This window comes from Streptomyces sp. NPDC046716 (genome assembly GCF_040645755.1).
GTDB lineage: Bacteria > Actinomycetota > Actinomycetes > Streptomycetales > Streptomycetaceae > Streptomyces.
The window spans coordinates 1-228,590 of record NZ_JBEYYU010000003.1 but is presented as its reverse complement, the minus strand read 5'-3'; the positions used below and the strand labels follow the sequence as shown (position 1 = coordinate 228,590).

201 protein-coding genes, 7 tRNA genes, 2 pseudogenes and 1 riboswitch (1 of these 211 running past the window's edge) are annotated in these 228,590 nt (G+C 70.5%); of the genes and pseudogenes, 103 read left to right on the top strand and 107 right to left on the bottom strand.

The genetic code is table 11. The annotated features are described in order from the left end of the window. The 4 genes from ABZ930_RS03935 to ABZ930_RS03920 form a co-directional block, all read left to right on the top strand. Positions 1–1,178: the 3' portion of a M18 family aminopeptidase gene (locus ABZ930_RS03935; protein WP_361540951.1), read on the top strand. The gene continues 121 nt to the left of window position 1, outside the view; the window shows 1,178 of its 1,299 coding nt (coding positions 122–1,299); the start codon falls outside the window, past its left edge; its stop codon occupies positions 1,176–1,178. An 89-nt stretch (positions 1,179–1,267) separates the two neighbouring features. Further along, the gene (locus ABZ930_RS03930; RefSeq protein ID WP_361540948.1) at positions 1,268–1,486 is read left to right on the top strand and encodes a DUF6458 family protein; all 219 of its coding nucleotides are present in this window, start codon (positions 1,268–1,270) and stop codon (positions 1,484–1,486) included. A gap of 82 nt (positions 1,487–1,568) precedes the next feature. Beyond that, positions 1,569–4,310, top strand: coding sequence for a BTAD domain-containing putative transcriptional regulator (locus ABZ930_RS03925; protein WP_361540945.1), 2,742 nt, complete (start codon positions 1,569–1,571; stop codon positions 4,308–4,310). 99 nt (positions 4,311–4,409) lie between these two features. Further along, complete coding sequence (locus ABZ930_RS03920) at positions 4,410–5,126, top strand: DUF4232 domain-containing protein (RefSeq protein ID WP_361540942.1); 717 nt, start codon at positions 4,410–4,412, stop codon at positions 5,124–5,126. Between the two features lie 7 nt (positions 5,127–5,133). Here ABZ930_RS03920 and ABZ930_RS03915 read toward each other — a convergent pair whose 3' ends face one another. Beyond that, complete coding sequence (locus ABZ930_RS03915) at positions 5,134–6,954, bottom strand: NHL domain-containing thioredoxin family protein (RefSeq protein WP_361540939.1); 1,821 nt, start codon at positions 6,952–6,954, stop codon at positions 5,134–5,136. Between the two features lie 106 nt (positions 6,955–7,060). Here ABZ930_RS03915 and ABZ930_RS03910 point away from each other — a divergent pair, with 106 nt between their 5' ends. Then, positions 7,061–7,939, top strand: coding sequence for a YhjD/YihY/BrkB family envelope integrity protein (locus ABZ930_RS03910; RefSeq protein ID WP_361540936.1), 879 nt, complete (start codon positions 7,061–7,063; stop codon positions 7,937–7,939). Here ABZ930_RS03910 and ABZ930_RS03905 read toward each other — a convergent pair. Both ABZ930_RS03905 and ABZ930_RS03900 read right to left on the bottom strand, forming a co-directional pair. Then, the gene (locus ABZ930_RS03905) at positions 7,869–9,188 is read right to left on the bottom strand and encodes a hypothetical protein (protein WP_361540933.1); all 1,320 of its coding nucleotides are present in this window, start codon (positions 9,186–9,188) and stop codon (positions 7,869–7,871) included. The genes ABZ930_RS03910 and ABZ930_RS03905 overlap by 71 nt on opposite strands. Positions 9,189–9,307: 119 nt before the next feature. After that, the gene (locus ABZ930_RS03900; protein WP_361540930.1) at positions 9,308–10,801 is read right to left on the bottom strand and encodes an FG-GAP and VCBS repeat-containing protein; all 1,494 of its coding nucleotides are present in this window, start codon (positions 10,799–10,801) and stop codon (positions 9,308–9,310) included. 180 nt (positions 10,802–10,981) lie between these two features. Between ABZ930_RS03900 and ABZ930_RS03895 the strand changes: the two genes are divergently transcribed. Further along, the gene (locus ABZ930_RS03895; RefSeq protein ID WP_111662984.1) at positions 10,982–11,482 is read left to right on the top strand and encodes an LURP-one-related family protein; all 501 of its coding nucleotides are present in this window, start codon (positions 10,982–10,984) and stop codon (positions 11,480–11,482) included. A 198-nt stretch (positions 11,483–11,680) separates the two neighbouring features. Here ABZ930_RS03895 and ABZ930_RS03890 read toward each other — a convergent pair whose 3' ends face one another. After that, positions 11,681–12,478, bottom strand: a complete 798-nt coding sequence (locus ABZ930_RS03890) for a carbon-nitrogen family hydrolase (protein ID WP_361540926.1) — start codon at positions 12,476–12,478, stop codon at positions 11,681–11,683. 193 nt (positions 12,479–12,671) lie between these two features. On the opposite strand from ABZ930_RS03890, the gene ABZ930_RS03885 reads away from it, so the two are divergent. Further along, positions 12,672–13,496 carry a maleylpyruvate isomerase family mycothiol-dependent enzyme gene (locus ABZ930_RS03885; RefSeq protein WP_361540923.1) on the top strand — a complete coding sequence of 275 codons (825 nt, stop codon included), beginning with the start codon at positions 12,672–12,674 and terminating at the stop codon, positions 13,494–13,496. 105 nt (positions 13,497–13,601) lie between these two features. On the opposite strand, the gene ABZ930_RS03880 is transcribed toward ABZ930_RS03885, so the two are convergent. Both ABZ930_RS03880 and ABZ930_RS03875 read right to left on the bottom strand, forming a co-directional pair. Further along, positions 13,602–14,912 carry an MFS transporter gene (locus ABZ930_RS03880; protein WP_361540920.1) on the bottom strand — a complete coding sequence of 437 codons (1,311 nt, stop codon included), beginning with the start codon at positions 14,910–14,912 and terminating at the stop codon, positions 13,602–13,604. Continuing rightward, complete coding sequence (locus ABZ930_RS03875; protein ID WP_361540917.1) at positions 14,909–15,565, bottom strand: GntR family transcriptional regulator; 657 nt, start codon at positions 15,563–15,565, stop codon at positions 14,909–14,911. Before ABZ930_RS03875 ends, ABZ930_RS03880 begins: the two co-directional genes overlap by 4 nt. Before the next feature lie 176 nt (positions 15,566–15,741). On the opposite strand from ABZ930_RS03875, the gene ABZ930_RS03870 reads away from it, so the two are divergent. Continuing rightward, the gene (locus ABZ930_RS03870; RefSeq protein ID WP_361540914.1) at positions 15,742–16,599 is read left to right on the top strand and encodes a D-alanyl-D-alanine carboxypeptidase; all 858 of its coding nucleotides are present in this window, start codon (positions 15,742–15,744) and stop codon (positions 16,597–16,599) included. Between the two features lie 75 nt (positions 16,600–16,674). Here the strand turns inward: ABZ930_RS03870 and ABZ930_RS03865 are convergent, their stop codons facing one another. The 3 genes from ABZ930_RS03865 to pdhA (ABZ930_RS03855) are packed head-to-tail and all read right to left on the bottom strand — an operon-like array spanning position 16,675 to position 20,205. After that, positions 16,675–18,018, bottom strand: a complete 1,344-nt coding sequence (locus ABZ930_RS03865) for a dihydrolipoamide acetyltransferase family protein (protein WP_361540911.1) — start codon at positions 18,016–18,018, stop codon at positions 16,675–16,677. Positions 18,019–18,035: 17 nt separating this feature from the next. Beyond that, the gene (locus ABZ930_RS03860; RefSeq protein WP_361540908.1) at positions 18,036–19,016 is read right to left on the bottom strand and encodes an alpha-ketoacid dehydrogenase subunit beta; all 981 of its coding nucleotides are present in this window, start codon (positions 19,014–19,016) and stop codon (positions 18,036–18,038) included. Position 19,017: 1 nt separating this feature from the next. Further along, positions 19,018–20,205 carry a pyruvate dehydrogenase (acetyl-transferring) E1 component subunit alpha gene (gene pdhA, locus ABZ930_RS03855; RefSeq protein ID WP_361540905.1) on the bottom strand — a complete coding sequence of 396 codons (1,188 nt, stop codon included), beginning with the start codon at positions 20,203–20,205 and terminating at the stop codon, positions 19,018–19,020. Between the two features lie 383 nt (positions 20,206–20,588). Between pdhA (ABZ930_RS03855) and ABZ930_RS03850 the strand changes: the two genes are divergently transcribed. Together ABZ930_RS03850 and ABZ930_RS03845 are read left to right on the top strand one after the other, a co-directional pair. Further along, positions 20,589–21,251, top strand: coding sequence for a response regulator transcription factor (locus ABZ930_RS03850; RefSeq protein ID WP_361540902.1), 663 nt, complete (start codon positions 20,589–20,591; stop codon positions 21,249–21,251). A gap of 119 nt (positions 21,252–21,370) precedes the next feature. Continuing rightward, positions 21,371–21,823 carry a pyridoxamine 5'-phosphate oxidase family protein gene (locus tag ABZ930_RS03845; protein ID WP_361540899.1) on the top strand — a complete coding sequence of 151 codons (453 nt, stop codon included), beginning with the start codon at positions 21,371–21,373 and terminating at the stop codon, positions 21,821–21,823. 45 nt (positions 21,824–21,868) lie between these two features. Here ABZ930_RS03845 and ABZ930_RS03840 read toward each other — a convergent pair whose 3' ends face one another. Both ABZ930_RS03840 and ABZ930_RS03835 read right to left on the bottom strand, forming a co-directional pair. Beyond that, positions 21,869–23,467, bottom strand: a complete 1,599-nt coding sequence (locus ABZ930_RS03840) for a protein kinase (protein WP_361540896.1) — start codon at positions 23,465–23,467, stop codon at positions 21,869–21,871. 342 nt (positions 23,468–23,809) lie between these two features. Further along, on the bottom strand, positions 23,810–24,352 hold the full coding sequence (locus tag ABZ930_RS03835) for a bacterial proteasome activator family protein (protein ID WP_361540893.1): 543 nt from the start codon (positions 24,350–24,352) through the stop codon (positions 23,810–23,812). 187 nt (positions 24,353–24,539) lie between these two features. Between ABZ930_RS03835 and ABZ930_RS03830 the strand changes: the two genes are divergently transcribed. Next, positions 24,540–24,926 (top strand): hypothetical protein, encoded by a 387-nt coding sequence (locus ABZ930_RS03830; protein ID WP_361540890.1) that lies wholly within the window; start codon positions 24,540–24,542, stop codon positions 24,924–24,926. A 24-nt stretch (positions 24,927–24,950) separates the two neighbouring features. Here the strand turns inward: ABZ930_RS03830 and ABZ930_RS03825 are convergent, their stop codons facing one another. The 7 genes from ABZ930_RS03825 to pdhA (ABZ930_RS03795) form a co-directional block, all read right to left on the bottom strand. Next, positions 24,951–25,931, bottom strand: a complete 981-nt coding sequence (locus tag ABZ930_RS03825) for an NAD(P)H-quinone oxidoreductase (RefSeq protein WP_361540887.1) — start codon at positions 25,929–25,931, stop codon at positions 24,951–24,953. Between the two features lie 24 nt (positions 25,932–25,955). Beyond that, positions 25,956–27,047 (bottom strand): potassium channel family protein, encoded by a 1,092-nt coding sequence (locus ABZ930_RS03820; protein ID WP_361540884.1) that lies wholly within the window; start codon positions 27,045–27,047, stop codon positions 25,956–25,958. A gap of 118 nt (positions 27,048–27,165) precedes the next feature. Continuing rightward, positions 27,166–28,875 (bottom strand): molybdopterin molybdotransferase MoeA, encoded by a 1,710-nt coding sequence (locus ABZ930_RS03815; protein ID WP_361540881.1) that lies wholly within the window; start codon positions 28,873–28,875, stop codon positions 27,166–27,168. Further along, on the bottom strand, positions 28,872–29,792 hold the full coding sequence (locus ABZ930_RS03810; protein WP_361540878.1) for an NTP transferase domain-containing protein: 921 nt from the start codon (positions 29,790–29,792) through the stop codon (positions 28,872–28,874). Before ABZ930_RS03810 ends, ABZ930_RS03815 begins: the two co-directional genes overlap by 4 nt. An 89-nt stretch (positions 29,793–29,881) precedes the next feature. Beyond that, positions 29,882–31,327, bottom strand: a complete 1,446-nt coding sequence (locus tag ABZ930_RS03805; RefSeq protein WP_361540875.1) for a dihydrolipoamide acetyltransferase family protein — start codon at positions 31,325–31,327, stop codon at positions 29,882–29,884. Between the two features lie 53 nt (positions 31,328–31,380). Next, on the bottom strand, positions 31,381–32,400 hold the full coding sequence (locus ABZ930_RS03800; RefSeq protein ID WP_361540873.1) for an alpha-ketoacid dehydrogenase subunit beta: 1,020 nt from the start codon (positions 32,398–32,400) through the stop codon (positions 31,381–31,383). Beyond that, positions 32,397–33,536, bottom strand: coding sequence for a pyruvate dehydrogenase (acetyl-transferring) E1 component subunit alpha (pdhA, locus tag ABZ930_RS03795; RefSeq protein WP_361540870.1), 1,140 nt, complete (start codon positions 33,534–33,536; stop codon positions 32,397–32,399). The genes ABZ930_RS03800 and pdhA (ABZ930_RS03795) overlap by 4 nt, the downstream gene beginning before the upstream one ends. 173 nt (positions 33,537–33,709) lie before the next feature. Here pdhA (ABZ930_RS03795) and ABZ930_RS03790 point away from each other — a divergent pair, with 173 nt between their 5' ends. Continuing rightward, positions 33,710–34,252 (top strand): Lrp/AsnC family transcriptional regulator, encoded by a 543-nt coding sequence (locus ABZ930_RS03790; RefSeq protein WP_361540867.1) that lies wholly within the window; start codon positions 33,710–33,712, stop codon positions 34,250–34,252. 8 nt (positions 34,253–34,260) lie between these two features. On the opposite strand, the gene ABZ930_RS03785 is transcribed toward ABZ930_RS03790, so the two are convergent. Both ABZ930_RS03785 and ABZ930_RS03780 read right to left on the bottom strand, forming a co-directional pair. Then, positions 34,261–34,851: a TetR/AcrR family transcriptional regulator gene (locus ABZ930_RS03785; RefSeq protein WP_361540864.1), complete on the bottom strand. Its 591-nt coding sequence runs from the start codon at positions 34,849–34,851 to the stop codon at positions 34,261–34,263. Continuing rightward, positions 34,848–36,356 carry a 3-hydroxyacyl-CoA dehydrogenase gene (locus ABZ930_RS03780; RefSeq protein WP_361540861.1) on the bottom strand — a complete coding sequence of 503 codons (1,509 nt, stop codon included), beginning with the start codon at positions 36,354–36,356 and terminating at the stop codon, positions 34,848–34,850. The genes ABZ930_RS03785 and ABZ930_RS03780 overlap by 4 nt, the downstream gene beginning before the upstream one ends. A 207-nt stretch (positions 36,357–36,563) precedes the next feature. Between ABZ930_RS03780 and paaN the strand changes: the two genes are divergently transcribed. Continuing rightward, positions 36,564–38,270: a phenylacetic acid degradation protein PaaN gene (paaN, locus tag ABZ930_RS03775; protein ID WP_361540858.1), complete on the top strand. Its 1,707-nt coding sequence runs from the start codon at positions 36,564–36,566 to the stop codon at positions 38,268–38,270. 28 nt (positions 38,271–38,298) lie between these two features. On the opposite strand, the gene ABZ930_RS03770 is transcribed toward paaN, so the two are convergent. From ABZ930_RS03770 to ABZ930_RS03760, 3 genes are read right to left on the bottom strand one after another with little or no spacing between them, the layout of a single operon-like run. Further along, entirely contained in the window at positions 38,299–39,114 is an 816-nt protein-coding gene (locus tag ABZ930_RS03770; RefSeq protein WP_361540855.1) for a TrmH family RNA methyltransferase, read from the bottom strand. A 10-nt stretch (positions 39,115–39,124) separates the two neighbouring features. Next, the gene (locus ABZ930_RS03765) at positions 39,125–40,399 is read right to left on the bottom strand and encodes an HTTM domain-containing protein (RefSeq protein WP_361540852.1); all 1,275 of its coding nucleotides are present in this window, start codon (positions 40,397–40,399) and stop codon (positions 39,125–39,127) included. Continuing rightward, a complete protein-coding gene (locus ABZ930_RS03760; RefSeq protein WP_361540849.1) occupies positions 40,396–41,247 on the bottom strand; it encodes a DUF5819 family protein in 852 nt (283 codons plus the stop codon). The genes ABZ930_RS03765 and ABZ930_RS03760 overlap by 4 nt, the downstream gene beginning before the upstream one ends. Before the next feature lie 291 nt (positions 41,248–41,538). Here ABZ930_RS03760 and paaA point away from each other — a divergent pair, with 291 nt between their 5' ends. The 6 genes from paaA (at position 41,539) to ABZ930_RS03730 (ending at position 46,529) form a co-directional block, all read left to right on the top strand. Further along, on the top strand, positions 41,539–42,564 hold the full coding sequence (gene paaA, locus ABZ930_RS03755) for a 1,2-phenylacetyl-CoA epoxidase subunit PaaA (protein ID WP_361540846.1): 1,026 nt from the start codon (positions 41,539–41,541) through the stop codon (positions 42,562–42,564). Continuing rightward, positions 42,561–42,875, top strand: a complete 315-nt coding sequence (paaB, locus tag ABZ930_RS03750; RefSeq protein ID WP_361540843.1) for a 1,2-phenylacetyl-CoA epoxidase subunit PaaB — start codon at positions 42,561–42,563, stop codon at positions 42,873–42,875. The genes paaA and paaB overlap by 4 nt, the downstream gene beginning before the upstream one ends. Beyond that, the gene (gene paaC / locus ABZ930_RS03745) at positions 42,872–43,609 is read left to right on the top strand and encodes a 1,2-phenylacetyl-CoA epoxidase subunit PaaC (protein ID WP_361540840.1); all 738 of its coding nucleotides are present in this window, start codon (positions 42,872–42,874) and stop codon (positions 43,607–43,609) included. The genes paaB and paaC overlap by 4 nt, the downstream gene beginning before the upstream one ends. Then, positions 43,603–44,157: a 1,2-phenylacetyl-CoA epoxidase subunit PaaD gene (paaD, locus tag ABZ930_RS03740; RefSeq protein ID WP_361540837.1), complete on the top strand. Its 555-nt coding sequence runs from the start codon at positions 43,603–43,605 to the stop codon at positions 44,155–44,157. Before paaC ends, paaD begins: the two co-directional genes overlap by 7 nt. Beyond that, positions 44,157–45,236 (top strand): 1,2-phenylacetyl-CoA epoxidase subunit PaaE, encoded by a 1,080-nt coding sequence (paaE, locus tag ABZ930_RS03735; RefSeq protein ID WP_361540834.1) that lies wholly within the window; start codon positions 44,157–44,159, stop codon positions 45,234–45,236. The genes paaD and paaE overlap by 1 nt, the downstream gene beginning before the upstream one ends. Before the next feature lie 129 nt (positions 45,237–45,365). Further along, positions 45,366–46,529, top strand: coding sequence for an acyl-CoA dehydrogenase family protein (locus tag ABZ930_RS03730; RefSeq protein ID WP_361540831.1), 1,164 nt, complete (start codon positions 45,366–45,368; stop codon positions 46,527–46,529). A gap of 23 nt (positions 46,530–46,552) precedes the next feature. Here the strand turns inward: ABZ930_RS03730 and ABZ930_RS03725 are convergent, their stop codons facing one another. From ABZ930_RS03725 to ABZ930_RS03710, 4 genes are all read right to left on the bottom strand, one after another. Continuing rightward, positions 46,553–46,900 carry a rhodanese-like domain-containing protein gene (locus tag ABZ930_RS03725; protein WP_361540828.1) on the bottom strand — a complete coding sequence of 116 codons (348 nt, stop codon included), beginning with the start codon at positions 46,898–46,900 and terminating at the stop codon, positions 46,553–46,555. Between the two features lie 31 nt (positions 46,901–46,931). After that, positions 46,932–47,819 (bottom strand): hypothetical protein, encoded by an 888-nt coding sequence (locus ABZ930_RS03720; RefSeq protein ID WP_361540825.1) that lies wholly within the window; start codon positions 47,817–47,819, stop codon positions 46,932–46,934. A 97-nt stretch (positions 47,820–47,916) separates the two neighbouring features. Beyond that, positions 47,917–49,371, bottom strand: coding sequence for a DUF2252 domain-containing protein (locus ABZ930_RS03715; protein WP_361540822.1), 1,455 nt, complete (start codon positions 49,369–49,371; stop codon positions 47,917–47,919). A gap of 219 nt (positions 49,372–49,590) precedes the next feature. Then, entirely contained in the window at positions 49,591–49,911 is a 321-nt protein-coding gene (locus tag ABZ930_RS03710) for a helix-turn-helix domain-containing protein (RefSeq protein WP_361541019.1), read from the bottom strand. Positions 49,912–50,115: 204 nt separating this feature from the next. Between ABZ930_RS03710 and ABZ930_RS03705 the strand changes: the two genes are divergently transcribed. Beyond that, positions 50,116–50,769: an NAD(P)H-dependent oxidoreductase gene (locus ABZ930_RS03705; protein ID WP_361540819.1), complete on the top strand. Its 654-nt coding sequence runs from the start codon at positions 50,116–50,118 to the stop codon at positions 50,767–50,769. A 165-nt stretch (positions 50,770–50,934) separates the two neighbouring features. On the opposite strand, the gene ABZ930_RS03700 is transcribed toward ABZ930_RS03705, so the two are convergent. Next, positions 50,935–51,018: transfer RNA gene (locus ABZ930_RS03700), tRNA-Leu, on the bottom strand. A gap of 445 nt (positions 51,019–51,463) precedes the next feature. Between ABZ930_RS03700 and ABZ930_RS03695 the strand changes: the two genes are divergently transcribed. The 6 genes from ABZ930_RS03695 (at position 51,464) to pknB (ending at position 59,636) form a co-directional block, all read left to right on the top strand. Continuing rightward, complete coding sequence (locus tag ABZ930_RS03695; RefSeq protein WP_361540816.1) at positions 51,464–52,303, top strand: DUF3662 and FHA domain-containing protein; 840 nt, start codon at positions 51,464–51,466, stop codon at positions 52,301–52,303. A gap of 10 nt (positions 52,304–52,313) precedes the next feature. Further along, positions 52,314–52,829: an FHA domain-containing protein gene (locus ABZ930_RS03690; protein WP_361540813.1), complete on the top strand. Its 516-nt coding sequence runs from the start codon at positions 52,314–52,316 to the stop codon at positions 52,827–52,829. Between the two features lie 137 nt (positions 52,830–52,966). Then, positions 52,967–54,508 carry a Stp1/IreP family PP2C-type Ser/Thr phosphatase gene (locus ABZ930_RS03685; RefSeq protein ID WP_361540810.1) on the top strand — a complete coding sequence of 514 codons (1,542 nt, stop codon included), beginning with the start codon at positions 52,967–52,969 and terminating at the stop codon, positions 54,506–54,508. Positions 54,509–54,533: 25 nt separating this feature from the next. Further along, on the top strand, positions 54,534–55,973 hold the full coding sequence (locus ABZ930_RS03680) for an FtsW/RodA/SpoVE family cell cycle protein (protein WP_361540807.1): 1,440 nt from the start codon (positions 54,534–54,536) through the stop codon (positions 55,971–55,973). Continuing rightward, the gene (locus ABZ930_RS03675) at positions 55,970–57,436 is read left to right on the top strand and encodes a penicillin-binding protein 2 (protein ID WP_361540804.1); all 1,467 of its coding nucleotides are present in this window, start codon (positions 55,970–55,972) and stop codon (positions 57,434–57,436) included. The genes ABZ930_RS03680 and ABZ930_RS03675 overlap by 4 nt, the downstream gene beginning before the upstream one ends. A gap of 205 nt (positions 57,437–57,641) precedes the next feature. Beyond that, the gene (pknB, locus tag ABZ930_RS03670; RefSeq protein WP_361540801.1) at positions 57,642–59,636 is read left to right on the top strand and encodes a Stk1 family PASTA domain-containing Ser/Thr kinase; all 1,995 of its coding nucleotides are present in this window, start codon (positions 57,642–57,644) and stop codon (positions 59,634–59,636) included. Between the two features lie 91 nt (positions 59,637–59,727). Here the strand turns inward: pknB and ABZ930_RS03665 are convergent, their stop codons facing one another. The 6 genes from ABZ930_RS03665 to ABZ930_RS03640 form a co-directional block, all read right to left on the bottom strand. After that, positions 59,728–60,471 carry a class E sortase gene (locus tag ABZ930_RS03665; protein ID WP_361540798.1) on the bottom strand — a complete coding sequence of 248 codons (744 nt, stop codon included), beginning with the start codon at positions 60,469–60,471 and terminating at the stop codon, positions 59,728–59,730. A gap of 61 nt (positions 60,472–60,532) precedes the next feature. Continuing rightward, positions 60,533–61,765, bottom strand: a complete 1,233-nt coding sequence (locus ABZ930_RS03660) for a class E sortase (RefSeq protein ID WP_361540795.1) — start codon at positions 61,763–61,765, stop codon at positions 60,533–60,535. Further along, positions 61,762–62,430, bottom strand: coding sequence for an aminodeoxychorismate/anthranilate synthase component II (locus tag ABZ930_RS03655; RefSeq protein ID WP_361540792.1), 669 nt, complete (start codon positions 62,428–62,430; stop codon positions 61,762–61,764). The genes ABZ930_RS03660 and ABZ930_RS03655 overlap by 4 nt, the downstream gene beginning before the upstream one ends. After that, positions 62,427–62,588 carry a hypothetical protein gene (locus ABZ930_RS03650; protein WP_030685828.1) on the bottom strand — a complete coding sequence of 54 codons (162 nt, stop codon included), beginning with the start codon at positions 62,586–62,588 and terminating at the stop codon, positions 62,427–62,429. Before ABZ930_RS03650 ends, ABZ930_RS03655 begins: the two co-directional genes overlap by 4 nt. 39 nt (positions 62,589–62,627) lie before the next feature. Continuing rightward, positions 62,628–63,320, bottom strand: coding sequence for a class E sortase (locus tag ABZ930_RS03645; RefSeq protein ID WP_361540788.1), 693 nt, complete (start codon positions 63,318–63,320; stop codon positions 62,628–62,630). A 23-nt stretch (positions 63,321–63,343) separates the two neighbouring features. After that, a complete protein-coding gene (locus tag ABZ930_RS03640; protein ID WP_361540785.1) occupies positions 63,344–64,123 on the bottom strand; it encodes a DUF881 domain-containing protein in 780 nt (259 codons plus the stop codon). Between the two features lie 152 nt (positions 64,124–64,275). Here ABZ930_RS03640 and crgA point away from each other — a divergent pair, with 152 nt between their 5' ends. Then, on the top strand, positions 64,276–64,533 hold the full coding sequence (gene crgA, locus ABZ930_RS03635) for a cell division protein CrgA (RefSeq protein WP_361540782.1): 258 nt from the start codon (positions 64,276–64,278) through the stop codon (positions 64,531–64,533). Positions 64,534–64,810: 277 nt separating this feature from the next. Here the strand turns inward: crgA and ABZ930_RS03630 are convergent, their stop codons facing one another. Together ABZ930_RS03630 and ABZ930_RS03625 are read right to left on the bottom strand one after the other, a co-directional pair. Then, positions 64,811–65,704 carry a rhomboid family intramembrane serine protease gene (locus ABZ930_RS03630; RefSeq protein ID WP_361540779.1) on the bottom strand — a complete coding sequence of 298 codons (894 nt, stop codon included), beginning with the start codon at positions 65,702–65,704 and terminating at the stop codon, positions 64,811–64,813. A 93-nt stretch (positions 65,705–65,797) separates the two neighbouring features. Next, complete coding sequence (locus ABZ930_RS03625) at positions 65,798–66,325, bottom strand: peptidylprolyl isomerase (protein ID WP_361540776.1); 528 nt, start codon at positions 66,323–66,325, stop codon at positions 65,798–65,800. A gap of 316 nt (positions 66,326–66,641) precedes the next feature. Between ABZ930_RS03625 and ABZ930_RS03620 the strand changes: the two genes are divergently transcribed. Further along, the gene (locus ABZ930_RS03620; RefSeq protein ID WP_361541016.1) at positions 66,642–67,340 is read left to right on the top strand and encodes a DUF5324 family protein; all 699 of its coding nucleotides are present in this window, start codon (positions 66,642–66,644) and stop codon (positions 67,338–67,340) included. A gap of 74 nt (positions 67,341–67,414) precedes the next feature. Here ABZ930_RS03620 and ABZ930_RS03615 read toward each other — a convergent pair. Then, positions 67,415–67,487 (bottom strand) — tRNA-Ala (locus ABZ930_RS03615). A 183-nt stretch (positions 67,488–67,670) separates the two neighbouring features. Here ABZ930_RS03615 and ABZ930_RS03610 point away from each other — a divergent pair. Beyond that, the gene (locus ABZ930_RS03610; protein WP_361540773.1) at positions 67,671–68,219 is read left to right on the top strand and encodes a DNA-binding protein; all 549 of its coding nucleotides are present in this window, start codon (positions 67,671–67,673) and stop codon (positions 68,217–68,219) included. A 138-nt stretch (positions 68,220–68,357) separates the two neighbouring features. Then, complete coding sequence (locus tag ABZ930_RS03605; RefSeq protein WP_361540770.1) at positions 68,358–69,914, top strand: serine/threonine-protein kinase; 1,557 nt, start codon at positions 68,358–68,360, stop codon at positions 69,912–69,914. Between the two features lie 73 nt (positions 69,915–69,987). Here ABZ930_RS03605 and ABZ930_RS03600 read toward each other — a convergent pair whose 3' ends face one another. Together ABZ930_RS03600 and ABZ930_RS03595 are read right to left on the bottom strand one after the other, a co-directional pair. After that, positions 69,988–71,454 carry a hypothetical protein gene (locus tag ABZ930_RS03600; protein ID WP_361540767.1) on the bottom strand — a complete coding sequence of 489 codons (1,467 nt, stop codon included), beginning with the start codon at positions 71,452–71,454 and terminating at the stop codon, positions 69,988–69,990. A 206-nt stretch (positions 71,455–71,660) separates the two neighbouring features. Continuing rightward, entirely contained in the window at positions 71,661–71,789 is a 129-nt protein-coding gene (locus tag ABZ930_RS03595) for a DLW-39 family protein (RefSeq protein WP_003999697.1), read from the bottom strand. Positions 71,790–72,102: 313 nt separating this feature from the next. On the opposite strand from ABZ930_RS03595, the gene ABZ930_RS03590 reads away from it, so the two are divergent. Then, positions 72,103–72,438 carry a DUF6344 domain-containing protein gene (locus tag ABZ930_RS03590; protein WP_361540764.1) on the top strand — a complete coding sequence of 112 codons (336 nt, stop codon included), beginning with the start codon at positions 72,103–72,105 and terminating at the stop codon, positions 72,436–72,438. A gap of 469 nt (positions 72,439–72,907) precedes the next feature. Here ABZ930_RS03590 and ABZ930_RS03585 read toward each other — a convergent pair. The 9 genes from ABZ930_RS03585 to dnaA form a co-directional block, all read right to left on the bottom strand. Beyond that, positions 72,908–72,981: transfer RNA gene (locus ABZ930_RS03585), tRNA-Ile, on the bottom strand. Positions 72,982–73,113: 132 nt separating this feature from the next. Continuing rightward, positions 73,114–73,806, bottom strand: a complete 693-nt coding sequence (locus ABZ930_RS03580) for a DUF3566 domain-containing protein (RefSeq protein WP_361540761.1) — start codon at positions 73,804–73,806, stop codon at positions 73,114–73,116. Between the two features lie 18 nt (positions 73,807–73,824). Then, positions 73,825–76,458, bottom strand: coding sequence for a DNA gyrase subunit A (gyrA, locus tag ABZ930_RS03575; protein ID WP_361540758.1), 2,634 nt, complete (start codon positions 76,456–76,458; stop codon positions 73,825–73,827). 42 nt (positions 76,459–76,500) lie between these two features. Further along, positions 76,501–78,573, bottom strand: coding sequence for a DNA topoisomerase (ATP-hydrolyzing) subunit B (gyrB, locus tag ABZ930_RS03570; RefSeq protein ID WP_361540756.1), 2,073 nt, complete (start codon positions 78,571–78,573; stop codon positions 76,501–76,503). A 275-nt stretch (positions 78,574–78,848) separates the two neighbouring features. After that, on the bottom strand, positions 78,849–79,391 hold the full coding sequence (locus tag ABZ930_RS03565) for a DciA family protein (RefSeq protein ID WP_361540753.1): 543 nt from the start codon (positions 79,389–79,391) through the stop codon (positions 78,849–78,851). Beyond that, positions 79,388–80,512 carry a DNA replication/repair protein RecF gene (gene recF / locus ABZ930_RS03560; RefSeq protein ID WP_361540750.1) on the bottom strand — a complete coding sequence of 375 codons (1,125 nt, stop codon included), beginning with the start codon at positions 80,510–80,512 and terminating at the stop codon, positions 79,388–79,390. Before recF ends, ABZ930_RS03565 begins: the two co-directional genes overlap by 4 nt. 88 nt (positions 80,513–80,600) lie before the next feature. After that, complete coding sequence (gnd, locus tag ABZ930_RS03555) at positions 80,601–81,476, bottom strand: phosphogluconate dehydrogenase (NAD(+)-dependent, decarboxylating) (protein WP_361540747.1); 876 nt, start codon at positions 81,474–81,476, stop codon at positions 80,601–80,603. A gap of 170 nt (positions 81,477–81,646) precedes the next feature. Further along, a complete protein-coding gene (gene dnaN, locus ABZ930_RS03550) occupies positions 81,647–82,777 on the bottom strand; it encodes a DNA polymerase III subunit beta (protein ID WP_111663046.1) in 1,131 nt (376 codons plus the stop codon). A gap of 902 nt (positions 82,778–83,679) precedes the next feature. Further along, positions 83,680–85,758: a chromosomal replication initiator protein DnaA gene (gene dnaA / locus ABZ930_RS03545; protein WP_361540743.1), complete on the bottom strand. Its 2,079-nt coding sequence runs from the start codon at positions 85,756–85,758 to the stop codon at positions 83,680–83,682. 416 nt (positions 85,759–86,174) lie between these two features. Between dnaA and rpmH the strand changes: the two genes are divergently transcribed. The 9 genes from rpmH (at position 86,175) to ABZ930_RS03500 (ending at position 93,183) form a co-directional block, all read left to right on the top strand. Further along, on the top strand, positions 86,175–86,312 hold the full coding sequence (gene rpmH, locus ABZ930_RS03540) for a 50S ribosomal protein L34 (protein WP_006381191.1): 138 nt from the start codon (positions 86,175–86,177) through the stop codon (positions 86,310–86,312). Positions 86,313–86,332: 20 nt separating this feature from the next. Then, positions 86,333–86,704: a ribonuclease P protein component gene (rnpA, locus tag ABZ930_RS03535; RefSeq protein ID WP_361540740.1), complete on the top strand. Its 372-nt coding sequence runs from the start codon at positions 86,333–86,335 to the stop codon at positions 86,702–86,704. After that, the gene (gene yidD / locus ABZ930_RS03530; RefSeq protein WP_111663049.1) at positions 86,701–87,051 is read left to right on the top strand and encodes a membrane protein insertion efficiency factor YidD; all 351 of its coding nucleotides are present in this window, start codon (positions 86,701–86,703) and stop codon (positions 87,049–87,051) included. Before rnpA ends, yidD begins: the two co-directional genes overlap by 4 nt. A gap of 8 nt (positions 87,052–87,059) precedes the next feature. Beyond that, positions 87,060–88,358 carry a membrane protein insertase YidC gene (gene yidC, locus ABZ930_RS03525; RefSeq protein WP_361540737.1) on the top strand — a complete coding sequence of 433 codons (1,299 nt, stop codon included), beginning with the start codon at positions 87,060–87,062 and terminating at the stop codon, positions 88,356–88,358. A gap of 53 nt (positions 88,359–88,411) precedes the next feature. Then, positions 88,412–88,921 (top strand): R3H domain-containing nucleic acid-binding protein, encoded by a 510-nt coding sequence (locus tag ABZ930_RS03520; RefSeq protein ID WP_361540734.1) that lies wholly within the window; start codon positions 88,412–88,414, stop codon positions 88,919–88,921. 111 nt (positions 88,922–89,032) lie between these two features. Next, positions 89,033–89,749, top strand: coding sequence for a 16S rRNA (guanine(527)-N(7))-methyltransferase RsmG (rsmG, locus tag ABZ930_RS03515; protein ID WP_361540731.1), 717 nt, complete (start codon positions 89,033–89,035; stop codon positions 89,747–89,749). Between the two features lie 335 nt (positions 89,750–90,084). Then, positions 90,085–91,161: a ParA family protein gene (locus ABZ930_RS03510; protein WP_361540728.1), complete on the top strand. Its 1,077-nt coding sequence runs from the start codon at positions 90,085–90,087 to the stop codon at positions 91,159–91,161. Then, positions 91,158–92,264, top strand: a complete 1,107-nt coding sequence (locus ABZ930_RS03505; protein ID WP_361540725.1) for a ParB/RepB/Spo0J family partition protein — start codon at positions 91,158–91,160, stop codon at positions 92,262–92,264. Before ABZ930_RS03510 ends, ABZ930_RS03505 begins: the two co-directional genes overlap by 4 nt. A 301-nt stretch (positions 92,265–92,565) precedes the next feature. Continuing rightward, on the top strand, positions 92,566–93,183 hold the full coding sequence (locus ABZ930_RS03500; RefSeq protein ID WP_361540723.1) for a GNAT family N-acetyltransferase: 618 nt from the start codon (positions 92,566–92,568) through the stop codon (positions 93,181–93,183). 99 nt (positions 93,184–93,282) lie between these two features. Here ABZ930_RS03500 and trxA read toward each other — a convergent pair whose 3' ends face one another. The 7 genes from trxA to ABZ930_RS03465 all read right to left on the bottom strand — a co-directional run bounded on the left by trxA (position 93,283) and on the right by ABZ930_RS03465 (position 102,986). Next, positions 93,283–93,615, bottom strand: coding sequence for a thioredoxin (trxA, locus tag ABZ930_RS03495; RefSeq protein WP_361540720.1), 333 nt, complete (start codon positions 93,613–93,615; stop codon positions 93,283–93,285). Positions 93,616–93,662: 47 nt separating this feature from the next. Beyond that, complete coding sequence (gene trxB / locus ABZ930_RS03490) at positions 93,663–94,640, bottom strand: thioredoxin-disulfide reductase (protein WP_361540717.1); 978 nt, start codon at positions 94,638–94,640, stop codon at positions 93,663–93,665. A 142-nt stretch (positions 94,641–94,782) separates the two neighbouring features. Continuing rightward, positions 94,783–95,691: a hypothetical protein gene (locus tag ABZ930_RS03485; protein WP_361540715.1), complete on the bottom strand. Its 909-nt coding sequence runs from the start codon at positions 95,689–95,691 to the stop codon at positions 94,783–94,785. Then, complete coding sequence (gene sigM, locus ABZ930_RS03480; RefSeq protein ID WP_361540712.1) at positions 95,688–96,401, bottom strand: RNA polymerase sigma factor SigM; 714 nt, start codon at positions 96,399–96,401, stop codon at positions 95,688–95,690. Before sigM ends, ABZ930_RS03485 begins: the two co-directional genes overlap by 4 nt. Positions 96,402–96,446: 45 nt before the next feature. Beyond that, complete coding sequence (locus ABZ930_RS03475) at positions 96,447–98,180, bottom strand: protein kinase family protein (RefSeq protein ID WP_361540709.1); 1,734 nt, start codon at positions 98,178–98,180, stop codon at positions 96,447–96,449. Between the two features lie 120 nt (positions 98,181–98,300). Then, positions 98,301–100,547: a murein biosynthesis integral membrane protein MurJ gene (gene murJ / locus ABZ930_RS03470; protein WP_361540706.1), complete on the bottom strand. Its 2,247-nt coding sequence runs from the start codon at positions 100,545–100,547 to the stop codon at positions 98,301–98,303. Positions 100,548–100,592: 45 nt separating this feature from the next. After that, a complete protein-coding gene (locus tag ABZ930_RS03465; protein ID WP_361540703.1) occupies positions 100,593–102,986 on the bottom strand; it encodes a DUF6049 family protein in 2,394 nt (797 codons plus the stop codon). Between the two features lie 221 nt (positions 102,987–103,207). Between ABZ930_RS03465 and ABZ930_RS03460 the strand changes: the two genes are divergently transcribed. After that, positions 103,208–104,680, top strand: a complete 1,473-nt coding sequence (locus ABZ930_RS03460; RefSeq protein ID WP_361540700.1) for a CCA tRNA nucleotidyltransferase — start codon at positions 103,208–103,210, stop codon at positions 104,678–104,680. A 74-nt stretch (positions 104,681–104,754) separates the two neighbouring features. Here the strand turns inward: ABZ930_RS03460 and ABZ930_RS03455 are convergent, their stop codons facing one another. The 3 genes from ABZ930_RS03455 to ABZ930_RS03445 form a co-directional block, all read right to left on the bottom strand. Then, positions 104,755–106,011, bottom strand: coding sequence for an MFS transporter (locus tag ABZ930_RS03455; RefSeq protein ID WP_361540697.1), 1,257 nt, complete (start codon positions 106,009–106,011; stop codon positions 104,755–104,757). 134 nt (positions 106,012–106,145) lie between these two features. Next, positions 106,146–107,228 carry an inositol-3-phosphate synthase gene (locus ABZ930_RS03450; RefSeq protein ID WP_361540694.1) on the bottom strand — a complete coding sequence of 361 codons (1,083 nt, stop codon included), beginning with the start codon at positions 107,226–107,228 and terminating at the stop codon, positions 106,146–106,148. Positions 107,229–107,271: 43 nt separating this feature from the next. After that, positions 107,272–107,952: a helix-turn-helix transcriptional regulator gene (locus ABZ930_RS03445; protein ID WP_361540691.1), complete on the bottom strand. Its 681-nt coding sequence runs from the start codon at positions 107,950–107,952 to the stop codon at positions 107,272–107,274. A gap of 371 nt (positions 107,953–108,323) precedes the next feature. On the opposite strand from ABZ930_RS03445, the gene ABZ930_RS03440 reads away from it, so the two are divergent. After that, a complete protein-coding gene (locus tag ABZ930_RS03440; RefSeq protein ID WP_361540689.1) occupies positions 108,324–111,071 on the top strand; it encodes a transglycosylase domain-containing protein in 2,748 nt (915 codons plus the stop codon). 129 nt (positions 111,072–111,200) lie between these two features. Next, positions 111,201–112,703, top strand: a complete 1,503-nt coding sequence (locus ABZ930_RS03435) for a glycosyltransferase 87 family protein (RefSeq protein ID WP_361540686.1) — start codon at positions 111,201–111,203, stop codon at positions 112,701–112,703. A 79-nt stretch (positions 112,704–112,782) separates the two neighbouring features. Here ABZ930_RS03435 and ABZ930_RS03430 read toward each other — a convergent pair whose 3' ends face one another. The 3 genes from ABZ930_RS03430 to ABZ930_RS03420 all read right to left on the bottom strand — a co-directional run bounded on the left by ABZ930_RS03430 (position 112,783) and on the right by ABZ930_RS03420 (position 115,529). Further along, entirely contained in the window at positions 112,783–113,814 is a 1,032-nt protein-coding gene (locus ABZ930_RS03430; RefSeq protein ID WP_361540683.1) for an alanine racemase, read from the bottom strand. Between the two features lie 144 nt (positions 113,815–113,958). Then, entirely contained in the window at positions 113,959–115,080 is a 1,122-nt protein-coding gene (gene femX, locus ABZ930_RS03425; RefSeq protein ID WP_361540680.1) for a peptidoglycan bridge formation glycyltransferase FemX, read from the bottom strand. 128 nt (positions 115,081–115,208) lie between these two features. Further along, on the bottom strand, positions 115,209–115,529 hold the full coding sequence (locus tag ABZ930_RS03420) for a hypothetical protein (RefSeq protein WP_361540677.1): 321 nt from the start codon (positions 115,527–115,529) through the stop codon (positions 115,209–115,211). Between the two features lie 298 nt (positions 115,530–115,827). On the opposite strand from ABZ930_RS03420, the gene rpsF reads away from it, so the two are divergent. The 4 genes from rpsF (at position 115,828) to rplI (ending at position 117,567) form a co-directional block, all read left to right on the top strand. Continuing rightward, a complete protein-coding gene (gene rpsF, locus ABZ930_RS03415) occupies positions 115,828–116,118 on the top strand; it encodes a 30S ribosomal protein S6 (protein WP_010353482.1) in 291 nt (96 codons plus the stop codon). 72 nt (positions 116,119–116,190) lie between these two features. Beyond that, complete coding sequence (locus tag ABZ930_RS03410) at positions 116,191–116,805, top strand: single-stranded DNA-binding protein (protein ID WP_361540674.1); 615 nt, start codon at positions 116,191–116,193, stop codon at positions 116,803–116,805. Positions 116,806–116,865: 60 nt separating this feature from the next. Next, positions 116,866–117,102, top strand: coding sequence for a 30S ribosomal protein S18 (gene rpsR / locus ABZ930_RS03405; RefSeq protein ID WP_003949403.1), 237 nt, complete (start codon positions 116,866–116,868; stop codon positions 117,100–117,102). Between the two features lie 18 nt (positions 117,103–117,120). Next, positions 117,121–117,567 carry a 50S ribosomal protein L9 gene (rplI, locus tag ABZ930_RS03400; RefSeq protein ID WP_361540671.1) on the top strand — a complete coding sequence of 149 codons (447 nt, stop codon included), beginning with the start codon at positions 117,121–117,123 and terminating at the stop codon, positions 117,565–117,567. 152 nt (positions 117,568–117,719) lie between these two features. Here the strand turns inward: rplI and ABZ930_RS03395 are convergent, their stop codons facing one another. Then, positions 117,720–119,057 (bottom strand): MATE family efflux transporter, encoded by a 1,338-nt coding sequence (locus tag ABZ930_RS03395; RefSeq protein WP_361540668.1) that lies wholly within the window; start codon positions 119,055–119,057, stop codon positions 117,720–117,722. A gap of 460 nt (positions 119,058–119,517) precedes the next feature. Between ABZ930_RS03395 and dnaB the strand changes: the two genes are divergently transcribed. Then, entirely contained in the window at positions 119,518–120,993 is a 1,476-nt protein-coding gene (gene dnaB, locus ABZ930_RS03390) for a replicative DNA helicase (protein ID WP_111663075.1), read from the top strand. 76 nt (positions 120,994–121,069) lie between these two features. Then, the gene (locus tag ABZ930_RS03385; RefSeq protein ID WP_361540665.1) at positions 121,070–122,452 is read left to right on the top strand and encodes a serine hydrolase domain-containing protein; all 1,383 of its coding nucleotides are present in this window, start codon (positions 121,070–121,072) and stop codon (positions 122,450–122,452) included. Between the two features lie 48 nt (positions 122,453–122,500). Here the strand turns inward: ABZ930_RS03385 and ABZ930_RS03380 are convergent, their stop codons facing one another. Both ABZ930_RS03380 and ABZ930_RS03375 read right to left on the bottom strand, forming a co-directional pair. Beyond that, a complete protein-coding gene (locus tag ABZ930_RS03380; protein ID WP_361540662.1) occupies positions 122,501–122,953 on the bottom strand; it encodes a GNAT family N-acetyltransferase in 453 nt (150 codons plus the stop codon). 190 nt (positions 122,954–123,143) lie between these two features. Further along, a complete protein-coding gene (locus ABZ930_RS03375) occupies positions 123,144–123,602 on the bottom strand; it encodes a MarR family transcriptional regulator (protein ID WP_361540659.1) in 459 nt (152 codons plus the stop codon). A 146-nt stretch (positions 123,603–123,748) separates the two neighbouring features. Between ABZ930_RS03375 and ABZ930_RS03370 the strand changes: the two genes are divergently transcribed. Continuing rightward, positions 123,749–124,954: an MFS transporter gene (locus tag ABZ930_RS03370; protein ID WP_361540656.1), complete on the top strand. Its 1,206-nt coding sequence runs from the start codon at positions 123,749–123,751 to the stop codon at positions 124,952–124,954. Between the two features lie 81 nt (positions 124,955–125,035). Next, entirely contained in the window at positions 125,036–125,458 is a 423-nt protein-coding gene (locus ABZ930_RS03365; RefSeq protein WP_351449402.1) for a heme-binding protein, read from the top strand. A gap of 110 nt (positions 125,459–125,568) precedes the next feature. Here ABZ930_RS03365 and ABZ930_RS03360 read toward each other — a convergent pair whose 3' ends face one another. Beyond that, positions 125,569–126,435 (bottom strand): GNAT family N-acetyltransferase, encoded by an 867-nt coding sequence (locus tag ABZ930_RS03360; RefSeq protein WP_361540652.1) that lies wholly within the window; start codon positions 126,433–126,435, stop codon positions 125,569–125,571. A gap of 630 nt (positions 126,436–127,065) precedes the next feature. Between ABZ930_RS03360 and ABZ930_RS03355 the strand changes: the two genes are divergently transcribed. After that, positions 127,066–128,493, top strand: a complete 1,428-nt coding sequence (locus ABZ930_RS03355) for a globin domain-containing protein (protein WP_361540649.1) — start codon at positions 127,066–127,068, stop codon at positions 128,491–128,493. A 47-nt stretch (positions 128,494–128,540) separates the two neighbouring features. Here the strand turns inward: ABZ930_RS03355 and ABZ930_RS03350 are convergent, their stop codons facing one another. The 5 genes from ABZ930_RS03350 to ABZ930_RS03330 form a co-directional block, all read right to left on the bottom strand. Continuing rightward, positions 128,541–129,023: an NUDIX hydrolase gene (locus tag ABZ930_RS03350; RefSeq protein WP_361540646.1), complete on the bottom strand. Its 483-nt coding sequence runs from the start codon at positions 129,021–129,023 to the stop codon at positions 128,541–128,543. A gap of 59 nt (positions 129,024–129,082) precedes the next feature. Next, positions 129,083–129,988 (bottom strand): LysR family transcriptional regulator, encoded by a 906-nt coding sequence (locus ABZ930_RS03345; protein WP_361540643.1) that lies wholly within the window; start codon positions 129,986–129,988, stop codon positions 129,083–129,085. A 219-nt stretch (positions 129,989–130,207) separates the two neighbouring features. After that, positions 130,208–131,341 (bottom strand): cystathionine gamma-lyase, encoded by a 1,134-nt coding sequence (locus tag ABZ930_RS03340; RefSeq protein ID WP_361540640.1) that lies wholly within the window; start codon positions 131,339–131,341, stop codon positions 130,208–130,210. Then, on the bottom strand, positions 131,338–131,838 hold the full coding sequence (locus ABZ930_RS03335) for a low molecular weight protein-tyrosine-phosphatase (protein WP_361540637.1): 501 nt from the start codon (positions 131,836–131,838) through the stop codon (positions 131,338–131,340). Before ABZ930_RS03335 ends, ABZ930_RS03340 begins: the two co-directional genes overlap by 4 nt. Positions 131,839–131,847: 9 nt before the next feature. Further along, a complete protein-coding gene (locus tag ABZ930_RS03330; RefSeq protein ID WP_361540634.1) occupies positions 131,848–132,225 on the bottom strand; it encodes a phage holin family protein in 378 nt (125 codons plus the stop codon). Positions 132,226–132,297: 72 nt separating this feature from the next. Here ABZ930_RS03330 and ABZ930_RS03325 point away from each other — a divergent pair, with 72 nt between their 5' ends. The 4 genes from ABZ930_RS03325 (at position 132,298) to ABZ930_RS03310 (ending at position 134,511) form a co-directional block, all read left to right on the top strand. Beyond that, positions 132,298–132,615: a cupin domain-containing protein gene (locus ABZ930_RS03325; RefSeq protein ID WP_361540631.1), complete on the top strand. Its 318-nt coding sequence runs from the start codon at positions 132,298–132,300 to the stop codon at positions 132,613–132,615. A gap of 166 nt (positions 132,616–132,781) precedes the next feature. Beyond that, a complete protein-coding gene (locus tag ABZ930_RS03320; RefSeq protein ID WP_361540628.1) occupies positions 132,782–133,000 on the top strand; it encodes a DUF5326 family protein in 219 nt (72 codons plus the stop codon). Between the two features lie 163 nt (positions 133,001–133,163). Next, a complete protein-coding gene (locus tag ABZ930_RS03315) occupies positions 133,164–133,943 on the top strand; it encodes a helix-turn-helix domain-containing protein (protein ID WP_361540625.1) in 780 nt (259 codons plus the stop codon). 100 nt (positions 133,944–134,043) lie between these two features. Next, complete coding sequence (locus ABZ930_RS03310) at positions 134,044–134,511, top strand: SsgA family sporulation/cell division regulator (protein WP_361540622.1); 468 nt, start codon at positions 134,044–134,046, stop codon at positions 134,509–134,511. 65 nt (positions 134,512–134,576) lie between these two features. On the opposite strand, the gene ABZ930_RS03305 is transcribed toward ABZ930_RS03310, so the two are convergent. Further along, a complete protein-coding gene (locus ABZ930_RS03305; protein WP_361540619.1) occupies positions 134,577–135,932 on the bottom strand; it encodes a YibE/F family protein in 1,356 nt (451 codons plus the stop codon). 71 nt (positions 135,933–136,003) lie between these two features. Continuing rightward, a riboswitch (TPP riboswitch) is annotated at positions 136,004–136,160 on the top strand. On the opposite strand from ABZ930_RS03305, the gene thiC reads away from it, so the two are divergent. Together thiC and ABZ930_RS03295 are read left to right on the top strand one after the other, a co-directional pair. Then, entirely contained in the window at positions 136,153–137,946 is a 1,794-nt protein-coding gene (thiC, locus tag ABZ930_RS03300; protein WP_361540616.1) for a phosphomethylpyrimidine synthase ThiC, read from the top strand. It overlaps the preceding riboswitch by 8 nt. Positions 137,947–138,145: 199 nt before the next feature. Beyond that, on the top strand, positions 138,146–139,468 hold the full coding sequence (locus tag ABZ930_RS03295; protein ID WP_361540613.1) for a hypothetical protein: 1,323 nt from the start codon (positions 138,146–138,148) through the stop codon (positions 139,466–139,468). A gap of 87 nt (positions 139,469–139,555) precedes the next feature. Here ABZ930_RS03295 and ABZ930_RS03290 read toward each other — a convergent pair whose 3' ends face one another. The 3 genes from ABZ930_RS03290 to ABZ930_RS03280 all read right to left on the bottom strand — a co-directional run bounded on the left by ABZ930_RS03290 (position 139,556) and on the right by ABZ930_RS03280 (position 143,052). Beyond that, positions 139,556–140,437, bottom strand: coding sequence for a hypothetical protein (locus tag ABZ930_RS03290; RefSeq protein WP_361540610.1), 882 nt, complete (start codon positions 140,435–140,437; stop codon positions 139,556–139,558). 183 nt (positions 140,438–140,620) lie between these two features. Continuing rightward, a complete protein-coding gene (locus ABZ930_RS03285; protein ID WP_361540607.1) occupies positions 140,621–141,709 on the bottom strand; it encodes a metallophosphoesterase family protein in 1,089 nt (362 codons plus the stop codon). A gap of 227 nt (positions 141,710–141,936) precedes the next feature. Then, complete coding sequence (locus ABZ930_RS03280) at positions 141,937–143,052, bottom strand: LacI family DNA-binding transcriptional regulator (protein WP_111663094.1); 1,116 nt, start codon at positions 143,050–143,052, stop codon at positions 141,937–141,939. Positions 143,053–143,429: 377 nt separating this feature from the next. Here ABZ930_RS03280 and hisC point away from each other — a divergent pair, with 377 nt between their 5' ends. The 6 genes from hisC (at position 143,430) to ABZ930_RS03250 (ending at position 154,217) form a co-directional block, all read left to right on the top strand. Next, positions 143,430–144,509 carry a histidinol-phosphate transaminase gene (gene hisC, locus ABZ930_RS03275; protein WP_361540603.1) on the top strand — a complete coding sequence of 360 codons (1,080 nt, stop codon included), beginning with the start codon at positions 143,430–143,432 and terminating at the stop codon, positions 144,507–144,509. Between the two features lie 300 nt (positions 144,510–144,809). Further along, on the top strand, positions 144,810–146,369 hold the full coding sequence (locus tag ABZ930_RS03270; protein ID WP_361540600.1) for a cytochrome ubiquinol oxidase subunit I: 1,560 nt from the start codon (positions 144,810–144,812) through the stop codon (positions 146,367–146,369). Positions 146,370–146,382: 13 nt separating this feature from the next. Beyond that, the gene (gene cydB, locus ABZ930_RS03265) at positions 146,383–147,387 is read left to right on the top strand and encodes a cytochrome d ubiquinol oxidase subunit II (RefSeq protein WP_361540597.1); all 1,005 of its coding nucleotides are present in this window, start codon (positions 146,383–146,385) and stop codon (positions 147,385–147,387) included. Positions 147,388–147,430: 43 nt separating this feature from the next. Beyond that, positions 147,431–150,958: a thiol reductant ABC exporter subunit CydD gene (gene cydD / locus ABZ930_RS03260; RefSeq protein WP_361540594.1), complete on the top strand. Its 3,528-nt coding sequence runs from the start codon at positions 147,431–147,433 to the stop codon at positions 150,956–150,958. A gap of 43 nt (positions 150,959–151,001) precedes the next feature. Beyond that, positions 151,002–152,729 carry a GAF domain-containing protein gene (locus tag ABZ930_RS03255; RefSeq protein WP_361540591.1) on the top strand — a complete coding sequence of 576 codons (1,728 nt, stop codon included), beginning with the start codon at positions 151,002–151,004 and terminating at the stop codon, positions 152,727–152,729. A gap of 435 nt (positions 152,730–153,164) precedes the next feature. Then, positions 153,165–154,217 (top strand): M23 family metallopeptidase, encoded by a 1,053-nt coding sequence (locus ABZ930_RS03250; protein WP_361540588.1) that lies wholly within the window; start codon positions 153,165–153,167, stop codon positions 154,215–154,217. Here ABZ930_RS03250 and ABZ930_RS03245 read toward each other — a convergent pair. From ABZ930_RS03245 to ABZ930_RS03230, 4 genes and pseudogenes are all read right to left on the bottom strand, one after another. Further along, entirely contained in the window at positions 154,207–155,106 is a 900-nt protein-coding gene (locus ABZ930_RS03245; RefSeq protein ID WP_361540585.1) for an HAD hydrolase family protein, read from the bottom strand. The genes ABZ930_RS03250 and ABZ930_RS03245 overlap by 11 nt on opposite strands. Before the next feature lie 89 nt (positions 155,107–155,195). Then, a pseudogene (locus ABZ930_RS03240) lies at positions 155,196–155,498 on the bottom strand (LLM class flavin-dependent oxidoreductase); the annotation flags it as partial. A 23-nt stretch (positions 155,499–155,521) separates the two neighbouring features. Continuing rightward, entirely contained in the window at positions 155,522–157,753 is a 2,232-nt protein-coding gene (locus ABZ930_RS03235) for an FtsX-like permease family protein (RefSeq protein ID WP_361541013.1), read from the bottom strand. An 83-nt stretch (positions 157,754–157,836) separates the two neighbouring features. Further along, a complete protein-coding gene (locus tag ABZ930_RS03230) occupies positions 157,837–158,511 on the bottom strand; it encodes an ABC transporter ATP-binding protein (protein ID WP_361540582.1) in 675 nt (224 codons plus the stop codon). A gap of 693 nt (positions 158,512–159,204) precedes the next feature. On the opposite strand from ABZ930_RS03230, the gene ABZ930_RS03225 reads away from it, so the two are divergent. Then, entirely contained in the window at positions 159,205–160,107 is a 903-nt protein-coding gene (locus ABZ930_RS03225) for an LLM class flavin-dependent oxidoreductase (RefSeq protein ID WP_361540579.1), read from the top strand. Between the two features lie 89 nt (positions 160,108–160,196). Here ABZ930_RS03225 and ABZ930_RS03220 read toward each other — a convergent pair whose 3' ends face one another. The 6 genes from ABZ930_RS03220 to ABZ930_RS03195 form a co-directional block, all read right to left on the bottom strand. Continuing rightward, positions 160,197–160,655, bottom strand: coding sequence for a hypothetical protein (locus ABZ930_RS03220; protein ID WP_361540576.1), 459 nt, complete (start codon positions 160,653–160,655; stop codon positions 160,197–160,199). Positions 160,656–160,699: 44 nt separating this feature from the next. Further along, positions 160,700–161,239: an RNA 2'-phosphotransferase gene (locus ABZ930_RS03215; protein WP_361540569.1), complete on the bottom strand. Its 540-nt coding sequence runs from the start codon at positions 161,237–161,239 to the stop codon at positions 160,700–160,702. Between the two features lie 148 nt (positions 161,240–161,387). After that, a complete protein-coding gene (locus tag ABZ930_RS03210; protein ID WP_361540566.1) occupies positions 161,388–162,314 on the bottom strand; it encodes a MerR family transcriptional regulator in 927 nt (308 codons plus the stop codon). 52 nt (positions 162,315–162,366) lie between these two features. Further along, complete coding sequence (locus ABZ930_RS03205) at positions 162,367–163,323, bottom strand: metal-dependent hydrolase (protein WP_361540563.1); 957 nt, start codon at positions 163,321–163,323, stop codon at positions 162,367–162,369. Continuing rightward, complete coding sequence (locus tag ABZ930_RS03200; protein ID WP_361540560.1) at positions 163,320–165,101, bottom strand: SDR family oxidoreductase; 1,782 nt, start codon at positions 165,099–165,101, stop codon at positions 163,320–163,322. Before ABZ930_RS03200 ends, ABZ930_RS03205 begins: the two co-directional genes overlap by 4 nt. Continuing rightward, entirely contained in the window at positions 165,101–165,943 is an 843-nt protein-coding gene (locus ABZ930_RS03195; protein WP_361540557.1) for a M24 family metallopeptidase, read from the bottom strand. Before ABZ930_RS03195 ends, ABZ930_RS03200 begins: the two co-directional genes overlap by 1 nt. Before the next feature lie 267 nt (positions 165,944–166,210). On the opposite strand from ABZ930_RS03195, the gene ABZ930_RS03190 reads away from it, so the two are divergent. The 6 genes from ABZ930_RS03190 to ABZ930_RS03165 all read left to right on the top strand — a co-directional run bounded on the left by ABZ930_RS03190 (position 166,211) and on the right by ABZ930_RS03165 (position 170,490). Next, positions 166,211–167,266 (top strand): ABC transporter ATP-binding protein, encoded by a 1,056-nt coding sequence (locus ABZ930_RS03190; protein ID WP_361540554.1) that lies wholly within the window; start codon positions 166,211–166,213, stop codon positions 167,264–167,266. Further along, a complete protein-coding gene (locus tag ABZ930_RS03185; RefSeq protein ID WP_361540551.1) occupies positions 167,256–168,143 on the top strand; it encodes an ABC transporter permease subunit in 888 nt (295 codons plus the stop codon). The genes ABZ930_RS03190 and ABZ930_RS03185 overlap by 11 nt, the downstream gene beginning before the upstream one ends. Then, positions 168,140–169,051: an ABC transporter ATP-binding protein gene (locus ABZ930_RS03180; protein WP_361540548.1), complete on the top strand. Its 912-nt coding sequence runs from the start codon at positions 168,140–168,142 to the stop codon at positions 169,049–169,051. The genes ABZ930_RS03185 and ABZ930_RS03180 overlap by 4 nt, the downstream gene beginning before the upstream one ends. A gap of 20 nt (positions 169,052–169,071) precedes the next feature. Next, positions 169,072–169,791: an ABC transporter permease gene (locus ABZ930_RS03175; RefSeq protein WP_361540545.1), complete on the top strand. Its 720-nt coding sequence runs from the start codon at positions 169,072–169,074 to the stop codon at positions 169,789–169,791. 134 nt (positions 169,792–169,925) lie between these two features. Next, entirely contained in the window at positions 169,926–170,135 is a 210-nt protein-coding gene (locus tag ABZ930_RS03170) for a hypothetical protein (RefSeq protein ID WP_361540542.1), read from the top strand. 265 nt (positions 170,136–170,400) lie between these two features. Continuing rightward, a tRNA-Ser gene (locus ABZ930_RS03165) sits at positions 170,401–170,490 on the top strand. A gap of 132 nt (positions 170,491–170,622) precedes the next feature. On the opposite strand, the gene ABZ930_RS03160 is transcribed toward ABZ930_RS03165, so the two are convergent. From ABZ930_RS03160 to ABZ930_RS03120, 9 genes are all read right to left on the bottom strand, one after another. Continuing rightward, positions 170,623–171,450: an HAD family hydrolase gene (locus tag ABZ930_RS03160; protein WP_361540540.1), complete on the bottom strand. Its 828-nt coding sequence runs from the start codon at positions 171,448–171,450 to the stop codon at positions 170,623–170,625. 52 nt (positions 171,451–171,502) lie between these two features. Beyond that, positions 171,503–172,786, bottom strand: coding sequence for a serine--tRNA ligase (gene serS / locus ABZ930_RS03155; RefSeq protein WP_361540537.1), 1,284 nt, complete (start codon positions 172,784–172,786; stop codon positions 171,503–171,505). 598 nt (positions 172,787–173,384) lie between these two features. Further along, positions 173,385–174,317, bottom strand: a complete 933-nt coding sequence (gene pheA / locus ABZ930_RS03150; protein ID WP_361540534.1) for a prephenate dehydratase — start codon at positions 174,315–174,317, stop codon at positions 173,385–173,387. 143 nt (positions 174,318–174,460) lie between these two features. Continuing rightward, a complete protein-coding gene (efeB, locus tag ABZ930_RS03145; protein WP_361540531.1) occupies positions 174,461–175,735 on the bottom strand; it encodes an iron uptake transporter deferrochelatase/peroxidase subunit in 1,275 nt (424 codons plus the stop codon). Positions 175,736–175,741: 6 nt separating this feature from the next. Then, positions 175,742–178,108 (bottom strand): copper resistance protein CopC, encoded by a 2,367-nt coding sequence (locus ABZ930_RS03140; RefSeq protein WP_361540528.1) that lies wholly within the window; start codon positions 178,106–178,108, stop codon positions 175,742–175,744. Positions 178,109–178,123: 15 nt separating this feature from the next. Next, complete coding sequence (locus ABZ930_RS03135) at positions 178,124–178,579, bottom strand: copper chaperone PCu(A)C (protein WP_361540525.1); 456 nt, start codon at positions 178,577–178,579, stop codon at positions 178,124–178,126. Next, on the bottom strand, positions 178,576–179,232 hold the full coding sequence (locus ABZ930_RS03130; RefSeq protein WP_361541010.1) for an SCO family protein: 657 nt from the start codon (positions 179,230–179,232) through the stop codon (positions 178,576–178,578). Before ABZ930_RS03130 ends, ABZ930_RS03135 begins: the two co-directional genes overlap by 4 nt. 96 nt (positions 179,233–179,328) lie before the next feature. Continuing rightward, entirely contained in the window at positions 179,329–180,066 is a 738-nt protein-coding gene (locus ABZ930_RS03125) for a YcnI family protein (protein ID WP_361540522.1), read from the bottom strand. A 184-nt stretch (positions 180,067–180,250) separates the two neighbouring features. Next, on the bottom strand, positions 180,251–181,045 hold the full coding sequence (locus ABZ930_RS03120) for a hypothetical protein (protein WP_361540519.1): 795 nt from the start codon (positions 181,043–181,045) through the stop codon (positions 180,251–180,253). 203 nt (positions 181,046–181,248) lie between these two features. Here ABZ930_RS03120 and ABZ930_RS03115 point away from each other — a divergent pair, with 203 nt between their 5' ends. Then, the gene (locus tag ABZ930_RS03115; protein WP_361540516.1) at positions 181,249–181,710 is read left to right on the top strand and encodes an ATP-binding protein; all 462 of its coding nucleotides are present in this window, start codon (positions 181,249–181,251) and stop codon (positions 181,708–181,710) included. Positions 181,711–181,779: 69 nt separating this feature from the next. On the opposite strand, the gene ABZ930_RS03110 is transcribed toward ABZ930_RS03115, so the two are convergent. Both ABZ930_RS03110 and ABZ930_RS03105 read right to left on the bottom strand, forming a co-directional pair. Then, the gene (locus ABZ930_RS03110) at positions 181,780–183,243 is read right to left on the bottom strand and encodes an aminopeptidase P family protein (RefSeq protein ID WP_361540513.1); all 1,464 of its coding nucleotides are present in this window, start codon (positions 183,241–183,243) and stop codon (positions 181,780–181,782) included. 134 nt (positions 183,244–183,377) lie between these two features. Continuing rightward, the gene (locus ABZ930_RS03105) at positions 183,378–184,760 is read right to left on the bottom strand and encodes a PP2C family protein-serine/threonine phosphatase (protein WP_361540510.1); all 1,383 of its coding nucleotides are present in this window, start codon (positions 184,758–184,760) and stop codon (positions 183,378–183,380) included. 668 nt (positions 184,761–185,428) lie between these two features. Here ABZ930_RS03105 and ABZ930_RS03100 point away from each other — a divergent pair. Continuing rightward, complete coding sequence (locus ABZ930_RS03100) at positions 185,429–186,121, top strand: bifunctional DNA primase/polymerase (protein ID WP_361540507.1); 693 nt, start codon at positions 185,429–185,431, stop codon at positions 186,119–186,121. Between the two features lie 56 nt (positions 186,122–186,177). Continuing rightward, positions 186,178–186,864: a hypothetical protein gene (locus ABZ930_RS03095; RefSeq protein WP_361540504.1), complete on the top strand. Its 687-nt coding sequence runs from the start codon at positions 186,178–186,180 to the stop codon at positions 186,862–186,864. Between the two features lie 216 nt (positions 186,865–187,080). Here the strand turns inward: ABZ930_RS03095 and ABZ930_RS03090 are convergent, their stop codons facing one another. The 3 genes from ABZ930_RS03090 to ABZ930_RS03080 form a co-directional block, all read right to left on the bottom strand. Next, the gene (locus tag ABZ930_RS03090; RefSeq protein WP_361540501.1) at positions 187,081–188,043 is read right to left on the bottom strand and encodes a DUF5926 family protein; all 963 of its coding nucleotides are present in this window, start codon (positions 188,041–188,043) and stop codon (positions 187,081–187,083) included. A 118-nt stretch (positions 188,044–188,161) separates the two neighbouring features. Continuing rightward, positions 188,162–188,800, bottom strand: coding sequence for an ATP-binding protein (locus ABZ930_RS03085; protein ID WP_361540498.1), 639 nt, complete (start codon positions 188,798–188,800; stop codon positions 188,162–188,164). 71 nt (positions 188,801–188,871) lie between these two features. Continuing rightward, positions 188,872–189,675 (bottom strand): glycerophosphodiester phosphodiesterase, encoded by an 804-nt coding sequence (locus ABZ930_RS03080; RefSeq protein WP_361540495.1) that lies wholly within the window; start codon positions 189,673–189,675, stop codon positions 188,872–188,874. A 350-nt stretch (positions 189,676–190,025) separates the two neighbouring features. Here ABZ930_RS03080 and ABZ930_RS03075 point away from each other — a divergent pair, with 350 nt between their 5' ends. The 4 genes from ABZ930_RS03075 to ABZ930_RS03060 all read left to right on the top strand — a co-directional run bounded on the left by ABZ930_RS03075 (position 190,026) and on the right by ABZ930_RS03060 (position 192,774). Further along, positions 190,026–191,519, top strand: coding sequence for a trypsin-like peptidase domain-containing protein (locus ABZ930_RS03075; protein WP_361540492.1), 1,494 nt, complete (start codon positions 190,026–190,028; stop codon positions 191,517–191,519). A 70-nt stretch (positions 191,520–191,589) separates the two neighbouring features. Next, a tRNA-Ser gene (locus ABZ930_RS03070) sits at positions 191,590–191,674 on the top strand. 139 nt (positions 191,675–191,813) lie between these two features. Next, positions 191,814–192,215: an SgcJ/EcaC family oxidoreductase gene (locus tag ABZ930_RS03065; protein WP_361540489.1), complete on the top strand. Its 402-nt coding sequence runs from the start codon at positions 191,814–191,816 to the stop codon at positions 192,213–192,215. Positions 192,216–192,369: 154 nt separating this feature from the next. Further along, positions 192,370–192,774, top strand: a complete 405-nt coding sequence (locus ABZ930_RS03060) for an STAS domain-containing protein (protein ID WP_361540486.1) — start codon at positions 192,370–192,372, stop codon at positions 192,772–192,774. A gap of 150 nt (positions 192,775–192,924) precedes the next feature. On the opposite strand, the gene ABZ930_RS03055 is transcribed toward ABZ930_RS03060, so the two are convergent. After that, positions 192,925–193,836, bottom strand: a complete 912-nt coding sequence (locus ABZ930_RS03055; RefSeq protein WP_361540483.1) for a bifunctional DNA primase/polymerase — start codon at positions 193,834–193,836, stop codon at positions 192,925–192,927. A 371-nt stretch (positions 193,837–194,207) separates the two neighbouring features. On the opposite strand from ABZ930_RS03055, the gene ABZ930_RS03050 reads away from it, so the two are divergent. The 9 genes from ABZ930_RS03050 (at position 194,208) to ABZ930_RS03010 (ending at position 202,995) form a co-directional block, all read left to right on the top strand. Next, positions 194,208–194,519 carry a hypothetical protein gene (locus tag ABZ930_RS03050; protein WP_111663148.1) on the top strand — a complete coding sequence of 104 codons (312 nt, stop codon included), beginning with the start codon at positions 194,208–194,210 and terminating at the stop codon, positions 194,517–194,519. A 186-nt stretch (positions 194,520–194,705) separates the two neighbouring features. Next, entirely contained in the window at positions 194,706–195,902 is a 1,197-nt protein-coding gene (locus ABZ930_RS03045; RefSeq protein ID WP_361540479.1) for an acyl-CoA dehydrogenase family protein, read from the top strand. Positions 195,903–195,907: 5 nt separating this feature from the next. Then, positions 195,908–196,843, top strand: coding sequence for a bifunctional MaoC family dehydratase N-terminal/OB-fold nucleic acid binding domain-containing protein (locus ABZ930_RS03040; protein WP_361540476.1), 936 nt, complete (start codon positions 195,908–195,910; stop codon positions 196,841–196,843). A gap of 1 nt (position 196,844) precedes the next feature. Then, a complete protein-coding gene (locus ABZ930_RS03035) occupies positions 196,845–197,942 on the top strand; it encodes an acyl-CoA dehydrogenase family protein (RefSeq protein WP_361540473.1) in 1,098 nt (365 codons plus the stop codon). Then, entirely contained in the window at positions 197,939–198,361 is a 423-nt protein-coding gene (locus ABZ930_RS03030) for a MaoC family dehydratase (RefSeq protein WP_361540471.1), read from the top strand. The genes ABZ930_RS03035 and ABZ930_RS03030 overlap by 4 nt, the downstream gene beginning before the upstream one ends. Continuing rightward, a complete protein-coding gene (locus tag ABZ930_RS03025; RefSeq protein ID WP_361540468.1) occupies positions 198,358–199,524 on the top strand; it encodes a lipid-transfer protein in 1,167 nt (388 codons plus the stop codon). Before ABZ930_RS03030 ends, ABZ930_RS03025 begins: the two co-directional genes overlap by 4 nt. Before the next feature lie 52 nt (positions 199,525–199,576). After that, the gene (locus ABZ930_RS03020; RefSeq protein ID WP_361540465.1) at positions 199,577–200,437 is read left to right on the top strand and encodes a DUF1906 domain-containing protein; all 861 of its coding nucleotides are present in this window, start codon (positions 199,577–199,579) and stop codon (positions 200,435–200,437) included. 220 nt (positions 200,438–200,657) lie between these two features. Continuing rightward, positions 200,658–201,239 (top strand): SigE family RNA polymerase sigma factor, encoded by a 582-nt coding sequence (locus ABZ930_RS03015; protein ID WP_361540462.1) that lies wholly within the window; start codon positions 200,658–200,660, stop codon positions 201,237–201,239. A 97-nt stretch (positions 201,240–201,336) separates the two neighbouring features. Continuing rightward, positions 201,337–202,995 carry a long-chain fatty acid--CoA ligase gene (locus tag ABZ930_RS03010; RefSeq protein ID WP_361540459.1) on the top strand — a complete coding sequence of 553 codons (1,659 nt, stop codon included), beginning with the start codon at positions 201,337–201,339 and terminating at the stop codon, positions 202,993–202,995. A 65-nt stretch (positions 202,996–203,060) separates the two neighbouring features. On the opposite strand, the gene ABZ930_RS03005 is transcribed toward ABZ930_RS03010, so the two are convergent. Then, entirely contained in the window at positions 203,061–206,993 is a 3,933-nt protein-coding gene (locus tag ABZ930_RS03005; RefSeq protein WP_361540456.1) for a PAS domain-containing protein, read from the bottom strand. Between the two features lie 203 nt (positions 206,994–207,196). Beyond that, positions 207,197–207,670, bottom strand: a complete 474-nt coding sequence (locus tag ABZ930_RS03000; RefSeq protein WP_361540453.1) for an SSI family serine proteinase inhibitor — start codon at positions 207,668–207,670, stop codon at positions 207,197–207,199. A gap of 168 nt (positions 207,671–207,838) precedes the next feature. Between ABZ930_RS03000 and ABZ930_RS02995 the strand changes: the two genes are divergently transcribed. The 3 genes from ABZ930_RS02995 (at position 207,839) to ABZ930_RS02985 (ending at position 208,534) form a co-directional block, all read left to right on the top strand. Next, positions 207,839–207,929, top strand: a tRNA-Ser gene (locus ABZ930_RS02995). Between the two features lie 195 nt (positions 207,930–208,124). Continuing rightward, positions 208,125–208,197 (top strand) — tRNA-Arg (locus ABZ930_RS02990). A 106-nt stretch (positions 208,198–208,303) separates the two neighbouring features. Then, positions 208,304–208,534: a hypothetical protein gene (locus ABZ930_RS02985; RefSeq protein WP_361540450.1), complete on the top strand. Its 231-nt coding sequence runs from the start codon at positions 208,304–208,306 to the stop codon at positions 208,532–208,534. A 451-nt stretch (positions 208,535–208,985) separates the two neighbouring features. Here ABZ930_RS02985 and ABZ930_RS02980 read toward each other — a convergent pair whose 3' ends face one another. From ABZ930_RS02980 to ABZ930_RS02970, 3 genes are read right to left on the bottom strand one after another with little or no spacing between them, the layout of a single operon-like run. Beyond that, positions 208,986–209,129 (bottom strand): hypothetical protein, encoded by a 144-nt coding sequence (locus ABZ930_RS02980; RefSeq protein ID WP_361541025.1) that lies wholly within the window; start codon positions 209,127–209,129, stop codon positions 208,986–208,988. Then, positions 209,105–209,350 (bottom strand): hypothetical protein, encoded by a 246-nt coding sequence (locus tag ABZ930_RS02975; protein WP_361540447.1) that lies wholly within the window; start codon positions 209,348–209,350, stop codon positions 209,105–209,107. The genes ABZ930_RS02980 and ABZ930_RS02975 overlap by 25 nt, the downstream gene beginning before the upstream one ends. Further along, entirely contained in the window at positions 209,338–209,577 is a 240-nt protein-coding gene (locus ABZ930_RS02970; RefSeq protein WP_361541022.1) for a hypothetical protein, read from the bottom strand. Before ABZ930_RS02970 ends, ABZ930_RS02975 begins: the two co-directional genes overlap by 13 nt. Positions 209,578–209,780: 203 nt before the next feature. On the opposite strand from ABZ930_RS02970, the gene ABZ930_RS02965 reads away from it, so the two are divergent. Together ABZ930_RS02965 and ABZ930_RS02960 are read left to right on the top strand one after the other, a co-directional pair. Further along, positions 209,781–210,527, top strand: a complete 747-nt coding sequence (locus ABZ930_RS02965; RefSeq protein ID WP_361540444.1) for an XRE family transcriptional regulator — start codon at positions 209,781–209,783, stop codon at positions 210,525–210,527. Between the two features lie 2 nt (positions 210,528–210,529). Continuing rightward, positions 210,530–211,000, top strand: coding sequence for an NUDIX domain-containing protein (locus ABZ930_RS02960; protein WP_361540441.1), 471 nt, complete (start codon positions 210,530–210,532; stop codon positions 210,998–211,000). Positions 211,001–211,068: 68 nt separating this feature from the next. Here the strand turns inward: ABZ930_RS02960 and ABZ930_RS02955 are convergent, their stop codons facing one another. Continuing rightward, positions 211,069–212,007 carry a DUF3800 domain-containing protein gene (locus tag ABZ930_RS02955; protein ID WP_361540438.1) on the bottom strand — a complete coding sequence of 313 codons (939 nt, stop codon included), beginning with the start codon at positions 212,005–212,007 and terminating at the stop codon, positions 211,069–211,071. A 335-nt stretch (positions 212,008–212,342) separates the two neighbouring features. On the opposite strand from ABZ930_RS02955, the gene ABZ930_RS02950 reads away from it, so the two are divergent. From ABZ930_RS02950 to ABZ930_RS02940, 3 genes are all read left to right on the top strand, one after another. Then, positions 212,343–213,863 carry a class I SAM-dependent DNA methyltransferase gene (locus ABZ930_RS02950; RefSeq protein ID WP_361540435.1) on the top strand — a complete coding sequence of 507 codons (1,521 nt, stop codon included), beginning with the start codon at positions 212,343–212,345 and terminating at the stop codon, positions 213,861–213,863. Continuing rightward, positions 213,860–215,041 carry a restriction endonuclease subunit S gene (locus ABZ930_RS02945; RefSeq protein WP_361540432.1) on the top strand — a complete coding sequence of 394 codons (1,182 nt, stop codon included), beginning with the start codon at positions 213,860–213,862 and terminating at the stop codon, positions 215,039–215,041. The genes ABZ930_RS02950 and ABZ930_RS02945 overlap by 4 nt, the downstream gene beginning before the upstream one ends. A gap of 197 nt (positions 215,042–215,238) precedes the next feature. Further along, the gene (locus ABZ930_RS02940) at positions 215,239–218,832 is read left to right on the top strand and encodes a DEAD/DEAH box helicase family protein (RefSeq protein ID WP_361540429.1); all 3,594 of its coding nucleotides are present in this window, start codon (positions 215,239–215,241) and stop codon (positions 218,830–218,832) included. 236 nt (positions 218,833–219,068) lie between these two features. Here the strand turns inward: ABZ930_RS02940 and ABZ930_RS02935 are convergent, their stop codons facing one another. Together ABZ930_RS02935 and ABZ930_RS02930 are read right to left on the bottom strand one after the other, a co-directional pair. After that, a complete protein-coding gene (locus ABZ930_RS02935) occupies positions 219,069–219,506 on the bottom strand; it encodes a VOC family protein (RefSeq protein WP_361540426.1) in 438 nt (145 codons plus the stop codon). A gap of 99 nt (positions 219,507–219,605) precedes the next feature. Beyond that, positions 219,606–219,980, bottom strand: coding sequence for a hypothetical protein (locus ABZ930_RS02930; RefSeq protein WP_361540423.1), 375 nt, complete (start codon positions 219,978–219,980; stop codon positions 219,606–219,608). 157 nt (positions 219,981–220,137) lie between these two features. Between ABZ930_RS02930 and ABZ930_RS02925 the strand changes: the two genes are divergently transcribed. The 8 genes and pseudogenes from ABZ930_RS02925 to ABZ930_RS02890 form a co-directional block, all read left to right on the top strand. Beyond that, positions 220,138–220,968 (top strand): DUF2797 domain-containing protein, encoded by an 831-nt coding sequence (locus ABZ930_RS02925; protein ID WP_361540420.1) that lies wholly within the window; start codon positions 220,138–220,140, stop codon positions 220,966–220,968. A gap of 60 nt (positions 220,969–221,028) precedes the next feature. Then, a complete protein-coding gene (locus tag ABZ930_RS02920) occupies positions 221,029–221,382 on the top strand; it encodes an antibiotic biosynthesis monooxygenase (protein ID WP_361540417.1) in 354 nt (117 codons plus the stop codon). Continuing rightward, positions 221,375–222,253, top strand: a complete 879-nt coding sequence (locus ABZ930_RS02915; protein WP_361540414.1) for an amidohydrolase family protein — start codon at positions 221,375–221,377, stop codon at positions 222,251–222,253. The genes ABZ930_RS02920 and ABZ930_RS02915 overlap by 8 nt, the downstream gene beginning before the upstream one ends. A 106-nt stretch (positions 222,254–222,359) precedes the next feature. Next, the gene (locus ABZ930_RS02910; protein ID WP_361540411.1) at positions 222,360–223,109 is read left to right on the top strand and encodes a response regulator transcription factor; all 750 of its coding nucleotides are present in this window, start codon (positions 222,360–222,362) and stop codon (positions 223,107–223,109) included. Beyond that, positions 223,106–224,713 carry a HAMP domain-containing sensor histidine kinase gene (locus ABZ930_RS02905; RefSeq protein ID WP_361540408.1) on the top strand — a complete coding sequence of 536 codons (1,608 nt, stop codon included), beginning with the start codon at positions 223,106–223,108 and terminating at the stop codon, positions 224,711–224,713. Before ABZ930_RS02910 ends, ABZ930_RS02905 begins: the two co-directional genes overlap by 4 nt. Positions 224,714–224,739: 26 nt before the next feature. After that, on the top strand, positions 224,740–226,137 hold the full coding sequence (locus ABZ930_RS02900; RefSeq protein WP_361540405.1) for a bifunctional glycosyltransferase family 2/GtrA family protein: 1,398 nt from the start codon (positions 224,740–224,742) through the stop codon (positions 226,135–226,137). Beyond that, complete coding sequence (locus ABZ930_RS02895) at positions 226,134–228,317, top strand: glycosyltransferase family 39 protein (RefSeq protein WP_361540402.1); 2,184 nt, start codon at positions 226,134–226,136, stop codon at positions 228,315–228,317. The genes ABZ930_RS02900 and ABZ930_RS02895 overlap by 4 nt, the downstream gene beginning before the upstream one ends. A 90-nt stretch (positions 228,318–228,407) precedes the next feature. Then, a pseudogene (locus tag ABZ930_RS02890) lies at positions 228,408–228,590 on the top strand (hypothetical protein); the annotation flags it as partial.

Genomic DNA, 228,590 nt, shown 5'->3' with positions numbered 1-228,590 from the left:
GATTCAAGCAGGTCGCCGAGACCGACGCCTGGGACGGCGAGACCGGTGGAAAGTACGTCACGCGCGGCGGCGCGATCATCGCCTGGTACGTGCCGCGGGGAGCCCGGCCCCACACCCCGTACCGCATCGTCGGCGCCCACACCGACTCCCCGAACCTGAGGATCAAGCCGCAGCCCGACATGGGCAGCAACGGCTGGCGCCAGGTCGCCGTCGAGATCTACGGCGGCCCGCTCCTCAACTCCTGGCTCGACCGCGACCTCGGCCTCGCCGGCCGGATCACCCTGCGCGACGGCGGCGAGCGCCTGATCGACATCGACCGGCCCCTGCTGCGCGTGCCCCAGCTCGCCGTCCACCTGGACCGCGGGGTGAACGTCGACGGCCTGAAGCTGGACAAGCAGCGCCACATGCAGCCCATCTGGGGCCTGGGCAGCGACGTCCACGAGGGCGACCTGCTGGGCTTCATCGAGGACGAGTACGGCCTGGAGCGCGGCTCCATCACCGGCTGGGACCTCATGCCGTACGCCGTCGAGGCCCCCGCCTACCTGGGCCGCGACAAGGAGCTCGTGGCCGGACCGCGGATGGACAACCTGCTGTCCGTGCACGCCTGCACCGCCGCCCTCACCGAGGTCAGCAAGGCGGAGGAGCTGCCGTACATCCCGGTGTTCGCCGCCTTCGACCACGAGGAGAACGGGTCGCAGTCCGACACCGGCGCCGACGGCCCGCTGCTCGGCACCGTCCTGGAGCGCTCGGTCTTCGCGCGCGGCGGCTCCCTGGAGGACCGGGCGCGGGCCTTCGCCGGCACCGTCTGCCTCTCCTCCGACACCGGCCACGCCGTGCACCCCAACTACGCCGAGCGCCACGACCCCACCCACCACCCGCGCGCCAACGGCGGCCCGATCCTCAAGGTGAACGTCAACAACCGCTACGCCACCGACGGCGTCGGCCGCTCCGTGTTCGTCGCCGCGTGCGAGAAGGCGGGCGTGCCCTACCAGGCGTTCGTCTCCAACAACGCGATGCCGTGCGGGACGACGATCGGCCCGATCACCGCCGCCCGGCACGGGATCAAGACCGTCGACATCGGCGCGGCGATCCTTTCCATGCACAGCGTGCGCGAACTGTGCGGCGCGGACGACCCGTTCCACCTGGCGAACGCGCTGTGGGCCTTCCTGGAAGGCTGAGTTCCGAACCTCTGTGTGATGCCGGAAGCCCCGGGTACCCGGGGCTTCCAGAAGCCGTGCGTCACACAGATTTGTGGGGAGGGAACCTCATGAGTATGGGAGGTTGCATCATCCTGGTCGCCGTCGGCGCGATCCTCGCCTTCGCGACCGACTGGCACATGAAGGGCGTCAACCTTGATCTCGTCGGCTGGATCCTGATGATCGTCGGCCTGATCGGACTCTTCGTGTTCCGCAGCGTGGGCCGGCGCCGCCTCGCCCCGCACAGCCGCACCACCGTGGTCGAGGACGACCGGGAGCCGCGCATCTGACGGCCCCGGCGACTGTGCTCCCCCGTATCCTGGTCATCCCGCCGTTGACGGGGATCTCGGGGTTTCGTAGGGGAGCACAGTCGTGGAGTTCCGGCTGCTCGGCGCGGTCGCCGTGGCCACACAGAGCGGGGAACTCCCCCTCGGACCCGCCAAGCGGCGCAGCCTGCTCGCGGCGCTGCTGCTGCGGCCCAACACCGCCGTCCCCCTCGACCAGCTGATCGACGCACTGTGGCCCGAGGGCCCGCCCGCCCGGGCCAGAACGGTCGCCCAGGGCCACGTCTCGCGGCTGCGGGCGCTGCTCGCGCAGGGCGGCGCCGACGAATGGGGCGTCAGGCTCGTCACCCGCGGCGACGCCTACGTCCTGGAGATGCCCGAGTCGCTGCTCGACGCCCACCGCTTCGAGGAACTCGTCCGCCTCGCCCACGACCAGCGCACCCCCGACGACGCCGCCGCCCTGCTGCGCGAGGCACTGGCACTGTGGCGCGGGCCCGCGCTCGTCGGCGTCGCCACCGGCGGCTCGCTCCGGGTCGCGGCGGACGGCCTGGAGGAGGCCCGGATCTCGGCGGTCGAACACCTCGCCCGCACCTACGGGGAGTTCGGCGACCACGCCCGGGCCGCCTCCCTGCTGCACGCCGAGGCCGTCGCCCACCCGATGCGGGAATCGCTCGCCGGAGCCCTGATGCGGGCGCTGTACCGCTCGGGCCGCCAGTCCGACGCCATCGACCAGTACCACCGCACCCGCACCCTCCTCGCCGAGGAACTCGGCGTCGACCCCGGTGCCGCGCTGCGCGAGGCGTACGCGGAGATCCTGGCGGGCGGCACCGCCGCGGCACCGCCCCACCCCACCCCCGCCGCAGCCCCCGCCCCCGGCCCCGAGCCGGAACCGGCGGCCGGACCCGATCTGCTGCCGCGGCCCCCGCGCGGCTTCGTCGGCCGCGACCGCGAACTGGCCGCGATCGGCGCCGCCACGCGCCGCGAGCACGCCGTCGTCGTCATCACCGGCCCCGCCGGGGTCGGCAAGACCGCGGCCGCCCTGCACTGGGCCCACACCGCCCGCGCGCACCACGACGGCGTGCTCTTCGCCGACCTGCGCGGCTTCCACGACGAGAGCGGCGGCGACAGCGGCCCCGAAACCGCCGACGTGCTCCGCGAGTTCCTGATCGCGCTCGGCGTCCCGGCCCGCGAACTGCCCGAGACACCGGGCGCGCTGGCCGCCGCGTACCGCACCCGCACGGAAGCGCGCCGCCCCCTCGTCGTCCTCGACAACGCCCGCACCGCCGCCCAGGTCCGCCCGCTCCTCCCGGCCGGTCCCGGCAGCGCCGCCCTGGTCACCTCGCGGCTGCGCCTGGACGGTCTCGCGGTCAGCGAACTCGCCCGGACCGTCGACATCGGCGTCCTCGACGGCGCCGCGTCCGCCACCCTGCTCGCCGCGGCCACCGGCGCCGAGGACCGGCTCGCCGCCGAACCCGCCGCCGCGGCCCGGCTCGCCGAACTCTGCGCGGGCCTCCCGCTGGCGCTGCGCGTCGTGGCGGCCCGGATCAACGCCCGGCCGCAGTGGCCGCTGGCCGCCCTCGCCGACGAACTGGCCGACGAACAGCGCCGCCTGGCGCTCCTCGACGTCGACGACACCGGGGTCGCCGCCGCCCTCCGGCTCACCCTGCGCGCCCTGCCCGCCGACGCCCGGCTGCTCTTCCGCCGGCTCGCCGCCCTGCCGGGACCCGACCTCGACCGGTACGCGGCCGCCGCCCTCACCGCGACCCCGCCCGCCGACGCCGCCACCGCCCTCGACCGGCTCGCCGCCGCCCACCTGGTGACGGAGCGGTCCCCGGGCCGGTACGGGATGCACGACCTGGTCCGCCTGTACGCGCGCGGCCCCGCCCGGCAGGAGACGGCCGACGACCCGGCCGAACCCGACGCCGAGCCCGCCGGTGAACCCCTCGTCCGCCTCCTCGACCACTACGTGCGCACCGCCCTGCGCGCCGCCGCCGTCGCCGAACCCGACGACCGGCCCTGCTGCACACCGCCGCCCGACGCGCGGCCCGACCTCGGCGGCCCCGCGCTGCCCGACCGGACGAGCGCGCTCGGCTGGTTCGCCGCGCAGCGCGAGAACCTCGCGGCGGCCGCCGGTGCCGCCTTCACCGCGGGCCACGACGACCGGGCCTGGCGGCTCGTCGTCCTCCAGTGGCCGTCCATCGTCGGATACGTACGCGACGACTGGATGCCCCTGCTCGAACAGGGCCTCAGCGCGGCCGTGCGGCTCGGCGACCCGGACGCCGAGGCGCGGGTGCGCGCCCTGTACGGCTGGGTCCTCACCGAGGAAGGGCGGCTCGCCCAGGCCCTGGAGCACCTGGAGCGCGCCCCGGCACTCGCCGCCCGCGCGGGCGACCCGTCCAGCGAGGCCACCGCCCTGGTCAACCTCGCCGTCGCCCTGGACCGGACCGGCGCCCCGGGCCCCGAGTCCCTCGCCCACCTGACCCGCGCCGCCGAACTGGCCCACGCCGCCGACGACGTCCTCACCGAACTGCTCGCCCTCGAACACCGGGCCCGCGGCCTGCTCGCCCTCGACGACCACCCGGCCGTGCTCGCCTGCACGGAGCGCGGCCTCGCGCTGCCCGCCGCCGCGGAAGGGCTCGCGCCGCTGCGCCAGATCCTGCTGCGCGTCTCGCGCGGCACCGCGCTCCTCGCCCTCGGCCGCACCGAGGAGGCCCGCGCCGACCTGCGCCGGGCCCACGACGACGCGCTGCGGCGGGGCTTCGAGGAGGGGGTGCTGCGGGCGAAGGACCCGTTGGCGCGGGCCGACAGCCAAACGGCGACGGGGCGCTAACGCGAGGGCGACCGAACGGCGACCGCACCCGGCACCGTAGGGGACACAAGCAGCCCGCCGGACCAGAAGGCGGGCGCACGGAACCGGGGGAGCACCACCATGACCCGCACCAGCCTGACCCGCACCACCGCCCGCACGACCGCCCTCGCCACCGCCGCCGTGATCCTCGGCCTGACGATGACCGCCTGCTCCGGCAGCGACGCGACGGGAACCAAGGACGAAGGCGCCGCGACGGCCAAGAACACGAGCGCCGGAGCGAGCACGGACAGCGGCTCGGCCGCCAAGAAGTCCACGGACACGCAGCAGGCGGGCGGCACGGCCGACGCGGACGCCGCCAAGAGCACCTCCAGCGGCAAGGGCGCCACCGGCGGGACCGCCGCGAAGAAGACGCCCGAGTGCAAGGTCACGTCGCTCGGCTACACCCTCAAGCGCAAGAACCCGGAGCAGCAGGGCGACCACCTGCTGATCACCGCGGTCAACAAGTCCGGCAGCGCCTGCACCGTGCAGAAGTTCCCGGTCGTCACCCCGGGCGACGCCAACGGCGACGTGCCCGTCGCCAAGGACGACGTACGGCCCGCGCAGCCGCTGCTCGTCCCGGCCGGCGGCACGATCTACTCCGCGCTCCCCGTCTACCAGGAGGTCAAGGCCGACGACGACTACTTCACGTCGATCCGGCTCTCCCTGGTCATGAACGACGCCGACGCCTCCGGCGCCTCCGTCACCCTGAAGACTCCCGGCGAGGTCGAGTACGCGGGCAAGCGCGCCGACGGCATCGAGGTGCTCTCCTGGAACACCCGGATGCCGTACGCGAACTGACGTCCTGTCAGCCGTCCAGGCCGGCCAGCACCAGCGGCAGCCGGTCCGCCCCGCCCTCGGCGACCCGGACCGGCACGCCCCAGTCCTGCTGATGGACGTGGCAGGCCGGGTACTCGTTGGCCGGGTCGTCGTCGCAGGACGCGGCCATGGCGGAGACGTGCAGCACGCCCTCCGGCACCGCCGGGTTCAGCACCAGCTCGCGGGCCAGGTCGGTGCCCGGTCCGTCACCCGCGGCGAGCAGTTCGGGCGGCGTCGCCGAGACGAGCAGCCGGGTCGAGGGCCCGTACCGGGTGTCCAGCTTCTGCCCGGCCGGCGCCCGGAAGATCACGTCGAGCCGCAGCTTGCCGCCCGCCACCTCGGTCGCGGCGCGCTGGGTGCGGTGGGCGACGGACTCGACGCGCACGGCCTCCTCGGGCAGCCGCAGCCGGGTCAGCCGGTGCCGCGCGGACTCCACGACGACGATCTCGCCGGTGTCACCCACGAGTACGGCGTCGCTCGGCTCCCGCAGATCGGTGGCGAGCGTGCTCACCTGCCCGGTCGCCGGGTCGTAGCGGCGCAGCGCGTGGTTGTACGTGTCCGAGACCGCGACCGAGCCGTCGGGCAGCGCGGTGACGCCCAGCGGGTGCTGGAGCAGCGCCTGTCCGGCGTCGCCGTCCCGGTGCCCGAAGTCGAACAGACCGGTGCCGACGGCGGTGTGCACGGCCCCGTCCGGGTCCACCCACCGCAGCGCGCTGGTCTCCGAGTCGGCGACCCACAGCCGCTCCTCGGTGGCCGCGAGCCCGGACGGCTGCGCGAACCAGGCCTCGGCGCCGGGACCGTCGACCAGCCCCTCGTTGGTCGTCCCGGCCGCGACGCCCACCGTCCCCTCCACCGGGTCGTACGTCCACAACTGGTGCACGCCCGCCATGGCGATCCACACCTTGCCGCCGAAGACGGCCACGTCCCACGGCGAGGACAGGTCGACGTCACGGGCCGGGCCGCCGGTCGGCGACCCCTGCCACCACTGCCTGCCGGTGCCCGCGAGGGTGCTGATCGCACCGGTCGTGAGGTCGACGGCGCGCAGCGCGTGATTGACGGTGTCGGCCACGACCACCGTGCGGTCATCGAGCAACGCGAGCCCCTGCGGCTCGTTGAACGCATCGTCCGCGAAGCCCCGCGCCCCGCTCCCGATCCGCCGCACGACGCTCTCCCCGTCGGCCGCCAGCTCCACGAGCTGATGCCGCGTCGTATCGCTGACCAGGAAGTTCCCAGACGGCAGCAGCAGCGCCTTGCCGGGAAAACGCAGATCGGTCGCGACCGGCTCGGGCGCCACGTACGGCCCGTCGCCGCGCCGCAGCGTCCCCTTCGCCGTGTGCTCGGCCTCCAGCTCCTCCACCAGCCGCTCGATGGCGTGCGCGTGCCCCTCACCGGCGTGCTGCGCGACGACGTACCCCTCGGGGTCGATCACGACGAGCGTGGGCCAGGCCCGCACCGCGTACTGCTTCCAGGTCGCCAGCTCCGGATCGTCGAGCACCGGGTGCTCCACCCCGTACCGCTCGACGGCGTCGACGACCGCCGCGTGCTCGGCCTCGTGCACGAACTTCGGCGAGTGCACCCCGATGATCACAAGGGTGTCCCGGTGCTTCTCCTCCAGCTCCCGCAGCTCGTCGAGGACGTGCAGGCAATTGATGCAGCAAAAGGTCCAGAAATCGAGCACCACGATGCGTCCGCGCAGGTCGGCGAGGGTGTACTCCGTGCCGCCGGTGTTCAGCCAGCCGCCTTTGCCGACCAGCTCGGGGGCGCGGACGCGGGCACGGCGGTGGGTGGGGGCGGGCGCGGAGTCGTTCATGATTCAAGGGTGCCACGGGACTCGGCGCACAGGATCTGCGCCATCCGGTGGTAAGCGCCGCCCGGTGCCGCCGTGGCGGGCGGTGGGGTGCGCATGCTGGGCAGCTATGAGCGACACGAGCACCGTCGGGCGGGCGACCGCGTGGGCCGCCGCGCGGGTGAAGGAGGTCCGGGAGGAGTTTCCGTTCGTCACGCGTCTGACCCGGCAGCTGGTCGCCGTGAACCTGCTGGACTCCGCGACCCGGCTCGCCGCGCAGACGTTCCTGACGGCGATCCCGATCCTGTTCGTCGTCGCCGCGTTCGCGCCCGCCTCCGTGCGGGAGCAGATGCTGGAGTCGGCGCGCGGCTCCCTGGGGCTGAGCGGCGACTCGCTGGCTCAGGTGCGGCAGGTGTACGGGAGCGGGGACGGCGGGGACTCGGTGGCGCGGGACACCTCGGGGGCGGTCGGCGCGCTGGTCATGCTGGCGTCGGCGACCGCGTGCAGCAGGGCGTTGCAGCGGGTGTGCGAGCGGGCGTGGGGGCTGCCGCCGGCCGGTCTGGGGCTGATCGCCTGGCGGTGGGTGGCCTGGCTGTGCGTGTGGCTCGTTGTGGCGATGCTGCAGAACGTGCTGCGCGGCGGTTTCGGCGCGGGCCCGTGGCTGGGCGTCCCGCTGTCGTACGTGGTCGGCGTGCTGCTGTGGTGGTGGACGCAGCATCTGCTGCTCGGCGGGCGGGTGCCGTGGCTGCCGCTGCTGCCGGGCGCGCTGCTCACGGGGGTGGGGGTGGTGTCCCTGTCGTGGTCGTCGGCTCTCTACATGCCGCGCACGCTGAACCGTTCGCTGGCCGAGTTCGGGCCGTTCGGCCTCGTCTTCTCGCTGCTGTCGTGGCTGATCGTGGTGTTCACGGTGGTGTGCGTGGGGATCTCCGCCGGGTGCGTCATCGCGCGGGAGCGGCCGGTGGCGCGTCGTCTGGGGACTCCTGCGGCAGGGCGGAGGCCGGGAGCGTAGGGGCGTCGAGGAACTCGATCACGGCGAGGGCGCAGACGGCGACGACCGCGATCCAGAACACCACCATGCCGGTGGGGTAGGACCAGACGATCAGCACGGCCGCGGCGACGGCGGCGACCGTGACGTTCAGCCACGTACGCATCCGGTGCACCCACGGGCCGACCGGGCCGAACGTGCCGGAGCCGCCGGTGAACAGGGTGTCCCGTACGGAGCCGATCGCGCCGGTCCACACGCCGCGCACCGCCCGCGCCCAGCGGCCGGGGCCGCTCAGCCAGGAGGCGAGGGCGACGACCGCGCCGAGGACGGCGACGACGCGGACGGCCGTGCGCAGGAAGCGGACCAGGGTGTCGTAGACGGCGCCGGCGGCGGGCCGGGAGACGTCGGCGGGCAGGGCGTCCAGATAGACGGCGCGGCCGATCCACAGCGCGAGGCCGAGCACGAGCGCTCCGACGGCGATCGCGAGCGCGGCGGTGGTCAGGGCGCGGCGCCTGCGGCGGGCGAGCAGGACGGCGCCCGCGGCCAGCAGGAGGACGATCAGCGGCAGTACCCAGGAGAGCAGCTGGAGCAGGCGGAAGCCGGTGCGGGCCTGGGCGAGGGCGCCGGTGGACTGCATGACGGTGATGCTGGTGTGCACCTCGGGGAGGTTCCCGGCGACCGTGAGCCCCTGGTCGACGAGGGCCTGTTTGACCTTGTCGACGACCGGGGCGAGGTCGAGGGTGACCTCGCCGTCCTCGACCTTGACCGCGCCGTCGTCGTGGCCGGTGAGGGCCTTGTCGACGGCGGCGTGGGCGGTGCGGTTGAGCTGGTCCCAGACGGTGGCGAAGGCGGGGCTCGACACGAACTTCGCGGTCGTGTTGCGGACCAGGGAGGTGAGGCCGCTGGTGAGGGGGCCGTCCGCGGCGCCGAGCGCCTTCTCGAGGAGGGGCCGGTCGGCGGGGGCGACGCCGGAGAGCAGGTCGCCTACGTCGATCCGGTCCATGACGGCCGTGGTCACCCGGTTGGTGACGGCCGTGCGCACGTCGGGGTCGTCGGCGAGCGGTGCCATGGTCTGGACGTAGCGGTCGGTGTCGCCGATCAGCGCGTTCGACCAGACGGCGACCACGCCGAGCGGGGTGAGGAGCGCCGCGAGGATCACCAGGATCACGGCGAGGGCCGATCTGGGGCGGGAGCGGGGCCGTGGTGCGTGCTCCGCGGCCTCCAGTTCGCGCACCCGGGCCTTCAGCGCGGCGAGTTCGTCGTCCCTGGTCATGTGTACAGGAGACGTGAAGCGGGCGGTTTTCGCTCGTTGAGCGTCGGACGACAGAGCGCGGACGCGTCTGCCTGGTCGGGAGCAGACGCGTCCGCGGGTCTCTTCGTGGTTGCTCGCGCCTACTTCAGCGGGCTGCCGAAGAGGGCCTTGGTGACGGGGGCGCCGAGGTCGGTCGGGTTGAGCGCGATCGAGCCGGTGCCGGTCACGCCGCTCGCGGAGCCCGGGAACGTCCACACCGCGCCGGAGGAGTCGTTCTCCCCGGTGGCGGAGACGGCCAGGTCGCGGCTGCCGTCGCCGTTCACGTCGAGCAGGGCGCAGTCGGAGCCGAACAGGTCGCCGCTCTCGGCGACGCCCGGCACGTTCGCCGAGTTCTGGTTGAGGACGACGGAGCCGGTGCCGGTGACGCCGTCGGCCGAGCCGGGCAGCAGCGCGACCGCGCCCGCGTCCGTCAGGCCGCTGAAGTCCTCGCCGGAGATGCCGAGGGCGACGTCGGCCTTGCCGTCACCGGTGACGTCGGCGACGGAGACGCAGGAACCGAGGTGGTCGCCGTCCTCCTGGGCGCCGTAGAACCCGGGCAGCGACTGGTCGAACTCCTGGGTGCGGTCGCCCTTCAGGCCGTCCTTGGTGCCGAACGCGAGGGTGACCTTCTGCATCGTGTCGCCGATGTCGGAGTCCTCGGGGTCGGAGCCGACGACCAGGTCGTCGATGCCGTCGCCGTTCACGTCACCGGTGGCCAGGGCGCCCTGGGTCTCGGGGGCCCAGCCGCGCTTGAAGCCCGCGGCGCTGCCGTACAGGACGGTGTTGTTCCACGTGCCGTCGCCGCTGTAGGAGCGCAGGGCGAGGTCGTCGCGGCCGTCGCCGTTGAGGTCGCCGACGGCCTTGAAGAAGACCGGGCCGGTCGTGGAGTCCGGGCCGTCGACACAGCCGTACTGGTCGTCGACGCAGGTGGCGTCGTCCTTGCCGTAGCCCCACCACTCGGACTTGTCCATGAAGTTCAGCTTCTTGGCGGGGGCGCCGGCCCGGGTGACCGGGCCCTTCCAGAGCGCGGCGCCCTGGTGCTCGGGGTCGTCGCCGTAGGAACCCATGGCGGCGAGCAGCGCCAGGTCGGCCTTGCCGTCGCCGTCGAAGTCGCCGATCTGCGGCGTACGGCCGTACGTGGCGATCGCGGTGCCGCCGGTCAGGCCGGAGGCGGAGCCCCACAGGATGACGGCGCCGGTGGTCGACTTGGTGCTGCCTATGACGAGGTCGCTGAAGCCGTCCCCGTCGAGGTCTCCCTTGGTGACGGAGGCGCCGAAGCCCTCCTTGGCGGCGGCGGAACCGGGGACACCGGCGGTCGAGCGGCTGATCAGCGTCTTGTTCGCGGCCTTCGGGCCGGTCGGCGATCCGTAGGTCACCGCGACGTAGCCTGCCCCCGCCTTGCCGGAGACGGTGCCGCCGGCGGCGCCGGAGACGAGGTCGGCGTAGCCGTCGCCGTTGAAGTCGTCGGCGCGGTCGGCCTTGCCGGCGGTGGCGGCGGCGGCCTGTCCCGGTGCGAGCGACAGGGCGGCGAGCCCGCCCCCGACCAGCGCGGCGGCCATCAGCGGTGCGGTGAGACGAAGTCGTGCACGTGCCATGAGGGGAGTTCCTTCGATTGGTCAGGTCGTAAAGTCACGTCCATCTCTTAGGACCCACCTGTTCCCCCAATGGTTGCAGCTACCACTGAACTGTCCTGATTGCTACGGGTCTTGGGCCGCCGCTGCTCCTTTAGGGATCGGGGAGGGGTCCGATCGGCGGCTCGGGGGAACTCTCGACGTATGCGCTACGAAGTGAGGGAACGGCTCTTCGCCATCGGCGAGGACTACTGGATCGAGGACGAGAACGGCCACAAGGCGTTCCTCGTCGACGGCAAGGCGATGCGGCTGCGCGACACCTTCGAGCTGAAGGGGGCGGACGGCCGTGTCCTCATCGACATCCACCAGAAGATGTTCGCGCTGCGCGACACGATGGTGATCGAGCGCGCCGACGAGGAGCTGGCGCGCGTCAAGCGCAAGCGGCTCTCCCTGCTGCGCAACCACTACCGGGTCGCGCTCGCCGACGGCGAGACCGAACTCGACGTCAGCGGCAAGATCCTGGACCGGGAGTTCGCCGTCGAGTACGAGGGTGAGCTCCTCGCGGAGATTTCGCGGCGGTGGCTGCGGGTGCGGGACACCTACGGTGTGAACGTGATCCGTGAGGACGCCGATCCGGCGCTGCTCATCGCGGTCGCGGTCTGCGTCATCCATCTCGCGGAGAAGGAACGCGGCGTCGTGGACTGACGCGCCGTCGGGTGCGGGTCCCATCGTGGCTTCTCGCGCAGTTCCCCGCGCCCCTGGGAGTGGGCTTCGCTCGGCCAGGGGAGGCGCGCGGAGTGCGGCCTCCGGGGGAGGCTGCGCGCAGCGCGTGCCTCAGGGGCGCGGGGAACTGCGCGAGAAGCGGCCACCGGGCCGCGGCCGGAAACGGATCCCGGCCCGGCTTCAGCGCCCCGGCGCCTCGAGCCCCAGCACCCGGTCCTTCAGCGCGGGGAACTGCTCCCGGGTCACCCCGACCCGGGACGGGTCGAACTCGACGCGGAGCACCTCTTCCCCGGCCCCGGCCTCCCCGAGCACCTCTCCCCACGGATCCACCACGATGCTGTGCCCGGCCTGCGGCACCCCGGCATGCGTCCCCGCACTCCCGCAGGCCAGCACGAACGCCTGGTTCTCGACCGCCCGCGCCTGAGCCAGCAGCGTCCAGTGCGCACGCCGCCGCTCGGGCCACCCGGCGGAGACGATCAGCGTCTCGGCGCCGAGCCCGACGAGCCCCCGGTACAGCTCGGGGAAACGCAGGTCGTAGCAGGTCGTCACCCCGGCGACGGTCTTCGGAAGACGGACCGTCACCAGTTCCCGCCCGGCGCTCATCAGCACCGCCTCGCCCTTGTCGAAGCCGAACCGGTGGATCTTGCGATAGGCGGCGGCGAGCTCCCCGTCGGGGGAGAAGACCAGCGCGGTGTTGTACAGCGGCCCGTCAGGATCCCGCTCGGGGATCGACCCGGCGTGCAGCCACACGCCCGCGTCCCGCGCCGCCTTGGCCATCGCCTCGAAGGTCGGCCCCTCCAGCGGCTCGGCCTCGGACGCGAACAGTTCGTAGGCGAACGCGCCGGTCGGCCACAGCTCGGGAAGCACGACGAGATCGGCGGACCCGGCCTGGTCACGGACCAGCGAACTGACTCGATCCCGCCGAGAGTTGACCGATTCGTCCTCGTTTACTGCGATCTGGATGAGGGAGGCGCGCACAGTACCACCGTCCTGGCATTCGAGCCGTCGGCTACACGTCAACAACGGCCTACGATCGTCACACGAAAGCACTGCAGGGGTGCCTCGGGGCAGCGTAACTTAGCCTCCCAAGACACCCACGCCGCAAGTGCCCGCCGCCCAAGTCACCGCCCGTGTACCAACCGCGCACCAACCGTTCAAGGGGTCCCTTTCCGTGAGTCTCCACCCCAGCCTTCAGTCCTACGCCGACGCCTGGACCCACTCCGTGGAAGCGATATCCGAGCTGGTCACACCGCTCGCGGAGGGTGAGTGGAGCCGGGCGACCCCGTGCCCCGGCTGGTCGGTGCGGGACATCGTCTCGCACGTCATCGGCGTGGACTGCGAGATGCTCGGCGACCCCCGGCCCATCCACACCCTGCCGCGCGACCTCTACCACGTACAGACGGAGGCGCAGCGCTACACGGAGGTCCAGGTCGACGTCCGCCGCCACCACACGGCGCCCGAGATGGCCTCCGAGCTGGAGTACACGATCATCCGCCGCTCCCGGCAGCTGCGGAACGAGACGCGGGAGCCCGAGACCATCGTGCGCGGCCCGCGCGCGGTCGAGGAGACGCTGGAGTTCGCCCTGCGGCGGCGGGCGTTCGACATCTGGGCGCACGAGCAGGACCTGCGGTGGTCGCTCGGCAAGCCGGGCAACCTCGACTCCCCGGGCGCGTACGTCGTCCGCGACATGCTCCTCGCCGTGCTTCCGAAGATCGTGGCGAAGGACGCGGGCGCCCCGGCGAACTCCGCGGTGGTCTTCGACGTGCACGGCCCGGTGGAGTTCCTGCGCACGGTCCGCGTGGACGCCGAGGGCAACGGCACGATCGACGGCGCCCCCTCGCTGGGCCCCGCGGCGACGCTCGCCCTGGACTGGGAGACCTACGTCCGGCTGTCCTGCGGCCGCGTCACGCCCGAGTCGGTCGCGGACCGCGTGAAGATCGAGGGCGACCAGGAACTGGCCTCGGCGATCCTGCACGCAATGGTCGTCACCCAGTAGCCCGGCGCGGCCCGGTGGGCCGCTTTCCGTTCGAGCCCCTCCGGCGATTGAGGAGCGGGGTCCGGGGCGGAGCCCCGCGACGTGCGCACCGGCGCGGCCCAGCGGTCACACCGGCACGTGCACCGAGGTCACCCGGGAAGCGACCAGCCGCTCCCGCTCCGCCCGGGCGGCCCGCTTCCGCAACCGCAGAATCTGGCTCACCCCGAGCGCCTGCAACACGAACACCGCGGCGAACGCGATCCGGTAGTTGTCCCCGGTCGCGTCGAGCAGCACGCCCACGGCCAGCAGCGTCGTCATGGAGGCGACGAAGCCGCCCATGTTCACGATCCCGGAGCCCGTGCCCTGCCGCTCCGGCGGATTGGCGGGACGCGCGAAGTCGAAGCCGATCATCGAGGCGGGCCCGCACGCGCCGAGCCCCACGCACATCACGAGCAGCAGCCACATCGGGGAGTGCCCCGGCCACGCCATGGGCGCCGCCCACAGCACGGCCACGGAGCCGACCGTGCCGAGCGCCAGCGGCAGCCGTGCCGTGTGGTGCCGGGCGACGATCTGCCCGTAGACGAGCCCGATGACCATGTTGGAGAGCACGACCAGCGTCAGCAGCTCGCCGGCCGTCCCGCGCGACAGACCCTGCGCCTCCACCAGGAACGGCAGCCCCCACAGCAGCAGGAACACCATCGCCGGGAACTGCGTGGTGAAGTGCACCCACAGGCCGAGCCGGGTCCCCGGCTCCCGCCAGGAGGCGGCGATCTGGGCGCGCACGTACGCGGCGCCCTTGTGCGTCGTCGGCAGCGGCGCGGGCTCGAACCCCTCGGGGTGGTCCTTCAGGAACAGCACCATCAGCACCAGGACGAGGACGCCCAGCACCGCGCTGCCCGCGAACGCCGTCTCCCAGCCGACCCCGTGCAGCAGCCGGGCGAGCACCAGGGTGGAGATCAGATTGCCGGCCATGCCGACGAGACCGGCGAGCTGCGCGACCAGCGGACCGCGCCGCGCGGGGAACCAGCGGGTGCCGAGCCGCAGCACGCTGATGAACGTCATGGCGTCGCCGCAGCCGAGCAGCGCGCGCGAGGCGAGCGCCATGCCGTACGAGGACGAGAAGGCGAAGCCGAGCTGTCCGACGGTGAACAGCACCACGCCGAGGGTGAGCACCTTCTTGGTGCCGAGCCGGTCGACCATCAGGCCGACGGGTATCTGCATGCCCGCGTACACGAGCAACTGGAGGATGGAGAAGGTCGACAGGGCCGAGGCGTTGATGTGGAAGCGCTCGACGGCGTCGAGTCCCGCCACCCCCAGCGACGTACGGAAGACGACGGCGACGAAGTAGACGGCGACGCCGATCGACCACACGACGACGGCCCGCCGGCCGCCGGGCGGATCGCCGGGCAGCGACGGGGACGCGGCGGAGCTGCTCATCGTTCCTCACCCCGGGCCAGGTCGCGCACGCGCGAGACGTGCCGGCGCACCACCGCCACGGCGGCCTCCATGTCCCCGGCGCGCAGCGCGTCCAGGATCTCCTCGTGCTCGGCGAGCGTCTTCGCCGTGCGGTCCGGGTGGGCCTGCATCACGACGACGCCCATCCGCAGCTGCCGGTCGCGCATCTGGTCGTAGACGCGGGCCAGGATCGCGTTGCCCGCGCTGCGCACGATCTCCGCGTGGAAGCAGCGGTCGGTGGCGGCGGCCTCGGCGAGGTCACCGGCGGCGACCTGCGCGCGCTGCTGCGCCAGCAGTTCGGTCAGCCGGTCGATGAGGTGGGGCGACGCGGGCACGGCCTTGCGCACCGCGTGCTCCTCGACGAGCAGCCGGGTCTCCACGACGTCCGCGATCTCCTGCGCGGAGACGGGCAGCACGAGGGCGCCCTTCTTCGGGTAGAGCCGCAGCAGCCCCTCGACCTCCAGCTTCAGCAGGGCCTCGCGGACCGGGGTGCGGGAGACGCCGACCGCCTCGGCCAGCTCGCCCTCGGTGAGCAACGTCCCTCCCTCGTAGCGGCGTTCGAGCACGGCGCGCTTCACGTGGGCGTAGACGCGCTCCGCGGCGGGCGGGCGTTTTTCGGTGACGGTCGAGGGCATGCGCACATCATAGATACAACACGTACGCAAGTCGGCCGTCGTCCACCATGCGGGATGGGTTCGGCAGTACAACCCTTCACCCGCCTCATTCGTCTCTTCAGTGCGGGCGCCCTATCCCAACGGGCCGCCCCCCAGGGGCATTTGGAGCGTATACGTTGAATAGACGCATAACGGGCATGGCTGTTCTCGTCGCGGGAACCATGCTCACCAGCGGAGTGCTGACCACCTCCGCCCAGGCGGCCACGGCACCGGCCAAGCCGACCATCGCCGCCAAGGGCGGCTTCGTGATGAACAACGGAACGGGCTCGACCCTGTTCACCAAGGGCGCCGACACCCGGCGGTCCACCGGCTCCACCACGAAGATCATGACCGCGAAGGTGGTGCTGGCCCAGAAGAACCTCAACCTGGACAGCAAGGTCACGATCCAGAAGGCGTACAGCGACTACATAGTCAAGAACGGCGCCTCGTCGGCCCGCCTGATCGTCGGCGACAAGGTCACCGTCCGCCAGCTGCTCTACGGGCTGATGCTGCCGTCGGGCTGCGACGCGGCGTACGCCCTCGCGGACAAGTTCGGCTCGGGCTCCACGCGCTCGGCGCGCGTGAAGTCGTTCATCGGCAAGATGAACGCCGACGTGAAGAAGATGGGCCTGAAGAACACCCACTTCGACTCGTTCGACGGCATCGGCAACGGCTCGAACTACTCGACGCCGCGCGATCTCACCAAGATCGCGAGCGGTGCCATGAAGAACTCGACGTTCCGTACGGTCGTGAAGACCAAGTCGACGAAGCGCAAGGTCACCACCAAGTCCGGTGGCTACCGCTACATGACGTGGACCAACACGAACACCCTGCTGGGTTCGTACTCGGGCGCCATCGGCGTGAAGACCGGCTCCGGCCCGGAGGCGGGCTACTGCCTGGTGTTCGCGGCGACCCGCAGCGGCAAGACGGTGATCGGCACGGTCCTGAAGTCCTCGTCGGTCTCGGCCCGCACCTCGGACGCCAAGAAGCTGATGGACTACGGCTTCAAGAAGTGACCCCGCCAGCGTGAACAGCGCTGACAGCACTGAAGGGGCGTCCCGTCACCGGGGCGCCCCTTCAGTCGTACGGGTCTAGGACCAGGTCAGCAGACGCTTCGGCCGCTCGAGCACGGCCGCCACGTCCGCCAGCACCTTGGACCCCAGCTCCCCGTCGACCAGCCGGTGGTCGAAGGAGAGCGCCAGCGTCGTCACGTGCCGCGGCTTGACCTTGCCCTTGTGCACCCAGGGCTGGAGCTTGATCGCCCCGACGGCGAGGATCGCCGACTCACCCGGGTTCAGGATGGGCGTCCCGGTGTCGATGCCGAACACACCGACGTTGGTGATGGTGACGGTGCCGCCCTGCATGGCACCCGGCGACGTCTTCCCCTCGCGCGCGGTGGCCACCAATTCACCCAGCGCGGACGCCAGTTCGGGCAGCGTCTTCGCGTGGGCGTCCTTGATGTTCGGGACGATCAGCCCGCGGGGCGTGGCGGCGGCGATGCCCAGATTCACGTAGTGCTTCTGGACGATCTCGGCCCTGCCGTCGTTCAGCTCGTCCCAGGACGCGTTGACCTCCGGGTTGCGCCGGATCGCGACGAGCAGCGCCTTGGAGATGAGCAGCAGCGGGTTGACCCGCAGACCGGCCATGTCCGGGTCGGACTTCAGCTCCTCGACGAGCTTCATCGTCCGCGTCACGTCGACGGTCACGAACTCCGTGACGTGCGGAGCGGTGAACTTCGAGGCCACCATCGCCTGGGCGGTCGCCTTGCGCACGCCCTTGACCGGGATCCGGGTCTCGCGCACCCCGTCGTACGACGCGGCGGACGCGGGCGCCGGAGCCTCGGCCGGGGCCTGCGCCGGGACCGGGATCTCGGGCGCCGCGGGCTCGGCGGGCACGGGCGGCGCCACGGCCGCGTGCACGTCCTCCCGCGTGATGATCCCGTCGGCACCGGCCGGGATCACCGTGGCCAGGTCGACCCCGAGGTCCTTGGCCAGCTTGCGCACCGGCGGCTTGGCCAGCGGCCGCTGCTCGGTGAGCACGGCGGCCGCCGAACCGTTCGCCGCCGCGGGCTCCTTGCGGGCCCGCCGCTTGGTGGAGGACTCGGCGACGCCGTAGCCGACGAGCACCGGCTGCCGGCCGCTCGCCTCCTCCGCGACGGGCTCCTCGGCGGCGACCGGGGCCTCGGCCTCGGCCTCTCCCCCCGTCCGCACCGAGATGATGACCTGTCCGACGTCGACGGTCGTGCCCTCGGGGAACATCAGCTCCCCCACAACCCCGTCGAACGGGATCGGCAGCTCGACGGCGGCCTTGGCCGTCTCCACCTCGCACACGACCTGCCCGTCGGTGACCGTGTCACCGGGCTGCACGTACCACTTGAGGATCTCTGCCTCGGTGAGGCCCTCGCCCACATCGGGCATCTTGAACTCGCGCACCATGACGTTCGACCTCTCCCTCAGTACGCCAGCGAGCGGTCGACGGCGTCGAGCACCCGGTCGAGGCCCGGCAGGTACTCCTCCTCCAGGCGCGCCGGCGGATACGGCGTGTGGTACCCGCCGACCCTCAGCACGGGCGCCTCCAGATGGTAGAAGCACCGCTCGGTGATCCGGGCGGCGATCTCCGCGCCGGAGCCCAGGAACACGGGCGCCTCGTGCACGACCACCAGGTGCCGCGTCTTCTCCACCGACTTCTGCACGGCGTCGAAGTCCAGCGGGGAGATGGAGCGCAGGTCCAGGACCTCCAGCGAGGTGCCCTCCTCCGCGGCGGCCGCGGCGGCCTCCAGGCAGACCTTCACCATCGGCCCGTACGCGACGAGCGTCAGGTCGGTGCCCTCGCGGGCGACGACGGCCTTGTGCAGGTGGGCCGGGACGGCCTCGGTGTCGACCTCGCCCTTGTCCCAGTAGCGGCGCTTGGGCTCGAAGAAGATCACCGGGTCGTCGCTCTGGATGGCCTGCTGGAGCATCCAGTACGCGTCCGACGAGTTCGACGGCGTGACCACCTTCAGGCCCGCCACGTGCGCGAACAGCGCCTCGGGCGACTCGCTGTGGTGCTCGACCGCGCCGATGCCGCCGCCGTACGGGATCCGGACGACGACCGGCACCTTGACCTTGCCGAGCGCGCGGGCGTGCATCTTCGCGAGCTGCGTGACGATCTGGTCGTAGGCGGGGAAGACGAACCCGTCGAACTGGATCTCCACGACGGGCCGGTAGCCGCGCAGCGCCATGCCGATCGCGGTGCCGACGATGCCCGACTCGGCGAGCGGGGTGTCGATGACCCGGTCCTCGCCGAAGTCCTTCTGCAGCCCGTCGGTGACCCGGAAGACACCGCCCAGCTTGCCGACGTCCTCGCCCATGACGAGGACCTTCGGGTCGTTCTCCAGCGCCGTGCGCAGGGATTCGTTGATCGCCTTGGCGATCGGGAGCTTCTGTACGGCCATCTCAGGCACCCTCCTCCGCGAACGACGCCTGGTAGGCGGCGAACTGCGCGCGCTCCTCGTCGACGAGCGCGTGCCCGTCCGCGTACCCGTGCTCGAACATCGCCATCCGGTCGGGGTTCCGCATGCCGCGCACGGCCTCGCGCACCCGCCGGCCGAGCGTCTCGCTCTCGGTCTCCAGCTCCGCGAAGAACTCCGCGCCGGTGTCGGTGTGGTTCTCCAGGTAGGTGCGCAGGCGCAGGATCGGGTCCTTCGCCTCCCACGCGACGCGCTCCTCGTCGGCCCGGTACTTCGTCGGGTCGTCGGAGGTGGTGTGCGCGCCCATCCGGTACGTGAACGCCTCGACCAGCGTCGGGCCCTCGCCGTCGCGCGCCCGCTGGAGCGCCCACCGGGTCACGGCGAGGCAGGCCAGGACGTCGTTGCCGTCGACGCGGACGCCCGGGAAGCCGAAGCCCTGCGCGCGCTGGTAGAGCGGCACGCGGGTCTGCTTCTCGGTGGGCTCGGAGATCGCCCACTGGTTGTTCTGGCAGAAGAACACGACCGGCGCGTTGTACACGGCGGAGAACGTGAAGGACTCCGCGACGTCGCCCTGGCTGCTGGCGCCGTCGCCGAAGTACGCGATCACGGCCGAGTCCGCGCCGTCCTTGGCGATGCCCATGGCGTAGCCGGTGGCGTGCAGGGTCTGCGAGCCGATGACGATCGTGTACAGGTGGAAGTTGTTGGTGTTCGGGTCCCAGCCGCCGTTGTTCACGCCGCGGAACATGCCGAGCAGGTTCTCCGGCTCGACCCCGCGGCACCAGGCGACGCCGTGCTCGCGGTAGGTCGGGAAGACGTAGTCGTCGTCGCGGGTGGCGCGCGCGGAGCCGACCTGGGCGGCCTCCTGGCCGAGCAGCGAGGGCCACAGGCCCAGCTCGCCCTGGCGCTGGAGCGTGACGGCCTCGGCGTCGAACCGGCGGGACATCACCATGTCGCGGTACAGGCCGCGCAGCGCGTCGTCGGTGATGTCGGCGACGTACTTGTCGTACTCGGTGTTCTTGACCCGCTTGCCCTCAGGGGTCAGCAGCTGGACCAGGTCCGTCTGTCCCTTGGCGGCTGCGGTCCTCCCGGGGGACTTCTTCGCAGTCTTGCTCGCGGCGGTCCGCTTGCGCGGGGTGCGCGCTGCGCCAGTGCTGGCAGCACTGTCAACGGTCACGTGTGCTCCTCCGTCGGTCCGGCCCCCGGGATTGCCGGATGGCCAGTCGGCTCGGCTCGCCTGATCCGTCCACGCACGGGGTGGGTGCGAGGCGCCGGAGACAGGCGCGACAAGTGCTCCGGCAAGCACCCTTCACCCAGCACGTTACCCAGTGGGTCACACATCTGCGAAACCCCATCTGACCTGCGATTTTGCTTGGATTTCCAAGTAAGTGCTTGATTGGATTTCCTAGTAATCGCATTTCGGGGTCGAGCGTCGCAGGTCAACAGCTGTGTGACGGCACCTGGTACCAGCGTGGCAGGGGGCCGGAACACCGGCACGTTATCCCGGTCACCCCTTGGTCATCTAGGGCGCTGCGCGAGTTGATATGTGAGACTGACCCCGTGCGCGAAGACGGAAAAATCAAGGTATTTCTCCTCGACGACCATGAAGTGGTCCGCAGGGGAGTCCATGAGCTGCTGTCGGTCGAGGACGACATCGAGGTCGTCGGCGAGGCCGGCACGGCGGCCGACGCCCTGGTCCGCATCCCCGCCACCCGGCCCGACGTCGCCGTCCTGGACGTGCGGCTGCCGGACGGCAGCGGCGTCGAGGTGTGCCGGGAGATCCGCTCCCAGGACGAGTCGATCAAGTGCCTGATGCTGACGTCGTTCGCGGACGACGAGGCTCTTTTCGACGCGATCATGGCCGGTGCCTCGGGTTATGTCCTCAAGGCCATCCGCGGCAATGAGCTGCTGACGGCCGTACGGGACGTCGCCGCGGGCAAGTCGCTGCTCGACCCCGTCGCCACCGCCCGGGTCCTGGAGCGGCTGCGCGACGGCGGCCGCAGCAAGGAGGACGACCGGCTGTCCGGCCTCACCGACCAGGAGCGCAGGATCCTGGACCTGATCGGCGAGGGCATGACCAACCGTGCGATCGGCGAGCGCCTCCATCTCGCCGAGAAGACGATCAAGAACTATGTCTCCAGCCTGCTGTCGAAGCTCGGCATGGAGCGCCGCTCCCAGGCGGCCGCGTACGTGGCCCGGCTCCAGGCCGAGAAGCAGCACTGAGCGCGTTCGCTCCGTCACCGTCGGCTCACCCGGATGCCCGCCCACACGGGACGTAGGTCCCGCGCGCTCGGGGCGGGCTCCTCTTTTCCGGCGCGGTGTCGGCATCGCACAGTGGTGACATGCCCTCCGAGACGCAGCCGGACCTGGACCGCGGCTTCGAGCTTCTCTCCCGCGTGCCCTACGGGAGAGTCGCCACCAGCATGCGCGCCCTGCCCTTCCTCGCCGCCGCCCGCCACGTCGTGGCCGACGGCCGCCTGCTGCTGCGCATGCACCGGGGATACGACTACCACCAGGCGTGCGTCGGCAGTGTCGTCGCGTACGGCGCGGACAACCTCGGCGCCGAGCGGCCGGGCGAGCCGGGCCAGTGGTCGGTGCAGTGCGTCGGCACCTGCGAGCTGATCGAGCCCAGCACCGCCGAACTCGAGCTCTTCGGATCCGCCCCGCACTTCGCGGACGACGAGGTCTACGAACCGGTCTACCTGTGCGTGACGCCGCAGTTCATGACGGTGCACGAGCTGCGCGGCGGGTCCGCCGCGGTGGAGCCGCCCGCGGTGCGCGCACGACGGCCCTGACCCGGCTGTCCGGATCAGGGCCGTAGGGCCTGCGTGGAGCGTCGGTCAGGGGGTGGCCGTCGGGGGAGTCGGCGTCGCGCCGCCGTTCCCCGCCGTGCTGCCCTCGGTCGCCCCGGCGTCCGTGCCGCCGTCCGACGTACCGGCGTCCGTGCCGCCGTCGGCGCCGCCGTCCGCACCACCGTCGGTACCGCCGTCGGTGCCGCCGCCTCCCGTGTTCTGACCGCCGTCCGTGCCGTCCGTGGGCGAGCCCGTGTCGGACGGCGCCTCGCTGGTCGGCTGGCGGGTGGGCGTCGACTGCGTCGTCTGCTCCGGAGGGGGCTGGTTGGTGTAGTCGCCGGTGTCGCCCGTGTCCGTGTCCTCGGTGGTCGCCTCGTCCGAGGGCTCCTCGGACTTCTTCGTCTCGGACTTGGTCGGCGTCGGCGACTGCTTCGTCCCGCCGCCCCCGTCGCCGCCGCTGTTGCTGACCGCCCAGGCGACGCCGACCGCGATCGCGATCACCGCGAGCACGGCCACGATCCACAGCTTGCCGCGGCCGCCGCCCCTGTTGCCGCCGCCCTCGAAACCGCCGTCGTCGCCCGGCGGGCGCAGCATCGGCTGGGCGGCGGTGCCGCTGTCGGGGTGCTGCATGGCCGTGGTGGCCGCGACGCCCATCGCCGGGGTGCCGCCGCCCTCGTGCATGCCGACCGGGCCCGTGTTCCAGGTGCCGGTGTGGCCGCCCTGCTCGTACAGCATCTGGAGCCCGTACTGGACGAGCCCGCGCATCTCCTCGGCCGTCTGGAACCGGTCGTCCGGGTCCTTGGCGAGCGAGCGCATGACGAGGCCGTCCAGCTCCGGCGGCACCGCGTCCGAGACCTCGGAGGGCGGCACGGGGGAGTCCTGGACGTGCTGGTAGACGACGGACAGCGGCGTCTCACCGGTGAACGGGGGCCGCAGCGCGAGGAGTTCGTAGAGCAGGCAGCCGGTCGCGTAGAGGTCCGAGCGGTGGTCGACGGCCTTGCCGAGCGCCTGCTCGGGGGAGAGGTACTGGGGCGTGCCCATGACCATGCCGGTCTGCGTCATGGTCGACTGGGCGCCGTGCAGGGCGCGCGCGATGCCGAAGTCCATCACCTTCACCGCGCCGGTGTTGGTGATGATGACGTTCGCGGGCTTGATGTCGCGGTGCACGATGCCGTGCTGGTGCGAGTACGCGAGCGCTTCGAGGACGCCGGAGACGATGATCAGCGCCTGCTCGGGGCCCGGCGCCTCGGCGTTGAGGAGGAGGTCGCGGATGGTGCGGCCCTCGACGATCTCCATGACGATGTACGGAACGGTCGAGCCGTTCACGTAGTCCTCACCGGAGTCGTAGACCGCGACGACCGCGTGGTGGTTCAGGCCGGCGACCGACTGGGCCTCGCGCGTGAAGCGGGCCTTGGAGACCGGGTCCTCCGCGAGGTCGGAGCGGAGCAGCTTGACGGCGACGGTGCGCCCGAGACGTACGTCCTCGGCCGCGAACACCTCGGCCATGCCGCCCCGGCCGAGTCTGCGGGTCAGCCGGTACCGGCCGTCCCCGACGAGCCCGCCGTTGCCCCACATCTCCGGCGCGTCTGACATACCGCCGCCAGTCGACTCGGGGTCGGACGGGCCCTGAGCGCCTGCCTGTGCCATCGGTCCTCGCCGTCGTTTCTGTGCGCGCTGCCGGATTCCTGCATCCCGTCGGAGTACGCGCGGTTGTGAATTACGGTCTCCGTCGCGGCCACGCTACAGGCTCCGGACACCGCCCCGGCCCGAGACGGACCGGACATCAAACCCGTTGGCGTGCAGGCCATGCAAATCGTGCGCGCCAATTCTGTGCCGGTCCCCTGACCACCGCCCGGCATAACGGTCACGTAACGGGCATCCCGCCCCGATGTCCGGTGGCGAAGCTCACGCCGGGTGGTGACAGCACGGAAGACGGGTCCGGCCCGCGCTGCTCGCGCGGGCCGGACCCGTCTCCCGTACCGGTGCGTCCTACAGGTAGGGGCCGCCCGAGCGGCCGCCCGTGCGCGGGTCCTCGTCCTCTTCGCCGCCGCCGACGCCCGGGGGCAGCGCGCGGCGCATCTGCTCCAGCTGGGCCCGCGCCGCCATCTGCTGGGCGAACAGCGTGGTCTGGATGCCGTGGAAGAGGCCCTCCAGCCAGCCCACCAGCTGGGCCTGCGCGATGCGCAGCTCCGCGTCGGTCGGCGTCGCGTCGTCCGTGAAGGGCAGGGAGAGCCGCTCCAGCTCCTCGACGAGCTCGGGCGCGAGCCCGTCCTCCAGTTCCTTGACGGAGCTGGCGTGGATCTCCTTGAGCCGCTGCCGGCTCGCCTCGTCCAGCGGAGCCACGCGCACTTCTTCGAGCAGCTGCTTGATCATGCTGCCGATCCGCATCACCTTGGCGGGCTGTTCCACCATCTCCGTCACCGGGACCTCGCGGGAGCCGTCGTCTGAGCCGCCACCCAGAGCCATTCCGTCCTGGCCCACGACCAAGATCTGCGGGTTCTCCGGCGACTGTTCGTTCCTCGGCATCTCCATGCCGCCATTCTCTCGCACCGAGCACTCTCATGACCGTGGTGCCCCCGTTACGGGCTGATCCACCGTCTCGGCAGACCCCAAATCCGGCGTGCCCGTTTTATCCAGCTATGTGAGGCTTAGCGCAGGCATCGGGCGATCGGTCCCAGGGGGACGGTCGGTCCCAGGGCGCGCGGCGGAAGGGGCAGGCATGGGGCGGCTTCGGTGGACGGCCGGCACGCTGGCCGTCCTGCTCGCCCTGCCCCTACTGCTCTTCCTCGTCCCGGGATCGCCGGGGGATCTCGCCCACGCGGCCGAGCCCTCGCCGCGCGAATCCCTCGCCGGCAGCCGGGCGGGGGTGGGCCGTACGCCGCCCGGCCGGGAGCTGCCCGCGCCGGAGGAGTCAGAGCCCGAACCGCCGCCGTCCGAACCGGCCGCGACCCCCGAGCCCCGCGACACCGAGCGGCCCTCCGCCGCACGGCAGCCCGTCGTGCAGCGGGGACTGGGCGGACCGCTCGCCAACGTGCTTCCGCTCGGCGCGGGGCTGCTGCTGACCGGGCTCGGGATCGCCTTCCTGGCGCTGCGCCTGCGCCGCTGAGCCCGGCGCCGCGGGCGTGACGCGCTACGCGTTCGTCAGCAGCACCTTGCCGATGTGGCCCGACTCCTCCAGGATCCGGTGGCCCTGGCCCGCATCGCTCATCGGCAGGCTGCGGTCGACGACCGGCCGTACGTGCCCGCCCTCGATCAGCGGCCACACGTGCTCGCGCACCGCCGCGACGACCGCCGCCTTCTCCGCGAGCGGGCGGGCCCGCAGCGTCGTCGCCGTGATGGCACCGCGCTTGCCGAGCAGCGCGGCGATGTTCAGCTCGCCCTGGACACCGCCCTGCATGCCGATGATGGCGAGCCGGCCGTTGACGGCGAGGGCGTCCACGTTGCGGTTCAGGTACTTGGCGCCCATGTTGTCGAGGATGACGTCGGCGCCCGCGCCCGCCGTGTTCTCGCGGATCTCCTCGACGAAGTCCTGCTCGCGATAGTTCACCAGGATGTCCGCGCCCAGCTCGGCGCAGAAGTCCAGCTTCTCCTTGGTGCCCGCGGTCACCGCGACCTTGGCGCCGACGGCCTTCGCCAGCTGGATCGCCATGGTGCCGATGCCGCTGGACCCGCCGTGCACCAGGAAGGTCTCCCCCGGGCGCAGGTGGGCGATCATGAAGACGTTCGACCAGACGGTGCAGGTCACCTCGGGCAGCGCGGCGGCCGTGACGAGGTCGATGCCGCTGGGCACCGGCAGCAGCTGCCCGGCGGGGACGACGACCTTCTCGGCGTAACCGCCGCCGACGAGCAGCGCGCACACCTCGTCGCCGACCGACCAGCCGCCGACCCCGGGGCCGAGCGCGGTGATCCGGCCCGCGCACTCCAGACCGGGGTACGGGGAGGAGCCGGGCGGCGGGTTGTAGAAGCCCTGCCGCTGGAGCAGATCGGCGCGGTTGACGGCGCTGGAGACGACCTCGACGAGGACCTCGCCCTCGCCGGGCACGGGGTCGGGGACCTCCGTCCAGACGAGCGCCTCGGGTCCGCCGGGTTCCGGGATCGTGATCGCATACATGGCCGCGAGGCTACTCCCGTCCCCCTACGGCAACGGCTTCGTGTCGGGCACCACCTGCCGGGTCGGCGTGACCCGCGCGATGGTGATCAGCCGGTCCGTGAGCTGGAGCGTGCCGACCGCCGGATCGTCGTAGCCGAGCATGCGGTGGCCGCGGACGACGCTGACCACCAGGTCGTCGGTGTCCCGCGGCTTGAGCCCGACCTCGGGCTTGGTCACCGTCCGCTCGACCAGGTCGAGGCCGCTGCCCTTCTGGATCAGGTCCTCCATGACCATGCCCGCGTGCGGGCTGAGCACCGACAGGCCGAGCAGGCGGCCCGCCGCGCTGGCGCTGGTGATGACCGCGTCGGCGCCCGACTGGCGCAGCAGCGGAGCGTTCTCCTCCTCGCGCACACAGGCGACGATCTTCGCGGCCCGGTTCAGCTGCCGTGCCGTCAGCGTCACCAGGACCGCCGTGTCGTCGCGCTGCGTGGCGATGATGATCTTCCGGGCCCGCTGCACCTCGGCCCGGAGCAGCACGCTGCTGCGGGTCGCGTCGCCCGTGACGCCCGCGTAGCCGAGGGCGGTGGCGGCCTCGATGGCCTTGCCGCTGGGGTCGACGACCACGACCTGCTCGGGCTTCAGTCCGGTGGCGCAGACCGTCTCCACGGCGCTGCGGCCCTTGGTTCCGAAACCGACGACGACGACGTGGTCACGCAAGGTGGACCTCCAGCGGTTCAGACGCCATTCCTCACGGGTCCGTTCGGTGAGGACCTCCAGCGTGGTGCCGACCAGGATGATCAGGAAGAGCACGCGGAGCGGCGTGATGATGAAGATGTTGATGAGGCGGGCGAAGTCACTGACCGGCACGATGTCGCCGTAGCCGGTCGTGGAGAGGGTGACGGTCGCGTAGTAGAAGGAGTCGAGCAGGTCGACCGTGCCGTCGGACGTGTCGTTGTAGCCGCTTCGGTCGGCCCACACGATCATCGCGGTGGCCAGCAGCACGGTCAGCGCCATCAGGACCCGGCGGGCGACCTGGCGCAGCGGCCGCTCGACGACCCGGCGGGGCAGTTTCACCCGGTAGGTCGTCGTACGCTCGTCGGCTTGGCGCGCCATGGCGTCATGGCCGGCCAGTTTCACGTGAAACACCCTTCTTCTGCGCGCGGGTCGAGGGCCCCGGTGGGCCGGAACCCGGCGGTGCGGGCTCCGGCCGGGCGGGGCCCGGATATGTGGGAGTGGGCGGTACGGGGTTCGGCGGTCATCGTGACCCCCAGGACCAGGGCAGGTCGAGGATCTCGACCTCCTGGCCCTCCTGGGCGCCGCCCGGCGGGATCACCGCGAGGGCGTCGGCGGCGGCGATGCCGCGCAGCATGGCCGGGCCGTTGTAGCGCAGCGGCACCGCCCACTCGTGCCCGCTGCCCTCGTCCTGCCGTACGACGACGGGGACCAGGCGGGTGTCGCCCGGGTGTCCGTGGACGGCGGTGTGGAGCGGGGCGCTGTACGGCTCCTGGTGCCCGGCCCGGCCGGACAGCTCCCGCAGCAGCGGTTCGGCGAGGGTGAGCAGTCCGGAGACGGCCGCGAGCGGGTTGCCGGGCAGGCCGACGAGGTGCCGGCCCTCGTCGAGGCGGGCGAGCAGCATCGGGTGGCCGGGGCGGACCGCGACCCCGTTCACCAGGAGTTCCGCGTCGAGGGCGCGGAGCGTGGGGTGGACGTGGTCGACGGGGCCGGACGCCGTGCCGCCGGTCGTGACGACGAGGTCGGCGGTGGACTTCCGGACCGCCTTGAGCAGCGCCTTCGGGTCGTCGCCGAGCCTGCGCACGGCCGTGACCTCGACGCCGAGCGCGCGCAGCCAGTGCGGCAGCATCGGCCCGAGCGCGTCCCGGATCAGTCCGTCGCGGGGCCGCCCCGAGGTCAGCAGCTCATCGCCCAGGACGAGCACGTCGACCCGGGGGCGCTCCACGACCACCAGCTCGTCGTAGCCCGCGGCGGCCGCCAGGCCGAGGACCGCCGGGGTGACGACCGAGCCCGCGGGCAGCAGCGGCTCCCCGCTGCGGCACTCCTGGCCGCGCGGCCGGATGTCCTGCCCGTGCGTGACGTCGCGCCGCGGGTGCAGCCTGCCCTGGTCGTCGAGGTGTCCGTGCTCGGACCGGATGACGGCGGTGGTGTCCGGCGGGATCCGGGCGCCGGTCGCGATCGCCGCCGCCTCCCCGTCGGAGAGCCTCGGCGGCGGCTCGTGCCCGGCGAGGATCCCCTCGTCCCGGACGTCCCAGGGGCCCGGCCCGGCCACGACCCAGCCGTCCATCGCCGAGGTGTCGAAGGACGGCAGGTCGGTCAGGGCGGTGAGGGGCGCGGCGAGCACGAGGCCCAGGGCCTCGTCGAGCGGGGAGCTGGTCGCGCCGGGCGGGATCCGCGCGGGCTCGGTCGCGGCGGGCTCCGCCGCGGGCGGGGCGGGCGGTGGCGTGTGGTCGGCGAACGGCAGCCCGGGGAGCGGCAGTTGGTTCTCGTCCACGGGGACGGGCGCGATGGCGTCGAGCGCGTCCACGGCACTGGCGGCCAGGGCGGCGGAGACGCGGGGTTCCGCCGTACGGGGTGGGGGTGCCGGCGCCGGGTGCTGCGCGGCGCGGGCGGTGCGGGCCCGGTGCTCGGCCGCGGACCGGCCCGCCCGGGCGGCGGCGCGACGGGCGGCGGTCCAGGACGTTCCCTCACCGTGGCCGTGCGCGCCGTGGGGCGCGTGCGGGGTGTCGGGGGCCGGGCGGGCGCCGGGAGGTGCGGGCTGCCGGTCGCGCTCCGGGTGGGCGGGCGCGGAGCTCCGCGTCCGCGGAGAGGCGGGGGCGGTGGGGGCCGGGGGCGGGGTCGGGGCGTCGTCGGGCCGGGGCCCGCTCCGGCCGCCGTTGGCCAGGGCCAGCGCCTCTTCGACGTCGCCGTCCAGCGGGTCGGCGTGCGCGGACCGCGCGTGCGGGCCGCTCATCCCGCGTCGCCGGACTCGGCGTCCGCCGCGGCGGCCTCCTCGGCCCACCGGTTGGCGAGCGCGGCGGCCTTGGCGGCGGCCGCGGCCACGGCTTCGGGGCCGCCGCCCGCCCGCCCGGCCGCGTATCCGACGAGGAACGTCGTCAACGGTGCCGCGGGGCGCGCGACCCCGTGCGCGGCATCACGGGCGAGATCGAGCAGGACGCCGGTGTCGACGTCCAGGTCGATGCCCAGTTCGTCCTTGGCTGCGGAGATCCATTCATCCAACACGTGCCCATGCTCCCTGATCCGTGATCGGGCGGCGGCGATGTCCTCCCAGGTGTCGCAGTCGAAGGAGGCGGCGGGAGCGACGGGATCGGTGCGCCGTGCGAGCCGCAGATCCCGGGTGAGCAGCCGCAACGGCAGGCCCGTGAGCGCCCCGTGCTCCCCCGTCAGGGCGTCCAGCGTCCGGCGCAGCGCCGCCACCCGATAGGCGGCGACGAGCGGCTGGTCCCGGCCCTCGCCGTCGGTCAGCAGCGCCCCTTCGGCGTCCTGCTCGGCGAGCGTGTCGAGCAGCAGCCGTACGGTGCGCGGCTCCAGGAACGGCAGATCGGCGGAGAGCGCGACGACCGTGTCCGGCCGGTCCCGCGCCGGGTCGTCGAGGGCCCGAACTCCCGCTGCCAGGGCGGCGAGCGGCCCGCCGCCCGGCGGCTCCTCGCGGGCCCAGCGGACCGGGCGCGCGGTCGGTCGGGGCGCGGCCACGACGACGGTGTCCCGGGCCCCGGCGCAGGCGGCGAGGACCCGGTCGAGCAGGGCGCGACCGCCGACCCGCACCCCGGGCTTGTCGGCTCCGCCGAGCCGCCGCGCGGCGCCGCCCGCGAGGACGACGGCGTCGTACGCGGGCGCGCTGCGCGGGCCGGGCGTGGCGGCTTCGGTCATCCCCCGAGTATGGGCGCAGAACCGATCATTGCCACCCCGGGGGACACCGACTCGGCGGAGCGGGCCCGGTCAGCGGGGCGCGGCCCCGGTCAGAGCGTGCGCAGCAGCACCGCCGGCTGTTCCACACAGTCCGCCACGTACCGCAGGAAACCGCCCGCCGTGCCGCCGTCGCAGACCCGGTGGTCGAAGGTGAGGGAGAGCTGGACGACCTGGCGGACCGCCAGTTCCCCTTCGTGCACCCAGGGTTTGGCCGCGATCCGGCCGACGCCGAGCATGGCCGCCTCCGGGTGGTTGATGATCGGGGTGGAGCCGTCGACCCCGAACACCCCGTAGTTGTTCAACGTGAAGGTGCCGCCGGTGAGTTCCCCCGGCGTCAGCGTCCCGGTCCTGGCCTTGTCGGTGAGCCGCGCGAACTCGGCGCTCAGCGACTCGGCGCCGCGCGTGTGGGCGTCCCGTACGACGGGGACGACGAGGCCGCGCTCGGTCTGCGCCGCGAACCCGAGGTGCACCTGGTCCAGCCGGACGATCTCGCGGCGGGCCGTGTCCACCGTGGCGTTCAGCTCCGGGTAGCGGGCCAGTGCCGCCGTGCAGATCCGGGCGAGCAGCGCCAGGACCGAGATCTTCGGCCCGGCGGACGGGCCGGTCGCGGTGTTCATCGCCGCGCGCGCGGCCAGCAGCTCCGTGGCGTCGGCGTCCACCCAGCAGGTGGCGTCGGGTATCTCGGTACGGCTGCGGGACAGCTTGTCGGCGATGGTCCCCCGGATGCCGCGCAGGGGGGTGCGGTGGCCCTGCGGCGCGTTCGAGATGCCCGGGGCCGTCGTGGTCTCCGGGGCTGTGCCGGTCTCGGGGACGGTGGTGGTCTGCGCGGCTGTGATGGTCTCCGGAGCCGTCGACCGCTCCGCCACCGCCCGCTCCACGTCCGAGCGCAGGATGAGCCCGTCGCGCCCCGAGCCGGCCAACCGGCTCAGGTCGAGGCCGTGTTCCCGCGCAAGCCTCCGCACGAGCGGCGAGATCACGGCGACCGGCCCCGTGGTCCGCTCCGCGCCCTGCTCCCCGACCGGCGCGGCGGCGGACTCGGCGCGCTCGGGCGCACGCCGCTCGGGCACCGACCGCTCGGACACCCCGTTCGCCGTCGCGGGCCGCACTCGCCTGCGCCGGGCGGGCGCCGCGCTGGTCCCGTACCCCACCAGCACGTTCCCCGACTCGTCCGGCTTCTTCCGGGCCGCGTCCCGCGGGGCCTGCGTCGAGGCCGCCGGAGCCGGACCGCCGGGTGCGGAGTCCGCGCCGTCCGCGCCGACGGCGACCGTCAACAGCGCCGCCCCGACCGGCAGTTCGGACCCTTCGTCGCCGAAGCGGGCGGTGACCACGCCCCCGTAGGGACACGGCACCTCGACCATCGCCTTGGCGGTCTCCACCTCCACGACCGGCTGGTCGACGGCGACCACGTCACCGACGCGCACCAGCCAGCTCACGATCGTCGCCTCGGTGAGTCCCTCCCCGAGATCGGGCAGCTTGAACTCCAGCACCTGCGCCATCAGCCCACCGTCCCTCACCGGACCCCTCGCCGGCCCTGTCACGGGTCCCATGTTCACTGGTCCCACTGCAGTCGCGCCACCGCGTCGAGCACCCGGTCCACTCCGGGCAGATGGTGCCGCTCCAGCATCGGCGGCGGGTACGGGATGTCGAACCCGGCCACCCGCAGCACCGGCGCCTGGAGATAGTGGAAGCACCGCTCACCGATCCGCGCCGCGATCTCCCCGCCCGGACCGCCGAAGCCGGTCGACTCGTGCACGACGACCGCGCGCCCGGTGCGCCGCACGGACGCGGCCACCGTGGCGTCGTCGAACGGCACCAGCGAGCGCAGGTCGATCACTTCGAGGTCCCAGCCCTCCGCCTGGGCCGCCTCGGCCGCCTCCAGGCAGACGGGCACCGACGGTCCGTACGTGATGAGCGTGGCACCGGTCCCGGGTCGTCGGACCACCGCCTTGCCTATCGGCTCAACGTCCGCCGGCCGCTCGGGGTTCCAGTCGTCCTTGCTCCAGTAGAGCCGCTTGGGCTCCAGGAACACCACCGGGTCGTCCGAGGCGATCGACTGCCGCAGCAGGCCGTACGCGTCCGCGACCGTGGCCGGGGTGACGACGGTCAGGCCCGGCGTCGCCATGTAGTACGCCTCGGAGGAGTCGCTGTGGTGCTCGACGCCACCGATGCCGCCGCCGTAGGGAATGCGCACGGTGAGCGGCATCGGCAGGGCGCCGCGCGTGCGGTTGCGCATCCGCGCGACGTGCGACACCAGCTGCTCGAACGCGGGGTACGCGAACGCGTCGAACTGCATCTCCACGACCGGCCGCAGCCCGTACATCGCCATGCCCACCGCGGTGCCGAGAATGCCCGCCTCGGCCAGCGGGGTGTCGGTGCAGCGGTCCTCGCCGAACTCCTTGGCGAGCCCGTCGGTGATCCGGAAGACACCGCCCAGGGTGCCCACGTCCTCGCCCATGACGTGCACGGACGGGTCGTCGGCCATGGCGTCCCGCAGGGCGCGGCCCAGCGCCTGCGCCATGGTGGCGGGCTTGGCGGGCTGCGCCGCGGGCGGCTTCGCGACCGTGGTCATGCCTGGCCCCCTTCCGCCTCGGCGTCCAGCTCGGCCCGCAACTGGTCGGCCTGCTCGCGCAGTTGCGAGGTCCGCTCGGCGTACACGTCGCCGAACAGGTCCATCGGGTCGAGCGCCGGGTCCTGGTTCATGCGCTCGCGCAGCCCGGCCGCCATGGTCTCCGCGTCGTCGCGCACGGCCTGGACGCCGGCCTCGTCGATGAGCCCGCGCTCGGTCAGCTCGCGCTCCAGGAGGAGGATCGGATCGTGCGCCCGCCAGGTCTCGACCTCGGCGTCGGTGCGGTAGCGGGTCGCGTCGTCGGCGTTGGTGTGCGCGTCCATGCGGTACGTGACGGCCTCCACCAGCGTCGGACCGTGCCCCTCACGCGCGCGGGCGACCGCGTCGGCGAGGACCTCGTACATCGCCACCGCGTCGTTCCCGTCGACCAGGCGGCCCGGCATCCCGTACCCGACGGCCTTGTGGGCCAGGGAGGGCGCCGCGGTCTGCTTGGCGAGCGGCACGGAGATGGCGAACCCGTTGTTCTGCACGAGGAAGACGACCGGGGCTTGCCACACGGCGGCGAAGTTCAGCGCCTCGTGGAAGTCGCCCTCGCTGGTGCCGCCGTCGCCGACCATGGCGAGCGCCACCACGTCGTCGCCCTTGAGCCGGGCGGCGTGCGCGAGGCCCACGGCGTGCGGCAACTGGGTGGCGAGCGGCGTGGACAGCGGGGCGATGCGGTGCTCGCGCGGGTCGTAGCCGGTGTGCCAGTCGCCGCGCAGCAGCGTGAGCGCCTGGACGGGGTCGAGGCCCCGGGCGACGGCGGCGAGCGTGTCGCGATAGCTGGGGAAGAGCCAGTCGCGCTCCTGGAGGACGAGCGCGGCGGCCACCTCACTGGCCTCCTGGCCGGTCGTGGAGGGGTAGACCGCGAGGCGGCCCTGCCGGGTCAGCGCCGTCGCCTGCGCGTTGTACCGGCGGCCGTGCACCACCTCGGCGTACAACCGGCGCAGCAGCCCTGGATCGGCCTGCGCGGCGGCGTCGGTGCCCAGGACCCGGTACGGCTCCGCGTCCGGCAGCAGCGGCGCGGGGTCCGTGCGGGGCTGCCAGGCGGGCGGCGGAACGGGTGCGGTGCGGGCGTCCCGCTGTTCCATGACCGTCATGACGACACCTCCTCGTGGGAGCGGTTCGAGAGCGCGTCGGATGTGACCCGCCTCACCTACCGATTGTTCGGTCGTCGGCACATTTTGGCTACAGGCCCCTCCAGGCTGTGGACAAACGGTTCTCCACAGCCTGAGATGAATGCAGTACGTCCATGGTAAGGAGGCGGGGGCACATGGCATCTGAACAAATGGCCGACGGTTCCGGGGCCCGCCCCCTGGACGCCATCGACCGCGACATCCTGCAGATGCTGCGGACCGACGGGCGCGCCTCGATACGCTCCGTGGCCGAGCGCGTCCATGTGTCACGCGCGAACGCCTACGCGCGGATCAACCGCCTCATCGACGACGGCGTCATCCGCGGCTTCGGGGCCCGTGTCGACCACGAACGGGCCGGTCAGGGCGCCTCCGCGTACATCACGCTCAAGATCGTCCAGAACACCTGGCGCACGGTCCGCGACCAGCTGCGCCGGATGCCGGAGGCCGCGCACATCGCTCTGGTCAGCGGCGACTTCGACGTCCTGATCCTGGTGCACACCCGCGACAACCGGGCGCTGCGGGAACTGGTCCTCACCAAGCTCCAGGCCATCCCCGAGGTGCTCAGCACGCGCACGCTGCTGGTCTTCGAGGAGGAGACCCTCGATGTGGGGGCCGTGGGCGCTGTGGGGGCTGTGGGGGCCACGGGGGAAGTGGCGGACGGGGGTCCGGCGGACGGCTGAGGGCGTGCTCAGCCCTCCTTGCGCAGCCCCTCGAAGACCAGCTTCGCGACGGCCTCGGCCACTTCGGCGCTGTCCAGCTCGCCGCGGCCCGGCCGGTACCACTCCACCATGGAGTTGATCATTCCGAAGACGAGCCGGGTCGCGAGCCGTACCTCTATGTCGCCCCGTACGTCGCCGTCGGCGGCGGCCGCCTTGAGCAGCTCGGCGACCTGGTGGTCGAACTCCCGGCGCCGCTCCATCGCCCAGCGCTCGGTCTCGGTGTTCCCGCGCACCCGCAGCAGCAGCGTCACGTAGGGCAGTTCGCCGGTCAGCACCTCGACCATGCGCCGGGTGACGTACTCCAGGCGCTCGACCGCCCGCCCCTCGCGCGCGGGCGGCTCGTCGAGGATCCCGAAGAGGCCGTCGAGCGCCCGGGTGACGGCACGGCGCAGCAGCTCCTCCTTGCCCGTCACATGGTGGTAGATCGACGACTTGGAGATGCCGGCCGCCTTGGACAGGTGCTCCATGGACGTGCCGTCGTAGCCGCGCTCGTTGAAGACGGTCACGGCGACCGCGAGCAGGGACTGCGGGGTGTAGGTGTCACGCCGTGCTGTGGTCACGCGGAGCCCTCCCACTTCTTGGGGTCGTACGAGTGCCTGAGCAGGGCGAGGGACGGCGCGCAGCGCCCGGAGGGGTCCCGGTCGCGCAGCTCCTCCAGCAGGCCGCAGGCCCAGTTCCGGCCCAGTTTGCGGCTCCATTCGAAGGGGCCGAGGGGGTAGTTGACGCCGAGCCGCATCGCGGTGTCGATGTCCTCCTCGGTGGCCACCCCGCGCGCGAGGGCGTCGTGCGCCAGGTCGATGATCCGGGCGACCGTACGGGCGACGATCATGCCGGGGACGTCCGCGATGACGCTGACCTCCTTGCCGAGCGCCTGGAAGAGCCCCACGGCCTCGCGCAGGGTGCGCGGGTTGCCGTCCTGGCAGGCGGCCAGGGCGATGCGGGTCGCGGAGCGGTAGTCGAGCGCGAGGTCGAAGTAGACGACGTCGCGGAACTCGATGGACGTCTGTCCGTCCGCCTGCACCAGCTGGCCGCCCCCGGGCAGCACGATCCGGGTGCCCTTGTCCTCGTCCTCCTGGGTGACCTCGATGCCCGCCTCGCGCATCATCGCGATCAGCTCGCCCGCGTTCTCCAGATCGCCCTCGACGGTCACGTGCGCGGGCGGGGCGGCCGGGGCGGCGGTGTGCGGTTCGGCCCGCTCCTCACCGTCCCCGTACGTGTACCAGCCCTGGCCAGACTTGACCCCGAGCCGTCCCGCCTCGACGAGCCGGCGCTGGGCCAGTGACGGGCGGAACTTGGCGTCCTGGAAGAAGCCCTCCCACACGGAACGGGTGACCGCCTCGTTCACGTCCTGGCCGATGAGGTCGGTCAGTTCGAAGGCGCCCATCTTGAAGCCGCCGCTCTCGCGGAGCACCGCGTCGATGGTGGCGGGATCGGCGCCCTGCTCCTCGTGGACCGCGAACGCCTCGGCGTAGAAGGGCCGCGCGATCCTGTTGACCAGGAAGCCGGGGGTGTCGGCGCAGGCCACCGGGGTCTTGCCCCAGGCGCGGGCGGTCTCGTACGCGCGCGTGGCCGCGGTGACGTCCGTGGCGTGGCCGGAGACGACCTCCACCAGCGGCATCAGCGGCGCGGGGTTGAAGAAGTGCAGTCCGACGAAGCGTCCGGGGACGCGCAGCGCGCCGCCGATCGCCGTCACGGACAGGGACGAGGTGTTCGTGGCGAGCAGGCAGTCGTCGCCGACGATGTCCTCCAGCTCGCGCAACAGGTCCTGCTTGACGTCCAGTCGCTCCAGGACGGCCTCGACGACGAGGGCCGCGGGGGCCAGCTCGTGGAGGGTCTGCGCGGGCTCCAGGCGCGCGACGGCGACGTCGCGCTCCTCGGCGCCCATGCGCCCCTTCTCGACGAGCCGGTCGAGTCGCGCGGTGATCGACTCGGCGGCCGCGCGGGCCCGGCCCGGCACGGCGTCGTAGAGCCTGACGGGGTGGCCGCCCGCGAGCGCGACCTGGGCGATGCCCTGACCCATGGTGCCGGTGCCGACCACGCCGACGAGGCGGTCATGTGCAGTCATGGCGTGATCCTCCCGTACCCGCGTCCGCCCCGGGTCTCCGGGGCTCGATGGGCGGGTTTTCCACAGCTTTTCCCCGCGCCCTTGTCCCGACCGATCGTTCGGTTACTCTAACTCTTGCTGGGTGTCGTCGCCCAGCCCCGTACCGCCCGGTCCCACCCAGCCCGTCGGCTCGACGAGGAGCCGGCGCCGAGGAGGAGTTGGTCCGCCATGGCCGCCGCCGAAAGCACCGCGCACGATCTGATCGCCCAGCACCGGCCCACCCTCGACCAGGCGCTGGACACCATCCGCACCCGCGCGTACTGGTCCCCGCACCCCGAGCACCCGAAGGCCTACGGAGGCGACGCGGAGGGCGGCAGCCTGAGCATGGCCGAGGGCAAGGCCGCCTTCGACGCCCTGCTGGGCACCCGCCTCGACCTCGGACAGCCCGGCACGGACGACTTCGTCGGCGGTGAAGTCTCGCCGTACGGGATCGAGTTGGGGATCACGTACCCCCACGCGGACGTGGACGTGCTGCTGCCCGCCATGCGCGCGGGCATGCGCGCGTGGCGGGAGGCGGGCGCCGAGCTGCGGGCCGTGGTGTGCCTGGAGATCCTGGCCCGGATCAGCGCCCGCACGCACGAGTTCGCGCACGCGGTCATGCACACCAGCGGCCAGGCGTTCATGATGGCGTTCCAGGCGGGCGGCCCGCACGCGCAGGACCGCGGCCTGGAAGCGGTGGCGTACGCGTACGCGGAGCAGGTGCGCACCCCGGACGCGGCGCAGTGGTCCAAGCCCCAGGGCAAGCGCGATCCCCTGCTGCTGACCAAGGAGTTCACCCCGGTCGGGCGCGGAGTCGCGCTGCTGATCGGCTGCAACACCTTCCCGACGTGGAACGGCTATCCGGGCCTGTTCGCCTCCCTCGCCACCGGCAACCCCGTCCTGGTGAAGCCCCACCCGCGCGCGGTGCTGCCGCTCGCGCTCACCGTCCAGGCGGCCCGCGAGGTGCTCGCCGAGTCGGGCTTCGATCCGAACCTGGTGGCGCTCGCCGCCGAGCGCCCCGGCGAGGGCGTCGCGAAGAGCCTCGCCGTCCGCCCCGAGATCCGGATCATCGACTACACGGGCTCGACGGCCTTCGGCGACTGGCTGGAGACCCACGCCCGCCAGGCGCAGGTCTACACGGAGAAGGCGGGCGTCAACACGGTCGTCATCGACAGCACGGACGACTACAAGGGCATGCTGGCGAACCTCGCGTTCTCGCTGTCCCTGTACAGCGGCCAGATGTGCACCACCCCGCAGAATCTGCTGGTGCCGCGCGACGGCATCACCACCGACGCGGGCCTGAAGTCGTACGACGACGTGGTCGCGGACCTCGCGGCGTCGGTCGGCGGCCTGCTCGGCGACGACGCCCGGGCGAACGCACTGCTGGGCGCGCTCGTGAACCCCGACGTCAAGGCACGCCTGGAGGCGGCGCCCGGACTCGGTGAAGTCGCCCTGCCCTCACGCGAGGTCGCGAACCCGGAGTTCCCCGACGCGGTGGTGCGCACCCCCGTGATCGTGAAGCTCGACGGCACCAAGCCGGACGCCGAGGCCGCGTACATGAGCGAGTGCTTCGGCCCGGTCTCCTTCGCGGTCGCCGTGGACTCCACCGGGGACGCGCTGGAGCTGCTGCGGCGCACGGTGCGCGAGAAGGGCGCCATGACGGTCGGCGCGTACACCACCTCCGACGACGTGGCGGAGGCCGTCGAGGAGGTCTGCCTGGAGGAGTGCGCCCAGCTCTCGCTCAACCTGACGGGCGGGGTGTACGTGAACCAGACGGCGGCGTTCTCCGACTTCCACGGCTCGGGCGGCAACCCGGCGGCGAACGCGGCGCTGTGCGACGGCGCCTTCGTGGCGAACCGCTTCCGGGTGGTGGAGGTCCGGCGCGACGGCGTCTAGGGCTTCAGGGCTTTTCCTAGGGCTAGGGCTAGGGCGCGTGCGTGCTGTGCGCGCTCCAGTGGAAGAGGGTCATGCCGACGCTGGTGGCCAGGTTGTAGCTGGAGACCTGGGGCCGCATCGGCAGGGACACCAGGTGGTCGGCCCGCGCGCGCAGGGCGTCGGACAGGCCGCTGCGCTCGGATCCGAAGGCGAGCAGCGCGTCGTCCGGCAGCGTCAGGCCGCGGATGTCGGCGCCCTCGGGATCGAGCGCGTAGAGCGGCCCGTCGGGCAGTTCGCCGACGGTCAGCCGCTCCACGGCGGTCGCGAAGTGCAGCCCGGCCCCGCCCCGGACGACGGTGGGGTGCCAGGGGTCGAGGCTGCCCGTCGTGACGACACCGGCCGCCCCGTACCCGGCGGCCAGGCGGATGACGGCGCCCGCGTTGCCGAGGTTGCGCGGCTCGTCGAGGACGATGACCGGGGTGGTGCGTCCCGGCCGGCCGACGGCGGCCAGGTTCCCGGCGCGCGCGGGACGGCCGGCGAGCGCGGCGACCCCGGTGGGGTGCAGCCGCGGCACGAGCGCGCGCAGCACGTCGCCCGGCACCTCCACGAGCCGCGCGGCCAGGTCCTGCGCGACATCGGGCGCGAGATCGTCGGCCAGGGCGCGCGCCGCCGCCTTGTCGACGGCGAGCGCGACGGGGACGTCGGCGCCGAAGCGCAGGGCGTGCTTGAGGGCGTGGAACCCGTCGAGGAGCACGGCGGTGTCGGCCGCGCGCCGCCAGGCCCGCACGGCCTCCTCGGCGCCGAGGGCACCGCCGGCGCCCTCGTGGAGTCCGCTGTGCCCGTCCGCCGTGCTCGTCCCGCTCATGGCAGGAAGCCTACGTGCGCACCGCCGCCGGCTCGGCGTCCTGCGCCGGGCGCTGCTCCGGCACCACCGCACGACCGCCCGAGCGCCCGCCGACGACGCGCTCACGCGCGCGTGCCGCCCGGCCGCCGACCCACCGCAGGAAGGACGTCGGCAGGAACACCGCGTCGGCGGCGATCATCGCGAGCGAGAAGAAAGGCAGGCCCAGCACGATCGCGATGAACACATGCTCCGTGATCATGAAGATCAGCAGGATGTTCTTGACCCTGCGGTTGAAGACCGTGAACGGGAAGGCGACCTGGACGATGACCGTCCCGTAGGTCACGAGCATCACCATCGGGCCGAACGCGCTGAGCAGATCGCCCAGAGCGGGCCAGGGCGAGAAGTAGTCCAGGTGGAGCGGGTAGTAGACCGCGGTGCCGTCCTGCCAGCGGCCGCCCTGGATCTTGTACCAGCCGGCCGTCGCGTAGATCAGGCACGCCTCGATCATGATGATCAGCAGCGCCGTGTTGTGCACGGCGTTGGCGACGACGTCGAACAGCCGGCGCGCGTCACCGTGCTCGGGGCCGCGGTTGGTGAACCACCACAGCCCCTGGACGATCCACAGCCCCCAGAAGAAGAACAGCCAGCCGACGCTCATCCGGCCCGTGAACGTGATCGCCGAGAGCGCGAGCCCGATCACCCACCACAGGACGGGTCCCGCCCGGTCCGCACGCGAGGCCCCGAGCGCGCCCTCACGCGCGCGTGCCGCCCGGCGCGCGTCGAGCGACCACACCTGTCCGCATCTGGTGAGGACCAGGTAGATCGACATCAGGTGGATGACGTTGTCACCGCCGTCCCCCATGAACACGCTGCGGTTCTGCAGCGACAGCACGCCGACCATGAACAGGACCGACATGGTGCGGGTGCGCCAGCCCAGGAGCAGCAGGACGGAGGCGAGCATCGCGACGACGTAGACGATCTCGAACCACGCCTGACCGTCCGACCACATCAGCGCGGTGAAGGCGCCGTTGTCCGCGATCAGCTGCTGCGCCATGCCCCAGCTCCACGGGGCGTCGGGGCCGTACATCTCCTGGCGGTGCGGGAACTCGCGCAGCAGGAACAGCAGCCAGGTCGCCGAGAACCCGATGCGGACCACGGCGGTCTGGTAGGGGCCGAGCGCGGTGGCGGTGACCCGCTCCACGCCGGTGCTCAGCGCATCGGAGACGCGCTGCCCGAGGCCCCTGCCGTCCTGCTGCGCGGGGGCGCCGGTGGGCTCCGGCGCCGCCTGCTGCTGGAAGCCGCTCATCGCGCACCGTCCGTCCGGTCGTCCTTCGCGCGCACGTGCGCGCCGCTGTCGAGAGGCGCGTCGCGCGAGGTCACCGTCCACCAGGACAGCTGCCGGTAGACCGGCTTCTGGTTCACCTTCTCGTCACTCCACTTCGGGGGCGCGATCGTGACCGACCGGGAACGGATCTGGACGCGCTCGATGACGTCCCCCTTGCCGCCGACGCCGAGCCGGTCGAGACGCAGCACGAGGATGCGGCGCATGTACTGCTCCGAGAGCGTGCCCCGCAGGCTGGTCGCCCGGTTCTGCGCGTCGTGCGAGCCGAGGTAGATGTCCCAGGCGCGGCGCAGTTCGTTCTGCGTGGTGTGGCTGGGCAGCAGATTGCCCTTGATCGCGGCGCCGTCCTGGGCGGACAGGTCGTACCAGCCGGTCGTGCGCAGCTTTCCGTCGGAGGCGCGCACCTCGGCCCGGGTCTGGACGGCGATGTTCTGCTGCAAGGGGTTGGGGGCGAACAGCTTCCAGTTCTGCTCGAACTCGGGGTAGACCCATGCGTCCACCACCTTGCCGTGCCGCTTGGTCATCGTGTTCGACGGGGCGACGTGCAGGAACACCATCAGGACGTGGACGCACGCGACGACGGCGATGCCCGCGAGGGCCAGCGAGGCGGCCACCCGGCCGCCCGGGGAGAGGGCGGCGAGGCCCTGGCGACCGGGCTGCGGCGCGGGCGGTTCGTGCGCCTCGTCGGGGGACTCGTCGTGCGACGCCTCGGGCGCCTCGCCGGGTGAGGCGTCGCCGCCGGGCGGTGGTCCGGCCGGCGGCCCCGGTGCGGGCCCGTCGGCCTCGCCCGCAGCGCCTGCTTCGGTCTTCATCACAGTTCCCCGATCCCCGTCCCGGTCCCGTCGTCTGTCGGCCCGTCCACCGCCGAACCGATTCCGCGCCGTCGGCCCGCGGGTGCGACGCACCGGCACGGTACTGGGGAGCGGCCCCGAAGCACAGGCGGCCGAGGTTATCCACAGGCCGGGTCATTCAGGGTTGACACCTTACGGCGCCGGGTCCCACCATTGAATCCGACGAACCGAACGATCGGTCGGGAGCCCGGTGGGCGCCGAGCCTGCCCGGATCGGCTCGTCATCGGCAGCCGAGTCCGAGGGGAACCGGGAATGGCGACAGCAGCACCGCATCACGTGGAGAGCGCCGAGAGCGCCGAGAGCACCGAGAGCGCCGACGGCGCCGCGGAGTTCCAGGCGGTGTTCGACGCGGCGGTGGCCGCCGACGAGCGCATCGAGCCCCGCGACTGGATGCCCGACGCCTACCGGGCCACGCTCGTGCGGCAGATCGCGCAGCACGCGCACTCCGAGATCATCGGCATGCAGCCGGAGGCCAACTGGATCACGCGCGCCCCGTCCCTGCGCCGCAAGGCGATCCTGATGGCGAAGGTGCAGGACGAGGCGGGGCACGGGCTGTATCTCTACAGCGCGGCCGAGACCCTGGGCACCAGCCGCGACGAGCTGCTCGACAAGCTGCACAGCGGCCGCCAGAAGTACTCCTCGATCTTCAACTACCCGACGCTGACCTGGGCCGACGTCGGCGCGATCGGCTGGCTGGTGGACGGCGCCGCGATCACGAACCAGGTGCCGCTGTGCCGCTGCTCGTACGGCCCCTACGCCCGCGCGATGGTCCGTGTCTGCAAGGAGGAGTCCTTCCACCAGCGCCAGGGGTACGAGCTGCTGCTCGCCCTCAGCCGCGGCACCGAGGCCCAGCACGCGATGGCGCAGGACGCGGTGGACCGCTGGTGGTGGCCGTCCCTGATGATGTTCGGCCCGCCCGACGACGAGTCGGCGCACTCGGCCCAGTCGATGGCCTGGAAGATCAAGCGCCACTCGAACGACGAGCTGAGGCAGCGCTTCGTCGACATCTGCGTCCCCCAGGCCGCCTCCCTCGGCCTGACCCTCCCCGACCCGGACCTGGTGTGGAACGAGGAGCGGGGGCAGCACGACTTCGGTCCGATCGACTGGTCGGAGTTCAAGGAGATCCTCAAGGGCAACGGCCCGTGCAACGAGCAGCGGATCACCCAGCGCAGGCGCGCCCACGACGAGGGCGCCTGGGTGCGCGAGGCGGCCGCGGCCCACGCGGCCAAGCACGCCACCACGCGTCCGGTACCGACCCGAGAAGGCAGGGCAGCATGAGCGAGACCCCGACCAGCGCCCCCGGCGGCGCCGGCGAGTGGCCCCTGTGGGAGGTCTTCGTCCGCTCCCGCCGCGGTCTCGCCCACACCCACGCCGGCAGCCTGCACGCCCCGGACGCGGAGCTGGCCCTGCGCAACGCACGGGACCTGTACACGCGGCGCGGCGAGGGCGTCTCCCTGTGGGTCGTCCCGTCCACCGCGATCACGGCGTCCTCTCCCGACGAGAAGGACCCGTTCTTCGAGCCGGCCGCCGACAAGCCCTACCGGCACCCGACGTTCTACGAGATCCCGGAAGGGGTGAAGCACCTGTGACGCAGCGGACGCGGCCACCGCGGGCCGGCGACACGACCGCCGCCCTGGCCCTCGGCGACGACGCCCTGGTGCTCTCGCACCGCCTGGGGGAGTGGGCGGGCCACGCCCCGGTCCTGGAGGAGGAGGTCGCGCTGGCCAACATCGCGCTGGACCTGCTCGGCCAGGCCCGCGTCCTGCTGAGCACGGTCGGCGACGAGGACGAGCTGGCGTACCTGCGCGAGGAGCGCGACTTCCGCAATCTCCAGCTGGTCGAGCAGCCGAACGGCGACTTCGCCCACACCATCGCCCGCCAGCTGTTCTTCTCCACGTACCAGCACCTCCTGTACGGCCGGCTGGCCGACGGCGAGGGCGAGTTCGCTCCCCTGGCCGCCAAGGCGGTCAAGGAGGTGGCCTACCACCGGGACCACGCCCGGCAGTGGACGCTGCGGCTCGGTGACGGCACGCAGGAGAGCCACGCGCGCATGCGGCGCGCGGTGGACGCGCTCTGGCGCTTCACCGGCGAGATGTTCCAGCCGCTCCCGGGCGTCGAGCTCGACTGGGAGGAGCTGCGGACCGAGTGGACGGCGAGCGTCACGGAGGACCTCCGTGCGGCGACGCTCACCGTTCCCGAGGGCCCGCAGAGCGGCGGCTGGAGCGCGGGGGCGGGACGCCAGGGACTGCACACCGAGCCGTTCGGCCGGATGCTCGCCGAGATGCAGCACCTGCACCGCAGCCACCCGGGGGCGACATGGTGACCGCACCGCTCACCCCGCTGGAGACCGAGCTGCTGCACCTCGCGGGCTCGGTGCCCGACCCCGAGCTACCGGTGCTGACCCTGGAGGAGCTGGGTGTGCTGCGCGCCGTGCACACGCTCGGCCCGGGCCGCGTCGAGGTCGAGCTGAGCCCCACGTACACCGGCTGTCCCGCGATCGAGGCCATGTCGGCCGACATCGAGCGGATCCTGCACGAGCACGGCATCCCCGAGGTCACCGTCCGACCGGTCCTCTCCCCGGCCTGGTCCACGGACGACATCAGCCCCGAAGGCCGCCGCAAGCTGCGGGAGTTCGGGATCGCCCCGCCGCGCACCACCCGCGCCCCCGTCGGCCCGGTCGCCGTGGCCCTCGGGCCCACCCGGCACACGACCGCGCCCGTCACCGGTCCCGACATCGAGGAGCCGGTGGCCTGCCCGCACTGCGGATCGGCCGAGACCGAGCTGCTCAGCCGGTTCTCCTCCACCGCCTGCAAGGCGCTGCGCCGCTGCCTCGACTGCCGCGAACCCTTCGACCACTTCAAGGAGCTGTGATGGCAGCACCCGCGCGGGCCCGCTTCCACCGGCTCCGGGTCACGGCGGTCGACCGGCTCACCGACGACTCCGTGGCGCTGACCTTCGCCGTCCCCGACGAGCTGCGCGAGCGGTACCGGCACGCTCCGGGCCAGCACCTCGCGCTGCGCCGCACCGTGGACGGCGCCGAGGTCCGCCGCACGTACTCGATCTGCTCGGCGGCCCCGGCCGACGGCGCCCCGCGCACCCTGCGGGTGGGCGTGCGCCTGGTCGACGGCGGCGCGTTCTCCACGTACGCCCACAAGGAGATCGCGGTGGGGGACGAGCTGGAGGTGATGACGCCGGCCGGCCGGTTCACCCTCGACCCGGCCCCCGGGCACTACGCGGCGGTGGTCGGCGGCAGTGGCATCACCCCGGTGCTGTCCATCGCCACGACGCTTCTGGAGCGGGCACCCGACGCCCGTTTCTGCCTGATCCGCAGTGACCGGACCACCGCCTCGACGATGTTCCTGGAGGAGGTCGCGGACCTGAAGGACCGCTACCCCGACCGGTTCCAGCTGGTCACCGTCCTCTCCCGGGAGGAGCAGCAGGCCGGCCCGGTCTCGGGGCGGCTCGGCCAGGAGCGGCTGACGGCACTCCTGCCCGCGCTGCTGCCGGTGGAGCGGATCGCGGGCTGGTTCCTGTGCGGTCCCTTCGGCCTCGTGCAGGGCGCCGAGCGGGCGCTGCGCGGCCTCGGCGTGCGGCGGACCCGCATCCACGAGGAGATCTTCCACGTGGACGGCGGCCCGGCCGCCGATGCCCCGGCCCCGGCGTCCGCTCCCGCGCACAGCACGGTCACCGCGCAGCTCGACGGACGGTCCGGCAGCTGGCCGGTGCGGGACGGCGAATCCCTGCTGGACGCGGTGCTGCGCAACCGGGCGGACGCGCCCTACGCCTGCAAGGGCGGCGTCTGCGGCACCTGCCGCGCCTTCCTCGTCTCGGGATCGGTGCGCATGGACCGGAACTTCGCGCTGGAGCCCGAGGAGACCGAAGCGGGGTACGTCCTGGCCTGCCAGTCCCGTCCGACCACGGAGAAGGTGGAGCTGGACTTCGACCGCTGACCCCCGCCCGCGCCCCGGTCACGCCCCGGGCACCCGTCCCCTGCACCTGTTCCCTTCTCGTAGAACCTGTTCTATCTTGACGCTCCGTCAGATCCCGCTGGGAGCCGAGCAGGACCAGGAGGACAGCCGGTGGACTTCACCTTCTCCGAAGAGCAACAGGCGGCCGTCGAGGCGGCGCGGGCGGTGTTCACGCCGGTCGCGCCCGACAGCGTGCCCAGCCCCTCGCTCACCGCCGGCGCCGTGGCCGAGGACTTCGACCGCGCGCTGTGGTCCAAGGCCGCCGACGCCGATCTGCTCAGCCTGCTCATCACGCCCGAGCACGGCGGCGCCGGACTCGACGCCATCGCCCTCTGCCTGGTGCTGCGCGAATCAGCGAAGGTCCTCGCCCGCATCCCGCTCCTGGAGCACAGCGCTGCGGCGGCGACCCTTGAGGCGTACGGCGGCGCGGAGCTGAAGCGGGAGATCCTCCCCCGCGCGGCCGACGGCCGTCTCGCCCTGACCGTGGCGGCGGCCGGCCGCACCGGCCACGACCCGGCCGAGCTGGCGGTGACCGCACGCCGCGAGGGCGCCACGGGCGCGGGCGGCTGGGTCCTGGACGGGGTGCAGACCGCGGTGCCGTGGGCCTGGGGCGCCGACCGGATCCTCGTCCCCGCGCACACCGGCGACGGCGTCGCGGTGCTGGCGGTCCTGCCCGGCCCGGCCCGCGACGAAGACCCCCTGCCGGAGCTCACCTTCACCGAGCAGATCTCCACGACCGGCGAGCGCCTCGCCGAACTGCGCCTCGACGGCGTGCACCTGGACGACCGGCACCTCGTCGAGGACTCCGCGGCCTGGCCCCGGCTGCACGATCTGCTCGCCACCGGCACCTGCGCGCTCGCGCTCGGCCTCGGCGAAGGCGTACTGAAGATGACCAGCGACTACGCGGGCAAGCGCGAGCAGTTCGGGTATCCGATCGCCACGTTCCAGGCCGTCGCCGTCCAGGCCGCCGACCGCTACATCGATCTGCGCGCCATGGAGGCCACCCTGTGGCAGGCGGCCTGGCGGCTGAGCACCGGGGCGGGCGGCACGCTGCCGGTCGCCGGTGATGTCGCGGTCGCCAAGAGCTGGGCGTCCGACGGCGTCCGCCGCGTCGTCCAGACCGCTCAGCACCTGCACGGCGGCTTCGGTGCCGACACCGACTACCCGCTGCACCGCTACCACGCCTGGGCCAAGCACCTGGAGCTCTCGCTCGGCCCGGCCGCCGCCCACGAGGAGATGCTCGGCGATCTGCTCGCCGCCCATCCCCTGGGCTGAGCGGCCCGGCGGGCCGGAGCCGGTCAGACGACGGCGCCCGGCTGTCCCTTGTCGTCCACGACGGGGCGGCCGGCCGCCTCCCACGCCTGCATGCCGCCCGCGACGTTCACCGCGTCGACGCCCTGCTGCACCAGGTAGGCCGTCACCTGGGCGGAGCGGCCGCCGACCCGGCACACCACGTTGACCCGGCCGTCCTGCGGGGCGGCCTCGGTGAACTCGCCGAACCGCGCGACGAACTCGCTCATCGGAATGTGGAGCGCGTCCGCGGCATGACCCGCGTGCCACTCGTCGTTCTCCCGGACGTCGAGCAGGAAGTCACCTTCCTTGAGCTCGTCGACACCGACCGTGGGCACACCAGAACCGAAAACCATGCCCCCGACGCTACCCGACCGCCCACCGGACTCAGCCCGCGGTGATCCGCTCCAGCTCGGCCTCCCGCTCGGCGACCTGCGCGAGCAGCTGCTCGGCGATCTCGTCGAGCAGCTTGTCCGGGTCGTCCGGCGCCATCCGCAGCATCGAGCCGATCGCACCCTCCTCCAGCTCCCGGGCCACGGCCGTCAGCAGCTCCTTGCGCTGCGCCAGCCAGTCGAGCCGGGCGTACAGCTCCTCGCTCGGCGAGGGCTCCCGCTCCGGCGGCACCGGACCCGCGGCCCACTCCTCGGCGAGTTCGCGCAGCAGGGACGCGTCGCCGCGCGCGTACGCCGCGTTCACCCGCGAGATGAACTCGTCGCGCCGCTCCCGCTCCCGGTCGTCCTGGGCCAGATCCGGGTGCGCCTTGCGGGCCAGCTCGCGGTAGAGCTTGCGGGCCTCCTCGCTGGGCCGCACCCGCTGCGGCGGGCGCACCTGCTGGTCGGTGAGCATCGCGACGGCCTCCGGGAACAGCCCGTCGCCGTCCATCCACCCGTGGAACAGCTCCTCGACGCCGGGCATCGGCAGCACCCGCGCCCGCGCCTCGTCGGCCCGGTCGCGGTCCTCGGGGTCGCCGGTGCGCTCCGCCGTCGCCTCGGCGATCAGCGCCTCCAGCTCGTCGAGCCGGGCGTACATCGGGCCGAGCTTCTGGTGGTGCAGGCGCGAGAAGTTCTCCACCTCGACCCGGAAGGTCTCCACGGCGATCTCGAACTCGATGAGCGCCTGCTCGGCGGCGCGCACCGCCCGCTCGAGCCGCTCCTCGGGGCGCTCCCGCGTCTGCTCCCGAGACCGCTCGATCCGTTCCTTCAGCTGGTCCTTGAGCCGCTCCCGAGGCTGCTCCTCGGGCTGCCCTGCCACATCGTCGGTCTCCGGGGTCGTCACCCGTCCAGCGTAGGGCACGGCCCGACAGGGGCGCCCCGGCACCGACCCCGCCGGCAGACCCGGCCACGCTGCGAGCACCCCGGACCGGATCAGCCCCTCAGACGCCCGCCTCCGCGGCGACCCGCCCCTCCCGGACGGCCCGCACCAGCTCCCCGTGATCGGCCTCGGTGCGGTCCGCGTAGGTCACCGCGAACGACGCGACGGCCTCGTCCAGCTCCTCGTTCTTCCCGCAGTACCCGGCGACCAGCCGGGGGTCCGCGCTGTGGGCGTGGGCGCGGGCGAGCAGGGCGCCGGTCATCCGGGCGTAGTCGTCCAGCTGGTCGGCGGCGAGCGCGGCCGGGTCGACGCTGCCCTTGCGGTTCCTGAACTGCCGCACCTGGAAAGGCCGTTCACCGACCGAGGTCCAGCCCAGCAGGAAGTCGCTGACCACCTGCATCCGCTTCTGCCCGAGCACCACGCGCCGCCCCTCGTGCGCGACGGCGCCGGGCGTGAAGCCGACCGTCGGCAGATGCGGCAGCAGCGCCGACGGCCGCGCCTCCTTCACCTGGAGCACCAGCGGCTCACCGCGGTGGTCGAGGAGGAGCACCACGTACGACCTGGTCCCCACGCTCCCGGTGCCGACGACCCGGAACGCCACGTCGTGGATCGCGTACCGCGCGAGCAGCGGCAGCCGGTCCTCGGTCAGGGTCTCCAGGTAGGCCCCCAGCGAGCCGGCGACGGCGGCCGCCTCCTGGTCGGATGTCCGCCGCAGCACCGGCGGCGCGTCCACGAACCGCCGCCCGCCGCCCTCCACGCCGATCGTGGACTTGGCGGCGAACCGTCCGCTGGTGTTGTTCCGCGCCTTCTCCGAGACCCGCTCCAGCGTGCCGAGCAGATCGTGGGCGTCGGTGTGCGAGACGAGCTTCTCGTCCGCGATCGCGTTCCACGCGTCCAGCGCGGGCAGTTTGGCGAGCAGCCGCATGGTGCGCCGGTAGGCACCCGTCGCGTCGTGCGCCGCCTGCCGGCAGGTGTCCTCGTCGGCCCCGGCCTCCCGGCCGGCGAGCACCAGCGAGGCCGCGAGCCGCTTCACGTCCCACTCCCAGGGGCCGTGCACCGTCTCGTCGAAGTCGTTCAGGTCGATGACCAGGCCGCCGCGCGCGTCCCCGTACAGCCCGAAGTTGGCGGCGTGGGCGTCGCCGCAGATCTGGGCGCCGATGCCGGTCAGCGGGGTGCGTGCCAGGTCGTACGCCATCAGCCCCGCGGAGCCGCGCAGGAACGCGAAGGGGGTCGCGGCCATCCGTCCGACCCGGATCGGGGTCAGCTCCTCGATCCGGCCGCGGTTGGACTCCGCGACGGCGGTCACCGCGTCGGGCCGCCCGGCGTCCGGCGCGAAGCCGTCGTGCGCGGACCTCGGGACGTCCTCGCGCAGGGCCTTGCCGGCCGCCTTCGGGGAGTCGCCCCCTGCCACCCCCGCGAAGAGCTCCGCGAACCCGTCCACCCGCGGCAGCCGCCGGACCCGCCCACCCGCTTCGCCCTGCCGCGGCAGCGCCACCACATCGCCGATTCCGCCCATACCGATCGCCTCCCCCGCCCCGAACGGGACCCGCAACGGGCCCCCGGACGCACCACATCGCTCGTCATCGCTCATCGAACCGGCCACGACCGTACCGCCGCCGATGAAACTCCGCCGGACCCTGTGGAAAACCCACGGCCTGTGCACAACTTCGCCGCCCGGGCGGCGTTTTCCCTACCGATGCACCACCGCCACAGCCACCACCGCCGGCGGACCGCGCTACTTCCGGAACTCCTCCGGACACGTGCCGCCCTCGGCCCCCAGATACTTCGCGGCCCAGTCCCCCAGCTCGTCCAGCGACGGCTTCAGCGCCGAGCCGGCCTCGGTGAGCCGGTAGGAGACCCGCAGCGGCGGCCCCTCGTCGACCTGGCGCAGGACGAGCCCGACGGTGCTCAGCTCCGTGAGCCGGTCGGAGAGCATGCGTTCGCTGATGCCGGGGATGGCCCGGCGCAGATCGGCGAAGTGCACGGGCCGGTGCATCAGAGCGGCCACGATCAGCCCCGTCCAGCGCTTGCCGAGCAGCCCGAAGACCCTGGTCATGCCGATGTCGACCGTCGAGCACGCCCCCGGGGTGTGCACCACGGGTGCCCCCGCGCCGGGTGCGTCCGCCCGCTTCCTGTCCCGCTCGCTGCCCGCCATGGGTCCAGAGTACTGGTTTCTCGTACGGTGATGAAAAAAAGTAAGTACCTGTGCTATTACTAGCTACGTACTCATCTACAGCCGATACTTCGGGAGACACCCCCCATGGCCACCCTGCTGCACCTCGACTCCTCGGTCTTCTCCGGTTCCGCCTCGTCCTCGCGCCCCGTGACGGAGGCCTTCCGCAACGCCTGGCTGGAGCAGCACCCCGAGGGCACGGTCGTCTACCGCGACCTGGCGGCGGACCCGGTTCCCCACATCACCGCCGACACCCACCTCGCCGGCTTCACCGCCCCCGACGACCACTCGCCGGAGCAGGCCGCCGCCTTCGCCGAGCGCGTGCGACTCATCGAGGAGCTGGAGAGCGCGGACGCGATCCTGATCGGCGCCCCGATGTACAACTTCTCGATCCCGTCGACGCTGAAGGCGTGGCTGGACAACGTGATCCTGTTCGGCCGCACCGCGGGCATCGACGCCCCGGCCGCCAAGGGCACCCCGGTCACCGTCGTCGCCAGCCGCGGCGGCTCCTACGCGCCGGGCACCCCGCGCGAGGGCATGGAGTACGTCCAGAACTTCCTGGCCGCCACCCTGCGCGACACCCTGCAGCTCGACCTCGACTTCATCGTCCCGGAGCTGACCATGGCCCCGACGAACCCGGCCATGTCCGAGCTGATCCCCCTCTTCGAGGCCTCCCGCGAGAAGGCCCTCCAGGACGCGCAGGAGAAGGGCAAGGCCGTGGCCGCCCGCATCGCCGCCTGAAGGTGACATAACCCACAGAGGCGCCACGGATTCGTCGACTCGCCGTCGACCCGTGGCGCCTCACGCGCGCGTACGCCCCCGCGTGCCCCCGTGTCTCGCCGCACGCCCCTGTGCACGGCAACGCAAAAGCCCCGCAGATCCGAAGATCTACGGGGCTTTTCGCTGTGCGCGAGGGGGGAGTTGAACCCCCACGCCCTTTCGGGCACTGGAACCTGAATCCAGCGCGTCTGCCTATTCCGCCACCCGCGCATTGGGTGTGTCCTCCGGCTCCTTGCCCTTGTGGGCCCGGCGCCTTCCGACATGCAGAAGATTAGCACGCTGGCAGGGGTGGATTCACATCCGATTCCCCGGGCATCCGACGGGCACCCGACGCAGGTGGCCGCCACCCCCCACCATGGGGCGGCGGCACCGAGGTGCCGTACGCGGGCCACAGTCCGGTCGCGGCCTTGCCGGACCCCGACCGCTCCACAGCCGCGTACGGGACACTGTCCACAGGCCCCCTCTACGATCCCTCTCAAGAGGGTCCGCAGCGGAGGCCCCGGAGCAGTCTGTGAGCGTCGACACTCGTCGACCGGGCGGACAGGGGGAACCAGCCGATTTCCCGACGCGTGGATACGATCAGTAAGCAGTACGACGAAGCGCGAGAGCGCGACAGGCACGGCAAGCAGGACAGCTACGAAGAAGGAGGTGCCTCATGGGAGTCCTGAAGAAGTTCGAGCAGCGTCTCGAAGGTCTGGTCAACGGCACCTTCGCGAAGGTCTTCAAGTCCGAGGTGCAGCCCGTCGAGATCGCGGGCGCGCTCCAGCGCGAGTGCGACAACAACGCGACGATCTGGAACCGCGAGCGGACCGTCGTCCCCAATGACTTCATCGTGGAGCTCAGCGCACCGGACTTCGAGCGCCTGAGCCCGTACTCGGGACAGCTCGGCGACGAACTGTCCGGCATGGTGCGCGACTACGCGAAGCAGCAGCGGTACACCTTCATGGGTCCCATCAAGGTGCACCTGGAGAAGGCGGACGACCTGGACACGGGTCTGTACCGGGTGCGCAGCCGCACCCTCGCCTCCTCCACCAGCCAGGAGCAGCCCGAGCGTCAGGAGCGGCCCGCGGCCGCCCGCCCGCAGACGCCCGGCGGCTACGGCTACCCGCCCGCCGCCGCCCCGCCGATGCCGTCGGCACCACCGCCCGGCCGGCCCGCACAGGCCCCGGCCGCGCACCGGCCCGCCGCCGCGGCGGGCCCGTTGCCGGGCACCCGCGTCCGGCACTGGATCGAGATCAACGGCACCCGCCACCAGATCTCCCGCCCCACCCTCGTGCTCGGCCGTTCCACGGAGGCCGACGTGCGGGTCGACGACCCCGGCGTCTCGCGCCGGCACTGCGAGATCCGCACCGGAACTCCGTCCACGATCCAGGACCTCGGGTCCACGAACGGGATCGTGGTGGACGGGCAGCACACGACCCGCGCTACGCTCCGCGACGGCTCGCGGATCGTCGTGGGCCAAACCACCATCGTTTACCGGCAAGCCGAAGGGTGAAGCGGGGGCAATGTCAGAGCTGACCCTGACGGTCATGCGGTTGGGTTTCCTGGCCGTTCTGTGGCTGTTCGTGATCGTGGCCGTACAGGTCATCCGCAGCGATCTGTTCGGCACGCGCGTCACCGCTCGCGGCTCGCGCCGTGACAGCGGACGCCAGCAGCAGGCCGCACGCCAGGCGGCCGCGCCGCCGCAGCCGCGCCAGCAGCAGGCGGGGGGCCGCCAGCGGCGCGGCGCCCCGAGCAAGCTCGTGGTCTCCGAGGGGAGTCTCACGGGCACCACGGTCGCCCTCCAGGGGCAGACCATCACGCTCGGCCGCGCACACGACAGCACGATCGTGCTGGACGACGACTACGCGTCCAGCAGGCACGCCCGGATCTACCCGGACCGGGACGGCCAGTGGATCGTCGAGGACCTCGGGTCCACGAACGGCACGTACCTCGACCGGAACCGTCTGACGACCCCCACGCCGATCCCGCTGGGCGCACCGATCCGCATCGGCAAGACCGTCATCGAGCTGCGGAAGTAGTGCTACATCATGATTAGGCGCGAGCGGAGCGAGCGAGCCGACGCGGTTGTCCCGGACCGGGACACCGGCACGCTCCCGACCGGAGGGTGGGCACCGTGCGGATGTACCCGGAGTCGGAATCAACGGGGCAGGTGCGCATGAGTCTGTCACTGCGCTTCGCCGCCGGATCGCACAAGGGCATGATCCGCGAGGGCAACGAGGACTCCGGCTACGCCGGTCCGCGTCTCCTCGCGATCGCCGACGGAATGGGCGGCCAGGCCGCCGGTGAGGTCGCCTCCTCCGAGGTGATCTCCACCATCGTCGCGCTCGACGACGACGTGCCCGGCTCCGACATCCTGACCTCGCTCGGCACCGCGGTGCAGCGGGCCAACGACCAGCTGCGCATGATGGTCGAGGAGGACCCGCAGCTGGAGGGCATGGGGACGACCCTCACCGCCCTGCTGTGGACCGGTCAGCGGCTCGGTCTCGTCCACGTCGGCGACTCGCGCGCGTACCTGCTGCGCGACGGCGTGCTCACGCAGATCACGCAGGACCACACCTGGGTGCAGCGCCTCGTCGACGAGGGCCGCATCACCGAGGAAGAGGCCACCACCCACCCGCAGCGGTCCCTCCTCATGCGGGCGCTGGGCAGCGGCGACCACGTCGAGCCGGACCTCTCCATCCGTGAGGTGCGGGCCGGCGACCGGTATCTGATCTGCTCCGACGGCCTCTCCGGCGTCGTCTCCCACCAGACGATGGAGGAGACCCTCGCCAGCTACCAGGGCCCGCAGGAGACGGTCCAGGACCTGATCCAGCTGGCGCTGCGCGGCGGCGGCCCGGACAACATCACCGTGATCGTCGCCGATGTCCTCGACATCGACGGCGGGGACACCCTCGCCGGGCACGTCTCCGACGCCCCGGTCATCGTGGGCGCGGTCGCGGAGAACCAGAACCAGCTGCACGACGGCGGCGCCATGGAGACCCCGGCGGGCCGCGCGGCGGCGCTCGGCCGCGGTTCGGGCCGGCCGGTGCCGGGCCAGGGCGGCGGCGGCGAGTTCGGCCCGCCCGGCAGCGGCGACACCACCGGTTACACGCCCGAGGGGGACTTCGGCGGGTACACCGACGAGGATTTCGTGAAGCCGCGCCGCGGTCGGCGCTGGCTCAAGAGATCGCTGTACATCGTGCTCGCCCTCGGCGTCATCGGCGGTGGCCTGTACGGCGGTTACCGCTGGACGCAGACCCAGTACTTCGTCGGCTCGAACGACGACCACGTGGCGCTCTACCGCGGCATCAACCAGGACCTCGCCTGGGTGACCCTGTCGAAGGTGGAGAAGGACCACCCGGAGATCGCCCTCAAGTACCTGCCGCCCTACCAGCAGAAGCAGGTAGAGGAGACCATCACCGAAGGCGACCTGGCAGCCGCCCAGGACAAGATCGACGAACTGTCCGCGCAGGCCACGGCATGCGAGAAGCAGGCCGAGCGGCAGAAGGCCGAGAGCGAGAAGAACGCGAAGACAGGCGAGGGCGAGGCCGGCGGAACCACCGCGTCCAAGGCGTCGTACCGCGTGGCGACCGCCACCCCCACGCCGAACCCGTCCTCGTCGCCGTCCGGCAAGTCCAAGACCTCTCCGAAGCCCACTCCTGGCCCCACTCTCTCCGACGAAGAGCAGCAGCTGGCCAAGGCGTGCGCACAGCAGTAGAAGCCGTTGGGGGCCTCAGCACGCCATGAGCAGTTCTCTCAGTAGTAGTTCCACGACCCATACGTCGACCATCGGCGCGATCGGCGCACCCAGCCGGCGCAACACCGAGCTGGCCCTGCTGGCGTTCGCGGTGGTCATCCCGGTCTTCGCGTACGCCAATGTGGGCCTCGCGCTCGACGGCTCACTGCCGGCCGGCCTGCTCGGCTACGGGCTCGGCCTCGGCCTGCTCGCCGGCGTCGCCCACATCGTCGTACGGAAATTCGCGGCGTACGCGGACCCGCTGCTGCTGCCGCTCGCCACGCTCCTCAACGGCCTGGGCCTGGTGGTCATCTGGCGGCTCGACCAGTCGAAGCTGCTGCAGTCCATCGGGCAGGCGGGCAGCGCCGCGCCCAAGCAGCTGATGTACACGGCGATCGGCATCGCGTTCTTCATCGCGGTGCTGATCTTCCTGAAGGACCACCGCGTCCTGCAGCGCTACACGTACATCTCCATGCTCGGCGCGATCGTGCTGCTGCTGCTGCCGCTGGTGCCGGGCCTCGGTGTGAACATCTACGGCGCGAAGATCTGGATCCACATCGGCGGCTTCTCCATCCAGCCCGGTGAGTTCGCGAAGATCGCCCTGGCGATCTTCTTCGCCGGTTACCTGATGGTGAAGCGGGACGCGCTGGCGCTCGCCTCGCGTCGCTTCATGGGGCTCTACCTGCCGCGCGGCCGTGACCTCGGGCCGATCATCGTGGTGTGGGCGATCTCGATCCTCATCCTGGTCTTCGAGACCGACCTCGGTACCTCGCTGCTGTTCTTCGGCATGTTCGTGATCATGCTGTACGTCGCCACCGAGCGGACCAGCTGGATCGTCTTCGGTCTGCTGATGTCGGCGGTCGGCGCCGTCGGTGTGGCCAGCTTCGAGCCGCACATCCAGCAGCGCGTCGACGCCTGGCTCGACCCTATGAAGGAGTACCTGCTCAGCCGGCAGGGCGTGCAAGGCCACTCCGAGCAGGCCATGCAGGCGCTGTGGGCGTTCGGCTCCGGCGGCACGCTGGGCACCGGCCTCGGCCAGGGCCACTCCGAGCTGATCCGGTTCGCCGCGAACTCCGACTTCATCCTCGCCACTTTCGGCGAGGAGCTGGGCCTGGCCGGCCTGATGGCGCTGCTGCTGATCTACGCGCTGATCGTCGAGCGCGGCGTGCGCACCTCCCTCGCCGCCCGTGACCCCTTCGGCAAGCTGCTCGCGGTCGGTCTGTCCGGCGCGTTCGCGCTCCAGGTCTTCGTCGTCGCCGGCGGTGTCATGGGGCTCATCCCGCTGACCGGTATGACGATGCCGTTCCTCGCGTACGGCGGTTCCTCCGTGATCGCGAACTGGGCGCTGATCGGCATCCTGATCCGGATCAGCGACACCGCGCGCCGGCCCGCGCCCAGCCCGACGCCCAGTCCCGACGCCGAGATGACCCAGGTGGTCCGACCGTGAACAAGCCCCTGCGCCGCATCGCGATCTTCTGCGGACTCCTGGTCCTGACCCTGCTGATCCGCGACAACTGGCTCCAGTACGTCAAGGCCGACAGCCTCGCCTCCGACGACGACAACCGCCGTGTCGCCATCGCCCGTTACTCGACGCCGCGCGGCGACATCATCGTCGACGGCAAGTCGATCACCGGCTCCAAGGCGACCAGCGGCACCGACCTGAAGTACAAGCGGACCTGGAAGGACGGGCCCATGTGGTCGCCCGTCACCGGTTACGCCTCGCAGGTCGTCGGCGCCACCCAGCTGGAGTCCATCGAGGACGGCATCCTCACCGGCAACGACGACCGGCTCTTCTTCCGCAACACGCTCGACATGATCACGGGCAAGAAGAAGGAGGGCGGCAGCGTCGTCACCACCCTCAACGCCAAGGCGCAGAAGGCCGCGTACGACGGCCTGAAGACCCGTGGCAAGGGGGCCGTCGCCGCCATCGAGCCGTCCACCGGCAAGATCCTCGCGCTCGCGTCGACGCCGTCGTACGACCCGTCGTCGTTCGCCGGGAACAGCAACGACGACGGCAGCACCTTCTCCAAGCTGGACAAGGACAAGGACAAGCCGCTCCTGAACCGCGCGCTGCGCGAGACGTACCCGCCGGGTTCGACCTTCAAGCTGGTCACGGCCGCGGCGGCGCTGGAGAGCGGCAAGGTCACCGACGTCGACGCGAAGACCGACTCCCCGGTGCCGTTCATCATGAAGGGCACCAGGCAGCCCCTGCCCAACGAGGGCAACATCGCCTGCGAGAACGTCTCGCTGCGCGACGCCCTGAAGGTGTCCTGCAACTCGGTGTTCGGCAAGCTCGGCCAGGACATGGGCAACAAGACGATGCTCGACGAGGCCGACAAGTTCGGCTTCAACGAGGAGCAGTTCGTCCCGGTCCGCTCCAGCAAGTCGAACTTCGACTCCGACATGGAGCCCTCGCAGGTGGCGCTCTCCTCCATCGGCCAGTTCAACACCGCGACCACGCCGCTCCAGATGGCCATGGTCGCCTCCGCGATCGCCAACGACGGCAAGCTGATGAAGCCGTACATGGTGGACCAGCTCAAGGCCCCGAACCTCGACACCATCGAGAAGACGGACCCGGAGGAGATGAGCCAGCCGCTCTCCGCGGACAACGCGCAGAAGCTCCAGTCGATGATGGAGACCGTCGTCAACGACCCGGGCGGCACGGGCTCCAGGGCCAAGATCCAGGGCGCCACCGTCGGCGGCAAGACCGGTACCGCCCAGCACGGTGTCGACAACAGCGAGAAGCCGTACGCGTGGTTCGTCTCCTACGCCAAGACCGACTCCGGAACGCCGGTCGCGGTGGCCGTGGTCGTCGAGGACGGCTCCGCCAACCGTGACGACATCTCCGGTGGCGGTCTGGCCGCCCCGATCGCGAAGAGCGTGATGGAAGCGGTCATCAACAGCAAGTAGCGACGGACCGTGACCGGGCTTCACCAGAATCTGTGAGCCCGGTCACCTGTTCTTCACATTGACGCACGTGGCGATACCGGTCCTGTCACGGGTCTCGGTGGCGGCCAGGTCACGCTGGGCAAGCCGGGTACGGTATGCCCGGACAGCACACCGCCCGACCCCGCACGGGACGGTCGGGACCGACGGAGAGGGCTGGTAGGTAACCATGGAAGAGCCGCGTCGCCTCGGCGGCCGGTACGAGCTGGGCCACGTGCTCGGCCGTGGTGGCATGGCCGAGGTATACCTCGCGCATGACTCCCGGCTGGGGCGCACGGTGGCGGTGAAGACGCTGCGGGTGGACCTCGCGCGTGACCCGTCGTTCCAGGCCCGGTTCCGCCGGGAGGCCCAGTCGGCCGCCTCGCTCAACCATCCCGCGATCGTGGCGGTCTACGACACGGGCGAGGACTACGTCGACCAGGTCTCCATCCCGTACATCGTGATGGAGTACGTCGACGGTTCCACGCTCCGCGAGCTGCTGCACTCCGGGCGCAAGCTCCTGCCGGAGCGCGCCATGGAGATGACCGTCGGCATCCTCCAGGCCCTGGAGTACTCGCACCGGGCGGGCATCGTCCACCGCGACATCAAGCCGGCCAACGTCATGCTGACCCGGAACGGTCAGGTGAAGGTCATGGACTTCGGCATCGCCCGGGCCATGGGCGACTCCGGCATGACGATGACGCAGACCGCCGCGGTCATCGGCACGGCGCAGTACCTCTCGCCCGAGCAGGCCAAGGGCGAGCAGGTCGACGCCCGGTCCGACCTCTACTCGACCGGCTGCCTGCTCTACGAGCTGCTGACGGTCCGTCCGCCGTTCGTCGGGGACTCCCCGGTCGCGGTCGCGTACCAGCACGTCCGCGAAGAGGCGCAGCCGCCGTCGGTCTTCGACTCCGAGATCACGCCCGAGATGGACGCCATCGTCCTCAAGGCGCTGACCAAGGACCCCGACTACCGCTACCAGTCGGCCGACGAGATGCGCGCCGACATCGAGGCCTGCCTCGACGGGCAGCCCGTCGCCGCCACCGCCGCCATGGGCGCGGTCGGCTACGGCGGCGGTCCGAACGACCAGCAGACGATGATGCTCGGTCAGCAGAACGGCGCGGCGCCGACGTCGATGCTGCCCCCGGTCAACCCGGACGACGGCGGCTACGGCTACGACGACCGCCCCGACCGCAGGCGGCAGCAGCAGGGCAAGAACCGCACGTCGACGATCCTTCTGGTGGTCGCGGGCATCCTGGTGCTGGTCGGGGCGATCCTGATCGGCAAGTGGATCTCCAGCGGCGGGTCCAGCGACGCGCCCTTCGAGGCCCCGAACTTCGTCGGCAAGAAGGTCTCGGAAGCCGAGAAGACGGCCGACAACAGCGATCTCAAGCTGGACTCCAGCAAGTCCGGGCCCTGCGAGAACTACCCCAAGGGCGAGATCTGCTCCCAGTCCCCGAAGGCCGGGGAGGACGTCAACAAGAACGACACGATCACGGTGACGGTCTCCACCGGTGCCCCGAAGGTCTCGGTGCCGGACGTCAAGGGCCTCTCCTATGACGAGGCCGTTGCGGAGCTGAACGACAAGGGCTTCGACAACATCAAGCAGAAGTCCCGTGAGTCGGACCGGACCGCAGGCACGGTCATCGAGCAGGATCCGGCGAGCGGCAAGGTCGAGAAGGGTACGCAGATCACCCTGATCGTCGCCAAGGAGAAGGCCCAGACCCAGGTCCCCGACGTGTCCTCCGGCACCAACCTCTCCTGCGACGAGGCCACGGCCAAGCTGCAGGAGGCCGGTCTGAAGGCGAGTTGCACCGAGGAGGAGAACGCCTCGGTCACGGCCGGCAAGGTCTTCAAGCAGAGCCTCGCCGCCGGCTCCCAGGCCGACCCCAACTCGACGGTCACCCTGACCGTCGCCAAGGCACCGGCGCAGACCGCGGTGCCCGAGGTGCGCGGCAAGTCGGTGAAGGACGCCAGGAAGATCCTTCAGGACGCCGGCTTCAAGAACGTCCAGTTCGCGGACGGCAGCAGCGACGACGAGAACGCCCTGGTCGCCAACGCGGACCCGGCCCCCGGCAGTCAGGTCGACCCGGCCAACACCACGGTCACCCTGACCACGGTCGGCGGGAACGGCAACAACGGCGGGAACGGGAACGGCGGGTTCCTGGGCGGCAACAACGGCTGACCGCACCCCGTGTACGCGAAAGGCCCCGCTCCTCCTCCGGGAGGGGCGGGGCCTTCTCGTACGTCCGACAGGTACTTCCCGGGTTCAGGTACTACCTGAGCTCCTTGGGCGGTGTCCGGTCGCCGTCGACCTTCTCCACCCGGTCCAGCTCGCCCCACACCACGTAGCGGTACTCCGACGTGTAGACGGGGGTGCAGGTGGTCAGCGTGATGTACTTCCCGGCCTTCTTGACGCCCGACTCCTTGGGGACCCGGTCGAGCACGTCGACGTTGTACTTCGAGGTCTCGGGGAGGATGTCGTAGACCTTGTAGACGTACCAGTCGTCCTTCGTCTCGAAGACGATCGGGTCGCCCTTCTTGATCTTGTCGATGTTGTGGAACTTGGCGCCGTGCCCGTCGCGGTGCGCGGCCAGCGAGAAGTTGCCGTCCTTGCCGGTGGTCGGCAGGTCCGCCTTCACGGGGTCCGTGTAGTAGCCGGCGACACCGTCGTTGAGGATCTTCGACGAGGTGCCCTTCTCGACCAGCACCTCACCGTTCTTCATCGTCGGTACGTGCAGGAACCCGATGCCGTCCTTGGTGTCCAGGGCGCCGGGTCCGCTGTTGCCGCCGGCCCAGTGCTCGCGGACCTTGTCGCCCTGCTTGTGGGCGGCACGGTCGGCGACGACGTTCGTCCACCACAGTGAATAGGCGACGAACAGGCCGAGGATCAGGCCCGCCGTGATGAGGAGTTCGCCGAAGACGCTGACGGCCGTCGCGATCCGTCCGCGACGGGGCGAGGGCGAGGGAGCCTTCGGCTCGGCCGCGTCCTCGTCGTGGTCGGTGGTCGTCGCTGCCACTGCTTGTTGCCCCGTCCTTGTGCCCGTACTACCGGTGGTCGACTGCGCCCTGCTCGACTGGCTATTCGACGAGCGCGTCCGGCTTGCCCTTGCTGCGCGGGCGCTCCTCGACCATCTTGCCCCAGACGATCATTCGATACGTACTGGTGAATTCCGGCGTGCACGTCGTCAGGGTGATGTAACGACCCGCCTTGGTGAATCCGGAGTCCGCCGGGATCGGATTGATCACCGCGGTGTTCGACGGGGAGGTCTGGTTCAGCCGGTTCGCCATCTTGTACACGTAGTACTTGTCCTGCGTCTCGACCACGATCGAATCGCCCGGCGCCAGACGGTTGATGTAGCGGAACGGCTCGCCGTGGGTGTTGCGGTGCCCGGCGAGCGCGAAGTTGCCGGTCTTGGCGTCCGGCATCGCGGTCGGGATGCTGTCCTCGCCGTAGTGCCCGACCATGCCCTTGTCGAGGACCTTCGTCTTGCTGATGCCCTCGGCGATCGGCACGACGACGTCCAGCTTGGGTATGTAGAGGATCGCGAAGCCCTGGCCCGGCTCGAACGAACCCGGCTTGCGCTTGCCGTTCGCCCAGTCGTCCTCGAGATGGTCGCGGGCGCTGCCCGCCAGATTGTGGGCCCGTATGTTCGACCACCAGAGCTGGTAGGTGACGAACAGCAGCATCAACACCCCGAGGGTGATGAAGACTTCGCCGACCGCGCGGCTGGCTATCACCCCGGCGCCCGGCTTGGCCGCCTTCGCCGCCCGGCGGGCCTCGACGCGGCTGAGCGGCTTGGCGTCGGTCGCCGTCTCGTCCTCGGCGGGGGGCGCTCCCGCGTGCCGCCGGCCGCCGCCGCGCTTGGCGGCCTTCCTGCGCTCGGCCCGGCCACCGGTGACGACGGGCGGCTTCGGCTCGGCCGCCAGCCGGGTGTCGGCGGTCCGCAGCGCGACCGTCTCGTCGTCCTGCACAGGAAGGAAGACGGGCTCGGGGGCGGGAGCCGGGGTCGGGGCGGGCGCCTGTACGGGGTTGGGCGCCGGGGCGGGGGCGGGCGCCTGCGCGGGGTCGGGCCCGGAAGGCCGCTGAGCGCCGCCGTACCAGTCCGTCGCGTACCCGTCGGGGTCGTACCACTCGGGCTCCGGCTCGGGCCGCTGAGGGTCGGCCTGCGGCTCCTCCTGGGCCGTCCTGAACCACGGTGAGGGATGCTGCCCCGGCAACGGGTCGCTGAGGGGGTCGTCGAGGCGCCGCACGGCGTCCGCCAGCTCCCCCGCCTCCCCTCCACCCTCGCGCTCGGGGCGCAGCGCGGTCACGCCGAGGCCCTGCCCACGACCGGTGCCAGCCCGGCCGATCGGGCGACCGCGCCGGCGTCCCCGCACTCCGCGAGCCAGTTCGCCAGCATCAGGTGCCCGTGCTCGGTGAGGACGGACTCCGGATGGAACTGGACGCCCTCGACGGGCAGTTCACGGTGGCGCAGCCCCATGATGATGCCGTCCTCGGTGCGGGCGGTGACCTCCATCTCGGCCGGGACGGTGCCAGGCTCGGCGGCCAGCGAGTGGTAGCGCGTCGCCGTGAAGGGGTCGGGCAGCCCGGCGAAGACGCCCTTGCCCTCGTGCCGCACCAGGGACGTCTTGCCGTGCAGCAGCTCCGGCGCCCGGTCCACCACACCTCCGTACGCCACCTGCATCGACTGCATGCCGAGGCAGACGCCGAAGACGGGCACCCCGGTCGCGGCGCAGTGGCGCACCATCTCGATGCAGACACCGGCCTGTTCGGGGGCGCCGGGTCCGGGCGACAGCAGCACGCCGTCGAAGCCGTCCTGGGCGTGCGCGGTCGTCACCTCGTCGTTGCGCAGCACCTCGCACTCGGCACCCAGCTGGTACAGGTACTGGACGAGGTTGAAGACGAAGCTGTCGTAGTTGTCGACGACGAGGATGCGCGTCCTGCGGTTCTCGTCGCGGGTCGTTCGAGTGCTCACTGACCGTCCACCGTTACGTCGTTGAAGGGCAGCAGCGGCTCGGCCCACGGAAAGACGTACTGGAACAGCACATAGACGACTGCCAGAACCAGCACGACCGAAATCAGTGCCCTCACCCAAGCGTTCCCCGGCAGATGCCGCCAGATCCAGCCGTACATGCCGGTCGCTCCCTCCACACTGTCCGCTACGGCACCAGACTAACGGCGCAAGGCTTTCGGTTTCCCGGCCTCTACAGGCTGAGTGGAATCAAGGTGCCCCCACACGATCAGCCGATGGCTGTGGCCCCACTCGGGCTCGCAGGTCGTGAGCGTCAGATAGCGGCCCGGCTCCTTGTACCCGGACTTGATCGGCACCGGGTCGATGACGGCGACATCGCTGGGCAACGTCTTGTAGGGCTTCGTGTCGATGACGTACGTGAACCAGGTCGTCCCGTCCGTGAGCACGACGTCGTCGCCGGGCCGCAGCTTCGGGAAGTCCTTGAACGGGTCTCCGTAGGTGCGCCGGTGGCCGGCCACCGCGAAGTTCCCCTTCTGCCCGAGCTGCGCGGTCCCCGAGTAGTGGCCGAGCCCCTTCTTCAGGGTGCCGACCTCGGTGTCCTCCAGGACCGGCTTGTTCCACGTGAAACCGAGCCGGGGGATGGACATCACGGCGAACGGTCTGCCGTCCTCGTACGCGGTCGGCTTCGGCGGCGAGGTCGCGGCCGGTCCGTCCGAGGGCGCGGCGCTCGCCACCGGTCTCTTGGCCCACTGCCTCTGGAGATCGTCGATCTGGTGGTCCATCGCGCTGTCGGCCTTCACACCGGTCCAGAACAGCACATAGGCGACGAACAGCACGATCACGGCGCCCGCCGTGATGCACAACTCGCTGAACGTCCGGACGACGACTCGCACCGACACTGGTCCCCCAGGGGCAGCTACTCCACGGGCTTCGCGTAGTGGAGATCCACTGTGCCCGAGTAGCCGGGAAGAGTCACCGCCCCGTCGTCCTCGACTTTCCAGCCGAGCCCGTAGGCGTTGACGTAGAGCATGTACGTCTGGATCTCGGGCGATGCGGCGACGGCCGCCTTCAGCTTCTCCGGGTCGCCGACCGCCGTGATCTTGTACGGGGGCGAGTAGACGCGGCCCTGGAGGATCAGAGTGTTGCCGACACAGCGCACCGCGGACGTGCCGATTAGGCGCTGGTCCATGACCTTGATGCCCTGGGCGCCGCCGTGCCACAGCGCGTTCACCACGGCCTGGAGGTCCTGCTGGTGGATGACGAGGTCGTCGGGCTGCGGATCGGGGTAGCCGGGGAGCCGGACGGTGGCGTCGGGCGGGGCGTCGTCGAGTGTGACGGAGATCGCCTGACCGGTCACCTTCTTGGTACCGGACGCCTTCTGGAGGCGGTCCAGCTTCTCGTCCTCCGCCTTGGTCGAGCCGTCGTCGCGCTGCGCGAGCCGCTCGACGTCTCCGCGGGTGCCGCTGTTGGCCGCTTCCAGTTCCTGGTTCTTGTGGCTGCGCTCCTGAATGAGGTCGGAGAGCTTCAGAAGAGAGGCATCCGTGCGGATATTGGTGCCCTTGGCCGTATTGAAACTGGTGAAGAAGATCAGCCCGGCAAGGGCGAAAACGCCCACCGTGAGCACCCGCACGGGCCGGAATCGGCCGTGGGCGCCGCCGTGGTCAGGGCGGTTTCGGGGGTCGGCAGAATTGCTCAACGTACCCTTATCTCCTTCAACGCCGTGGAAGCACTACGCTAACGGACGGCCGGGGGAGCGCTCATAGTCCTTTGAAGTTCCGCTTGTACGCTGCCCGGAGCCAGCCCACGTTCCCTGCGCGGCCACGCAGCGCATCGACAGGAGAGACCCTCGTGCCGAAGTCACGTATCCGCAAGAAGGCCGACTACACGCCGCCGGCGGCGTCGAAGCAGGCAGCCAACATCAAGCTGACCAACCGCGGTTGGGTGGCTCCCGTGATGCTCGCCCTGTTCTTGATCGGGCTGGCCTGGATCGTCGTCTTCTACGTGTCGGACACCCAGTTGCCCATCGAGGCATTCGGCAACTGGAACATCGTGGTGGGCTTCGGCTTCATCGCCGCCGGGTTCGGCGTCTCCACCCAGTGGAAATAGCGCACACTCCGGCCTGAGCACCAGCTCTGCCCCAAGCTATCCACTGAGTTATCCACAAGACTTGTCCACAGTGGGGATAACTCTACGATCTGTGGATAACCCTCAGGCTGTTGACGCTGGTGTGACTAATCAAGCAGTCGTCGAGCACACGTTCGCCCCTTGCCCCTCCTGGGAAAAGCCCAGGTCAGAGGCGAGGGGCGACGTCGTTTCCGACGCGTCGTGCACGATCCCCGGTCCACTGTGGACAACCGGGGGCAACAACGGTGGATAACTGTGCTCAGGTGAGCTGGGATGTTCTGACGACGACGATGACGATCGTGGCCAGCAGGACCACCGCGCAGGTCCCGTACTGGATGAGGGAACGGCGCTCGCGCGGGGCGTGCACCATCGCGTAGCCGACGGCGAGACCGGCTACGAGGCCACCGACGTGGGCCTGCCAGGCGATGCCGCTCCAGGTGAACGTGATGATCAGGTTGATCACGAGCAGCCCGATGACCGGCCGCAGGTCGTAGTTGAGGCGGCGCATCAGGATCAGCGTCGCTCCGAACAGACCGTAGATGGCACCGGAGGCGCCGAGCGAGGGCTGGTTCGGCGCCATCAGGAGGTAGCACAGGGCGCTGCCGGCCAGGCCCGAGACGAGGTACAGGGCGAGATAGCGGGCCCGGCCGAGCGCCGCCTCCAGCGGGCCGCCGATCCACCACAGCGTGAGCATGTTGAAGGCGATGTGCGTGATGCCGTTGTGCATGAACATCGAGGTCACCAGCCGGTACCACTGGCCCTCGGCGACGCCCTGCGGAGTGTCGAAGCCGGGCACCAGCGCCCGGCCGATCAGCTCGAAGCGGCCGTTGAACAGCTCCACCGCATGCTGCCCCACGAAGACGAGCACGCAGATCCCGATCAGCACCTTGGTGACCAGCCGCGGGTCCGCCGCGATCGTGCCCCCGGCGAGGGTGCGCGGCTGATTGGCCGCGGGCGCGTGCCCCGTGCCCGAGCCGCCGCGCACACACTCCGGGCACTGGAACCCGACCGACGCGCTGACCATGCACTCCGGGCAGATGGGCCGCTCACAGCGGGTGCAGCGGATGCCCGTCGGCCGGTCCGGATGCCGGTAGCAGCCGGGCAGGCCCTGCGCGTCCTGCGGTTCCTGCGGGCTGCCGGGCGCCTGTTCCATGTCGGTCGTCCCCTAGGTGAGAGCGGTGATGAGGCGCGCGCGACAACGCACCGCCCCGCCCATCCTTACGGACGAGCGGGGCGCATTGGTTCCCTAGCGGGTCTCTACGGCCACCGACTCGATGACCACATCGCTGACCGGGCGGTCGGTGCGCGGGTTGGTCGGCGCCTTGGCGATGGCGTCCACGATCTTCTGGCTGGCCTCGTCGACGACCTCGCCGAAGATGGTGTGCTTGCGGGTCAGCCAGGCGGTCGGCGAGACCGTGATGAAGAACTGCGAGCCGTTGGTCCCCGGGCCGGCGTTGGCCATCGCCAGCAGGTACGGCTTGGTGAAGGCCAGGTCGGGGTGGAATTCGTCGTCGAACTGATAGCCCGGGCCGCCCGTGCCGTTCCCCAGCGGGTCGCCGCCCTGGATCATGAAGCCGCTGATCACCCGGTGGAAGACCGTGCCGTCGTAAAGCGGAGCCGTGGACTTCTCGCCGGTCTCCGGGTTGGTCCACTCCCGCTCGCCCCGGGCGAGCTCGACGAAGTTCTTGACCGTCTTGGGCGCGTGGTTCGGCAGAAGCCTGACCTCGATGTCGCCCAGATTCGTCCTGAGGGTGGCATACAGCTGCTCGGCCACGATCCGCCTTCCGTCGTCTCCTGTGCTCGCCCGATCCTCGCACGGCACAGGCGCGGGGGTTTCAGCCACCGAAACCGGTCTACTCGATACAGAGCAGGAGCGCCCTGCCACGATCCGTGGCATTGTCGTCGCCAAGCCCTATTTACCGCTCTTACCCGTCCTTACCGTTCTTACCGTTCTTTCCGCTTCGTACTGATCCTTACTGATCGGTACCGATCCTTATCAAGCCTTACGGCCGTAAGACACTTCCAGCAGGCATGATCAGCAAAAGGGTGGAAAGGTGAAATACCTGTACGCCACCGAGGAGGAGGATCACGTGACCCGCATCGACAGCGTGCGCGCCGCGACCGGCTCGGCGAAGGACAGCGTGCTGCACGCCGCGGAAGTGGTGGCGCCCTACGCGGGGACGGCCAAGGACAAGGCCGCGCAGTACGCGCACGACGCCCGTGTCGTGCTCGCTCCCAAGGTCTCCCAGGCCGCGCAGCAGGCTCGCGTCCAGTACGACGCGCACCTCGCACCGCGCCTTGAGCAGGCCCGCACGCATGTGCCGCCGAAGGTCGATCACGCCGCGCACGAAGCAGCGGCCCGCACCCGCACGGCTGCCCGGCAGGCCGCCGACTATTCCAAGCCGCGCCTGGAGCACGCCGTGGCCGCGGCCGGTCCGGTCCGCGACGAGGCGGCGGCCCGCAGCGCCGCGGCGATCGCCGCGCTGCGCGGGCAGGTCTCGCCCGAGCAGATCAGGAAGCTGGCCCGCAAGCAGGAGCGCCGGGCCCGCGCCGGGCGTCTCGCCAAGGGCCTGGCCGTCCTCGGCATCCTCGCCGGTGGTGCGGTCATCGCCTGGAAGTGGTGGGACAAGCAGGCCAACCCGGACTGGCTCGTCGAGCCGCCGGCCGCCACCGAGGTGCCCGACGCCGCCCCGCTGGCCTCGGTCGACAGCAGCGGCCAGGACATCCTCGACCCCGAGGTCCAGGCCAAGCAGGCCGAGGCCGAGACGGGCCCGGACGACAAGCACTGACGCCGACGCACCGCCGCGTCCGACGAAAGAACCCCCTTGACCGTGTCTCCACAGGTCAAGGGGGTTCTTCTCGGTGGAGCCTAGGGGAGTCGAACCCCTGACATCTGCCATGCAAAGACAGCGCTCTACCAACTGAGCTAAGGCCCCGAAAACGACGCGTCGCACCGGATGAATCACGCTCCGGGCGAGCACCGCAGACCAGAGTACCGGGTCACCCCCGGGATCCCGCAAAAGGATTGGGGGTCCCGGCAGACGACCACTCTCCGTAAGATGCCCCACGTGCTTCGCGGCAGCGAAGCACCGTACTTGGGGAAGCGATGGGGAGACGCAATGGACGCCGCACAGCAGGAAGCTACCGCAAGAGCCCGGGAGCTCCAGCGCAGCTGGTACGGGGAGCCGCTGGGGGCGCTCTTCCGTCGGCTGATCGAGGACCTCGGCCTCAACCAGGCCCGTCTCGCGGGAGTGCTCGGTCTGTCCGCGCCCATGCTGTCCCAGCTGATGAGCGGTCAGCGCGCCAAGATCGGCAACCCTGCGGTGGTGCAGCGCGTGCAGCAGCTGCAGGAACTGTCCGGGCAGGTCGCCGACGGCAGCGTCAGCGCGGCCGAGGCCACCGAGCGCATGGACGAGATCAAGAAGTCGCAGGGCGGCTCGGTCCTCACCAACACCGGCCAGTCCTCCTCCGGTTCGGGCGCTCCGACGGTCAAGCGCGTGGTGCGTGAGATCCAGTCGCTGCTGCGCTCCGTCTCCGCCGCGGGCGACATCATCGACGCCGCCGACTCCCTCGCGGCGACCCACCCGGAACTGGCAGAGTTCCTCCGGGTGTACGGCGCGGGACGCACCTCGGACGCGGTCGCCCACTACCAGGCGCACCAGAGCTGACCCGGCGAGGTCACCGCACGGCAGCCGGTGCCGTGACCGCCGACATCGACGGTGGTCGCGGACCGCGCCGGGCGATCTCGCGCGACGTCCGATGGAGCCCTGCGCAGCGTGGGCCCGGGAGGGGAGCGACGCACGACCATGGGTGAGGTCTTCGCCGGCCGGTACGAACTGGCCGACCCCATCGGCCGCGGGGGAGTGGGCGCGGTGTGGCGCGCCTGGGACCACCGGCGCCACCGCTATGTGGCGGCCAAAGTCCTGCAGCAGAGCGACGCCCACACGCTGCTGCGCTTCGTGCGCGAGCAGGCCCTGCGCATCGATCATCCGCACGTGCTCGCCCCGGCGAGCTGGGCCGCGGACGACGACAAGGTCCTGTTCACCATGGATCTGGTCTCGGGCGGCTCGCTGGCCCATCTGATCGGCGACTACGGGCCACTGCCCCCGCAGTTCGTCTGTCTCCTGCTCGACCAGTTGCTCGCCGGGCTCGCCGCGGTGCACGGGGAAGGCGTGGTGCACCGCGACATCAAGCCGGCCAACATCCTGCTGGAGGCCACCGGCACCGGTCTGCCGCATCTGCGCCTGTCGGACTTCGGCATCGCGATGCGCAAGGGCGAGCCGCGGCTGACGGAGGCCAACTATGTGGTGGGCACGCCCGGTTACATCGCTCCCGAGCAGGCGCTGGGGGCCGAGCCGGACTTCCCCGCCGACCTCTTCGCCGCGGGTCTGGTCGCGCTCTATCTCCTCGAGGGCGCCAAGCCGGACAGCAAGGCCCTGATCGAACACTTCGCGGAGCACGGCACCCCTGGGCCTCCACAGGGCGTGCCAGGGCCGCTGTGGGGCGTCCTCGCCGGGCTGCTGCAGCCGGATCCCGAAGCGCGCTTCCGCACCGCGACAGGGGCCCGCAAGGCGCTGCTCGCCGCCGCCGAGCTCCTTCCGGAGCCGGGCCCCGACGACGAGCTGATAGAGGTCTTCGACCAACTCGGTCCGCTCCCCCCGGGGTTCAGCCCCGACGGGCCGGCCACACGCGGCCGCAGGGCCCGCCCGCTGCACGCCCCCACGGCTCCCTCGCCCGCACCCGCTCCCTCGCACACGCAGTCGACGGTGGTGCCCGAGCGGCCCCTGACGCCGCCCCAGCCAGCGCCCCTGCCCGCTCACGCGCCCGAGAAGCCGCTCACGCCACCACCGCCGCCACCGGTGCCGCCGGTCACTCCTGGGCCGACGCCCACGGAGAGCGCTCGGAACACTCAGAACTCCCCGGAACCCGAACCGCCGGCTCCGAAAGCTCCTCTCCCCTCCATGTCGGAGACGGGCAGCTTCCATCTCCCGCCACCGGCCGCCCGAGAGGAACAGCCCCCGCCTCCACCCGTGGCGCCTCCGCTGCCGCCGGTCCAGCAGCCCGTCACGCCGTCGCCCGCACCGGCCCCCGAACCCCAGCCCCAGCCCCCGGCACCCACTCCTCGGGCGAAGTACCCGGTGCCCGTCGTCACGTCCCCCCACGACCTCTCCCTCTCCCCTCGTCCCGCACACACGGTGACGACCATGACCCCTCCCGACCAGGATCGTCACTCTCTGTACGCATCAAAGGGCAAGGAAGTTCCCCGGCGCCGCCCGGGACCACCCCCACGGGTGACGATCCCGGTCGTGCTCATCGCGCTGATCTGTATCGCCGTGGGCGTCTGGGCGCTGACCCAGGCCTAGACACCGGACCGGCGGACCGGCGGACCGACACGAGCCTCAGCCACTCCCCTCGCCCCGGCACCCCTCGGCTCCGCTACCGAACCCGCACCCGCCGCACCGCGACCACCCGCCACACCGCCAGCCACAGCAGCAACGCCGTGCCCGTCCCGATGCCGGCGACGCCGATCACCGTCATCACCGCGCTCCCCGGCGACGTAGCGGAGGAGGAAGCGGACCCCGACCCGGCGGACGAGCCGGAATCGACGGATCCCGAACCGGGGGAACCGGTCGATGCGCCACGCCCCTCGTCGGCCGAGCCATCCCCGGCGCCACCCTGCGCGACCTCCAGGTCCTCCCAGACGGCCCCGCCCGCACCGTTCTCCGCGGCTTTCCGGTCCGCGTCGGTCACCTGGAAGTCCCCCGCCTCCCGCACATAGTCGGGCGGCTGGACCGCGTTCCCGCCGACGGTCACCCGCAGCGTCACCACCGGGGCCTTGTCCTTGAGCTTCCGCGCCACCGCAGGATTCACGGTGACCTTCAGGTAGTACCAGCCGGCGAACCGCATCGCCGCCTGGCCGTCGCGCGACAGGTACCGGTTCTCGTAGGCCACGGGCGGCAGCGGATCGAACGTCACCGAGGCCGGATCACCCGCGTACAGGGCGTCCTCCGCCGTGACGGGAGCCCGCGCCGGGTTGTACAGCTGCACGTCGAACGCGTCGCTCACGCTGCCCCCGTGGGCCGGAGGCTCCGTCGAGGCGCTCAGCTCGGCATCGACGGACAACTGCTGTCCCCAGTCCACGGGGACGCGGAAGAAGTGACTCTGCCCGGGGCCGACCCGGTCCTTCCAGGCTCCGTCCGACAGGGCCCGCGCATCGTTGAAGCCGGTGCCGCCGCTGCGCTGCGTGCCGGTGCCCGACGGGGGCTGCACCGGCGCCGACGACCAGGTCCGCGGGCCCCCGGTGGTCGCCGGCGTGACCAGGCCCGGCTCGGTGGCCACCTTCAGTTCGAGACCCCAGGCGCCGCCCGTCGAACCGGTCTCCGCCACCCGCTCCACGGCCACGTCGTACATTCCGGCCGACTGACACCGCAGGCCGCCCGTCTTCACGAGTCGTTCGACGACGGCCGCGACGGGCCGCGGATACGCGCCGGATCGGAAGGTGGCGCGCTGGGAGTCGCACTCGTTCCCGCCGCCGTCCTGAAGGGTCACGGTGACACCGTCGGAGGCCGCCGCCTTCGTCCCCGAGCCGAGCGGGGGGACCGCGACCACGGAGACATAGGCGTTGGCCGCACCGTCCAGCTCCACGCGGTAGTGGGCGGTGGTGCTCGCCCCCGCCCCGAGCGAACTCCGGTACGTCTTACCGGTCGTGAGTTTGGGGGCGTCCGTACTGCTCTGCGCTCCTCGTACGTTCTGCGCGCCCTCGGCGAAGACGTACGGGTCGCTCGACCCCGTGCCGACCGCCCCGGCAGACGCCGGAACCCCGCACAGCCCCACCCCGACGACGACCGCCACCCAGGCCCGGCCGCGCCGCCCCTCCATCAGCCGCCTCACGAGTCCCCTCATGGAGCGCCATCCTGCCGCCCCGGGGCGCACACTGTCCGCCGGGCGCCGTAAATCCCGCCACGCACTTTGCCGACGCAAGCGGCCGCATCACATACGCGAACGTCTCGCCGGAGGCCGAGCACAGTCCACGGAACCCCGCACCCGGACAGCACGGAGCCCCGACCGCTACTGCGGCCGGGGCTCCGTGACGAGTCTGTCGTCGATACTCACGAACCCGTGGGCACGGAGTCGGTCGCCTCCGTCCACAGATCCTGCTCGGCGCGATCCGCCTGGATCTGGCGGTACACGAGGAGCCCGCCGATGGCTGCCAGTGCGACCAGGAGAAGCTTCTTCACCGCGCGACCTCGTCCTTCATTGACGTAGGGGACCTCTGGCGCCCGACTATACACACCGCCCGATACCGATCGGTGACCTGGATCCGCCTCAACTCCCGCCCGCTCCACAGCAGTCGAATCGGAGCTGTCTCATTCCCGGACTGTGAGATTCGCTGCTTTTCAGCAGTCATGGCAGCTCTTGCCCTCCCTTGAGGCCATCCGAGTGGTGTTCATCTGAAGATCGACGCGCCATGAGGGTCGGTCCCACCATCGAGGCCCTGCATACACATCATGAGGAAAGTACGCAAATCACCCGACCTGAAAGTGAGGGGCCATGACCAAGAACAAGGTCATGACGCTGTGGACCATCGTCATCTCTGCCTTCATCGCGCTCTTCTCGGCGCTCGGTCTCGTCACCCCGGCCGCCGCGGCCGCTCCCGTCCAGCGGACCGAGGAGGCGCACCGGGCCGTCGAGGCCGACGCCCCCGCCGCCACGGCGTCGCATCCCTTCTGGGCCTTCAAGAGGTCCCTGCCACCGACGATGAAGCAGCGCATCCGCGCCGAGGCCCACGGTTCCTCCCCCAGCTGCCGCCACCGCCCGCCGGCCGACTCCGAGCAGTCCGACGGCGACACCGACCTGGCGAACGAAGCGCTCGCGGGGCAGCTGTAGCCCGTACGGCACGACCCGCGACATCAGTGAGCAGCGGAAGAGCAGGCGCGCAGGCGCGGCACACGCTGCGGCAGGAACAGCACGCTCGAAGAACAGCGCACCACCAGCAGTAACCGGCATTTGCACCACGCGGTCAGCACACAGCAAGCGATACGCACCACAGCACAGGTACTACCGGCAGCACGTAGCCCGCACAACAGCTACCGATGCAACACCCGGCACAAGAGGCATGACGCACACGGGACGACGACGCGGCACCGCGCACAGCGGCACGCCCACGACGCCCCCGGCCCACCCCTGAGTGGTCCGCACAACCGAAGAAGCCGAGCCCCACCAGGCCCCAGCCAGCACATCCGGCTGAGAGGGCCCTTTCGCCGTGGCCCACGAGGACTTCCTCGAGCCGACCACGAGCCGCCCTGGGAGCACCAAAAAGACCCCCGGCCCAGTGGACCGGAGGTCTTCTCGTCTGTGGGGCTAACAGGATTTGAACCTGTGGCCTCATCCTTATCAGGGATGCGCTCTAACCAACTGAGCTATAGCCCCGCCGCGCTCTGCGGTGTGTGTCCCGCGCGCTGACTCCTGAAGATTAGCGCACTGGAGGGCCAGTCCCAAAATCGATAGTCCTGGCCCGCCCACCAGCAGGTCTTCAGGCCTCCACGAGCGCCGCCACGAGGATTACTCGTCCTCGGCGAGCGTGAGCTCGACGCCGCCGACGAAGCCCGCGGAGAGGTTGTAGATGAACGCGCCGAGCGTCGCGAGAGCCGTCGCCAGGACGACGTCGATGACCGCGATGACCGTCGTGAACATCAGCACGCGCGGGAGCGACAGGAACGACTGGAGGTCGAAGCCGTTGCCCTCGTTCGAGCCCGTGGCCTCGGAGATCGTGCCGCCGACCGTGGAGAAGACGCCCATGGCGTCCATGACCATCCACAGCACGGCGGCCGCGATGATCGTGCAGATGCCGAGCGCGATGGACAGCAGGAAGCTGACCTTCATCACCGACCACGGGTCGGCCTTGGCCACGCGCAGGCGGGCCTTGCGGGTGCGCGGGGTGGTGCGCGCCCCGGTGCGCGGCCTGCGCACCGCTCCGGCCGCCGGTGCGTTCTGGTACGCCTGCGGCGGGTGATACGGCCCGGCCGGCTGCTGCGGCTGCTGCCGCTCGCCGGGCAGGGCCCCGCCGCCACCGGCGGCGTACTGCTGGGTCTGCGGACCTCGGGTGTCCGTCACAGTTCCCCCCTGGGATCCATGAGACTCGTGCGCGTTCGCCGAGCCGCTCGAGTCCTTGACGTCGCGAGCGGAGCCACGGCCGCTCTCCGATTCCGTACCGGTGGATGTTCCGGTAGAGCCTGCGCCCGTGGCTCCGCTCACGATGACTCTCTCCTCGCGCTACTCGGCCGAGGACTGCTCGCCCTCGTCCGTTCCGACGGCCGTCTCGCCCTGGGCCGATTCGTCGGTCTCGGCGCCGTCCACCAGCTCGGCGGCCCCGTCGACTTCCTCAGCCTCACGGCCGGCCTCGGCATTGCGTGCGATGCCGACGACGGCATCGCGCTTGCCCAGGTTGATCAGTTGGACGCCCATGGTGTCACGGCCCGTCTCCCTGACCTCGTTGACTCGCGTACGAATCACACCGCCGGACAGCGTGATGGCGAGGATCTCGTCGGTCTCCTCGACCACCAGCGCGCCGACCAGCGAGCCGCGGTCCTCCACGATCTTGGCGGCCTTGATACCGAGGCCACCACGACCCTGGACGCGGTACTCGTCGACGTTGGTCCGCTTTGCGTACCCACCGTCGGTGGCGGTGAACACGAACGTACCCGGCCTGACGACATTCATCGAGAGCAGTTCGTCGCCCTCGCGGAAACTCATGCCCTTCACACCGGATGTGGCACGGCCCATCGGGCGCAGTGCGTCGTCCGTCGCGGTGAACCGGATGGACTGCGCCTTCTTGCTGATGAGCAGCAGGTCGTCCTCGGCGGAGACCAGCTCGGCGCCGATCAGCTCGTCGTCCGAACCGTCCGCCGCCTCGCGGAGGTTGATCGCGATGACGCCGCCGGACCGGGGCGAGTCGTAGTCCTTCAGGGACGTCTTCTTCACCAGGCCCGCCTTGGTGGCGAGCACCAGGTAGGGCGCGGCGTCGTAGTCGCGGATCGCGAGGATCTCGGCGATCGCCTCGTCCGGCTGGAAGGCCAGCAGGTTCGCCACGTGCTGCCCGCGCGCGTCGCGGCCGGCGTCCGGGAGCTCGTACGCCTTCGCGCGGTAGACGCGGCCCTTGTTGGTGAAGAAGAGCAGCCAGTGGTGGGTCGTGGACACGAAGAAGTGGTCGACGATGTCGTCTTCCTTGAGCTTCGTGCCGCGCACACCCTTGCCGCCGCGCTTCTGCGAGCGGTAGTCGTCCGTCTTGGTCCGCTTGACGTAACCGCCGCGCGAGATCGTGACGACGATGTCCTCTTCGGCGATGAGGTCCTCGATAGACATGTCGCCCTCGAAGGGGACCAGCTTGGAGCGCCGGTCGTCGCCGAACTTGTCGACGATCGCCTGGAGTTCCTCGCTGATGATCTGGCGCTGCCGCTCGGGCGAGGCCAGGATCGCGTTGTACTCGTTGATCTTCTGCTGAAGTTCGTCGTGCTCGGCGACGATCTTCTGGCGCTCCAGGGCGGCGAGTCGGCGCAGCTGCATCTCGAGGATGGCGTTGGCCTGGATCTCGTCGATCTGGAGGAGGCCCATGAGGCCCTCTCGCGCGATCTCCACGGTGTCGCTGCGCCGGATGAGGGCGATGACCTCGTCGATGGCGTCCAGGGCCTTCAGGAGGCCGCGCAGGATGTGGGCGCGCTCCTCGGCCTTGCGCAGCCGGAACTTCGTCCGGCGGACGATGACCTCGATCTGGTGCGTCACCCAGTGGCGGATGAACGCGTCCAGGGAGAGGGTGCGCGGCACGCCGTCGACGAGCGCCAGCATGTTGGCGCCGAAGTTCGTCTGCAGGTCGGTGTGCTTGTACAGGTTGTTGAGGACGACCTTGGCGACCGCGTCGCGCTTGAGGACGATCACCAGGCGCTGGCCGGTGCGCGAGGACGTCTCGTCGCGGACGTCCGCGATGCCGCCGACCTTGCCGTCCTTGACGAGGTCGGCGATCTTCTGGGCGAGGTTGTCCGGGTTGACCTGGTACGGCAGCTCCGTGACCACCAGGCACTGGCGGTTCTGGATCTCCTCGACCTCGACGACCGCGCGCATCGTGATGGAGCCGCGGCCGGTGCGGTACGCCTCCTCGATGCCCTTGCGGCCCACTACAAGGGCGCCCGTCGGGAAGTCGGGGCCCTTGATGCGCTCGACGAGGGCGTCCAGGAGGTCCTCGTGCGACGCCTCGGGGTTCTCCAGGTACCACTGGGCGCCGGCCGCGACCTCGCGCAGGTTGTGCGGCGGGATGTTGGTGGCCATGCCGACCGCGATACCGGCCGAGCCGTTGATCAGCAGGTTCGGGAAGCGGGACGGCAGGACGGTCGGCTCCTGGGAGCGGCCGTCGTAGTTGTCCGTGAAGTCGACGGTGTCCTCGTCGATGTCCCGGACCATCTCCATGGACAGCGGCGCCATCTTGCACTCGGTGTAGCGCATGGCGGCCGCCGGGTCGTTGCCCGGAGAGCCGAAGTTTCCGTTGGAGTCCACCAGCGGCATGCGCATCGACCACGGCTGCGCGAGGCGCACCAGGGCGTCGTAGATCGAGGAGTCGCCGTGCGGGTGGTAGTTGCCCATGACGTCGCCGACGACGCGGGCACACTTGTAGAAGCCCTTCTCGGGCCGGTAGCCGCCGTCGTACATGGCGTACAGGACGCGGCGGTGGACGGGCTTGAGGCCGTCCCGTACGTCGGGCAGCGCGCGGGACACGATGACGGACATCGCGTAGTCGAGGTAGGAGCGCTGCATCTCCGTCTCGAGCCCGACGGGCTCGATGCGCATCGCGAGGGCGCTGCCGTCGTCCGGCTCGGGGGTGCTGGGATCCGTGGCAGGGGTGGGGGTCTCGTCGGCCATTGCTGGTGAAGATCCTTTCTGTGGCGGTCAGCTGAGACCGACTCAGATGTCGAGGAAGCGGACGTCCTTGGCGTTGCGCTGGATGAACGAACGGCGCGCCTCGACGTCCTCACCCATGAGGACCGAGAACAGGTCGTCGGCCTGGGCGGCGTCGTCGAGCGTGACCTGGCCGAGGACGCGGTGCTCCTGGTCCATGGTCGTGATGCGCAGCTCCTCGGCGTTCATCTCACCGAGACCCTTGAAGCGCTGGACCGAGTCGTCCTTGATGCGCTTGCCGGCCTGACGGCCCAGCTCGATGAGGGCGTCGCGCTCGCGGTCCGAGTACGCGTACTCGAAGTCGTCCCGGCCCCACTTGATCTTGTAGAGCGGGGGACGGGAGAGGAACACGTGCCCGGCCTCGACCAGCGGCCGCATGAAGCGGAACAGGAACGTCAGCAACAGGGTGTTGATGTGCTGGCCGTCGACGTCGGCGTCCGCCATCAGGATGATCTTGTGATAGCGGAGCTTCTCGATGTCGAAGTCCTCGTGGACTCCGGTGCCGAAGGCGGAGATCAGCGCCTGGATCTCCTGGTTCTGCAGGATCTTGTCGATCCGCGCCTTCTCGACGTTGAGGATCTTGCCTCGGATCGGGAGGATCGCCTGGTACTGCGGGTTACGGCCCGACTTGGCCGAGCCGCCGGCGGAGTCACCCTCGACGATGAAGATCTCGCACTTGGTGGGGTCGTTCGACTGGCAGTCGGAGAGCTTGCCCGGCAGGGACGCGGACTCCAGCAGGCCCTTGCGGCGGGTCAGGTCGCGCGCCTTGCGGGCCGCCACGCGCGCGGTGGCCGCCTGGATGGACTTGCGGATGATGTCCGACGCCTCGACCGGGTTCCGGTCGAGCCAGTCCGTGAGGTGCTCGTGCACGACCTTCTGCACGAAGGTCTTCGCCTCCGTGTTGCCCAGCTTGGTCTTGGTCTGGCCCTCGAACTGCGGCTCGCCCAGCTTCACCGAGATGATCGCCGTCAGACCCTCGCGGATGTCGTCACCCGTGAGGTTGTCGTCCTTCTCGCGCAGCAGCTTCTTGTCGCGCGCGTACCGGTTGATGAGACCGGTCAGCGCGGCGCGGAAGCCCTCCTCGTGGGTGCCGCCCTCGTGCGTGTGGATCGTGTTGGCGAAGGAGTAGACACCCTCGCTGTAACTACTGTTCCACTGCATGGCGACCTCGACGGACAGGAGCCTCTCCTTGTCCTCGGCCTCCAGGTCGATCACCGAGTCGTGGACGACCTCGCCCTTGCGGGAGTTGAGGTACTTCACGAAGTCGACGATGCCGCCCTCGTAGTGGTACGTCACCGTGCGCGGCTCGAAAGCCGTGTCGTCGCCCGCCTCCGAGGCGTCCGCACCGGCCGTGGCCTTGGCCGACTCGCGCTCGTCCGTGAGCTTGATCGTCAGGCCCTTGTTGAGGAAGGCCATCTCCTGGAAGCGCCGCGACAGCGTCTCGAAGGAGTAGTCGGTGGTCTCGAAGATGTCGCCGTCGGCCCAGAAGGTGACCGAGGTGCCGGTCTCGTCGGTGGCCTCGTGCTGCGCCAGGGGCGCGGTCGGGACGCCCGCCTTGTAGTCCTGCGTCCAGCGGTGGCCGTCGGTCCTGATCTCGACGGCGACCTTGGTGGACAGCGCGTTCACCACGGAGACGCCGACGCCGTGCAGACCGCCGGAGACGGCGTAACCGCCGCCGCCGAACTTGCCGCCCGCGTGCAGGACGGTCAGCACGACCTCGACGGCCGGCTTGCCCTCGGACGGGATGATGCCGACGGGGATGCCGCGGCCGTTGTCGATGACGCGGACGCCGCCGTCAGGCAGGATCGTCACGTCGATCGTGTCCGCGTGGCCGGCCAGCGCCTCGTCGACGGAGTTGTCCACAACCTCCTGCACCATGTGGTGCAGGCCCCGCTCACCGGTCGAGCCGATGTACATGCCGGGTCGCTTGCGGACCGCGTCCAGCCCTTCGAGGACGGTGATCGCGCTGGCGTCGTAGGAGGCCTCTGTGGCCCCCACCTGCGCCTCGGCGTCGGTGGACGGGATGTTCTCGTTGGGGTTGCCGGAATCGGCCACGAAGCGCCCTTTCTGGCACAGCACAAGCCCTGCTCCCGGTTGGTGGCCGGAGCGGCTGCGGCGTGTTGGTTCGGTAAGCCCTAGTCAGCGTTGCTCGGTGCGTCCCACAAGTGAGGCGGGATTGCTCTCCAGTGTACCGGTAGCGCCGACAGTGATGGGGGTTTGCCGGTACCTGAGTCCGCACGTGCCGCCCTCAACCGGTCTCGGCCGACTCCCCCTATGCGGAAAGGGGCTCCAAGAGGCTCACAGCGGCACTCAGCGCTTCGAGGTGTCAACCTGCAGCTACCGTGACCGCGCTCTCACCCGTAGGTGGAGTCGTGACCGGTGCTGCCGGGGGCGCGCAAGGGGCCGTAGCGGCGGGGGCCACCGCCGGGATTCTTGATGTCGATGCGGCGCACGGTGCCGTGCCCGAGGTCCTCGTTCAGGCGCCTGACCAGCTGCGGAGCCAGCATCCTGACCTGCGTCGCCCAGGCCGTCGAATCGCACTGCACCACCAGGACGCGCTCGTCCTCGTCGTACTTCTGCGGCACGCAATGTTTGGCGAGATCCTCACCCACGATCTGCGGCCAGCGGCCCATCACCCCGCCGACGGCGGCCGGCGCCTCCCAGCCGCGCTCGGTGATCAGCCGGTTGATGGCGGCGCCGAGTCCCATCGGGTCGCGCCCGTCGGCGCGCGCACCGGACCGCAGTCCACCGCCGCGCCGCGCCTGCTTCTTCTGCTGCGCCGAGGCACCACGCGCGCGTGCGGCCTCTTTCGCGGCGCGCAGCGCCACGCGCGCGAGGTCGACGCCGGACGGCTCGGGCACGCCCTCGGGCTGCGGCTTCGGCTCGTCGCCGCTCACAGCCGCTCCACGGTGCCTTCGGAGACCGCGTACCGGGTGCCGGCCAGCACGCCGGGTACGTCGTCGTCGACCGCGGCCGTCACCAGGACCTGCTCGCCGGGCGCGACGAGCTCGGCCAGGCGCTCGCGGCGGCGGGCGTCCAGCTCGGCGAAGACGTCGTCGAGGACGAGCACCGGCTCGTTCCCCTCCGCGCGCAGCAGGTCGTACGAGGCAAGGCGCAGCGCCAGCGCGTACGACCAGGACTCGCCGTGGCTCGCGTACCCCTTGGCGGGGAGCTGGCCCAGCTTGAGCAGCAGTTCGTCCCGGTGCGGTCCTACGAGGGTGACGCCCCGCTCGATCTCCTGCTTGCGCGCGCCCTCCAGAGCGGCGAGCAGCTGCTCGTACAGCTCCTCGCGCGCGTGGCCGACGATGTCGGGCGAGGACGGCTTGTACTCCAGGGCGACCGGTCCGCCGCCGGGGGCCAGCTGCTCGTACGCCTTGTCGGCCAGCGGCTGCAGCGTCGCGATCAGGTCGAGCCGCTGGGCGAGCAGCTCCGCGCCCGCGCGCGCGAGGTGCTGGTCCCACACGTCGAGGGTGGACAGGTCCATGGTGCGGCCGCCGTGGCGGCGGGCGAGGGCCGCGGACTTCAGGAGCGTGTTGCGCTGCTTGAGGACGCGGTCGTAGTCGGAACGGACCCCGGCCATGCGCGGCGAGCGGGCGGTGATCAGCTCGTCGAGGAAGCGGCGGCGCTCTCCCGGGTCGCCCTTGATGAGCGCCAGGTCCTCGGGGGCGAACAGCACCGTGCGCACGATGCCCAGCACGTCGCGCGGCCTGACCTGCGAGGACCTGTTGATGCGGGCGCGGTTGGCCTTGCCGGGGTTCAGCTCGAGCTCGATCAGCTGCTGGCGCTCGCCCTGGCGCACCTGAGCCCGGATGACGGCGCGCTCGGCGCCCATGCGCACCAGGGGCGCGTCGGAGGAGACGCGGTGGCTGCCCAGACTGGCCAGATAACCGACGGCCTCGACGAGATTCGTCTTGCCCTGGCCGTTGGGACCCACGAACGCGGTGACGCCTGGGTCGAGAGCGACCTCGGCCCGGGCGTACGAGCGGAAGTCGGCCAGTGACAGATGCGTGACGTGCATGGTCGTGGGCCGACCTCCCCCAACGTTGAGCACAGCGGTTGTGAACAGCTGTGGATGACTTCTTCCGTGCGGCGTGCTGCTCCGCGGGCTACTTCTTCTCGACGGCGTGCCCGCCGAACTGGTTGCGCAGGGCCGCGATCATCTTCATCTGCGGCGAGTCGTCCTGCCGCGAGGCGAAGCGCGCGAAGAGCGACGCGGTGATCGCCGGCAGCGGGACAGCGTTGTCGATGGCGGCTTCCACGGTCCAGCGGCCCTCGCCGGAGTCCTGCGCGAAGCCGCGCAGCTGGTCCAGGTGCTCGTCCTCGTCGAGGGCGTTGACGGCCAGGTCGAGCAGCCAGGAACGGATGACCGTGCCCTCCTGCCAGGAGCGGAAGACCTCGCGGACGTCGGTGACCGAGTCCACGGCCTCCAGGAGCTCCCAGCCCTCGGCGTAGGCCTGCATCATGGCGTACTCGATGCCGTTGTGGACCATCTTCGCGAAGTGGCCCGCACCGACCTTGCCCGCGTGCACGGAGCCGAAGTCGCCCTCCGGCTTCAGGGCGTCGAAGACCGGCTGCACCTTGGCCACGTCCTCGGCCGCGCCGCCGTACATCAGCGCGTACCCGTTCTCCAGGCCCCAGACGCCGCCGGAGACGCCGCAGTCGACGAAGCCGATGTTCTTGATGCCCAGCTCGACGGCGTGCTTCTCGTCGTCCGTCCAGCGCGAGTTGCCGCCGTCGACGACGACGTCGCCGGGCTCGAGCAGCTCGGCCAGCTCGTCGACGGTGGACTGGGTGGCGGCACCGGCGGGGACCATCACCCACACCACGCGCGGGCTCTTGAGGCTGCCCACAAGCTCTTCGAGGCTGTGGACATCGGCGACGTCCGGGTTGCGGTCGTAGCCGATGACGGTGTGGCCTGCGCGGCGGATGCGCTCGCGCATGTTGCCGCCCATCTTGCCGAGGCCGACGAGACCGAGCTCCATCAGTGGTTCCTAACGTTGCGACGGGGCGTGAGGTGGGGGTGGAGGCGGTACGGGCACGCACGCACGCGTGCCGTCCCGTACCCGGATCCGAGCCTAAACCCGGACGCTCCAGCCCACCTGTGGGCATAGCCGCTCCGGTGAACCCTGGAGCGGCCTGCCCGTCGGTGGCCTCAGCCCGACAGCCGCACCGGCATGATCAGGTACTTGTACGCGTCGTCCGCCTCGGCGTCCACGGCCGGCTTGCCGGAGAGCAGCGCGGGCTTGGTGGACGTCGTGAACGACAGCTGGGCGACCGGGGAGTCGATCGCGCTCAGGCCGTCGAGCAGGAACGTCGGGTTGAAGGCGATGGAGATGTCGTCGCCGTCCAGCTGGGCGTCGACCCTCTCCACAGCCTGTGCGTCGTCGCTGGAACCGGCCTCCAGGATGAGCACACCCTGCTCGAAGCTGAGCCGCACCGGGGTGTTGCGCTCGGCGACCAGGGCCACGCGCTTGACGGCCTCCACGAAGGGGGCGGTCTCGATGACGGCCACGGAGTTGAACTCCGTCGGGAACAGCGTGCGGTACTTCGGGAGGTCGCCCTCGAGCAGACGGGTCGTCGTGCGACGGCCCGCGCCCTCGAAGCCGATGAGGCCCTCGCCGGCGCCCGAGCCGGACAGCGCCAGGGTGACCGTGTCGCCGCTCGTGAGCGCCTTGGCGGTGTCCAGGAGCGTCTTGGCGGGCACCAGGGCGACCGCGGACGCCTCGTCGTCCTCCGGCTTCCACTGGAACTCGCGCACGGCGAAGCGGTAGCGGTCGGTGGACGCCAGGGTCACCGTGCCGCCCTCGATCTCGATGCGCACACCGGTGAGGACGGGCAGCGTGTCGTCACGGCCGGCGGCGATGGCCACCTGCTGCGCGGCGGAGGCGAAGACGTCGCCCGGGACGGTGCCCGTGGCGGTCGGCATCTGCGGCAGCGCCGGGTACTCCTCCACAGGCAGCGTGTGGAGGGTGAAGCGCGAGGAGCCGCAGACCACGGTCGCCCGTACACCGTCTGTGGAGATCTCCACCGGACGGTTGGGCAGGGCGCGGCAGATGTCGGCGAGGAGGCGGCCGGAGACGAGCACCGTGCCCTCCTCGTCGATCTCGGCGTCCACCGAGACGCGTGCCGAGACCTCGTAGTCGAAGCTCGACAGGCTGAGCGCGCCCTCCTCGGCCTTCAGCAGAAGGCCCGCGAGGACGGGCGCAGGCGGTCGTGCCGGAAGGCTGCGCGCCGCCCAGGCCACCGCCTCCGCGAGTACGTCGCGTTCCACCCGGATCTTCACTTAAGCCGCCTCCTGCTGTTGCTGGCTGCTCTCGCCCTGCATCGGTCTTCGGTCTTCGTCGGCTGACGTCGGTGTCGCTCGGTCCACAACTGGGGAGAACACCGGGGACCAGTCTGACGCACCGCACTGACAGTCGGTGCCTCCCTCGGTCAAGTCGTGCCGAGGCGCGGTCGAGGTGCCGAGAGCGAGTTGTGCACAGCCCCCGCTTCGATACGGATTCCCAGCTCTCTCTAGTTGTCAGTAGTAGTAGGGGCTGTGGAAACCGTGGAAAACCTCTTTTTCGCAGGTCAGAGGCGTTTTTTTGTCCACTGCGCCTGTGGGCCGAGGCCGTGGAAAACCGGCCTCTTCTGTGGACGGGCGAAAGTTCTGCACACTCGGTGCACAGGCTGAGGCGACTTCTCCCCAGCGCCGTCCCCAGCTTTACCCGCGTTCCCCACAGCCCAACCGACCCCCTTGGTGTGACGCCTTTCACTCGCGGCGGTGATGAGGCGCGTCGCGTTGCCGAACAGTGGACAGCCGTGTGGAGAAGCTCCGGATCACTGTGCACAACAGCTGGCATCCTGTGGGTCGACGGTGGACAACGTCATGCACACCCTGTGGACGAAAAATCTGTCCACAGTCTGTGGAGATCGTCTGTCCACCAATCCACAACCTTCTGACCTGGCCTGATGCCAAGTCACGCCCCTGCGCTGTGGACGCAGTCTGGACAACTTTCCGGTCCCCAGGGTGTGGACCGAAAAAACCCGGCACATCTGTGGAGAACACCCGTAACTCGGCCAGGAATCGAACACCGGCTCACCTCCGGCCGCCGGACCACGTCCACAGACACACGAAGAAGGGCGCCCCGGAAGTCGTTCCGGAGCGCCCTTCAGGGACGTACGAGAGCCGTGAGCGGCCCGCTGTCAGCCGTTCTTGATGCGGTTGGTCAGCTCGGTGACCTGGTTGTAGATCGAGCGCCGCTCGGCCATCAGCGCGCGGATCTTGCGATCGGCGTGCATCACGGTCGTGTGGTCGCGGCCGCCGAACTGCGCGCCGATCTTCGGCAGGGAGAGATCGGTCAGCTCACGGCAGAGGTACATCGCGATCTGGCGGGCCGTCACGAGCACGCGGCTGCGCGAGGATCCGCAGAGATCCTCCACCGTGAGCCCGAAGTAGTCCGCGGTCGCCGCCATGATGGCCGGCGCGGTGATCTCCGGGGAGGCGTCCTCGCCGCCGGGGATCAGGTCCTTGAGGACGATCTCCGTCAGCCCCAGGTCCACCGGCTGTCGATTCAGGGACGCGAACGCGGTGACGCGGATCAACGCCCCTTCCAGCTCACGGATGTTCCGCGAGATGCGGGACGCGATGAACTCCAGGACCTCCGGCGGCGCGTTGAGCTGCTCCTGCACCGCCTTCTTGCGGAGGATCGCGATACGGGTCTCCAGCTCGGGCGGCTGGACGTCCGTGATCAGGCCCCACTCGAACCGGTTGCGCAGCCGGTCCTCCAGGGTCACCAGCTGCTTGGGCGGCCGGTCGCTGGAGAGCACGATCTGCTTGTTCGCGTTGTGGAGGGTGTTGAAGGTGTGGAAGAACTCCTCCTGCGTCGACTCCTTGTCCGCGAGGAACTGGATGTCGTCGACCAGAAGGATGTCCATCTCGCGGTACCGCTTGCGGAAGGAGTCGCCCTTGCCGTCACGGATCGAGTTGATGAACTCGTTGGTGAACTCCTCGGAGCTCACGTACCGCACGCGCGTGCCCGGATAGAGACTGCGTGCGTAGTGCCCGATGGCGTGCAGCAGGTGCGTCTTGCCGAGACCGGACTCCCCGTAGATGAAGAGCGGGTTGTACGCCTTGGCGGGCGCCTCGGCGACGGCGACCGCGGCCGCGTGCGCGAAGCGGTTCGACGCGCCGATGACGAACGTGTCGAAGAGGTACTTGGGGTTCAGGCGCGCGGTCGGCTCACCGGGGCCCGTCGCGGGCGCCGGCTGCGCGGCCAGCGGACCCGGGGCGCCCGACGGCACACCGCGGCCGGGGCCGCCGTCGTGTCCGGGGCGGCCGCCCATCGCGGGCTCGCCGCCGTCCCGGCGCGGCGGCCGGCTCTCGCGCGGCGACGCGTCGTAGCCGCCCCGCTCCTCATAGGGGGAGCGATCTTCGTAGGAGGGGCGCTCCGACTTCTGCTCGTAGGGAGAGCGCTCCGGCTGCTGGTCGTAGCGGCCGCGGTCGGGCTCGTACCCCTGCGGCTCGTAGGGCGACCGTTCCTGCTGCCGGTAGTCGTGCTGGGGCTGCTGCGGGGGCGTCGCGTACGGGTCGCGCTCGGGGAAGCCGAGCCGCTGCTGCTGCCACCCGTAGTCGTCCTGCTGCGGCCGGGGCCAGGCGCCGGGCTGGGGGCGCTGGTAGTCCGGGTAGGCGGGGCGGGCGGTCGGCAGCTGGTCCTCGCGCTCACGGTCCCGCTCGCGCGGGGACGACGGCTGCGGGTCGCGCTGGTCACCGCGCGTGACGCCCTGGCCGCGGTCGTCCCTGCCCCGACGCTCGTACGCGTCGTACCCGTCGTACGCGTCCCGGCTGTCCCGGCTGTCGTACGTGTCACGGGGGTCACGGGCTTCACGACTCTCGTACGGCTCGTGTCCCTGACCGGGAGCCGAGGGTTGCTCCGCGCCTTCGTAGCTCTCGTACTCCTCGTAGCGCTGCTGCTGGGCCGGCGGGGCCGGGGGCGTGGGCGGCTCGCCCACGGAGTCGTCGACCGTGATCGCGATCCGGATGGGGCGGCCGCACTCGCGGCTGAGGGTCTCGCTCACGACCGGCGCGAGACGGCCTTCGAGTACGCCCTTCGCGAATTCGTTGGGCACCGCCAGAAGGGCCGTGTCGGCCACCAGCGCCAAGGGCTGGCAGCGCTTGATCCAGTGTTCGTCCTTCGTCTCGACGCCCTGCCCGCGGCCTTCCCCGAGGAGTTGCTCCAGAACTCGTGGCCACACTGCGGCAAGATCGGCAGGTACGTCAGCCACAGGGCACGCTCTCTCGCTGGTCCCACGAACGTGTGATTCCTGGGACGGGTTGGGTGGGGAGGTCGGAGCCGGATCGGGAAGGAAACCGGGTGGGGTGGTGAGAAGGGAACGAATCGGAGTTCAGCCACGGTAGTCAGCGCGACCGCTGCGGTTCAAGTTGTTGTCCCCAGCCTGTGGACAGTGTCTCCCGCGTGACGCTGGTTTGACCGGATGGCGTAGCCGCGCGTACCGTAACCAGGTCGAGTTGTCGATGGCTGCTGCCGCCTGCCTCCGATGGGCAAGGTCACGGTCCACACGTTCTTCAGTTTTTCTGTGGTCCGTCTAGCGGTGCACTCGGGCGTATTGCGAGCTACTCGTGGGCGCACGGTGACAGCCAGGCGATGTCCCGCCAACCCACGTTTTTCAGGAGCCCCCGAGTGAGCAAGCGCACCTTCCAGCCGAACAACCGTCGTCGCGCCAAGACCCACGGTTTCCGCCTTCGCATGCGGACCCGCGCCGGTCGTGCGATTCTCGCCAACCGTCGTGGCAAGGGTCGCGCCAGCCTGTCCGCCTGATCTCGTAAACAGGTCATGACGTGCTGCCTACCGAGCATCGGCTGAGGCGGCGCGAGGACTTCGCGACCGCGGTACGACGAGGTCGTCGGGCTGGACGCCCGCTTCTCGTCGTCCATCTACGCAGCGGTTCAACGGACCCGCACGTGCCAGGGGAGAGCGTTCCCCCGCCGCGTGCGGGTTTCGTCGTGAGCAAGGCCGTGGGCGGCGCCGTCGTACGGAACACGGTGAAGCGCAGGCTTCGACACCTCATGCGCGATCGGGTGGCTCAGTTGCCCCCAGGTAGCCTGGTAGTCGTACGTGCGTTGCCCGGAGCGGGCGACGCCTCCCACGCACAGCTGGCCCGAGACCTGGATGCCGCCCTGCAGCGGCTGCTGGGAGGGGGCGCGCGATGAAGTACCCACTGCTTGCACTGATCAAGATCTACCAGTGGACCATCAGTCCGCTGCTCGGTCCCGTGTGCAAGTACTACCCGTCGTGCTCCCACTACGGCTTCACGGCCATCGACCGGCACGGCGCGATCAAGGGAACAGCCCTCACCGCCTGGCGGATCCTCCGGTGCAATCCGTGGTCCCACGGTGGTGTCGACCACGTTCCGCCGCGTAAGCGGCCGCGCTGGCACGAGATGCTCCGCGACGCCTTGCGCGGGGACAAGAAAGCGGCCCCCGTCGTTCAGGACGACAGCGCCACTGCCCAGGACAGCCCGTCCGCAGCGACCCCGCCCCATGCCCAAGGAGCCTGATCAGGGACATGATTTCCGATATCGTCAACGCGATTTCTGGTGTCTTCGCGTTTCTCACGACCCCGGTGTCCTGGGTCATCGTCCAGTTCCACAAGGTCTTCGGGGCCATCTTCGGCCCTGACACTGGATGGGCCTGGGGTCTCTCCATCGTGTCCCTGGTGGTGCTGATCCGCATCTGCCTGATCCCGCTCTTCGTGAAGCAGATCAAGTCGACGCGCAACATGCAGCTGCTCCAGCCTCAGATGAAGGCGATCCAGGAGCGCTACAAGAACGACAAGCAGCGTCAGTCCGAAGAGATGATGAAGCTGTACAAGGAGACGGGCACCAACCCGCTCTCCTCGTGCCTCCCCATCCTCGTGCAGTCGCCGTTCTTCTTCGCGCTCTACCACACGCTGGCCGGCATCGCCGAGAACAAGAAGATCGGCGTCATCGACCAGTCGCTGCTCGACAGCGCGCAGAAGGCCCACATCTTCGGTGCCCCGCTGGCCGCGAAGTTCATGGACAGCGCCGAAGAAGTCGCCAAGATGGGCGCCACGCTCATGGACGTGCGCGTCGTCACGGCGGTCATGATCATCATGATGTCGGCGTCGCAGTTCTACACGCAGCGTCAGCTGATGACGAAGAACGTCGACCTCACGGTCAAGACGCCCTTCATGCAGCAGCAGAAGATGCTGATGTACGTCTTCCCGGTCATCTTCCTGTTCATGGGCATCAACTTCCCCGTCGGTGTCCTCGTCTACTGGCTGACCACCAACGTGTGGACCATGGGCCAGCAGATGTACGTGATCAGCCGGAACCCCACCCCCGGCAGCAAGGCCCAGGCCAAGATGCTCGAGGGCCTGCAGAAGCACGTGGTCGGTCACGGAGCGACCCGCACCAAGCGCGAGCGGAACATCGTGAAGGCGATCGTCGCCAAGGGCCGCGACCGTAACGAGTACGAGCGCAAGTTCATCAACGGTCTGACCAAGGCCAGCCTCGCCGCCCAGGCCGACGGCACCGTGGTGGCCGGCACGTCCACCGCTGTCCTGGACGAGGACGGCACGTCCTCGGGCGCGCCCAAGCGCCAGCAGCCCAAGCGGCAGTCCAAGTCGCAGCGCCAGTCGGGGCCCACGGCCAAGGCCGACGGCACCGCGCAGGACTCGGGGAAGCCGTCGCTGGAGAAGAAGGACGCGACCGAGTCCGACGCCGCCGCCAAGCCGCAGAACGGCGCCAAGGCCAAGCCGGCCGGTGGCAACCAGGCGCGCAGCAAGGCCAAGTCCGGCCAGCGCAAGGGTCCGCAGCGGCCCAAGTCGCCGACCAAGAAGTAAGACCTCGACGTAAGACGCTGGCGTAAGCCTTTGACTCAAGAAGGAGTCCTCCCGTGACGGAAGGCACCACCTCCGCTCCTGAGGGTGGCGACACCCTGACCCGCCTCGAGCAGGAGGGCGAGATCGCTGCGGACTACCTCGAGGGTCTGCTGGACATCGCCGACCTCGACGGTGACATCGACATGGACGTCGAGGCCGATCGCGCCGCGGTGTCCATCGTCAGCGACGCGAGCAGCCGCGACCTGCAGAAGCTGGTCGGCCGTGACGGTGAGGTTCTCGAGGCGCTTCAGGAGCTGACCCGTCTTGCGGTGCACCGGGAGACCGGGGACCGCAGCCGGCTGATGCTGGACATCGACGGTTACCGGGCCAAGAAGCGCGCCGAGCTCACCGAGCAGGGCGCCAAGGCAGCGGCCGAGGTGAAGAACACCGGTGAGCCGGTCAAGATGCAGCCGATGACGCCGTTCGAGCGCAAGGTCGTGCACGACGCGGTCAAGGCCGCCGGACTGCGCAGCGAGTCCGAGGGCGAGGAGCCGCAGCGCTTCGTCGTCGTGCTTCCTGCCTGAGCGGCACGTCGTTCTCCGGCCCCGTCTGTTCGCAGGCGGGGCCGATCTTTGTCAGCCTGTTCATCAGCCACCCCACGCGGTGGAGCGGTGAGGTACGGAAGGACGGTCCCCGTGACGGAGGCAGCAGAACTCCCCCCGGCTCCGGAGCTTGCCCGGGCGGTATTCGGCGAGCGCTTCCCGGACGCGGTCCGGTACGCGGAGCTTCTCGCTGACGCGGGCGTGCAGCGTGGCCTCATCGGCCCCCGCGAAGTGCCGCGACTCTGGGAGCGGCACATTCTGAACTGCGCGGTGCTCTCCGAGGTCGTGCCCGAGAACGTCACGGTGTGCGATGTCGGTTCGGGTGCCGGACTGCCGGGCATCCCGCTGGCCCTGGTCCGCCCGGACCTCAAGATCACGCTGCTTGAGCCGCTGCTGCGGCGTACGACGTTCCTCACCGAGGTCGTCGAGCTGCTCGGGCTCGACCATGTGACCGTGGTGCGGGGCCGGGCCGAGGAGGTCCTCGGCAAGCTGACGCCCGTCCACGTGGTCACGGCGCGCGCCGTGGCACCGCTCGACCGGCTCGCGGCGTGGGGCGTTCCGCTGCTCCGGCCGTACGGAGAGATGCTCGCGCTCAAGGGCGACACCGCCGAGGAAGAGGTCAAGAGCGCCGGTGCCGCGCTGAGCAAGCTGGGTGCCGTCGCGACCTCCGTGCTTCAGGTCGGCGAGGGCGTGGTGGATCCGCTCTCGACCGTGGTGCGGGTGGAGGTCGGGGAGAGCCCCGGCGGTGTGCGCTTCGCCGCCAAGCGGGCCAAGGCGGCCCGCACGGGTCGTGCCCGGCGCCGGCGTTGAGTGCCTGACCGACCGGTCGTGAGTTGAGCGCCTGTCGGGTCGTGATGAGTACCGCTGATTCGTTATGAGAACCAGCGGTACTCCACAAAAGCTGTCAAACGTACGCATCTCGGGGTGTCGCACGGGTGCGTGCTGGGTCGCGGTGCATCGTGTTTCACGTGAAACGTCGCTCACTGCTGCATGGCATCATCAGTCGCGGCCGCGCAGCGGCCGCTCCCCGCGACCGTAAGCCCCTCGGAACCCTTGAATCGTCCCCTGTCACGGGCACAGAGTTGTCCACAGAGGGGGATTCATCCACAGAAGACCGGGCCTCGCTGGTTCTTGACCCCGAAGGCATGGGAGGCTCTGTTCATTGCGAGCCTGAAGTCGAGGAGAGTGAATCCTTGCGGTCCGACGCCAACATCGCGGGACCGATGACCGATCCGGTCCCCGGTCCCCGCACCGAGTCGGCGGGGGAGGATGTTTCACGTGAAACACCGCCCCCGATGGACGACACACCCATCGGTCGCGCTGCCCAACTGGCAGTGGAAGCTCTTGGCCGTGCAGGCGAGGGCCTGCCACGTCCTGAGCAGACCCGCGTCATGGTGGTGGCCAACCAGAAGGGCGGGGTCGGCAAGACCACGACGACGGTCAACCTTGCCGCGTCGCTCGCGCTGCACGGTGCGCGCGTCCTGGTGATCGACCTGGACCCACAGGGCAACGCCTCGACGGCGCTGGGGATCGACCACCACGCCGAAGTGCCGTCCATCTACGACGTGCTGGTGGACAGCAGGCCGCTCTCGGACGTCGTCCAGCCGGTCGAGGATGTGGAAGGGCTCTTCTGCGCTCCCGCCACCATCGATCTCGCCGGTGCGGAGATCGAGCTGGTCTCCCTGGTGGCCCGTGAGAGCCGGCTGCAGCGAGCGATCCAGGCGTACGAGCAGCCGTTGGACTACATCCTCATCGACTGCCCGCCGTCGCTCGGTCTGCTGACGGTCAACGCGCTGGTGGCCGGTGCGGAAGTGCTGATCCCGATCCAGTGCGAGTACTACGCGCTGGAGGGCCTCGGTCAGCTTCTGCGGAACGTGGATCTCGTCCGCGGGCACCTCAACCCCGCGCTGCACGTCTCGACGATCCTGCTCACGATGTACGACGGACGCACCCGGCTGGCCTCTCAGGTCGCCGACGAGGTCCGCAACCACTTCGGTAAGGAAGTGCTGCGGACGAGCATTCCTCGCTCGGTCCGTATCTCGGAGGCGCCGAGCTACGGCCAGACCGTTCTGACCTACGACCCGGGGTCGAGCGGTGCGCTCTCCTACCTCGAGGCGGCGCGGGAGATGGCGCTGCGCGGCGTCGGTATCCACTACGACGCCCAGCATGCCCACACAGGCACTCAACTTGACCAGCAGACCACCTCGGAGGGGATTCAGTGAGCGAGCGACGGAGGGGACTGGGCCGTGGTCTCGGCGCGCTGATTCCGGCTGCCCCCACCCCTGAGAAGACGGCCCCGGCGACTTCAGGAGGAGGAGTTTCCTCCTCTCCCGCCTCTGCCTCGGTTCTGACGGCAGAGCGTGGAGTGGCCGCGGCGAAGGTGGCATCGCTGTCGCAGAGCGATGTTTCACGGGAAACAATCGAGGCGCCGGCGACCGGTGCTGCGGACGAATTCGACCGGCCCGCGGGTGCGCACTTCGCCGAGCTGCCACTCGACGCGATCACGCCGAACCCGCGCCAGCCGCGTGATGTGTTCGACGAGGACGCCCTCGCCGAGCTCGTCACGTCCATCAAGGAAGTCGGTCTCCTGCAGCCCGTCGTCGTACGACAGGTGGGGCCGGCGCGCTACGAGCTCATCATGGGCGAGCGGCGCTGGAGGGCCACGCGTGAGGCGGGGCTCGACCGCATCCCCGCCATCGTGCGGGCCACGGAGGACGAGAAGCTCCTTCTCGACGCGCTCCTGGAGAACCTGCACCGGGCGCAGCTGAACCCGCTGGAAGAAGCGGCCGCCTACGATCAGCTGCTCAAGGACTTCAACTGCACGCACGATCAGCTGGCGGACCGCATCGGTCGCTCCCGCCCGCAGGTCTCCAACACCCTGCGTCTGCTGAAGCTCTCGCCGGCCGTACAGCGCCGGGTGGCGGCCGGTGTGCTGTCCGCGGGACATGCCCGAGCCCTGCTCTCCGTCGAGGACTCGGAGGAGCAGGACCGGCTCGCTCACCGCATCGTCGCCGAGGGACTCTCGGTGCGGGCCGTCGAGGAGATCGTGACCCTCATGGGATCGCGGCCCACGAGCACGACCCGGGCCAAGGGGCCGCGGGCCGGCGCGCGGGTCTCCCCGGCACTGAGCAGTCTCGCGACGCGGCTCTCGGACCGGTTCGAGACGCGGGTGAAGGTCGACCTGGGCCAGAAGAAGGGGAAGATCGTCGTCGAGTTCGCCTCGATGGATGATCTGGAGCGCATCCTCGGCTCGCTGGCTCCCGGCGAAGGACCGGTTCTTCAGAACGGGCTCTCCGAGGAGACCGAGGGCGACGAACAGGACTGACCGTTCTGTGCTGTGCCTGGGAGCGGGCTGTGTCCGGTGTGTACCGGAACACGGCCCGCTCTTTGCTTTCTTACGGTATCGATGGAATCGCATCGTGGTTACGATGCGATCGGGAAGAGCGCATCCACCCGGCAGTACCTCAAGGGGGCGGGGTCATGCGATCGGTGAGTCGTACCGGACTGATGACCGCAGGTCTCGGACTGGGCGCCGTCGGCGGGTTCGTCGGCAGTCTGCTCAGGGAACGAGGCGCTCTGACAGCCGCCCGCGCTGCGGCCGGCGCAGAAAGCGAGGAACTGCCTTCATGGGGCGTCGGCTCGTACCGCTCACGCTGGACAACCTCCCGGACCTTCCCAAGCGGTGCCGGTCGTGTGTCTTCTGGGAGCTGGACCCGGTCAGCGGCCAAGCCGCGGTGAAGGCGGGGACACCGGAGCTGGAGAAGGAAGCGTGGATCTCGGCGGTCCTGCTGGAGTGGGGCTCCTGCGGCCGCGTCGTCTACGTCGACGATGTCCCGGTCGGCTTCGTGCTCTACGCGCCCCCTGCCTATGTCCCACGGTCCCTCTCGTTCCCGACGAGCCCGGTCTCCCCTGACGCCGTCCAACTGATGACGGCCTCGATCATGCCGAGCCATCAGGGCCAGGGGCTGGGGCGGGTCATCGTCCAGACCGTCGCGAAGGATCTTCTGCGCAGAGGCTTCAAAGCGATCGAGGCCTTCGGCGACGCGCAGTGGAAAGAGCCGTCCTGTCTGCTGCCCGCCGACCATCTCCTGGCCGTCGGCTTCAAGACCGTCCGCCCCCACCCCTCGTACCCGCGGCTGAGGCTGGAACTGCGGACGACGCTGTCGTGGAAAGAGGACGTGGAGATGGCGCTGGACCGGCTTCTCGGGGCGGTACAGAAGGAGCCCGCGCTCCGGCCGCTGTGAGGGACCGGAAACGCCGAACGGGCCGACCCTCTCGGGTCGGCCCGTTCATGTTTCACGTGAAACAACGCCCGCCGTTCGCGGAACGGCGTCGGTGGAGCATTACTCCGCGATGAAGTCCTCGAGGTCGCGCACGATGGCGGCCTTCGGCTTGGCACCGACGATGGTCTTGGCGACCTCGCCACCCTGGTAGACGTTCAGGGTCGGGATGGACATGACGCCGTACTTGGCGGCGATGCCCGGGTTCTCGTCGATGTTGAGCTTGACGATCTCGATCTTGTCGCCGTACTCGGCCGCGATCGCCTCGAGCGACGGGGCGATCTGGCGGCACGGACCGCACCAGGCGGCCCAGAAGTCGACCAGGACGGGCTTGTCGCTCTTCAGGACGTCCTCGTCGAAGGAGGCGTCCGTCACGTTCTTCAGGTTGCCGGCCACAGCGGGCTCCTCTTTTCTATGGGGGTGCGAGAGGGGGAAGTCGGGGGTCAGACGGTGGCGGTCGGGGTCTTCTCGGGCTCGGCGGCCTCGCCGTCGGCCAGGGCCGCGAGGAAGCGCTCGGCGTCGAGAGCGGCGGAGCAGCCGGTGCCGGCCGCCGTGATCGCCTGACGGTAGGTGTGGTCCACGACGTCACCGGCGCCGAAGACACCGGTCAGGTTCGTCTGCGTCGACGGGGCCTGGACCTTCAGGTAGCCCTCGTCGTCGAGTTCGAGCTGGCCCTTGAAGAGCTCCGTGCGCGGGTCGTGGCCGATCGCGATGAACAGACCCGTCACGGGCAGCTCGGACGTCTCGCCCGTCTTCAGGTTGCGCAGCGTCAGACCGGCGAGCTTCGGGTCGCCCTTGATCTCCGCGACCTCGCTGTCCCACACGAACTTGATCTTCGGGTCGGCGATGGCACGCTCCTGCATCGCCTTGGAGGCGCGCAGGGTGTCACGGCGGTGGACGATCGTCACGGACTTGGCGAAGCGCGAGAGGAAGGTGGCCTCCTCCATCGCGGTGTCGCCGCCGCCGATCACGGCGATGTCCTGGTCCTTGAAGAAGAACCCGTCACAGGTCGCGCACCAGGAGACGCCACGACCGGACAGCGCGTCCTCGTTCGGCAGGCCCAGCTTGCGGTGCTGGGAGCCGGTGGTGACGATGACGGCCTTCGCGCGGTGCACGGTGCCCGAGGTGTCGGTGACGGTCTTGATCTCACCGGTGAGGTCGACGGCCACGACGTCGTCGGGGATGAGCTCGGCGCCGAAGCGCTCGGCCTGGCCGCGCATGTTGTCCATGAGCTCGGGGCCCATGATGCCGTCCTGGAAGCCCGGGAAGTTCTCCACCTCGGTGGTGTTCATCAGGGCGCCACCCGCGGTGACGGCGCCCTCGAACACCAGCGGCTTCAGCGACGCGCGCGCGGTGTAGAGCGCCGCCGTGTAGCCGGCGGGCCCGGAGCCGATGATGATCACGTTACGGACGTCACTCACGGCTTGATTCCTCGTCTCTACGGGACTGCTGCGTACTGCCGGGGGAGCCTCTTCTCAGGACTCTCACCCCACCCAACGGATCCTACGGGGCATGCATTCCCGACGTGTCCGGGCGCACGCCGGGACCGTCCTCGGATGCCGTTCAGCCGCGCTTGTAGGAGTGGGTGTACAGCAGCTCGCCCGCCGCGGAGGAGTTCTTCGCCGCGCAGGACGCGTCGACGACGAACGCCGTGACGCGGTGGACCGGATCGCTCCTGTGGGGCAGCACGAGGAGATAGACGGCTTTCCCTTCGTACGTGCCCTGCTTGAACCCGAGAGGATCCTCATTGCGGTGCGTGCCGCGCTGGACGCACGCCGGTGGGGCCATGGCGGCTTTCGGAACCTCGGGGTTCTTCGGCGACGACTTGGGGGTGACGCCCTCTGTCCCGAGTGATGCCGGGCCTCCCTCGCGCAGCAGCTCGGAGACCTTCGACTCGAGGTTGGCCTTGGCGAAGCTGGACGCGCTCTGGCTGGCGCTGGGCGGTGTCTTGCCCACGGTCGAGGTGCCGCCCCCGCTCTGCACGAGCAGAACGCCCGTCCCGATCGCGGCGGCGGTGAGCACGGCTCCGATGGCGGCGCCGGTGCGGCGCCGGGCGAGGCGTGTCCTTCGACCCGGCCCGGTCGCGGAGGGGGCGTGTCCCGAGGGCCGGTCGACGGGGCGCGGTGCGGAGCCGGAACGCTCGGTCGATGTTTCACGTGAAACAGACGCCGTTTCACGCCCATCGTCCTCGTCGCTCTCCTCGTCCTCGTACGCGACGACGTTCAGGAGGGCTTCCGCGGCCAGGGCGGCGTCGATGCGCGCGGCGACGTCCTCGGGCATCCGGGGTGCGTCGGGAAGGGTGCCGAGCAGTCCGCGGATCTCTTCCAGCGAGGAGTAGACATCGGCGCACAGAATGCAGCCGTCGAGGTGCCGGCGGATGTCGGAACTGCGGGACGGTGGCAGCAGGCCCTCGGCGAGATCGGAGATCTCGGTGACCTCGGGGTGTTCTGCCGTGTCGGCCGTGGATGTCACGCTCGCCCACCTCCGCCCTTCACCGCAGTCGAGTCATGTGGTCCGGCCTCGTCCCGAGGTCCCGCTGCGGGTGGGACGGATGTCCCCTCCGGACGGTTCCTTCCGGGGGGCGGGTTCTTGCCATCGCCCTCTTCGCCGCTCTCCGTCCGCAGGTGTGACAGGAGGGGAAGCAGTCGGGCTCGACCCCGGGCACAACGGCTCTTCACGGTTCCCGTGGGGACATCGAGGATTCTGGCGGCCTCCGCCACCGGGTAGCCCTGCATGTCGACGAGGACGAGTACCGCCCGCTGATCGGCCGGAAGGGACTCCAGGGCGCCCAGGAGCTCGCGGTGCAGATCATTGCGCTCGGCGGGCGCGGCCGCCGATTCGTGGGGCTCTAGCAGCTGCTCGAGGCGTTCGGTGTCGTCCACCGGCGCGGTTCGGCGGGAGGCCGCCTTGCGGGCCCGGTCCAGGCACGCGTTGACGGTGATGCGGTGCAGCCAGGTCGTGACGGCGGACTGCCCGCGGAAGGTGTGCGCGGCACGGTACGCGGAGACGAGTGCGTCCTGCACCGCGTCGGCCGCCTCCTCGCGGTCCCCCAGCGTCCGCAGGGCCACCGCCCACAGCCGGTCCCGGTGCCGGCGCACTATCTCGCCGAAGGCGTCCTTGTCCCCCGCGACGTGGCGGGCGAGGAGGTCCTGATCGCTCGCTCCGCCGTAGGCGTCGTCCACTGCCGAACCCCCTCCCCGTGGTGGGCTCCGAGGAGCCCCGGTGCGTCAGCCGGTGAACTTCACATCCGTGATGGCCTGCTTGTAGCCGGCGCGGCTGTAGCCGTCCTGACCCGCGCGAGGCATCGCGGTCAGCCACACGAGCACGTACCGCGTCTTGACCGGCTTGTCGGCCTTGATGCTCAGCGACGTACTCGTCGTGTCCGTCTTGGCGCCGATCCGCTTCATGCCGTCCAGGGCGGACGGGCTGGGGCTGAGTGAATCCGAGGCGTACAGCGCGACCGTGGTGTGGTCGCCCTCGTAGCGGAACTTTATCGACGCCGTCGACACATCCTGGGCGGAACCGAGGTCGTACACAATGCCCACACCCGGCTTTATGACGATCTTGGGGCCGTCGATGAAGGTGTGAGTGCGCCAGTAGGACGAGCTGTCGTCGTCGTACGTCTTGCCGACCTCCCCCGGGGCCTGGGCGTCGCCCGAGGCGACGAACTCCTTGGCTCCGGCGATGCTGATCGGTTTGGCGATCTTCTTTTCGCCCTTGCCGCCGTCGTCGTCCGTGGTGTGGGTCTCCTCCGTCCCGCTGGAGTTGCCCCGGTCCATGAGGGCGTCCGCGAGCTGCCAGCTGCCGAGACCCAGAGCGGCGATCAGCAGTGCCGAGACGGCCCACTTCAGAGCCTTTCCGGTACGACTCTGCAGTGGAGGCGGCGGTGTGGGGATCACCTGCGTGGCACCGGGCGCGGCGGAGCGGCCGTAGGTGCCCTGCTGGTAGGTGGTGCGCTGGTACTCCGGCGGCGCGGTGAACGCGGGCTCCGGCGGGCGGATCTTGGGCATCTCCCCGATGGCCTTCACCAGGTCCTCCGGCGTGGTGCACGGGGGCTCCTGGCGGGACGCGGTGGCCCCGTCGTTGGCGAGCGCGCGCATGGCGAGCTCGGAGAGACCGCGGTGGACGCCGGCCTTCACCTGGTCCGGCGCGATGAGCCCGACGTCCTTGGGCAGCCCGGCCAGGCCGTAGGCGTCGTTCTCGTACGGCCACCGCTGCGTCAGGGAGGCGTACAGGAGCGCGCCGATCGCCTCGGCGTCGGTGCGCTGCGGGGTGTCGGAGGTGATCCCGCGCAGCGCCGCGTTCACCGCGAGGCCGCGGATGCGCCACTGGCCCGTGGAGGTGCGCAGCACGGCGCTCGGCGTGAGCCGCAGATGCGCGAGGCCTTCGCGGTGCGCCGCGGCCATGGCGTGCGAGACCTGCGTGACCATGTCGTACGCGTCGTGCGCCTCGAGCGGGCCCACCGCGAGCAGCGTGGTCAGCTCGGTGGCGTCGGGCAGCCACTCGTGGACCACGTAGACGAGATCGTTCTCCTCGACCGCGTCCAGGACCTGGACGAAGCGGGGATCGCCGAGCAGCGCCGACGAACGGGCGGCGGCGAGTACCGAGCGTGCCCGCGGATGGTCGGCGGGCAGCAGGTGCACGCCGACGGCGCGGCGCAGCTTCTCGTCCACCGCGCGCCAGCTGCTGAAACCGTCCAGACGTGTGACGCACTCTTCGAGCCGATAGCGCCTGGCGAGCTTGTGCCCGCTGTGCAGCTCGGGAGGTGATGTCTTACCGGGGCTCACGTGCGTGCCCGTCTCCGCGGTGTCCACAGGCGTCCCTGACGCCGTGCTGTCCCGCTGCCCGCTGTCGACCACACCGTCGGTCGTGGCTCGCTCCGCCTTGTCCGCTTTGGCGGTCAGCGGTTCGTCCCCGCCGTTGTCGGCCACGTCGACGGCAGCCGTGCTCCGTTCCGCCACCGTCGTTCCTGCCTCCCCATCCGTTGCACTCACTGCGACGCCAAAGCCAATTGTGCCCACAGTCCGGCGCTATGCACGACACGCAGTGGTCGCCGATGGTTGTGCGCACTTCGGGCCGAGTCAGCGACCGAGACGGCCACGGACCATTCCGACCAGTGAATTGAGTTCTTCGATTCGCATCTTGCGGGCCGCTACGTAGAAGACACCGAGCAGCGCCACCGAGCCCACGAGCAGCGCCGCGATCGAGCCGAGCACGCCGTGGCCGAGGGCCTTGGTGAGCGCGTACCCGATTCCACCGCTGATGACCGTAGCGGGTACGGACGCCAGGCAGAGCCGCGCGTACGTACGAACGACGTTCGCACCGTCCAGGTCGCCGCCGAGCCGCTTGCGCAGCCGCCGCCACGCGACACCGACGCCGATCGCGTAGGCGAGACCGTACGAGAGGGCCATGCCGACGACGGCCCAGCGGGCGGGCAGGATCACGTAGCACAGGGCGGACGCGGCGGCGTTGACCGCGGCGACGATCACCGTGTTGTAGAAGGGCGTGCGGGTGTCCTCGTACGCGTAGAAGCCGCGGAGGACGACGTACTGCACGGAGTACGGGATCAGGCCGAGAGCGAACGCCATGAGGATGTAGCCCATGGACTGTGCGGACTCGATGCCGCTGGAGCCGAAGAGCAGGGTGCACATCGGGATGCCGAGCGCCACGAACATGAACGCGACGGGGACGATCGCCACGGCCGAGGTGCGCAGGCCGGAGGAGATGTCGTCGCGGACCGCGCCCGAGTCGCCGTCGTGGGCGGAGCGGGAGATGCGCGGCAGCATCGCGGCCATGACCGAGACGGTGATGATCGCCTGCGGCATGCCCCAGATCAGCTGGGCGTTGGAGTAGCCCATGATGCCGGTGCCGTCCACGGGGGACGCCTTGCCCGCCGCGGTGGCGAGCTGGGTGACGACGACGACGCCCGCCTGGTTGGCGAGGACGAACAGCACGGTCCACTTGGCGAGCTTGACGGCCTTGCCGAGGCCGTGGCCCTTCCAGTCGAACCGGAGCCGGAAGCGGAAGCCGGTCTCACGCAGGTACGGGATCATCGCCAGCGACTGCACGACCAGGCCCAGCAGGGTGCCGATGCCCAGGAGGGTGACAGCCTCGTCGGGGATGGTCTTGACCGCCATCTCCGTCTGCGACCAGGGGCCGTAGACCCACAGGAACATGCCGAACGTGAAGATCATGACGATGTTGTTGAGGACCGGGGTCCACATCATCGCGCCGAACTTCCCGCGGGCGTTCAGGATCTGGCCCATGACCACGTGCACGCCCATGAAGAAGATCGTGGGCAGGCAGTAGCGGGCGAAGGCGATGCCGACCCGGTTCGCGTCCGGGTCGCTGGCCACCGGGTTCGACATCAGGTGGATCAGCAGCGGTGCCGCGAAAACCACGAGCGCCGTGATGACCGCGAGCACCACCATCACCAGCGTGAGCAGCCGGTTGGCGAAGGCCTCGCCGCCGTCCTCGTCGTCCTTCATGGCGCGCACCAGCTGCGGCACGAACACCGAGTTGAGGCCGCCGCCGACGGTCAGGATGTAGATCATCGTCGGCAGCGTGTACGCGACGGTCCAGGTGTCACCGAGCAGGCCGGCGCCGAGCGCCGCGGTGATCACCATCGTGCGGACGAAGCCGGTGAGGCGGGAGACGAGCGTGCCCGCCGCCATCACCGCGCTCGACTTCATGAGGCTGGAGGCGCGGCCGCCCTTCTTGGGGGCCGCGGGAGCGGGCGCGGCGGCCGGCGGCGGGACGGGCACCGTGGCCTGGCCGAGGACCTGGGTCGGGTCGTCGACGGGCTGCGGGGCCGGCGCCCGGCCACCGCTGTAGCCGGGCTGCTGGTCGCGGAAGAGGTGCGCGAAGGCGTCCGGCTCGTGCCGCTCCTCGCTCGCCTGCGTCACCAGGTCGTCGACGCCCACGAACTGCGTCGTCCGCGCGTCGTCGCCGTACGGCAGGTACTGCGTGGGGCCCTCCGGCTCCGGCGGCGGCGTCTGAGCCCACACGCGCGGGTCCGGCTGGTACTGGTTCGCGGGCGGCGCGTAGAGCGGCTGCTGCGCCTGGTACGTGCCCGGGGGCGGCGGCGGGTGCGCGGCACGGTCGTACAGCGCCTCGCCGACCGGGTCCTGCGCGGTCAGGTCCTGCCCGCGGTACGGATCCTGGTCATAGGCGTCCTGGACGTACGCGTCCTGCGGGTACGCGTCGGGACCCGGCTGGGGCGGCGGGACCTGCCCGCCGGCACCGTGTGAGCCGGTGTACGGGTGGCCGTCGCCCGAGGCGGAGCCGCCCGAGCCCTGGCCACGATCACCGTCGTACGGCGCGTTCATGGTTACCCCACCTCATCGTCCCCGGCCCACCGGCCACGACATCGCTCAACGGTCCACTCTCTCACCCGTGCCCGACGGGGCCGTGCTTTCGGAAGCGGTGTCAGCCATCGGGTCACTCGGCTGCTGCGGGACGTCTGCCCGTGCGGGGGATGCCGCGTCGTCCTCGGGCTTCTCCTGCGCTGCCGATTCCGCGTCGTCCCGCGGGCCGTCCGAGTCATCGGAGCCGTCCGCGGCGTCCGTGCCTTCCGTACCCGGCTCTTCGGGCTCGTCGGCTTTCTCGGCGGCGGCGCGCTTGCGCTGGGTGTACATGCGGAACCCGGCCAGCACCAGCAGCAGGACGCCGCCGGCGATGACGAGCATCACGGTCGGCGTGACCTCGGTGACGTCGACCTGGAAGGCGATCTGCTTGCCGTACGGCTGGTTGTCCTCGGTGAGGAGCTGGGCGTAGACCCACACGGGCCCGGTCGCCTTGGCCGTGGTGGTGAACTTCACGGACTGGCTGTGGCCACTGGTGATCGTCACCTCCTGGTCCTGGGAGGCGCCGTCACCGATCTTCAGACGGGTGCCGTTGTCGGACGTGAGCCGCAGCTTGAGGTGGTCGACGTCCTGCCACAGATTGTTCTGCACCGACACCGGGATGGTCGCGCTGCGTCCGGAGAGCTTCACCTCGGACTTGTCGATCAGCGACACCTGCTCGGTGAGGCCGGACAGATACTCCGAGACGCCGGTGCGGAAGCCGTCCGACTCCGCGGTCCTGCCGCGCCAGGAGGTGGACATCTCCCGGTCCACGGCCCGCCCGAACGGCGTCACCACACGCGACTCGTCGGTCAGGACGACCTTGAAGTTCTCCAGCTCGCGCTGGGTGGCCTGGATCTGCTCGAAGGCCGCCTGCGGCAGCTCCTGCTTGCGGAGCTTCGAGGGGTATGCGCGGGTGGACGGCACACGGGTCGTCGCGCCCGGGTCCGGCTTCGCCGAGGCGGTCGCGGACAGGCTCTGCGACTGTGTCCAGGTGCCGCCCTGGAGCTCCGCCACGGCCTTGGCCATCGTCTGGGCCTGGCTGGCCGTGGGCGTGCGCTGCGGGGCGATGAGGGCGGTGCGCGCGCGGTCCGTCTGCCGGTCGAGCATCAGGCTCTGCGCGAGGAACTCCTGCACGGCGAGCGTGGAGCGCTCGGCGCTCGTCATGTCGCCCTGGAACGCAGTCGACAGCCGCGCGTCGGCGACCACCGCGGTGGTGCCGCCGCCGATGGGCCGCGCGGCGGACGGCGTGTACGAGAGGCTGTCGGACTCCCCGAGACTGTCGCTGCGCGTGATGATCTTGTTGGCGCCGGCGGACGTGGCGACCTTGACGATGTCCCGGTCGACGGCGCCCTCGACGGGCCACGCGTAGGACGCGTCCGGCGTCACGTGGAGGATCGTGTCCACGGCCTTCACGGCGGCGTCCGTGGCGTCCTTCAGGTGGCTCAGCGAGCCGGTGACCTTCGTGCCGTTGTGGGCCAGCGAGGCCAGGTCGGGGTCGGCGAACGGCAGCGTGACCACCTTCCGGTGCTGCACCGCGGCCTGGAGGTCCTTCAGCCATTCGTTGGCGACGGCCTGGTGCCTGCCCGAGGTGAGCCTGCCGTTGGCGCCCTTGACCTTGTACGCCTCCGTCATGGCGTCGACCGAGGCGAGCAGATCGGGGTCGATCACCCAGGTGACGTCCAGCGAGCTGCCGAGCGCCAGCATCTGCTGGAGGCGGCCACCCGGAGCGATCTCCTCGGCGAGGTCGTCGTTGCCGAAGACGGCGGTCTGCGTCTCGTTCGTCCCCGTCTCGGCCGTGAGGCCGGTCTCGGAGATCAGCGGCCACAGGACCGTCGTCTTCGTCTTCGTACCGGCGGCGTCGGGCTGCCAGGGCAGGAACGTCCGCTGGATGCCGAGCGTCTGCTGGTACGGGGCGGCCGCGGTCTGCCCCATGAGGGCGGCGCTGATCTGGTAGACCCCGTCGGCGCCCAGGTTCAGCGCCTTCACGGGGACGGACAGCGTGAAGTCCTGGGTGACACCGGGCTCCAGCTTCGCGAACTTCTCCGCGTACTTGCTCGCGACCTCGGAGCCGTCCGGAGTGCCCCCCGTCCCGTTCTTCGCCGCCTCGTCCACCGCCGTGCGTCCGCCGTACGACGTGCCGACCCGCAGGCCGATGTGCGCGTCGGTGACGGTCTGCCTGCCCTCGTTGGTGACCTTGCCCTTGATGGTCAGGGTGTCGCCGTCGACCGGTGCGCTCGGCGACAGCTCGTTCACCGCCACGTCGACCGTTCTCGTGCCGGTCGCCGCCGCGGCGGCGACGGCTGGGGTCTCGGCCTGGGCGGGCAGGGCGCCGACCAGGAGTGTGGGCGCCGCGAGCAGCGGCGCCGCGGCGAGCAGGGCTCCCGTGCGCCGCAGCAGTCGGCGGGCAGGTGAGGGACTCATCCCTGGGTAGTCTGCCGCCTCGGCCACGCGCTCGTCCGTCCCTCGTCGTCGTCAGTGGTCGCAGATGTGTCCACGCATCGTAACGAGCAGGGCTGTGCCTGAGTGCCTGGGTCCGCCCCACAAGATCGTGCAGCCAGGGTAGGGGGCCGCATTCGTGAGGACGCCTCGGCCCCGGCTAACGGTTCGGCCCGGGCGCTGAGAGCCACGTACCCTGTCCTGTTGTGCCGAACGCCAATGAAGACAACCCCAGTGCCCTGAGCCAGGTACAGCACCGCGCGGTCAGCGAATTGCTGCGCGTCTCGCCTGTCGCAGACGACCTCGCCCGCCGATTCCAGGAGGCCGGGTTCTCTCTCGCCCTGGTCGGCGGTTCGGTCCGGGACGCACTGCTCGGCAGGCTCGGCAACGATCTGGACTTCACCACCGACGCCCGCCCCGAGGACGTTCTCAAGATCGTCCGGCCGTGGGCCGACGCGGTCTGGGAGGTCGGGATCGCCTTCGGCACCGTCGGCTGCCAGAAGGACGCCCGTGTCGACGGTGTGGACCAGAGCTTCCAGGTCGAGGTCACGACGTACCGCTCCGAGGCGTACGACCGCACCTCCCGCAAGCCCGAGGTGTCGTACGGCGACTCGATCGAGGAGGACCTCGTCCGCCGGGACTTCACCGTGAACGCGATGGCCGTCGCGCTCCCGGAGAAGGACTTCATCGACCCGCACGGCGGACTTCAGGACCTGGCCGAGCGCGTCCTGCGCACCCCGGGCACCCCCGAGGCCTCCTTCTCCGACGACCCACTGCGGATGATGCGGGCCGCCCGCTTCGCCGCGCAGCTCGACTTCGAGGTCGCTCCCGAGGTCGTCGCCGCGATGACGGCGATGGCCGACCGGATCGAGATCGTCTCCGCCGAGCGCGTCCGGGACGAGCTGAACAAGCTGATCCTCTCGGCGCACCCGCGCAAGGGCCTCACCCTGCTCGTCGACACCGGCCTGGCCGAGCGCGTCCTGCCCGAGCTGCCGGCCCTGCGTCTGGAGCGCGACGAGCACCACCGTCACAAGGACGTCTACGATCACACGCTGATCGTCCTGGAGCAGGCGATGGCGCTGGAGACCGAAGGCCCGGACCTGACGCTGCGCCTCGCGGCCCTGCTGCACGACATCGGCAAGCCCCGCACGCGCCGCTTCGAGAAGGACGGCCGGGTCTCCTTCCACCACCACGAGGTGGTCGGCGCCAAGATGACGAAGAAGCGCATGACCGCGCTCAAGTACTCCAACGAGCTGGTGAAGGACGTCTCCCGTCTCGTCGAGCTGCATCTGCGCTTCCACGGCTACGGCACCGGTGAGTGGACGGACTCCGCCGTACGCCGCTACGTGCGCGACGCCGGGCCGCTCCTGGGGCGGCTGCACAAGCTGACCCGTTCCGACTGCACGACCCGCAACAAGCGCAAGGCGAACACGCTCTCGCGGGCCTACGACGGCCTGGAGGAGCGCATCGAGCGTCTCCAGGAGCAGGAGGAGCTGGACTCGATCCGTCCGGACCTGGATGGCAACCAGATCATGGAGACTCTGGGTGTGACCCCTGGGCCGGTGATCGGCCAGGCCTACAAGTTCCTGCTCGAACTGCGGCTGGAGAACGGGCCGATGGAGCATGAAGCGGCGGTCGCGGCGCTCAAGGAGTGGTGGGCGAGTCAGGCCCAGGACTGACGCGCTCTTCTGTGATGGCGGGGCTCTGTTTCACGTGAAACAGAGCCCCGCTTGCATCGAGGGGCGCGGTTGTTTCACGTGAAACGACGGCCGCGCATCGTCAGCGCGACAGCGGCGTAGACCGACGCCACCAGGACCACGAGCGGAACCGAGCGCCCGTCGGGCGGCAGCATCAGCGCCGCCACTCCGGCGGCGGCGACGAACGACGCGTTGAAGAGAACGTCGTAGACGGAGAAGATCCGGCCGCGGAATCCGTCGTCGACGGACGACTGCACGACGGTGTCGGTGGCGATCTTGGCGCCCTGTGTGGTCAGTCCCAGGACGAAGGCGGCGACCATGGTCGGTCCCGGCTCGAAGGGCAGTCCCAGGGCGAGTTCCAGAACGGCGGCGACACCGGCACAGATCGCCATCCAGCCGCCCGGACCGAAGCGCCCCACGGCGGCGGGGGTGACGACAGCGGCGACGAAGAACCCTGCCCCCGAGATCCCCACCGCCGTGCCGAGCAGCGCCAGACCCCGTGCATCCGTGGACGACCACGCGTACCGGCACAGCATCAGCACCATGACGAGCAGGGCGCCGTAGCAGAACCGCATGGCCGTCATCGCGGCCAGAGCGCGCGCGGCGGCCGGGCGGGAGGCGAGATGCCGCACGCCGGAGGCGAGGTCCCGCGCCGCACCGGACAGTGCGGAGGCGAGGCGTGGCCGCACCAGCTCGGGATCCGGCCCCAACAGCTGTACGTCCATGCGCAGCGAGGCGAGGGCCGCGCAGAGGTAGAGGAAGGCGCCCAGCAGCACGACGGCCGCGTCCGAGTCCGAGGCGACGAGGCGCACCACGAAGGCCAGGCCGCCGCCCACGGTCGCGGCGAGCGTCCCCGCGGTCGGTGAGAGCGCGTTGGCGGTGACAAGACGGTCGGTGTCGACCACGCGCGGGAGGGCGGCCGAAAGACCCGACAGAACGAAACGGTTGACCGCGGTGACGCAGAGCGCGGAGGCGTAGAAGAGCCAGTCCGGCGCCTGGCTCAGCATGAGCCCGGCCGTCGCGGAGGCGAGCACGACGCGAAGGAGGTTGCCGTAGAGGAAGACCTGGCGACGCCGCCAGCGGTCCAGCAGGACGCCCGCGAACGGTCCCACGAGGGAGTAGGGCAGCAGCAGGACGGCCATGGCGGAGGCGATCGCCGCGGGAGAGGTCTGCTTCTCCGGGGAGAAGACCACGTAGGTGGCGAGCGCGACCTGGTAGACGCCGTCGGCCCCCTGGGACAGCAGCCGCAGGGTGAGCAGGCCCCGGAAGTCACGCAGACACAGCAGGACGCGCAGGTCACGGACGACAGCCATGGGGCACAGCCTCACATACGAGGAAGGCCCCCGGCGCACGAGAGTGCGATCCAGGGGCCTCACCAGCCTCGGGCGGCAGATGCTTCACCGTTTCACGTGAAACATCCGGGCCGGCCGTCAGGAGAAGTCGGCGCTCAGCGCTCGACCTCGCCCTTGATGAACTTCTCGACGTTCTCGTAGGCCTCGTCGTCGAAGTACTGAACCGGCGGGGACTTCATGAAGTACGAGGACGCGGAGAGGATCGGGCCGCCGATGCCGCGGTCCTTGGCGATCTTCGCGGCACGCAGGGCGTCGATGATGACACCCGCGGAGTTCGGGGAGTCCCAGACCTCGAGCTTGTACTCGAGGTTCAGCGGGACCTCGCCGAAGGCGCGGCCCTCGAGGCGGACGTACGCCCACTTGCGGTCGTCGAGCCACGCGACGTAGTCGGACGGGCCGATGTGGACGTTCTTCTCGCCCAGCTCGCGGTCGCGGATCTGCGAGGTGACGGCCTGCGTCTTCGAGATCTTCTTCGACTCGAGGCGGTCGCGCTCCAGCATGTTCTTGAAGTCCATGTTGCCGCCGACGTTGAGCTGCATGGTGCGCTCAAGACGGACACCGCGGTCCTCGAACAGCTTCGCCATCACGCGGTGCGTGATGGTGGCGCCGACCTGCGACTTGATGTCGTCGCCGACGATCGGGACGCCCGCCTCGGTGAACTTGTCCGCCCACTCCTTGGTGCCGGCGATGAAGACCGGGAGAGCGTTGACGAACGCGACCTTGGCGTCGATGGCGCACTGCGCGTAGAACTTCGCCGCGTCCTCGGAACCGACGGGCAGGTAGCAGACGAGAACGTCGACCTGCTTGTCCTTGAGGATCTGGACGACGTCGACCGGGGCCTCGTCGGACTCCTCGATCGTCTCGCGGTAGTACTTGCCGAGACCGTCGAGCGTGTGGCCGCGCTGGACCTGGACGCCCGAGTTCGGGACGTCGCAGATCTTGACGGTGTTGTTCTCCGAGGCGCCGATGGCGTCCGAGAGGTCGAGGCCGACCTTCTTCGCGTCGACGTCGAACGCGGCGACGAACTCGACGTCACCGACGTGGTAGTCGCCGAACTGGACGTGCATGAGGCCGGGGACCTTGGTCTCCGGGTCAGCGTCCTTGTAGAACTCGACGCCCTGCACCAGCGAGGCGGCGCAGTTGCCCACGCCGACGATGGCTACGCGAACCGAACCCATTCCGGTTGCTCCCTGTGTGTACTGGTGAAGTCCTGAGCGGACTTCACATGGCGGTGTCATCGGACGGATCCGGCCGGGTGCTGTCCCGATGCCGGGGCAGGCCGCCCGTCTCTCCAGATGTGTCCTGCTGAGCTGCGCTCTCCGGGCCGGACCGTCGTTGGTCGCGTCCAGCGCGCTCGCTCTCGATGAGCTCGTTCAGCCAGCGCACTTCGCGCTCCACGGACTCCATGCCGTGCCGCTGCAGCTCAAGCGTGTAGTCGTCCAGGCGCTCCCGCGTGCGGGCGAAAGAGAGGCGCATCTTTTCGAGGCGCTCCTCCAGCCGGCTGCGACGGCCCTCGAGGACGCGCATCCGCACATCGCGCGACGTCTGCCCGAAGAAGGCGAATCGCGCGGCGAAGGTCTCGTCCTCGTATGCATCGGGGCCGGTCTGCGCGAGCAGCTCCTCGAAGTGCTCCTTACCTTCCGCCGTCAACCGATAGACGATCTTGGCGCGACGCCCTGAGAGTGGTGCGGCAGGGGCGTCGTCGGGACCGGGACCCGATTCCTCGATCAACCAGCCGTTGGCGACCAGCGTCTTGAGGCAGGGATACAGCGTCCCGTAACTGAAGGCACGGAAGACCCCCAGCGACGTATTGAGTCGTTTGCGCAGCTCATAGCCGTGCATCGGGGACTCGCGGAGCAGTCCGAGTACGGCGAATTCGAGGATGCCGGAACGTCGGCTCATCGTCGCCTCCTCACTGTCGCGGGCCCATGTATCGACTCTTTATGTCGTGCTGATGTATCGGCTCGATACATCTCGACGATAGAACGACCCTGCGACTCCGACAAGAGGGATCACGGTGAACGGCGTCACATCACCGATTCGCACGAAGTAACTTGCCTGTTTTGGGGTGAACTTCGGCCCTAGGTGGGTTTTGACGGTGCGTAGTCTGTCCGCCATGCAGACCACCGGGAACCGAGTGACGCCTGAGGGCGTCGTCGTCCCGGGTGCAGTACGGGTGAGCGCCGGAAGGGGCGCATCCGTACGTCGGGGGGACCGGAAACCAGCCGTCGTCCAGGCGCGCGTGCCGCGCCTGCCCGAGGAGTAGTCGTTCGATGAGCGAGCACCGTCGCAAATCGCCGCAGCCGCAGGGCGGCGGGCGTGCCGCGGCCCGTCGCGGAGCGTCCGGAGCACAGTCGGGCCGCCGCGCGGCACCGCGCGGCTCCACCGGTTCACCGTCCGATTCCTACGACGCCCCGAGGTCATCGGGTTCGTCCGAGGGCGGAACCGAAGATCGTCCCTGGGGCGGCCGCGCCGAAGCGCGCCGTGCCGCCCAGCGCACTGGTGGAGGAAGGCGCAGAGCCCCCGAGGGCGGTGGCCGCGGCGGAGCCGGTGGTGGCGGCCGTCGTGGCGGTGGCGGCGCCGGCGGCCCCGGCGGGCCGAACGGCCCGGGGCGTGGCAGGGGCCGTGGCTCCGGGCGCCAGGAGAAGAAGGGATTCATCGACTACCCGCGCGCCAACAAGGACGGCTGGCGCCGCTGGATGCCGTCCTGGCGACTCGTGTCGGGTCTGTGCGTCGGGTTCCTCGGGAGCCTGATGGCGGCCGCGGGCATCGCCTATGCGCTGGTCGACACCCCGACCGTCGCCGACACGGCCAAGGCCCAGAACAACGTCTACTACTGGTCCGACGGGACCCAGATGGTCGCGACCGGTGGTGAGACCAACCGGCAGATCATCAACTACGAGGACATCCCGGAGTCCATGCGCTTCGCCGTCATGTCGGCGGAGAACAAGACCTTCGAGACCGACAAGGGCGTCGACCCGATGGGTATCGCCCGCGCCGTGGTCAACATGGCCAAGGGCGGTCAGACGCAGGGTGGCTCGACGATCACCCAGCAGTACGTGAAGAACGCGATGCTGGACGACCAGTCGCAGACGGTGTCCCGCAAGCTCAAGGAACTGTTCGTCTCCATAAAGGTCGGCCGGACGGTCAACAAGAAGACGATCATGGCCGGCTACCTCAACACGGCGTACTACGGCCGCGGTGCCTACGGGATCCAGGCGGCGGCGCGCGCGTACTTCAACGAGAACGCGGTCGAACTGAACGAGAGCCAGACGGCATTCCTCGCGTCCGTGCTCAAGGGCGCGACCTACTACGACCCCGCGGGTTCCCCCGAGATCGACCCGATCAACGCGACCCGTGAGAAGAACACGGCACGCGCCAAGGCGCGCTGGAGCTGGATCCTCGGCGAAGAGGTGAAGGACGGACGGCTGACCGCCGCCAAGCGTGCCGACTTCATCGACAAGGGCTTCCCCAAGCTGAAGAGCCCGCGCTCCAACGCACAGCTGAGCGGCCAGATCGGCTACCTCGTCGACCTCGCCAAGGCCTACGTCATCAACAACAGCAACGGCCGGATCACGGCGAACGCCCTCCAGCAGGGCGGCTACGAGATCCACACCACCTTCGACAAGAAGAAGGTGAAACAGCTCGAGACCGCGGTGAAGAAGGTCCGCAAGGAGAGCATCAAGCCGGACCAGCGGGAGAAGGACAAGTACGTCCAGTTCGGCGGCGCGTCGGTGGATCCCAAGGACGGCGCGATCAAGGCCATCTACGGCGGCGCCGACGCCACCAAGCACTTCACCAACAACGCCGACGTGACGGGTGCCCAGGTCGGCTCGACCTTCAAGCCCTTCGTCCTGGCGGCCGCCTTCAAGTACGGCGTGCGGGACCCGGACCAGGGGCCGGAGCAGCCCGAGAGCGCGCGCACCATCGTCTCGCCGAAGAGTCTCTACAGCGGCAAGAACAAGCTGAAGATCCAGACCTACGACGGTGCGGTGTGGAAGGACAAGGAGGGCAAGGAGTGGCTGCAGACCAACGACGGCGGCGACTCCATCAACCCTCCGAGCTACCAGATCGACCTGCGTGAGGCGATGCGGCAGTCCGTGAACTCCGCCTATGTGCAGCTGGGCATGGACGTCGGACTGGACAAGGTGAAGGAGTCCGCGCTGAGGTCGGGCCTGCTGGAGAACAGCTTCGCCAGTGCCAACTACCCGTCCTTCTCCCTCGGCACCTCGGACCCGAGCGCGATCCGCATGGCCGGCGCCTACGGCACCTTCGCGTCGAGCGGGCAGCAGAACGACCCGTACTCGGTGACGGAGGTCTACAACAAGGGCGAGCGGATCTACCGGCACGAAAAGAAGTCCACGGCTGCCTTCGACGCGAACCTCGCGAACAACGTGACCGACGTCCTCAAGACGGTCGTCGACAAGGGCACGGGTACGGCGGCTCAGCTGCCGGGCCGCGACGTGGCCGGCAAGACCGGTACCACCGACGGCAACAAGTCCGCCTGGTTCGTGGGCTACACCAAGCAGTTGTCCACGGCGATCACGATGTACCGCATGGACGACAACGAGAACTCCAAGAACCGCAAGTTCCTCGAGATGTACGGAACGGGTGGTCAGGACAAGATCCACGGTGCGTCGTTCCCGGCGGAGATCTGGCACGACTACATGGCGCAGGCCATGCAGGGCCAGAAGTACGAGACCTTCGACGCCCCGCAGCCCATCGGCAAGATCGTCGGCGAGACGGCCAGCCCGACCCCGTCGCCGTCGATCTCCGCGCCGCCGTCCTCCTCGGCCCCGGCCTCTCCGTCGCCGAGCGAGACCTCGGCCGATCCGTCCCCGTCCCCCAGCGAGACCTGCAACAAGTGGACGGACTGGAACTGCAACGACGACGGTGGGACGACCGGCGGCGCCGACGGTGGTGCCGACGGCGGGACGTCGACGTCGCCCTCGCCCACCGAGAGTTCGGGAGACACGAGAGGCAACCAGAATGGTGGGAGCCTCTTCGGAGGAACCGGCTAGCCCGCATTGTCATGACACACCGTGTTTCACGTGAAACGCTGCGTGACGCACGGCAGGTGAGGGCCGTCGCACCGATCGGGTGCGGCGGCCCTCGCCCCGTTCTCAGCCGCGTACGGCAGGATGTGCGGCATGCCCAGTGCAGAGACCACGCGTGTGAACCCGCAGCAGCCGGAGCCCGTACGGCCGACCAGAGAGGACGAGGTCGCCGCGGCCGGCAGCGAGTTCATCGGCGGACCCGTCGGGCGCCGAGCGCTGCTCGGCGGCTCCTGGTGGACCCCCGTACGCGTCGTCGTGCTCGTCATGCTCGGCATGTTCGCGCTCGGCATGGTGCAGAAGTTCCCCTGCTACGACGGCTCCTGGTTCTACGGCGCGAGCTCCCAGTACACGCACGCGTGCTACTCGGACATTCCGCACCTCTACCAGGGGCGCGGCTTCGCCGACGGCCTCGTGCCGTACTTCGACAAGCTGTCCGGCGACATGGACTACCTCGAGTACCCGGTTCTCACCGGTGTGTTCATGGAGGTCGCCTCCTGGCTGACGCCCGGCAGCGGAAGCATCCAGCACCAGGAGCAGGTGTACTGGATGGTCAACGCCGGGATGCTGATGATCTGCGCGGCGGTCATCGCCGTGTGCGTCGCCAGGACCCACCGCAGGCGCCCCTGGGACGGCCTCCTGGTCGCTCTGGCGCCCGCGTTCGCGCTGACGGCCACCATCAACTGGGATCTCTTCGCAGTGGCCCTCACAGCGGCCGCGATGCTGATGTGGTCGCGCGGCCGCGCCCTCGCCTTCGGCATCCTGCTCGGGCTCGCGACCGCCGCCAAGCTCTATCCCTTCCTGCTGCTCGGCCCGCTGCTCGTGCTGTGCTGGCGGGCGGGCAAGTGGCGGGACTTCGGGATCGCGACGCTGGGCGCGGTCGTCTCGTGGCTGGCCGTGAACCTGCCGGTGATGATCCTGGCGCCCGAGGGCTGGTCGAAGTTCTACACGTTCAGCCAGGAACGCGGTGTCGACTTCGGCTCGTTCTGGCTGATCCTCTCCCAGCACATGGACACGCCGCTCGACACGGACGTGGTCAATACGCTGGCCACGGCGCTGGTGGCGCTCTCCTGCCTCGGCGTCGCGGCACTGACGCTCACCGCTCCGCGACGGCCGCGCTTCGCGCAGCTCGCCTTCCTGGTGGTCGCCGCCTTCATCCTCACCAACAAGGTCTACTCGCCGCAGTACGTACTGTGGCTGATCCCGCTCGCCGCCCTGGCCCGGCCCAAGTGGCGGGACTTCCTGATCTGGCAGGCCTGCGAGGTCGCGTACTTCCTCGGGATCTGGCTGTACCTCGCCTACACGACCAGCGGTGACAAGCACCAGGGCCTGCCGACCGAGGGCTACCAACTGGCCATCGCCGTGCACCTGCTGGGCACGCTCTACCTGTGCGCCGTCATCGTGCGGGACATCTGGCTGCCCGAGCGGGACGTGGTGCGCAGGTCCGGGGACGACGACCCCTCGGGCGGCGTTCTGGACGGAGCGGAGGACGTCTTCGTCCTCGGGCTCGCGGCCCATCCCCCGCGGCACGCCGCGCACGACTGGGAGCAGCCGCCCACGGCGGTGGACTGGGGCAAGAGCTCCGACGGTTCACACTGACCGAACGGGAGACGCAAGGCGGGCCGGGCACTTCGTGAGTGCCCGGCCCGCCTTGCGTCTGTTCGTGTGCCGATCCGCCTCAGCGGTCCACGATCCGGTCGAACTGCGTGGTGGTGTGCCGCAGATGGGCCACCAGCTCCTCGCCGACCTTCGGCTCGGCCGCGTCCGACGGCACGAACAGGATCGACACCTGCATGTGCGGCGGCTCGGCGAACCAGCGCTGCTTGCCCGACCAGACGTAGGGCGCGAGGTTCCGGTTGACCGTCGCGAGGCCCGCGCGGGCGACGCCCTTGGCACGCGGCATGACGCCGTGCAGCGCCTTCGGGGCCTCCAGGCCCACGCCGTGCGACGTACCGCCCGCCACGACCACCAGCCAGCCGTCGGAGGCCGCCTTCTGCTGGCGGTAGCCGAAGCGGTCGCCCTTGGCGACGCGGGTGACGTCCAGGACGGCGCCGCGGTACTCGGTGGCCTCGTGGTCGCCGAGCCACAGGCGCGTACCGATGCGCGCGCGGAAGCGGGTCTGCGGGAACTGCTGCTGCAGCCGCGCCAGTTCCTCGGCCTTGAGGTGGCTGACGAACATGGTGTGCAGCGGCAGGCGGGCCGCGCGCAGCCGGTCCATCCAGCCGATGACCTCCTCGACGGCGTCCGAGCCGTCGGTGCGGTCCAGCGGCAGGTGGATCGCGAAGCCCTCCAGGCGTACGTCCTGGATGGCGTGGGCGAGCTGCGGCAGGTCCTGCTCGGTCACACCGTGCCGCTTCATGGAGGACATGACCTCGATGACGACGCGGGCGCCGACCAGGCCGTGCACGCCGTCCACGGAGGAGACGGAGCGGATGACGCGATCGGGCAGCGGAACCGGTTCTTCGCCGCGCCGGAACGGGGTCAGGACCAACAGGTCACCGCTGAACCAGTCCTTTATCCGGGCGGCCTCGTATGTGGTCCCCACGGCGAGGATGTCGGAGCCGAGGCGCGTGGCCTCCTCCGCCAGCCGTTCGTGGCCGAAGCCGTAGCCGTTGCCCTTGCAGACGGGGACGAGCCCCGGAAACTGCTCGAGCACGTGCTTGTGGTGTGCCCGCCAGCGCGCGGTGTCGACGTAGAGCGTGAGCGCCATGGCCGGTCCCGGAACCTTTCTCGTGGCTGCGGTGTAGCAGAGGTATGAGGAAACTTTGGAGCTACATGAATTGTGCCGGGTCCGCCGGGCAAACAGAGCGCTAAGTGCCGTGCCGGATCCTGAGGGGGCCGTTTCCGGCCCCGGTCAGCGCCGCGACATGTAGATGTCGAGCGCCTTGTGGAGCAGCTTGTTGAGCGGGAAGTCCCACTCGCCGAGGTACTCGGCGGCCTGGCCACCCGTGCCGACCTTGAACTGGATCAGGCCGAAGAGGTGGTCGGTCTCGTCGAGCGAGTCGGAGATGCCGCGCAGGTCGTAGACGGTGGCACCGAGCGCGTAGGAGTCGCGCAGCATCCGCCACTGCATCGCGTTCGAGGGCCGGACCTCGCGGCCGATGTTGTCGGAGGCGCCGTAGGAGTACCAGACGTGCCCACCGACGACGAGCATCGTGGCCGCCGACAGGTTCACCCCGTTGTGCCGGGCGAAGTACAGCCGCATGCGGTTGGGGTCCTCGGAGTTGAGGGCCGTCCACATGCGCTCGAAGTACGACAGCGGGCGCGGCCGGAAGTGGTCGCGCTCGGCCGTGATCTCGTACAGCCGCTGCCACTCGGCGAGGTCCTGGTAGCCGCCCTGGACGACCTCGACACCGGCCTTCTCGGCCTTCTTGATGTTGCGGCGCCACAGCTGGTTGAAGTTCTTGTGGACCTCTTCCAGGGAGCGGTTGGCGAGCGGCACCTGGTAGACGTAGCGCGGCTGCACGTCGCCGAAGCCGGCGCCGCCGTCCTCGCCCTGCTGCCAGCCCATGCGGCGCAGCTTGTCGGCCACCTCGAAGGCGCGGGGCTCGATGAAGTCGGCCTCGATGTCGCGCAGGCGCTTCACATCGGGGTCCTGGATGCCCTTCTTGATGGAGGGGGCCTCCCAGCGCCGGATGATCACCGGCGGGCCCATCTTCACCGAGAAGGCGCCCTGCTGCTTCAGATGCGCCAGCATCGGGCGCAGCCACTCCTCGAGGTTCGGCGCGTACCAGTTGATGACCGGGCCCTCGGGCAGGTACGCGAGGTAACGCTTGATCTTGGGCAGCTGGCGGTACAGGACCAGGCCCGCGCCGACCATCTCACCGGTCTTGTCGTCGAACCAGCCCAGGTTCTCCGAGCGCCATTCAGCCTTCACGTCGGCCCATGCCGGGACCTGCATGTGGCTCGCCGACGGCAGGCTCTGGATGTACGCCAGATGCTGCTCTCGGCTGATGGTCCTCAGGGTCAGGCTCATTCGGGGCGCTCCTCGGGCTGGTGTGTCCCCATGGATACAGGGGCTCCGGCTCTCGCGCCGAAGCCTACTGTGCCCCGTGAGCGCCTCGAATGGCTGTGTCGTAGGTAAGGCTTCGCGGGTTCCCCGGCTCAGCCGAGGACCCCGCCGAACAGGCCCCCGTGGGCCATGCCGATGAAGAAGCCGACGGCGGAGGCTCCCAGGCCCAGGATCAGGCCGAACCGCTCCCGGGTCGTCTCCGAGACGTACTGGCCGTAGGCCCCGGTGAAGATCCCGATGAGCCCGGCCCAGGAGCTGAGGAGATGGAGGTTGCTCCAGATCGAGGTGATGAGGGCGAGGATGCCGAGCACCGCGGTCACGTAGAGCAGGGTGTCGGGGAGGGGATGGGCCTTGCCGTCGCTGGCCAGAAGAGAGCCGGCGCTCGTGCTGTTGGGTCGCATTGCTTGTGCCATAGGGCACCTCCTGCGGAAGGCGGCGCATCGTAGCGCCGTACACACCCGATGTGTACAGACTGCGGTCGATCGCTGTCGGATTTCAACCGGAAGCCGGGGTGCGGGTAGTCTGTACCGTCTGCATCGGTGTCTGCCCACGTCCCGGCATGGGACGGGTACCCACTGATCCGGCACTGAACTGCACGGTTCTCCTTCGGAGGGCCGATTGTCAGTGGTGGCCGATACCGTTGCTCACGCATAACAACCCTCCTGCCACGGAACGACCGTGGCCGCTGAGTCCAAAGGAGGTGGGTTCCACATGCGTCACTACGAGGTGATGGTCATCCTCGACCCCGATCTGGAGGAGCGCGCTGTCGCCCCCCTGATCGAGAACTTCCTCTCCGTCGTCCGTGAGGGCAACGGAAAGGTCGAGAAGGTCGACACCTGGGGCCGTCGTCGTCTCTCGTACGAGATCAAGAAGAAGCCCGAGGGCATCTACTCGGTCATCGATCTGCAGGCTGAGCCCGCGATCGTCAAGGAGCTCGACCGCCAGATGAACCTGAACGAGTCGGTCCTCCGGACCAAGGTCCTCCGCCCCGAGACCCACTGAACCTCCCGGTTCAGCCACTCGGGATTCGAGTAGCAGCAAGCAGTCCGCAGCAAACCCGCCGAGAGGTACCCCATGGCAGGCGAGACCGTCATCACGGTCGTCGGCAATCTTGTCGACGACCCCGAGCTGCGCTTCACCCCCTCCGGTGCGGCGGTCGCGAAGTTCCGTGTCGCGTCCACTCCCCGCACCTTCGACCGGCAGACCAATGAGTGGAAGGACGGCGAGAGCCTGTTCCTGACCTGCTCGGTCTGGCGTCAGGCGGCGGAGAACGTCGCGGAGTCGCTCCAGCGAGGCATGCGCGTCATCGTGCAGGGCCGGCTGAAGCAGCGGTCCTACGAGGACCGTGAGGGCGTCAAGCGCACGGTCTACGAGCTGGACGTCGACGAGGTCGGCGCCAGTCTGCGCAGCGCCACGGCCAAGGTCACCAAGACCAGTGGCGGTGGCGGTGGCGGTCGCGGTGGCCAGGGCGGCTACGGCGGCGGCGGTGGCGGCGGCCAGCAGGGCGGCGGCTGGGGCGGTGGCTCCGGCGGCGGTCAGCAGCAGGGTGGCGGCGGCGGTGCTCCCGCCGACGACCCCTGGGCGACCGGTTCGCCCGCAGGCGGCGGCCAGCAGGGCGGCGGCGGTGGCGGCTGGGGCGGAAGCTCCGGCGGCTCCGGCGGCGGCTACTCGGACGAGCCCCCCTTCTAGGGACGCGCCCCTCGGGGCCGGGCTCGCACCCACACTTCTTGATCACACAGGAGAAACACCATGGCGAAGCCGCCTGTGCGCAAGCCTAAGAAGAAGGTCTGCGCTTTCTGCAAGGACAAGGTCACGTACGTGGACTACAAGGACACGAACATGCTGCGGAAGTTCATTTCCGACCGCGGCAAGATCCGTGCCCGCCGCGTGACCGGCAACTGCACGCAGCACCAGCGTGACGTCGCCACGGCCGTCAAGAACAGCCGTGAGATGGCGCTGCTGCCCTACACGTCCACCGCGCGATAAGGGAAGGGTGACCGAATAATGAAGATCATCCTGACCCACGAGGTCTCTGGCCTCGGCACCGCCGGCGACGTCGTCGACGTCAAGGACGGGTACGCCCGCAACTACCTGGTCCCGCGTGGTTTCGCGATCCGCTGGACCAAGGGTGGCGAGCAGGACGTGGCGCAGATCCGCCGCGCCCGCAAGATCCACGAGATCGCGACGATCGAGCAGGCCAACGAGATCAAGGCCAAGCTCGAGGCCGTCAAGGTCCGTCTGGCCGTCCGCTCCGGCGACGCCGGTCGTCTCTTCGGCTCCGTCACCCAGGCCGACGTCGCTTCGGCGATCGAGACCGCGGGTGGCCCGAAGGTCGACAAGCGTCGTGTCGAGCTGGGCTCGCCGATCAAGACGCTGGGCGCCCACGAGGCGACCGTGCGTCTGCACCCCGAGGTGTCCGTCAAGGTCAACGTCGAGGTCGTCTCTGCCTGAGCCCTGCCCTGAGCAGCGCTGAAGCGAGATGTGGGGCCGCACCCTTCGGGGTGCGGCCCCACACGCGTGTCAGGGTCCGGGTGGTGAGGTGCTGTCGGCGCGTACGGTTGCCGCGTTTCGCCGTTTCACGTGAAACGGGGAGCCGCGGCCGGTCAGCGCGTCGCGCCGGTGACGGCCCAGCGGCCGGAGCGGTAGCGGGCCCAGAGCGTCGCCATCCTGACCGCCATCATCAGCGTCATGGCTCCCCAGACCGCCGTGAGCCCGCCGCCCAGTACCGGGACCAGGAGCGCGACCGGTGTGAAGACCGCCAGGGTGATCAGCATGGCCCAGGCCAGATACGGGCCGTCGCCGGCGCCCATGAGCACCCCGTCGAGGACGAAGACGATGCCGCAGATGGGCTGGGACAGCGCGACCACGATGAGGGCAGGCAGCGCCGCGTCCTGAACGACCGGGTCGCTCGTGAACAGCGGGACGAAGAGGGGGCGCGTGACAACGACCAGCACGCCGAGCACGACTCCGGCAGCGATGCCCCACTGCACCATGCGGCGGCAGACGTCGCGGGCCCCTTCGGCATCGTCGGCCCCGAGATAGCGGCCGATGATGGCTTGCCCCGCGATGGCGATGGCGTCGAGGGCGAAGGCCAGCAGGCTCCAGAGGGACAGGATGATCTGGTGGGCGGCGACGTCCGCGTCACCGAGCCGGGCCGCGACCGCCGTGGCGATCATCAGGACCGCGCGGAGGGCGAGGGTGCGGATGAGGAGCGGGGTCCCTGCCTGGGCGCAGGCGCGTATGCCCGCCAGATCAGGGCGCAGCGAGGCGCCGTGACGGCGGGCGCCGCGGACGACCACCACCAGGTAGATCGCGGCCATGCCGAACTGGGCGATGACGGTGCCCCAGGCGGAGCCCGCGATGCCGAGTCCGGCGCCGTAGACCAGCGCGACGTTGAGCACGCCGTTGGCGACGAAGCCGGCGACGGCCACGTACAGCGGGGTCTTGGTGTTCTGAAGTCCGCGCAGGACACCGGTGGCGGCCAGGACCACGAGCATCGCGGGGATGCCGAGGGTGGAGATGCGGAGATAGGTGGTCGCGTAGGGTGCGGCGGTGTCCGAGGCGCCGAACAGGCTGACCAGGCCCGGTGCGGTGGGCAGGACGACCGCGATGACGGCGGCGCCCAGGAGCAGTGCGAGCCAGATGCCGTCCATGCCCTGCTGGATCGCGGCCCGGGTGTCGCCCGCGCCGACCCGGCGGGCGACGGCGGCGGTGGTGGCGTAGGCGAGGAAGACGAAGACGCTGACCGCGGTCGTCAGCAGGGCCGAGGCGACGGCGAGCCCTGCCAGCTGGGACGTGCCGAGATGGCCGACGATGGCGCTGTCGGCCATGAGGAAGAGGGGCTCCGCGACGAGTGCGCCGAAGGCGGGAACGGCGAGAGCCACGATCTCTCGGTCGTGCCGGCGTCTTGCGGCTTTGGGCGTCACGGGAGCCTGTGTCATGGGCACCAATCTAATCTTCCACAGGTAAGAGATGCAATCGCATTGAGACCCTTACTTCGAGCGGGTTCTCGTACGGTGTCGAACGTCGCTCGCAGAGATCTTGGGCCGACTGGGAAAGTTTTTCTCCTGCACAGCCGGTGGATGGGATACGTGCAGGTCAGACGGGTTGCGCAGGAATGGCTGAGGGCTTGTTCACAGGCCTGTCCACCGGGTCGTGCACAGGTTTTCCCCAGTTCTCCACAGGGAGAGGGTCGTCTTCCACAGAGCCTGTGGATAACCAGATTGGCTGACGGTGCAGACGCGCCTACGGTGGAGCGGCGCCCACTGTGTCCGCCGACCTCGGAAACCTGCACATATCCGACGCGTCAGAACCGGAGTTGGGCCCCGCATTTGTCAGTGTCGTGCCGTAGGAATGAAGGGCACGGCGAGGTCCGCTCGGCGGACGGGAGGAGGTGGCCCGGTGAGTATCTCCGAGCCGTTGGACGACCCCTGGGCCGACAGCGGTCCCAGCGATCGCCTGCCCCCTTCCCGGCCGCGGCGGAACGGCGGCCGCCAGGGTGACCAGCACGAGCGGGGCCGCGAGGACAGCGGCTGGGACGACGGGCCCGCCACGTTCGAGCGCGTACCGCCGCAGGATCTCGACGCCGAGCAGTCCGTGCTCGGCGGCATGCTGCTGTCCAAGGACGCGATCGCCGACGTCGTCGAGGTCCTCAAGGGCGCCGACTTCTACAAGCCCGCGCACGAAACGATCTTTCAGGCGATCCTCGACGTCTACGCCAAGGGCGAGCCGGCCGACCCGATCACCATCGCCGCCGAGCTGACCAAGCGCGGCGAGATCAACAAGGTCGGCGGCGCATCGTATCTGCACACCCTCGTCCAGACGGTCCCGACGGCGGCGAACGCCGAGTACTACGCGGAGATCGTTCACGAGCGGGCCGTCCTGCGTCGTCTCGTCGAGGCGGGTACGCGGATCACGCAGATGGGATACGCGGCCGACGACGACGTCGACGAGATCGTCAACAAGGCCCAGGCGGAGATCTACGCCGTCACCGAGCAGCGCACCAGTGAGGACTACCTCCCGCTCGGCGACATCATGGAGGGCGCGCTCGACGAGATCGAGGCGATCGGCTCGCGCAGCGGCGAGATGACCGGTGTGCCGACCGGCTTCACCGACTTCGACTCGCTCACCAACGGTCTGCACCCGGGTCAGATGATCGTCATCGCGGCCCGTCCCGCCATGGGCAAGTCGACGCTGGCGCTGGACTTCGCGCGCGCGGCGTCCATCAAGAACAACCTGCCCAGCGTCATCTTCTCCCTCGAAATGGGGCGCAACGAGATCGCGATGCGTCTGCTGTCCGCCGAGGCGCGCGTGGCTCTGCACCACATGCGCTCCGGCACGATGACCGACGAGGACTGGACGCGGCTCGCCCGCCGGATGCCCGAGGTCTCGGCCGCGCCGCTCTACATCGACGACTCCCCGAACCTGTCGATGATGGAGATCCGCGCCAAGTGCCGCCGCCTGAAGCAGCGCAACGACATCCGGCTCGTGATCATCGACTATCTGCAGCTGATGCAGGCCGGTGGCTCCAAGCGTTCCGAGAGCCGTCAGCAGGAGGTCTCGGACATGTCCCGAAACCTGAAGCTGCTGGCCAAGGAGCTGGAGGTGCCGGTGATCGCGCTCTCGCAGCTGAACCGTGGTCCCGAGCAGCGCACCGACAAGAAGCCGATGGTCTCCGACCTGCGTGAATCCGGATCCATCGAGCAGGACGCCGACATGGTCATCCTGCTGCACCGCGAGGACGCCTACGAGAAGGAGTCACCGCGCGCGGGCGAGGCCGACATCATCGTCGGCAAGCACCGAAACGGTCCGACGGCCACGATCACGGTCGCCTTCCAGGGCCACTACTCGCGCTTCGTGGACATGGCACAGACGTGATGCCACGCCGTCTGCCCTGATCCGCTGCTGGTGAAATCGGCTCGACGCGGGCGGATCACCACGGTGGACTGGGCGCATGACCTCACCCTCGCAAGAGCTGTTGCCCAGTACGCGTCGTGGCCTCCTGCACCGCATCGCCGTCGCCCAGAGCGAGGGACGCGCGCCCTCGCTCGTCGCCGCGGTGGCCCGGGACGGTGAGGTGGTGTGGGCCGGGTCGCGCACCTCGGTGGACGGGCACGGGCCCGATGAGCACGTGCAGTATCGGATCGGGTCGATCACCAAGACCTTTACGGCCGTGCTGGTGCTGCGGCTGCGCGATGAGGGGCTGCTCGATCTGAGCGATCCGTTGGAGAAGCACCTTCCCGGGACCGGTGCCGGTGACGTCACCGTGGCCGAACTCCTCGCGCACACCGGCGGGTTGGCGGCCGAAACACCGGGTGAGTGGTGGGAGCGATCGTCCGCCGCGCTGCGCCCGACCCTCGCCGATGTCCTCGGCGAGCGGCCCTTCCGGCATCCCGTCGGACGCCGCCACCACTACTCCAACCCCGGGTACACGCTGCTGGGTTCCCTGGTGGAGGCGGTGCGAGGCGTCACCTGGGAGGAGGCCCTGCGCGGGGAGATCCTCGAACCGCTCGGGCTGACCCGCACCGGCGTCCGGGCGCAGATGCCGCATGCCGGTGGCTGGGCCGTGCACCCGTACGCCGATGTGCTGCTGCCGGAGCCGAGCGAGGATCTCGGCCTGATGGCACCGGCCGGCCAACTGTGGTCCACAGCAAGGGACCTGGCGGTGTTCGCCGGCTTCCTCACCACGGGCGACGACCGGGTGCTGAGCGCGGATTCCGTGCGGGAGATGCGCACACCGGCCGCGCCGACCCTGCCGGGTGACTGGGAGACGACGTACGGCCTCGGTATGCAGGTGGCGCGGAGGGGCGGACGGGTCCTGGCCGGCCATACCGGATCGCTGCCCGGCTTCGTGGCGGGCCTGTGGCTGAGCGAGGAGGAGGGGCTCGCGGCCGTCGTCCTGGCCAACTGCACGTCCGGAGTGGCCTCGGGGACCGTGGCCGCCGAACTGCTGGGCATCGTCGCCGACGCCGAGCCGCGCATCCCCGAGCCGTGGCGGCCGCTGCCCGAGGTCGATCCGGCGGTGCTGGAGCTGGCGGGCCCCTGGTACTGGGGCACACAGATCGTGGCGCTGCGTCTGGCGGCGGACGGCGCCGTCGTGCTCGGGCCGGTGGCCGGCGGGGGGCGGCGCTCCCGGTTCAGGGCCAACGGTGACGGCACCTGGACGGGCCTCGACGGTTACTACGCGGGGGAGCCGCTGCGGGCGGTGCGGCGGCCCGACGGGTCGGTGAGCCACCTCGACCTGGGGTCGTTCGTCTTCACGCGACAGCCCTACGACGTGGATGCGCCGGTGCCCGGCGGAGTGGACCCGGACGGGTGGCGGGGGATTCCGGGCTGAAGCCTCCGGGGGCCGTTTCACGTGAAACGGCCCCTCAAACGGGCTTGATCACAGCTGTAGCTTGAACCCCACATGGGACGCCGTGAAGCCGAGCCGCTCGTAGAAGCGATGGGCGTCGGTGCGGGTGGCGTCCGAGGTCAGCTGCACCAACTGGCAGTCCTGACGCCGGGATTCGTCGACGGCCCAGTGGATGAGCTGCGTACCGAGCCCGCTGCCCCGCTCGTCGGAGTGGACGCGCACCCCCTCGATGATCGAGCGGGTTGAGCCCCTGCGGGAGAGCCCGGGGATGACAGTGAGCTGCAGGGTGCCGACGACCCGGCCCTCGCGGACGGCCACGACCAGGTGCTGGTTCGGGTCGGCCGCCAGTCGGGCCTGCGCGGCGAGGTACGGCGCCAGGTCGTCCGGTGACTCCCGCCGCGCGCCGAGCGTGTCGTCCGCCAGCATCGCGACGATCGCCGGTACGTCCTCGGCCGCGGCCGCCCTTATCTCAAGATCTCCCATGCCCGCAGCCTAGGGCCTGTCTTCAAACTCCCCTCGTCGCCCGGAGGGCGGCCCCGCGGCGTCTGGTGCGTGCTCTCGGCGCGCCGGGCGCAAGGCCTCGTACTGGACGTACTCGGCCTTGTGCCCGGTGGGGCGAGAGCGTGTGCCAGGCGTCGCGGGGCAGAGGGGAGTTTGAAGACAGGCCCTAGGGCTACGCGGGCACGCGCAGTTCTTCGACGGCCCTGACCAGCGGAACGAGCTCAGGGTCCTCGGCCGCGGTGTCGAGCGCCTCGCGCAGGGCGGCCTGGTTGGTCGGGCGGGCCTCTTCCAGGAGCTTCAGGCCCGCCTCGGAGACGTTGGTGTAGATCCCGCGCCGGTCGGTGGGGCACAGATAGCGCTGGAGCAGGCCGCGGTCCTCGAGCCGGGTGACCAGACGGGTCGTCGCGCTCTGACTGAGGACGACGGCGTCGGCCACCTGCTTCATCTGGAGATGCCCGCCCTCACCGTCGTGCTGGCGGCTCAGGACGTCGAGCAGTGAGTACTCGCGCACGCTCAGGTCGTGTCCGGCCTGGAGGGCGCGCTCGATGTGCGCCTCGATCCGTCCGTGGAGAAGTGAGAGGGCGCACCAGCCCTGGGAGAGGGCGGTGAGTGCGGGGTCTGTGGCGGTCATGGCTCGTGGATCCTCCGTCCCGGAGTGGATGCGTACCAGGGTAGTCGATGGATCGGGATTGCCCGCGTTTGCAATTAACCGGCGTCTGCAATTATTGTGAGGTCTCGTTAAGCGCACCCGCAACAAATCTGGGAAGGTGAACCCCCATGCCTCTCGCGCTTCTGGCCCTCGCGATCGGGGCCTTCGGGATCGGAACCACGGAATTCGTGATCATGGGACTCCTCCCACAGGTCGCGGGTGACTTCGGCGTCTCCATCCCGACGGCAGGCTTCCTGGTGACCGGCTACGCCCTCGGCGTGATGCTCGGCGCCCCGCTGATGACCGTCCTGGGCACCCGTGTCCCGCGCAAGCGGATGCTGATGGTGCTGATGGGCTTCTTCATCGTCGGCAACCTGCTCTCCGCCGTCGCGCCCGTCTTCGCCGTCATGCTGATCGGCCGCGTGGTCGCCTCGCTCGCCCACGGCGCGTTCTTCGGCATCGGCTCGGTCGTCGCCGCCGAACTGGTGGCGCCCGCCAAGAAGGCCGGCGCGATCGCCATGATGTTCACGGGCCTGACCGTGGCCAACGTCGTCGGCGTCCCGCTCGGCACCCTCATCGGCCAGTCCGTCGGCTGGCGTGTCACGTTCGCCGTCGTCGCCGCGCTCGGCGTCATCGGCCTCGCCGGAATCGCCAAGCTGGTACCCGACCTGCCCAAGCCCGAAGGCGTGCGCCTGCGCCACGAGGTGGCCGCCTTCAAGAACGTGCAGGTCCTGCTCGCCATGGCGATGACCGTGCTCGGCTTCGGCGGGGTCTTCGCGGCCATCACCTACATCACGCCGATGATGACCCACGTCGCCGGATTCGCGGAGGGATCCGTGACCTGGCTGCTCGTCCTCTTCGGGCTCGGCATGGTCGGCGGCAACCTCGTCGGCGGCCGGTTCGCCGACCGCGCGCTGATGCCGATGCTCTACGTGTCGCTGGGCGCTCTCGCCCTCGTCCTCGGGCTGTTCACGGTGACGGCGCACCACAAGGTCCTGGCCGCGATCACCATCGCCCTGATCGGCGCGCTCGGCTTCGCGACGGTGCCGCCGCTGCAGAAGCGGGTCCTCGACCACGCCTCCGGCGCCCCGACGCTCGCCTCGGCCGTCAACATCGGCGCCTTCAACGCCGGCAACGCCCTCTCCGCCTGGCTCGGCGGTCTGGTGATCTCCGCCGGGCTCGGCTACACCGCCCCCAACTGGGTCGGTGCCGCCCTCGCGGCGAGCGCCCTCGTCCTCGCGATCCTGTCGGCCTTCCTGGAGCGGCGCACGCCCGCCACGGTCCCGGCCGTCGAGGCCACCGCACAGCGGCCCGCCGAGCCGGCCCGCATCTGACCCCGGGGCCCCGGCCCCGACCACCCCCCTCGCCCGCGAGAGCGCGCGACGACCCGCACCACCCGCAAGGAGCATCACCTCATGAGCACCCCCACCGCTGTCGCACCGCTGACCATCGACGACGCCGAGACGCTCGTCTCCGCCGCCCGCCGGGCCGCCGAGGCTGCCGGAGTCACCGTCAGCGTCACCGTCCTCGACGCGGGCGGCCACCTCCTCGCGTTCCGCCGCGACGACCGCGCCGTCCTCATCTCCGGCGAGACCAGCACCCGCAAGGCGTACACCGCGCTGCAGCTGAACGCCCCCACCGCCGACCTCGTCGACCTGGTCAAGCCGGACGGGCCGTTCCACACCCTGCCCACCGCCCTCGACCAGCCGCTGCTGTTCATCGCCGGCGGCGTGCCGGTCCACCGCGACGGCCGTCTCATCGGCGCCGTCGGCGTCGGCGGCGGCGCCCCCGAGCAGGACCACGGGTTCGCCACGGAGGCCGTCGGCACCCTCGCCTGAGCCCCCGGCGCCCGATCAGCCCCCAAGTCGTCGCACAGCGGCGCTTCTTGGGGGCTGATCCGGTTTCAGAAGCCCTCAGGGATTCGCTTGCGGAATCCCGAGGCGCCGCTTCAGCCCGCCGCGACCGTCAGCGGGGCGAACCTGCGGGTCCAGTCGCCGGGCAGGTCCGGTGCGCCGTGGTTCATCACCGCGTTGAACGCGACGCCTTCGAGGCCACGTTCCTTCAGCCAGGCGAGCAGATCCTCATGGCGTACGTCGATGTCGGTGCGCAGCGGCCGGTCCGTGCCCGCCGCGAGGGAGGTGACGAGAGCCTTGGCGGTCTCGGTGTCACGGGCGATCAGCGGGCCGACGACATGGGTGTCCATGTTGGGCCAGAGCGCCGCGTAACCGATGAGCCGGCCGTCCTCCTCCGCGACGCGCAGTTGGTCCGAGAAGGCGGGAAGCCGCGTGATGACGTGCGTGCGGTCGGGGCCGAACACCTCGGAGTCGAGGCGCAGGATCGCCGCGAGATCCTCGGCGGTGGCCGGGCGCGTGGCGATGCCCGGGGCGGTGCCACCGGGGGCGAAGCGGCCGCGCACCATCTCGGCCCTGCCGGTGACCTTGAAGCCCAGCTCCTCGTAGAGGGGCTGTCCGTACGGTGTCGCGTGCAGGGTCAGCGGAGTCGTGCCCGCCTGCTCGAGGACGTACTGCATCAGACGCCTGCCGACCCCCTGACGCGCATGGCGTTCGGCGACCAGGACCATGCCGATCGCGCCGAGTTCGGGCCGCTCACCGGGCCCGTACGGAGTCACCACGCAGGCGCTGACGAGTCCCCCGGCGGGGTCGTCGATGCCGTAGCCGGTGCCGGCGCTCAGCAGCAGGCCCCATTTGTGTTCTTCGCGGGGCCAGCCCCGGTCCTCCGAGAGATCGGCGCAGGCGGAGAGGTCGCCACGAGTGAGACGGCGAATGGGCAAATCGGAGAGGGAAGGTGTCGACACGCAGGTCAGGCTGTCGGACTTGCCCCCGTGCCGTCCACCACTTTGCCCGCAGTGACGTGGTGCTTTCGGCCACGTCGGCCCGGCACCCGGACCCGACCCGACGGTCGGGAACGGGACGCAGTTTCACGTGAAACGAGCGCCCGGCGCCCCAGTCGGAGGGAAGACGTACGAATTGGTGGGGCGCGACCGGGAATTGAGGGAATTGCATTACCCGCGAGATCCGGCAAATCGGTAGGGAGGACGGGAGGTGCTTGTGAGCTCGTCGACTGCCGGTATGGTCGACTCCGGTTCCAGTCCCGACCGGGACGGGCCGGGGGGAGCGGCAGGCCGCGGCACGCGCAGGCCGACGCAGCCTAACCGCACGGAGAGATCGAAGACCTGCGCTTTCCGCTTTGCACTCCGTGCAATGACGTCGGGTGGCAAGCTGCGAAGAGGGGACTGCGGACAATGTCACATTCTTGCCTTACTTGTCCGTAGCAGGTCGAAATGCAGTGTTCAATGTGGGCCGCATTGACTAGTCGAACCACACGGGGGAAACCGCAAGGCTTCAGCTCACGAAGCGCTCGGGAGAGTGCCGAAGGGCAGAGAAGTTCGTAGACCGACCGAATGATGTTCGAGGCGAGGCACAGCATGGACGCTCCGACCACTACGTCGGCCGATTCCGGTTCGGACGGCGGGGGCGGCTGGTTCACGCCGCGCAGGACCCCCGATCCGGAGACCAGCGGTACCGAGCGGCAGGACGCCGACGGTCGCCGGGTCACCCCCGTACGCCCCGTGGGCAGGCCCGCGCCCGACCCGTCCGGGCAGCGGGCGGACGAGGGCCGAATACCCGAGCCCCGCAGCCACCAGGAGCCGCCGCGCGCGGCCCCCGCTGCCGGGCCCGCCGCCGCCCCCACCGGTCCCTCCGCGGAACCCCGCCCCCCGCGCTCGCTCCGCGACAACGCCTCCCCCGACGCGATCCTCGTGCGTCGCACGATGGAGGAGGTCGGCCCCGTCGCCGACCAGGTCACGTCGTACTTCTACGCCCTGCTCTTCGTGCGCCACCCGGAGCTGCGCCAGCTCTTCCCCGCCGCGATGGACACCCAGCGCGACCGGCTCCTGAGGGCGCTGCTCACCGCCGCCGAGCACGTCGACAACAAGCTCGTACTGGTCCCGTACCTGAAGAACCTGGGCCGCGGCCACCGCAAGTACGGCACGCACGCCGCGCACTACCCGGCCGTCGGCGAATGTCTCATCGCGGCGCTCACCCAGTACGCGACGACCACCTGGAGCCCCGAGGCGGAAGCCGCCTGGGTCCGCACCTACACGACGATCTCCCAGGTGATGATCGACGCGGCGGCCGAGGACGAGCTGAAGGCGCCCGCCTGGTGGCTGGCGGAGGTCGTCTCGCACGATCTGCGCACCCCCGACATCGCTGTCGTGACCGTGCGGCCGGACCAGCCCTACCCGTTCCTGGCCGGCCAGTACACGACGCTGGAGACACCGTGGTGGCCGCGGATCTGGCGGCACTACTCGTTCGCGTCTGCGCCCCGCTCCGACGGGCTGCTCTCCTTCCACGTGAAGGCGGTCCCGGCCGGCTGGGTCTCCAACGCGCTGGTGCACCGCGCCCGCCCCGGCGACGTCCTGCGGCTCGGCCCGCCCGCCGGTTCCATGACGGTCGACCACAACACCGACAGCGGCCTGCTCTGCCTGGGCGGCGGCACCGGCATCGCCCCCATCAAGGCCCTGGTGGAGGATGTCGCCGAGCACGGCAGACGGCGTCCGGTCGAGGTGTTCTACGGCGCCCGCACCGATCACGACCTGTACGACATCGACACGATGCTGCGCCTTCAGCAGAGCCACCACTGGCTCTCGGTCCGCCCGATCGTCGACCGGCAGGCCCACCTCCAACTGCCGGACGCGGTCCGCGAGTACGGCCCCTGGAACGAGTACGACGCCTATCTCTCGGGTCCGCCCGGCATGATCCGCAGCGGGGTCGACGCCCTGCGCTCCATCGGCATCCCCGGCGACCGCATCCGGCACGACTCGATCGAGGACCTGGTCGCGGCCGCCACCTGACGCCCGTCGCCGGCGGTGCGTTCCGGCGGTGTCGGCCCGGATAGGGGTCAGCCCAGATCGGGAGCGTGCATCGCCCGTACGCCCTCGATGTTGCCGTCCAGGAAGTGGCGCAGCGAGAGCGGCACCAGGTGCACCGAGGCGATGCCGACGCGGGTGAACGGCACCCGCACGATCTCGTACTCGCCGCAGGGCTCGTCGATCTCGGGGCCGTGCCGCTGGTCGAGGTCCATGGACTCCAGGCGGCAGACGAAGAAGTGCTGGACCTTCACGCCGGTGGCGCCGCCGTCCTCGCCGATGTGTTCCACGGTGTCCACGAAGCAGGGCACCACGTCGAGGACCTTGGCGCCGAGTTCCTCGTGCACCTCACGGTGCAGGGCGTCCACGACGGTCGTGTCCTCGGGTTCCACCCCACCACCGGGGGTCAGCCAGTACGGATCCACGCCGGGCTTGGTCCGCTTGATCAGGATCAGGTCGTCGCCGTCGAGCAGAACGGCGCGTGCGGTGCGCTTGACCACGGGTCGGACGGTCATGGGAGAAATGTGGCCCGGTTGGTTCCACGTGAAACATTCGACACCGCTTACCGCCCTTCTCACGACCAGTCGACGGCAGCGCGCAGCAGCCACTCGTGCGCCCGCGCGATGTGCGGCAGGGCGAATGTGCCGGTGCGCACGACCAGGAAGTACGTACGCAGCGGGGGCACCGGCGGATCCAGCAGGGCGACGATCTCTCCCCGGTCGAGCGCCGGGTCGCACAGATAGCGCGGCAGGACGGCGAGCCCGGCCCCGGCGATCACGCAGGAGAGCACCGCACGCAGATCGGAGACGACGATCGTCCCGGCGACGGCGGGCCGGGAGTCGAAGACCGCGGTCCAGTACCGCGTGACCAGCGGCAGCGACTCGTGCACCTCGACCACCGGGAACCGCTCCAGCGAGGGCGCCGCGTCCCGGTGCAGCCTGCCGGAGCCGATCCGGGCCGCCCAGCGCGGCGCGGCCACCAGGACGTGCTCCTCGTCGCAGAGCGGAGTCGCGGTGAGCAGGGTGCCGCGCGGGCGGGCCGTCGTGATGGCCAGATCGTGATGTCCGGCGGCGAGCCCCTCCAAGGTCTCCTCGGCCGTGCCGAACGAGGCCCGCAGCGCGATGCTCTGCCCGTCGCCCCTGGTCAGCGCGGTCAGAGCGGGGAGTGCGCGCTCCGCGGTGAACTCCGGCGGGCCCGCGAGATGCAGCGTGCGGACGCTGGACTCCTCGTCGAGCCCGGTCTCCGTGATCTCCACGAGCGCGTCGAGATGCGGCGCGGCCTTGTGCGCCAGCTCGTCGCCGATGGTCGTGGGCGTCACGCCGCGCGCCTGCCGCAGGAACAGCGGTCGCCCCAACTGCCGCTCCAGGGTGCGTATCTGGGACGTCACGGCCGGCTGGGAGAGGCCGAGCAGCGCGGCGGCCCGGGTGAACGAACCGGCTCGGTGAACCGTCACGAAGGTGCGCAGCAGGGCGAGATCCATGGCGGTACCCCTTCCCTCCCGGCCTCCGGGCCGCGCTCAACTATAAATATGTCGATAGGTTTCTGTCGCTACGGTGATTGGACACTGACACAGAGTCAACTAGCCTTGTTTGCGCGGTTCTTCGCGCGCAGAACCGAGGACGGTCCGAGCCACGAGGGGGGAGGCTCGGACCGTCCGTTCTACGTAGTCCGGTACTAGACGGCCCGAGCCGCCGGTGGGTCAGTCGCCTGACTCCGCCAGCGCCCGCAGCACGTCCGCCACCAGGTCCTCGGTGTTCTCGGCGCCTGCGGAGAAGCGGATGAAGCCGTCCGACACGGCGTCCCCGCCCCAGCGGCCGCGGCGCTCCGCGGTCGACCGGACGCCACCGAAGCTCGTCGCCTCGTCGACCAGGTCCAGCGCGTCGAGAAAGCGCTCGGCCCGTGCGTGCGTGGGCAGTTCGAAGGAGACGACGCAGCCGAAGCGCCGCATCTGACGGGCGGCGACGGCATGCGAGGGATCCTCGGACAGCCCGGGGTGGCGCAGGCCCGTGACGCGCCCGCGCAGCGCCTGCGCCACCGCCAGCGCGTTGGCGTCCTGCCGTGCCACCCGCAGCTCCAGCGTGGCCAGCGACCGGTGGGCCAGCCAGGCCTCCATCGGCCCCGGGATCGCCCCGACGATCTTGCGCCAGCGCTTCACCGCGGCGGCCGACTCGGCGTCCGCGCAGGCGACGTAACCGAGCAGCAGATCGCCGTGGCCGGTGAGCTGCTTGGTGGCACTGGCCACGGAGAAGTCCGCGCCGAGCGCCAGCGGGCGCTGCCCCAGCGGCGTGGCGAGAGTGTTGTCGACGGCCACGAGCGCCCCGCGCGCGTGAGCGGCGTCGGCGAGCCGGCGGATGTCGCAGACGTCGAGCCCGGGGTTGGACGGCGTCTCCAGCCACAGCAGCCGGGCCCCGTCCAGGACGTCGAGCTGGGCGTCCCCGCCGGTCGGCGCGGTGCGCACCTCGACGCCGTAGGCGGTGAGCTGCTCGCGGACGAGCGGGAAGACCTGGTAGCCGTCGGACGGCAGGACCACCGCGTCACCCGCGCGCAGCTGCGAGAACAGGACGGCGGAGATCGCGGCCATGCCCGAGGCGAAGGTCAGACAGGGGACCGCGTCCTGCCCCGGTGCCTCCAACTCGCCGATGGCACGTTCGAGATGGGTCCACGTCGGGTTCTCGTCCCGTCCGTACGTGTAGGGCCCTGACACATCGCCGGGCAGATGGAAATGTGCGGCGAACACCGGCCCGGGGAGGGTGGGTTCGTTCTTCAGCGGCTCGGGCAGGCCGGCCCTGACCGCTCGGGTCCCGTCTCCCCCGGTCCGTTCCGCGTCCGTCATGCCGTCCGCCGCCCCTCCGCGCCCGCGCGCACGGCGTCGAGGAGCCCGTCGCTCGCTGCCTCGACCATCCTCAGGCACTCCTCGAAACCGTCCATGGAGCCGTAGTACGGGTCGGGCACGTCGAGGTCGTCGGCCGCGGGGTCGTAGGACCGCAGCAGCCGCACCTTCTCCGCGTCCCGCGGCGTCGGGGCGAGCCCGCGCAGCGTCCGCAGATGGCCGGAGTCGAGGGCGATCACCAGGTCGAGCCGGTCGAACCAGTCGCGGTGGAACTGCCGGGCCGTGTGCGCACTGGTGTATCCGCCCTCCTGGAGCACGCGGACGGTGCGCGGGTCGGCGCCGTCGCCCTCGTGCCAGCCGTCCGTGCCCGCGCTGTCGATCTCGACGAGGCCGTCGAGCCCCGCCTCCTCGACGTGACGGCGGAAGACGTGCTCGGCCATGGGCGAGCGGCAGATGTTGCCGGTGCAGACGAAACAGACGCGGAACGGTGTGGTGGTCATGGCGGCGGCTCAGTCCTCGTCGGGCAGGACGAGGTTCAGCGCCCAGGAGACGACCGAGATGATCAGGCCGCCGAGGATCGCGGTCCACAGCCCGTCGACGTGGAAGCTGACGTCCAGCTTCCCGGCCAGCCACGAGGTCAGCATCAGCATCAGGGCGTTCACGATCAGCGTGATCAGGCCCAGCGTGAGGATGAAGAGCGGGAAGGTGAGCACCTTCACGATCGGCTTCACGAGGAAGTTGACCAGGCCGAAGAGGAGCGCGACGACGATCAGCGTGCCGACCTTCTTGGGCGTGCTGTCCCCGGTCAGCGTGATCTTGTCGAGCACCCAGACCGCCACCGCCAGGGCGCCCGCGTTGGCGATCGTCTTGACTACGAAATTCTTCATGTGTCTGATCGTGGCAGACGACACCGGTGACACGGCCGGCGACGAGTGTGGACAGTGGGGACGACGAGGGCGATGAAGGCATTCCGGCTGGACGAACTGGAGGCGGAGCGCGCCGCCAACGACGGTGCGTACCTGCAGTTCCTGCGCGAACGGAACATGTCGGTCGGGCTCTACGCGCTGGACGCGGGGGAGCGCGACCCGCAGCAGCCGCACCAGCAGGACGAGGTCTACCTGGTGGTCAGCGGCCGTGCCTCGATCACCGTCGGCATGGAGACCACGCAGGTCGGACGGGGCAGCGTGGTCTACGTCCCGGCCGGCGTCGCCCACAAGTTCCACCACATCAGCGAGGACCTGAGGGTGCTCGTGGTCTTCTCCCCTCCGGAGGGCTGACCGCGGACCCTGGGGTTCCCTAGGGGTCGGGTCAGGGGAGGACAAGGGCTCGCGGGCCCCCGTTCGCGGGTCCGGCGTGCCAGCATTCAAGGCAGGAAGACAGCAGCGTCCCGACGAGGGGCAGCGGAGGAGTCCCGGCGCGGGACACGGAGAAGGAGCGATGGCGATGCGAGAGATATTCGCGGGCATGCCGTGGTGGGTGAAGTGGGTCGCGGTGCCGGTCATCGCCCTGGTCGTGTTCGGCGGGCTGATCGCCAGCATCGTCGGCTTCGTGGTCTGGCTGCTCTTCAAGGTGCTGGTGTTCGCCGCGCTGGTCGGCGGACTGATCTATCTCGTACGGCGGTTCATGGCGGGCTCGTCGTCCTCGCGGGGCAGCGACTGGTGATCCCGGGGCGCGTCCCCGTGCGGTGACCCGGTTCGCACGACCGGGGGAAGTTTCGGATCCGGGCCCGACCAGGCGGTGGCCAAGGGCTAAAGTCCAGAATCCGACTGCTTTGCCCCCGTGAGCCCCGGATACGCGGGGAGACCATGCGCACCGGGAGTACACCTTGGCCACGGCAGATCCCGCACCCGCCACCTCGCAGACGACGCTCATCGGCTCGGTCCAGAGAGCGATGCGGCTGCTCGAGGCGGTCGCCTCGCACGACGAGGGGGCGCCCGCCAAGCAGCTCGCGAGGGAGGCGGGGCTCGCCCTGCCCACGGCGTACCACCTGCTGCGCACGCTCACCCATGAGGGATACCTCCGCAAGGAGAAGGGCGTCTTCGTCTTCGGCGACGCCGCCGAGCGTCTGAGCAGCAGCGGAGCGCAGCAGAAACGTCGCAGCATGATCATCGAGGCGATGGAGCACTGGCGCGACACGCTCGGCGTGCCGGTCTACTTCGCGGTCTACCGCGACGGCGAGATCGAGGTCGTCGCGGTCGCCGACACTCCGGCCAATCCGGCCGTCGAGGAATGGGCCGACTTCCGTGAGACCGGCCATGCGCACGCCATCGGCCAGTGCCTGCTCTCGCAGCTCGGAGAGGATGCGCGCAGGGACCATCTCGACCGCTATCCCGTCTCGTCCCTGACCCCGTACTCACCGCGCGACAACCCCGCTCTCCTGCGGAAACTCGGTGCGCTCGAGCGTATGGAACCGGTCGTGGAGCGACAGGAGTACGCGCTCGGCTCGGCCTGCGCCGCGTTCCCGATCACGGTCGGAACCGCCGCCGCGACATTGGCCATTTCTCTCCCTTCCCATCAGTTCGGGAAGCTGCTTCCCGCGGCCCGTCAGTTGCAGAGCGAGATCGGCAGGCTCGTAGGGACACTCGCCTTCTCTATCAGCATCTGAAAACTCACTCCTTGTGATCCTCCGTGTACGTTGAGCAAGATGCCAGCAGTGTCAGGAAGGTCATTCCTGGCCAATCGACGGCAAGTTGACGGGGTAGGCGATGCGCGAGTCGGTACAAGCAGTTCAGGCAGAGGTCATGATGAGCTTCCTCGTCTCCGAGGAGCTCGCTTTCCGCATTCCGGTGGAGCTCCGGTACGAGTCCACCGACCCGTACGCCGTGCGGCTGACCTTCCATCTCCCCGGCGACGCGCCCGTGACCTGGGCATTCGGCCGGGAGCTCCTCGTCGACGGGGTCAACGGGGCGACCGGCGACGGTGATGTGCGGATCTCCCCCGTGGAGCCGTCGGGCGGCGGGACCACCGCCGAATTGCCCGGTGAGGTCCACATCAGGCTCCAGGTCGGCAGCGATCAGGCGCTGTTCCGGGCCGGGGTCGCGCCGATCATCGCCTTCCTCGACCGCACCGACAAGCTGGTGCCGCTCGGTCACGAGCAGGCCCTCGCCGACTTCGAGGCCGACCTCGACGAGGCGCTCGACCGGATCCTGGCCGAGGAGCAGAGCGCCGGCTGACTCCCCCGCGCCGACGCCCTCGACGTAACGCTTCAGCAGTGCGGTACACCCGAGCAGTACCGCGCTCACGCCCTGCGTCGTCGGCCTCTGCCACCGCGTGCAGGAGCGGTTCTGGCAGGGGCCTGAGGGCCCGGGCGGTCGGCGGAGACCACCAGGGCGGCCAGCGCCGTCGTCACCGGCACAGAGGCGACCAGGCCGATCGAGCCGACCAGCGTGCGGACGATCTCCTCGGCCACCAGCTCACTGTTGGCCACGTCCGACACGCTGCTCTGCGCGATCGAGAACAGCAGCAGCAGCGGCAGCGCCGCGCCCGCGTACGCCAGGACCAGGGTGTTGACGACCGACGCGATGTGGTCGCGGCCGATCCGGATGCCCGCCCGGTACAGCCCCCGCCAGCCCATCGAGGGGTTGGCCTCGTGCAGTTCCCAGACCGCCGACGTCTGGGTGACCGTCACGTCGTCGAGCACCCCGAGCGAGCCGATGATGACGCCCGCGAGCAGCAGACCGCTCATGTCGATGTCCGGATACAGGCCGTGGATCAGGCCGGTGTTGTCGTCCGTGTTGCCGGTCAGGGCGGCCCAGCCGATGAACAGCGAGCCCAGCAGGCCGATGAGCACCAGGGAGACCAGGGTGCCCAGGACGGCGACGGAGGTTCTCGCCGACAGCCCGTGGCACATGTAGAGCGCGATCAGCATGATGGCGCTGGCCCCGACGACCGCCACCACCAGGGGATTCGAGCCCTGGAGGATCGCGGGCAGGATGAACAGCGTCAGCACTCCGAAGCTGACCGCGAGCGCGACCAGCGCCATGACGCCCCGCATGCGGCCGACCAGCACCACGGCCAGGGCGAAGATTCCGGCCAGCAGCACCATCGGAATCTTGCGGTTCACATCGGTGACCGAGTACTGCAGATTCTCCGGGGCGTCCGGCGCGTAGGCCACGATCACCTTCTGGCCCTCGTGCAACTGCCGCGGTGAGTCCGGCTGGACGACCTCCGTGAACGTACGGCCCTTGTCCTTGCCGGTGCTGATGCGGATCGTCGCGTTCTCACAGGTGCCGCCGGCCTGCTGCTGGGCGGACGAACCCTCGGCCGTGGAGGTGTCGCCGGTCGGGGTGTCCCCCGAGGCGTTCACGGACGCGCAGGGGACCTTCTCGACCTTGGCCACCGTCGCCTGCTGCGTCTGCCGGTCGAAGCCGACTCCGGTGCGCTCGTGGGGCGGTGCGCCGCCGGGCCACAGCACCGCGAGGCCCACCACCACCGCGACGGAGAACGGGATCAGGACCGCCGCGATGACCTTCCGCAGATGCCTGGAGACCGGGGCGGCCGGGCCGTGGCTGTGGGAGTGGCCGTGCCCTCCCTCGGACGGGCCGTGTCCATGGGGTGGTTGGGGCGGGGGAGGCGGCTGCTGGGTGGTGGTCACCGACCGATCATCGCAAGAACGACAGGGGCCCTCTGTTCAACGCGTCCGAAGGGGCGCTAGCGTGGAGGCACCTTTGCACACGCGGGAGCTCGGAGCACCGGGCTGAGAGGGCGCTGACCTTCGTCGCAGGACCTGTTTCACGTGAAACAGGCAGGACGAAGACGGCTGCGTCGACCGCCGAACCTGTTACCGGGTAATGCCGGCGTAGGGAGTAGCTCTCATGAGCATCAAGGACGCACGCACGCCTGCCTCCGACCAGGGTGAGAACCCCGACGAGGCCGGGAAGTCCATCGGCTGGCACAAGGGATACATCGAGGGTTCGCGCCCCGATCTCCATGTGCCGGTCCGTCAGGTGCATCTCACCAACGGACAGTCGGTCACGCTGTACGACACGTCCGGCCCGTACACCGATCCGACCGTCGACACCGATGTCCGCCGGGGGCTCGCGCCCCTGCGGGAGAACTGGATCATCGGCCGCGGCGACACCGAGGAGTACGCGGGACGCCCCGTCCGCCCCGAGGACGACGGCATCAAGCACACGTCGCCGCGCGGCGGACTGCGCAACCTGGACGCGGTCTTCCCCGGCCGCCCGCGCCAGCCGCGCCGCGGCCGCGACGGCCAGGCGGTGACCCAACTCGCGTACGCACGACGGGGTGAGATCACCCCGGAGATGGAGTACGTGGCCCTTCGGGAGAACGTCTCACCCGAGGTCGTCCGCGAGGAGATCGCTGCGGGCCGCGCGGTGCTGCCCGCCAACGTGAACCACCCGGAGATCGAGCCGATGATCATCGGCAAGCGGTTCCTGGTGAAGGTCAACGCCAACATCGGCAACTCCGCGGTCACGTCCTCCATCGAGGAGGAGGTGGAGAAGATGACGTGGGCGACCCGCTGGGGCGCCGACACCGTCATGGACCTCTCCACCGGCCGCAACATCCACACCACCCGCGAGTGGGTGCTGCGCAACTCCCCCGTCCCGATCGGCACCGTGCCGCTCTACCAGGCCCTCGAGAAGGTCGACGGCCGGGCCGAGGAACTGACCTGGGACATCTACAAGGACACGGTGATCGAGCAGGCCGAGCAGGGCGTGGACTACATGACGGTCCACGCCGGAGTCCGCCTCCCGTACGTCCCGCTGACCGCCAACCGCAAGACCGGCATCGTCTCGCGCGGCGGCTCGATCATGGCCGCCTGGTGTCTCGCGCACCACAGGGAGAGCTTCCTCTACGAGCACTTCGAGGAGCTGTGCGAGATCCTCGCGGCGTACGACGTCACGTACTCGCTCGGCGACGGCCTGCGCCCCGGCTCCATCGCGGACGCCAACGACGAGGCCCAGTTCGCGGAGCTGCGCACCCTCGGTGAGCTGAACACGATCGCGAAGCGGCACAACGTGCAGACGATGATCGAGGGCCCCGGGCACGTCCCGATGCACAAGATCAAGGAGAACATCGACCTCCAGCAGGAGATCTGCGAGGAGGCGCCGTTCTACACGCTCGGCCCGCTGACCACCGACGTCGCCCCGGCGTACGACCACATCACGTCCGGGATCGGCGCCGCGATGATCGCCTGGTGGGGCACGGCGATGCTCTGCTACGTCACGCCCAAGGAGCACCTGGGCCTGCCGAACCGGGACGACGTGAAGACCGGCGTCATCACCTACAAGATCGCGGCGCACGCGGCGGACCTCGCCAAGGGCCACCCGGGCGCGCAGGAGTGGGACGACGCGCTGTCCGACGCCCGCTTCGAGTTCCGCTGGGAGGACCAGTTCAACCTGGCTCTCGACCCGGACACGGCACGCGAGTTCCACGACGAGACGCTGCCGGCCGAGCCCGCGAAGACCGCGCACTTCTGCTCGATGTGTGGCCCGAAATTCTGCTCGATGAAGATCTCGCAGGACATCCGGCGCGAGCACGGCACGGCCTTTGCGGACAAGTCCGAGATCGAGGCGGGCATGGAGCAGAAGTCGAAGGAGTTCGCGCAGGCGGGCAACCGCGTGTACCTGCCGATCGCCGACTGAGACAGGGCGCCGGGCGATCACGGAGTGGGCTCGATCAAGGACCTGCGGGCCCACTCCGTGCCGCGCCCCCGCCGGCGTCAAAAGGCCGGTGCACCCGGGAGTGACGGCCTGTATAAAGATTCCCGCCGCGGCCGTCCTGTCGGGGACGGCTGTCCGACTCGATCAACAGGGGTGGGGATCACAGGTGTTGCTGAGAAGAATGGGCAGATGGGTGACGGTGGCGGGAGCGGCCGCCGCGCTGGGCCTCGGCGGGGTGACGGCTGCGCACGCCGACGACCAGCTGGAGGTCCGTTACGCGGGGAGCGTCTCGGACGACCTGGGCATCTTGCAGATCAGCGCTCGGTCCGGAGCCGACGTCGAGAAGATCACGGCTCACCTGATCTCGTACACGACGCAGACCGAGGTCGCCGAAGTCAGGACCAAGGACTTCCGGCTCTCCTCCGGCTCGCGCCAGGACGGCGTATGGCGCACGAAGAAGCCGCTGAAACTGCCCGAGCTGGGCAGCTACCGCATCGACGTGGACGTCACCGACGCCGACGGCGACCATGTGCGCAAGCAGTCCGCCGGGGACCTCGCGTACTACGTGGTCGCGCGGTTCGGCGGGCTGAGCACCGATCGCGGCTCGATCGACCACGACCATCGTGACGTGACGGTGAACGGGACGCTCTACGGCCGGTGGCCCACCCGCGAGGTGAAGCCGCTGGCGGCTCGCCAGGTCGACATCGATGTCGACTACTGGACCGAGGCCACCGTGTCCACCGACGACCGTGGTCGCTTCAGCGCGTCCGTGCGCCTGGACGGAGCCGCGCCGATCCAGGCCGTCTTCCGTTCGGGCGGTGGCACCCCCTACGTGCTCTACGGAGAGTCCGAGCCGGTGCAGATCGGCGTGGACCAGATTCCGACGCGCATCACGGCGTCGGTCGGTGAGACCGACATCGACTACGGCCGGTCCGTCACGCTGCACGGCAAGGTCGAGCAGAAGACCGCGGACGGCTGGGTGCCGCTGGCGGGACAGGCCGGTGGCGTCCTCTTCGGGCCCGACACCTCCCAGACGGACGTCGTGGGCCAGTTCACGACCGCCGCGGACGGCACGTTCACCATGGACTACACGCCCTGGCAGGGCGGCTACTTCCAGCTGGCTCTGGACACCGACGACGACCCGTTCCTCCAGGCGTCGAAGGGCACGAGCACCGCTCTGAAGGTGCACAGGGCCGCGAAGTTCACGGCCTTCAGCGCTCAGCGCGACGCCTCCGGAAAGGTGCACACCGAGGGGCTCATCGACTTCCCGGACGGCTGGACTCCGGCCACGATCCTCGTCGACATCCAGTACTCGCCCGACGGCACCACGTGGACGACCGTGGCCACGGACGAGGCTATCTGGGCAGGCAACGGCAACGAGTTCGCCGCTGATGTCGACCGGAGCGAGGCGGGCTACTACCGCGCCGTCTTCGCCGAAAGCGACAGTTTCCAGTCGGCCACGTCGGAGAGCGTGTCCGTGGCGGCCGCGCCGACCGCCGACTGAGCCCCACCCGCGCGCACGACTGCGGCTCGGGGCTTCGTGCACATCGCCCCGAGCCGAGGTCACGGCCTTCGAGCTCCCGCCGGACGGTCAGTCCGGCCGGTGCTCGGGGCCGCCGAAGTCCGGGCTCGAGAAGTCCGGACTGGAGAAGCCTGCGCGCTGTCCGGTGGCGGTGCCGCCACCGTCCGGGCTGCTGAACCCCGGCCTGTTGTAGCCGAGCTGGGGCATCCGGCCCGTGGCGCCGGCCCGGCCGGCGCCGAGCGGGTCACCGCCCGCGGGCGGCTCGGCGAGAGCCTCCCGCAGGAACGGCAGGATGCCCCGCTCCAGCAGCGCCTTGGCCCAGGTTTCCCTGGCCCGCGCCACCACTTCGTTCGCCGCGCCGTGCGCTCCGGCCTGGAGCGAGGTCGCCCCGTTGCGCAGAGCGGCCAGCAGCAGGCACACCGCCGCGACGAGGATCCCCGCCGCGGTGAGCGCGCCGAAGACCCAGCCGGCCGTGAGCAGGGTGCCGGCGAAGTCCGGTGGCGGGTTGAGCATCTTCAGGATGTAGCCGACCAGCAGAAAGATCGCGGCGGCCGTCCCGGCGAGCACCGGGAAGAGGACGACGGCGACCGCGGCGATGCCGGGCCCTGTCGTCTCCGCGACTTCACTCACGGTGGCGGCGAAGCCCAGGGGGTTGCCGCCGCCGGTTTCCGAGGTCGTGCCGGAGGTGCCTCCTTCGTCGAGCGGTTGGGGCCGCGGGGAGGTACGCAGATCCTCACGGACCGATATGTAGTGCTGGTACTCGGTCGCTGCGGCGGCACTGATCAACGCTGCCGCGTTGAGCGCCATGGTGCGCAGCTGCTCGGGGTTGAGCCGCTGGCCCACTGCGGCGAGATCAGGCCGGTTCGGTGCGGTACGCAGCGCCTCATCGAGGATCCGCTCGAACTCGGGGCGGTCCTCGTTCAGCAAATGCGGAGCGCTGTTCATGTGCATCCCCCGATGCTCCGTAGGGCTTGGTGGCCCGCATGGGTACGAGCCGTCGGGCAGAAACGGAGGGGAGCCTGCTACGGATAAGCCGATGGTAGAGCTGCTACGGCGGGCGGTGACAGGGGGTTTCCGGAAATTGGCCTTGCGGCCAGAGGAATCCTCCGTTTACCGCGCCTGCCCGATCAACTCTCAGATATCCATCGGCAGTTGCTGGACCAGGAGTTTTCCGGCCATGGTCACACCGCCGTCCATGGCGATGGCGAGACCGCCCGCGTACACGTGCGGTCCTTCGACGGCCGGGCGGGTCTTCTCCTCGGTGTCGTCGGCGCCCGACTCGGCGCCGACCTGACCCAGGAGGTACGGAATCGGGCTGTGGCCGTGCACCACGCGGCTGCCGCCGAAGGCGCCGAGCAGCTCGCGCACGGCGCCGGGACCCGATTCCTCGTCGCGGAAGGCGAACCGCTTGGTGAACTTGCGGAACAGGTCCCAGCACTCGTCCGCGTCGTTGCGCGTGAGCGTCTCGCGGATGGTGTCGTTGACGGCCTCGATCGAATCGCCGTAGTCGAGGTACGACGTCGTGTCGGAGTGCATCAGCAGGTGGTCGTCCTCGATCTCGATTGCGTCGAGTCGGGACATCCACTGCAGATGGACGTCCTGGAGCCGGTCCATGTCGGACTTCTGTCCGCCGTTGAGGAGCCAGGCGGCCTGGAAGGTGGCGGTGCCGGCCCCCGAATTGACGGGGGTGTCGCCGAATCGCTTGGCGCCGAGGAGCAGCAGCTCGTGGTTGCCCATGAGCGCCTTGCAGTAGCCGCCCGCCGCCGCGGCCTCCGCCGAGAGCCGCATCACCAGGTCGATGACGCCGATCCCGTCGGGCCCGCGGTCGGTGAAGTCGCCGAGGAACCACAGGCGCGCGGTGCCCGCCGCCCAGTTGCCCTCCGCGTCGATCAGGCCCTTCTCCTGGAGGGCGGCGATCAGCTCGTCGAGGTAGCCGTGGACGTCGCCGACGACGAACAGCGGGCCGGGCCCTTCGCCCGCCGCGGGGGCGGGGACCGGGGCCGGCTCCGGGGTCTCGGCCGGGGCCGGATCGGTCCTGCTGATGACCGGCAGATCGCGCTCCGTCGGCGTGTAGCCGTCCGGATACGCGTCGGGATTCTCCGCTCCGGGGGCGGGCTCGGTCGTCATCACATTCGCCGGTACGTCATGCACGTACGCGGGAACGCGGAAATCACGCAGCGTCTCTGTGCGCGCTGCGGGTCCCTGACCGGCCCCCTGAGTCATCGACCCCTCCACCATTGCGCCGCCTGTGCACCGGATCGGACTGCCTGGTCGCAGCGGCCCGCGGTGTCGTGCGCCCATCATAGGAATGCGGCTCGCACTGTGTGATGCACCAGGGGTGGTGAATCGGTGACGGGGGGCTGTTCGCCCCTCATTTCTCCCGAATTGGTGCGGACTTTTCCTCGCTGGATTTCGGGCCGCCCCGCGATCGCGGGGCGGCTGCCGGGCGGTCAGCCCTGCTTCGGGGAGCGCGGTGGACTGACCGTGGTGCGGGACGGGCGGCGCATCGAGGACGTCCGCACGATCAGTTCCGTCGGTATCACCTGCTCGACCGGTTGATCGGATTCGAGGCCCTCGATGGCGTCGATGAGCAGTTGGACGACGGCCGTGCCGATGCGCCGCGGTTTGAGCGACAGGGTGGTGATGGGCGGCTCGGTGTTCGCATACACATTCGACTCGCTGCAACAGACGAGCAGCAGGTCCTCGGGGACGCGCAGGCCGTAGCGGCGGGCCGCGGCGAGCAGGTCCGTGCCGTTGGGGTCGAAGAGGCCGTACACCGCGTCGGGGCGGTCCGGCCGGGCGAGCAGCCGGTCGGCGGCGACGGCGCCCGCACACGGATCGTGCGCGGGGTACGACTCGTAGACCGGCTCCTGCCCGATCCGCTCGCACCAGCGCAGGTACGCGGAGGTGGAGAGGTGGGTGTACGTGTCGGTGGTGGTGCCCGTGAGCAGGCCGATGCGGCGGGCGCCGGCCTCGGCGAGGTGGTCGAGGATGCCGAGTACGGCGGCCTCGTGGTCGTTGTCGACCCAGGCGGTCACCGGCAGGGTGCCCCCGGGGCGTCCGTCCGAGACGACGGGCAGGCCCTGGCGGACCAGCTCGCTGACGACCGGGTCGTGGTCGGAGGGGTCGATGACGACGGTGCCGTCGAGGGCGACGTTCGACCACACGTCGTGACGGGAGGTGGCGGGCAGGATGACAAGGGCGTACCCGCGGGCGAGCGCCGCCGAGGTGGCGGCTCTGGCCATCTCCGCGAAGTACGCGAATTCGGTGAAGGTGAAAGGTTCATCCCCGTAGGTCGTCACGGTCAGGCCGATGAGGCCCGACTTGCCGGTACGGAGCGTTCGGGCCGCCGCGGAGGGGCGGTAGCCCAACCGGTCGGCGACCTCGCGGACGTGGCGTCGGGTGGCGTCGGGGAGCCGGCCCTTGCCGTTGAGTGCATCGGAGACAGTAGTGATCGAGACCCCCGCGGCGGCGGCGACATCTCTGATGCCCGCTCTGCCTGGCCGGGTGCCTCTGCGGGTCGTCGTCTCCGCCCGGCTCACCTGGTGCTTCCCTGCTGCTGTCATGGCGAGCCGATAGTAGGGCTCATGCGGCTGCATGGCGGGGGCGCATATGCCGGGGTTGACAGGCACGTTTCTGCAAGGTGATGACCCGTCAATGACCTTGGAATGTAGGGGAGTTGATGGCCATCACACTAGTACGTCACTTGTCGGCACGCATGAGCCTGCCAAGTCGACGATGTTGCGAACAGGTCTCAACTCACCTTCACGGGTGATGCGCGCCACGGCGCGAGCCAGGGGCGCGCGCCAGGGCATGGAGCGCTCCCCCCTCTCCGTACGCCGCACCGGTCGGTGCGAGCCGCGATGAGGCGGCCCCATTGGGGCCGCCGCCGAATCCTCTTAAGGTGAGCAGTATTGGAACGGTGGCCACAAGGAGGACTGCGGTGAGCGAGACCAACCCGAAGCTGCGCGCGGAGCTGGCGGGCATCCCCGCCTACAAGCCGGGCAAGCCCGCGGCCGCCGGGGGCCCGGTGGCGTACAAGCTCTCCTCCAACGAGAACCCCTATCCGCCGCTCCCCGGCGTCATGGAGCGGGCGATCGCCGCGGCCGGGGCGTTCAACCGCTACCCGGACATGGCCTGCACGGGCCTGATGAACGAGCTGGCGGACCGGTTCGGCGTGCCGGTGACGCACCTGGCCACCGGCACCGGCTCGGTCGGCGTCGCCCAGCAGCTGCTCCAGGCGACCAGCGGTCCGGGCGACGAGGTCATCTACGCCTGGCGGTCCTTCGAGGCGTACCCGATCATCACGCAGATCAGCGGCGCGACGTCGGTGCGGGTGCCGCTGACCGGCGACGAGGTGCACGACCTCGACGCGATGGCCGACGCCATCACCGACCGCACCCGCCTCATCTTCGTCTGCAATCCCAACAACCCCACCGGCACCGTGGTCCGCCGTGCCGAGCTGGAGCGGTTCCTCGACCGGGTCCCCTCCGACGTCCTGGTCGTGCTCGACGAGGCGTACCGGGAGTTCATCCGTGACCCCGAGGTGCCGGACGGGGTGGAGATCTACCGGGACCGGCCGAACGTGGCGGTGCTGCGGACCTTCTCGAAGGCGTACGGCCTCGCGGGTCTGCGCGTCGGTTTCGCCATCGCGCACGAGCCGGTGGCGGCCGCGCTGCGGCAGACGGCGGTGCCGTTCGGCGTGAGCCAGCTCGCGCAGGACGCGGCGGTGGCCTCGCTGCGCATGGAGGACGAACTGCTGGGCCGGGTCGGCTCGCTGGTGTCCGAGCGCACCCGGGTCGTCGACGCGCTGCGGGACCAGGGCTGGACCGTGCCCGAGACGCAGGCCAACTTCGTGTGGCTGCGGCTGGGGGAGAAGACCATGGACTTCGCGGCGGCGTGCGAGGCGGCCGGAGTGGTCGTCCGCCCGTTCGCCGGCGAGGGGATGCGGGCCACCATCGGCGAGACCGAGGCCAACGACATCTTCCTCCAGGCGGCGGAGGCGTTCCGCAAGGAGCTGTAGCGGGCAGGCGGCAGGATCGCGGGCCGACGGCCGGTCGCGGGGCGACGGCCGGTCGCGGGGCGAGAACAGCGCCCCGCGGTCGGCCGTTCGCCGTCTCCACCCTCGGGCCTGTGGCGTTGCTCGCAGTTGGGGGACCCCCCTTCGGATCCCGACAACCAGTACGACATAATGCTTGTGAATGTGAACGCGTTCACAAGCGTGTCCCAGTTCCTCCCTGGATTTGTGGGATTAAAGGGGCAAACTGCCCGCTGTGACCGCAGCGATGTAAGGAGAGACGCAGTGGACTCCACCTTGTCTGCCATGGCGCCGGAGACCCTGGCGCGATGGCAGTTCGGCATCACCACCGTCTACCACTTCCTGTTCGTTCCACTGACGATCTCCCTGGCCGCGCTCACGGCCGGGCTGGAGACCGCATGGGTCCGCACGGGAAAGGAGAAGTACTTCCACGCCACGAAGTTCTGGGGGAAGCTTTTCCTGATCAACATCGCGATCGGTGTGGCGACCGGTCTTGTGCAGGAGTTCCAGTTCGGCATGAACTGGTCGGACTACTCGAAGTTCGTCGGTGACGTCTTCGGCGCTCCGCTCGCGATGGAGGCGCTGATCGCCTTCTTCTTCGAGTCCACCTTCATCGGCCTGTGGATCTTCGGCTGGGACAAGCTGCCCAAGAAGATCCACTGCGCGTGCATGTGGATGGTCTCGATCGGCACGATTGCCTCCGCCTACTTCATCCTGGCGGCCAACTCCTGGATGCAGCACCCCGTCGGCTACGAGATCGACAAGAAGACCGGGGTGGCCCGGCTCAACGACATCTGGCACGTCCTCTTCCAGGACACGGCGATCTACCAGTTCGCCCACACCATCTCCTCCGCCTTCCTGACCGGCGGCGCGTTCATGATCGGTATCGCCAGCTACCTCCTCTGGAAGATCAAGAGGAAGAAGGACGCCGGCGAGGAGGTCGACCGCAAGCGCGTCATCACGCTGCGCACCTCGCTGCGGCTGGGCCTGGTCACCGCGATGATCGGCGGGGTTCTCGTCGCCTTCTCCGGTGACTCGCTGGCCAAGGTGATGTTCAAGCAGCAGCCGATGAAGATGGCCGCGGCCGAGGCGCTGTGGAGCACCGAATGTCCCGCGCCGTTCTCGATCTTCGCCGTCGGTGACGTGACCAAGGGGCACAACTCCGTCGAGATAGAGCTTCCGGGACTGCTGTCCTTCCTCGCCGACAACAACTTCACCAGCTGTGTCCCGGGCATCAACGAGACCGCCCAGGCCGAGGCGGACAAGTACGGCGGCAAGCCCGCGGACTACGTCCCCAACATCTTCATCACCTTCTGGGGCTTCCGCCTGATGATCGGCATCGGGCTCACCGCGGCCGTCGCCGCGGGCGCCGGATTCTGGCTGACACGGAAGAAGAAGTGGCTGTTGCCCGAGCACCGGACGGCCGAGGACGAGTTGCCGAAGCTGATGCTCACCCACAAGAAGGAGCTCGGCCCGACGCTCACCAAGTGGGGCTGGCGGGTCGGCATGGCCTCGCTGATCTTCCCCTTCATCGCCAACTCCATCGGCTGGATCTTCACCGAGATGGGGCGCCAGCCCTGGGTCGTCTTCGGTCTGTTCAAGACCGAGGACGCGGTCTCCCCCGGCGTCAGCCAGACCGAGATGGCGATCTCGCTCGCCGCGCTGACCCTGCTGTACGGGGTGCTGTTCTGGATCAACGTACGGCTGATGAAGAAGTACGCCCTCATGGGACCCGACACGGACGAGGAGCCGCCCACCAAGGATCCGACGCTGCGCGGGCCGTCGTCCGGAGACGGCTCCGACGATGACGACGACGCCGACAAGCCCCTGACCTTCGCGTACTGAGAGGAGATACGCCATGGGCCTCAACGACTTCTGGTTCCTGCTGATCGCCGTCCTGTGGACCGGCTACTTCTTCCTCGAAGGCTTCGACTTCGGGGTGGGCATTCTGACCCGGACGCTGGCACGCGACCGCACCGAGCGGCGGGTGCTGATCAACATCATCGGGCCGGTGTGGGACGGCAACGAGGTCTGGCTGCTCACCGCGGCCGGCGCGATGTTCGCCGCGTTCCCCGTCTGGTACGCGACGTTCTTCAGCGGCTTCTACATGCTGCTCGTGCTCGCTCTGCTGCTGCTGATCGTGCGCGTGCTGTCCTTCGAGTACCGGCACAAGCGACCGGAGGAGAGCTGGCAGCGCAACTGGGAGCTGGTGCTGTTCGTCAGCTCGCTGCTGCTGCCGTTCCTGTGGGGAATGATGTTCGCCAACCTGGTCAAGGGCGTGCCGATCAACTCCAGCCAGGACTATGCCGGTTCGTTCGCCGACCTGCTGAACTGGCAGGCGCTCCTCGGCGGACTCGCCTTCACCGCGATCTGCGCGCTCCACGGAGCGGTGTTCACCGCGCTGAAGACGACGGGTGACATCCGGGTGCGGGCGCGTGCGTTCGCCACCAAGGCGGCCGTGGCCACCCTTCTGCTGGGCGGCGGGCTGCTGGTCTGGATTCAGGCCGAGCGCGGTACGGCCTGGACCGCGGTGGCGCTCGTCGTGGCGGTCGTCGGCCTCCTGGGCACCCTGGCGACGAACGCCAAGGGGCGCGAGGGGTGGGCGTTCACCTGCACCGGGATCGCGATCGCGGCCGTCGTGGCGGCGATCTTCCTGGCCCTCGCGCCGGACGTGATGCCGTCCTCGCTCAACGAGGCGTGGAACCTGACCATCGACAACACGGCCTCGGGTGCGTACACGCTGAAGGTGATGACCTGGGTCGCGGGGTTCATGACGCCGCTGGTGCTGCTCTACCAGGGCTGGACCTACTGGGTGTTCCGCAAGCGGCTGGGCACGAACCACATTCCGGCCGACGCCCACTGAGTCCCCCTGGGCTCAACTCGCTCGAAGTGAGGGTGTGTTTCACGTGAAACCGATCGACCAGCGTCTGTTCCGGTACGCCCGGGCCACCCGTGTCTTCCTGATCGCGGTGGTCGTCCTCGGTGCCGTCGGGGCGGGCCTGGTCATCGCCCAGGCGATGCTCATCGCCGAGGTGGTGGTCGGTGCCTTCCAGCACGGGTTCGACGTGGAGCGGCTCGCCACCCCGCTGATGCTCCTCGCGGTGGTCGCCGCCGGACGCGGTCTGGTGGCCTGGGTGACCGAACTGGCCGCGCACCGGGCCAGCGCGGCGGTCAAGTCCGAGCTGCGGAGCCGGCTCCTGGAGCGGGCCGCGCAGCTCGGCCCGGGGTGGCTCGCGGGGCAGCGCACCGGTTCGCTGGTGGCCCTCGCGACGCGGGGCGTGGACGCCCTGGACGACTACTTCTCGCGCTACCTGCCGCAGTTGGGGCTCGCGGTGGTGGTTCCGGTGGCGGTGCTCGTCCGCGTCGTCACCGAGGACTGGGTGTCGGCGGCGATCATCGTCGGCACGCTCCCCCTCATCCCGATCTTCATGATGCTCATCGGCTGGGCCACCCAGTCCCGGATGGACCGTCAGTGGCGGCTGCTGTCCCGGCTGTCGGGGCACTTCCTGGACGTGGTCGCGGGCCTGCCGACCCTGAAGGTGTTCGGCCGCGCCAAGGCGCAGGCCGACTCCATCCGCAAGATCACCGGCGAGTACCGCAGGGCGACGATGCGCACCCTGCGGATCGCCTTCCTGTCGTCGTTCGCGCTGGAACTGCTCGCTACGCTCTCGGTCGCGCTGGTGGCCGTCACCATCGGCATGCGGCTCGTGCACGGCGAGATGGACCTGTACGTGGGTCTGGTGATCCTCGTTCTCGCGCCCGAGGCGTATCTGCCGCTGCGACAGGTGGGCGCACAGTTCCACGCGGCGGCCGAGGGGCTGGCGGCGGCGGAGGAGATCTTCGCCGTCCTGGAGACCCCGCTGCCCGAGGCCGGGACGCAGGACCTCCCGTCGGGCAGCGGCATCGGCTTCGACCGGGTGTCGGTCCGCTACGAGGGACGGGACACGGACGCGGTCCGCGACGTCTCCTTCGAGGTGGCCGCAGGGGAGACGGTCGCCCTCGTGGGGCCCAGCGGGTCCGGCAAGTCGACCCTGCTGGCCGCGCTCCTCGGTTTCGTGCGCCCCTCGGGCGGACGGGTCCTGGTGGGCGGTGCCGATCTGGCGGACGTGTCGCGGGAGGCGTGGCACGCGCGCGTGGCGTGGGTGCCGCAGCGCCCGCAGCTGTACGCCGGCTCGATCGCCGACAACGTACGGCTCGCGCGGCCCGACGCCGACGAGGCGGCGGTGCTCGGCGCCCTGCGGGACGCGGGCGCCCTGGAGTTCGTACAGGCGCTGCCCGAGGGCGTGGCGACCGTGCTCGGTGAGGACGGGGCCGGGCTCTCGGCGGGACAGCGGCAGCGTCTCGCGCTGGCCCGGGCGTTCCTCGCCGACCGGCCCGTGGTGCTGCTCGACGAACCGACGGCCGCGCTGGACGGCGAGACCGAGGGAGGCATCGTCGAGGCGGTGCGCAGGCTCGCCGTCGGACGGACCGTGCTCCTCGTCGTACACCGGCCGGCGCTGCTCGCGGTGGCCGACCGGGTGGTGCGGATCGAGGCACCGGGCGCCGAGCGGGCCGGTCTGACCCCGACGGTTCCGGCGTCCGCCGAGGCGCCCGCACAACCGGTGCGGCAGGCCACCGACCAGGCCCGGGAGACGCGGGACCAGCAGTCGGTGCGCGGCCACGTCCTCACCCGGCTCCGCGCCGCCGCCCGCCCCCGCCGCTCGCGGCTGCTCCTCGCGCTGCTGCTCGGCGCGCTCGCGCTCGGCAGCTCCGTCGGCCTGATGGCCACCTCGGGGTGGTTGATCTCGCGGGCCTCGCAGCAGCCGCCGGTGCTGTACCTGATGGTCGCGGTGACGGCCACGCGCGCGTTCGGCATCGGCCGGGCCTGCTTCCGGTACGCGGAGCGGCTGGTCTCGCACGACGCCGTGCTGCGGATGCTGGCCGACACCCGGGTCGCCGTCTACCGGCGCCTGGAGCGGCTCGCCCCGGCCGGGCTGCGCACGCGGCGGCGCGGCGACCTGCTGTCGCGGCTCGTCGCCGACGTGGACGCCCTCCAGGACTACTGGCTGCGCTGGCTGCTGCCCGCGTCGGTGGCCGCCCTGGTGGGCGTCGGATCGGTGGCCTTCACCGCCTGGATGCTGCCCGCCGCGGGCGCCGTGCTCGCCGTCGGACTGCTGCTCGCCGGGGTCGGTGTGCCCCTGCTGTCCGGGGCCGTGTCCCGCCGCGCCGAGCGGCGACTGGCCCCCGCGCGGGGCGTCCTCGCGACGCGGGCCGCCGAACTGCTCACCGGCACCGCGGAACTGACCGTCGCGGGGGCCCTGCCGCGCCGCACGGCGGACGCCCGCGAGGCCGACTCCGCGCTGACCCGGATCGCCTCGCGCGCCGCCACCGCCACCGCGCTCGGCGACGGCCTCACCGCGCTGATCACCGGCCTCACCGTGGCCGCCGCCGCGCTCGTCGGCGTCCAGGGCGTACGCGCCGGACAGCTCGACGGGGTCTCGCTCGCCGTCGTGGTGCTGGCCCCGCTCGCCGCGTTCGAGGCGGTCCTCGGGCTGCCGCTCGCCGTGCAGTACCGCCAGCGGGTCCACAAGAGCGCCGAGCGGGTCTACGAGGTCCTGGACGCCCCCGAACCCGTACGCGAGCCCGAGCGGCCCGCACCGGCGCCGCAGGACCCCTTCCCGCTCGTGGTGCGGGATCTCGGAGCACGCTACGAGGACGCGGCGCAGGGGGCGCGGCCCGCGCTCGCGGGGGTCGGCCTGACCCTGGAGCGGGGCCGCAGGGTCGCCGTCGTCGGCCCGTCCGGCTCCGGCAAGACCACGCTCGCTCAGGTGCTGCTGCGCTTCCTCGACGCGGAGAGCGGGACGTACACGCTCGGCGGGACGGACGCGCACGCCCTCGACGGCGACGCCGTGCGCCGCATGGTCGGGCTCTGCGCCCAGGACGCCCACCTCTTCGACAGTTCGGTGCGCGAGAACCTGCTGCTCGCCAAGCGGGACGCCGGTGAGGACGAGCTGCGGGCCGCGCTCGGCCGCGTACGGCTCCTGGAGTGGGCCGACGCGCTGCCGGACGGGCTCGACACGCTGGTCGGCGAGCACGCGGCCCGGCTCTCCGGCGGGCAGCGGCAGCGGCTCGCACTGGCCCGCGCGCTGCTCGCCGACTTCCCGGTCCTCGTCCTCGACGAGCCCGCCGAACACCTGGACCTGGAGACCGCCGACGCGCTCACCGCGGACCTGCTGGACGCGACCCGGGGGCGGACGACCGTGCTGATCACGCACCGGCTCGCCGGTCTGGACGCCGTGGACGAGGTGATCGTGCTCGACGGCGGACGGGTCGTGCAGCACGGTCCCTACGCCGAGCTCGTCGCCGTCGACGGGCCGCTGCGGCGGATGCGGGAGCGGGAGGGCGAGACCGAGCTGCTGGTCGGCGCGGGGCGCGTGAGCGGTCCCGCCAGGTGATCCCGACTTTCCTCGCCAAATAGGACTAACTACTCTCAAGGTCATGGCAGCACCCCCGGACCCCGCCGCGCCCGACGCCGACGCCGATTCCGCAGCGGCGGCGGCCCTCGCCACCCGCAGCCTGCAAGGTCTGTCGACCGAGCTGACCGCGCGCGTGCCGCAGCTCCTCGAAGCGATGCGGTCCGTGGGGACCGGTCTGGAGCTGCACTCCACGCTGGACCGGATCTGCGAGACGGCGGCCGAGCTGGCGGACGCCACGTACGCGGCGATCGGCGTCGTCTCCGAGGACGGCGACAGGCTCTCCGACTTCGTCTACCACGGCGTCGACGAGGAGACCGCCGCGCGCATCGGGCGGCTGCCCGACGGGCACAAGGGGCTGCTCGGCGCGCTCATCCGCGACCCCTCCCCGGTGCGCCTGGCGGACCTCGCGGACGACCCGCGCTCGTGCGGCTTCCCCGCGCACCATCCGCCGATGCGGACCTTTCTGGGCGTCCCCATCCGCGTCCAGGGCGAGATCTTCGGGAACCTGTACCTCACGGAGAAGCACGGCGGCGGCGAGTTCAACGACGACGACCTGAACATGGTCCGGGTGCTCGCCACGGAGGCGGGCATCGCCATCGGCAACGCGCGCCTGTACGAGGCGGCCCGGCAGCGGGAGCGGTGGATCGACGGATCGGTGGCCGTGACCACCGCGCTGCTCTCCGGGGGCGATGCCGAGGACGCGCTCCAGGTGGTCGCCGAACAGGCCCGCCAGCTGTCCGACTCGGCCGCCGGGATCGTGCTGCTGCCCGCGGAGGAGGGCGGCATGGAGATCGTGGCCGTCGCCTCCGAGACGCCGAGCGCCATGCTCGGCGTGGTCGTGCCGCCGGAGAGCGAGATCGTCGCCGCGCTCCTCGACGGGCAGGCCGTGTTCATCGACGACGCGGCCGGGGACCCGCGCGTCATGACCAGGTTCGCGAGCGGCTTCGGACCGGCCATGATGCTGCCGCTGCAGAGCGAGGGCCGGGTCCTGGGGACGCTCGTGACGCCCCGCGCGCGTGGGGGACGGCCGTTCACCGAGGCGGAGCGCACCCTCGCCAGCCAGTTCGCCTCGCAGGCCGCGCTCGCGCTGATGATGGCCGAGGCCCAGCGCGACCGGGAGCGGCTGGCCGTCTTCGAGGACCGGGACCGGATCGCGCGCGACCTGCACGACCTCGTCATCCAGCGGCTCTTCGCCACCGGGATGATGCTGGAGACCGCCCAGCGCCGGTCCGTCGTGCCCGAGGTGCAGGCCGGGATCGGCAAGTCCGTCGATGAGCTCGACACCACCATCCAGGAGATCCGCACCGCCATCTTCGCCCTCCAGCAGGGGCCCGCCGAAGCGCCCTCCGGGCTGCGCACGCGGGTGCTGCGGGAGATCAACATGGCGGCCGTGCCGCTGGGCTTCAAGCCCTCGCACCGCTTCCTCGGCGCGGTCGACACGGTCGTCGGCGAACTCACCGGCAAGAACCTCATCGCCGCCCTCAGGGAGGCACTGTCGAACGCGTTCCGGCACGCGCGTGCCGACCGTATCGACGTCGTCGTGGACGCGGGCACGGTCCTGCCGGACGGGCGGCCGGGAGTGCGGCTGACGGTCTCCGACGACGGGGTGGGCATCCCCGAGGGCGGCCGGCGCAGCGGCCTGAAGAATCTCAAGCGGCGCGCGGAGTCGCTGGGCGGCGACAGTTGGTACGGGCCCGGGATCGGCGACGACGGGGGCGGTACGACGGTGGTGTGGCAGGCACCGCACTGAGGCCCGGACGCGGCGGTCCCTGAGCGGGCGAGACGTCTCCGCGCCGGTCTCGGAGTCGGCGTGATGTGCCTGTGCTGGTTGTCTCGGAGTCTGTGTGGCGTGCCTGCGCTGGTCGTTCCTGAGTCTGCGTGACGCGCCTGCGCTGGTTGTCTCGGAGTCTGTGTGACGTGCCGGCGTGACGTCTCCGCGCCGGTCTCGGAGTCGGCGTGACGCGCCTGCGCCGGTCGTTCCTGAGTCTGTGTGGCGTGCCTGCGCCGGTCGTCCCTGAGCCGGCGTGACGTGCCCGCACCGCTCGCACCGCTCCCTGAGATGACGTCACGCTTCGGTGCCGGTACCTGAGTTGGCGGTACGTTTCTGCGCCGTCCGGGGCACGGCGTGCCCCGCCCGTACCAGTCCTGCGAGAGGCCGCGCGCGCAGCGGGTCACGATCCGGGACATGCGACCAGGTCCCCGCCGCTCCAGCCGCTCGCTCCTCGTCCCGGCCGTGTTGATGTGCGCGCTCGTCGCCCTGGGCGGCACGCCCGCCCTCTCGGAGGGTGCGGAGGGCCCGGAGCCGAGTGCCGAGGTGGCACGCCTCCTCGAGGAGGCTTCGGCGGCCTCGCAGCGCTACGAGCAGGGCCGCAGGGCGGCGGCCGTCCAGCAGGCGCGGGCGCGGGAGCTGGAACGGCTGCTCGCGCGGGAGCGACGCGAGATCGCCGCGCTCCACGACGACCTCGGCCGGATCGCCCGCGCCCAGTACCGCAGCGGCGGCGGCATCCCGCTCACGGCGCGGATGCTGCTCAGCGACCGCCCGGAGGAGCTGATGCACGGTCAACGCGCGGTGCTGCAGGCCGACCTGGCGGTGAACAACGCCGTGGAGAAGAGCCAACGGGCCGAGCGGCGCCTTGCGGCGGGGCAGCGCGCGGCGACGGCCACGTGGCACTCCCTCCAGGCACGCAACGTGCGGCTCGCGCGCCTCAAGGAGAGCATCGGCACCAAGCTGGAGTCGGCGCGGGCGCAGTTGCAGAGCGAGGCCGACGTGTCGGCCTCGGCGGGGCAGTGCCGCGGTGCAGTACGCCTGCACCAGCCGAAATTCCGCACCACGCGCGCGTGGCTGCCTCCGGTGGCGTCGTACCAGCTGTCCGCGGGCTTCGACAGCGCGGGCGCGCACTGGGCGCACCGGCACACCGGGCAGGACTTCGCGGTCGGCATCGGCACCCCGGTGCGGGCGGCCGGGGCCGGGCGGGTGGTCAGCGTGTCCTGCGGCGGCGGCTTCGGCATCGAGGTCGTCGTGCGCCACGCCGGCGGCTACTACACGCAGTACGCGCATCTGGCGGCGGCCGCCGTCGACCAGGGCGAGAAGGTCAGGGCGGGCCAGTGGATCGGGCAGGCGGGCACCACGGGCAACTCGACGGGGCCGCACCTGCACTTCGAGGTGCGGCTCACGCCGTATCTGGGGTCGGGGATCGACCCGGTGAAGTGGTTCGCCGAGCGGGGCGTCAGGCTGTAGCGCGGGCGGCCAGCAGCTCCTCGATCACGCGGGCGACGCCGTCCTCGTTGTTGGTGTCCGTCACGCCCGTCGCGGCGGTGAGCACGTCGGGGTGCGCGTTGCCCATCGCGTAGGAGGCGCCCGCCCAGGCCAGCATCTCCATGTCGTTGGGCATGTCGCCGAACGCGACGACCTCGGCGGGCGAGATGCCGCGCTCCCGGCAGCACAGTTCGAGCGTGCTCGCCTTGGAGACGGTGCGGGCGCTGATCTCCAGCAGGGCGCTCGGGCTGGAGCGGGTGATGGCCGCCAGGTCGCCGACAGCGGTGCGGGCCAGCGCCAGGAACGCGTCCGGGTCGAGGTCGGGGTGGTACGCGAGCAGCTTGAGCACCGGCTGGCCGGCGACGTCCGGCCCCTCGAAGTCCTCGGCGAGGAGCTTCTCCGCGGGCGCGACGCTCTCCCCCGGCTCCACGTGCAGCGGCGGATACGTCGGCTCGTGGTGCAGGCCGCCGGTCCGCTCGACCGCGAACGAGGTGCCCGGTGCCGCCGTGCGCAGGATCCGTACGACGTCCAGGGCGTCCGGGACGGCCAGCTCGCGGATCTTGACGAAACGATGCTGCCCGGGGCCGCCGTGGAGATCCACGACGGCCGCGCCGTTGCCGCAGATCGCCAGGCCGTGGCCGTGGACGTGGTCGCTGACGACGTCCATCCACCGGGCCGGGCGGCCGGTCACGAAGAAGACCTCGAGGCCGGCCTCCTCGGCGGCGGCGAGCGCGGCGACCGTCCGCGGGGAGACGGTCTTGTCGTCGCGCAGCAGCGTGCCGTCGAGGTCCGTGGCGATCAGCCGGGGCGCGGAGTGGGCCGGGATCCGGGGCCCTGGAGTCGATGAGGTCACCGCACCATCGTCGCGCATATGCGCGCACGGCCGTGCGGCGGGGCGCGCAGATGAGTGTGCTGCCGGCCCACGGGCCCCGCCGGTCCCACGGCGTCACGGCATCGGTTTCAGCCGAGCTTCGCGAGCGCCTCGGTGGCGATCCGCTCGAAGGTCTTCTGATCGGTTTCGAAGGGCGTCCCCGGGATCGGCCAGTGCACGACGATCTCGGTGAAGCCCAGCTCACGGTGGCGTCCCGCGAAGTCCACGAAGGCCTCGACGGACTCCAGCGGACGGGTCCGGTCGGGGGTGAACCCGGTGAGCAGGACCTTGCCGAGTCCGGCCACGTCCCGGCCGATGTCCGCGCAGGCCGCGCCCAGTTTGCCGAGCTGTCCGCGAATGGCCTGAATCGATTGTTCGGGGGTGCCCGATTCCGCGGTGGTGCGGCGATGCCGGGTCAGTCGCGTCGGATGTGTTCGAGGTCGACGTGGCGATGGGTGAGAGGAAGCGAGGCCAGCGCCGCGGCGAGCAGGATTCCGGCGGTGCAGATCGCGAGGAGGGGGAGCCCGTCGCCGTCCCAGTGGACCGTTCCGCCGCCGGTGATCAGGTAGCTGGATTCGGCGAGACGACCGGCCACCAGAGCTCCGGCGAGCCCGACCGCGAGCGGGAGCAGGACCTGGGCGCACTGGGCCGCGCGGACCGTCAGGGGGCGGGCGCCGAGGAGGTTGAGGGTGGCGAGCCGACCACGGCTCTCCATGGCGCGGTCGGCTGCGGACACGGCGAAGGCGGCGACGCCGATGGCGAGGCCGAGGACCATGCCCGCCGCGAGAAGGCTTTTGACCACGGTGATCTGTTGCAGGGAGTCGACGTTGACGCCCACCGCCTCGATCTCCGCGGTGGGGGCGAGGGCACCGAGGCCGTCGAGCACCGTGCGTACGGTGTCCGGCGTGGAACGTGACATCAAGAGGAACTGCCCTGCTGCGGGCCGCTGTCCCGCCGGGAGCAGGGAGGGCGGTACGAGGACGTCCGCACCCGCGAAGGCCGAGGGCTGACGTGCCGTGATGGCGAGGGAGTCGCGGGGCAGCGTGACGCGGAACTTCTCCGTCTTCACTCCCTGCCCGTCCTTCGCGTCCATGAGGAACGGGTAACTGCGGCCGGGTCGGGCATCGGGGTCCTCCGCCATGTCGGAGTCGGTCAGGCGTTGGACCCGGCCGTCCACGCAGCCTCGGGGCGGCACCGAGGTGAACGCCGCGAGCTGGTCGCAGTCGGCGACCACCGCGGTGATGCGGGGCGTGGTGGAGCTCGCCCTCGGAATCCAGGAGTCCATGGCGACGGCCTGTGCCCGGACGCCTTCGATCTGACGCATACGGATGCGCTGCCCGTCGCTCAGCTCGCCGGAGGGCAGAGCGTATTCCTGGGTGAGCGAGGTGGGGCGGCTCACGTGGGCGAGTTCGACGAGGACGCCCTGGGCGAGGGACGCGGCGTAGACGAGGAGGACGAGGCCGGTGGCCACGCGCAGGGAACTCCCCGGCTCGACTTCGTTGCGGCGCATGGCGAGTGCCAGGGAGAGCGACTGGGTGGTGCCCGCGAGCCGGCGGGCGAGCCAGGCCGTGGCCGGCCCGAGTGCGAGGACGAGGCCGGCCCCCGTCAGCAGGACACCGACGGGAACGAGTACCGCTCCGGCCGGCCCGTCGGAGGGGTCCCGGCCGAGGATCCCGAGGACGCAGTAGCCGCAGATGACACCGAGCCCCGGCAGGAGCAGCAGCATCCCGTACTTCTTCGGAGGACGGGGCTGGACGCCTCGGCGCACCCGCAGCGGGCGGAGCGCGGCCTCGCGGGCCCGGTGGCGTCCGACGAACCAGGCCAGACCGGGGCAGGCGAGCAGGCAGACGGCGAGGACGGTGCCGGACGGCCGTCCGTCGGGTGGGTACCACTGAAGCCCCGGTAGGCCGATCTGCGCGAAGACCTCGTTGGCCAGGGCGTACACACCGACGCCCAGAACCGCGCCGAGGAGGGCCGCGGCCACCGTCTCCACCGCGTTGACCCGCAAGGTGCCCTTCACGCTCAGCCCGAGCAGGCGAAGTGCGGCCAGTCGGCGCGCCCGGGCCTCGGCGGAGAGCCTGGCGCACACGGACAGGAACACGGCCAGCGGCAGCAGCACGAGACAGCCCAGGGCGAAGCGCAGGATGTCCAGGGTGGAGGAGTCCACAGCGGGCGTCGGGGCCCATGCGGAGCCGAAGCCCGCCAGCGGACGTGCGGAGTAGGGCAGTTGGCCGGATGAGCGGCCGATGTAGGCGTACAGCTCATCGGGACCGGTGAGACCTTCGGGCCCGATGGTGCCGGTGATCCGGCCTGGAAGGAGGCCGGCGAGGCCGGGCTGTTCGGCCAGGGTTTCGCGCAGCCGCGGGGAGACGAGGACCTCGCCGGCCTTCGGCAGCTGGTTGATGCCGGGTGGGTGGGCCGGACGGCCGTCCGGCGGGTGACTGATGAAGACCCGGGTGAACGGCTGTGAACCATAGGGGTCCTGGCGCGTCAGGAAGACGGCGTCCTCGGCGGATCGAGCGTGCAGAACGCCGGTCACCGGCTGCGGTGCGCGCGCTGCGGCCCGGCTGTCGTGCGCGGCCAGGATCGCGGGGATGGTCAGTACCGCGGCGAGGCAGGCGACCCCCATCGCGCAGCCGAGGGACATCAGGAGGAAGCGGGCCTGACCCGTACGGCCGGCACCGCGCAGAAGGCGCAGTCCGATCAGGAACGTGGTGACGGACCGCGCCGTCACACCTCGGCCCGCCCGGCCAGGACCCCGTCGGTCATCGTGTACCGGCTGTCCGAGCGGGAAGCCACCGAGGCATCGTGCGTCACCATGATCACGGCCGTGCCCTGGGACCGTGCCAGGCCCAGGAACTCCTCCAGCACGGCACCGGCATTGGCGCTGTCGAGGGCACCCGTCGGTTCGTCCGCGAAGACCACATCGGGTCGGTGCACCAGAGCTCGTGCCACGGCGACCCGCTGACTCTGGCCCCCCGAGATCTGTGACGTCCTGCGCTGCCGCAACTCCGCGAGACCCAGTCGGCAGAGGATCTCCCCGGCCGCCTCGAGTGCCGTCGCCTTGCGCCGACCGGCCAGGCGGAGTGGTAGTGCCGCGTTCTCCTCCACGGTCAACTCCGGCAGCAGCTCTCCGTACTGGAAGACGAACCCGAACCGTTCTCTGCGCACCGTGCTCAGCTCGTCGTCACCGAGTCTGTGGAGCGGCACTCCGTCGAAGGAGACTTCACCACGTGTCGGTGCCACGACTCCGGCCAGGCAGTAGAGCAGCGACGACTTCCCCGAACCGCTGCTGCCCATGATCGCGCAGACTTCTCCGGGGCTCAGCGCGAAGTCCACTTCGCTCAGGGCTCTTTGCGAGCCGTAACACAGCTCTACGCCCGTCGCGCGAAGGATGGCATCCATGGTGAGCGGTACCTCTCTGTGTCTCGCCGGCCCCGCAACACGGAGTCGGTGACGAGGCCCGACGGCCGTCCAGCCTCGTCATGCCGACCGGGCTGCTACCTCTGGTAGTGCTTGGTCACGGAGCAGTTGTCCGGGTGGATCGAACCTCTGTCGCGGCACATACGGACCCAGGCGTCCTTGGTGAGTTGCGCAGCTCCGTCATAGACGACCTTGTCGAGCGGAACGGTCTTGCCCTGCTTGCCCTTGAAGCGATTCCAGGCATAGCCCTCGACCTTGGTCCCTTGAGGTGGAAGGCACCGTGGTTCTGCCCGCGGGGTTCCCAGGTGTAGGTGCCCCTGGTGAAGGCCGCGCCGGTGGTGTCCAGCTTGGGGATGGAGTGCCAGGCTTCGGCGAACGCGGTCCCCATTCCTCCGACGAACTAGGTCGTGGCGACTGCCGCTGTTGTCAGTTTTCGCACGCTTCCTCCGGATGAGAGCCCCGACGTGTCGTAACAGAGAGTATCGACGCGATCGCTCAGGGCCTATGGAGGGGATCTTGTTTACTCCCATCCGGTGAAGCCGGAAGGATCGGTGACGCGGCCTGCGGGACCGTGCCGGCAACGAGCCTCGACGTACCCCGTGCACGCGCCCTGAGCAGGGTGGTCAAATGGTTCGCGGCGTGAAAACGGTTGCGGGGCACCGTAGGCTCGACGGCATGGAACTCCGTCTCAGCACTGTCATCCTCCCCGTCGACCGGTGGCACGAGGGAGGCCGTGCGAAGTGGCGGGCCGCTGAGGAGCTCGGGTTCCACGCCGCCTACACCTACGACCACCTGTCGTGGCGCACGTTCCGGGACGGGCCGTGGTTCGGGGCGCTGCCCACGCTGACGGCCGCGGCGACCGCCACCGAACGGTTGCGGCTGGGCACGCTCGTCACGTCTCCGAATTTCCGCCACCCGGTCACGCTCGCCAAGGAGCTGATCTCCCTGGACGACGTCTCAGGCGGGCGGATCACCCTGGGGATCGGCGCCGGTGGCACCGGATTCGACGCGACGGCGCTCGGCCAGGAGCCGTGGACACCACGTGAGCGGGCCGACCGTTTCGGCGAGTTCGTACCTCTGCTCGACCGGCTGCTGACCGAGGACGCCGTCTCCTGGGAAGGCGACCACTACCAGGCGGTCGAGGCGCGCAACATCCCCGGCTGTGTCCAGCGGCCGCGGCTGCCGTTCGCGGTGGCCGCCACCGGCCCGCGCGGTATGCGCCTCGCCGCCCGGCACGGGCAGGCGTGGGTGACCACGGGGGATCCGAAGCTGTACGAGACCGGTACGCCCGAGCAGTCGGTGGACGCCGTGCGCGGACAGATCGACCGGCTCACGGACGCGTGCGCCGGGATCGGCCGGAGTGTGGACGAGCTCGACAAGATCCTGCTCACCGGCTTCACCCCGGACCGCACGAGCCCGCTCGAGTCCGTCGACGCCTTCGTCGATTTCGCCGGCCGCTACGGGGCCCTGGGTATCACCGAGCTCGTGATCCACTGGCCCATCCCGGACTCGGACTTCGCCGCCGACCAGGCCGTCTTCGAGAAGATCGCCGTCGAGGCCGCTGCCCAACTGCGGTGAGCGACCCACTCTCTTCGCGGCGCGGCGCGGCTCTGCTCTGTGGGCGACCGGCGAAAGCGGTTCGGCCGCTCCCCGGGCGCCGCGCCCCCTCAGCGCACCCGTCCGCTCAGCCACCGGGTGAGGTTGATCATCGGCAGGTACTCCTTGTACGTGCGGTCGCCGGGCAGCGGGACGATGAGCCGGTAGCCGGGTGGGAAGCGCTTGCCGTGGACGTGGGCGAGGCCGCTGTAGCAGGAGCGCAGGAACGCCGGGACCTCGTCGCGCGGGATGTCGTGGAACTCGACGCCCTCGACCGTGATCAGCGCGTCGTCCTCGGGGAAGAGCCGCACGTCGATGCGGGGGGTGCCACCCAGTTCCACGTAGGCCTCGTGGGGCAGGGAGCCGTCGGGGTCGGTGGTGACGCCCAGGCCGGCGTGGCTGCGGCGGGAGGTCCGGTCGGCGCCGATGTCGTGCGTGACCTCGATCTCCAGGTGGAACTCACGGGCGATCTCGCGCAGGGCGGCGACGGCCGCCTCCGTGGTGGGCAGGTGGGGAAACGAGTGGTCCATACCCGTTGATGATGCATCGACGGGCTCTGGGGTTGCCCCGTCCGTCAGGAGAAGCGCAGGTAGCGCGGGGGTACGGCGGCGGTGAGCCAGACGCCGTTGGCACTCAGCCGGAAGACGTGGCCGTCGCGGTGCATCGCGCCCGCGTCCACCGGCAGCACGACCGGACGGCCACGCCGGGCGCCGACGCGGGTGGCGGTCTCGCGGTCGGCCGACAGGTGCACGTCGTGCCGGTCCATGGGGCGCAGCCCCTCGGCGCGGATCGCGTCGAGGAAACGGGCGACGGTGCCGTGGTAGAGGTACGCGGGCGGCTCGGCCGGCGCGAGTCCCAGGTCGACGTCGATGGTGTGGCCCTGATTGGCGCGGATCCGGGTGCCGTCGATCGTGAAGCGCTGCTTGTCGTTCGTGGTGACGACGTGGTCGAGCTCGGCGCGGGTGATCCGGAACCGGTGCGCGGCGGTGGCCGCGAGCAGGTCGTCGATCTCCACCCAGCCCGCCTCGTCGGGGGCGAGGCCGAGGCGCTCGGGCTGGTGGCGCAGGTGTTTCGAGAGGTACTTCGACACCTTCACGGTGCGTTGTTCGTCCATGGCGTCAGGGTGCCGGACGGCCTCTGAAAACTCTTCCGGATTTTTCGGCTCGCATGTTTGATCCACAAGCAAGTCCAGTTATCCACAGGGGAATTGACGAATCTGTGGACAAGTGGTGTGCGCTATGGCCCACTTGGCCAACAAAGCTCTATTTGTTGTGACTTGCCGTCAATGTATCCAATGTCCGTGCTTGCACTTCACGTTGGGTGGCGGCCGCGACGAACGCCGACACGTTCTCCGCCCCAACCAGCGCGCTCACGGCCCGCATTGTCTCCGCGGGTACGGCGACCGACTGCGGCTCGTCGACGGGTGGCAGGACCGGTCCGGCCGACAGATGCTGGTGCAGATGACGGGTCGCGAACAACCGCATGGCCCGCGCCAGTTCGGCATCCACCGACTGCTGCGCGAGCGGCCGCAGCCGGCGCACCAGCGCGGCGGCCTCGGCGGCCTCGCTGTCGGTCGGCGGCTGCGGACCGAGATAGCGCGCGAAGACGTGCTCGGTGGTGAACTCCAGGAAACGCGCCGCTATATGTTCGACCTGCCCCCTCAACTCCCGCAGATGACTGGAGATCGCGGAGAGTGGCACGCCCGCCGCGTACAACTCGACCGCCACCGCCAGTTCTTGAGGGCTCGGGACGAGGAACTCGTCGTCCCTGTCCGGTACGCGCTCCAGCACTCCGAGCTCGATCGCGTCCTGCACGGCGGCCTCGTCGGGGTCGCCGCCGAACCGCTCGTCGAGCTCGGCCCGCGTGATGCGGCCCGCCCGCTCGTCCGTCCACGGCTTGTCGACCTCGGCGACCAGGCCGAGGACACCGCCGAGGCCGCGGCCCGCGTCCCATGCCTCCAGGAGCTCCTTGATCGAGGCCAGCGTGTAGCCCCGGTCGAGGAGGTCGGCGATCTGGCGCAGCCGGGCCAGATGCGTGTCCGTGTACACATTGGCCCGGCCGCGGCGCTCGGGGCGCGGCAGCAGTCCGCGGTCCTGATAGGCGCGGATCGTGCGGACCGTGGCGCCGCTGTGGTGGGCCAGGTCCTCGATCCGGTACTCGGCGGCCGGCTGCCCCGCTCGCTCCGTCACACCCCACGTCCCTCGGTCGTACCCGGTCACTCGGCGGAAGGTCCCGGTCCGCTCACGCGATGGCCGAGCGGCCGATCGCTCCGGCCGCGGCCCTCGCCGCGGGTGAGGCGGCCAGATACTCGACGGCCCTGCGCAGCGAACCCTCCTGCGAGGGATGGTACGACCGGCGCAGATAGCGCGGTATCGCCGCACCCAGGTCGCGCCAGGCGGGCAGCAGGCCCTTGCGCACCGCCCGGTTGTGCTCCGCGAGGGAGTAGCGCAGGCGGCCGTCGAGCTGCGGGTCGTGGCGTATCAGATAGGCCGCGCCCCAGCCCCACAGGTAGAGCATCACGGGCGCGGTGACGGCCATGCCCGCGACCCGGCGGGCGTAGCGGGGCAGGCCCGCGCCGCCGCAGTGCTGGTACATGTCGAAGGCGACCGAGCGGTGCTCGACCTCCTCCGCGCCGTGCCAGCGCAGCAGATCGAGCATGATCGCGTCGCTGCCCGCGCGGTCCAGGGCGTCGGCGTGCAGCACCCAGTCGCCCAGGACCGCCGTGAACTGCTCGATCGCCGCGATCACCGCGAGCCGGTGGCGCAGCCATTCCCGTGCCGGTATCGGCATGCCCAGCGGCGGCCGCTCGCCGAGCAGCCGCTCGAAGAGGAAGTCGACGTACTTCGTGTAGTCGGCCGTGTCCAGCTTCTGGGCCGCCAAGTGCTCCAGCACGTGCGCGTGTTGAACGCTGTGGGTCGCCTCCTGCCCCATGAACGCCTTTACATCCCGGAGGAGCGCGGGATCCCGGACCAGGGGCAGGCCCTCCTTGAAGACCTTCACGAACCAGCGCTCGCCCGCGGGCAGCAACAGATGCAGCACGTCGATGACATGGGTGGCGGTCGGCTCGTCCGGTATCCAGTGCAGGGGCGTCGACTCCCAGTCGAAGGAGACGCGCCGCGGGGCGATCGTGTGGTGCTCCGTGCCCTCTGTGCTCTCTGTGCTCCCGGTGCTCTCCGGGGGCTCCTCCGCCGTGCTCACAGCGGGGGCTCCAGCCGGGCGACGGCGCGCAGCGCCCTGGGGGTGAAGCGCGACATGAGGTGGGCGCCGCGGGCCTCCGGGGTGACCGGGACGACCGCCTTGTTGTGCACGACGGCGGCGAGGATCGCGTCGGCGACCTTCTCCGGCGGATAGTTGCGCAGGCCGTACAGGCGCGAGGACTTCTTCTGCCGGCGCTCCTCCTCCGCGCTGTCGGCGCCGACGAACCGGGCCGTCGACGTGATGTTCGTGTTCACCAGGCCCGGGCAGATCGCGGAGACGCCGATGCCCTGCCCGGCCAGCTCCGCGCGCAGGCACTCGCTGAGCATCAGCACCGCTGCCTTGGAGGTGGAGTAGGCCGGCAGCGCCTTCGAGGGCTGGTACGCGGCCGCCGACGCGGTGTTCACGATGTGGCCGCCCTGCCCGCGCTCGGCCATCTGCCCGCCGAACAGCCGGCAGCCGTGGATGACCCCCCACAGGTTCACGTCGAGGACCTTCTTCCAGTCCTCGGGGGTGGTGTCGAAGAAGGAGCCGGACAGGCCGATCCCCGCGTTGTTCACCAGGACGTCGACCACGCCGTACTCCGCGGCGACCTTCTCGGCCAGCTTCTCCATCGCCTGCTCGTCGGAGACGTCGACGGCCTCCGCCCATGCCTCGGGGGCGCCGACGAGCCGCGCCATCTCGGCGGTGCGCGTGGCGCTCTCGGCGTCCCGGTCGACGGCGATCAGACGTGCGCCGGCCTCGGCGAACGCGAACGCGGTGGCCCGCCCGATGCCGCTGCCCGCCCCCGTGACCAGCACCAGCTGACCGCCGAACCGCTCCGCGTACTTGCCGTCGGCGGTCTTCTGCTGCGCGGGCACCCCGTCCTCCAGCTCCTCGGTCGCGGTGACGAACTCGCCGATCCAGGCGGTGAGCTGGTCGGGCCGGGTGCGCGGCACCCAGTGCTTGGCCGGCAGCGTGCGGCGCGTCAGCCGCGGCGCCCACAGCTCCAGCTGGTCGTACAGCTTCGGCGACAGGAAGGCGTCGCCGAGCGGCGTGATGAGCTGCACGGGCGCGTGCGCGTACGCGTCCTCGCGCGGATGGGCGAGCCGCCTGCGGATGTTGTCCCGGTAGAGCCAGGCGCCGTGCGCGGCGTCCGAGGGCAGCGACGACGTCGGATAGTCGCCGGCCGGGACCCGCTCCACGCGCTCCAGGATCTTCGGCCAGCGCTTGCCGAGCGGCCCGCGCCAGGCCAGCTCCGGCAGCACGGGCGTGTGCAGCATGTACACGTACCAGGACTTGGCGCCCTGCCCGAGCAACTGGCCGACCTTGCGCGGCGTGGGCCGCTTCATGCGGTGCTTGATCCAGTGGCCGAAGTGGTCGAGGGACGGGCCCGACATCGAGGTGAAGGACGCGATCCGGCCCTCGGTGCGCCGGACCGTGACGAACTCCCAGGACTGCACCGAACCCCAGTCGTGCCCCACCACGTGCACCGGACGGTCCGGGCTCACCGCGTCGATGACCGCCACGAAGTCGTCCGTCAGCTTCTCCAGGGTGAACCCGCCGCGCAGCGGCTTCGGCGCGGTGGAGCGCCCGTGGCCGCGGACGTCGTAGAGCACCACGTGGAAGCGGTCCGCGAGGCGCGCGGCGACCTCCGACCAGACCTCCTTGGAGTCGGGGTAGCCGTGGACGAGCACGACGGTCGGCCGCGCCGTGTCGCCCAGCTCCACCACGCACAGCTCGACGCCGCCCGTGTGCACGACGCGCTCGCGCGCCCCGTGGATCGTCATCAGGTCCGCCATCAGATGCCCTCCGCCCAGCGCCGCACGTGCGGCAGATCGTCGTCCAGCCAAAAAGCGCTCTCCTCGGGGTCCGCGGAGTCCGTGACCACGAGGATCTCCTCGAACTTGGCGCCCGTCCCCCGGAAACCGAGGTGGGGCTCCACCGCCCACAGACCGGGCTGCGGGGGGTGGTCGGAGAAGCGGTACGGCGACCACAGCGGCGACCATCCGTCCCGGTGCCCGTGCAGCGCGTCGCTCGCCAGGCCCTTCAGCGACTGGGTGCCGAAGCCGAAGAGCGTCGGGTTGAGCCGGCGCTCCCTGACCCGGTCGACCTTGTGCGCGATCACGCCGAACGGATAGGCCCGGTGCCGGTTCGCATATCCCTGGCGGACCATCAGCCGGTCGACGCTCTCGTAGATCTCGCGCAGCGGGCGCCGCTCGCGCACCTCGCGCAGGATCAGCTCGCGGTGCGCCTCCAGGTCGGCGAGAAGCTTGTCGTGCAGGGGATTGAGGCCGAGGCAGCCCGAGTAGCCGATGTCCGCCGTGCATCCCTTGTAGACCGGGGCCATGTCGAGGATGAACGGCATCCCCGCCTCCAGCCTGCGGTTCGTGGGGAAGAACTGCAGCGGTACCCGGAAGTTCGCGAACGCCGTGCGGTCACCGAACCAGGCGAAGGGCAGATGGAACCAGTCCCGCACCCCGCGCTCGCGCAGCCACTCCCGCTGCATCCGCGCCGCCTCGCGCTCGGTCACCCCGGGCTTCAGCTGCGCCGCGACCGCTTCCGCGCACTCGTACGCGAGCGTCTGCACTTCCCTGAACCCCCGCAGCTCCGCGGAGAGTTCCCGTACCACTGCTGAGGTCATGCCACCGTCCGTCCGTGTCACGGCCGCCCGGACCCGGTGACGGGGCCGTCGCCGTACGCGCTCGTAACTTGACACTGATGAATGTGACAATGGCTGACGGCGACGTCAAGGGGCCTGCGCAGATCTGTGGATTACCTCCCGGTTGTGGACAGCGCCGCGCCCGCCAGGGTGAACGCTCCCGGTCCGAGGGGCTACTCGGGGATGACCCCTACGGACCCGTAATACTCAGGTCTCATACGAGGTCGACCCCCTGGTCTGACGTCTCGTGTGGCCTGCGCCACTACCGTCGAAGACGTGACTGTGATCGCGACCGAAAGCCTGAGCAAGCGGTTCCCACGGGTGACCGCGCTTGACCGGCTGACCATGGACATCGGGCCCGGAGTGACCGGGCTCGTGGGAGCCAATGGCGCCGGCAAGTCCACCATGATCAAGATCCTGCTGGGTCTGTCCCCGGCGACGGAGGGCCGTGCCGAGGTGCTCGGGCTCGACGTCGCCACCCAGGGTGCCGAGATCCGCGAGCGGGTCGGGTACATGCCGGAGCACGACTGCCTGCCGCCCGACGTCTCGGCCACCGAGTTCGTCGTCCACATGGCCCGCATGTCCGGCCTGCCGCCGACCGCGGCGCGCGAGCGCACGGCCGACACGCTGCGCCACGTCGGCCTCTACGAGGAGCGCTACCGCCCCATCGGCGGCTACTCGACGGGCATGAAGCAGCGCGTGAAGCTGGCCCAGGCCCTCGTCCACGACCCGCAGCTGGTCTTCCTGGACGAGCCGACGAACGGCCTGGACCCGGTCGGCCGCGACGACATGCTCGACCTGATCCGCCGGGTGCACAGCGACTTCGGCATCTCGGTGCTCGTCACCTCGCACCTGCTCGGCGAGCTGGAGCGCACCTGCGACCACGTCGTCGTCATCGACGGCGGCAAGCTGCTGCGCTCCAGCTCCACCACCGACTTCACCCAGTCCACGGCGACGCTCGCGATCGAGGTCACCGACAGCGACGAACACCCGGACGGCACCAGCGCCCTGCGCGAGGCGTTCGCCGAGCGCGGCATCGAGACGACCACCGGCGGCGAACTGCCCGGCGCCGGCCACACCGTGCTCATCACCGCGCAGGGCGACGAGACGTACGACATCGTGCGCGACGTCGTCGCCGACCTCGGCCTCGGGCTCGTCCGCATGGAGCAGCGCAGGCACCACATCGCGGAGGTCTTCCGGCCCACGGCCGAGGCCGCCGCCGAGGAGCCGGTCACCGAGCGCGCCGCGGCCTGGGCCGCCACCGCCGCCGCACAGCAGACGGGAGGCGCGCGCGATGAGCGTTGAGCCCTTGAGCACCCAGATCCACAACATCGGCTACCGCCACTACGACGGCCCCCGCCTGGGCCGCGCCTACGCCCGCCGCTCGCTCTTCTCGCAGAGCCTGCGCGGCGCGTACGGCCTGGGCCGCTCGGCCAAGTCGAAGGTGCTGCCGATGCTGCTCTTCGTCGTGATGTGCGTGCCCGCGCTGATCATGGTCGCGGTCGCCGTCGCCACCAAGGCGAAGGACCTCCCGCTCGACTACACGCGGTACGCGATCGTCCTCCAGGCGGTGATCGGCCTCTACGTAGCGTCCCAGGCGCCCCAGGCCGTCTCGCGCGACCTGCGCTTCAAGACGGTCCCGCTCTACTTCTCGCGCCCCATCGAACGTGTCGACTACGTAGTCGCGAAATTCGCGGCCATGACGTCCGCCCTGTTCATCCTCACCGCGGCGCCGCTGATCGTCCTCTACGTAGGCGCTCTGCTCGCCAAACTCGACTTCACCGACCAGACCAAGGGATTCGGCCAGGGACTGGTGTCCGTGCTGCTGCTGTCGCTGCTCTTCGCCGGGATCGGCCTGGTCGTCTCCGCGGTCACCCCGCGCCGCGGCTTCGGCATCGCCGCCGTCATCGCCGTCCTGACCATCTCCTACGGAGCGGTCTCCACGGTCCAGGCCATCGCCGAGGCGCAGGACAACTCCGGCGCGGTGTCCTGGCTCGGACTGTTCTCCCCGATCACCCTCATCGACGGCGTACAGACCGCCTTCCTGGGGGCCACGTCGTCCTCTCCGGGCGGGCACGGGCCCTCCGCCGGCCAGGGCGTGGTCTATCTGCTCGTCGTCCTCGGACTCATCGCCGGCTCCTACGGCCTGCTGATGCGCCGCTACCGGAAGGTCGGACTGTGACCGCCATCAAGATCGACCACGTCTCCCGCTGGTTCGGGAACGTTGTTGCTGTCAACGACGTGACGATGACCGTCGGCCCCGGCGTCACCGGCCTCCTCGGTCCGAACGGCGCGGGAAAGTCCACGCTGCTCAACATGATGGGCGGCTTCCTCGCCCCGTCGAACGGCACGGTCACCCTCGACGGGCAGCAGATCTGGCGCAACGAGCAGATCTACCGCCACATCGGCATCGTCCCCGAGCGCGAGGGGATGTACGACTTCCTCACGGGCAGCGAATTCGTCGTGGCCAACGCCGAGTTGCACGGCCTCGGCAAGAAGGAGGCGCAAGCGGCGCTCGCCACGGTCGAGATGGAGTACGCCCAGGACCGCAAGATCTCGACGTACTCCAAGGGCATGCGGCAGCGCGTGAAGATGGCCTCCGCGCTCGTCCACAACCCGTCGGTGCTGCTCCTGGACGAGCCGTTCAACGGCATGGACCCGCGCCAGCGCATGCAGCTGATGGACCTGCTGCGGCGCATGGGCGGCGAGGGCCGCACGGTGCTGTTCTCCTCGCACATCCTCGAAGAGGTCGAGCAGTTGGCCTCCCACATCGAGGTGATCGTCGCCGGACGGCACGCGGCCAGCGGCGACTTCCGCCAGATCCGCCGGCTGATGACCGACCGGCCGCACCGCTATCTGATCCGCTCCAGCGACGACCGGGCCCTCGCCGCCGCGCTGATCGCGGACCCGTCGACCGCCGGCATCGAAGTCGACCTGAAGGAAGGCGCGTTGCGCATCCAGGCCGTCGACTTCGGCCGGTTCACGACGCTGCTGCCGAAGGTCGCGCGGGAGCACGGCATCCGCCTGTTCACCGTCTCGCCGTCCGACGAGTCCCTCGAGTCCGTCTTCTCTTATCTGGTCGCGGCCTAGTCACGGCACAGGAGGCCCTGATGTACGACCCCACTGTCGCCCGGCTCACCTACCGGGCTCTGCTCGGCCGCCGCCGGGCCCTCATCCTCTTCGCGCTGCCGCTGCTGCTCATCGTGATCTCCGGCCTGGTCCGGGCGCTCACCGGAGCCGACGACCAGACCGCCGCCGACGTGCTCGGCGGGTTCGCGCTCGCCACGATGGTGCCGCTGATCGGCGTCATCGCGGGGACCGGCGCGATCGGCCCCGAGATCGACGACGGATCGGTCGTCTATCTGCTGTCCAAGCCGGTCAAGCGGCCCACGATCATCTTCACCAAGCTCATCGTCGCCATCTCCGTGACCATGGTCTTCTCGGCCGTCCCGACCCTGATCGCGGGCCTGATCCTGAACGGGAACGGGCAGCAGATCGCTGTCGCCTACACGGTCGCCGCCCTGGTCGCCTCGATCGCGTACGCCGCGATCTTCCTGCTGCTCGGCACGGTCACCCGGCACGCGGTCGTCTTCGGCCTCGTCTACGCCCTCGTCTGGGAGGCGCTGTTCGGCTCGCTGGTGGCCGGGGCGCGCACGCTCAGCGTTCAGCAGTGGTCCCTCGCCGTGGCCCACAAGGTGACCGGCGGTGACCTCGTCACCTCGGACGTCGGGCTGCCGCTCGCGACGGTGCTGCTGGTGGCCGTGACCGTCCTGGCGACCTGGTACGCGGGCCAGAAGCTGCGGTCGCTGACGCTGGCGGGGGAGGAGTAGATCCGGCCCGTCACGGCCTTGATGCCGATTTCACCCTCCCACCGGCACACTGGTGGGAGGGTGCATTGCCCTATATGTCAGTGAAATATCACGCCGAGACGGCACGCCGACACGACAGCGGAGGAGGACCCGCCATGGCCGGAGAGCACGACGCCTGGGACGACGTGGTCCTGGATGCCGACTTCATACGCGACGCGGAGACGTCCGAGTCGTCGGCGCGGGCGCGCATGCTCACGGCCCGGTGGAGCAGACAGGCCCCCGAGCCGGAGCCCTGGCGCTCCGACAAGCCGCCGGCGGGTTGGTTCTTCAGCAAGGCGCGGCGCAGGAAGTGGCGCCGCCGGTGATCACCGGCGATTAATTCGGTGGCGGTGAACGGGCCGCCGAGGCACATTGGTGGTGTCACCGCGCCGGTTCCGCTCGGACACCGGTGCCCATCCACTGGGAGAGGAGCGCGACGATGTCCATCAGTAGTCCGTCGAGCTCCCGACAGGGCAGCCCGATGCGGGCTCCGGAGTAGTCACTGCACTCCGTCGAGCCCCGCGTCCGGGGGCGCTGCCCGGGGCGGCCGCTTCGAGCACGTGCCTTCTGCGGCACGTGGGCCGCCCACCCGGAGGATTGGCCGAGTGGTAAGGCACCGGCTTGCTAAGCCGTGGTCGGGGTTCACCCCCCGCGCGCGTTCGATCCGCGCATCCTCCGCCATGTCGCTGCGCTGGGCTCGGGCAGAGCCGGTGTGGGCCCGCGGCCTGCTTGCGGCTGCTCGCCGGGGCGCTCCTGGTTGAATGCCGGGTGCGCGCCGCGCGTGGTTGCTCGCGTCGGGGAGCAGGCCGGGGGTCAGGCTCCCAGCAGGCGCTCCAGGACGACCGCGATGCCGTCGTCCGCGTTCGACGTCGTCACCTCGTCGGCCACTGCCTTGAGCTGGCTGTGGGCGTTGGCCATCGCGACGCCGTGGGAGGCCCAGCCGAACATCGGGATGTCGTTCGGCATGTCGCCGAACGCGATGGTCTCCGCGGCCTTCACGCCCAGCCGGCGGGCCGCGAGCGACAGTCCCGTGGCCTTGGACAGGCCGAGGGGAAGCAGCTCCACGATGCCCTCGCCCGCCATCGTGACGCCCACCAGATCGCCGGCCGTCGACCGCGCGACCTCCGCGAGCTCGTCGTCGGTGAGGCCCGGGTGCTGCACGTACACCTTGTTCAGCGGCGCGGCCCACAGCTCGGAGACGTCCGTGAACGGGATGGCCGGCAGGTGTCCCTCGCCCACCTCGTAGCCGGGGCCGACGATGACCTCGCCGTCGAGCCCGTCCCGGCTGGCGGCGAGCGCCAGCGGGCCGAGCTCCGCCTCGATCTTGGAGAGCGCGAGGCCCGCCAGCTGCCGGTCGAGCGTCACGGACGTGAGCAGCCGGTGCTCCCCCGCGTGGTAGACCTGCGCGCCCTGGCCGCACACCGCGAGCCCCTCGTAGCCGAGGTCGTCGAGGATGTGCCGGGTCCAGCCCACCGCCCTTCCGGTCACGACGATGTGCGCGGCACCCGCCGCGGTGGCCGCGACGAGCGCCTCACGCGTGCGCTCGGAGACGGTCTCGTCGGGCCGCAGGAGCGTGCCGTCGAGGTCCGTCGCGACGAGCTTGTACGGAAAGGCGGTGGCGGGGGGAGCGGGATGGCTCACTTGGCGTTCGGCTCCAGGCTGTACAGGGGTGCAGGCCGGTTCGGACTGCTGCTTACTTGGGGTCCAGGGTGGTGCGTCCCCCGAGGTACGGCCGGAGCATCTCCGGGACGCGCACCGAGCCGTCGGCCTGCTGGTGGTTCTCGAGGATCGCCACGATGGTGCGCGGGACGGCGCACAGCGTGCCGTTCAGCGTCGACAGCGGCTGCACCACCTTCTTGCCGTCGCGGTCGTCGCGCATCCGGATGGACAGGCGGCGCGCCTGGAAGCCGTCGCAGTTCGAGGCCGAGGTCAGCTCGCGGTACTTGCCCTGGGTCGGGATCCACGCCTCGCAGTCGAACTTGCGCGAGGCCGAGGAGCCGAGGTCACCGGTGGCGACGTCGATCACCTGGAACGGCAGCTCCAGGCCGGTCAGCCACTGCTTCTCCCACTCCAGGAGCCGCTGGTGCTCGTTCTCCGCGTCGTCCGGGTGGACGTACGAGAACATCTCGACCTTGTCGAACTGGTGCACGCGGAAGATGCCGCGGGTGTCCTTGCCGTACGTGCCCGCCTCGCGGCGGAAGCACGGCGAGAAGCCGGCGTAGCGCAGCGGCAGCTGGTTCGCCTCGACGATCTCGTCCATGTGGTACGCGGCGAGCGGGACCTCGGAGGTGCCGACCAGGTAGTAGTCGTCCTTCTCCAGGTGGTACACGTTCTCCGCGGCCTGGCCGAGGAAGCCGGTGCCCTCCATGGCGCGCGGGCGCACCAGGGCGGGGGTCAGCATCGGCGTGAAGCCGGCCTCGGTGGCCTGCGCGATCGCCGCGTTGACCAGCGCCAGCTCAAGCAGGGCGCCGACGCCGGTGAGGTAGTAGAAGCGCGAGCCCGAGACCTTCGCGCCGCGCTCGACGTCGATGGCGCCGAGCGCCTCGCCGAGCTCCAGGTGGTCCTTGGGCTCGAAGCCCTCGGCGCCGAAGTCGCGGATCGTGCCGTGCGTCTCCAGGACGACGAAGTCCTCCTCGCCGCCGCGCGGGACGTCGGGGTGCACGATGTTCCCCAGCTGGAGGGCGAGTCGCTGCGACTCCTCCTCGGCCTCGCGCTGCTCGGCCTCGGCCGCCTTCACGGCGGCGGACAGCTCGCCCGTCTTCTTCAGCAGCTCCTGGCGCTCCTCGGGGGAGGCCTTGGGGATCAGCTTGCCGAGCGTCTTCTGCTCGTTGCGGAGTTCGTCGAAGCGGAGCCCGGACGACCTGCGCCGCTCGTCGGCGGACAGGACGGAGTCGACGAGCGCGACGTCCTCTCCACGGGCGCGCTGGGAGGCGCGAACACGGTCGGGGTCCTCACGGAGCAGGCGAAGGTCAATCACCCCTCCAGGCTACCGGTGCGCGGATCCGGCCCACGACCCGATATCCGGTGCGTCGCTTTATGCCCTATTTGCCGGAATGTGAATTTCGAGCCGGGGTCCGGGTCAAGGGAAACACTCCCTTTCCCTGAAAAGGAGCAGTTCGGGCGCATCGCTTTGACCCGACTCCCTTGCGCGGAGGGGCACTTGGACTCCTGTTGTCCACAGGAGTGCACAGGTTCACGGGGTTATCCACAGGCTGTGAGAAAGGGCTGTGGATGCCGGAAGAGATCATTCCGAAAGCCGCATGTATCGCGAAGGATTCCCGTTCCAAACCCACTTCATACTCACTTTCGGGTGGAAACGCTTCACTCCAAAGAGTTGATCAAGGGAAAAGAGTGGACGAGGGGTGACGTGTGCGGCTGTGGATGTACTTGTGGCCTGTAGGGCGATTTGTCGACCATGTCACGCCTTGCTGTCGACTTGTCCCCAGGTCGAGATGCGGACCTGTGGATAACTTTTGTGGATGAAGAAAATGCGCTGGTAGGACCGGGTGCGGAGGCAGAAGGAAGCCCTGTCCGACGGTGGAGAACCCGGGCCGGGGCTCAGCCGGTCCGGCGGGTCAGAACCGGCCGTCCTGGCAGCGCGCCAGCCAGTCGGACGCCGCCGTGAACTCGCCGTCCGACGTCCCCGTCCGCGGCTCCCGCACATCGGCGACGGCGACCCCGGCCCGCGGATACGACCCGAGGTAGCGGATCTGCGGGCACGCCCGCTTCAGCCCCATCAGCGCCTCGGCGACCCTGCGGTCGGAGATGTGCCCCTCCGCGTCGATCGCGAAGCAGTAGTCGCCGATGCCCTTCCCCGTCGGCCGGGACTGCAGCAGCATCAGGTTGACGCCTCGGATGGCGAACTCCTGGAGCAGCTCCATCAGCGCACCGGGATGGTCCTCGCGCTGCCAGATGACCACCGACGTCTTGTCCGCGCCGGTCGGCGCCGCGGGCCGGGCCGGGCGGCCGACGAGCACGAACCGGGTCTGCGCGTTCTCCGCGTCGTGGATCTCGGTGACCAGCGGTTCGAGACCGTACGTGGACGCCGCGAAGGCGCCGGCGAACGCGGCGTCGAACCGGCCCTCCTGCACGAGCCGCGCCCCGTCCGCGTTCGACGCCGAGGACTCCCAGGTCACGTCGGGGAGGTGGGTCTGCATCCAGTTGCGGACCTGCGGCTGCGCGGCCGGGTGGGCGGTGACCGTCTTGATGTCGCCGAGCTTCGTGCCGGGCCGCACCAGCAGCGCGAAGGTGATGTCGAGCAGCACCTCGCGGTAGATCATCAGCGGCGCGCCCGCCACCAGCTCGTCGAGAGTGGTGGTGATGCCGCCCTCGACCGAGTTCTCGATCGGTACGAACGCGGCCTCGGCCTCGCCGTTGCGGACCGCGTCCAGCGCGGCCGGGACCGACACCTTGGGCGCGAGCTCCCGGGTGGCCGCCTCCGGAAGCGTGCGCAGGGCGACTTCGGTGAAGGTGCCCTCGGGACCGAGGTACGCGTAGCTGGCTGGCATGGGGTCACCCTAATGGGCCCGGCCGCACCCGGCTCACGGACGAGTCACCGGCCACCCGGCCGAACACCGCCCCCTCGTCGGGAGCCGGGAGCCGGGAGCCGGGAGCCGGGAGCCGGGAGCCTGGCACCATGACCGGCCGGGCGTCACCCCTCCAGCAACGCCTGCCCCACGTACCCGCCCTTCTCCGCGCCGCCCGGCACCGCGAACAGTCCGCTCGCCTCGTGCCGGATGAACCGCGACAGCGCGTCGCCGCGGTCCAGCTTGCGCTGGACGGGCACGAAGCCGCGCAGCGGATCCGCCTGCCAGCAGATGAACAGCAGGCCCGCGTCGGGGACGCCGTCCGTGCCGATGCCGTCGTGGAAGGAGAACGGGCGGCGCAGCATCGCCGCCCCGCCGTTCTGGTCCGGACGGCTGATGCGGGCATGCGCGTTGAGCGGGACGACCAGGTCGCCGTTGCCGTCCGTCTTGTCCAGCTTCATCTCACTGGTCTCGGTGCCGCCGGTCAGCGGGGCGCCCGTCGACTTCTTGCGCCCGATGACGGACTCCTGCGCCGACACCGACTCCTTCTCCCAGTCGTCGAGGAGCATCCGGATCCGGCGCACGACCGCGTACGAGCCGTTTCCCATCCAGGCGGGCGACTGCGCCGAGCCCGACGCCGGCACGAAGATCCGCCGGTCGAAGTCCGACTCGGACGGCTTGGGGTTGTCCGTGCCGTCGATCTGGCCCATCAGATTGCGGGTCGTCATCGGGCGGGCGGTGGCGCCGGGCGAGCGGTTGAAGCCGTTCATCTGCCAGCGGACCTTCGCCGCGCCGCCCGCGTCCTTCTGGATCGCGCGCAGGGCGTGGAAGGCGACGAGCCCGTCGTCCGCGCCGATCTGCACCCACAGATCGCCGTTGCTGCGCGCCTTGTCGAGGTGGTCGGAGAAGAAGTCGGGCAGCGGGTCCAGGGCACCCGGGCGCTGCTTCTCCAGCCCCGTACGGGAGAAGAAGCTGTGCCCGAAACCGAAGGTGACGCTGAGGGACGACGGGCCCGCGTCGCGGGCGACATCGGTGTCCCCGGACGTCATCGGCTCGCCCGCCATCAGCCGCTCGGCCGTCGCCGACCAGCGACGCAGCAGCGCGGTGGCCTCCTTGCGGCCCGCGCCCGCCGCCAGATCGAAGGCGACGAGATGGCCGTGGGCCTGCATCGGCGTGGTGATGCCCGGCTGATGTTTCCCGTGAAACATCACCGCGTCGGTGCCGAGCGACGTCAACGCCTGCGGCTGCTCGGGGGAGTTCGAGGACGCCACGGCGTATCCCGCTCCCGCGCCGACGGCGCCCAGGGCGACGCCGGTCGCGCCCGCCGTGCCGATCAGCCGGCGACGGGTGATGCCGGGGGCCGGCGCGGGGGTTTCGGTACGGCTCTGGGTGTCAGCCATGGTGGTTCAGCCGATCTTCGCGTTCTTGGAGACAGTGATCTGATCGATGTCCGAGGTGCGCACGGTGACCTCGATCTTCCAGTCGCCGGCCACCGGGATCTGCACGCCGCTCGCGCTCCAGTGCCCGGTGGCGATGCGGTCGGGGGTGACGCTGAGCGGCCCGATGTCCTTCGCCTTCAGGGTGAAGGCGACCTTCACCTCGGGGACGTCGAACCCCTTGCCGTTCGGCCGCTGTACGTAGACGTGCATCGCGTTGTCGCCGGTGCGGCCCGGGTCGATGTCCAGCAGCACCGTGCCCTTGCCGTCCTCGCCGCCGGTGTCGAACGGCACCTTGAGGGAGAGCGGCCCGGACTGGGTCTGGGCGGCCGAGGTGGCGGACTTGGCCTCCTCCTCGGTGCGGCCCGGTTCGGTCGAGGTCAGCACGGTGGTGACGGCGAGCAGCACGATCGCGACGCCCGCCTCGGCGAGCACCGAGCGCCGCAGACCGAAGCGGTGCGGGTCGGCGTCCCGGGCACGCTTCTCGCGGGCGGTGGTCATCGCGGCGCGCTGCCGGGCGAGCTGGGCGGCCCGCCGGGGGTCGCCGGACCGGCCACCCCCCGAGGCGACGGCAACCGGCTCCTTCACCTCGGCCGGCTCTATCCCCTCGGCCCGCTCCGCCCCGGCCCGCTCCGCCTTAGCCCGCTCCGACCCGGCCTCTGCGGACGCGGTTTCCACGGACCTGGCCTCTGCGGACCCGGCCTCTGCGGACGCGGTTTCCACGGACCCGGCCTTTGCGGACCCGGCCTCTGCGGACGCGGTTTCCACGGACCCGGCCTTTGCGGACGCGGTTCCTGCGGACGCGGCCTCAGTGAACCCGGCCTCCGCGGTCGCGGCCTTTGCGGACGCCGCCTCCGCCGACGACCCGGCCTCAGTGAACGCGGCCTCCGCGGTCGCGGCCTTTGCGGTCGCGGTCTCCACGGACCCGGCCTCAGCGGACCCGGCCTCTGCGGACCCGGCCTGCGCGGCCGACGCGGTCGCGGCCTCCTCCGACCCGGCCGTTGCGGACCCGGACTGTTCCGACCCGGTCGCCGCCGATCCGTCCTGCTCCGACGCGCTCTCGTCGGACGTGGCCGCCCGCTGTCCCACCACGGTCGCCGACGCGACCGGCGCGGTGATCCGGCCGGTCCACCGGCGGGAGATCCCGGCGATCCCGACGAGCACGGCGACGAGCCCGACCTTGACCAGGAGCAGCTGCCCGTACGTGGTCCCGGTCAGCGCCGACCACGAGCCGACCTGCCGCCACGACTGATACAGCCCGGTGGCGGCGAGCACGACGACGCTGCAGAAGGCCACCCGCGAGAACCGGCGCACAGCCGACGCCTCGATGGAGGGCGCCCGGTACAGCGCGACGAGCAGGGTGGTCAGTCCGCCGAGCCAGGCGGCGACGGCCAGCAGATGCAGCACGTCGACCGGCATCGCGAGCCCCGCCTGGATGCCGGTGGAGGCGTGCTCCGCCATCGCCCAGGTGGCGCCGAGACCGGCGGCGACGACCGCGCCGCCGATGGAGAGCCCGAAGGTGAGGTCCTTGATCTCCTTCTTGTCGCCGTCCTCGGCCCGCTTCACGTAGGCGCCGAACAGGACGGCGATGAAGAGCGCGGCCGCCGCGAGCAGCAGCAGCCGGGAGGTGAGCGCGGCGCCCGTCTTGGTCTGGAGGACCTGGCCGAGCAGCGTCATGTCGAAGATGTCGGCGACCTTGCCGGACCCGGTGTAGGAGCCGCGCATCAGGAGCAGGGCGATGGTGGCCGCGGTGAGCGCGGTCCAGCCGCCGACCACGACCCGCTGCACGGGCTTGATCCCGGCACCGCGCGGCCAGCAGAGGAGCACGAACGCGGCGCCGCCGACGAGCAGCACGAAGCCCGCGTACGAGACGTAGCGCCCGGCGCCGTAGAGGGCGCCGACGACACCCCCGCCCGCGTTCTGGTCGGCGATCACGGCGGAGGTCTTGGAGGGGGCGCCGATGGAGAACGTATAGGCGCCGGAGACGGGATGGCTGTCGGCCGAGACGACCTGGTAGGCGACGGTGAACGTGCCGTCGGGCAGGCCCGCGTGCAGGCCCACCGTGTAGGTGGTGCCCTTCAGGCGGCCGACCTTGCCGTTGTCGACGCGCTTGCCCGACGGGTCGAGGACGCGCACCGCGCCGCTCGACATGGCGACTTCTTCGGAGAAGGTCAGGGACACCTGCTTCGGCGCCTGCTGGACCACCGCTCCCTGCGCGGGGTCGCTCCCGGTCAGCGCGGCGTGCGCGGACGCGGGGGCGGCACCGGCCAGGAGCGCGCCGGTGACGGCGAGGAACAGCAGCACCAGGTGCCGGAAGCGGGGAGCGATGGTCTTCACGTACGGGTCAGCCCCTCACTGAGCGGCGGTCGGGTTGTAGGTGGCGGCCTTCACCGGGAACGCGACCTCGACGGTTCCGGACTCGGCGAAGTGGAGCTTCACCGTCACCTTGTCGCCTTCCTTCGGCTTTCGCTTGAGGTTCTCGAACATGAGGTGATTGCCACCCCGTTCGAAATCCAGCTCGCCGTCGGCCGGCACGGCGAAGGACTTCTTCTCGCGCATGACACCGTCCTCGGTGCTGTGCATGGTCACGTCGCCGGCGACGCTGCTGCTCACCGAGGTGAGGGTGTCGGCGGCGCCGCTGTTACGGACGACGAAGAACCCGGCCGCCATGTCGCCGGACGCCGGCTCGGGGATGAACGCGTCCGCGACCTTCACGTCGGGCTTCCCGGAGGACGAACCGCCGCAGCCGGCGAGCGCGAGCCCGGAGGCCAGCACCACCGCGCCGAGCGCCAGCGGGGCGCGCCTCACGGCTTCGCCCCCTCGACCAGCTTGGGCAGGTCCTTGGTGTAGTCGTCGACCGTGGCGTCCTCGCCGTACAGGACGTACCCGGCGTCGGTCTTCGGCGAGAACGCGATGACCTGCGTGCCGTGCATCGACACCAGCTTGCCGTTCTTGTCCTTCTCCGTCGGCTCGATGGAGATGCCGAGCGTGCGGGCGCCGCCCTGGATGGTGGCGAAGTCGCCGGTCAGGCCGATGAAGTCGGAGTCCTGCGCCTTGAGCCACTTGCCGAGCACGGCCGGGGTGTCCCGGTCCGGGTCGGTCGTGACGAAGACGACCTGGAGCTCCTTCTGCTCGGCCGGCGACAGGGACTTCTTGGCGACGGCGAGATTGCTCATCGTCAGGGGGCAGACGTCGGGGCAGTGCGTGTAGCCGAAGTAGATCAGCGTCGGCCTGCCCTTGGTCCGCTCGCGCAGGTCGAACTTCTTGCCGTGGGTGTCGGTGAGGACGAGGTCCGGCTTCTCGAAGGGCTTGTCGAGGACGGTCGCGGCCTTCTGCGAGCCGGCCTCGGTGGACACCTCGGTCACCGGCTTGTCGCCGCCGTCACCGCTGCCGCAGGCGGTCAGCGTGAGGGCGGCCGCCGAGACGAGGCCGGCGACGGCGAGCAGGGTCTTCTTGTTCATCTTCATGGTCGTGCGCATACAAGTATTTCCCGGTTGTGAGGGGGCCGGCGAGTGCCGGGGTCGCCCACCGCGACCCCGGCACCCGCCCTGGGTGGCTCAGCCGTTGGTACGCCGACGGCCCGCCAGGACGCCGAACGCCACACCGGCGGCACCGACGAGAATGCCGACGATGCCGAGGACGCGGGCGGTGGTGTCGCTGTCGGAGGACGTGTCGGAGGTGGCGGCCGCCGCCTCCTTGTGGTCGTCGGCCGCCGAGGCGCCGGACGCGCCGTGCTCGTCGTCGGCCGCGGCCGTCAGGGTGAGGGTGGGCGCCGGGTTCTCCGGCTCCTCCTGGCCCTTCTGCTGCGGCTCGATCCAGCGCACGACCTCCTTGTTGTCGTACGTCTGGATCGCCTTGAACACGAGCTGGTCGGCGTCGGTCGGCAGCTGGCCGATGGACACCGGGAACTTCTGGAAGTAGCCGGGCTGCACGCCCTTGTCGTCGCCCGAGCCGGTCGCGGTCCAGGTGACCTTGGAGACGGCCTCGGTGAGCTTCTCGCCGTGCATCTCCAGCGGCTTGTCCAGCTTGGACTTGGTGACCTTGGCCTCCCAGCCCGGGATCGGCTGCGGCATCACGGAGGCGAGCGGGTGGTCGGCCGGGAAGCTGACCTCGAGCTTGGTCGTGGCGGCGTCGTCGCGCTCGTTGGGGACCTTGAAGTCGACCACGGCGTAGCCGCCCTTGGCGGCGGCGCCCTCCGGCTGCACGCTCACGTGCGCGAAGGCGGGGGCGGAGACGAGGACGACGGAGGAGACGGCGGCGGCACCGACGAGAGCGGCGCGGGACATCTTCTTCATGACAGTGAGAACTCCACGTTCAGTGGGATCCGGCGATAGGTGAGGGGCGCGCACCGAACGAGCCGCATGAAGCGGGCCGCAATGAAGCAGGCCGCATCAAGGCGACGAAAAGGCGGGTACGCGCGCGTGCCGCACGGCACACCTCACCCCACGCGCGGCGCGCGGAGACGTGACGGAGGCCGTGTCAGGCGGCGAGAAGGAACGCGTCGGCGGCGGGCGGCCCGCGCCGGATCACCGAGTGCGCCAGCGCCGCGGCCCGCGGCACCGGTGGTGCGACGAACCCGGTCCGCGTGACGCGCGGGAGCACGCCGGGCGCTCCGGGCAGCCCGGCCCGCAGGGCGCGGACGAGCGCGAGCGCCGCGCGCAGGGCACGGGCGCGCGCTGCCCCCGCGACTCCCTGCGCCGAATGCCGCGAGAGCCGCACGATGCGGCCCAGGGCGAGATCGCCGTGGCGCAGCAGCCACCCGGCGCCGGCCGCGGCCAGCAGGTGGCCGATGACCATCGGCAGCGACGGCAGCAGCGCCATCGTGGCGCCGCCGCCCATCACCATGTCGTGGTGCCCGCCGTCGGCCGGTACGCCCGCGTCGTCGAGGATCCGGCGCGCCTGCGCCGGGCTGAGCGCCGAGGCGCCCGCCCCGCACATGAGCCGCGCGGCGCGCTCCACGACGGACGGCTGGTCGGCTCCCATGGTCATGGAGCCGTGGCTCTGGCCCAGCCCGAAGAGGCTGTGCAGGGCGATCTGCCCGATCCCCAGGGTGGCGGCGATGCCCGGCAGCGAGCGCTCCCGCCCGGCCATCGGCAGGGCCGCGCAGAAGACGAGGAGGGAGCCGAGCCCCAGCGTCCACAGGGGCACGGTGGCGGTCGACCCGAGGACGTGCCCCGCCGCGGACAGCACGACGCAGACCGCGGCGAACACCGCGGCCCTCAGCAGCCGGAGGTCGGCCGCGGCGTGTGTGCGGCGCCTGTGGGGGGCAGTCATGGCGGCCTCATCATCGCACTGGGCCCACCCCCGCCATGCGGCAGGTCCACAAGGTCCGGAATCTTCCGCTCTGCCGTCCGTATACCGTCCACACAGGTTCGCGCGTCGGCTATATGGGCGCAATCACGTCAACTCCGTGATTGCGCACGGCCGGTGGAGGCAATACGTATCGGTATGTCGAGCCGCGACCTGGAGGCTGGAGCATGAGCATCTGGTGGTCCCTCCATCTGCGACGCGATGCTGCGAGCGTGCCGCTGGCGAGGCGCCTGTTCATGGGCACCATGGAGACCGCGGGCGTCGACCCCGACATCTCCTACGACCTGTCGGTGGCGCTCAGCGAGGCATGCGCGAACGCCGTCGAGCACGGCGGTTCCACGGCCACCGGCGGCACCCCGGGCGCGTACCGCGTGACCGCCTATCTGGACGGCGAGACCTGCCGCATCGAGGTGGCCGACTCCGGACCGGGGTTCCCGCCGCCGAAGACCCGGACGCTCAGCCGTCCCGTGTCCGTGCAGGCGGAGAACGGCCGCGGTCTGTGTCTGATCCGGGAGCTGGCCGACCACGCGCACTTCGTGAACAAGCCCGGCCGGGGCGGCGCCGTGGTCAGCTTCGACAAGATCCTCAAGTGGCGGAAGGACGCGCCGCAGCTGATGGCGGCGGTCTGAGACCACAGCCGGTCACCCGGAACGCCCGAGGGCCGTGACCCTCTGGTCACGGCCCTCGGTCCCAGGTGCTCAGCCCTTCAGGCCGGCCATCCATGCCTCGACCTCGTCGGAGCGGCGGGGCAGCCCGTCCGACAGGTTCCGGTTGCCGTCCTCGGTGACGAGGATGTCGTCCTCGATGCGGACGCCGATGCCGCGGTACTCCGCCGGGACCGTCAGGTCGTCGGCCTGGAAGTACAGACCGGGCTCGACGGTCAGGCACATGCCCGGCTCCAGCGTGCCGTCCACGTACGCCTCGGTGCGCGCGGCCGCGCAGTCGTGGACGTCCATGCCGAGCATGTGGCCGGTGCCGTGCAGGGTCCAGCGGCGCTGCAGCCCCAGCTCCAGGACGCGCTCGACCGGTCCCTCGACCAGGCCCCACTCGACGAGCTTCTCGGCGAGCACGCGCTGGGCGGCGTCGTGGAAGTCGCGGTACTTGGCACCCGGCTTGACGGCCGCGATACCGGCCTCCTGGGCCTCGTACACGGCGTCGTAGATCTTCCGCTGGAGGTCGGTGTACGTGCCGTTGACCGGCAGCGTGCGCGTGACGTCGGCGGTGTAGTACGTGTGCGTCTCGACGCCCGCGTCCAGCAGGAGCAGGTCGCCGGAGCGGACCGGGCCGTCGTTGCGGACCCAGTGCAGGGTGCAGGCGTGCGGGCCGGCGGCGCAGATGGAGCCGTAGCCGATGTCGTTGCCCTCCACGCGCGCGCGGAGGAAGAACGTGCCCTCGATGTAGCGCTCGCTCGTCGCCTCGGCCTTGTCGAGGACCTTCACGACGTCCTCGAAGCCGCGCACGGTCGAGTCGACGGCCTTCTGCAGCTCGCCGATCTCGAAGGCGTCCTTCACGACGCGGGCCTCGGAGAGGAAGACGCGCAGCTCCTCGTCGCGCTCCGCGGTGACCTTGTCGGTCAGGGCGGCCTCGATGCCGGCGTCGTAGCCGCGCACGACGCGCACCGGGCCGGTGGCCTCGCGCAGGGCGTCGGGGAGCTCGCGCACGTCGGACGCGGGGATGCCGTACAGCGTCGCGGCCTCGGTCAGCGAGTGGCGGCGGCCGACCCACAGCTCGCCCTGGCCGTCGAGCCAGAACTCGCCGTTCTCCCGGTCGGAACGCGGCAGGAGGTAGATCGTCTCCCGGTGGCCGTCCGCCGTGGGCTCCAGGACGAGGACGCCGTCCTCCGTCTGGTTGCCCGTGAGGTACGCGTACTCGACGGAGGCGCGGAAGGCGTACTCCGTGTCGTTCGACCGGGTCTTCAGGTTGCCCGCGGGCACGACGAGGCGCTCGCCGGGGAAGCGGGCGGACAGGGCGGCACGGCGGGCGGCGGTCTCGGCGGCCTGCGCGATCGGCTGCAGGTCGTGCAGCTCGGTGTCGGCCCAGCCGGACTGCATGTTCTCGGCGAGCTCGTCCGAGACGCCCGGGTAGAGGCCGTTCTTGCGCTGCTTGATGGGCTCCTCGGCCTCCGGGGTCTCCGGGTTTTCCGGGGTGAGCTCCTCCGACACGGTTCCTCCTCGACGCGGGTCCGCTGGAATGGCCTGGTTACGGCAATGGACCCCCTCCATCGTACGAGCGTACGGAAGGGGGTCCAGGGCCGGACGACCTCTTACAGGGCTGCTCACGGGCAGTGCGTGATCGCCTACTCGAAACGCGCCGCGAGCAGCACGACGTCCTCGTCGCTGTCGGCCGTGTCCAGGCCGTCGGGGAGCATCGCGTGCAGGATGTGGTCGACCAGGGCGCCGGGGTCCTCGCGGACCGCCCGGGGGACGCTCGACGCGGCCGCGTGCAGCCGGGTGAAGGCGCGGTCCATGGCGTCGCCCGTGCGCCGCAGCAGACCGTCCGTGTACAGCAGCACCGTCTCGCCCGGCTCCGGCGTGATCTCCGCGCTCGGCGCCTCCCAGCAGGCGAGCATCCCGAGCGGCGCCGAGACGGTCGTCTCGGCGAACTCCGTGCGCCGCTCGCCGATCACCAGGGGCGGGGTGTGCCCGGCGCCCGCGAGGACGATCTTGCGCTGGGCCGGCTCGCAGTACGCGAACAGGGCGGTGGCGCTGCGCGCGGGCTCGGTCAGCCGCATCAGCAGCTCCAGGTCGGACAGGACCGCGACCGGGTCCTCCCCCTCCATGACGGCGTACGCGCGCAGGGACGCGCGCAGTCGGCCCATCGCGGCGACCGCGCTCGCGCCGGAGCCGGTGACCGATCCGACGGCGAGACCGAGCGCCCCCTCGGGCAGCGGCAGCGCGTCGTACCAGTCGCCGCCGCCGCGCGGCCCGGTGCGGTGGCGCACGGCGAGCTGCACGCCGGCGACCCGGGGCAGTCGCGCGGGCAGCAGCTCCTCGGCGATCGTGTCCGCCCACGCGCGCGTGCGCTCCCGGTCGAGCAGCCGGGCCAGGTGCTCGGTGGCGTACGCGGCGTACAGGCCGATGAGGTGGCGCGGGCGCTCGCCGGGCTCGGCCGGCTCGTCGTAGAGCCAGACGGCGGCGCCGAGGCGGCCCGCCGCGTCGGTGGCGAGCGGCAGCGCGTAGCTCGCCGCGTAGCCGAGCCGGGCGGCGACCTCGCGGTGGCGCGGGTCGAGTCCGTCCTCGGCGAGCAGATCGGCGCGCGCCTCCGGGTCGGTGCTGAGCCCGTCCAGAATCCGCCCGTACGACGTCGCGCCGCGCGGCACCGTCTCGATGTGGCCGAGATCGGGCCGGGAGAGGCCGAGGCCGACGGTGGTGTCGGGGCCGAGTCCGTCGCCCGGTTCCAGGACGACGAGTCCGCGCCGGGCACCCACCAGGGCGGCTCCGGCGCGCAGCAGCTCGTGCAGCGCCTCCTCCAGTGCGGCGGTGCGGGCCAGCCGTTCCGTGAGTTCGTGGAGGGTCGTGAGGTCCGACACCCAGCCGGCGAGACGGTCCTGGATGACCGCGCCGGGGGCGGACGGGACGGAAGTCACCGGGGGCGCGGGCGCGACCGTGTGTGCGGGAGAGGGAACCTGTCCAGGAGGGGAATCGATTCCAGCCACTTTCGGCAGACGGGGGGCCGTCATGACTTCCGGCTTTCCGACCGGTGCATATTGCTGGATAGCATCGCAAACCCCCATGTCAGCCTTATTAGCTCTGCGCCACTAGCAATGTCTCCACATCTACACGCACTGGAGAGGGGATGTCCAGCATTGTCCTGCCGGGTTTCCCGGTGTCCATGGTGCGGAAGTGACTTCTGAGGTAAAGAGATCTTGTCCCCCTCCTAGATCCACTAGTGATCTCGCGCCGATCTAGATCGTTCTAACTTGGCCAAAAAACGACTCAGCGATCGGTGTATTGCGGTCGACTGGCATTGTTCAGCTGTGGTCACCAGAGCGTCATAGCGGCCGCGGTGGGTACGTACACGGAGAAGACCAGGGGTAGTTGGGATCCAGCACGATCCACCCGGAACCTGGTGACGGACCCGGGCGTCATAACCATCGACGGCCGTGCCCCATCCTCCCGTGGGGGAGACGGCGAGAAATACGCGGGACGGCAAACGCCAGGCGTCGCCACCCCACGCCAGGCTTTTAAAGGACACAGCAGGCGCTCGGACTATAGGGGTTCCCCCTGCCTCAGGCCGGCGGTTCCGGCTGGGGTCGGGCGCTCCAGCACGTACGCGCAGTGACTGATCGACACATGGTGTGATGTGGCCCATAGCGTTCTCTTCGGCTACGGAAAGGAACGAGCGCTCATGCGCGAGATCCTCGGAAGGCGACGCAGGCTCCTGTCCAGGCGTGACAGCGGGAAGTCTGACCTGATCGGCGCGGCCCTCACGTTCGCGACGGCCTGGCGGTGGCCGGTCCTGCCGGGCATCGGGCTCGAGGCGGCGGGGCGCCGTGACGGCGTCCGGTGCGCCTGCCCGGACCCGGAGTGCTCGGTGCCGGGCGCGCACCCCTTCGACCCGGGACTGTTCGCCGCGACGACCGATGCGCGCATGGTCCGCTGGTGGTGGACCAACCGCCCCAAGGCGCCGATCGTGCTCGCGACGGGTACCTCGGGAGGGCCGGAGGGGCGCGCACCCTGCGCCGTGAGCCTGCCGGCCGTCGCGGGCGCCCGCGCGCTCGCGGCGCTCGACCGCAAGGAGATCCGGCTCGGCCCGGTCATCGCGACCCCGGAGCGGCTGTTCATCCTCGTGGCGCCGTACTCCATGGAGCAGTTGGGCGAGCTGCTGTACGCGCAGGACTTCGTCCCCGGCTCGCTGCGCTTCCACGGCGAGGGCGGCTATGTGGCCCTGCCGCCGTCTTCCACGGGCGCCGGACAGGTCCGCTGGGAGCGCGCGCCGCTGCCGGGCTCGGCGGCGCCCTGGGTGCCCGATGTGGAGGCCGTGGTCGACGCGGCCGTGGACGCCCTCACTCGTACGGGTGTGAGCGCGCCCGAGTTGTAGGGGGACCGGGCGCGCGGCGGGCCGCCCCGCGGGGTGTGCGCCGATATCTTCGGCGCATGCCTGCCGCGCCACCCCGCCCCGACGTTCCCGACCGGCCCGGCCAGGAGCGTCCCCACGCCCGCCTCCGGCTCTTCGGCCTGCTCGCCGTGGTGGTGCTCACCGCCGCCCTCCCCCTGGCGGGCGCTGCCGCGGGACCGGCGGGCGACGAGCCCGCGCGGCCGGTCGCGGAGCAGGCCGGATCGCCCCGGTCGGGCACCGCGGACAAGGTCGACGACGCACCCGACCGGGATGCCGCCGACAGCGCCGCCGGCACCCGCCCTGACGCACACCCGGGCGCGCACCCGGGCGCCCACCCGCCGCGGGACTCCTCGCTCCTCGAGAGCCTCGGCCTGGGCCTCGCCACGGCCACCCACTGCGGCCCGCAACTGGCCTCCCCGGACGGCGTGGAGGCGCAGACGTGTGTCCTCACCCAGGGCCGGGACACCTGGGCGCGGACCTACTACCGCAACGCGACCGGCGCGGAACTGGGCGCCGTCCTGACCCTGATGGCGCCCGGCGGACGCACGGTGCAGCTCCACTGCGCGGTGGGTGCGGAGGACGAGCCGGGGCTGTGCGAGACGCCCCGGGAGCGGACCCGCGGGCAGGCCTCGCGGTACGCGGCGGTGGCGGAGTACGCGGCGACGGACGACGGGCCGCTGCTGCTGCGCTCGGGCAGCAATTCGGCGCCCCCGCAGGGGCGTTGAGCCGTCCCGTCCGCACGCGGGCATGAAAGCGCCCGGTTGCTGGCGACGGGGGATGCACCAGCAACCGGGCTACTTGAACGGTAACAAGAGATCGGCAGTTAGCAAATTCGATCTCTTCTATTCGGACATGGATTTACCTGCAACTACTGGGAGTTGTGACAGGAGTCACCTGGTCCGATCGGCGTGTTCCCGGACCCCGAGCGGCTGACCGGTCGGTCAGCTGAGGGTCACCTGTCGATTGGTGAGTCCCCCGCGCGCGCGACGCTCGTCAGCGGTCAGTGGTGCGTCCGTGGCGAGCGCGGCGGCGAGCCGCTCGGCGAACTCGGCGGCGGGCTTCTCGATGTCGTCGGCCTTGACCGCGCTCGGCAGGTCCCACACCGGCACCGTCAGACCGTGCGCCCGGAAGGAGCCGACGAGCCGGGTGCCCTCGCCGAGCGAGGACGTGCCGGCCGCGTGCAGCCGCGCGAGCGCGTCGAGCAGCTTCTCCTCGGGGTGCGGCATGACCCACCGCAGGTGGTTCTTCTCCGGGGTCTCGCACCAGTAGGCGCTGTCCACACCGGCCAGCTTCACGGTCGGGATGGCCGCGGCGTTGGCCCGCTCCAGGGAGGCGGCCACGTCGCCCGACGCGTTCTCCGAGTCCGGGACCCAGAATTCGAAGCCCGTGTGCACGACCGGCTCGAATGCGCCCTCCGGGTCGAGCACGTCCTGGAGGCGCGGTCCGTCCGCCGGGGCACGCCGGGCCTGCACCGGGTTGCCCGGCTCGGCCTCCAGGGCGCGCCGCAGGGTGTCGGCGAGGTCGCGGCTGAGGTCGCCGGACGACGTGTCGTTCTGCAGTCCCAGCAGGACCGAGCCGTCGTCGCGGCGCAGCGCGGGCCACGCCATGGGCAGCACGGTCGCGAGGGTGACCGAGGGGACGCCGTCGGGCAGTCCGTCCTTCAGCGTCAGCTCCACGGTCGCGGCGGGCACCAGCTCGCGCAGTGCCACCCAGTCGCCCTCGCCCACGAGGTTCTCGAACGGGCGCTGCACCAGCTCGGTCACCGCGTGCGCGGCGTCCCGGCCGTGACAGGCCTTGTAGCGGCGGCCACTGCCGCAGGGGCAGGGTTCGCGGGCGCCGACGACCGGGATCGTCCCGTCGGTGACGTGCGGCTTGCCCTTGGTCTGGGGGCGCTTCTTGGCCATCTTGGCTGTCTCCCGGATACGGCTCGCTTGAGTACGGGCGCGAGCCTAGCCCCTCGTGCCGACACCGATGGGCTCCCGCCCGGTCACCGGGGGACCCGGCACCGCGCGGGAGCAGCGGTCAGCCCAGATCGTCGAAGGCGTCCGCGAAGCCCAGACCGGCCAGGTCCGTGACGGGCGGTGAGGCGATGCGCGCGGCGAAGTCGTCGCGGCGGTGCGCCGTCGCCCGGGCGTGCACGTCTTTGTGTACGACCACCCAGACGGTGACCTCGCCCCGCCGGTCGTCGCGTACGCCCCAGTCGTCGGCGAGCGCCGTGATGATGTTGAGCCCGCGGCCGCCGCGCGCCGTGACCGACGGGGTGGCCGGAACGGGGCGGGTGGGCCCGCCGCCGTCGGTCACCTCGACCGTCAGGCAGCCGCGGTCGTCCACCCGCCACGCGGCCCGTACGTCGCCGTCCCCGGCCAGATCGTCACCCAGTGGCCTGCCGTGCCGGCAGGCATTGCTGAGTAGTTCGGAAAGGATCAGAACCGCATCGTCGACGACCGATTCCGGCACACCGTTGATGCGGAGCTGATCGCGCATCCGGTGTCGTGCCTCGCCCACGCCCGCAGGGCCATGGGGTACGGCCATGCTCGACGAAGCGGGCACCTCCTGTGCCACCACCAACGCCACCCCCGAGACCTCCTTTGCCCCACGCCACGGTGTGGATGCCCCAATGGACTGGACCGGAAACCGGCCAATCCTTGTGCGGTGACGCACTCGTAACGATCGAATACGGAACGAACGCGCCGGGGCACACCCTGTGACGTTCGGGGTGAAGGTGGCCGGAATCAGCTTCTGCCGAGCCGTCGCAGCACCGCGGCGGGGCGGTTGGTGATGATCGCGTCGACGCCGAGCCGCACGCAGAGGTCGATGTCCTCGGGTTCGTTCACCGTCCAGACGTGGACCTGGTGACCCGCGCGCGCGAGCTTCTCCACGTAACCGGGGTGGCTGCGCAGGATCCGGATGCCGGGCCCCGCGATCCGTACGCCCTTGGGCAGGCGTCCCTCGCGGTGACGGGGCGAGACGAACTGCATCAGGTAGACCGTCGGCAGCGTCGGGGACGCCTCCTGCACGCGCAACAGAGAACGCGACGAAAAACTCATGACGCGCACCGGGGAGGGCTCGTCCGGCGCCGGCGCGTCCAGGCCGAACCGCTTGAGCAGGAGCAGCAGCCGCTCCTCGACCTGGCCCGCCCACCGGGTGGGGTGCTTGGTCTCGATGGCCAGTTCCACCCGGCGGCCCGCGTCGGCGACCAGTTCCAGGAGCCGTTCCAGGGTCAGTACGGAGGTGTCGCCCGCGCCGCCCGCCCAGTCGGGGCCCTCCTCGCGGTCCTTCCAGGAGCCGAAGTCGAGGGTGGCCAGGTCGGCCAGTTCCAGAGCGGAGACGGCCCCGCGGCCGTTCGACGTACGGTTGACGCGTCGGTCGTGGACGCAGACGAGATGGCCGTCCGCGGTCAGCCGCACATCGCATTCGAGGGCGTCCGCACCGTCCTCGATCGCCTTTCTGTACGCGGCCAGAGTGTGCTCGGGGGCGTCCTCCGAGGCTCCGCGGTGGGCGACGACCTTGATGCGTTGCTGTGGTGCGTGGGTCACCGCGTCATGGTGCCACCGCGCGGCGCGCCGACGAGAAGGTTCGGCCGTGCGGATGCGTCCGTTTCGCCCGGCATAAAGGATGTCATCGGGCGCACAGGATCGTCTTATGGTGCCCTGACGTCCCATGGGAAAAGCTGACGACGTACAACAGCACAACTGGACCGTGACAGGACCATGCCGAGTGGCGAGTGACGGCGGGCGCACCGAGACCGCTGTCCGGATCGAAGCGGGCTGTGACAATCGAGAGCGATCGCATCGTGATTGCACTGGATCGCTTCAGCCCGAAGAAGATCGGGTACCCGCACAACCTGACTGGCGACACGACAGCCGTGGATCGAGGAGAGAAAGCTGTGAGCACCGAGAACGAGGGCACTTCGGTCCCCCCTGCCCCGTCCGCACCTCCCGTGCCGGTGGACGCTCCCGCTGCTCCCGCACCGCCCGCGCCGGGTTCCGCCCCGGAGGCCCCGCAGGGAGCCGGGCACGACACGGTGAGCCAGGGAGCGGTGCCCGGAGGACCGGGGGCGCCGGGTGAACAGCCCGGAGCACAGAGCGCGCCCGGGGCGTACGGAGAGCACGGGGCGCCCGCCGCGGGCTCCCCGGTGGGCGACTGGCCGCCCCCGCCGCCGGCCGTTCCGGCCTACGCGTCGGGCGGTGGCGCGGGTGGCGCCGACGGGACGGCGTGGGGCGCCTCCTATCAGCAGCCGCAGCCCAAGCCGGGCGGCAAGCGCGGCGGTCTCGTCGCCGGGATCATCGCGGCCGCGCTGGTCGCGGGCGTCGTCGGCGGCGGCGTCGGCTACTGGGCGGCGGAGCGCAACGACGACGGCGGCTCCGGTTCCACGACCGTCTCCGCCTCCAGCCCCGCCGACGTCAAGCGCGACCCGGGCACCGTCGCGGGGGTGGCCGCCAAGGCGATGCCCAGCACGGTCACCATCGAGGCCGAGGGCAGCAACGGTGAGGGCGGTACGGGCACCGGCTTCGTGTACGACAAGGAAGGCCACATCCTCACCAACAACCACGTGGTGGCGGAGGCCGTGGACGGCGGCAAGCTGTCGGCGACGTTCTCGAACGGCAAGAAGTACGACGCCGAGGTGATCGGCCACGCGCAGGGCTACGACGTCGCGGTCATCAAGCTCAAGAACGCGCCGAGCAATCTCCAGCCGCTCCACCTGGGCAACTCCGACAAGGTCGCGGTCGGCGACTCGACCATCGCGATCGGCGCGCCCTTCGGCCTGTCGAACACGGTGACGACGGGCATCATCTCCGCCAAGGACCGCCCGGTGGCCTCCAGCGACGGTTCCAGCGGCAGCAAGGCCTCGTACATGAGCGCCCTGCAGACCGACGCGTCGATCAACCCCGGCAACTCCGGCGGCCCGCTCCTCGACGGCAGCGGGAACGTGATCGGCATCAACTCGGCCATCCAGTCCGCCTCCAGCGGCGGCCTCGGCGGTTCGGGCCAGTCCGGTTCGATCGGCCTCGGCTTCGCCATCCCGATCAACCAGGCCGACATGGTCGCCCAGCAGCTGATCAAGACCGGTGAGCCGGTCTACCCCGTCATCGGCGCCACCGTCTCCATGGACGAGAACAGCAGCGGGGCGACGATCACCGAGCAGGGCGCGGGCGGCTCCGCGGCCGTCACGCCGAACGGCCCGGCGGCCAAGGCGGGCCTCAAGTCCGGCGACACGATCACCAAGCTCGACGACACGGTGGTCGACTCCGGCCCGACCCTGATCGGCCAGATCTGGACGCACAAGCCCGGCGACACCGTGAAGCTCACGTACACGCGCGACGGCAAGGAGCACACGGTGGACGTGACGCTCGGCGAGCGCAAGGGCGACAGCAGCTGACGGCCCCGCCGCACGGACCCGCTACCCTGGTCCCCGCGCCACGACGGCCCCGAGTCGTCCATGAGCGCGGGGTGGGTTGCCCGAGCGGCCTAAGGGAACGGTCTTGAAAACCGTCGTGGCGAGAGTCACCGTGGGTTCAAATCCCACACCCACCGCGTAGATCGAAGGCCCCTGACCAGGAACATCGGTCGGGGGCCTTCGCATGCGCGATGCATGCGCGGCGCATGGGCGCATCCACCGCGGTCCTGCTCGGGTCTCGAAGCCCTTGACCTCAAGCGCAGTTGAGATTCCAGCATGATGCGCATGGACACCAAGGACGCAGACACCAAGGCCATCGAACAGATCGTCGCCACCGTCGAGCGGACCCAGCGCGCCAAGGACGCCGCCGGCTTCCTCGCGCTCTTCCACTCCGATGCCGTATGGACGACCGCCCACGGCAAGGTCCTCATCGGCCTCGACGCCATCGCCGGGTTCACCCGCTCCGTGCTGCCCGACGCCACCTGGGCCGGTGATGTCACGTACGAGGCAGTGCACATCCAGTTCCTGCGGCCCGACGTGGCGGCCGTCAAGATTCGGCAGGTCTACCACTCGGCGGACGGCGACTCGGAGGGCTCCCCGCTCTACGTCATGACCAAGCGGAGTGACGGCGACTGGCTGCTGCACGTCGGCCAGAACACCGAGGTCCGGGCTGGTTGAGAACCGGCTGCCCGGAGCCGGACGCCCGCGCTGTGACGCACCCGGGCCCCGACTCCACCCGCCGGAATGAACGCTTTCCCTCGGTGGAGGGGTGGCCCCGCGCCGCGGGGTGATCGTCCGTATCCCGGGGCCGGGCGAGCGGGTTGAGCACGGCGTGAGTTCCGAAAGCATCCTTCCGATACTGTCCGCACCCACCGTCGTCGCCAGTGACACCGAGAGCGTCAAGGAGGCGGGCGCCAGTACGCCCGGCGACATAATCATCCGTTCCTGCACCACCGTGGGACCCGTGCTGTGGATCGAGCTCCAGGGGGAGGTCGATCACCACAGTGCGCGAACGCTCCGGACCGTTCTGACCGCGGGGGCCGTCCAGGGGTACCGGCACCTCAGCCTCGACGCGCGGCGGGTCACCTTCGCCGATTCCGCTCTGCTCAACGCCCTCGACCGCTGGAGCCGCCACGGGCGGAGCCTCTCCATCGGCACCTGGTCGCCCGCCGTCCGACGGCTCATGGACGCCGCGCGCAGCGTCGGACGGTCCGTCACCGAGGGGGTGTGCCGGTGACGTTCACGATGCTGACCGTGGTGCCCCTCGTGCTCTCCGTGGTCATCCTGCACTGGCCGCCCTGCGGCGCCCCCCGGTACCGCTCGGGCGGATCCGGCCGGAGGAGTCCTTCGGAGCCGGTTCGCTGAGCGCCGTCGCGAGGGGCCCGCTTCAGGACCCGGCCGTGAGCCGTGCCGCGGAGGTGACGGTCGAGCGGGCCTCCCGTTCCGGCAGGCCGGTGTGGACCGCGGCGGTGACGAGGGCCTCGGTGAGAGTGTCGCCGAGCCCGTTCTCGTAGGCGCGGCACGCCGCCCAGAAGAGGCGGGTGTTGCGCTGGCCCTCGTGGGCGCCCAGTACGAACTGGACCAGGCCCGTGCCGTGTTGCCCACCGGGGCCCGGCGCGGGGTGGTGCGGGCGCGACGGGGGCGTGAGCAGGCGCAGCAGGGCCGGCGGGCAGGGGGCCGGGGCGAGGTGGGCGGTGCCGGGGACCGTGCTGTAGACGCCGTGCTCGGTGCGGGAGCCGGGGCCCACCAGATAGCCGCCGGCGCCCCGGATGTCGATGCCGGGGGCCAGCCGGCCCGCCGAGTTGGGCACCACGACGTCCGGCGGTCCGGACAGCCACAGATGCCGGCCGCCGCTCGGCGTGCTCACGATCACCGTGTCCGGGATCGTGAAGAGATGCCGTAAGGCCAGCTCCCGCAGGGAGGCCGTGGAGTTCGTCCCGGCCTTGGTGTCCAGGTCGACGCCGATGAGGTGGTGCGGGGGCAGACCGCAGGCGATGCCGTACCCGGTCGCCCGGGGAGCGGCGGCGAAGAGCGCGCGGATCCGGCGCGGATCGGTCGAGGCGTCGTACACCCCGTGCCCCGGAAGCCCGCACTCACCGTGGCAGCGCGGCGCGGACGGGGGGTCGTCGCGGTGCGGGGAGGGCAGCGCGGGGAGTTTGGTGCGCGACAGCGGGATCACGGCGAGCCCGCGCTCGGCCGCGGACAGGGCGTGCGCGAGAGCGAGGGTCGCGAGGGGCGCGTTCGGTGCGCCCGGTGCGGTGGGTGAGCGGCGTGCGGGGTGCGGATCGATGGCGGCCATGGCTTCATGTTCGTACAGATGTTCGAGAAGAGGAAGAGGAGTGGTCCGTCCGGGGAGTCGATTTACCAAAAATGTGCTGAAACGCTTCACCGTATGGGGGGTCTGGGGTGTGATCACCCGGAGATAGCGTATTCGCGGCTGAGCTGGGGTTTTGTCGATGTGAAGAGGGTTTATCGACATGTCCTCACGCTTGCGTGTGAAGAGGGGCTTCTGGGGTGGTTCGCCGGGGATTCGGTGGGCAATTCTGGTCTCGCGACGTCGTGAACATCGCCAAGGCGGTCGGCCAACCGCCTTGGAGCAACCCGTACTTCCCGGGTGCCGGACCCCCGTCCGGGCCCCCGGTGCGTACTCCCTGTTCTGGAGGAATAGACATGGCTTCCATCCGTACCGCTCGTGCCATCGCCGCCGTCGCCGCCCTGCCGCTCGCCGCGGCCCTGTTCTCCGGGGTGGCGATCGCCGACAACGGCTCGTTCGCGGACAACGGATCGAACGCGGGGGTGGCGACGGTGAGTGGCAGTGGTGTCGGTCACGACAACAACGGCAACTCGTCCACCACGCAGCAGCAGGCGGTCGGCAGCGGCGCCTCGAACCAGAGCAACACCGCCCAGGTGAACGGCTCGGCCTGGACGGCGATCGACCAGTCCAACCACAACATCGCGGTGAACTTCACCGAGCTCTGGTGAACTCCCGGCCCCTGTCCGTCAGGGGTATCGCATGGGGTGTGTGACAGTCTGCGCGGCGGTGCTCCGGCACCGCCGCGCAGGCGTGTGCGGGGCCGGGTGCCCGCCGGTCGATCTCTTGACAGTGCACGGTATCTGACGGACAGTCAGAAACCCTTGGTTCTGCCTAGGTCCGGGAGGGCCGACGCCGTGCACCTCGCCCCCACCGACCGCCAGCGCGAGCTGCGCGGTGAACTGCGCGCACGATTCCGTACGTTGATGCCGGACGGCCCGCCCGCCGCCGACGACCCGGCCGGGCAGCGCGCGGTGCTGCGCCGTATCGGTGCCGAGGGGCTGCTCGGTCTGGGCTGGCCCGTGGAGTACGGCGGCCAGGGGCGCGGCCCCGACGAGCAGTTCGTGTTCTTCGACGAGGCGTACCGGGCCGGCGCGCCGGTCTCCATGGTCACGCTCAACACCGTCGGCCCGACCCTCATGAAGTACGGCACCGAGGAACAGAAGGCCTACTTCCTGCCCCGCATCCTCTCGGGCGACCTCGTCTTCGCGATCGGCTACAGCGAGCCGTCGGCCGGCACCGACCTCGCCGCGCTGCGCACGCGCGCGGTGCGGGACGAAGCGAGCGGCGACTGGCTGATCGACGGGCAGAAGGTCTTCACGTCGAACGCGCAGAACGCCGACTGGATCTGGCTCGCCTGCCGCACCGACCCCGAGGCCCCCAAGCACCAGGGCATCTCGATCATCCTCGTGCCGACCGACGCCCCCGGGTTCTCCTGGACCCCGATCGACACCGTCGGCGGGCTCACCACGACGGCCACGTACTACGACGGGATCCGCGTCCCCGGGACGAACGTGGTCGGGGAGGTGAACGGCGGCTGGGGCCTCATCACCAACCAGCTCAATCACGAGCGCGTCGCCCTCGCCGCGATCGGGATGCAGGCCGAGGACTTCTACGCCGATGTCCTCGCCGCCGCCCGCACCCCCGATCCGGTGACGGGCGAACGCCGTGTTGACGCGCCGTGGATTCGTTCCGCGCTGGCCGAGGCGCATGCCCGGCTGGCGGCGACGCGCCTGCTCAACTGGCGTTTGGTGGGGGATGTCGGGGCGGACCGACTGGCCCCGGGAGACGCCAGCGGGGTGAAGTTCGCGGGAACGGAATCCGCGGTCGAGACGTATCGACTGTGTCAGCAGATAGCGGGCGACGCCGGGTGGGTGAGGTCCGGATCGCCGGGGGTGTTCGGGGTGGCGGGCGCTGATCCCGCCGTGGGGGACGGGGAGCTGGAGCGGATGAACCGGGCGGCGCAGATCAACACGTTCGGCGGCGGGGTCAGCGAGGTGCAGCGGGAGATCGTGGCCACGATGCGGCTCGGGATGAAGCGGGGGAGGCGGTGAGGGGCATGGCCGAGGAGCGGGACGCCGGGGTCTACGAGGAGCTGCGGACGTTCGAGGGGCGGACGGCGGCGAGCGCCCTGGAGGGTAAGGACCCGGTGAACGTGCCGATGATCCGGCACTGGTGCGAGGCCATGGGCGACACCAACCCCGCGTACGAGGGCCCGGACGCGATCGCGCCGCCGACGATGCTCCAGGCCTGGACGATGGGCGGCCTGTCCGGGTACGAGGGGCGCTCGCCCGCCCACGACGAGTTGTTCGCGCTGCTCGACGGCGCCGGGTACACCTCGGTCGTCGCCACCGACTGCGAGCAGGAGTACCTGCGGCCGCTGCGGCCCGGCGACGTGATCACCTACGACTCGGTGATCGAGTCGGTGTCGCCGCTGAAGACGACGAAGCTGGGCACGGGCCACTTCGTCACGACCCGGATGGATGTGCGGGCGGGCGGCGAGCTGGCCGGGACGCACCGGTTCCGGATCCTCAAGTACGCGCCGGCCCGGCGCAGTTCCCCCGCGAAGAAGGACGCCGGGAAGCGTCCGCGCCCGGTCGTGAACCGGGACAACGCCGGGTTCTGGGACGGTGTCGCGCGACACCGGCTGCTGGTCCAGCGCTGCACGGGATGCGCCACGCTGCGCTTCCCGTGGCTGCCGGGGTGCAATGCGTGCGGCGGCCAGGAGTGGGACACGGTCGAGGCGAGCGGCGAGGGCACGGTCTTCTCGTACGTCGTCATGCACCACCCGCCCTTCCCGGCGTTCGACCCGCCCTACGCGGTGGGGCTGATCGAGCTCGCCGAAGGCGTGCGCATCGTCAGCAATGTCATCGGGGTGCCCTACGACAAGGTGCGGATCGGGCTGCCGGTGCGGCTGGAGTTCCTGCGGGTGGACGCGGACGACGCGGACGCGGTGCTGCCCGTCTTCCGCGTGGTCGAGGGCGGTGAGGCGTGACATGGACTTCACCCCCACCCCCGAGCAGGAGGCGGCGCGCGAGCTGGCGGCGCGGATCTTCGGCGACCTTTCCACGCCGGAGCGGCTCACGGGCCTCGACGGCGGCACGGACGCCGAGCTGTGGAAGGCGCTGGGGACCGCGGGCCTGGCCGCCGCCGTGGAGGAGACCGGGCTGCTCGGCCTGGTGCTGATGCTGGAGGAGCAGGGCAGGACCACGGCGCAGGTGCCGTTCGCGGCGAGCTGCGCGTACGGGCTGCTCGCGGTCGCGGCGCACGGCACGGCCGGACAGCGGGAGCGGCTCCTGCCGGGCCTGCGGGACGGCTCCGCCGTGGCGACGGGGGCGTTTCCGGGGCGTACGGGGATCATGGTGTCCGCGCCGGAGGGGACCGCGCCCGAGGCCGTGGCGGACGGCGACCGCGCGCAGGCGTCGCTGACCGGGGCCGTGCCCTGGGTGCCCTGGCTGCGGGACGCCACCCACGTCCTCGTGGCGGTCCGCGAAAAAGTTGCCCACAGCCTGTGGATGGTGCGGGCGGCCGACGCCCGGTGCGAGCCGGTCGAGCTGACCGCGCCCTGGTCGGCGGGCCGGCTCGTGCTCGACGGCACGCCGGCCGAGCGGATCGGCGGCCCCGGCGCGTACGAGGACGTGCTGGCGGCGGCGCGCACCGCGTTCGCCGGGCTCCAGGCCGGCGTCTGCGCGGGATCACTGGCCAGAGCCGTGGAGTACACCAACCAGCGGGAGCAGTTCGGCCGGCCCCTCGCGGCCAAGCAGGGCGTACAACTCCGCGCGGCGGAAGCCCACATGGACGTCGAGGCGATCCGGGTCACCGCGTACGAGGCAGCCTGGCGGCGGGACGCCGGGCTCGGGTACGGCAGCCATGCGCTGACCGCCGCCTGGTGGGCGTCGGAGGCGGGCAAGCGCGTGGTGCACACGGGCCAGCACCTGCACGGCGGCATGGGCGCCGACCTCGATCACCCGGTGCACCGGCACTTCCTGTGGGGGCGTCAGCTCGACGGCTATCTCGGATGCGGCAGCGAAGTACTGGAAGAGCTGGGCGAGCTGATCGCCGCCGGCGCTCATGAGGGAGGCGAGTCGGCATGAAGGCAGGCGAGGTGCTGCCCCCGTTGGAGATCCCCGTCACCAGGACCCTGATCGTCGCCGGGGCCATCGCGTCCCGTGACTACCAGGACGTCCACCACGACGCGGAGTTGGCCCGGCAGAAGGGCTCCCCCGACATCTTCATGAACATCCTGACGACGAACGGCCTGGTGGGGCGGTACATCACCGACCACTTCGGGGCGACGGCGGTGCTGCGCGGGGTCGCGATCCGGCTCGGCGCGCCCAACCACCCCGGCGACACCATGGTGCTGACCGGCGAGGTGACGGAGGTCGAGACCGGCCCGGACGGGGAGACCGCGCAGGTCAGGGTCGTCGGGAAGAACGGCATCGGCAGCCATGTCACCGGCACGGTCACCGTCACCGTGCCCGCGGCCGCCGCGGACGACGGGAGCCCGTCATGAGCGTGCGCACCAGGGACCGGCTCGGCGGCCGGGCGGCGATCGCCGGGATCGGCGCCACCGAGTTCTCCAAGGATTCGGGCCGCAGCGAGCTGAAACTGGCGGTCGAGGCGGTGCACGCGGCGCTCGACGACGCCGGGCTCACCCCCGCCGACGTCGACGGCCTGGTCACCTTCACCATGGACACCAGCCCGGAGATCACCGTGGCGCAGGCCGCGGGGATGGGCGAGCTGTCCTTCTTCTCGCGGGTGCACTACGGCGGCGGCGCGGCCTGCGGCACCGTGCAGCAGGCGGCTCTCGCGGTGGCGAGCGGCGTGGCCGAAGTCGTCGTCTGCTACCGGGCGTTCAACGAGCGGTCGGGCAGACGCTTCGGCTCCGGGGTGCAGCACCGGGAGGCGTCGGCGGAGGGCGCGGCCCTCGGCTGGAACCTGCCGTTCGGGCTGCTCACCCCGGCGTCCTGGGTGGCGATGGCGGCGCAGCGCTATCTGCACACGTACGGGCTCGGCACCGAGGCGTTCGGCCAGGTCGCCGTGGTGGACCGCAAGTACGCGGCGACGAATCCGGCCGCGTACTTCTACGGGAAGCCGATCACCCTGGCCGAGCACGCCGCCTCCCGCTGGATCGTCGAGCCGCTGCGGCTGCTCGACTGCTGCCAGGAGACCGACGGCGGCCAGGCGATCGTCGTCACCAGCGTCGAGCGGGCCCGCGATCTGCCGCGTCCGCCGGTGGTGATCCGCGCGGCGGCCCAGGGCGCGGGCCGGGCCCAGGAGCAGATGACCAGCTTCTACCGGGACGACCTGACCGGGCTGCCCGAAATGAGCGTCGTGGCACGGCAGTTGTGGCGCACGGCGGGGATGGGCCCCGACGACATCGACGTGGGGATCCTCTACGACCACTTCACGCCGTTCGTGCTGATGCAGCTGGAGGAGTTCGGGTTCTGCGGGCCCGGGGAGGCGGCCGGTTTCGTCGCGGAGGAGCTGCTGCCGCTCAACACCCACGGCGGGCAGCTCGGCGAGGCGTATCTGCACGGGATGAACGGGATAGCGGAGGCCGTGCGCCAGGTGCGGGGCACGGCGGTGAACCAGCGCTCCGGCGCGGCGACGGCACTGGTGACCGCGGGCACCGGGGTCCCCACTTCGGGTCTGATTCTGGGGGCGGACGGCTGAACGGGGCGCGTGTTTCCGGCGCGCACGCGGCAGCGGGCCCTTCACTCGCCCCATGTACCGACAAAAAATGATCATGGGATTCGGGGTGTTCCTGACGCTCCTGCTCGGCGGCACCGCCACCCTGCCGGAGGCCGCCGCCTCGGGCCGGGACGTGGCCGAGACCGACGCGGCGTCGTCCGCGCCGTGGTCGGCCCCGGTGCGCACCTTCCAGGGCCGGGCCTTCGACATCTGCCGGGCCCCGTCGCGCGACACGATGCGGCGCTGGCGCTCGTCCGACTACCGGGCGGTGGGCGTCTACTTCGGCGGCCGCGGCCGGTTCTGCAAGGACCAGCCCCATCTGAACCGCGACTGGACGCACGCGGTCGACGCGATGGGGTGGAGCGTGCTGCCCGTCTACGTGGGATCGCAGTCGCCCTGCGTCAGCGCGGGGCACAAGAAGGGGCTGGGCATCGGGCGGCGGCCGTGGACGCAGGGCGTGCGGGAGGCCAGGGACGCGGTGCGCCGGGCCGGTGAGGTGGGCATCGGGACGAGCAGCCCGCTCTATCTCGACATGGAGGCGTACGACTACCGGAAGAAGGACTGCGCGGACAGGACGCTGGCGTTCGTGCGGGCGTGGAGCAAGGAGGTGCGCGGGCACGGTTACGTTCCCGGCTTCTACAGCAGCGCCGATTCGGGCGTGCGGCATCTGCAGTCGGCCCGGCGGGCGGGCGTGCCGGACCTGCCGTCCGTGGTGTGGTTCGCGCGCTGGCACACCAAGCCCAGCCTGTACGGCGAGCCCTCGCTCAGCCGGAACGCATGGCGGCCCGAGCGCCGCATCCACCAGTACGCGGGCAATGTGAAGGAGCGGCACGGCGGGCGCACCCTGGTGATCGACCGGAACCTGGTGAACGCGCCGGTGGCGCGGATCGACTGAGCCGCGAGCCGCGCACCGCGCGTCTGTGGCAGGCTTCCCGGAGTGGGACGTCCGGCGTACCTCCGGGGGCGGCGCTCTCAGGGCCGACCCCTCAGGGGACCTCATCCCCTCCTCCACCTTCAGGAGGTGGGGCTACCACCCTTTGTACAACCTGAGGCGGACGCCGCTTCGGGACCTCCGGCCGATCCGCGGTGGTAGGGGTCGCTCATAGCGTGGAGCCATGACCCCAACCCTGGCGTCTGTCTGCCCCAGCGCATCGGAGCCGGCGACGCGTACCCACACCGGGAGCCACCCGGCGCACACGGCGTACCCGTCGTTCGCGTCGTACGTCCGCGCCCGCCAGACCGTCCTGCTGCGCACCGCCCGGTCGCTCACCGCGAACCCGTGCGACGCCGAGGACCTGCTGCAGACCGCGCTCACGAAGACGTACGTCGCGTGGGACCGCATCGAGGACCACCGGGCGCTCGACGGCTATGTCCGCCGCGCCCTGCTGAACACGCGGACGTCCCAGTGGCGCAAGCGCAAGGTCGACGAGTTCGTCTGCGACGAGCTGCCCGAGCCGCCGGTGGTGCCCGCGGGGGACCCGGCCGAGCAGCAGGCGCTGCACGACGCCATGTGGCGCGCCATCATGAAGCTGCCCGCGCGGCAGCGGGCGATGGTGGTGCTGCGGTACTACGAGGATCTCAGCGAGGCCCAGACGGCCGAGGTGCTCGGGGTCTCCATCGGCACGGTGAAGAGCGCGGTGTCACGGGCGCTCGGCAAGCTGCGCGAGGACCCGGAGCTGCGTCCCGCGCACGTCTGAGGTGATCGATCATTCCCGGGACTAGTGACATACCGAGTGGTATGCGGTGAGAATCGGCGGAACCCTACTGCTCCGTAGCGCCCACCGGGAGGACGCCGTGCTGAGCACGATGCAGGACGTACCGCTGACTGTGACCCGCATCCTGAATCACGGAGTGCGTGTTCACGGCACCTCGCGGATCACCACATGGACGGGCGAGGGCGAGCCGCACCGCCGCACGTTCGCCGAGGTGGGCGCCCGCGCGGCCCAGCTGGCCCACGCGCTCCACGACGACCTGGGCATCCGGGACGACGACAGAGTCGCCACCCTCATGTGGAACAACTCCGAGCATGTCGAGACCTACTTCGCGGCCCCCGCGATGGGCGCCGTGCTGCACACGCTCAACCTCCGCCTCCCCGCGGAGCAGCTCGTCTGGATCGTGAACCACGCCGCCGACCGGGTGATCATCGTCAACGGTTCGCTGCTGCCGCTGCTCGCCCCGCTGCTGCCGAAGCTGCCCAAGGTTGAGCACCTCGTCGTCTCCGGCCCCGGCGACCGCTCCGTGCTCGACGGCGCCCAGCCCCGGGTCCACGACTACGAGGACCTCATCGCCGGGAAGCCGACCACGTACGACTGGCCGGAGCTGGACGAACGCCGGGCCGCGGCCATGTGCTACACCTCCGGCACCACCGGCGACCCCAAGGGCGTCGTCTACTCGCACCGCTCCATCTACCTGCACTCCATGCAGGTCAACATGACGCAGTCGATGGGGCTCACCGACGCCGACACCTCGCTGGTCGTCGTGCCCCAGTTCCACGTCAACGCCTGGGGACTGCCGCACGCCACCTTCATGACCGGCGTGAACATGCTGATGCCGGACCGGTTCCTGCAGCCCGCGCCGCTCGCCGAGATGATCGAGTCCGAGCGGCCCACGCACGCCGCCGCCGTGCCCACCATCTGGCAGGGCCTGCTCGCCGAGCTGACCGCCAAGCCGCGCGACGTCTCCTCGCTCACCCAGGTCACCATCGGCGGCTCGGCCTGTCCGCCCTCCCTCATGAAGGCCTTCGACGAGCTCGGCATGCGGGTCTGCCACGCCTGGGGCATGACCGAGACCTCGCCGCTGGGCACCATCGCCCGGCCCCCGGCGGGCGTCGAGCCGGGCAGTGACGAGGAGTTCGCCTACCGGCTCACCCAGGGCCGCTTCCCGGCCGGCGTCGAGGCCCGGCTCTGCGGCCCCGGCGGCGAGATCCTGCCCTGGGACGGCGAGTCCGCGGGTGAGCTTGAGGTGCGCGGCAACTGGATCGCGGGCGCGTACTACGGCGGCGCGGAGCCCGGCGCCGAACCGCTGCGGCCCGAGGACAAGTTCAGCGAGGACGGCTGGCTCAAGACCGGCGACGTCGGCACGATCAGCCCCGACGGCTTCCTCACCCTGACCGACCGCGCCAAGGACGTCATCAAGTCCGGCGGCGAATGGATCTCCAGCGTCGACCTCGAGAACGCGCTGATGTCCCACCCGGACGTCGCCGAGGCCGCCGTCGTGGCCGTGCCCGACGACAAGTGGGGCGAGCGGCCGCTGGCGACCGTCGTGCTGAAGGAGGGCGCGAGCGCGGACTTCGACACACTGCGCGCGTTCCTCGCCGAGAAGGTCGCCAAGTGGCAGCTGCCCGAGCGCTGGACGATCATCCCCACGGTCCCCAAGACCAGCGTCGGCAAGTTCGACAAGAAGGTGCTGCGCAAGCAGTACGCGGAGGGGGAGCTGGACGTCACCACGCTGTGACGGTCCGTTTCACGTGAAACAGGAAGGGGCGGCCCGAACGGGCCGCCCCTTCCCGACAGTTGGCGCTAGTTGGTGCCGATCTTCGCCAGCAGGTCCACGATCCGGCCCTGCACCTCGCTGCTCGTCGACCGCTCGGCCAGGAACAGCACCGTCTCCCCCGCCGCGAGCCGCGGCAGGTCGTCGTGGTCGACGGCGGCCGTGTAGACGACGAGCGGGGTGCGGTTGAGCTGTCCGTTCGCCCGCAGCCAGTCGATGATGCCCGCGCGGCGACGGCGTACCTGGAGCAGATCCATGACCACCAGGTTCGGCCGCATCTGCGCCGCGAGCGTCACCGCGTCCGCGTCGCTCGCGGCCCGCGCCACCTGCATACCGCGCCGCTCCAGGGTCGCGGTGAGGGCGAGCGCGATCTCCTCGTGCTCCTCGATCAGCAGGACCCGCGGCGGGTGCTGCTCGCTGTCGCGCGGAGCGAGCGCCTTCAGCAGGATCGCGGGATCGGCCCCGTACGCGGCCTCCCGCGTCGCCTGCCCGAGCCCCGCGGTCACCAGGACCGGGACCTCGGCGGCGACGGCGGCCTGACGCAGCGACTGCAGCGCGGTGCGGGTGATCGGCCCGGTCAGCGGGTCGACGAAGAGCGCGGCCGGGAACGCCGCGATCTGCGCGTCGACCTCCTCGCGGGAGTGCACGGTCACCGGGCGGTAGCCGCGCTCGCTCAGCGCCTGCTGGGTCGTGACGTCCGGCGCCGGCCACACCAGGAGGCGGCGCGGGTTGTCCAGCGGCTCCGGCGGCAGTTCGTCGTCCATCGGCTGCGGCTGGGGCCGGTTGGCGACCTCGACCGCGCCGCCGGGACCGTCCAGCGGCTCGGGACCCTCGTCGGCGTTCTGATCGGGGGCTCCTATGGCGTAGGAGCGGCCGCCGCCCTCGGACGGGTTCATCGACGACAGCAGCGGCGGTTGCGGCTGCTGCGCGGACTGCGGCTGGGGGTGCGGGCGCGCCGTCGTCCCCTGGGCCGGAGTCTCGGTGGCCTCCGGCTGGTCCTGCCGGTTGGACAGCTTGCGCCGCCGTCCCGACGCCGAACCGCCGCCGAGCGTCTGGCCCTCCTGCTGCGGCACTCCCTGCGGGGGCGTCGCGCCGGGCCGCGTCGGGGCGGCCTGCTGACCGCGCTGCTGCTGAGCGATCTGCCGTCCGAACGGCACCCCCTGGCCCAGGGTGCGCACGCTGAAGGCGCGGCCCTGCGTCGAGTTGGTGTCGCCGGTCGGCGCGGCCGGGTCCTGCGGGGCCTCGGCCGGCAGCGGCTGGGCGGCGGGCAGCGGCTGAGCCGCCGACTCCGCCTGCTTCGGCGTGCCCTGGGCGGGCGTGCCGTGCGTCGGGTGCGGCTGCGGCGGCGTGTGGTCGTCCTGCGCCGGATGCTGCGCGGCCGCGTGCTGCTGCTCGTCGGGCAGCGGGAGCGGCTGCGGCAGGGGCTGGGCGCCCGTGTTCTGCGGTACGTCGCTCTCGCCCTGCGGGCCGGCCGGCTGCGGGACGTCCTGCTGCCGCGGGTGCTGCGCCGCAGGCCCGGCCGCCTCGGGGGCCCGGTCGGCCTGCGCGGGCGGCAGCGCGAACATCTCGCGCGGGCCCGCCTCCTCCGGTGCCGGGGCGGCCTGGGGCTGCGCGGAACCGAGGGCACGCCGCGCGCGCCGCCCCGAGGGCTGCGCCGGGGAACCCGCGAGCTCCAGCTCACTGCCCTGGCCCTGACTCTGGGCCTGGGCCTGGTCGGTGGGGCCGGACGGCAGGGCGGGCAGCGCGGGCTGCTCCTGGCCCTCGGCGCGCCGCGCCCTGCGGCCGGTCGGCGCGGGCACGCCCTGCGGCGGCACCGTGTCACCCAGCGCCGGGGAGCCCGCCGCGTGCTCGGCCGCGGTCATCACGGAACCCTCGGACGCCGCACCGTCCGGCGCGGACCGCGCCCGGCGCCGCCCGGTGCCACCGGATGCCTGCGCCTGAGCCTCCGCGGGAGTTCCCTCACTCTCACCGGACGCGGCGGGAGCCGAGGGAGCCGAGGGAGCGGACGGTTCCGCCGCGGCGGGCGACCCCTCCTCGGCGGCACGCCGTCCGCGCCGCCGTCCGGTGCCCCCGGACGGGGCGGAGGCCGCGGCCTCGCCCGGCAGCCCGCTCTCCAGGAACGAGTCGACCGAGGGCCCGGCGGCCCGGCGCGCACGCCGCCGCCCGCCGCCCGCGGCCGAACCGGCCTGCTCCGGCACGTTCGGCCTGGGCTCCTCGGCCACCGGCTCGGGTACGGCCACAGCGGCGGGCGGCACCACACCGGCGCCGCTTCCGATCGGCACCTCGAGCACGTACGCGCTGCCGCTCATGCCCGGCATCTCGTGCGTCTGCAGCACACCGCCGTGCGCCCGCACGATGCCCCGGACGATCGGCTCGTGCACCGGATCGCCGCCCGCGTAGGGGCCGCGCACCTCGATGCGCACGCTCTCGCCGCGCTGCGCGGCGGCCACGACCACGGTGTTGTCGACGTATCCGGCACCGGCGGGCACCCGCGCGTTCCCGGTCGCGTCGATCCCGGCGACGTCGGCGACCAGATGCGCGAGGGCGGTGGCGAGCCGTCCGGCGTCCACCTCGGCCTCTATCGGCGGCGCGTGCACGGCGAACTGCACCCGGCCGGGCCCGATCAGCTCGACGGCCCCGTCGACACCCGCCGCCACGACGGCGTCCAGCATCACCTTCGTACGGGAGAGTTCGCCGCCGCCCTCGTCCAGCGACTGATAGGCGAGGACGTTGTCGACGAGCGTCGTCATCCGGGAGTAGCCGGCGGCCAGGTGGTGCAGGACCTGGTTCGCCTCCGGCCACAGCTGGCCCGCGTCGTCGGCGGCGAGCTGCGACAGCTCGTGCCGCAGGTCGTCCAGCGGGCCGCGCAGCGACTGCCCGAGCACGGCGAGCAGCTGGGTGTGCCGGGCGGCCAGGGCCTCGTAACGGTCCTTCTCGCGCTCGGCGAAGGCGGCGCCGCGCTCCCGCTCGGCGGACAGCTCCTCGACGTGCTGCTCGCGCAGGTCGGCCAGTTCGGCGGCGAGTTCGTCGCGCACCCGCGCGAGGTCGGCGTCGCGCTCCGCGCGCTCGTGCTCGGCGGTCTCGTCGCGCCGGGCGATCTCCTCCGCGTGCTCCTCGACCAGCTTGTCGTAGGGGCGGCGGTCGGTGAAGGTCATGACCGCGCCGACCAGTTGGTCGCCGTCGCGCACCGGCGCCGTCGTCATGTCGACGGGCACCCGGTCGCCGTTCTTGGCCCACAGCACCTGCCCGCGCACCCGGTGCTTGCGCCCGGAGCGCAGGGTGTCGGCGAGCGGCGACTCGTCGTAGGGGAACGCCTCGCCGTCGGGCCGCGAGTGCAGCACGAGGTGGTGGAGTTCCTGCCCGCCCAGGTCGCTCGCCCGGAATCCCAGGATCTGCGCGGCGGCGGGATTGACGAGCACGATCCGCCCGTCGGTGTCGGTGCCGACGACGCCCTCGGCGGCGGCCCGCAGGATCATCTCGGTCTGCCGCTGCGAACGGGCCAGCTCGGCCTCGGTGTCGACCGTGCCCGACAGATCGCGCACGACGAGCATCAGCAGCTCGGTGCCGCTGAAGGAGCCGCCGCCCGCGCCGCCGTACGACGAGCCGTACGGGTCCACGGCGTCCCGGGCGCTGTCGGCGAGGTTGGCCGAGGTGACCTCGACCGGGAACTCGCTGCCGTCGGTGCGTCGGGCGATCATCCGCGTCGGCTTGGTCCGCCCGCGCTCGTCGGTGACCGTGTCGGGCCGCCGCATCGAGCCGGGGATCAGCCGGGAGTCGAACTCCGGCAGCAGATCGAGCAGTCCGCGCCCGACCAGCGCCGTGCCCGGGGCCTCGAAGACCTCCAGGGCGATCGAATTGGCATTGACGACGGTCCCGTTGGTGTTGACGAGCACCAATGCGTCCGGAAGCGCATCAAGTATGGCTGCGAGGCGAGCAGCGCCTCGGGATGGCCTGCTGCTCACGACGACGCTTCCTCCCTGATGTACCGCTTTACCGCGACGTGCCGACCGCGCCAGCCATCTTGCCGCGCGAAGCACAACGTGTCACGGGAGGGAGTCTACGGGCACGGGTTCTCCGCGCGACCCCGGATGAGAGGGAGCCCACGTAGAGGCGACGAAGAGGATGTGGGGATCGCACGAAGGCGATGTGTCCGATGGACCCAGGGTCACGGCGCGGTAGCAGGCAGCACGGGGGCCATTCGCTTCCAGCGCGCGATCTCGCAGCCGTTGCTCAGCTTGTACGAGGCGTCGACGGGCCGGCCGTGCCAGGTGCCGGTGATGTGCGCGGTGGCGGGGCCGCCGTAGAGCATCGTGCAGTTCGTCCCGTCGGGCACCGGCGCGAACGGGTCGGTGCCGTCCGCCGTGATCCGGTCGAGCGTCGCGCAGGCCGCGCCCGGGTCTTCGTGGGTGCCGCCGGCCGGACCGCACCGCAGGTCGGACGTGCCGTCGTGGCCGTTGCCCGAGTCGGCGACGGTGATGGTCAGCTCGTCGCGGCCGACGCCGTCCAGGGCGCTGAAGGGGGGCGGCGCGATGTGCCCCGGCCCGGTGTCGGCCGACGCGGCCGCGGGCAGGGCCGTGAGGGCGGCGACGGTGGCGGCGGACGTGACGAGGACGCAACGGGAGAGACGGCGCAGCAGCATGCTCTGCCTAACGCCGCCCCGACCGCGACGTTGCGCCCCCGCGCCGACCTTTAGACCTTTGCTCTGCGGCCCGACCTCCTAGTACCGTGGGAGCCGATTGGTGACACGGCGCTCAGCTGTGTCATCATCTGCACGCAGCCGCTCGCGTTCGCGCAGGCGGGATGTGCTGGAGGCGTCGCCTAGTCCGGTCTATGGCGCCGCACTGCTAATGCGGTTTGGGACTTACATCCCATCGAGGGTTCAAATCCCTCCGCCTCCGCAGCAAGATCCGAAGCCCCGGTCCACCAGGACCGGGGCTTCGCTGCTTGCGGGGTGCGCCTGAGACGCGTTTTCGCAGGTCACAACGGGTGTGGCCAATGGATTTCACATGACGGCGGCAGTCATGTAATGTTCTTCTTGTCGCCGGGACGGGCCGAAAGGCCGGGAACGAAGACAACAACAGAAGAAAAAACAAGCACTCGTAGCTTAACGGATAGAGCATCTGACTACGGATCAGAAGGTTGCAGGTTCGAATCCTGCCGAGTGCACACAGTTCAAAGGCCCCGCCGGTTCGCCCGGCGGGGCCTTTGACATCAGCGGGTGACATCAACGTCCCCGTCAGGCTCCGGTTGTGGCCTTCAGGGGAGGGGACCTGTGGATCACCGGCTTCGGCTCGTGTGGTGGCTCGTCGTGGGGGTGGGCGCGATCGTGATCGCGCTGGACTACCGGAACATCGCGCTGAAGTTCTACGACCTGATGGCCGCACGCTCCCCGGGCGGTGGCATCGACCCGCGGTTCACTCCCGATGTCCTGAGGGTGCTCGCTGGAGTGCTCGGGGTTGCCTGCCTCGTGGTCGTCGCTGTTCAGGCAGTCTCCGCGTTCTGATCCCCCAGCGGATCAGTCCCGGCACAGGACGGTGAGCATCCGGTTCGGGCTCCGGGGGTCGGTGACGCGGCTCGCGACCTTCGTCTGGGCGGTAGACGTAGGCGGCGGCCTGGTAGCGACCGTCCCTCCCCTTCGCGATGGTTCCTTCGCCGCTGACGCGTCGCTTGGCCATCAGGCAGCGCCCTCCAGTCGGTCGCGCATGTACGCGCGGAGGCTGTCGACCGGGATGCGGCGGGCACCGGGGTCCTGATCAGGGCGTCCGCGACCGGACCACCCGGAATGCTGTCCAGGCTCAGGGTGGTCCGGTCTCTTGCTCAAGGTGCCTTCGCTCGCGGCGAGAGCGGAGACTGCGCGCTCCGGACGGGCCGGATGCAGGTGTGGACCCGTCCCCACCGAGCCCGTAGAACGTGGGGAACCACGTTGATCGGCTTCAGTCGATGGGGACGGGGGTTCAGAACGACGAAGCTCTGGATGCCAGAGCGACGCCGATGACTACACCGCTTGATCCGGAGATCATGATGATCAGTAGCGGGCCCGTGAACTGCCCCAGCCGGTTGATCGTTCGGCGCATCATGCGCTCATCCAGGATCGCCACGGCCGAGTGATGATCTCGCGATAGGTGTGGTGAGAGGGGTTCTTGCCGCAATGCTTGAGGACCCAGTCTTGGGGCTCGATGAAGTCCTCGCAGGTCGGTGACTTCTCGCCGTCCACTGCACACTGCATGGCGTACGTCGTGGGTTCGGCGTCTGGCTCTCGATCGGGTTCGAGAGTCCACGTCTCAAGCCGCTGTATGGCCCGAGGGCTCACATTTCCCACCGGTTGTTCCCCCATGACACTTCGTTGGCCAGGAACACCTTCGCGCTCAGCCCTTCGGCTTGGGTGGGCTCACGGAGTGCCTCGGGCGGGGCATCCCATTCCATGCCGCCCCGCGGCGGGCGCAGTTGCACGTACGGGCCCTCGTGGCCCATGACGATGCCGGCCTTGTCGGTGCGTTCATCCACCACGAGGGTGCCGACCGTCGGTTGGGCCGCCTTGTCGACCACTTGTGCCTCCTACTCGCAGATGGGACGAACCGTCCGATCCGGAGAGCCGCATCACCCGTAAGCGGTCCGTATCCGTCCGTGTCCATGCGGAGAAGCATCAGGTCGACTGACAGGACCTAGGAACAACCCCCAAACCCCACTTCGGGACGTCCTGCGTCGGGTAGAACGTCCCTAGTGCCGTCCCAACCGCCAGGGGGAGACTCATGCAGAACGAGAGACTACGTGCCGTCATGGCGGCCGGAGGCTGGACGTACGCCGCCCTAGCAAAGGCAGTTGAGGTCGATCCCAAGTCGGTGGAGCGATGGGTGAATCTGGGCCGTACGCCGCGCCGTGCCACAGCCTTGGAGGCGGCTGAAGCCCTAGGAGAAGACGTGCACGCACTATGGCCGGCACTGCGGCAGGCTCGCGCCGCCCGATCTATCAGCCCGGAGCTCGTCGCCCTCTACGAGCAACGTGCCGACCTCCCTGTATCCACGTTCGTGGACATGATGACGCAGGCCCGTGAGCACATCGACGTGTTGGTGTACGCGGCCGTCTTCCTCCACGAGGCGTACCCCCGGCTCAACGATCTGCTTCGCGAGCGTGCTGCCGAAGGCTGCTCCGTTCGCATCGCGATAGGAGATGCCGACAGTTCGAACGTCCAGGCACGCGGCCAGGAGGAACGGTTCGGCCACGGCATCGAGTCCCGGTGCCGACTGGCGCTGATGCACTACCGCCCTCTGGTCGGCGTACCCGGCATCGAGATAAGGACCCACGGAACGACGCTCTACAACTCCTTGTACCGCGCCGATGATCAGATGCTGATCAACGCTCACGTCTGGGGAGTGAACGCCTACGGTGCCCCGGTGTGGCATCTCCGTCGCAACGGGGAAGGCGGCATGTTCGACACCTACGGGCAGAGCTTCGACGCGGTGTGGGCGACGGCGGAGCCGGTACAGCAAGAGGAGTGACCATGGCGCGGACCGAGTACTACGACGACCCGAACGCACCCAAGCCGAACAGCATGGTCGTCGCTGCCTCAGCGGTCGTCACTGACGAACAGGGGCGCATCCTGCTGCAGCGCCGGCGGGACAACGATCTGTGGGCGCTGCCGGGAGGCGGTATGGATCTGACTGATTCCTTGCCAGGCACGGCGGTCCGCGAGGTCAAGGAAGAGACTGGCCTGGACGTTGAGATCACAGGGTTGGTCGGTACGTACACCGACCCTAAGCACATCATCGAGTACACGGACGGCGAGGTCCGGCGACAGTTCAACGTCTGCTTCACCGCCCGCGTAATCGGCGGTGAACTCGCGATTTCGGACGAGTCCACAGAGCTGCGGTTCATCGATTCGGAGGAGATCGATCAGCTGCCGATGCACCACACGCAGCGGCTTCGGATCCGTCACTTCCTGCAGCAGCGTGAGCAGCCTTATCTCGGCTGACTGCGCTCGCGGCACCCGCTTGAGGAGAGAAGCGGGGGCCGTCGTGGGCTGGGAAACCTAGCGTCCCATTATGAGAGAGGCGGCAAACCGCCATCCGGCTCGGTCTCGCGTCGTTCGGGGGCCGGAGCTTCCGGCTGTCCGGGGATCGCAGTATCAGGCACGGTGACCGTCTTCTTAGGTCCGAACATCAGGCTGGACGGCTGCTGCGTCCGCCGGTCGGACACGACGATCCCGCCTCGCCATTTCCCCATGGGGTCCTGGTACCGGAACTGCAGCTTCTTCAACCGTCGCCCGAACTGCTCCCGCAATGGCCGATAAGCGTCGTCACAGTGCACGTTCCACGTCACGTCGCTCAGGTAGGCGTGGCACGCGATGGGGAACAGCAACGAGGACACCACGAGATCCGCGAGCTGAAGAAGCGTGTGGGTGTCGCTGTGGCCGAAGACCGGCGACTCGATAACCCCGCGGAGACTGTCACCGCCCGTGCGGTACTTGCGGGTGGTCACGCAGTGCACATTGGGCGCGTTCTTCACCTTCGTGCGGCTGTCAAGGATCATCATCCCGCGTGAGTGCTCGTGGGCGAGCTGAGCCTGGAAGGTCTCGTTCAGCGCGGCGACGGAGGCCGGATACACTCCGGATTCGTCGAATGCCAGCCCTTCCTCTTTGACCCATACACGGGCGAGGATGCGGGCTTCGTGGGATTCCAATGTGTCGAGCAACGAAGCGACCAGCTCCATGGCCGCACGTCGCCAGCTGTGGTTGCCGACACGGAGGTTTTTGCGTACGTCCGAGCCCTTGATCTCGTGCTGGATCACCTCGGAGAGCTGGTCCGCGTTGCGTATCTGCGGCCGATAGTGCTTCTTGACGTCGAGAAAGGCCCAGGTGAGGGACTTGACCTGAGCCCGGGGCACGGTGAATCCACCGACGACAAGGACCGGAGGAGCATCAGGTCTCGCAGGATCGAGCGTCTGCCCGTTGCCCGCCTCGTCGATGTAGCACAGATGCACCGAATCTCCCGAAACACGTCTGTGGCCGCCCTCGAAGGGACGGCCACAGGGTCTGCGCAGCTATATGCGCGATGTTTTGCTTGCTGGGACCGATCCTGTCGAGACTGACTACGGTCGGTCAAGCCGAGGGTACGTTAGGTGGTATGAGTTTCAGCCAACCTTGGCGGGTGAGGCCGGGGAACGCTGCCTAGGCGGACGGCAGGATGGCGAAGCTACGGGATGGTGGGTCAGGGAGTCGGTGTGCGTGGAGGCCAACGTCTGAGACGTAAGGTGGTGGAGTCTTGGGCTTGTCGAAGCTGGGTAGCGCGGGGCTCGGGGGCCGTAGGATCCCTCATGTGATTACGGGCGAACTGAAGAGCAAAGTGGGGCGCGTCTGGGACGCGTTCTGGTCGGGTGGTATCTCCAATCCGCTGGAGGTGATGGAGCAGATCACGTACCTGCTCTTCATCAAGCGGCTGGACGAGATTCAGAGCCGCAAGGACCGCAAGGCGACGGTAACGGGCAAGCCCGACCCGGCCCCCTTCTTCTCGGACGATCAGCAGGATCTCCGCTGGCAGAACTTCAAGGTCAAGGATCCCGAGATCATGTATGGGCTAGTCGCCGACGGCGTCTTCCCGTATCTGCGTCGCATGGGCGGGGGCGAATCGACCTACTCCCACCACATGAAGGACGCCCGCTTCACGATTCCAGGGCCCAACCTTCTGGCGAAGGTCGTCGACCTGCTCGACGACATTTCCATGGACAGCAGCGACACCAAGGGCGACATCTACGAGTACCTGCTCGCGAAGATTGCCGCATCCGGTCAGAACGGCCAGTTCCGCACGCCCCGTCACATCATCGACCTGATGGTCGAGATGACTCGGCCCGGCCCGCGCGATGAGATCTGCGACCCAGCGTGCGGCACGGCGGGATTCCTTGTACAGGCGGCGTCATACGTGCAGCGGGTGCACCGCGACGCTCTGCTCGGGGTGGAGCAGCGCAAGCACTTCAACGAGTCGATGTTCCACGGATTCGACTTCGACTCCACGATGCTCCGCATCGGCTCGATGAACATGCTGCTGCACGGCATCGAGAACCCGGACATCCGTTACCGCGACTCGCTCGCGGAAAACGCTGCCGGCGAGGCCGAGCGCTATTCCCTGATCCTTGCGAACCCTCCCTTCGCGGGAAGCCTGGACTATGAATCCACGGCGGTGGACCTACAGCGCATCGTTAAGACGAAGAAGACGGAACTGCTGTTTTTGGCCCTGTTCTTGCGACTCCTGAAGCCGGGTGGCCGGGCTGCCGTCATCGTCCCGGACGGCGTGCTGTTCGGCCCAACAAAAGCGCACAAAGAGCTGCGCCGAATCCTGGTGGAGGACCAGCAGCTCCAAGCGGTGGTTAAGCTCCCGAGCGGCGTGTTCAAGCCGTACGCGGGTGTTTCTACGGCGATCCTGTTCTTCACGAAGACTGACTCTGGCGGCACGGACCACGTTTGGTTCTATGACCTGCAGGCAGATGGTCTCAGCCTTGATGACAAGCGTGCTCCGCTGGTCGGTGGCGATCGGCTCACGGTGCGGCCGACGGCTGGGCCGCTGACAGAGACTGAGCACACGAAGAACAACTTGCCGGATGTATTGGCGCGCTGGTTCGAGCGGGATGGCTCCGAACGTGATCGGGAACGTACAGATCAGAGCTTCTGCGTGCCCAAGGCAGAGATCGTTACTCAGGGATATGACTTGAGTATCAATCGATACAAGGCGGTAGTGCACGAGGAGATCAAAACAAGGACTCCAGGAGAAATCCTTGCTGACCTGGAAGTGATTAATGAGGAGATTGCCAAGGGTGTGTCTGAACTGAAGGGACTGCTGGCGTGAGCAGTACGGATACGCTTTTGGGTGACATCATCAAGCCCGCAGCCTTGCGGCGGGCAGGAGTGAAAGAACTCCCCATCCTGTCCATGACTATGCGAGGCGGGCTTGTCGATCAGGCGGACAAGTTCAAAAAGCGTGTAGCCTCTTCTGATACTTCCGCGTATCGAGTCGTTGACCGTGGCCAGCTCGTTGTCGGATTTCCGATCGATGAAGGAGTGCTCTCCTTTCAGCGGCTCTACGATTCGGCGATCGTAAGCCCTGCTTACGAAATTTGGGATCTGGTGTACCCGGATTCGGTATCGCATAATTTCCTGGAGCGATTCCTGCGTTCACCACGAGCTTTGAGTTATTACGCAGCAAAGTTGCAGGGGAGTACCGCACGTCGACGCTCGCTGCCGAGAGATGTCTTCCTCGCACTACCAGTCCCACTACCATCCCTCGAAGCGCAGGAACGCATCGCCGCTGCACTCGACCAAGTGGACACCCTGCGCGCCAAGCGCCGCGAGGCCATCGCTCTCATTAGCTACCTCGCTCAGTCCATCTTCCTCGACATGTTCGGTGATCCAATGGTCAACTCGAAAGGCTGGCCCACGCGGAAGCTCGGGGAAATGGGAAGTCTTGATCGAGGCGTCTCCAAACATCGCCCCCGAAATGATCCAGCCCTATTGGGTGGAGAAATCCCTCTGATTCAGACGGGAGACGTTGCTGGCTCGGGCGGATACATTACCGAATTCACTTCCACCTATTCCGAAATGGGTCTCAGGCAGAGCAAGCTCTGGCCTGCGGGAACCTTGTGTATCACTATTGCAGCAAACATTGCCAAGACGGGCATTTTGGCTTTCGACGCGTGTTTTCCTGACAGTGTCGTGGGATTTGCTGCAAGTCCGGCGCGAGTCGCGTTTATTCAAGCATGGCTGTCGTTCCTCCAGAGGACGTTGGAGGCCTCCGCCTCTGAATTCGCGCAGAAGAACATCAATCTTGCTGTCCTTCGTAATCTGGACGTTCCCTACCCGGGTGAGCGAATGATCCAAGTTTTTTCGGAGCGTGTACAGGCTATTGAAGCTTTCAAGGGCGCCAACCGTGCTCACCTGGCAACCCTCGACGAACTCTTCAGCTCCCTCCAGCACCGTGCCTTCTCCGACACCCTCTGGGATCATGAAGCCCTCGGCGAGGCCGTGTAACCGCCCCGCCGTACCCGGTGCACAGCACTGACCGCACCACCAGCACCACACGCCGCCCGTGCGGCCGGGCAGGGGAGCCTGGACCTCGGGTGGTTCTGCATAGAGACGAACGGATGCGTCGGCCTCGTAGGGGACCGGGATGACGCCTCGGGCCTGTGCGAGGCCGACGCCGCAGGGGAGAGGGGCACCGCACCGCCATGGGTAGCGATCAGAACGGCCAGAGCAGCCAGAACAGGCACGGTCAGAGCGAGACCGACCACGGCCAAAGCGCGGAGCGCGCCACGACGGAGAGCACCAGCCGTACCGTAGGCGGCAACTTCGCCTTCCTACGCACGGAGTGGCCCGCCGTCTACGACGAGGCGTCCCGCGCCGAGCGGTTGATCCACCACGATCCCCGTGCCGCCTGCTTCTATGCCCGTCGCGCCATCGAGATCACCGCCCGCTGGATGTACGACAAGGACAGCACCCTTAGCGAGCCCTACAAAAAGGATCTCGCGGCGATGCTCCACGAGCCAAGCTTCCGGCAGCTCGTCGGGCCGACGGTCAACGCCAAGATGGACCTCATCCGCCGCCACGGCAACAACGCCGTGCACAAGGCCGCCCCAGTCCCGAAGACCGTCGCCGAGGCCGGCGTCAAGGAGCTGTTCCACTCCCTCTACTGGTTCGCCCGTACCTATACCCGCCAGGCTTCGGCTCTGCCACCCGCCGGGCTGGAGTTCGACACCAGCGCCGTACCGCGCCCCCTCTCCCCGCAAGCCCGCGCGCTGAAGCAGGCCGAACTCAAGGCAAGGGAGGCGGAGGACGAGGCGCGCTTCAAGCAGCAGGCGGAGGAGCTGGCTGCCGAGCGCGCCCAGAACGCGGACCTTGCCCGACAGCTCGAAGAGCTCAAGAAGCAGATCGCCGCCGCCAAGGTCGCCAACCAGGCCGTACAGGACACCCACGACTACGACGAGAAGGCGACCCGCGACGCCTTCATCGACCTGCTCCTCAAGGAAGCGGGCTGGGACCTTCTTATCCCGGGCCAGGACACCGAGTACCCGATAGCGACCGGGATGCCCACCAAGACAGGCAAGGGGTACGCCGACTACGTGCTCTGGGGCGATGACGGCAAGCCCCTCGCCGTCGTCGAGGCCAAGAAGACCCAGCGGGACGCCCGTGATGGGCAGCAGCAGGCGAAGCTGTACGCCGACGCGCTCGAAGCACAGTTCAACCGCCGCCCGATGATCTTCTACACCAATGGGTACCAGACCTACCTCTGGGACGACAGCCTCGGCTACCCGCCCCGCCAGGTGCAGGGCTTCTTCACCAAGGACGAATTGCACTGGCACATCCGCCAGCGCGCCGGACGCCTCTCCCTCACGTCTACACCGGTGAACGAGAAGATCGCTGGCCGCCCCTACCAGCTCCGCGCGATTAAGCGGGTGGGCGAGACTTTCGAGCGGGACCGGGGCCGTCAGGCGCTGCTTGTCATGGCGACCGGCACCGGCAAGACCCGTACCACCGTGGCCCTCGTGGACCAGTTGATGAAGGCGGGCTGGGCACAGCGAGTGCTCTTCCTCGCCGACCGGCAGGCGCTGGTCACCCAAGCCATGAAGGCGTTCAAGGAGAACCTGCCGAACACCCCCGCGGCCAGCCTCCTCGACGACAAGGCCGCTGCGGCCCGCGTCTACCTCTCCACCTACCAGACGATGATGAAGCAGATCGACGTCATCGACGAAGCGGGCCGCCGCCGCTTCGGGCCCGGCCACTTCGACCTGATCGTCATCGACGAGGCGCACCGCTCCGTGTACGCGAAGTACGGCGAGCTGTTTCGCTACTTCGACTCGTTGCTGCTCGGCCTGACTGCCACGCCCAAGGACGAGATCGACCACAACACGTACAAGCTGTTCGCAATGGAGGACGGAGTTCCGACCGACTCCTACGATCTCCATGAAGCCGCCGCCGAGGGCTACCTCGTCCTCCCCAAGGCGGTGAAGGTGCCGCTGAAGTTCATGGAGCAGGGCATCCGCTACGCCGACCTCTCGGAGGAGGAGAAGGCTGAGTGGGACGCCAAGGAGTGGACCGAGGACGGTGATATCCCGGATGCGGTGGGCCGACACGAGATGAACAAGGTCCTCTTCAACAAAAACACTGTGGACAAGATGCTGAAGACGCTCATGACGCGCGGCCACCGCGTCGAGGGCGGCGACCGGCTCGGCAAGACAATCATCTTCGCGAAGAACAACGACCACGCCCGGTACATCGAGGAGCGTTACAACGAGAACTACCGGCAGGGTGCTGGCCACACGGCGCGCGTGATCACGTACAAGGAGACATACGCCCAGTCGCTCATCGACGACTTCTCCAACCCGAAGAACCCGCCGAACGCCCCCGACATCGCCATTTCCGTCGACATGCTCGACACCGGCATTGATGTGCCCGAGGTGGTGAACCTGGTCTTCGCCAAACCGGTCTTCTCTAAGACCAAGTTCTGGCAAATGATCGGCCGCGGCACCCGTCTGCGCCCAGCCCTGTACGGCCCCGACCTCGACAACCCCGAGCACAGCAAGCAGAACTTCTACGTCTTCGACTTCTGCGGCAACATCGACTTCTTCAACAGTCAGCTCGACCGGTCGGAGGGGCGCAGGGCCGTCACCCTCACAGAAAAGCTCCTCCAACGCCAGCTCGACCTCGTGCGCGTGCTGGACAAGCGGCAGCAGCCCGACCCGGCACGGGACGCCGGCCCCGATGCGATCGGCACCGAGGCGGAGATCCGCTGGTCGCTGAGCCACCGGCTGCACCACACCGTCACCGGTATGAACCTGGACAACTTCCTCGTTCGCCCGCACCGCCGGGAGATCGAGGTCTTCAGCGACTTCGGCAGCTGGCACCGAGTGGACGACGAGGCGGACACCACGATCCGTCAACACCTGCTCGGACTGCCCAGCGAGTACTGCCCGGACAACGAGGAGACGGGCGAGGAGGCGAAGCGGTTCGATCTGTTGGCGTACGGTCTCCAGCTTGCCGCGCTGGAAGGCGGCAAAGAGTTCGCCAAGCTGCGCGAGAAGATCCAGGACATCGCTTCCAACCTGCTCACTAAGACCAACATCTGGGTGGTCGGTGAACAGATGGAGCTTCTCGAAGCGGTAGCGGGCGAGGAGTGGTGGAACGACGTGACGCTCCCGATGCTGGAGGACATGCGACGCCGGATGCGCGGCCTCGCCCGTCTCACCGACCCCAAGGTCAAGCGAAACGTGGTCTACACCGACTTCGTCGACACGCTCGGCGACATCACCGAGGCCGAGATCCGGGGGATGCCCCAGGGCACGGACGAGCAGCGTTTTAAGCAGAAGGCCAGGGCCTACCTCCTGCGCCACGAGGACCAGCCCGTGGTGCGCAAACTGCGTCTCAACGAGCAGATCACCGAACTCGATCTTGCGGACCTGGAGGAGATCTTCCTCGCAGAGGCTATCGCCTCCTCGGAGGACCTCAACGAGGTGCGATCCTCCGGCGGCCTCGGCCTGTTCGTGCGCGGGCTGTGCGGGCTGGACCGACAGGCCGCACAGAAGGCGTTCGAGGTCTTCTGCTCGGGTAAGCAGCTCAGCTCCCGCCAGATCGACTTCCTGACGTTGATCATCGATACGGTGGCCAAGCGCGGAATCTTGAGTCTGGGCGACCTCTACGAGGACTCGTTTGCCGATCTTGCTCCGGGTGGTCCCGACGACCTATTCACCGGTGAGGAACTCGAAGTCCTCAATGTCATTTTTAAGGAACTGGAGCGGACAGCCAGGCCCACTACCTTGGCGGCCTAGGCTCGGCGTCGCGGCGATCGCGTACGGCTGCGAGCCGGTGCCACTGACGGCAACCCTGACGGCAACGACGGCACACAGAGGCTGTTGATCACGACGATCAGCGATCAGCCGGGAGAAAAGCGAGGCCCCCGCCTAACGGCCTGCCCGATCCTACGGATCAGAAGGTTGCAGGTTCGAATCCTGCCGAGTGCACACCGACAGAAGGCCCCGGAGAGATCCGGGGCCTTCTGCGTGTGTCAGCGCAGTTGCTGGGCCAGGCCGACGATGATGCCCTCCGGGCCGCGGACGTAGCAGAGCAGGTAGCTGTCCTCGAAGCGGGCGATCTCGCCCAGGACTTCGGCGCCGTGCGGGCGCAGGCGGGCGACGGTGGCTTCCAGGTCGTCGACGGCGAACATGACGCGGTGGGTGCCCAGGATGTTGTGGGGGCGGTCGCGCGGCTCGGGGGCCGCCCGGGGTGTGCGGTACTTCGAGAGTTCGAGGCGGCTGTGGCCGTCCGGGGTGCGGAGCATCGCGATGTCGCAGTGGACGCCGTCGAGTCCGGTGCACCGGTCGGCGACGGGGCCCTTGACCTCGGCCCTGCCCTCCAGCTCCATGCCGAGCTCCACGAAGTAGGCGACGGCGGCGTCCATGTCCTCGACGACGATGCCGACGTTGTCCATCCGCTGAATGGCCATGCTGGTCTCCCTCATCCGGATCCGGTTGTGGCTGGGACGGAGCCGATGGCACGTTCTCGACATCCCCGGGACTGTCGACCGTAGTGGCTTCGGACCGGGTCAGGCCGTGCCGCGCCGGGCGGTGCTGACCACGGCCGAGACCGCCGCCGTCGCGGCCAGGGTGCCGAGGGCGAGCAGGACGACGCCGACCATGAACAGGCCGCTGGAGTCGTCCGACCAGTCGAAGGCGGCGGCCGCCGTCAGGCCGGCGGTGGTGCCCAGGGCCGTGGCCGCGACGTGGTGGCGGGCGGCCGACCAGCAGACCGGGGCCAGCAGCGTCAGGACCAGGCCGATCACCTGCCAGGCGGCGTACGGGCCGGTCGTCGAGCCGTCGGGGTGGACGTCGCGGTGCTGGTCCCAGCCGAGCCAGACGGCCCACGCGGCGATCGCCGTGACGGCCGGGACGAGGGATGCGAGCAGGCGTTCGTTCTTCATACGGCCGAGTCTCGCGCCGTCGGCCGCGCCCGGGCAGAGCGTACGTACTCAGGGCGTACTCAGAATCGGCGGCATCGGCATTGTCAGTGGGGTGCGCCATCCTGGCCGTATGACGTGGTGGTGCACCGGGATGCGATGGCGCGGGGGCGGGCCGGGCATGGGGTGGACGGGGGACGGAGGTGTCGAGCGGGAGAGCGCGGTGCGGTTCGGGGAGAGCGTGGCGTTCCGGGTCGCGGGGCCCAGGCGGTGTCTGGGCGTGTGGCGCGGCGGGCGGCGCAGCGTGTGCCCGGGGTGGGCCGAGGTGCCGGTGCGGGGGACGCGGGCGCAGTGCGCGGAGTGCGCCGGGATCGACCGGGCGCAGTCCGTGGCCGCCGACACGATCGCGGACGACCCGCGGCCGTACCACGTGTACCTGGCGTGGTTCGGGGACGGACTGGTGAAGGTCGGGATCACGGGGGTGGGCCGAGGGAGCGCCCGGCTGCTCGAGCAGGGGGCCGTGGCGTTCACCTGGCTGGGGCAGGGGCCGCTCATGGCGGCGCGGCGGGCCGAGGAGTTGCTGCGGGTGGCGCTCGGGGTGCCGGACCGGATTCCGTACGGGACCAAGCGGATCGTCCGGGCCGGTGCGGCGGCGGGGGACGCGCGGGCCGAGCTGGGGCGGGCGCACGGGATCGCGGTGGGGCTCGACGGGTGGCCCGAGTCGCTGGAGCGGCTGCCCTGCGCGGTCGTCGGGCACGGGGAGGTCTTCGGGCTCGGCGCAGTGGACAGGGTCGACGCCGTGGTGAGCGGTCTCGGCGAAGGGGCCGTGGTGGCGGGGCGCGTGGTGGCCGCCGCCGGGCCCGATCTGCATCTCGTCGAGGCCGGCGGGCGGCGGCTCGTGGTGGATACGCGGGTGCTGGCCGGGTGGCCTTTGGCCGGGTCCGGTGACGGGGAGGCGGGCACGGGCGTCGAGGTGCGGGAGGTGCCCGCCGTGCAGAGCGGGCTGTTCTGACGGTGCGCGGATCCGGAGCCGGTGTGGACAGGGAGGAGGGAGCGGGTCGACTGTGGGGGGATGAGTGATCACGCCGAGGCGCCCGGGGCGCCGCTGCCGGCCTTCGAACCGCCGTACTACGTCGTGGTGTTCAGTTCCGTGCGGACCGCGGGGGACCAGGGGTACGGGGAGACCTCCGACCGGCTGGACGAGCTGGTGCGGGAGGTTCCCGGGTATCTCGGGCACGAGTCCGCGCGGACGCCGGGCGGGCTCGGGATCACCGTCGGGTACTTCCGGGACGGCGCGGCCATCGAGGAGTGGCGGTCCGTGACCGCGCACCGGGACGCGCAGCGACAGGGGCGGACCGAGTGGTACGAGAGCTACACGGTGCATGTCGCCAAGGTCGAGCGCAGCCACGGGTTCGTCCGTGAGTAGCCCCGAGGCGGAGCTCGTCGCCGCCTTCCGCGCGCGGCACGGGCTGCCCGGACTCGTCGACGTGCACACGCACTTCATGCCCGAGCGCGTGCTGCGCAAGGTGTGGGCGTACTTCGACGCGGCCGGGCCGCTGGTCGGGAGCGAGTGGCCGATCACGTACCGGGAGGAGGAGGACCGGCGGGTCGCGCGGATGCGGGAGTTCGGGGTCGTCGCCTTCACCTCGATGCTGTATCCGCACAAGGCCGGGATGGCCGAGTGGCTGAACGGGTGGGCGGAGGATTTCGCGCGGCGTACCGACGGCTGCCTGCGGACCGCGACCTTCTTCCCCGAGCCGGGGGCGGAGGAGTACGTCCGGCGGGCCGTCGAGGGCGGGACGCGGATCTTCAAGGCGCACGTCCAGGTCGGGGCGTACGACCCCACCGACCCGCTGCTCGACCCGGTGTGGGGCCTGCTGGCCGAGGCCGGGGTGCCCGTCGTCACGCACTGCGGGTCGGGGCCCGCGCCCGGGAAGCACACCGGTCCCGAACCGATGGCCCGGGTGCTGGAGCGCCACCCCCGGCTGCCGCTCGTCGTCGCGCACATGGGGATGCCGGAGTACACGGAGTTCCTGGATCTGGCCGAGCGGTACCCGCGGGTGCGGCTCGACACGACGATGGCGTTCACGGACTTCGTCGAGCGGCGGGCGCCGTTCCCCGAGCGGGAGCTGGGGCGGCTGGCCGATCTCGGTGACCGGGTGCTGCTCGGCAGCGACTTCCCCAACATCCCGTACCCGTACGTGCATCAGCTGGAGGCGATCGAGCGGCTCGGGCTCGGGTCCCCGTGGGTGCGGGCCGTCTGCCACGACAACGGCGCGAAGCTGTTCCCGCGATAGCCCGACCCCTGGGCGAACGCGGTTCCTGAGAGGCGGCTGTGCGTTTCTCAGGGTATTCACAGGTAGGCGAAAGGATGCTCTCAGAGGGCCGCCGCATGGTTGCAACATGACCGCGACCTCGCCCCAGGGGCGTACCGAACTGCTGAGGCCGGACGGGAGCCCCGTCCGGGTGCTTGTCGTGGACGACGAGCAGTCGATCACCGAGCTGTTGTCCATGGCGCTGCGCTACGAAGGCTGGCAGATCCGTACCGCAGGCGACGGTGCCGGAGCCGTGCAGACCGCACGGGAGTTCCGGCCCGACGCCGTGGTGCTCGACATGATGCTGCCGGACATGGACGGACTGAGCGTCCTCGGCCGGCTCCGCCGTGAGCTGCCGGAGGTGCCGGTCCTCTTCCTGACCGCCAAGGACGCCGTCGAGGACCGGATCGCCGGGCTGACGGCGGGCGGCGACGACTACGTGACGAAGCCGTTCAGCCTGGAGGAGGTCGTCGCGCGGCTGCGCGGACTGATCCGGCGCACCGGCGCCGCCGACCGGCGCAGCGATTCGGTGCTGGTCGTGGGCGACCTGATGCTCGACGAGGACAGCCACGAGGTGTCGCGCGGCGGTGCCAACATCCATCTGACCGCCACCGAGTTCGAGCTGCTGCGCTTCCTCATGCGCAACCCGCGGCGCGTGCTCAGCAAGGCGCAGATACTGGACCGCGTCTGGAGCTACGACTTCGGCGGCCAGGCCAACGTCGTCGAGCTGTACATCTCCTACCTGCGGCGGAAGATCGACGCCGGACGCGAGCCGATGATCCACACGCGGCGGGGCGCCGGGTATCTGATCAAGCCGGCCGCCACGACGGTGTCGTGAAGCGTTGGCGGACCCGGCCGCGGACGCTGCGGACCCGGCTCGTGGTGTCCGCGATAGCGCTGATCGCGGTGGTCGCCGCGGTGATCGGGACCGTGACCACGGTGGCGGTGAGCAGTTCGCTGTACGAGCGGCTGGACTCCGACCTCGCTTCGATCGCCAAGCGTGCGAAGGGGCCGGGGGACATGGGCCGTGTCGGGCAGCAGCAGATCAAGCCCCCCGACCTGGAGAACGTCAATGAGGATCTGGGCTGGGTGGTCGGCGGCGGATCGCCGAACAACACCGTCGGCGCCATTCTCAAGGACGGCGAGGTCGCCACATCGGTACGGGGTCTCGGTGGTTCGAACACCGCGGACCTCACCGGCACCCAGCAGAGCGAGCTCGCGGCGGTGTCCCGGGACGGCAGGACCTACCGTGTCGATCTGACGGGTCTGGGGACGTACCGGGTGACCACGGTGCAGTCCCAGGACGGCGACTGGGTCATCGTGGGCATCCCCGCGACCCAGGTCCAGGACACCGTGCAGACCCTGATCCTCGTCGAGCTGTCGGTCACGTTCGCCGGACTCGTCGCCGCGGGGATCGCCGGGGCCGTGATGGTCGGCGTCAACCTGCGCCCCCTGCGCCGGGTCGCCGCCACGGCCACCCGCGTCTCCGAAATCCCGCTGCACACCGGCGAGGTCACCCTCTACGAGCGGGTGCCCGACGCCGAGGCCGACCCCAGGACCGAGGTCGGCCAGGTCGGGGCCGCGCTCAACCGCATGCTCGACCACATCCACGGCGCGCTGCACTCCCGCCAGCAGAGCGAGATGCGGGTCCGGCAGTTCGTCGCGGACGCCAGCCATGAGCTGCGCACGCCGCTGGCCTCCATCCGCGGGTACGCCGAGCTGACCCGGCGCGGCCGCGAGGACGTCGGCCCCGACACCCGGCACGCGCTCAGCCGGATCGAGTCCGAGGCGCACCGCATGACGGGCCTGGTCGAGGACCTGCTGCTGCTCGCACGGCTCGACGCCGGGCGGCCGCTCTCGTACGAGCCGACCGATCTGTCCCCGCTGGTCATCGACGTGCTGAGCGACGCCCGCGCGGCCGGGCAGGACCACAAGTGGCGGCTCGAACTGCCCGACGAGCCCGCCCTGGTGCTCGCCGATTCCGCACGCCTTCAGCAGGTCCTCGTGAATCTGCTCGCCAACGCGCGGACCCACACACCGCCCGGCACGACCGTCACCGCGCGCGTGCACCGGCACGGGCCCTGGGTCTGCGTCGACGTGCGGGACGACGGTCCCGGCATCCCCGCGGAGCTGCTGCCGCACGTGTTCGAACGGTTCGCCCGGGGGGACTCCTCCCGGTCGCGCAAGGCCGGATCCACGGGGCTCGGGCTCGCCATCGTGCAGGCGGTCGCGGCCGCCCACGGCGGAGCCGTGACCGTGGACAGCGTGCCCGGCCGCACCGTGTTCACCGTGCACCTGCCGGCCTACGACGAGCCGGTCAGCGCGCTGCCCGCGGGCGCCGACGCGCTCTTCACGCACGGACAGCGGAACGTACTGCCGAACGCACAGTCGGACTCACAGTTGCACTCACAGGCAGCCCAAAGGTCCACCACACAGCGCTAACAGCGGAGTTGGCGAGTGTCAATGGCATGCGAACCGACTCTTCTCCGGGCATCGACCCCACCGCCGCGTCCCTCGGCGCGCTGCCTGCGCGGGAGCACCTGCCCGTGGGCAGCGGCCTCGGCAACGTGCCCGTGCTGGACGTCGTCATTCCGGTCTACAACGAGGAGACGGACCTCGGTGAGTGCGTGCGCAGACTCCACGCCCACCTGGTCCGCACCTTCCCCTACCGCTTCCGCGTCACGATCGCGGACAACGCCTCCACCGACACCACCCCCCAGGTGGCGCACCGGCTCACCGCCGAGCTGCAGGGCGTCCGCTACTTCCGGCTCGAGCAGAAGGGCCGCGGGCGCGCCCTGCGCACCGTGTGGTCGGCGTCCGACGCGCCGGTCCTCGCCTACATGGACGTGGACCTGTCCACCGACCTGAACGCGCTGCTGCCGCTGGTCGCCCCGCTCATCTCCGGCCACTCGGACCTGGCGATCGGCTCCCGGCTCTCCCGCTCCTCGCGCGTGGTGCGCGGCCCGAAGCGGGAGTTCATCTCGCGGGCCTACAACATGATCCTGCGGGGCTCGCTCCAGGCGCGTTTCTCCGACGCGCAGTGTGGCTTCAAGGCGATCCGGCGCGATGTCGCGCAGGTGCTGCTGCCGCTGGTCGAGGACACCGGCTGGTTCTTCGACACCGAGATGCTGGTGCTCGCCGAGCGGGCCGGGCTGCGGATCCACGAGGTGCCCGTCGACTGGGTCGACGACCCGAACTCGACCGTGCACATCATGAAGACGGCCACCGACGACCTGAAGGGCGTGTGGCGGGTGGGCAAGGCGCTCGCCTCCGGCTCCCTGCCGCTCGACCGGCTCGCCCGCCCGTTCGGCGACGATCCGCGCGACCGCCGGCTCCCGGGCGTGCCCAAGGGGCTCGCGCGCCAGCTGGTCGGGTTCTGCGTCGTCGGCGCGCTCTCGACGCTGTTCTATCTGCTGCTGTACTCCGGCTTCCGTACGTTCTCGGGCTCGCAGATCGCCAACGCGCTCGCCCTGCTGGTGTCGGCCTTCGCCAACACCGCCGCCAACCGGCGCCTCACCTTCGGGGTGCGCGGCCGCGACAAGGCCGTCCGCCACCAGGCGCAGGGGCTCGTCGTGTTCGGCATCGGCCTCGCGCTGACCAGCGGTTCGCTGGCCGCCCTGAACGCCGCGACCGGCGCACCCGCGCACGCGACCGAACTGGCCGTGCTCATCGCCGCCAACCTCGCCGCGACCGTGCTGCGCTTCCTGCTCTTCCGGGCCTGGGTGTTCCCCGCCGAACAGACCCCGGCGCCCACCGTCTCCACCGCCCCCGCCCCTCAGGCTCCGCGGGCCTGGGACGACGCCACCGCGCGGATGACCGCGGTCGGCCCGCACGATTCCCGCCTCGACCCCAGGGACCAGCGATGACGACCACCACCGATCTGACGGCCGCCGGTTCGCGTACGAGTACGAGCCCACCGCCCGCGCCGGGTGAGCCCGGCGGTGGCCACGGCCGGCCCCGGGACCGGTTCCTCACCCGGGTGTGGCGCGGACGGCCGGGCGACGCGCGCTGGGTGCGCCCCGCCTTCCTCGGCCTGCTCCTCCTCATCGGCCTCGCCTACCTCTGGAACCTCTCCGCGTCCGGCTACGCCAACTCCTTCTACTCGGCGGCCGTCCAGGCGGGCAGCGAGAGCTGGAAGGCGTTCTTCTTCGGCTCGTCCGACGCGGCGAACGCCATCACCGTCGACAAGCCCCCGGCCGCCCTGTGGCCGATGGCCCTCTCCGTGCGCCTCTTCGGCCTGAACTCGTGGGCGATCCTCGTCCCCGAGGTGCTGATGGGCGTGGCCACGGCCGGTGTGCTGTACGCGGCCGTGCGCCGCCGGTTCAGCGCCGCCGCGGGCCTGATCACGATGGCAGTGTTCGCGACGGTGCCGGTCGCCGCGCTGATGTTCCGGTTCAACAACCCGGACGCGATCCTCGCGCTGCTGATGACCGTCACGGTCTACTGCGTGCTGCGCGCCATGGAGCGGGGCCGCACCAAGTGGCTGGTCTGGGCGGGCGTGGCCGTCGGTCTCGCCTTCCTCGCCAAGACGCTCCAGGCGTTCCTGATCCTGCCGCCGCTGGCCCTGCTCTACGGGGTCTTCGGCCCGACCCGGCTGCGCAGGCGGCTCGGCCAACTGGCCCTCGCCGGGCTCGCGATGGTCGTCGCGGGGGGCTGGTGGGTGGCGATCGTCGAACTGTGGCCCGCCTCCTCACGCCCGTACATCGGCGGCTCCCAGAACAACTCGTTCCTCGAACTCACCTTTGGCTACAACGGGCTCGGCCGGATCAGCGGCGACGAGACCGGCTCCGTGGGCGGCGGCGGTGGCGGCACCGGCACCGGGCAGTGGGGCGAGACCGGGCTCACCCGGATGTTCAACTCCGAGATCGGCGGCCAGGTCTCGTGGCTGCTGCCCGCCGCGCTGATCCTGCTCGTCGCCGGGATCGTGCTGACCTGGAGGGCGAAGCGGACCGACACGGCGCGCGCCGCGTTCCTCGCGTGGGGCGGCTCGCTGGTCACCACCGCGCTGGTCTTCAGCCTCATGGCCGGCATCTTCCACCAGTACTACACGGTGGCCCTTGCCCCCTACCTCGCGGCCGTCGTCGGCATGGGCGCCACCGTGCTGTGGGAGGAGCGGTCCCGGATCGCCTGGTCCGTGACGCTGGGCGCGACCGTGGCCGTCACGGCCGTCTGGGGGTACGTGCTGCTCGGCCGTACGCCCGACTATCTGCCGTGGCTGCGCTGGGCCGTGCTGATCGCCGGTCTTGCGGCGGGGCTGGGGCTCGCCCTCGCCGGGCGGCTCAACCGGCGGCTGGCGCTGGGCGTGGCCGGGCTCGGTCTGGCCGCGTCGCTGGCCGGGCCGACCGCGTACACCGTCTCCACGCTGAACACCGGGCACTCCGGGTCGATCGTCACGGCCGGTCCCTCGGGGGCCAGTTCGATGGGGTTCGGTGGGGGCGGCGGTGGTGGTGGCCAGGGTGGTCCTGGTGGCGGCGGTCAGGGCGGTGGTCCTGGTGGCGGTCAGGGGGGCGGTCAGGGTGGTCAGATGGGGCAGCCTCCCACCGGTGGTGCGGGTAAGGGCAGCCAGCAGGGTGGTTTCCCCGGGGGCGGGATGCCCGGTCAGAGCCAGAAGCAGGGCCAGAAGCAGGGCACCACGGGTGGCATGCCCGGAATGGGTGAGGGCGGTGGCGGTGCCGGTGGTGGCGGTATGGGCGGTCTGCTCAACGGTGCCGAGGTCAGCTCCAAGGCCGAGAAGCTCCTGGAGGAGAACGCCGGGGACTACACCTGGGTGGCGGCCACGGTCGGCTCCCAGAACCAGGCCAGCTACCAGCTCGCCACCGGTGATCCGGTGATGGCGATCGGCGGCTTCAACGGTACGGATCCGTCGCCGACGCTGGCCCGGTTCAAGCAGTACGTCGCCGATGGGGAGATCCACTACTTCATCGGGGGCATGAGCGGGTCTAGCTCGGGCTCGGCGTCGAAGATCACGAAGTGGGTGGAGGCCCACTTCGAGAAGGTGACCGTGGGGTCGTCGACCTTCTACGACCTGACGCAGCCCAAGAGCTGATCTCTTCCCCACCCCGCCCCTTCCCGAAATCGACGCTTCGCGTCCGGGGAGGGGCGGGGTTCTTTGGGGTCGTCGGTCGGCTGACGGCCGGTGGGGGCTGGTCGCGCAGTTCCCCGCGCCCCTGAAACGAGCTTCGCTCGTCCAGGGGAGGCTGCGCGCAGCGCACGCCTCAGGGGCGGGCTCGCCTTCACCGTGCCCGCGCCGAAGGTCGCCGCCGACCACCTCGACAGCGTCGTGGGCTCCTGGCTGACCGACCGTACGTACGCCAAGGCG

Excerpts from the sequence above, each read along its gene's own strand:
- ABZ930_RS03930 (WP_361540948.1), top strand. The coding sequence starts at position 1,268 with ATGAGTATGGGAGGTTGCATCATCCTGGTCGCCGTCGGCGCGATCCTC.
- ABZ930_RS03920 (WP_361540942.1), top strand. The coding sequence starts at position 4,410 with ATGACCCGCACCAGCCTGACCCGCACCACCGCCCGCACGACCGCCCTC.
- ABZ930_RS03915 (WP_361540939.1), bottom strand. The coding sequence starts at position 6,954 with ATGAACGACTCCGCGCCCGCCCCCACCCACCGCCGTGCCCGCGTCCGC.
- ABZ930_RS03910 (WP_361540936.1), top strand. The coding sequence starts at position 7,061 with ATGAGCGACACGAGCACCGTCGGGCGGGCGACCGCGTGGGCCGCCGCG.
- ABZ930_RS03905 (WP_361540933.1), bottom strand. The coding sequence starts at position 9,188 with ATGACCAGGGACGACGAACTCGCCGCGCTGAAGGCCCGGGTGCGCGAA.
- ABZ930_RS03900 (WP_361540930.1), bottom strand. The coding sequence starts at position 10,801 with ATGGCACGTGCACGACTTCGTCTCACCGCACCGCTGATGGCCGCCGCG.
- ABZ930_RS03895 (WP_111662984.1), top strand. The coding sequence starts at position 10,982 with ATGCGCTACGAAGTGAGGGAACGGCTCTTCGCCATCGGCGAGGACTAC.
- ABZ930_RS03880 (WP_361540920.1), bottom strand. The coding sequence starts at position 14,912 with ATGAGCAGCTCCGCCGCGTCCCCGTCGCTGCCCGGCGATCCGCCCGGC.
- ABZ930_RS03875 (WP_361540917.1), bottom strand. The coding sequence starts at position 15,565 with ATGCCCTCGACCGTCACCGAAAAACGCCCGCCCGCCGCGGAGCGCGTC.
- ABZ930_RS03870 (WP_361540914.1), top strand. The coding sequence starts at position 15,742 with ATGGCTGTTCTCGTCGCGGGAACCATGCTCACCAGCGGAGTGCTGACC.
- ABZ930_RS03865 (WP_361540911.1), bottom strand. The coding sequence starts at position 18,018 with ATGGTGCGCGAGTTCAAGATGCCCGATGTGGGCGAGGGCCTCACCGAG.
- ABZ930_RS03860 (WP_361540908.1), bottom strand. The coding sequence starts at position 19,016 with ATGGCCGTACAGAAGCTCCCGATCGCCAAGGCGATCAACGAATCCCTG.
- ABZ930_RS03845 (WP_361540899.1), top strand. The coding sequence starts at position 21,371 with ATGCCCTCCGAGACGCAGCCGGACCTGGACCGCGGCTTCGAGCTTCTC.
- ABZ930_RS03840 (WP_361540896.1), bottom strand. The coding sequence starts at position 23,467 with ATGGCACAGGCAGGCGCTCAGGGCCCGTCCGACCCCGAGTCGACTGGC.
- ABZ930_RS03835 (WP_361540893.1), bottom strand. The coding sequence starts at position 24,352 with ATGGAGATGCCGAGGAACGAACAGTCGCCGGAGAACCCGCAGATCTTG.
- ABZ930_RS03830 (WP_361540890.1), top strand. The coding sequence starts at position 24,540 with ATGGGGCGGCTTCGGTGGACGGCCGGCACGCTGGCCGTCCTGCTCGCC.
- ABZ930_RS03825 (WP_361540887.1), bottom strand. The coding sequence starts at position 25,931 with ATGTATGCGATCACGATCCCGGAACCCGGCGGACCCGAGGCGCTCGTC.
- ABZ930_RS03815 (WP_361540881.1), bottom strand. The coding sequence starts at position 28,875 with ATGAGCGGCCCGCACGCGCGGTCCGCGCACGCCGACCCGCTGGACGGC.
- ABZ930_RS03810 (WP_361540878.1), bottom strand. The coding sequence starts at position 29,792 with ATGACCGAAGCCGCCACGCCCGGCCCGCGCAGCGCGCCCGCGTACGAC.
- ABZ930_RS03805 (WP_361540875.1), bottom strand. The coding sequence starts at position 31,327 with ATGGCGCAGGTGCTGGAGTTCAAGCTGCCCGATCTCGGGGAGGGACTC.
- ABZ930_RS03800 (WP_361540873.1), bottom strand. The coding sequence starts at position 32,400 with ATGACCACGGTCGCGAAGCCGCCCGCGGCGCAGCCCGCCAAGCCCGCC.
- pdhA (WP_361540870.1), bottom strand. The coding sequence starts at position 33,536 with ATGACGGTCATGGAACAGCGGGACGCCCGCACCGCACCCGTTCCGCCG.
- ABZ930_RS03790 (WP_361540867.1), top strand. The coding sequence starts at position 33,710 with ATGGCATCTGAACAAATGGCCGACGGTTCCGGGGCCCGCCCCCTGGAC.
- ABZ930_RS03780 (WP_361540861.1), bottom strand. The coding sequence starts at position 36,356 with ATGACTGCACATGACCGCCTCGTCGGCGTGGTCGGCACCGGCACCATG.
- paaN (WP_361540858.1), top strand. The coding sequence starts at position 36,564 with ATGGCCGCCGCCGAAAGCACCGCGCACGATCTGATCGCCCAGCACCGG.
- ABZ930_RS03770 (WP_361540855.1), bottom strand. The coding sequence starts at position 39,114 with ATGAGCGGGACGAGCACGGCGGACGGGCACAGCGGACTCCACGAGGGC.
- ABZ930_RS03765 (WP_361540852.1), bottom strand. The coding sequence starts at position 40,399 with ATGAGCGGCTTCCAGCAGCAGGCGGCGCCGGAGCCCACCGGCGCCCCC.
- ABZ930_RS03760 (WP_361540849.1), bottom strand. The coding sequence starts at position 41,247 with ATGAAGACCGAAGCAGGCGCTGCGGGCGAGGCCGACGGGCCCGCACCG.
- paaA (WP_361540846.1), top strand. The coding sequence starts at position 41,539 with ATGGCGACAGCAGCACCGCATCACGTGGAGAGCGCCGAGAGCGCCGAG.
- paaB (WP_361540843.1), top strand. The coding sequence starts at position 42,561 with ATGAGCGAGACCCCGACCAGCGCCCCCGGCGGCGCCGGCGAGTGGCCC.
- paaD (WP_361540837.1), top strand. The coding sequence starts at position 43,603 with ATGGTGACCGCACCGCTCACCCCGCTGGAGACCGAGCTGCTGCACCTC.
- paaE (WP_361540834.1), top strand. The coding sequence starts at position 44,157 with ATGGCAGCACCCGCGCGGGCCCGCTTCCACCGGCTCCGGGTCACGGCG.
- ABZ930_RS03725 (WP_361540828.1), bottom strand. The coding sequence starts at position 46,900 with ATGGTTTTCGGTTCTGGTGTGCCCACGGTCGGTGTCGACGAGCTCAAG.
- ABZ930_RS03715 (WP_361540822.1), bottom strand. The coding sequence starts at position 49,371 with ATGGGCGGAATCGGCGATGTGGTGGCGCTGCCGCGGCAGGGCGAAGCG.
- ABZ930_RS03710 (WP_361541019.1), bottom strand. The coding sequence starts at position 49,911 with ATGACCAGGGTCTTCGGGCTGCTCGGCAAGCGCTGGACGGGGCTGATC.
- ABZ930_RS03705 (WP_361540819.1), top strand. The coding sequence starts at position 50,116 with ATGGCCACCCTGCTGCACCTCGACTCCTCGGTCTTCTCCGGTTCCGCC.
- ABZ930_RS03695 (WP_361540816.1), top strand. The coding sequence starts at position 51,464 with ATGGGAGTCCTGAAGAAGTTCGAGCAGCGTCTCGAAGGTCTGGTCAAC.
- ABZ930_RS03690 (WP_361540813.1), top strand. The coding sequence starts at position 52,314 with ATGTCAGAGCTGACCCTGACGGTCATGCGGTTGGGTTTCCTGGCCGTT.
- ABZ930_RS03685 (WP_361540810.1), top strand. The coding sequence starts at position 52,967 with ATGAGTCTGTCACTGCGCTTCGCCGCCGGATCGCACAAGGGCATGATC.
- ABZ930_RS03680 (WP_361540807.1), top strand. The coding sequence starts at position 54,534 with ATGAGCAGTTCTCTCAGTAGTAGTTCCACGACCCATACGTCGACCATC.
- pknB (WP_361540801.1), top strand. The coding sequence starts at position 57,642 with ATGGAAGAGCCGCGTCGCCTCGGCGGCCGGTACGAGCTGGGCCACGTG.
- ABZ930_RS03650 (WP_030685828.1), bottom strand. The coding sequence starts at position 62,588 with ATGTACGGCTGGATCTGGCGGCATCTGCCGGGGAACGCTTGGGTGAGG.
- ABZ930_RS03630 (WP_361540779.1), bottom strand. The coding sequence starts at position 65,704 with ATGGAACAGGCGCCCGGCAGCCCGCAGGAACCGCAGGACGCGCAGGGC.
- ABZ930_RS03610 (WP_361540773.1), top strand. The coding sequence starts at position 67,671 with ATGGACGCCGCACAGCAGGAAGCTACCGCAAGAGCCCGGGAGCTCCAG.
- ABZ930_RS03605 (WP_361540770.1), top strand. The coding sequence starts at position 68,358 with ATGGGTGAGGTCTTCGCCGGCCGGTACGAACTGGCCGACCCCATCGGC.
- ABZ930_RS03600 (WP_361540767.1), bottom strand. The coding sequence starts at position 71,454 with ATGAGGGGACTCGTGAGGCGGCTGATGGAGGGGCGGCGCGGCCGGGCC.
- ABZ930_RS03590 (WP_361540764.1), top strand. The coding sequence starts at position 72,103 with ATGACCAAGAACAAGGTCATGACGCTGTGGACCATCGTCATCTCTGCC.
- gyrA (WP_361540758.1), bottom strand. The coding sequence starts at position 76,458 with ATGGCCGACGAGACCCCCACCCCTGCCACGGATCCCAGCACCCCCGAG.
- recF (WP_361540750.1), bottom strand. The coding sequence starts at position 80,512 with ATGCACGTCACGCATCTGTCACTGGCCGACTTCCGCTCGTACGCCCGG.
- gnd (WP_361540747.1), bottom strand. The coding sequence starts at position 81,476 with ATGGAGCTCGGTCTCGTCGGCCTCGGCAAGATGGGCGGCAACATGCGC.
- yidD (WP_111663049.1), top strand. The coding sequence starts at position 86,701 with ATGAAGTACCCACTGCTTGCACTGATCAAGATCTACCAGTGGACCATC.
- yidC (WP_361540737.1), top strand. The coding sequence starts at position 87,060 with ATGATTTCCGATATCGTCAACGCGATTTCTGGTGTCTTCGCGTTTCTC.
- ABZ930_RS03510 (WP_361540728.1), top strand. The coding sequence starts at position 90,085 with ATGGGAGGCTCTGTTCATTGCGAGCCTGAAGTCGAGGAGAGTGAATCC.
- ABZ930_RS03500 (WP_361540723.1), top strand. The coding sequence starts at position 92,566 with ATGGGGCGTCGGCTCGTACCGCTCACGCTGGACAACCTCCCGGACCTT.
- murJ (WP_361540706.1), bottom strand. The coding sequence starts at position 100,547 with ATGAACGCGCCGTACGACGGTGATCGTGGCCAGGGCTCGGGCGGCTCC.
- ABZ930_RS03465 (WP_361540703.1), bottom strand. The coding sequence starts at position 102,986 with ATGAGTCCCTCACCTGCCCGCCGACTGCTGCGGCGCACGGGAGCCCTG.
- ABZ930_RS03455 (WP_361540697.1), bottom strand. The coding sequence starts at position 106,011 with ATGGCTGTCGTCCGTGACCTGCGCGTCCTGCTGTGTCTGCGTGACTTC.
- ABZ930_RS03450 (WP_361540694.1), bottom strand. The coding sequence starts at position 107,228 with ATGGGTTCGGTTCGCGTAGCCATCGTCGGCGTGGGCAACTGCGCCGCC.
- ABZ930_RS03445 (WP_361540691.1), bottom strand. The coding sequence starts at position 107,952 with ATGAGCCGACGTTCCGGCATCCTCGAATTCGCCGTACTCGGACTGCTC.
- ABZ930_RS03440 (WP_361540689.1), top strand. The coding sequence starts at position 108,324 with ATGAGCGAGCACCGTCGCAAATCGCCGCAGCCGCAGGGCGGCGGGCGT.
- ABZ930_RS03435 (WP_361540686.1), top strand. The coding sequence starts at position 111,201 with ATGCCCAGTGCAGAGACCACGCGTGTGAACCCGCAGCAGCCGGAGCCC.
- ABZ930_RS03430 (WP_361540683.1), bottom strand. The coding sequence starts at position 113,814 with ATGGCGCTCACGCTCTACGTCGACACCGCGCGCTGGCGGGCACACCAC.
- femX (WP_361540680.1), bottom strand. The coding sequence starts at position 115,080 with ATGAGCCTGACCCTGAGGACCATCAGCCGAGAGCAGCATCTGGCGTAC.
- ABZ930_RS03420 (WP_361540677.1), bottom strand. The coding sequence starts at position 115,529 with ATGGCACAAGCAATGCGACCCAACAGCACGAGCGCCGGCTCTCTTCTG.
- rpsF (WP_010353482.1), top strand. The coding sequence starts at position 115,828 with ATGCGTCACTACGAGGTGATGGTCATCCTCGACCCCGATCTGGAGGAG.
- ABZ930_RS03410 (WP_361540674.1), top strand. The coding sequence starts at position 116,191 with ATGGCAGGCGAGACCGTCATCACGGTCGTCGGCAATCTTGTCGACGAC.
- rpsR (WP_003949403.1), top strand. The coding sequence starts at position 116,866 with ATGGCGAAGCCGCCTGTGCGCAAGCCTAAGAAGAAGGTCTGCGCTTTC.
- rplI (WP_361540671.1), top strand. The coding sequence starts at position 117,121 with ATGAAGATCATCCTGACCCACGAGGTCTCTGGCCTCGGCACCGCCGGC.
- ABZ930_RS03395 (WP_361540668.1), bottom strand. The coding sequence starts at position 119,057 with ATGACACAGGCTCCCGTGACGCCCAAAGCCGCAAGACGCCGGCACGAC.
- ABZ930_RS03385 (WP_361540665.1), top strand. The coding sequence starts at position 121,070 with ATGACCTCACCCTCGCAAGAGCTGTTGCCCAGTACGCGTCGTGGCCTC.
- ABZ930_RS03380 (WP_361540662.1), bottom strand. The coding sequence starts at position 122,953 with ATGGGAGATCTTGAGATAAGGGCGGCCGCGGCCGAGGACGTACCGGCG.
- ABZ930_RS03375 (WP_361540659.1), bottom strand. The coding sequence starts at position 123,602 with ATGACCGCCACAGACCCCGCACTCACCGCCCTCTCCCAGGGCTGGTGC.
- ABZ930_RS03370 (WP_361540656.1), top strand. The coding sequence starts at position 123,749 with ATGCCTCTCGCGCTTCTGGCCCTCGCGATCGGGGCCTTCGGGATCGGA.
- ABZ930_RS03365 (WP_351449402.1), top strand. The coding sequence starts at position 125,036 with ATGAGCACCCCCACCGCTGTCGCACCGCTGACCATCGACGACGCCGAG.
- ABZ930_RS03355 (WP_361540649.1), top strand. The coding sequence starts at position 127,066 with ATGGACGCTCCGACCACTACGTCGGCCGATTCCGGTTCGGACGGCGGG.
- ABZ930_RS03350 (WP_361540646.1), bottom strand. The coding sequence starts at position 129,023 with ATGACCGTCCGACCCGTGGTCAAGCGCACCGCACGCGCCGTTCTGCTC.
- ABZ930_RS03345 (WP_361540643.1), bottom strand. The coding sequence starts at position 129,988 with ATGGATCTCGCCCTGCTGCGCACCTTCGTGACGGTTCACCGAGCCGGT.
- ABZ930_RS03340 (WP_361540640.1), bottom strand. The coding sequence starts at position 131,341 with ATGACGGACGCGGAACGGACCGGGGGAGACGGGACCCGAGCGGTCAGG.
- ABZ930_RS03335 (WP_361540637.1), bottom strand. The coding sequence starts at position 131,838 with ATGACCACCACACCGTTCCGCGTCTGTTTCGTCTGCACCGGCAACATC.
- ABZ930_RS03330 (WP_361540634.1), bottom strand. The coding sequence starts at position 132,225 with ATGAAGAATTTCGTAGTCAAGACGATCGCCAACGCGGGCGCCCTGGCG.
- ABZ930_RS03325 (WP_361540631.1), top strand. The coding sequence starts at position 132,298 with ATGAAGGCATTCCGGCTGGACGAACTGGAGGCGGAGCGCGCCGCCAAC.
- ABZ930_RS03320 (WP_361540628.1), top strand. The coding sequence starts at position 132,782 with ATGCGAGAGATATTCGCGGGCATGCCGTGGTGGGTGAAGTGGGTCGCG.
- ABZ930_RS03310 (WP_361540622.1), top strand. The coding sequence starts at position 134,044 with ATGCGCGAGTCGGTACAAGCAGTTCAGGCAGAGGTCATGATGAGCTTC.
- thiC (WP_361540616.1), top strand. The coding sequence starts at position 136,153 with ATGAGCATCAAGGACGCACGCACGCCTGCCTCCGACCAGGGTGAGAAC.
- ABZ930_RS03295 (WP_361540613.1), top strand. The coding sequence starts at position 138,146 with ATGGGCAGATGGGTGACGGTGGCGGGAGCGGCCGCCGCGCTGGGCCTC.
- ABZ930_RS03290 (WP_361540610.1), bottom strand. The coding sequence starts at position 140,437 with ATGCACATGAACAGCGCTCCGCATTTGCTGAACGAGGACCGCCCCGAG.
- ABZ930_RS03285 (WP_361540607.1), bottom strand. The coding sequence starts at position 141,709 with ATGACTCAGGGGGCCGGTCAGGGACCCGCAGCGCGCACAGAGACGCTG.
- ABZ930_RS03280 (WP_111663094.1), bottom strand. The coding sequence starts at position 143,052 with ATGACAGCAGCAGGGAAGCACCAGGTGAGCCGGGCGGAGACGACGACC.
- ABZ930_RS03270 (WP_361540600.1), top strand. The coding sequence starts at position 144,810 with ATGGCGCCGGAGACCCTGGCGCGATGGCAGTTCGGCATCACCACCGTC.
- cydB (WP_361540597.1), top strand. The coding sequence starts at position 146,383 with ATGGGCCTCAACGACTTCTGGTTCCTGCTGATCGCCGTCCTGTGGACC.
- ABZ930_RS03255 (WP_361540591.1), top strand. The coding sequence starts at position 151,002 with ATGGCAGCACCCCCGGACCCCGCCGCGCCCGACGCCGACGCCGATTCC.
- ABZ930_RS03250 (WP_361540588.1), top strand. The coding sequence starts at position 153,165 with ATGCGACCAGGTCCCCGCCGCTCCAGCCGCTCGCTCCTCGTCCCGGCC.
- ABZ930_RS03245 (WP_361540585.1), bottom strand. The coding sequence starts at position 155,106 with ATGCGCGACGATGGTGCGGTGACCTCATCGACTCCAGGGCCCCGGATC.
- ABZ930_RS03235 (WP_361541013.1), bottom strand. The coding sequence starts at position 157,753 with ATGTCCCTCGGCTGCGCGATGGGGGTCGCCTGCCTCGCCGCGGTACTG.
- ABZ930_RS03230 (WP_361540582.1), bottom strand. The coding sequence starts at position 158,511 with ATGGATGCCATCCTTCGCGCGACGGGCGTAGAGCTGTGTTACGGCTCG.
- ABZ930_RS03225 (WP_361540579.1), top strand. The coding sequence starts at position 159,205 with ATGGAACTCCGTCTCAGCACTGTCATCCTCCCCGTCGACCGGTGGCAC.
- ABZ930_RS03220 (WP_361540576.1), bottom strand. The coding sequence starts at position 160,655 with ATGGACCACTCGTTTCCCCACCTGCCCACCACGGAGGCGGCCGTCGCC.
- ABZ930_RS03215 (WP_361540569.1), bottom strand. The coding sequence starts at position 161,239 with ATGGACGAACAACGCACCGTGAAGGTGTCGAAGTACCTCTCGAAACAC.
- ABZ930_RS03200 (WP_361540560.1), bottom strand. The coding sequence starts at position 165,101 with ATGGCGGACCTGATGACGATCCACGGGGCGCGCGAGCGCGTCGTGCAC.
- ABZ930_RS03195 (WP_361540557.1), bottom strand. The coding sequence starts at position 165,943 with ATGACCTCAGCAGTGGTACGGGAACTCTCCGCGGAGCTGCGGGGGTTC.
- ABZ930_RS03185 (WP_361540551.1), top strand. The coding sequence starts at position 167,256 with ATGAGCGTTGAGCCCTTGAGCACCCAGATCCACAACATCGGCTACCGC.
- ABZ930_RS03175 (WP_361540545.1), top strand. The coding sequence starts at position 169,072 with ATGTACGACCCCACTGTCGCCCGGCTCACCTACCGGGCTCTGCTCGGC.
- ABZ930_RS03170 (WP_361540542.1), top strand. The coding sequence starts at position 169,926 with ATGGCCGGAGAGCACGACGCCTGGGACGACGTGGTCCTGGATGCCGAC.
- pheA (WP_361540534.1), bottom strand. The coding sequence starts at position 174,317 with ATGCCAGCCAGCTACGCGTACCTCGGTCCCGAGGGCACCTTCACCGAA.
- efeB (WP_361540531.1), bottom strand. The coding sequence starts at position 175,735 with ATGGCTGACACCCAGAGCCGTACCGAAACCCCCGCGCCGGCCCCCGGC.
- ABZ930_RS03130 (WP_361541010.1), bottom strand. The coding sequence starts at position 179,232 with ATGAACAAGAAGACCCTGCTCGCCGTCGCCGGCCTCGTCTCGGCGGCC.
- ABZ930_RS03125 (WP_361540522.1), bottom strand. The coding sequence starts at position 180,066 with ATGAAGAAGATGTCCCGCGCCGCTCTCGTCGGTGCCGCCGCCGTCTCC.
- ABZ930_RS03120 (WP_361540519.1), bottom strand. The coding sequence starts at position 181,045 with ATGACTGCCCCCCACAGGCGCCGCACACACGCCGCGGCCGACCTCCGG.
- ABZ930_RS03115 (WP_361540516.1), top strand. The coding sequence starts at position 181,249 with ATGAGCATCTGGTGGTCCCTCCATCTGCGACGCGATGCTGCGAGCGTG.
- ABZ930_RS03105 (WP_361540510.1), bottom strand. The coding sequence starts at position 184,760 with ATGACGGCCCCCCGTCTGCCGAAAGTGGCTGGAATCGATTCCCCTCCT.
- ABZ930_RS03100 (WP_361540507.1), top strand. The coding sequence starts at position 185,429 with ATGCGCGAGATCCTCGGAAGGCGACGCAGGCTCCTGTCCAGGCGTGAC.
- ABZ930_RS03095 (WP_361540504.1), top strand. The coding sequence starts at position 186,178 with ATGCCTGCCGCGCCACCCCGCCCCGACGTTCCCGACCGGCCCGGCCAG.
- ABZ930_RS03090 (WP_361540501.1), bottom strand. The coding sequence starts at position 188,043 with ATGGCCAAGAAGCGCCCCCAGACCAAGGGCAAGCCGCACGTCACCGAC.
- ABZ930_RS03065 (WP_361540489.1), top strand. The coding sequence starts at position 191,814 with ATGATGCGCATGGACACCAAGGACGCAGACACCAAGGCCATCGAACAG.
- ABZ930_RS03055 (WP_361540483.1), bottom strand. The coding sequence starts at position 193,836 with ATGGCCGCCATCGATCCGCACCCCGCACGCCGCTCACCCACCGCACCG.
- ABZ930_RS03050 (WP_111663148.1), top strand. The coding sequence starts at position 194,208 with ATGGCTTCCATCCGTACCGCTCGTGCCATCGCCGCCGTCGCCGCCCTG.
- ABZ930_RS03040 (WP_361540476.1), top strand. The coding sequence starts at position 195,908 with ATGGCCGAGGAGCGGGACGCCGGGGTCTACGAGGAGCTGCGGACGTTC.
- ABZ930_RS03035 (WP_361540473.1), top strand. The coding sequence starts at position 196,845 with ATGGACTTCACCCCCACCCCCGAGCAGGAGGCGGCGCGCGAGCTGGCG.
- ABZ930_RS03030 (WP_361540471.1), top strand. The coding sequence starts at position 197,939 with ATGAAGGCAGGCGAGGTGCTGCCCCCGTTGGAGATCCCCGTCACCAGG.
- ABZ930_RS03025 (WP_361540468.1), top strand. The coding sequence starts at position 198,358 with ATGAGCGTGCGCACCAGGGACCGGCTCGGCGGCCGGGCGGCGATCGCC.
- ABZ930_RS03020 (WP_361540465.1), top strand. The coding sequence starts at position 199,577 with ATGTACCGACAAAAAATGATCATGGGATTCGGGGTGTTCCTGACGCTC.
- ABZ930_RS03015 (WP_361540462.1), top strand. The coding sequence starts at position 200,658 with ATGACCCCAACCCTGGCGTCTGTCTGCCCCAGCGCATCGGAGCCGGCG.
- ABZ930_RS03000 (WP_361540453.1), bottom strand. The coding sequence starts at position 207,670 with ATGCTGCTGCGCCGTCTCTCCCGTTGCGTCCTCGTCACGTCCGCCGCC.
- ABZ930_RS02965 (WP_361540444.1), top strand. The coding sequence starts at position 209,781 with ATGCAGAACGAGAGACTACGTGCCGTCATGGCGGCCGGAGGCTGGACG.
- ABZ930_RS02960 (WP_361540441.1), top strand. The coding sequence starts at position 210,530 with ATGGCGCGGACCGAGTACTACGACGACCCGAACGCACCCAAGCCGAAC.
- ABZ930_RS02940 (WP_361540429.1), top strand. The coding sequence starts at position 215,239 with ATGGGTAGCGATCAGAACGGCCAGAGCAGCCAGAACAGGCACGGTCAG.
- ABZ930_RS02935 (WP_361540426.1), bottom strand. The coding sequence starts at position 219,506 with ATGGCCATTCAGCGGATGGACAACGTCGGCATCGTCGTCGAGGACATG.
- ABZ930_RS02930 (WP_361540423.1), bottom strand. The coding sequence starts at position 219,980 with ATGAAGAACGAACGCCTGCTCGCATCCCTCGTCCCGGCCGTCACGGCG.
- ABZ930_RS02925 (WP_361540420.1), top strand. The coding sequence starts at position 220,138 with ATGGGGTGGACGGGGGACGGAGGTGTCGAGCGGGAGAGCGCGGTGCGG.
- ABZ930_RS02920 (WP_361540417.1), top strand. The coding sequence starts at position 221,029 with ATGAGTGATCACGCCGAGGCGCCCGGGGCGCCGCTGCCGGCCTTCGAA.
- ABZ930_RS02910 (WP_361540411.1), top strand. The coding sequence starts at position 222,360 with ATGACCGCGACCTCGCCCCAGGGGCGTACCGAACTGCTGAGGCCGGAC.
- ABZ930_RS02900 (WP_361540405.1), top strand. The coding sequence starts at position 224,740 with ATGCGAACCGACTCTTCTCCGGGCATCGACCCCACCGCCGCGTCCCTC.
- ABZ930_RS02895 (WP_361540402.1), top strand. The coding sequence starts at position 226,134 with ATGACGACCACCACCGATCTGACGGCCGCCGGTTCGCGTACGAGTACG.